This is a genomic window from Variovorax sp. 3319 (assembly GCF_031456585.1).
GTDB lineage: Bacteria > Pseudomonadota > Gammaproteobacteria > Burkholderiales > Burkholderiaceae_C > Variovorax > Variovorax paradoxus_P.
Window position 1 is genome coordinate 55206 of the sequence record NZ_JAVDUZ010000009.1, and the last position, 225684, is coordinate 280889.

Annotated in this window: 199 protein-coding genes and 3 tRNA genes (2 of these 202 running past the window's edge); 95 read left to right on the forward strand and 107 right to left on the reverse strand. The window is 65.8% G+C overall.

Translation table 11 applies throughout. The features are described 5' to 3' along the window. Both J2X67_RS18475 and J2X67_RS18480 read right to left on the reverse strand, forming a co-directional pair. Positions 1-7 carry the 5' end (the start) of a TIGR02281 family clan AA aspartic protease gene (locus tag J2X67_RS18475; protein ID WP_309955115.1) on the reverse strand. The gene continues 635 nt to the left of window position 1, outside the view, so the window shows 7 of its 642 coding nt (coding positions 1-7); its start codon is at positions 5-7; its stop codon lies beyond the left edge, outside the window. A 7-nt stretch (positions 8-14) separates the two neighbouring features. After that, positions 15-500, reverse strand: a complete 486-nt coding sequence (locus tag J2X67_RS18480; protein WP_028259207.1) for a YajQ family cyclic di-GMP-binding protein — start codon at positions 498-500, stop codon at positions 15-17. Between the two features lie 44 nt (positions 501-544). Between J2X67_RS18480 and murB the strand changes: the two genes are divergently transcribed. Both murB and J2X67_RS18490 read left to right on the forward strand, forming a co-directional pair. After that, positions 545-1597: a UDP-N-acetylmuramate dehydrogenase gene (murB, locus tag J2X67_RS18485; protein ID WP_309955117.1), complete on the forward strand. Its 1053-nt coding sequence runs from the start codon at positions 545-547 to the stop codon at positions 1595-1597. Continuing rightward, positions 1597-2436 carry a hypothetical protein gene (locus J2X67_RS18490; protein ID WP_309955119.1) on the forward strand — a complete coding sequence of 280 codons (840 nt, stop codon included), beginning with the start codon at positions 1597-1599 and terminating at the stop codon, positions 2434-2436. Before murB ends, J2X67_RS18490 begins: the two co-directional genes overlap by 1 nt. A gap of 76 nt (positions 2437-2512) precedes the next feature. On the opposite strand, the gene argG is transcribed toward J2X67_RS18490, so the two are convergent. The 4 genes from argG to J2X67_RS18510 all read right to left on the reverse strand — a co-directional run bounded on the left by argG (position 2513) and on the right by J2X67_RS18510 (position 5366). Next, positions 2513-3853, reverse strand: a complete 1341-nt coding sequence (gene argG, locus J2X67_RS18495; protein WP_309955121.1) for an argininosuccinate synthase — start codon at positions 3851-3853, stop codon at positions 2513-2515. A gap of 27 nt (positions 3854-3880) precedes the next feature. Further along, positions 3881-4207 (reverse strand): pyrimidine/purine nucleoside phosphorylase, encoded by a 327-nt coding sequence (locus tag J2X67_RS18500; protein WP_309955123.1) that lies wholly within the window; start codon positions 4205-4207, stop codon positions 3881-3883. Positions 4208-4351: 144 nt separating this feature from the next. After that, on the reverse strand, positions 4352-4948 hold the full coding sequence (locus J2X67_RS18505; RefSeq protein WP_309955124.1) for a hypothetical protein: 597 nt from the start codon (positions 4946-4948) through the stop codon (positions 4352-4354). A 58-nt stretch (positions 4949-5006) separates the two neighbouring features. Beyond that, on the reverse strand, positions 5007-5366 hold the full coding sequence (locus J2X67_RS18510; protein ID WP_309955126.1) for an ArsC family reductase: 360 nt from the start codon (positions 5364-5366) through the stop codon (positions 5007-5009). A gap of 57 nt (positions 5367-5423) precedes the next feature. On the opposite strand from J2X67_RS18510, the gene folC reads away from it, so the two are divergent. The 11 genes from folC to J2X67_RS18565 all read left to right on the forward strand — a co-directional run bounded on the left by folC (position 5424) and on the right by J2X67_RS18565 (position 13698). Beyond that, positions 5424-6731: a bifunctional tetrahydrofolate synthase/dihydrofolate synthase gene (gene folC, locus J2X67_RS18515; protein ID WP_309955128.1), complete on the forward strand. Its 1308-nt coding sequence runs from the start codon at positions 5424-5426 to the stop codon at positions 6729-6731. A 62-nt stretch (positions 6732-6793) separates the two neighbouring features. Further along, a complete protein-coding gene (locus J2X67_RS18520; protein ID WP_309955130.1) occupies positions 6794-7699 on the forward strand; it encodes an SPOR domain-containing protein in 906 nt (301 codons plus the stop codon). An 18-nt stretch (positions 7700-7717) separates the two neighbouring features. After that, positions 7718-8203 (forward strand): CvpA family protein, encoded by a 486-nt coding sequence (locus tag J2X67_RS18525; RefSeq protein ID WP_258501644.1) that lies wholly within the window; start codon positions 7718-7720, stop codon positions 8201-8203. Positions 8204-8215: 12 nt separating this feature from the next. Beyond that, positions 8216-9721 carry an amidophosphoribosyltransferase gene (purF, locus tag J2X67_RS18530; protein ID WP_309955132.1) on the forward strand — a complete coding sequence of 502 codons (1506 nt, stop codon included), beginning with the start codon at positions 8216-8218 and terminating at the stop codon, positions 9719-9721. An 8-nt stretch (positions 9722-9729) separates the two neighbouring features. Beyond that, positions 9730-10950, forward strand: coding sequence for an O-succinylhomoserine sulfhydrylase (locus J2X67_RS18535; RefSeq protein WP_309955134.1), 1221 nt, complete (start codon positions 9730-9732; stop codon positions 10948-10950). A gap of 8 nt (positions 10951-10958) precedes the next feature. Continuing rightward, positions 10959-12347, forward strand: coding sequence for a glutamate--tRNA ligase (gltX, locus tag J2X67_RS18540; protein WP_309955136.1), 1389 nt, complete (start codon positions 10959-10961; stop codon positions 12345-12347). 36 nt (positions 12348-12383) lie between these two features. Beyond that, positions 12384-12459 (forward strand) — tRNA-Ala (locus J2X67_RS18545). A gap of 54 nt (positions 12460-12513) precedes the next feature. After that, a tRNA-Glu gene (locus J2X67_RS18550) sits at positions 12514-12589 on the forward strand. Between the two features lie 69 nt (positions 12590-12658). Further along, positions 12659-12735, forward strand: a tRNA-Asp gene (locus J2X67_RS18555). A 178-nt stretch (positions 12736-12913) separates the two neighbouring features. Next, entirely contained in the window at positions 12914-13477 is a 564-nt protein-coding gene (locus J2X67_RS18560; RefSeq protein ID WP_309955138.1) for a type 1 glutamine amidotransferase domain-containing protein, read from the forward strand. 20 nt (positions 13478-13497) lie between these two features. Continuing rightward, positions 13498-13698 carry a hypothetical protein gene (locus J2X67_RS18565; RefSeq protein WP_309955140.1) on the forward strand — a complete coding sequence of 67 codons (201 nt, stop codon included), beginning with the start codon at positions 13498-13500 and terminating at the stop codon, positions 13696-13698. 69 nt (positions 13699-13767) lie between these two features. Here the strand turns inward: J2X67_RS18565 and J2X67_RS18570 are convergent, their stop codons facing one another. The 3 genes from J2X67_RS18570 to J2X67_RS18580 all read right to left on the reverse strand — a co-directional run bounded on the left by J2X67_RS18570 (position 13768) and on the right by J2X67_RS18580 (position 18181). Beyond that, a complete protein-coding gene (locus tag J2X67_RS18570; RefSeq protein ID WP_309955141.1) occupies positions 13768-14901 on the reverse strand; it encodes a phosphatase PAP2 family protein in 1134 nt (377 codons plus the stop codon). Positions 14902-14988: 87 nt separating this feature from the next. Further along, the gene (locus J2X67_RS18575; protein ID WP_309955143.1) at positions 14989-17316 is read right to left on the reverse strand and encodes an ATP-binding protein; all 2328 of its coding nucleotides are present in this window, start codon (positions 17314-17316) and stop codon (positions 14989-14991) included. 7 nt (positions 17317-17323) lie between these two features. Next, entirely contained in the window at positions 17324-18181 is an 858-nt protein-coding gene (locus J2X67_RS18580; RefSeq protein ID WP_309955146.1) for a helix-turn-helix domain-containing protein, read from the reverse strand. A 222-nt stretch (positions 18182-18403) separates the two neighbouring features. Here J2X67_RS18580 and J2X67_RS18585 point away from each other — a divergent pair, with 222 nt between their 5' ends. The 3 genes from J2X67_RS18585 (at position 18404) to J2X67_RS18595 (ending at position 31030) form a co-directional block, all read left to right on the forward strand. After that, on the forward strand, positions 18404-26452 hold the full coding sequence (locus J2X67_RS18585) for an SdrD B-like domain-containing protein (protein ID WP_309955148.1): 8049 nt from the start codon (positions 18404-18406) through the stop codon (positions 26450-26452). A 65-nt stretch (positions 26453-26517) separates the two neighbouring features. Further along, on the forward strand, positions 26518-30762 hold the full coding sequence (locus J2X67_RS18590; protein ID WP_309955150.1) for an OmpA family protein: 4245 nt from the start codon (positions 26518-26520) through the stop codon (positions 30760-30762). Between the two features lie 25 nt (positions 30763-30787). Beyond that, positions 30788-31030 (forward strand): hypothetical protein, encoded by a 243-nt coding sequence (locus J2X67_RS18595; RefSeq protein WP_309955152.1) that lies wholly within the window; start codon positions 30788-30790, stop codon positions 31028-31030. A 27-nt stretch (positions 31031-31057) separates the two neighbouring features. Here the strand turns inward: J2X67_RS18595 and J2X67_RS18600 are convergent, their stop codons facing one another. Beyond that, positions 31058-32044 carry a hypothetical protein gene (locus tag J2X67_RS18600; protein WP_309955154.1) on the reverse strand — a complete coding sequence of 329 codons (987 nt, stop codon included), beginning with the start codon at positions 32042-32044 and terminating at the stop codon, positions 31058-31060. Positions 32045-32360: 316 nt separating this feature from the next. On the opposite strand from J2X67_RS18600, the gene J2X67_RS18605 reads away from it, so the two are divergent. Beyond that, the gene (locus J2X67_RS18605; protein WP_309955156.1) at positions 32361-32945 is read left to right on the forward strand and encodes a YSC84-related protein; all 585 of its coding nucleotides are present in this window, start codon (positions 32361-32363) and stop codon (positions 32943-32945) included. A 23-nt stretch (positions 32946-32968) separates the two neighbouring features. Here the strand turns inward: J2X67_RS18605 and J2X67_RS18610 are convergent, their stop codons facing one another. Continuing rightward, complete coding sequence (locus tag J2X67_RS18610; RefSeq protein ID WP_309955158.1) at positions 32969-33826, reverse strand: plasmid replication/partition related protein; 858 nt, start codon at positions 33824-33826, stop codon at positions 32969-32971. Between the two features lie 328 nt (positions 33827-34154). Between J2X67_RS18610 and J2X67_RS18615 the strand changes: the two genes are divergently transcribed. The 10 genes from J2X67_RS18615 to J2X67_RS18660 all read left to right on the forward strand — a co-directional run bounded on the left by J2X67_RS18615 (position 34155) and on the right by J2X67_RS18660 (position 61941). Beyond that, the gene (locus J2X67_RS18615) at positions 34155-34679 is read left to right on the forward strand and encodes a sigma-70 family RNA polymerase sigma factor (RefSeq protein WP_309955160.1); all 525 of its coding nucleotides are present in this window, start codon (positions 34155-34157) and stop codon (positions 34677-34679) included. A 51-nt stretch (positions 34680-34730) separates the two neighbouring features. Continuing rightward, positions 34731-34946: a DUF4880 domain-containing protein gene (locus J2X67_RS18620; RefSeq protein WP_309955162.1), complete on the forward strand. Its 216-nt coding sequence runs from the start codon at positions 34731-34733 to the stop codon at positions 34944-34946. Between the two features lie 102 nt (positions 34947-35048). Further along, a complete protein-coding gene (locus J2X67_RS18625) occupies positions 35049-35300 on the forward strand; it encodes an MbtH family NRPS accessory protein (RefSeq protein WP_309955164.1) in 252 nt (83 codons plus the stop codon). A 5-nt stretch (positions 35301-35305) separates the two neighbouring features. After that, positions 35306-36043 carry an alpha/beta fold hydrolase gene (locus J2X67_RS18630; RefSeq protein ID WP_309955166.1) on the forward strand — a complete coding sequence of 246 codons (738 nt, stop codon included), beginning with the start codon at positions 35306-35308 and terminating at the stop codon, positions 36041-36043. Further along, positions 36021-36707 (forward strand): 4'-phosphopantetheinyl transferase superfamily protein, encoded by a 687-nt coding sequence (locus tag J2X67_RS18635; protein ID WP_309955168.1) that lies wholly within the window; start codon positions 36021-36023, stop codon positions 36705-36707. The genes J2X67_RS18630 and J2X67_RS18635 overlap by 23 nt, the downstream gene beginning before the upstream one ends. Beyond that, entirely contained in the window at positions 36704-42025 is a 5322-nt protein-coding gene (locus J2X67_RS18640) for a non-ribosomal peptide synthetase (RefSeq protein ID WP_309955170.1), read from the forward strand. Before J2X67_RS18635 ends, J2X67_RS18640 begins: the two co-directional genes overlap by 4 nt. Further along, positions 42025-46629, forward strand: a complete 4605-nt coding sequence (locus J2X67_RS18645) for an SDR family NAD(P)-dependent oxidoreductase (RefSeq protein WP_309955172.1) — start codon at positions 42025-42027, stop codon at positions 46627-46629. The genes J2X67_RS18640 and J2X67_RS18645 overlap by 1 nt, the downstream gene beginning before the upstream one ends. Continuing rightward, a complete protein-coding gene (locus J2X67_RS18650) occupies positions 46626-49958 on the forward strand; it encodes an amino acid adenylation domain-containing protein (RefSeq protein ID WP_309955174.1) in 3333 nt (1110 codons plus the stop codon). Before J2X67_RS18645 ends, J2X67_RS18650 begins: the two co-directional genes overlap by 4 nt. After that, entirely contained in the window at positions 49958-57826 is a 7869-nt protein-coding gene (locus J2X67_RS18655; RefSeq protein ID WP_309955175.1) for a non-ribosomal peptide synthetase, read from the forward strand. The genes J2X67_RS18650 and J2X67_RS18655 overlap by 1 nt, the downstream gene beginning before the upstream one ends. Further along, a complete protein-coding gene (locus tag J2X67_RS18660) occupies positions 57826-61941 on the forward strand; it encodes an amino acid adenylation domain-containing protein (RefSeq protein WP_309955177.1) in 4116 nt (1371 codons plus the stop codon). Before J2X67_RS18655 ends, J2X67_RS18660 begins: the two co-directional genes overlap by 1 nt. Positions 61942-62024: 83 nt before the next feature. On the opposite strand, the gene J2X67_RS18665 is transcribed toward J2X67_RS18660, so the two are convergent. The 5 genes from J2X67_RS18665 to fhuF all read right to left on the reverse strand — a co-directional run bounded on the left by J2X67_RS18665 (position 62025) and on the right by fhuF (position 68430). Next, positions 62025-64235: a TonB-dependent siderophore receptor gene (locus J2X67_RS18665; protein ID WP_309955179.1), complete on the reverse strand. Its 2211-nt coding sequence runs from the start codon at positions 64233-64235 to the stop codon at positions 62025-62027. Between the two features lie 169 nt (positions 64236-64404). After that, complete coding sequence (locus J2X67_RS18670; protein ID WP_309955181.1) at positions 64405-65739, reverse strand: lysine N(6)-hydroxylase/L-ornithine N(5)-oxygenase family protein; 1335 nt, start codon at positions 65737-65739, stop codon at positions 64405-64407. Between the two features lie 12 nt (positions 65740-65751). Continuing rightward, positions 65752-66804 (reverse strand): GNAT family N-acetyltransferase, encoded by a 1053-nt coding sequence (locus J2X67_RS18675; protein ID WP_309955183.1) that lies wholly within the window; start codon positions 66802-66804, stop codon positions 65752-65754. Continuing rightward, complete coding sequence (locus J2X67_RS18680; protein WP_309955186.1) at positions 66801-67652, reverse strand: formyltransferase family protein; 852 nt, start codon at positions 67650-67652, stop codon at positions 66801-66803. Before J2X67_RS18680 ends, J2X67_RS18675 begins: the two co-directional genes overlap by 4 nt. Positions 67653-67701: 49 nt before the next feature. Next, complete coding sequence (fhuF, locus tag J2X67_RS18685) at positions 67702-68430, reverse strand: siderophore-iron reductase FhuF (RefSeq protein ID WP_309955188.1); 729 nt, start codon at positions 68428-68430, stop codon at positions 67702-67704. A gap of 182 nt (positions 68431-68612) precedes the next feature. Here fhuF and J2X67_RS18690 point away from each other — a divergent pair, with 182 nt between their 5' ends. Next, positions 68613-70304: a cyclic peptide export ABC transporter gene (locus J2X67_RS18690; RefSeq protein ID WP_309955190.1), complete on the forward strand. Its 1692-nt coding sequence runs from the start codon at positions 68613-68615 to the stop codon at positions 70302-70304. Between the two features lie 9 nt (positions 70305-70313). Continuing rightward, positions 70314-70559, forward strand: coding sequence for a hypothetical protein (locus J2X67_RS18695; protein WP_309955193.1), 246 nt, complete (start codon positions 70314-70316; stop codon positions 70557-70559). A gap of 16 nt (positions 70560-70575) precedes the next feature. Here the strand turns inward: J2X67_RS18695 and J2X67_RS18700 are convergent, their stop codons facing one another. The 5 genes from J2X67_RS18700 to J2X67_RS18720 form a co-directional block, all read right to left on the reverse strand. Further along, complete coding sequence (locus J2X67_RS18700) at positions 70576-70791, reverse strand: iron dicitrate transport regulator FecR (protein ID WP_309955195.1); 216 nt, start codon at positions 70789-70791, stop codon at positions 70576-70578. Between the two features lie 10 nt (positions 70792-70801). Beyond that, on the reverse strand, positions 70802-71416 hold the full coding sequence (locus J2X67_RS18705; RefSeq protein ID WP_309955197.1) for an RNA polymerase sigma factor: 615 nt from the start codon (positions 71414-71416) through the stop codon (positions 70802-70804). Between the two features lie 242 nt (positions 71417-71658). After that, on the reverse strand, positions 71659-72363 hold the full coding sequence (locus tag J2X67_RS18710) for a glutathione S-transferase N-terminal domain-containing protein (RefSeq protein ID WP_309955199.1): 705 nt from the start codon (positions 72361-72363) through the stop codon (positions 71659-71661). Positions 72364-72421: 58 nt separating this feature from the next. Then, on the reverse strand, positions 72422-73309 hold the full coding sequence (locus tag J2X67_RS18715) for a PhnD/SsuA/transferrin family substrate-binding protein (protein ID WP_309955201.1): 888 nt from the start codon (positions 73307-73309) through the stop codon (positions 72422-72424). Positions 73310-73416: 107 nt separating this feature from the next. Beyond that, the gene (locus J2X67_RS18720) at positions 73417-74256 is read right to left on the reverse strand and encodes a hypothetical protein (RefSeq protein ID WP_309955203.1); all 840 of its coding nucleotides are present in this window, start codon (positions 74254-74256) and stop codon (positions 73417-73419) included. Between the two features lie 211 nt (positions 74257-74467). Between J2X67_RS18720 and J2X67_RS18725 the strand changes: the two genes are divergently transcribed. Then, complete coding sequence (locus J2X67_RS18725; RefSeq protein ID WP_309955206.1) at positions 74468-75121, forward strand: DUF1345 domain-containing protein; 654 nt, start codon at positions 74468-74470, stop codon at positions 75119-75121. On the opposite strand, the gene J2X67_RS18730 is transcribed toward J2X67_RS18725, so the two are convergent. Genes J2X67_RS18730 through J2X67_RS18740 form a run of 3 tightly spaced genes read right to left on the reverse strand, consistent with a single transcriptional unit; the run spans position 75096 to position 78215 of the window. Continuing rightward, positions 75096-76064, reverse strand: a complete 969-nt coding sequence (locus J2X67_RS18730; RefSeq protein ID WP_309955207.1) for a DMT family transporter — start codon at positions 76062-76064, stop codon at positions 75096-75098. The genes J2X67_RS18725 and J2X67_RS18730 overlap by 26 nt on opposite strands. Positions 76065-76109: 45 nt before the next feature. Further along, a complete protein-coding gene (locus tag J2X67_RS18735) occupies positions 76110-76604 on the reverse strand; it encodes a methylated-DNA--[protein]-cysteine S-methyltransferase (protein ID WP_309955210.1) in 495 nt (164 codons plus the stop codon). 6 nt (positions 76605-76610) lie between these two features. Beyond that, positions 76611-78215: an Ada metal-binding domain-containing protein gene (locus J2X67_RS18740; protein WP_309955212.1), complete on the reverse strand. Its 1605-nt coding sequence runs from the start codon at positions 78213-78215 to the stop codon at positions 76611-76613. A gap of 111 nt (positions 78216-78326) precedes the next feature. On the opposite strand from J2X67_RS18740, the gene J2X67_RS18745 reads away from it, so the two are divergent. The 3 genes from J2X67_RS18745 (at position 78327) to J2X67_RS18755 (ending at position 81811) form a co-directional block, all read left to right on the forward strand. Then, positions 78327-79709, forward strand: a complete 1383-nt coding sequence (locus J2X67_RS18745; protein ID WP_309955214.1) for a phosphomannomutase/phosphoglucomutase — start codon at positions 78327-78329, stop codon at positions 79707-79709. Between the two features lie 5 nt (positions 79710-79714). Beyond that, on the forward strand, positions 79715-81091 hold the full coding sequence (locus J2X67_RS18750) for a 3-deoxy-D-manno-octulosonic acid transferase (RefSeq protein WP_309955217.1): 1377 nt from the start codon (positions 79715-79717) through the stop codon (positions 81089-81091). A 225-nt stretch (positions 81092-81316) separates the two neighbouring features. Then, positions 81317-81811, forward strand: a complete 495-nt coding sequence (locus J2X67_RS18755) for a hypothetical protein (protein WP_309955219.1) — start codon at positions 81317-81319, stop codon at positions 81809-81811. Between the two features lie 55 nt (positions 81812-81866). On the opposite strand, the gene J2X67_RS18760 is transcribed toward J2X67_RS18755, so the two are convergent. The 4 genes from J2X67_RS18760 to J2X67_RS18775 all read right to left on the reverse strand — a co-directional run bounded on the left by J2X67_RS18760 (position 81867) and on the right by J2X67_RS18775 (position 85239). Then, the gene (locus tag J2X67_RS18760) at positions 81867-83420 is read right to left on the reverse strand and encodes a TolC family outer membrane protein (protein ID WP_309955221.1); all 1554 of its coding nucleotides are present in this window, start codon (positions 83418-83420) and stop codon (positions 81867-81869) included. 21 nt (positions 83421-83441) lie between these two features. Further along, positions 83442-83780, reverse strand: coding sequence for a rhodanese-like domain-containing protein (locus J2X67_RS18765; protein WP_309955223.1), 339 nt, complete (start codon positions 83778-83780; stop codon positions 83442-83444). Between the two features lie 13 nt (positions 83781-83793). Continuing rightward, a complete protein-coding gene (locus tag J2X67_RS18770) occupies positions 83794-84471 on the reverse strand; it encodes a protein-L-isoaspartate O-methyltransferase (RefSeq protein WP_309955225.1) in 678 nt (225 codons plus the stop codon). Positions 84472-84561: 90 nt separating this feature from the next. Then, the gene (locus J2X67_RS18775; RefSeq protein ID WP_309955227.1) at positions 84562-85239 is read right to left on the reverse strand and encodes a TetR/AcrR family transcriptional regulator; all 678 of its coding nucleotides are present in this window, start codon (positions 85237-85239) and stop codon (positions 84562-84564) included. A 113-nt stretch (positions 85240-85352) separates the two neighbouring features. On the opposite strand from J2X67_RS18775, the gene J2X67_RS18780 reads away from it, so the two are divergent. The 3 genes from J2X67_RS18780 (at position 85353) to J2X67_RS18790 (ending at position 88953) form a co-directional block, all read left to right on the forward strand. Then, positions 85353-85748, forward strand: coding sequence for a hypothetical protein (locus J2X67_RS18780; protein ID WP_309955229.1), 396 nt, complete (start codon positions 85353-85355; stop codon positions 85746-85748). Positions 85749-85828: 80 nt separating this feature from the next. Continuing rightward, positions 85829-87913, forward strand: a complete 2085-nt coding sequence (locus tag J2X67_RS18785; RefSeq protein ID WP_309955231.1) for a TonB-dependent receptor — start codon at positions 85829-85831, stop codon at positions 87911-87913. 89 nt (positions 87914-88002) lie between these two features. Next, positions 88003-88953 (forward strand): AEC family transporter, encoded by a 951-nt coding sequence (locus tag J2X67_RS18790; protein WP_309955232.1) that lies wholly within the window; start codon positions 88003-88005, stop codon positions 88951-88953. A gap of 102 nt (positions 88954-89055) precedes the next feature. Here J2X67_RS18790 and J2X67_RS18795 read toward each other — a convergent pair whose 3' ends face one another. After that, positions 89056-89418 (reverse strand): hypothetical protein, encoded by a 363-nt coding sequence (locus J2X67_RS18795; RefSeq protein WP_309955234.1) that lies wholly within the window; start codon positions 89416-89418, stop codon positions 89056-89058. Positions 89419-89436: 18 nt separating this feature from the next. Between J2X67_RS18795 and J2X67_RS18800 the strand changes: the two genes are divergently transcribed. Beyond that, positions 89437-90645: an OmpA family protein gene (locus tag J2X67_RS18800; protein ID WP_309955236.1), complete on the forward strand. Its 1209-nt coding sequence runs from the start codon at positions 89437-89439 to the stop codon at positions 90643-90645. 6 nt (positions 90646-90651) lie between these two features. Here the strand turns inward: J2X67_RS18800 and pdxH are convergent, their stop codons facing one another. Next, entirely contained in the window at positions 90652-91323 is a 672-nt protein-coding gene (gene pdxH, locus J2X67_RS18805; RefSeq protein WP_309955238.1) for a pyridoxamine 5'-phosphate oxidase, read from the reverse strand. Positions 91324-91359: 36 nt separating this feature from the next. Here pdxH and J2X67_RS18810 point away from each other — a divergent pair, with 36 nt between their 5' ends. After that, entirely contained in the window at positions 91360-91932 is a 573-nt protein-coding gene (locus J2X67_RS18810) for a nucleotidyltransferase family protein (RefSeq protein ID WP_309955240.1), read from the forward strand. Positions 91933-91940: 8 nt separating this feature from the next. Here J2X67_RS18810 and J2X67_RS18815 read toward each other — a convergent pair whose 3' ends face one another. Together J2X67_RS18815 and J2X67_RS18820 are read right to left on the reverse strand one after the other, a co-directional pair. Next, complete coding sequence (locus tag J2X67_RS18815; RefSeq protein ID WP_309955242.1) at positions 91941-92483, reverse strand: superoxide dismutase family protein; 543 nt, start codon at positions 92481-92483, stop codon at positions 91941-91943. Next, complete coding sequence (locus J2X67_RS18820) at positions 92480-93319, reverse strand: gamma-glutamylcyclotransferase (RefSeq protein ID WP_309955244.1); 840 nt, start codon at positions 93317-93319, stop codon at positions 92480-92482. Before J2X67_RS18820 ends, J2X67_RS18815 begins: the two co-directional genes overlap by 4 nt. A gap of 45 nt (positions 93320-93364) precedes the next feature. Here J2X67_RS18820 and J2X67_RS18825 point away from each other — a divergent pair, with 45 nt between their 5' ends. The 4 genes from J2X67_RS18825 to J2X67_RS18840 all read left to right on the forward strand — a co-directional run bounded on the left by J2X67_RS18825 (position 93365) and on the right by J2X67_RS18840 (position 97284). Next, on the forward strand, positions 93365-93919 hold the full coding sequence (locus tag J2X67_RS18825; RefSeq protein ID WP_309955246.1) for an OmpA family protein: 555 nt from the start codon (positions 93365-93367) through the stop codon (positions 93917-93919). Positions 93920-94091: 172 nt separating this feature from the next. After that, positions 94092-95918, forward strand: coding sequence for a phosphogluconate dehydratase (edd, locus tag J2X67_RS18830; protein ID WP_309955248.1), 1827 nt, complete (start codon positions 94092-94094; stop codon positions 95916-95918). Continuing rightward, a complete protein-coding gene (eda, locus tag J2X67_RS18835) occupies positions 95909-96553 on the forward strand; it encodes a bifunctional 4-hydroxy-2-oxoglutarate aldolase/2-dehydro-3-deoxy-phosphogluconate aldolase (RefSeq protein ID WP_309955250.1) in 645 nt (214 codons plus the stop codon). Before edd ends, eda begins: the two co-directional genes overlap by 10 nt. 2 nt (positions 96554-96555) lie before the next feature. After that, positions 96556-97284, forward strand: coding sequence for a haloacid dehalogenase type II (locus J2X67_RS18840; RefSeq protein ID WP_309955252.1), 729 nt, complete (start codon positions 96556-96558; stop codon positions 97282-97284). Positions 97285-97290: 6 nt separating this feature from the next. Here the strand turns inward: J2X67_RS18840 and J2X67_RS18845 are convergent, their stop codons facing one another. From J2X67_RS18845 to J2X67_RS18885, 9 genes are all read right to left on the reverse strand, one after another. Next, positions 97291-98352, reverse strand: a complete 1062-nt coding sequence (locus J2X67_RS18845) for an acyltransferase (RefSeq protein ID WP_309955254.1) — start codon at positions 98350-98352, stop codon at positions 97291-97293. Beyond that, positions 98349-99563: a hypothetical protein gene (locus tag J2X67_RS18850; protein WP_309955256.1), complete on the reverse strand. Its 1215-nt coding sequence runs from the start codon at positions 99561-99563 to the stop codon at positions 98349-98351. Before J2X67_RS18850 ends, J2X67_RS18845 begins: the two co-directional genes overlap by 4 nt. 271 nt (positions 99564-99834) lie before the next feature. Next, positions 99835-100275: a lactoylglutathione lyase gene (gene gloA, locus J2X67_RS18855; protein ID WP_309955258.1), complete on the reverse strand. Its 441-nt coding sequence runs from the start codon at positions 100273-100275 to the stop codon at positions 99835-99837. Between the two features lie 44 nt (positions 100276-100319). Further along, the gene (locus J2X67_RS18860) at positions 100320-100997 is read right to left on the reverse strand and encodes a glutathione S-transferase family protein (RefSeq protein WP_309955260.1); all 678 of its coding nucleotides are present in this window, start codon (positions 100995-100997) and stop codon (positions 100320-100322) included. A 99-nt stretch (positions 100998-101096) separates the two neighbouring features. Then, on the reverse strand, positions 101097-101780 hold the full coding sequence (locus tag J2X67_RS18865) for an ABC transporter ATP-binding protein (protein ID WP_309955262.1): 684 nt from the start codon (positions 101778-101780) through the stop codon (positions 101097-101099). After that, the gene (locus J2X67_RS18870) at positions 101777-103441 is read right to left on the reverse strand and encodes an iron ABC transporter permease (protein WP_309955264.1); all 1665 of its coding nucleotides are present in this window, start codon (positions 103439-103441) and stop codon (positions 101777-101779) included. Before J2X67_RS18870 ends, J2X67_RS18865 begins: the two co-directional genes overlap by 4 nt. Before the next feature lie 25 nt (positions 103442-103466). Beyond that, positions 103467-104528: a Fe(3+) ABC transporter substrate-binding protein gene (locus J2X67_RS18875; protein ID WP_309955266.1), complete on the reverse strand. Its 1062-nt coding sequence runs from the start codon at positions 104526-104528 to the stop codon at positions 103467-103469. 131 nt (positions 104529-104659) lie between these two features. Next, on the reverse strand, positions 104660-105352 hold the full coding sequence (locus J2X67_RS18880; protein ID WP_309955268.1) for a nitroreductase: 693 nt from the start codon (positions 105350-105352) through the stop codon (positions 104660-104662). 42 nt (positions 105353-105394) lie between these two features. Further along, a complete protein-coding gene (locus tag J2X67_RS18885; protein WP_309955270.1) occupies positions 105395-105940 on the reverse strand; it encodes a PaaI family thioesterase in 546 nt (181 codons plus the stop codon). 52 nt (positions 105941-105992) lie between these two features. Between J2X67_RS18885 and J2X67_RS18890 the strand changes: the two genes are divergently transcribed. From J2X67_RS18890 to J2X67_RS18900, 3 genes are read left to right on the forward strand one after another with little or no spacing between them, the layout of a single operon-like run. Continuing rightward, positions 105993-106496, forward strand: coding sequence for a MarR family winged helix-turn-helix transcriptional regulator (locus tag J2X67_RS18890; RefSeq protein WP_309955272.1), 504 nt, complete (start codon positions 105993-105995; stop codon positions 106494-106496). Further along, the gene (locus J2X67_RS18895) at positions 106489-107724 is read left to right on the forward strand and encodes an MFS transporter (protein ID WP_309955274.1); all 1236 of its coding nucleotides are present in this window, start codon (positions 106489-106491) and stop codon (positions 107722-107724) included. Before J2X67_RS18890 ends, J2X67_RS18895 begins: the two co-directional genes overlap by 8 nt. Continuing rightward, positions 107721-109130, forward strand: a complete 1410-nt coding sequence (locus J2X67_RS18900) for an MATE family efflux transporter (protein WP_309955276.1) — start codon at positions 107721-107723, stop codon at positions 109128-109130. The genes J2X67_RS18895 and J2X67_RS18900 overlap by 4 nt, the downstream gene beginning before the upstream one ends. A 37-nt stretch (positions 109131-109167) precedes the next feature. On the opposite strand, the gene J2X67_RS18905 is transcribed toward J2X67_RS18900, so the two are convergent. From J2X67_RS18905 to J2X67_RS18925, 5 genes are all read right to left on the reverse strand, one after another. Next, complete coding sequence (locus J2X67_RS18905; RefSeq protein ID WP_309955278.1) at positions 109168-109491, reverse strand: hypothetical protein; 324 nt, start codon at positions 109489-109491, stop codon at positions 109168-109170. Positions 109492-109649: 158 nt separating this feature from the next. Next, positions 109650-110387 (reverse strand): aldolase, encoded by a 738-nt coding sequence (locus J2X67_RS18910; protein ID WP_409050516.1) that lies wholly within the window; start codon positions 110385-110387, stop codon positions 109650-109652. A 45-nt stretch (positions 110388-110432) separates the two neighbouring features. Beyond that, positions 110433-111074 (reverse strand): 2-dehydro-3-deoxy-6-phosphogalactonate aldolase, encoded by a 642-nt coding sequence (locus tag J2X67_RS18915; protein WP_309955280.1) that lies wholly within the window; start codon positions 111072-111074, stop codon positions 110433-110435. Beyond that, positions 111071-111979, reverse strand: a complete 909-nt coding sequence (locus tag J2X67_RS18920; protein WP_309955281.1) for a 2-dehydro-3-deoxygalactonokinase — start codon at positions 111977-111979, stop codon at positions 111071-111073. The genes J2X67_RS18915 and J2X67_RS18920 overlap by 4 nt, the downstream gene beginning before the upstream one ends. Position 111980: 1 nt before the next feature. Continuing rightward, the gene (locus J2X67_RS18925) at positions 111981-113720 is read right to left on the reverse strand and encodes an IlvD/Edd family dehydratase (protein WP_309955283.1); all 1740 of its coding nucleotides are present in this window, start codon (positions 113718-113720) and stop codon (positions 111981-111983) included. Positions 113721-113922: 202 nt separating this feature from the next. Here J2X67_RS18925 and J2X67_RS18930 point away from each other — a divergent pair, with 202 nt between their 5' ends. From J2X67_RS18930 to J2X67_RS18950, 5 genes are all read left to right on the forward strand, one after another. Then, positions 113923-114672, forward strand: coding sequence for a FadR/GntR family transcriptional regulator (locus J2X67_RS18930; protein WP_309955285.1), 750 nt, complete (start codon positions 113923-113925; stop codon positions 114670-114672). A 45-nt stretch (positions 114673-114717) separates the two neighbouring features. Further along, positions 114718-115263: a TRAP transporter small permease gene (locus J2X67_RS18935; RefSeq protein WP_309955287.1), complete on the forward strand. Its 546-nt coding sequence runs from the start codon at positions 114718-114720 to the stop codon at positions 115261-115263. Next, positions 115260-116561, forward strand: a complete 1302-nt coding sequence (locus J2X67_RS18940) for a TRAP transporter large permease subunit (protein WP_309955289.1) — start codon at positions 115260-115262, stop codon at positions 116559-116561. The genes J2X67_RS18935 and J2X67_RS18940 overlap by 4 nt, the downstream gene beginning before the upstream one ends. Before the next feature lie 49 nt (positions 116562-116610). Further along, positions 116611-117621, forward strand: a complete 1011-nt coding sequence (locus J2X67_RS18945) for a TRAP transporter substrate-binding protein (protein WP_309955291.1) — start codon at positions 116611-116613, stop codon at positions 117619-117621. 73 nt (positions 117622-117694) lie between these two features. Next, positions 117695-118891: a mandelate racemase/muconate lactonizing enzyme family protein gene (locus J2X67_RS18950; RefSeq protein WP_309955293.1), complete on the forward strand. Its 1197-nt coding sequence runs from the start codon at positions 117695-117697 to the stop codon at positions 118889-118891. 28 nt (positions 118892-118919) lie between these two features. On the opposite strand, the gene J2X67_RS18955 is transcribed toward J2X67_RS18950, so the two are convergent. After that, positions 118920-119933, reverse strand: a complete 1014-nt coding sequence (locus J2X67_RS18955; protein ID WP_309955295.1) for an endonuclease/exonuclease/phosphatase family protein — start codon at positions 119931-119933, stop codon at positions 118920-118922. Positions 119934-120048: 115 nt separating this feature from the next. Then, entirely contained in the window at positions 120049-121860 is a 1812-nt protein-coding gene (locus tag J2X67_RS18960; protein WP_309955297.1) for a DEAD/DEAH box helicase, read from the reverse strand. Positions 121861-122160: 300 nt separating this feature from the next. On the opposite strand from J2X67_RS18960, the gene ettA reads away from it, so the two are divergent. Beyond that, a complete protein-coding gene (gene ettA, locus J2X67_RS18965) occupies positions 122161-123822 on the forward strand; it encodes an energy-dependent translational throttle protein EttA (protein WP_309955299.1) in 1662 nt (553 codons plus the stop codon). Between the two features lie 2 nt (positions 123823-123824). On the opposite strand, the gene J2X67_RS18970 is transcribed toward ettA, so the two are convergent. Genes J2X67_RS18970 through J2X67_RS18985 form a run of 4 tightly spaced genes read right to left on the reverse strand, consistent with a single transcriptional unit; the run spans position 123825 to position 127195 of the window. Next, a complete protein-coding gene (locus tag J2X67_RS18970; RefSeq protein WP_309955301.1) occupies positions 123825-124283 on the reverse strand; it encodes a carboxymuconolactone decarboxylase family protein in 459 nt (152 codons plus the stop codon). After that, the gene (locus tag J2X67_RS18975; protein WP_309955303.1) at positions 124195-124692 is read right to left on the reverse strand and encodes a MerR family transcriptional regulator; all 498 of its coding nucleotides are present in this window, start codon (positions 124690-124692) and stop codon (positions 124195-124197) included. The genes J2X67_RS18970 and J2X67_RS18975 overlap by 89 nt, the downstream gene beginning before the upstream one ends. A gap of 48 nt (positions 124693-124740) precedes the next feature. Next, positions 124741-126138, reverse strand: a complete 1398-nt coding sequence (locus J2X67_RS18980; protein ID WP_309955305.1) for a TAXI family TRAP transporter solute-binding subunit — start codon at positions 126136-126138, stop codon at positions 124741-124743. Between the two features lie 7 nt (positions 126139-126145). Then, complete coding sequence (locus tag J2X67_RS18985) at positions 126146-127195, reverse strand: P1 family peptidase (protein ID WP_309955307.1); 1050 nt, start codon at positions 127193-127195, stop codon at positions 126146-126148. Positions 127196-127235: 40 nt separating this feature from the next. Here J2X67_RS18985 and J2X67_RS18990 point away from each other — a divergent pair, with 40 nt between their 5' ends. Beyond that, positions 127236-128534, forward strand: a complete 1299-nt coding sequence (locus J2X67_RS18990) for an FAD-dependent oxidoreductase (RefSeq protein ID WP_309955308.1) — start codon at positions 127236-127238, stop codon at positions 128532-128534. 26 nt (positions 128535-128560) lie between these two features. Here J2X67_RS18990 and J2X67_RS18995 read toward each other — a convergent pair whose 3' ends face one another. The 4 genes from J2X67_RS18995 to J2X67_RS19010 are packed head-to-tail and all read right to left on the reverse strand — an operon-like array spanning position 128561 to position 130867. Further along, positions 128561-129025, reverse strand: coding sequence for a DUF411 domain-containing protein (locus tag J2X67_RS18995; RefSeq protein ID WP_309955310.1), 465 nt, complete (start codon positions 129023-129025; stop codon positions 128561-128563). An 11-nt stretch (positions 129026-129036) separates the two neighbouring features. Further along, a complete protein-coding gene (locus J2X67_RS19000) occupies positions 129037-129315 on the reverse strand; it encodes a hypothetical protein (protein ID WP_309955312.1) in 279 nt (92 codons plus the stop codon). Beyond that, positions 129312-130304, reverse strand: coding sequence for a glycerophosphodiester phosphodiesterase (locus J2X67_RS19005; RefSeq protein WP_309955314.1), 993 nt, complete (start codon positions 130302-130304; stop codon positions 129312-129314). Before J2X67_RS19005 ends, J2X67_RS19000 begins: the two co-directional genes overlap by 4 nt. Continuing rightward, positions 130301-130867 (reverse strand): DUF1439 domain-containing protein, encoded by a 567-nt coding sequence (locus J2X67_RS19010; protein WP_309955316.1) that lies wholly within the window; start codon positions 130865-130867, stop codon positions 130301-130303. Before J2X67_RS19010 ends, J2X67_RS19005 begins: the two co-directional genes overlap by 4 nt. Before the next feature lie 143 nt (positions 130868-131010). Here J2X67_RS19010 and J2X67_RS19015 point away from each other — a divergent pair, with 143 nt between their 5' ends. Then, the gene (locus J2X67_RS19015) at positions 131011-131973 is read left to right on the forward strand and encodes a DUF72 domain-containing protein (protein ID WP_309955318.1); all 963 of its coding nucleotides are present in this window, start codon (positions 131011-131013) and stop codon (positions 131971-131973) included. A gap of 15 nt (positions 131974-131988) precedes the next feature. Here J2X67_RS19015 and J2X67_RS19020 read toward each other — a convergent pair whose 3' ends face one another. From J2X67_RS19020 to J2X67_RS19050, 7 genes are all read right to left on the reverse strand, one after another. Continuing rightward, on the reverse strand, positions 131989-132756 hold the full coding sequence (locus tag J2X67_RS19020) for an amino acid ABC transporter ATP-binding protein (RefSeq protein ID WP_309955320.1): 768 nt from the start codon (positions 132754-132756) through the stop codon (positions 131989-131991). Further along, a complete protein-coding gene (locus tag J2X67_RS19025; protein ID WP_309955322.1) occupies positions 132740-133393 on the reverse strand; it encodes an amino acid ABC transporter permease in 654 nt (217 codons plus the stop codon). Before J2X67_RS19025 ends, J2X67_RS19020 begins: the two co-directional genes overlap by 17 nt. A 20-nt stretch (positions 133394-133413) precedes the next feature. Continuing rightward, complete coding sequence (locus J2X67_RS19030) at positions 133414-134070, reverse strand: amino acid ABC transporter permease (protein ID WP_309955324.1); 657 nt, start codon at positions 134068-134070, stop codon at positions 133414-133416. 41 nt (positions 134071-134111) lie between these two features. Then, the gene (locus tag J2X67_RS19035; RefSeq protein WP_309955326.1) at positions 134112-134912 is read right to left on the reverse strand and encodes a transporter substrate-binding domain-containing protein; all 801 of its coding nucleotides are present in this window, start codon (positions 134910-134912) and stop codon (positions 134112-134114) included. Further along, positions 134909-135679 (reverse strand): GntR family transcriptional regulator, encoded by a 771-nt coding sequence (locus tag J2X67_RS19040; RefSeq protein ID WP_309955329.1) that lies wholly within the window; start codon positions 135677-135679, stop codon positions 134909-134911. Before J2X67_RS19040 ends, J2X67_RS19035 begins: the two co-directional genes overlap by 4 nt. Positions 135680-135941: 262 nt before the next feature. Next, on the reverse strand, positions 135942-136910 hold the full coding sequence (locus J2X67_RS19045; RefSeq protein ID WP_309955331.1) for a tripartite tricarboxylate transporter substrate binding protein: 969 nt from the start codon (positions 136908-136910) through the stop codon (positions 135942-135944). Between the two features lie 41 nt (positions 136911-136951). Then, positions 136952-137392 (reverse strand): OsmC family protein, encoded by a 441-nt coding sequence (locus J2X67_RS19050; RefSeq protein ID WP_309955333.1) that lies wholly within the window; start codon positions 137390-137392, stop codon positions 136952-136954. Positions 137393-137621: 229 nt separating this feature from the next. Between J2X67_RS19050 and J2X67_RS19055 the strand changes: the two genes are divergently transcribed. Continuing rightward, positions 137622-139322 (forward strand): long-chain fatty acid--CoA ligase, encoded by a 1701-nt coding sequence (locus J2X67_RS19055; RefSeq protein ID WP_309955335.1) that lies wholly within the window; start codon positions 137622-137624, stop codon positions 139320-139322. Between the two features lie 85 nt (positions 139323-139407). Next, entirely contained in the window at positions 139408-139938 is a 531-nt protein-coding gene (locus tag J2X67_RS19060; RefSeq protein ID WP_309955338.1) for a thermonuclease family protein, read from the forward strand. A gap of 61 nt (positions 139939-139999) precedes the next feature. Here J2X67_RS19060 and J2X67_RS19065 read toward each other — a convergent pair whose 3' ends face one another. After that, positions 140000-141346, reverse strand: a complete 1347-nt coding sequence (locus J2X67_RS19065) for an NAD(P)/FAD-dependent oxidoreductase (protein WP_309955340.1) — start codon at positions 141344-141346, stop codon at positions 140000-140002. A gap of 165 nt (positions 141347-141511) precedes the next feature. Here J2X67_RS19065 and egtB point away from each other — a divergent pair, with 165 nt between their 5' ends. The 5 genes from egtB to J2X67_RS19090 all read left to right on the forward strand — a co-directional run bounded on the left by egtB (position 141512) and on the right by J2X67_RS19090 (position 146073). After that, on the forward strand, positions 141512-142768 hold the full coding sequence (gene egtB, locus J2X67_RS19070; RefSeq protein ID WP_309955342.1) for an ergothioneine biosynthesis protein EgtB: 1257 nt from the start codon (positions 141512-141514) through the stop codon (positions 142766-142768). Between the two features lie 4 nt (positions 142769-142772). Then, positions 142773-143789 (forward strand): L-histidine N(alpha)-methyltransferase, encoded by a 1017-nt coding sequence (egtD, locus tag J2X67_RS19075; protein ID WP_309955344.1) that lies wholly within the window; start codon positions 142773-142775, stop codon positions 143787-143789. A gap of 701 nt (positions 143790-144490) precedes the next feature. Next, positions 144491-144775: a DUF427 domain-containing protein gene (locus tag J2X67_RS19080; protein ID WP_015866436.1), complete on the forward strand. Its 285-nt coding sequence runs from the start codon at positions 144491-144493 to the stop codon at positions 144773-144775. Further along, positions 144772-145521 (forward strand): 2OG-Fe dioxygenase family protein, encoded by a 750-nt coding sequence (locus J2X67_RS19085; RefSeq protein ID WP_309955346.1) that lies wholly within the window; start codon positions 144772-144774, stop codon positions 145519-145521. Before J2X67_RS19080 ends, J2X67_RS19085 begins: the two co-directional genes overlap by 4 nt. Before the next feature lie 108 nt (positions 145522-145629). After that, the gene (locus tag J2X67_RS19090; protein ID WP_281147008.1) at positions 145630-146073 is read left to right on the forward strand and encodes a universal stress protein; all 444 of its coding nucleotides are present in this window, start codon (positions 145630-145632) and stop codon (positions 146071-146073) included. Here the strand turns inward: J2X67_RS19090 and J2X67_RS19095 are convergent. Further along, positions 146057-146737 carry an RluA family pseudouridine synthase gene (locus J2X67_RS19095; RefSeq protein ID WP_309955348.1) on the reverse strand — a complete coding sequence of 227 codons (681 nt, stop codon included), beginning with the start codon at positions 146735-146737 and terminating at the stop codon, positions 146057-146059. The two genes, J2X67_RS19090 and J2X67_RS19095, sit on opposite strands and share 17 nt — an antisense overlap. A 206-nt stretch (positions 146738-146943) precedes the next feature. Between J2X67_RS19095 and J2X67_RS19100 the strand changes: the two genes are divergently transcribed. Continuing rightward, positions 146944-148146, forward strand: coding sequence for an MFS transporter (locus J2X67_RS19100; protein ID WP_409050517.1), 1203 nt, complete (start codon positions 146944-146946; stop codon positions 148144-148146). A 13-nt stretch (positions 148147-148159) separates the two neighbouring features. Here the strand turns inward: J2X67_RS19100 and J2X67_RS19105 are convergent, their stop codons facing one another. The 3 genes from J2X67_RS19105 to J2X67_RS19115 are packed head-to-tail and all read right to left on the reverse strand — an operon-like array spanning position 148160 to position 148868. Then, positions 148160-148441 carry a 2Fe-2S iron-sulfur cluster-binding protein gene (locus J2X67_RS19105; protein ID WP_309955352.1) on the reverse strand — a complete coding sequence of 94 codons (282 nt, stop codon included), beginning with the start codon at positions 148439-148441 and terminating at the stop codon, positions 148160-148162. Next, on the reverse strand, positions 148438-148722 hold the full coding sequence (locus J2X67_RS19110) for a VF530 family protein (RefSeq protein ID WP_309955353.1): 285 nt from the start codon (positions 148720-148722) through the stop codon (positions 148438-148440). The genes J2X67_RS19105 and J2X67_RS19110 overlap by 4 nt, the downstream gene beginning before the upstream one ends. Then, positions 148719-148868 (reverse strand): hypothetical protein, encoded by a 150-nt coding sequence (locus tag J2X67_RS19115; RefSeq protein ID WP_164547877.1) that lies wholly within the window; start codon positions 148866-148868, stop codon positions 148719-148721. The genes J2X67_RS19110 and J2X67_RS19115 overlap by 4 nt, the downstream gene beginning before the upstream one ends. Before the next feature lie 93 nt (positions 148869-148961). Here J2X67_RS19115 and J2X67_RS19120 point away from each other — a divergent pair, with 93 nt between their 5' ends. Both J2X67_RS19120 and J2X67_RS19125 read left to right on the forward strand, forming a co-directional pair. Then, a complete protein-coding gene (locus tag J2X67_RS19120; protein WP_309955355.1) occupies positions 148962-149480 on the forward strand; it encodes a GNAT family N-acetyltransferase in 519 nt (172 codons plus the stop codon). A gap of 86 nt (positions 149481-149566) precedes the next feature. Next, positions 149567-150475 (forward strand): DUF808 domain-containing protein, encoded by a 909-nt coding sequence (locus tag J2X67_RS19125; protein ID WP_309955357.1) that lies wholly within the window; start codon positions 149567-149569, stop codon positions 150473-150475. A 25-nt stretch (positions 150476-150500) separates the two neighbouring features. Here the strand turns inward: J2X67_RS19125 and J2X67_RS19130 are convergent, their stop codons facing one another. Together J2X67_RS19130 and J2X67_RS19135 are read right to left on the reverse strand one after the other, a co-directional pair. Next, positions 150501-150713: a hypothetical protein gene (locus J2X67_RS19130; protein WP_309955359.1), complete on the reverse strand. Its 213-nt coding sequence runs from the start codon at positions 150711-150713 to the stop codon at positions 150501-150503. Between the two features lie 29 nt (positions 150714-150742). Then, positions 150743-151930 (reverse strand): YncE family protein, encoded by a 1188-nt coding sequence (locus J2X67_RS19135; RefSeq protein ID WP_309955361.1) that lies wholly within the window; start codon positions 151928-151930, stop codon positions 150743-150745. 104 nt (positions 151931-152034) lie between these two features. On the opposite strand from J2X67_RS19135, the gene J2X67_RS19140 reads away from it, so the two are divergent. From J2X67_RS19140 to J2X67_RS19150, 3 genes are read left to right on the forward strand one after another with little or no spacing between them, the layout of a single operon-like run. Next, complete coding sequence (locus tag J2X67_RS19140) at positions 152035-152307, forward strand: DUF2164 domain-containing protein (protein WP_309955363.1); 273 nt, start codon at positions 152035-152037, stop codon at positions 152305-152307. 52 nt (positions 152308-152359) lie between these two features. Then, on the forward strand, positions 152360-152788 hold the full coding sequence (locus tag J2X67_RS19145) for a hypothetical protein (protein ID WP_309955365.1): 429 nt from the start codon (positions 152360-152362) through the stop codon (positions 152786-152788). A gap of 59 nt (positions 152789-152847) precedes the next feature. Then, entirely contained in the window at positions 152848-153645 is a 798-nt protein-coding gene (locus J2X67_RS19150; protein ID WP_309955367.1) for an enoyl-CoA hydratase/isomerase family protein, read from the forward strand. Here J2X67_RS19150 and J2X67_RS19155 read toward each other — a convergent pair whose 3' ends face one another. Continuing rightward, the gene (locus tag J2X67_RS19155) at positions 153646-154302 is read right to left on the reverse strand and encodes a glutathione S-transferase (RefSeq protein ID WP_309955368.1); all 657 of its coding nucleotides are present in this window, start codon (positions 154300-154302) and stop codon (positions 153646-153648) included. A gap of 67 nt (positions 154303-154369) precedes the next feature. Next, on the reverse strand, positions 154370-154840 hold the full coding sequence (locus J2X67_RS19160; RefSeq protein ID WP_309955370.1) for a transcriptional repressor: 471 nt from the start codon (positions 154838-154840) through the stop codon (positions 154370-154372). Between the two features lie 109 nt (positions 154841-154949). Between J2X67_RS19160 and J2X67_RS19165 the strand changes: the two genes are divergently transcribed. The 4 genes from J2X67_RS19165 (at position 154950) to J2X67_RS19180 (ending at position 158968) form a co-directional block, all read left to right on the forward strand. Continuing rightward, positions 154950-155615 carry a dienelactone hydrolase family protein gene (locus J2X67_RS19165; protein WP_309955372.1) on the forward strand — a complete coding sequence of 222 codons (666 nt, stop codon included), beginning with the start codon at positions 154950-154952 and terminating at the stop codon, positions 155613-155615. A 185-nt stretch (positions 155616-155800) separates the two neighbouring features. Continuing rightward, a complete protein-coding gene (gshA, locus tag J2X67_RS19170) occupies positions 155801-157357 on the forward strand; it encodes a glutamate--cysteine ligase (RefSeq protein ID WP_309955374.1) in 1557 nt (518 codons plus the stop codon). Between the two features lie 188 nt (positions 157358-157545). Further along, on the forward strand, positions 157546-157926 hold the full coding sequence (locus J2X67_RS19175) for a response regulator transcription factor (RefSeq protein WP_309955376.1): 381 nt from the start codon (positions 157546-157548) through the stop codon (positions 157924-157926). 118 nt (positions 157927-158044) lie between these two features. Then, positions 158045-158968 carry an SDR family NAD(P)-dependent oxidoreductase gene (locus tag J2X67_RS19180; RefSeq protein ID WP_309955378.1) on the forward strand — a complete coding sequence of 308 codons (924 nt, stop codon included), beginning with the start codon at positions 158045-158047 and terminating at the stop codon, positions 158966-158968. A gap of 96 nt (positions 158969-159064) precedes the next feature. Here the strand turns inward: J2X67_RS19180 and J2X67_RS19185 are convergent, their stop codons facing one another. The 3 genes from J2X67_RS19185 to J2X67_RS19195 all read right to left on the reverse strand — a co-directional run bounded on the left by J2X67_RS19185 (position 159065) and on the right by J2X67_RS19195 (position 160693). Further along, positions 159065-159424: an HPF/RaiA family ribosome-associated protein gene (locus J2X67_RS19185; RefSeq protein WP_281146989.1), complete on the reverse strand. Its 360-nt coding sequence runs from the start codon at positions 159422-159424 to the stop codon at positions 159065-159067. Between the two features lie 97 nt (positions 159425-159521). Next, positions 159522-159950 (reverse strand): CBS domain-containing protein, encoded by a 429-nt coding sequence (locus J2X67_RS19190; protein ID WP_309955380.1) that lies wholly within the window; start codon positions 159948-159950, stop codon positions 159522-159524. 143 nt (positions 159951-160093) lie between these two features. Further along, positions 160094-160693 (reverse strand): cell envelope protein SmpA, encoded by a 600-nt coding sequence (locus J2X67_RS19195; RefSeq protein WP_309955382.1) that lies wholly within the window; start codon positions 160691-160693, stop codon positions 160094-160096. A 204-nt stretch (positions 160694-160897) separates the two neighbouring features. On the opposite strand from J2X67_RS19195, the gene ylqF reads away from it, so the two are divergent. Continuing rightward, on the forward strand, positions 160898-161869 hold the full coding sequence (gene ylqF, locus J2X67_RS19200; protein ID WP_309955384.1) for a ribosome biogenesis GTPase YlqF: 972 nt from the start codon (positions 160898-160900) through the stop codon (positions 161867-161869). A 12-nt stretch (positions 161870-161881) separates the two neighbouring features. Here the strand turns inward: ylqF and J2X67_RS19205 are convergent, their stop codons facing one another. Then, positions 161882-163534: a DUF4139 domain-containing protein gene (locus tag J2X67_RS19205; protein WP_309955386.1), complete on the reverse strand. Its 1653-nt coding sequence runs from the start codon at positions 163532-163534 to the stop codon at positions 161882-161884. A 225-nt stretch (positions 163535-163759) separates the two neighbouring features. Between J2X67_RS19205 and J2X67_RS19210 the strand changes: the two genes are divergently transcribed. Then, the gene (locus tag J2X67_RS19210; RefSeq protein ID WP_309955388.1) at positions 163760-164179 is read left to right on the forward strand and encodes a PaaI family thioesterase; all 420 of its coding nucleotides are present in this window, start codon (positions 163760-163762) and stop codon (positions 164177-164179) included. On the opposite strand, the gene J2X67_RS19215 is transcribed toward J2X67_RS19210, so the two are convergent. Next, a complete protein-coding gene (locus J2X67_RS19215; RefSeq protein WP_309955390.1) occupies positions 164115-165353 on the reverse strand; it encodes an acyltransferase family protein in 1239 nt (412 codons plus the stop codon). The two genes, J2X67_RS19210 and J2X67_RS19215, sit on opposite strands and share 65 nt — an antisense overlap. Before the next feature lie 160 nt (positions 165354-165513). Between J2X67_RS19215 and J2X67_RS19220 the strand changes: the two genes are divergently transcribed. The 4 genes from J2X67_RS19220 to J2X67_RS19235 all read left to right on the forward strand — a co-directional run bounded on the left by J2X67_RS19220 (position 165514) and on the right by J2X67_RS19235 (position 169986). Then, on the forward strand, positions 165514-166437 hold the full coding sequence (locus J2X67_RS19220) for a LytTR family DNA-binding domain-containing protein (protein ID WP_309955392.1): 924 nt from the start codon (positions 165514-165516) through the stop codon (positions 166435-166437). A 129-nt stretch (positions 166438-166566) separates the two neighbouring features. Further along, positions 166567-167769 (forward strand): ammonium transporter, encoded by a 1203-nt coding sequence (locus tag J2X67_RS19225; protein ID WP_309955394.1) that lies wholly within the window; start codon positions 166567-166569, stop codon positions 167767-167769. A 72-nt stretch (positions 167770-167841) separates the two neighbouring features. Next, positions 167842-168972 (forward strand): Fic family protein, encoded by a 1131-nt coding sequence (locus tag J2X67_RS19230; RefSeq protein WP_309955396.1) that lies wholly within the window; start codon positions 167842-167844, stop codon positions 168970-168972. Between the two features lie 78 nt (positions 168973-169050). Then, positions 169051-169986, forward strand: a complete 936-nt coding sequence (locus tag J2X67_RS19235; RefSeq protein WP_309955398.1) for a succinylglutamate desuccinylase/aspartoacylase family protein — start codon at positions 169051-169053, stop codon at positions 169984-169986. Between the two features lie 26 nt (positions 169987-170012). Here the strand turns inward: J2X67_RS19235 and J2X67_RS19240 are convergent, their stop codons facing one another. Genes J2X67_RS19240 through J2X67_RS19250 form a run of 3 tightly spaced genes read right to left on the reverse strand, consistent with a single transcriptional unit; the run spans position 170013 to position 173306 of the window. Beyond that, positions 170013-170921: a peptidoglycan DD-metalloendopeptidase family protein gene (locus J2X67_RS19240; protein ID WP_309955401.1), complete on the reverse strand. Its 909-nt coding sequence runs from the start codon at positions 170919-170921 to the stop codon at positions 170013-170015. A 34-nt stretch (positions 170922-170955) separates the two neighbouring features. After that, entirely contained in the window at positions 170956-171492 is a 537-nt protein-coding gene (locus J2X67_RS19245) for a pseudouridine synthase (RefSeq protein ID WP_309955595.1), read from the reverse strand. Further along, entirely contained in the window at positions 171492-173306 is a 1815-nt protein-coding gene (locus tag J2X67_RS19250; RefSeq protein ID WP_309955403.1) for a glutamine--tRNA ligase/YqeY domain fusion protein, read from the reverse strand. Before J2X67_RS19250 ends, J2X67_RS19245 begins: the two co-directional genes overlap by 1 nt. 134 nt (positions 173307-173440) lie before the next feature. Here J2X67_RS19250 and J2X67_RS19255 point away from each other — a divergent pair, with 134 nt between their 5' ends. Beyond that, positions 173441-173785, forward strand: a complete 345-nt coding sequence (locus J2X67_RS19255) for a hypothetical protein (RefSeq protein ID WP_157614836.1) — start codon at positions 173441-173443, stop codon at positions 173783-173785. A gap of 92 nt (positions 173786-173877) precedes the next feature. Here the strand turns inward: J2X67_RS19255 and J2X67_RS19260 are convergent, their stop codons facing one another. The 4 genes from J2X67_RS19260 to J2X67_RS19275 all read right to left on the reverse strand — a co-directional run bounded on the left by J2X67_RS19260 (position 173878) and on the right by J2X67_RS19275 (position 176680). Further along, entirely contained in the window at positions 173878-174732 is an 855-nt protein-coding gene (locus J2X67_RS19260; protein WP_309955405.1) for a LytTR family DNA-binding domain-containing protein, read from the reverse strand. Continuing rightward, positions 174729-175802, reverse strand: a complete 1074-nt coding sequence (locus tag J2X67_RS19265) for a histidine kinase (RefSeq protein WP_309955407.1) — start codon at positions 175800-175802, stop codon at positions 174729-174731. Before J2X67_RS19265 ends, J2X67_RS19260 begins: the two co-directional genes overlap by 4 nt. After that, positions 175799-176095, reverse strand: a complete 297-nt coding sequence (locus J2X67_RS19270; protein ID WP_309955409.1) for a 2TM domain-containing protein — start codon at positions 176093-176095, stop codon at positions 175799-175801. The genes J2X67_RS19265 and J2X67_RS19270 overlap by 4 nt, the downstream gene beginning before the upstream one ends. A gap of 63 nt (positions 176096-176158) precedes the next feature. Further along, complete coding sequence (locus J2X67_RS19275; protein ID WP_309955411.1) at positions 176159-176680, reverse strand: DUF6622 family protein; 522 nt, start codon at positions 176678-176680, stop codon at positions 176159-176161. A gap of 225 nt (positions 176681-176905) precedes the next feature. Here J2X67_RS19275 and J2X67_RS19280 point away from each other — a divergent pair, with 225 nt between their 5' ends. Genes J2X67_RS19280 through J2X67_RS19295 form a run of 4 tightly spaced genes read left to right on the forward strand, consistent with a single transcriptional unit; the run spans position 176906 to position 186090 of the window. Next, positions 176906-178249 (forward strand): efflux RND transporter periplasmic adaptor subunit, encoded by a 1344-nt coding sequence (locus J2X67_RS19280; protein ID WP_309955413.1) that lies wholly within the window; start codon positions 176906-176908, stop codon positions 178247-178249. A gap of 43 nt (positions 178250-178292) precedes the next feature. After that, positions 178293-181400 carry an efflux RND transporter permease subunit gene (locus J2X67_RS19285; protein ID WP_309955415.1) on the forward strand — a complete coding sequence of 1036 codons (3108 nt, stop codon included), beginning with the start codon at positions 178293-178295 and terminating at the stop codon, positions 181398-181400. Beyond that, positions 181397-184639, forward strand: coding sequence for an efflux RND transporter permease subunit (locus J2X67_RS19290; protein WP_309955418.1), 3243 nt, complete (start codon positions 181397-181399; stop codon positions 184637-184639). Before J2X67_RS19285 ends, J2X67_RS19290 begins: the two co-directional genes overlap by 4 nt. 8 nt (positions 184640-184647) lie before the next feature. Beyond that, complete coding sequence (locus J2X67_RS19295; RefSeq protein WP_309955421.1) at positions 184648-186090, forward strand: efflux transporter outer membrane subunit; 1443 nt, start codon at positions 184648-184650, stop codon at positions 186088-186090. A gap of 20 nt (positions 186091-186110) precedes the next feature. Here J2X67_RS19295 and J2X67_RS19300 read toward each other — a convergent pair whose 3' ends face one another. Then, entirely contained in the window at positions 186111-186476 is a 366-nt protein-coding gene (locus J2X67_RS19300; RefSeq protein ID WP_309955424.1) for an SPW repeat protein, read from the reverse strand. 114 nt (positions 186477-186590) lie between these two features. Next, positions 186591-187457 carry a MurR/RpiR family transcriptional regulator gene (locus J2X67_RS19305; protein ID WP_309955427.1) on the reverse strand — a complete coding sequence of 289 codons (867 nt, stop codon included), beginning with the start codon at positions 187455-187457 and terminating at the stop codon, positions 186591-186593. A gap of 147 nt (positions 187458-187604) precedes the next feature. Between J2X67_RS19305 and J2X67_RS19310 the strand changes: the two genes are divergently transcribed. The 4 genes from J2X67_RS19310 to J2X67_RS19325 all read left to right on the forward strand — a co-directional run bounded on the left by J2X67_RS19310 (position 187605) and on the right by J2X67_RS19325 (position 191487). Continuing rightward, positions 187605-188939: an aspartate aminotransferase family protein gene (locus J2X67_RS19310; RefSeq protein ID WP_309955430.1), complete on the forward strand. Its 1335-nt coding sequence runs from the start codon at positions 187605-187607 to the stop codon at positions 188937-188939. A 54-nt stretch (positions 188940-188993) separates the two neighbouring features. After that, positions 188994-189908 (forward strand): amino acid ABC transporter substrate-binding protein, encoded by a 915-nt coding sequence (locus J2X67_RS19315; protein WP_309955434.1) that lies wholly within the window; start codon positions 188994-188996, stop codon positions 189906-189908. Positions 189909-189921: 13 nt separating this feature from the next. Then, positions 189922-190578, forward strand: coding sequence for an aspartate/glutamate racemase family protein (locus J2X67_RS19320; protein ID WP_309955437.1), 657 nt, complete (start codon positions 189922-189924; stop codon positions 190576-190578). Positions 190579-190662: 84 nt separating this feature from the next. Then, positions 190663-191487: an undecaprenyl-diphosphate phosphatase gene (locus J2X67_RS19325; protein WP_309955440.1), complete on the forward strand. Its 825-nt coding sequence runs from the start codon at positions 190663-190665 to the stop codon at positions 191485-191487. Positions 191488-191514: 27 nt separating this feature from the next. Here J2X67_RS19325 and J2X67_RS19330 read toward each other — a convergent pair whose 3' ends face one another. Beyond that, positions 191515-192198: a response regulator transcription factor gene (locus J2X67_RS19330; RefSeq protein ID WP_309955442.1), complete on the reverse strand. Its 684-nt coding sequence runs from the start codon at positions 192196-192198 to the stop codon at positions 191515-191517. 47 nt (positions 192199-192245) lie between these two features. Next, complete coding sequence (locus J2X67_RS19335; protein WP_309955444.1) at positions 192246-194198, reverse strand: ATP-binding protein; 1953 nt, start codon at positions 194196-194198, stop codon at positions 192246-192248. Between the two features lie 92 nt (positions 194199-194290). Between J2X67_RS19335 and J2X67_RS19340 the strand changes: the two genes are divergently transcribed. Next, the gene (locus J2X67_RS19340; protein WP_309955448.1) at positions 194291-196126 is read left to right on the forward strand and encodes an adhesin; all 1836 of its coding nucleotides are present in this window, start codon (positions 194291-194293) and stop codon (positions 196124-196126) included. A gap of 31 nt (positions 196127-196157) precedes the next feature. Here the strand turns inward: J2X67_RS19340 and J2X67_RS19345 are convergent, their stop codons facing one another. From J2X67_RS19345 to mutS, 4 genes are read right to left on the reverse strand one after another with little or no spacing between them, the layout of a single operon-like run. Then, entirely contained in the window at positions 196158-196859 is a 702-nt protein-coding gene (locus tag J2X67_RS19345; RefSeq protein WP_309955451.1) for a response regulator transcription factor, read from the reverse strand. A gap of 9 nt (positions 196860-196868) precedes the next feature. After that, complete coding sequence (locus J2X67_RS19350; RefSeq protein WP_309955454.1) at positions 196869-197678, reverse strand: alpha/beta hydrolase; 810 nt, start codon at positions 197676-197678, stop codon at positions 196869-196871. Between the two features lie 20 nt (positions 197679-197698). Beyond that, complete coding sequence (locus tag J2X67_RS19355; RefSeq protein WP_157614818.1) at positions 197699-198538, reverse strand: proteasome-type protease; 840 nt, start codon at positions 198536-198538, stop codon at positions 197699-197701. 28 nt (positions 198539-198566) lie between these two features. Beyond that, positions 198567-201164 carry a DNA mismatch repair protein MutS gene (gene mutS / locus J2X67_RS19360; protein WP_309955598.1) on the reverse strand — a complete coding sequence of 866 codons (2598 nt, stop codon included), beginning with the start codon at positions 201162-201164 and terminating at the stop codon, positions 198567-198569. Between the two features lie 185 nt (positions 201165-201349). Here mutS and J2X67_RS19365 point away from each other — a divergent pair, with 185 nt between their 5' ends. Both J2X67_RS19365 and J2X67_RS19370 read left to right on the forward strand, forming a co-directional pair. Continuing rightward, complete coding sequence (locus J2X67_RS19365) at positions 201350-201976, forward strand: hypothetical protein (RefSeq protein WP_309955457.1); 627 nt, start codon at positions 201350-201352, stop codon at positions 201974-201976. A gap of 33 nt (positions 201977-202009) precedes the next feature. Beyond that, positions 202010-202987 (forward strand): magnesium and cobalt transport protein CorA, encoded by a 978-nt coding sequence (locus J2X67_RS19370; RefSeq protein ID WP_309955460.1) that lies wholly within the window; start codon positions 202010-202012, stop codon positions 202985-202987. Positions 202988-203118: 131 nt separating this feature from the next. Here the strand turns inward: J2X67_RS19370 and J2X67_RS19375 are convergent, their stop codons facing one another. From J2X67_RS19375 to J2X67_RS19385, 3 genes are all read right to left on the reverse strand, one after another. Further along, a complete protein-coding gene (locus tag J2X67_RS19375; RefSeq protein WP_309955463.1) occupies positions 203119-203967 on the reverse strand; it encodes a siderophore-interacting protein in 849 nt (282 codons plus the stop codon). Positions 203968-203982: 15 nt separating this feature from the next. After that, the gene (locus J2X67_RS19380) at positions 203983-204552 is read right to left on the reverse strand and encodes a PadR family transcriptional regulator (protein WP_309955467.1); all 570 of its coding nucleotides are present in this window, start codon (positions 204550-204552) and stop codon (positions 203983-203985) included. Positions 204553-204754: 202 nt separating this feature from the next. After that, positions 204755-205582, reverse strand: coding sequence for an HDOD domain-containing protein (locus J2X67_RS19385; RefSeq protein WP_309955470.1), 828 nt, complete (start codon positions 205580-205582; stop codon positions 204755-204757). 232 nt (positions 205583-205814) lie between these two features. Here J2X67_RS19385 and J2X67_RS19390 point away from each other — a divergent pair, with 232 nt between their 5' ends. Further along, entirely contained in the window at positions 205815-207332 is a 1518-nt protein-coding gene (locus J2X67_RS19390) for a hypothetical protein (protein WP_309955473.1), read from the forward strand. Positions 207333-207634: 302 nt separating this feature from the next. On the opposite strand, the gene J2X67_RS19395 is transcribed toward J2X67_RS19390, so the two are convergent. The 4 genes from J2X67_RS19395 to J2X67_RS19410 form a co-directional block, all read right to left on the reverse strand. Continuing rightward, positions 207635-208096 carry an SMI1/KNR4 family protein gene (locus J2X67_RS19395; RefSeq protein ID WP_309955475.1) on the reverse strand — a complete coding sequence of 154 codons (462 nt, stop codon included), beginning with the start codon at positions 208094-208096 and terminating at the stop codon, positions 207635-207637. A 261-nt stretch (positions 208097-208357) separates the two neighbouring features. Then, on the reverse strand, positions 208358-208933 hold the full coding sequence (locus J2X67_RS19400; protein ID WP_309955478.1) for an OmpH family outer membrane protein: 576 nt from the start codon (positions 208931-208933) through the stop codon (positions 208358-208360). A gap of 222 nt (positions 208934-209155) precedes the next feature. After that, entirely contained in the window at positions 209156-209308 is a 153-nt protein-coding gene (locus J2X67_RS19405) for a hypothetical protein (RefSeq protein ID WP_309955481.1), read from the reverse strand. Positions 209309-209629: 321 nt separating this feature from the next. Beyond that, a complete protein-coding gene (locus J2X67_RS19410) occupies positions 209630-209902 on the reverse strand; it encodes a helix-turn-helix transcriptional regulator (protein WP_309955484.1) in 273 nt (90 codons plus the stop codon). A 204-nt stretch (positions 209903-210106) separates the two neighbouring features. On the opposite strand from J2X67_RS19410, the gene J2X67_RS19415 reads away from it, so the two are divergent. Further along, on the forward strand, positions 210107-210781 hold the full coding sequence (locus J2X67_RS19415) for a hypothetical protein (protein ID WP_309955487.1): 675 nt from the start codon (positions 210107-210109) through the stop codon (positions 210779-210781). A 257-nt stretch (positions 210782-211038) separates the two neighbouring features. Here the strand turns inward: J2X67_RS19415 and J2X67_RS19420 are convergent, their stop codons facing one another. Genes J2X67_RS19420 through J2X67_RS19430 form a run of 3 tightly spaced genes read right to left on the reverse strand, consistent with a single transcriptional unit; the run spans position 211039 to position 214452 of the window. Continuing rightward, the gene (locus J2X67_RS19420) at positions 211039-212385 is read right to left on the reverse strand and encodes a sulfatase-like hydrolase/transferase (RefSeq protein WP_309955490.1); all 1347 of its coding nucleotides are present in this window, start codon (positions 212383-212385) and stop codon (positions 211039-211041) included. A gap of 42 nt (positions 212386-212427) precedes the next feature. Continuing rightward, positions 212428-213420 (reverse strand): Bug family tripartite tricarboxylate transporter substrate binding protein, encoded by a 993-nt coding sequence (locus tag J2X67_RS19425; protein ID WP_409050518.1) that lies wholly within the window; start codon positions 213418-213420, stop codon positions 212428-212430. A 36-nt stretch (positions 213421-213456) separates the two neighbouring features. Beyond that, positions 213457-214452, reverse strand: coding sequence for a tripartite tricarboxylate transporter substrate binding protein (locus J2X67_RS19430; protein ID WP_309955493.1), 996 nt, complete (start codon positions 214450-214452; stop codon positions 213457-213459). Positions 214453-214573: 121 nt separating this feature from the next. Here J2X67_RS19430 and J2X67_RS19435 point away from each other — a divergent pair, with 121 nt between their 5' ends. Together J2X67_RS19435 and J2X67_RS19440 are read left to right on the forward strand one after the other, a co-directional pair. Continuing rightward, on the forward strand, positions 214574-215104 hold the full coding sequence (locus J2X67_RS19435) for a MarR family transcriptional regulator (protein WP_309955496.1): 531 nt from the start codon (positions 214574-214576) through the stop codon (positions 215102-215104). After that, on the forward strand, positions 215101-216321 hold the full coding sequence (locus J2X67_RS19440) for a DUF418 domain-containing protein (protein ID WP_309955499.1): 1221 nt from the start codon (positions 215101-215103) through the stop codon (positions 216319-216321). The genes J2X67_RS19435 and J2X67_RS19440 overlap by 4 nt, the downstream gene beginning before the upstream one ends. A gap of 1 nt (position 216322) precedes the next feature. Here J2X67_RS19440 and J2X67_RS19445 read toward each other — a convergent pair whose 3' ends face one another. The 3 genes from J2X67_RS19445 to J2X67_RS19455 are packed head-to-tail and all read right to left on the reverse strand — an operon-like array spanning position 216323 to position 220712. Next, a complete protein-coding gene (locus J2X67_RS19445; protein WP_309955502.1) occupies positions 216323-217420 on the reverse strand; it encodes a mechanosensitive ion channel domain-containing protein in 1098 nt (365 codons plus the stop codon). Continuing rightward, a complete protein-coding gene (locus tag J2X67_RS19450; protein ID WP_309955505.1) occupies positions 217417-219651 on the reverse strand; it encodes an FUSC family membrane protein in 2235 nt (744 codons plus the stop codon). The genes J2X67_RS19445 and J2X67_RS19450 overlap by 4 nt, the downstream gene beginning before the upstream one ends. After that, on the reverse strand, positions 219651-220712 hold the full coding sequence (locus tag J2X67_RS19455) for an inositol monophosphatase family protein (protein ID WP_309955508.1): 1062 nt from the start codon (positions 220710-220712) through the stop codon (positions 219651-219653). Before J2X67_RS19455 ends, J2X67_RS19450 begins: the two co-directional genes overlap by 1 nt. Positions 220713-220833: 121 nt before the next feature. Here J2X67_RS19455 and J2X67_RS19460 point away from each other — a divergent pair, with 121 nt between their 5' ends. Both J2X67_RS19460 and cysE read left to right on the forward strand, forming a co-directional pair. Further along, complete coding sequence (locus tag J2X67_RS19460) at positions 220834-221565, forward strand: RNA methyltransferase (protein ID WP_309955510.1); 732 nt, start codon at positions 220834-220836, stop codon at positions 221563-221565. Between the two features lie 57 nt (positions 221566-221622). After that, entirely contained in the window at positions 221623-222414 is a 792-nt protein-coding gene (cysE, locus tag J2X67_RS19465; RefSeq protein WP_309955602.1) for a serine O-acetyltransferase, read from the forward strand. Between the two features lie 2 nt (positions 222415-222416). On the opposite strand, the gene cadR is transcribed toward cysE, so the two are convergent. Continuing rightward, the gene (gene cadR / locus J2X67_RS19470) at positions 222417-222893 is read right to left on the reverse strand and encodes a Cd(II)/Pb(II)-responsive transcriptional regulator (RefSeq protein WP_309955512.1); all 477 of its coding nucleotides are present in this window, start codon (positions 222891-222893) and stop codon (positions 222417-222419) included. A gap of 72 nt (positions 222894-222965) precedes the next feature. Here cadR and J2X67_RS19475 point away from each other — a divergent pair, with 72 nt between their 5' ends. After that, positions 222966-225245 carry a heavy metal translocating P-type ATPase gene (locus J2X67_RS19475; RefSeq protein ID WP_309955515.1) on the forward strand — a complete coding sequence of 760 codons (2280 nt, stop codon included), beginning with the start codon at positions 222966-222968 and terminating at the stop codon, positions 225243-225245. A 43-nt stretch (positions 225246-225288) separates the two neighbouring features. On the opposite strand, the gene J2X67_RS19480 is transcribed toward J2X67_RS19475, so the two are convergent. Further along, positions 225289-225684 carry the 3' portion of a carboxymuconolactone decarboxylase family protein gene (locus tag J2X67_RS19480; RefSeq protein ID WP_309955518.1) on the reverse strand. 183 nt of this gene lie beyond the right edge of the window, so the window shows 396 of its 579 coding nt (coding positions 184-579); its start codon lies off the right edge, out of view; its stop codon occupies positions 225289-225291.

Consider the following 225684-nt stretch of genomic DNA (forward strand, 5'->3'; position numbering starts at 1 on the left):
ATTTCATGCGGGGTTCAGTCGCGGAAGTTGTTGAACGAGAGGGGCATGTCGGGCACGTCCTTCTTGATCAACGCCATGGCGGCCTGCAGGTCGTCGCGCTTGGCGCCGGTAATGCGCACTGCGTCGCCCTGGATGGCGGCCTGCACCTTGAGCTTGCTGTCCTTGATGATGCGAGTGATTTTCTTGGCCTGCTCGGTCTCGATGCCGCTCTTGACCTTGATGACCTGCTTGACCTTGTCGCCGCCGATTTTCTGCACGTCGCCCTTGTCGAGAAAACGCACATCGACGCTGCGCTTGGTGAGCTTGGCGCGAAGAATGTCTTCGACCTGCACGAGCTGGAACTCGGCGTCGCCGATCATCGTGATTTCCTTGTCCTTGAGCTCGACGGCGGCTGCCGTGCCCTTGAAATCGAAGCGCGTTGCGATTTCCTTGGCGGTGTTTTCGACCGCGTTCTTCACTTCGGGCAGATTGGGTTCGCAGACGGTATCGAAAGACGGCATGGGCTCCTCCTGGATTCGCGGTAGCTGGATGCGACAATTCTCCCATGATCGTGGAGAACAACGTCCCGCTGCAGCCGTACAACAGCTTCGGCATCGTCGCGCGCGCGCACAACCTGGCGCGCATCGCCAACGAGGCGGACGTGGCCGAGCTGCGGGCCGACCCGCGCTGGCGCGACGCTCCCCGCTTTGTGCTGGGCGGGGGCAGCAATATCGTGATTACCGGCGACGTGAAGCCGCTGGTGCTCAAGGTCGAGATCAAGGGGCTGCGGCTGGTCGATGAAACCCCGCGCGCCTGGATCGTGGAGGCCGGCGCGGGCGAGGTGTGGCACGACGCCATCCAGTGGATGCTGGCAAACGGCTACCCGGGGCTCGAAAACCTGGCGCTCATTCCGGGCACGGTGGGCGGCGCGCCGGTGCAGAACATCGGCGCCTACGGGGTCGAGCTGCAAGACCGCTTCGAATCGCTCGACGCCATCGACCTGGACACCGGACGCAGCTTTACGCTGGACGCCGCGCAGTGCGCCTTCGGCTACCGCGACTCGGTGTTCAAGCACGTGCGCAGCGGGCCCAACGATTTCGGGCTTTCCGGCCGGGCGCTGATCACCCGGGTGCGCTTTCGGCTGCCCAAGCCCTGGAAGGCCGTGGTGGGTTACCTCGACCTGGAGCGCAAGATGGAAGAAACCGGCAACTTCACGCCGAGCGCCATCGACGTATTCGACTGGATCTGCGCCATTCGCCGCGCCAAGCTGCCCGACTGGCGCCTGCTCGGCAATGCGGGCAGCTTCTTCAAGAACCCCACCGTCACGCCCGAGCAATGTGCGGACATCATTGCTCGCGACCCGAAGATCGTGCACTACCCCATGCCCGACGGCACCATCAAGCTGGCGGCCGGCTGGCTCATCGACGCTTGCGGCTGGAAGGGCAAGTCGGTCGGCAACGCCGGCGTGTACGAAAAGCAGGCGCTGGTGCTTGTGAACCGCGGCGGCCTTGAAAACCCGGTAACGGGCGGTGAGGTAATGACGCTGGCCAAGGCCATCCAGACGAGCGTGTACGAGCGCTTTGGCATCCGGCTGGAGCCGGAGCCGGTGGTCGTCTGATGGACCTGGACTTTCTGCACCTGAACTACCGGCGGCGCATTGCCGCGCTGATCTGGGCACGGCGGGCGGTGGTGCTGGCGGCGCTGGTCGCGGTGTTCGTCATTTTTCGCCGTGGCGGATGGCTGGTGCTGGTGCCTTTGATTCTTGGCGCATGGGCGCTCGCAGCCACGCTGGGCTTCATGGAAACAAGCCTGCGCCGGCAGTTCATTCGCGAAGCCCGCATGCCGCCGTTTCTCATCGGCAAGCTGCGCGCAGCGCACCCCGGGCTCAGCGTGCGCGACGCCGAGCTGGTGCTGCGCGGCCTGCGCCAGTTCTTCATGGCCCATTTGCGCAGCGGCCGCAAGTTCGTGGCCATGCCTTCCAGGGTCGTCGACACCGCGTGGCACGAGTTCATCCTGCACACGCAGGGTTACCAGAACTGGTGCGCGGCGGCCTTCGGCGGCATGCTGCACCACAGCCCGGCCGAGGTGCTGGGCAAAGACCCGAAGCGCAACGACGGCCTGCGCCGCACCTGGTACTGGGCCTGCAAGGAAGAAAGCATCGACCCGCGCAAGCCTTCGCGGCTGCCGCTGCTGTTTGCGCTCGACGTGAAGTTCGGTATTCCGGGCGGCTTCGACTACGTGCCCGACTGCAAGGCGATCGACCGGCAGAGCGGCTCCGACGCCTATTGCGGGACCAGCTTCGGCGATTCGTCGTCCGATGGCGGTGGTGCCGGCGATGCGGGCGGCTTCGGCGGCAGCGAATCGAGCGGCAGCGGCGATGGCGGCGGGGGAGGGGACTCTTCCGGTGGCGATGGAGGCGGCTGCGGCGGTGGTTGCGGCGGAGGCGGCGGCGACTGATCGGCAGGCGCGCGCGCACCGCCACAAAAGAAAACGGGCCCAAAAGGCCCGTTTGTCATTGCAGGAAGCGCGTGGCTTACCTGGTCTCGTCGTCATTGGTGAGCCGCGGCACCGCGGTGCCCTGGCCCGGCGACAGCAGCCCGGTGCGGGTGTAGATCGCCAGCTTTTCGCGCGTATCGACGATGTCGAGGTTGCGCATTGTGAGCTGGCCGATGCGGTCGAGCGGCGTGAACGCGCCGGCCACCTTTTCCATGCTCAGGCGCTCTGGCTGGTACGTGAGGTTGGGCGACACGGTGTTGAGAATCGAGTAGTCGTTGCCGCGGCGCAGTTCGATGGTCACTTCGCCGGTAATCGCGCGCGCCACCCAGCGCTGTGCCGTTTCGCGCAGCATGATGGCCTGCGGGTCGAACCAGCGGCCCTGATAGAGCAGGCGGCCGAGCTTGCGGCCGTGGTCGCGGTACTGCTCGATGGTGTCTTCGTTGTGGATGCCGGTAACCAGGCGCTCGTAGGCGATGAACAGCAGCGCGAGGCCGGGGGCTTCGTAGATGCCGCGGCTCTTGGCCTCGATGATGCGGTTCTCGATCTGGTCGCTCATGCCCAGTCCGTGGCGCCCGCCGATGCGGTTGGCTTCGAGGATGAGGTCGACCAGGTTCGCGTGCTCCACGCCGTTCAGGGCCACCGGGCGGCCTTCTTCGAAGCGCACGGTAACGGTTTCGCGCTTGACCTCGACCTCGTCCTTCCAGAACGCCACGCCCATGATCGGCTGCACGATCTGCATGCCGCTGTCGAGGTTTTCCAGGTCCTTGGCCTCGTGCGTGGCGCCGAGCATGTTGGAGTCGGTGCTGTAGGCCTTTTCGGCCGACATCTTGTAGCCGAAGCCGGCCTTGGTCATGAACGCCGACATCTCTGCGCGGCCGCCGAGCTCGTCGATGAACAGCTGGTCGAGCCAGGGCTTGTAGATCTTCAGGTTGGGGTTGGTGAGCAGGCCGTAGCGGTAGAAGCGCTCGATGTCGTTGCCCTTGTAGGTGCTGCCGTCGCCCCAGATGTGAACGTCGTCTTCCTTCATGGCCGACACCAGCATGGTGCCGGTGACCGCGCGGCCGAGCGGCGTGGTGTTGAAGTAGGTAACGCCCGCGGTGGTCACGTGGAAGGCGCCGGCCTGCAGCGCGGCAATGCCTTCATTGGCGAGCTGTGCGCGGCAGTCGATCAGGCGGGCGTTCTGCGCGCCGTAGAGCATTGCCTTGCGCGGAATCTCGTCGTAGTCGGGCTCGTCGGGCTGGCCGAGGTTGGCGGTGTAGGCGTAGGGAATCGCGCCCTTCAGCTTCATCCAGTGCAGTGCGGCGCTTGTGTCCAGGCCGCCTGAAAAGGCAATGCCGACCTTCTGGCCGGCGGGAACGTTTTGGAGAATGGTCGACATGTGGGTGTCCGGTTGGCGGGTCTGGGTTCAGCCGAAGTGGCAGATGTAGCTGTAGGGCTCGCCCGTCACACGGATCTGGAAGCTCGAGTTACCTGGCACGCTGAACTTCTGGCCGGGGCCTGCGCTGACCCACTCGGTGGTGCCTTCGAGCTGGTATTCGCAGCTGCCGGCGGTGCCTTCCATGATTTCAGGGGCGCCGGTCTTGAAGGTAAGGGTGGACGGAAGAATCACGCCGACCGATTTTTTTGTGCCGTCGGCCAGCGTGAGGCTGTGGCTCACGCACTTGCCGTCGAAGTACACATTGGCCTTGGTCGCCACTGCGGCGCTGTTGAGAGTGTCGGTAGTCGTCGTCATTGGATGGCGCCGGCGCGTGCGCGGTCGGCTTGTCGAGGACGCACCACCGCGGCGGCGCACCCCTCGGGGTTGGAAAAGTCCCCGATTTTAGGGCTTGGCCGAACCCGCGCCCGCAGCCTCTACGCGGGCCTGCCTGTGCACGCCTCAGCGCCAGTGGCGATGGCCCCATCCGCCGCGGTAGCCGCCCCATCCCCTGGAATAGCCGAAATTCAGCGAGAGGCCGACGGGCGGGTAGATGTAAGGCTGCGGATAGGCGTAGGCTGGCTGCACGTACACGGGCGCCGCGTAGACCGGAGCGGGCTGTACATACGTGGGGGGCGGTGCATTGGAGAGCACCACGCCCGGCTCTGGCACCACGTTGTCCCAGGGCGATCCGCCCTGCTGCGCGGGTTGTGCGTACTGCGGGCTTTGCTGGTATTGGTACTGCTGCTGGCCGCTGTTGGCCTCGACCGGATAGGGCTGCAGCTGCGGCTGGGGCGCAACCGGTGCCGTGGTCACGCCGTAGGCGCCGGCCTGGATGGGGATGGTGGCGCCCGGCCGGCTGTTCATGCGCGTGGTGTACTGCCGCCCGTTGTATTCGTAGGTAACGTTGTAGCTGGGGCTGCTGCCGGTGGTCTCGTAGACGGGGGTGGCCGAAATGACCCGCGCCCATGCTTCCTGGGCCTGAACGCTGGCGGCGCCCGCCGCAAGGAGGCCGGCAGCCGAAAGGCCCGCGAGGGTGCGAAAGACTTGTCTGTTCATGGTGTTCTCTCCTGCAGATCGGGGTTGGAGGCTGGCCGGCAAGGCAGGGTTCCGGCGTTTACACGGCGTTCACAGCAGCAGCCCACGCTTGCGCGTCGAACCCTGTCGTAACGCCGGTTTTGGCGCCCCAGTTGACCACCGGCCGCTTGATGAGGCTCGGGTTGGCCAGCAGCACCGCCCGGGCGGAGGCCGCGTCGACCACCGCATTCTGTTCGGCTTCATCGAGCTTGCGCCACGTGGTGCCGCGGCGGTTGACCAAGGCCTCCCAGCCCGGCTTGTGGAGCCACTGGTCGAGTTCGGCCTCGGGTACGCCTTGCTTCTTGAAGTCGTGAAATGTGTAGGCGACGCCGTGTTCGTCGAGCCACGCACGGGCGCGCTTGACGGTGTCGCAATTGGGAATGCCGTAAAGGGTTGTCATGGACGCCAATGATGCCGATAAAACTTGGCGCGGCCCGCGCTTTGCCGGTCGGCGACAATGCCGGGCTCCATGGAAACCCTTAACGACTGGCTCGCACGCGCCGAGCAACTTCATCCGAAGAACATCGAGCTCGGACTCGAGCGCGCCAAGGAAATGGCGGCCCGGATGGGCCTGCGCTTCGATTGCCCGGTCATCACCGTGGCCGGCACCAACGGCAAGGGTTCGACCTGCGCCATGCTCGAGTCGATCCTTACGCACGCGGGCTACCGCACGGCGGTTTTCACGTCGCCGCACCTCGTGCGCTTCGAAGAACGTCTGCGGCTGTCGGGCGAGGCGGTCGATGCTTCCAAATTAATAGCAAACTTCGAGGTGGTTGAGGCAGCCAGGGGCGACATGGCCCTGACGTACTTCGAGTTCACCACGCTCGGCATCCTGCGCTGCATGATCGAAGAAAAGCCCGACGTGGCAATTCTCGAAGTGGGTCTTGGCGGCCGGCTCGACGCGGTCAACATCATCGACACCGATTGCGCGGTCATCACCAGCATCGACCTCGACCACATGGACTACCTGGGGCCCGACCGCGAAAGCATCGGCTTCGAAAAGGCCGGCATCCTGCGCCCGGGCAAGCCCGCCATCGTGAGCGACCCCATGCCGCCGCAAAGCGTGATCGACCACGCGGCTGCCATCGGCGCCGACCTGTGGCGCTTCGGGCATGACTTCAACGTGTCGGGCGACAAACAGCAGTGGGGCTGGTCGGGCCGCGGCAGGCGCTACAGCGGGCTGGCGTACCCGGCGCTGCGCGGCGCCAACCAGTTGCTCAATGCCGCGGGCGTGCTCGCGGCGCTCGAGGCCTTGCGGCAGCAACTGCCCATTACCGCGCAGGCGGTGCGCACGGGGCTTGCCATGGTCGAGCTGCCCGGCCGCTTCCAGATTGTTCCGGGCGAGCCCGCGCTGGTGCTCGATGTGGCGCACAACGCGCATGCGGTTGCGGCACTGGCCGAGAACCTCGACGCCATGGGTTTCTATCCCACCACCCACGGGGTTTTCGGTGTCATGGCCGACAAGGACCTGGGCCCCATCCTCGCGCGCATCGGGCCGATGATCGACCGTTGGTACTTCACCGATCTGCCCACGCCGCGCGCCGCCAAGGCGAGCGATCTGCTTGCCAGCTGGCAGGCGCAGAACACGCGCACAGACGTCTCCGGCAGCGTGCATGCGGGACCGATGGAAGCGCTCCGCGCAGCCATTGAGCACGCAGACCCCGCTGATAGAATCGTGGTCTTCGGATCGTTCTTCACCGTGGGTGGCGTGCTGGAGCACGGCACTCCGCGGCTGCAAGCCAAACACCTGCTGCCCGGCGGCTGATCGCCCGAACCGTCCGCACCATCTGGCACCACCTCGCTGCACTCCTCCAGGGATCGAACTTCATGGCGTTTTTCAAGTTCCGCACGCGCGGCCCGCAAGGCAACGAAGGACGCAGCGCACCTGCCGCCGTCCCCGCGGAAAGTGTCGAAACCCTGCGCCGCCGCGCGCGGCACCGGCTGGTGGGCGCAGCCGTTCTGGTGCTGCTTGGCGTCATCGGTTTTCCGCTGTTGTTCGACACGCAACCCCGGCCGGTGTCAGTCGACATTCCGATCGAGATTCCCGATCGCAACAAGGCAAAGCCCTTGCCGGTGCCTGCTACACCGGCGCCCGCCACCTCCACTGGCGCGGCCGACGGCAGTTCGCGCGTTGCGGCGGCGCCGTCGTCTTCGGGCGGCATGATCACTGAAACCGCCGACGGCACCGAAATCGACCCGAGCAAGCCGGCGCCAAGCACGCCGCCAGCGGCCCCCGCCAAGCCCGCGGCCGAGCCAAAGCCGGAGCGCAAGCCCGAGCCAAAGCCCGAACCCAAACCCGAGCACAAGCCGGAGCCAAAACCGGAACCGAAGCCCGAGCCGAAGCCAAAGCCCGAACCTAAGCCGGAAGCCAAACCGGAAGCCAAACCCGAGCCGAAGCCCGCAGCGCCAAAGCCGGCCTCCGCCGATGACGGCAATCGCGCGCGTGCCCTGCTCGAAGGCAAGCCTTCCAACACCAGCACCAAGCCCGCCGCAGCTGAAGACGGTGGCCGGTTCGTGGTGCAGGTCGGTGCCTTTGCAGACGCCGACAAGGCGCGCGAAGTGCGGCAAAAACTAGAGAAGGCGGGCCTCAAGACCTACGTGCACGTGGCCAAGACGGCCGACGGCGAGCGCACGCGTGTGCGTGTCGGCCCGTTCAGCTCGCGTGCCGAGGCGGACAAAGCTGCGGATAAGGTCAAGGGCTTGTCTTTGTCGGCCGCCATCCTCACGTTGTAGTAGCCATCGCTCGCTGCCGTGGCCTTGCTCGACTGGATTGCCGTCACGCTCATCGTGGTGTCGATGCTGTTCGGCCTGTGGCGGGGGCTGGTGTTCGAAGTGATTTCGCTGGCGGGCTGGGTGGCTGCATTCATTGCCGCCCAATGGCTGGCGTCGGACGTGGCGGCATGGCTGCCGTTTGGCGACCCGCAGGCCACCTGGCGCTATCCGCTGGCCTTTGTGCTGGTGTTCGTCGGGGTGGCGTTCGGCGTGGGCCTGGTGGCCGCACTGACGCGAAAGCTGATTGCGGCTGTCGGCCTCAGGCCGGTGGACCGGATATTGGGTGGGGCCTTCGGAGCGGCGCGGGGTGCGGTTGCCCTGCTCGTGCTGGCGGTCATTGTTCATTTGCTGGCGTTGAGCGACAGTGCCTGGTGGCACGAATCGCACAGCGCCATTGTTCTCGATGCGGCATTGCAGGGCCTGAAACCCGCGTTGCCTGAAAAGTTGGCAAGCTACCTGCCCTGAGAGGAATCGTTCATGTGTGGAATCGTCGGCGTTGTCAGCAACGCACCCGTCAACCAGCTGCTTTATGACGCCTTGCTGCTGCTGCAGCATCGCGGCCAGGACGCGGCCGGCATCGTGACCCTGCTCGAACGCAAGTTCTTCATGCACAAGGCCAAGGGCATGGTGCGCGACGTGTTTCGTACCCGCAACATGCGCGCGCTGCCCGGCAGCGTGGGCCTGGGCCAGGTGCGCTACCCGACGGCCGGCAACGCCTACAGCGAGGAAGAGGCACAGCCCTTCTACGTGAATGCGCCCTTCGGCATTGTGCTGGTGCACAACGGCAACCTCACCAACGCGCATGCATTGCGCGCAGAACTGTTTTCCACCGACCACCGCCACACCAACACCGAGAGCGACTCCGAAGTGCTGCTCAACGTGCTGGCGCACGAGCTCGAGCGCGCATCGCGCGGCGTGCCGCTGAATCCGGCCGAAGTGTTTGCCGCGGTCAAGAACATGCACAAGCGCCTGCGTGGCTCGTATGCGGTGGTTTCGCTGATTGCCGGCCATGGCCTCCTGGCTTTTCGCGATCCGTACGGCATTCGCCCCCTGTGCATGGGCCGCAACGAGAAGGACGGCACCGTGATGGTGGCCAGCGAGTCCGTGGCACTCGAAGGTTCGGGCCACGTGTTCGAACGGAACATCGAGCCCGGCGAGGCGGTGTTCATCGACCTGCAAGGCAAAGTGCACTCGATGCAGTGCGCTGAAGCGCCCACGCTCAACCCCTGCATCTTCGAGTTCGTGTACCTGGCACGTCCGGATTCGGTGCTTGACGGCATTTCGGTGTACCAGGCGCGGCTCAACCTCGGCGAAACGCTGGCCAAGCGCGTGGTGTCGACCGTGCCGCCGAACCAGATCGACGTGATCATTCCCATTCCCGAGTCGAGCCGCCCCAGCGCGACGCAACTCGCCCACCTGCTGGGTGTGCCGTACCGCGAAGGCTTCGTGAAGAACCGCTACGTGGGCCGCACCTTCATCATGCCGGGGCAGGGCGTGCGCAAGAAGTCGGTGCGCCAGAAGCTCAACGTGATCGGCAGCGAGTTCAAGGGCCGCAACGTGCTGCTGGTCGACGACTCGATCGTGCGCGGCACCACCAGCCGCGAAATCGTGCAGATGGCGCGCGATGCCGGCGCGCGCAAGGTCTACCTGGCCAGCGCCGCGCCGCCGGTGCGCTACCCCAACGTCTACGGCATCGACATGCCCACCAAGGACGAACTGGTGGCACACGACCGCACGGTCGAAGAAATCCGCGAGCTGATCGGTTGCGATGCGCTGATCTACCAGGACGTGGACGCCATGAAGCGCGCCATCGGCTCGCTCAACCCCAAACTGAATGGCTTCGATGCGTCCTGCTTCGACGGCGTGTACGTGACGGGCGATATCGACACCGAAGCCATCTCGCGCATGAACGGCAACCGCCCGCGCATCGAAGAGACCGAAGAAGACTCGTCGCGCCTTGCGCTTCCCAATCACAGCGAGTGAGAGCTGAATTGACCGATGAACGAACCCTGCCGCCCGGACTGCACCGCGACACGCTCGCGCTGCGCACCGGTTTGGCGCCCAGCCAGCACGGCGAACACTCCGAAGCGCTGTTCCTGACCAGCGGCTTCGTGCAGCCCGACGCCGAAACGTCGGCGCGCCGCTTTGCCGGCACCGAAGCGGGCTTTACCTACTCGCGCACTTCCAACCCCACCGTCACCAGCTTCGAGCAGCGCCTTGCAGCCATGGAAGGCACCGAAGCCGCCATCGGCGCTTCCACCGGCATGGGCGCCATCCTCATGATGTGCATGGGCCTGCTGAAGGCTGGCGACCACGTGATCTGCTCGCGCTCGGTGTTCGGCTCCACGTTGAACCTGTTCGGCAAGGAGTTTGCCAAGTTCGGTGTCGAAACCACCTTCGTCTCGCAGACCGATGTGGCCGAATGGCGCGCGGCCCTCAAGCCCAACACCAAGCTCCTGTTTGCCGAAACGCCTACCAATCCGTTGACGGAGGTGTGCGACATCCGCGCGCTGGCAGACCTGGCCCACGGTGCCGGCGCGTTGCTCGCGGTCGACAACTGCTTTTGCACGCCCGTGCTGCAGCGCCCCACCGAACTGGGCGCCGACCTCGTCATTCATTCGGGCACAAAGTACCTGGACGGCCAGGGCCGCGTGATGGCTGGCGCAATCTGCGGCCCGTCGAAGCTCATCGTCGACGTGTTCGGGCCTGTGGTTCGCACCGCCGGCATGGCGCTGTCGCCGTTCAACGCGTGGGTGGTGCTGAAGGGCCTCGAAACGCTCGGAATTCGCATGCAGGCGCAATGCGCCAATGCGCTGGCCGTGGCGCAATGGCTCGAAACGCAGCCTGGCGTTGCGCGCGTCTACTACCCCGGCCTCGCGTCGCATCCCCAGCATGAACTGGCCATGCGCCAGCAGTCGGGGCAGGGCGGGGCGGTGGTGTCGTTCGATGTGGTCGGCAACGACCCCGAAACGGCGCGCGCCAATGCCTTCCACGTGATCAACAGCACGCGCGTGGTGAGCATTGCCACCAACCTGGGCGACACCAAGACCATCGTCACGCACCCCGGCACCACGTCGCACGGCCGACTGACCGAAGTGCAGCGCCAGGCCGCCGGCATCAGCCAGGGGCTCATTCGCGTGGCGGTAGGCCTCGAGTACATCGACGACATCAAGGCCGACTTGCTTCGTGGCCTTGGCTCCCTGAAATCCTGATCGATCACATGACCGGCAAAGTTCGCACCCGCATCGCTCCGTCTCCCACCGGGTTTCTTCACCTGGGCACCGCGCGCACCGCGCTTTATTCGTGGGCCTATGCGCGCCACCACGGCGGCGAGTTTGTGCTGCGCATCGAAGACACCGACGTGGCACGCTCCACGCAAGACTCGACCGACCAGATCCTGGCGTCGATGCACTGGCTCGGCCTCGACTACGACGAAGGCCCCATCTACCAGATGCAGCGCCTGGAGCGCTACCGCGAAGTCATCGCGCAGATGCTTGCGGCAGGCACGGCCTATTACTGCTACTGCACGCCGGCCGAGCTCGACGAAATGCGCGAGGCGCAACGTGCCCGCGGCGAAAAAACGCTGTACGACCGCCGCTGGCGCCCAGAGCCCGGCAAGGTGCTGCCGCCGGCGCCCGAAGGCGTGCCGCCGGTGGTGCGCTTTTGCAATCCGCCCGAAGGCGACGTGACCTGGAACGACCTCGTCAAGGGCGAGATCACCATCAACAACCGCGAGATCGACGACCTCATCATCTTGCGGCCCGACGGTGTGCCCACCTACAACTTTGCGGTAGTGGTGGACGATTGGGACATGAACATCACGCACGTGTTCCGCGGCGACGAGCACATCAACAACACGCCTTGGCAGATCAACATCTTTCGCGCACTGGGTGCGCCGCTGCCGCAGTTCGGCCATGTGCCGGTCATTCTTGGCGACGACGGGCAAAAGCTCTCCAAGCGCCGCGGCGCGGTGAGCGTTACGGCGTACGAAGAGAACGGCTACCTGCCCGAGGCCATGCTCAACTACCTGGCGCGCCTCGGCTGGAGCCACGGCGACGACGAGCTTTTCACGCGCGAGCAAATGGTGAGCTGGTTCGACGGTTCGCACCTCTCCAAGAGCCCCGCGCAATGGGACGCCGCCAAGCTGGCGTGGGTGAATGCGCAGTACATCAAGGCCAAGCCCGATGCGGAACTCGCACCGCTGGTGGCCGCGCACCTGAAGAAGCGCGGCATCGAGGCCGACGATCGCCTTGCCGCCATCTGCGCGCTCTTCAAGGACCGGTGCGAAACCACCGTTGCACTGGCCGACTGGGCCGCCGCGTTCTACGCGGACGTCACGCCGAGCGAAGCCGACCGCACGCAGCACGTGACCGACGCGGTGAAGCCCGTCATTGCCACCCTTGCCGAAAAGCTTGCGAGCGTGCCGTGGGAAAAAGTTTCGATTGCCGCAGCCATCAAGGAAGTTCTGGCCGCGCATTCTGTGAAAATGCCCGTGTTGGCCATGCCGGTTCGCGTCCTCGTGATGGGAACACCGCAGACGCCATCCCTCGATTCGGTGCTCGCAATCTTTTCTCGTGAAAAAGTTGTGGAGCGTCTGAAAAGGGCCTGATTTTTCGGTCTATAATTCGAGGCTCGACACCCACACGGGGGTATAGCTCAGCTGGGAGAGCGCTTGCATGGCATGCAAGAGGTCATCGGTTCGATCCCGTTTACCTCCACCATCAAAGTGTCGAGAAGAAGATAAGTGCTGATCTCAGCACGGTTCCTAAGGTTTTGACCCTATCGTCTAGAGGCCTAGGACACCACCCTTTCACGGTGGCTACCGGGGTTCGAATCCCCGTAGGGTCGCCAGTTTCATGCAAGTGAAGCCGGCACGAGTCGTCAACACTCGGCTCCGCAAGGAGTGAACGTTGTCTACCAGGAGTGGTAGTTCAGTTGGTTAGAATACCGGCCTGTCACGCCGGGGGTCGCGGGTTCGAGTCCCGTCCACTCCGCCAAACATAAGCCCCTGTAGCAGTTTCTGCTACAGGGGCTTTTTGCTTTGCGCTCCCAATCGGCGGCAGCGCGGTTTGTCCGACACGGTGAACCGACGCGTGCCGACCGGTCGATGCACAGGGGCCTGTAGTTTGAGTTGCTTGGTCACCGCACACCAATCAACCAACGAAAGGAATCGACATGAACAAGCGCCAGCTCGAAGGAATGAAGGTCGCGATTCTCGTCACCGATGGTTTCGAGCAATCCGAAATGACCGACCCGCGCAAGACACTTGAGTCCGCGGGTGCCAAGACCAAGATCGTGTCGCCCCGGAACGACCGCGTGCGCGGCTCCAGGCATGGCGACCCAGCGGATACCTTCACGGTCGACATTCCGCTTGCGCAGGCGGCCGCGCACGAGTTCGACGCGCTGCTGCTGCCCGGAGGCGTGATGAACCCGGACGCGCTGCGCATCGATGAACAGGCCGTGGTTTTTGTGCAGGATTTCGTCAAGGCCCACAAGCCGATCGCGGCCATTTGCCATGGCCCGTGGACGCTCATCGAAGCGAAGGGGGTAGAGGCCCGCACCATGACCTCCTGGCCTTCGCTGCGCACCGACCTGAAGAACGCAGGCGCCAAGTGGGTGGACGACGAGGTGGTGGTCGACGGCAATCTGGTTACCAGCCGCGGCCCGAAAGACCTGCCGGCGTTCGATCGCGAGATGGTCCGCGTCTTTTCAGATGCTCACGCCCACGCGCACGCCTGATCGGGCGTGCTCCTGCCGCAATGACTATTCAATGGGACGAGCTGCGCATCGCGTACGAAAGCTGGCGCGGCCAACGCGAAAAATACGACCGGTGGATGACCGACATCGCCGCAGGCAAGCCATATGACAAAGCGGCGCTGCAGCGCGACCTGGAAGAGCTCGATGCGCTGCACAAAGTCTTCCTGGAGAAGGCGAGACCGTTCGTCCATCCACGGCCCTGAGGCGGCCCTGAGCCGGCCCTGAGCCGGCGCCTCCCAGGCAGGATGCGGCGTTCTCTCTGCGACGGCTTTTCACCGCCGCATGCCGGACTCCGCAACTGCCATGCCCCACCTTGCCTGCATGATTCCCAGCAACGCAAGGGCCGGCAAAGCGAGTTCAAAAACCTCTTCGAAGCTGAGCATCAGGTTGCGATAAAGGCCTGCGGCCGGTACCTGGTCGAGAACGATCGCAGTGCCAATCACCGCGGCAAAGGTCAGCACGGTTGTGGCTTCCGGCCGCCGCTGCCACCATGCGCGCAGGCCTTGCCGCGCGGCCCACGCGCGCCTTGCAAGCCACACGCCCGCCACTGCAATGGGCGCGAAGATCAAGTTGCCGTAACGCAGCAGGTGTCCATCCAGTTCGCGCGCGGCAAAGGCAAGAAGCACCGTACAGATGGCGGTCTTGTCCAACCGCGACAGAGGCACGACACGAACTGCCAGCAAGCAGGCCGCTGCAGCCAGATACAGGAGAACCGTGCTCTTCTCGACCGGTCCGCTTTCCTCCAGGATTGCCGGCCCGATCGACAGAGGCGTGTTGAAGCCGATCCAGGCCGCGGCAACGGCAAACATCAGCACCAGCGAAGGGCCCGCCTTGTCGCCAGCCAGCGCGTGCAACGCCCATGACGAGGCGGCAGCGGGCGTGCGCACAAGCCGGCGCCCCGCTACCTGCAGCGCAAACAGTGCAGCGGCAATGCACGCGCCCAACAGCGCGCCCGCCGCAATGTCGAACGGAAAATGAATGCCAGCGTAGACGCGCGACCACGCGGTGACCGTAGCCACCGCAAGAACCACCAGCCCCACGTCACGCAAGCGGCGCCGCAACAGGAGCATGAAGGCCATGGCGAACATCACCGTGGCATGGGTGCTTGGCAGTCCCGCGCGCACGCCGTGCGGAACATGGGCAGGGCTCAACCCCACCATGAAGGGACGCGGTGCGCCGACCGAAGCTGCAATCTCGTGCGAGATCAAAGAAGCCGCGCCGCCTGCGGCCAGCACGGCCAGCACGCAAGCGCGTTCCGGAGGCCGGCGCCATGCCGCCCATGCAAGAACGGCCGCACATGCCCACGACGAACCCAGGGCGACTGCCGAGGCAAGCCACAGCAGCGTGGGGGAAGGAGAGAAGCCGGCGGCGAGCGTGTCGAAGAGGGCGAGGTTGAGTGAATTCATCCTGCGTTTTCGCGATCTGGCCGCCCAATTTAGCATCCGCTGCCTTTCCCCCGGAATGGCTGCGGCGATGTCCTCGAGTCCTCGGGTTCAGTTTGCCGCCGCGCAGGGCGTTGCCCGTGCCAGATGGCTGATGTGATCGAAGTCGAGGCTTTCCAGGGCCTGGCGCACCGCCTTCACCAGCGCCTCGTGGCGCGGGTCCGCCGCAAACCGGTCTGCCCATTCGTGCAGGTCGGTCCAGCGTCCGTCACGCGCCAGCGCTTCAAGTTCTTTTCGCGCGCCCAGGGGGAGCGGTGCAATCTGGGGCACGGGCCGTACCTGGCGCCCCGGCGTGCCGACCGGCGCGTAAGGTTCGGGCGCCATCGCCTCCATGGCGGGAAGAGGGGCCTCGTGTTCCGAGGCGGTGTCGACCACGACTGCAAACCGCAGCCGGGTGCCCAGATGGCGGCGGCTGTCGAGCCGCAGCTCGCCGCCCATGCGCTGAACGATGCGCCGCGCAATCGCCAGGCCCAGCCCGCTTCCGCCCGCGGACGGGTCTGCCTGCTCGAAAGAGCGGAACACGCGCCGCTGGTCCTCCCGGTCGATGCCGATGCCGCTGTCCCACACTTCCAGGCTCAGCCGCCACTGGCGGCGCTCGGTGGGCTGGGCGCGCACCCGCAAGCCCATTTGCCCGTCGTGCGTGAACTTGGCCGCGTTCGAGAGCAGGTTCAGCAGCAGTTGCTGAAACCGCTTGCTGTCCAGGCGCACGGCCGGCGGCAGGTGCCCCCGAATTTCGAGCATGAAGCGGTTGTTGCGGCGCTGCGCCAGCGCGGATGCGTATTGCGCAATGTCTTCGATCAGTGCGGGCAGCCGGGTCGGCTTCGGGTCGAGTGCCAGCGGCAGCAGTTCGCCCTTGGCATATTCGAGCAGGTCGTCCACAAGAGCGAGCTGGTAGTTTGCGCTGCGTTCAATGGCCTGCAACTGCGGCGGCAATGACGGCGCCAGGCTGCCTTGCAGCATGCGGGCATGACCCACGATGGTGGCCAGCGGGGCGCGCAGGTCGTGGCTGATGTAGGCCATGAGGCGCGTCTGCTCGCGTGCGCGTTGTTCGGCTTGCTCCAGCGCGGCATTCAGCGCGCGGGTCTTGCGTGCCACTTCGTTCTGCAGCCGCTGCTGCTCGTGCGCCTGCCACTGGACCAGCTTGCGCTGCGCGGAGTGCCGCTGGTGCGAAAGGTGATGCGTCCACGCCGCCAGCGCCACAAGGCCGATCAGCAAGCCCGGAAAGCCCAGCACATAGGCGTCGAACCCGGGAACGGCGTGCTCGGGCGGAGAAAGTTCGGTAAGTCGCAGGCACAAGCCCAGGCTGACGACGACCATCACCGGAAAAGCCAGCCTCCCGCCCGGCCCCGCCCGGCGCATGTAGACGAAGCTGCTGATCGTCAATGCCAGCACCAGCGCCAACGTACTCACGAGGCTCGCCTGGGCAAAAAGCAGATAGCTGCCGACCAGGGTTCCGAGCGTTACGAGCGCCTGCGCGGCGGTGAGCCCGACCAGCACGTAAAGCCCCGGCTGGCGCACCGGCCCGCCGCGCGAGAGCGCATGCAGGTACAGCACCATGTTCAGCACGCAGCATCCGGCAATGAAACTTGCCGCGCGGTAGCTCCATTCGGTGCTCTCCGGCCAGAAGAGCAGCCGCGCATAGCCGCGGTAGGTGGCCTCGTACAACGCGACCAGTGCAAAGCCGAGACTCTGCGAACCCAATGCATCGTTGCGCGAAATGCCCCACACCGCCAGCGAATACACCGCGAGCACGAGCAGGCCGCCGATCAGCAAGCCATCGACCAGCGCATGGCTGCTCTCGTACTCGCGCCATGTGTCGGGACTGTGCAGCACAGGCGCCAGCCTGACGGTGCTGTGGCTCTGTACGCGCACCAGCACCGTGGCATGTTCGCGCGGCTGCAGTTCCAGCGCGAGCGTGGGCACGCGGTTGGCCGCGCGGTTGGGGTTGTCGGGCATCGAGATGCCTGCCGCCTCATGCGCCCAGGTCCTGGGCGGCGTCTTGCCGATGGGGCTCCGCTGCACATGAAAATCGACGTATTGCAGCCACGTCGTGTTCAGCACCAGGCGCAGCGGGCGGGCGGCGCTGCTGTCGTTCACCACCGAAAAGCGCAGCCAGAACACAGAGTTCGAAAAGCCCGGCCGCATGCGTGCCCGCGTGCCTGGCACAAACCCGTCGGAGAGGTTGCCGTTCTGCGCCTCCACCGCCTCGAGCGAGAGTTCTGCTTTCCGGTCTTCGAGTATCTCGACCTTGTCGTCCAGCGCAATGGGCAGTTGCGCCGCATCGCGCAACTGCAGCGTTGCGGCCTGCAAGGGCTGAACCCAAGGGCTGAAGAAAAAGAAAGCCGCGCACGACAGCAGAAGGGTGCGCACCGCAGTCACGGACGCCTCAAGCCCCGGAGACCGGCATGGGTAGAGGCACAGTCGAACGTGACGGGCGGGGCAACGAAGCCGCCTTGCCACCGAGCGTGCTGCGAAACCCGCTCGGCGTTTCCTGGAAGCGCTCGCGAAACGCGGTCGAAAAATTGGCCGCGCTCGAAAACCCGACGGCCAGGGCCACGTCTTCCACGCTGAGCGCAGATTCCGCCAGCAAGCGCCGCGCTTCGGACAGCCGGGCTTCACGCACAAACTCGAACACCGTGCGGCCCGTCAGTTCGCGAAACACGCGCGACAAGCGCTTTTCATGCGTGCCGACCCGTTCGGCCAGCTCCGGCAGGGGCGGCACGTTCGCCAGGTCCGACATCACGAGCCGCTGGGCCGCCAGGGCAATCACCCGATCGGGCCCGGCCTCCCTTTCGATATCGGGCTGCGCCTCGGCGGCGGCTATGTCTGCCCGCGGGTGCTTGCTGCTGGCCAGCACCAGGTGCACGGAGACGCGGGCCAGCACTTCGGCCGGTTCGTACGGCTTGAGGATGTAGTCGACCGCGCCTTCGTGCAGGCCCATGAGCCTTTCTTCCACCGAGGCGGACGAGGTCACGAAGATCACCGGGATATGCGCTGTGGAGGGGTCCGCCTTCAGCAGTCGGCACGTGGCAAAGCCGTCCGCGCCGCCCATGCGTACGTCCAGCAGGATCAGGTCCGGCTGCAGCGCGGTCGCCCGCCTGTAACCCTGCATGGCGTCGAAAGCCATGCTGATACGGTGCCCCTCGCCCCTTAAAGCTGCCAGCAAAAGCTGCAGTTCGTCGATGTTGTCGTCGACCAGGAGGATGTGCGCGCGCCGGGCGGGAACGGAGGACCAGTAAGACATTCGTTTAGCGTAGGGCGAGGCCTATGAAAACGTATGTGACGGAATTCACGTTCCCTTGCAATCGTAAACAAATGTCAGTTTTTTAAAACATTTCGTCCGGCGCAGCAAAAGCCTGCCAAGCGCCCCCCTCGAAGAATCGCCCTCTTTCCTGGACACCTGCGCCGCATTCCGCGGCGCCCAACGCACGGTGCCGGGGCCATCAGAGCAATTACGAGGGACGGGATGCCCAACACCCCAACGATCTTGTCGGACGCGAAAGCGCCGAGCGATTTCTTCCACCTTGCGCGGCAGGCATTGCAAAGGCGCATGCCGCGGCTGGCCGCGCTTGTCGCCGTTCCGGTTGCGACTTTGCTGCTGGCCTCGGCCGCCCATGCGATTCCGCAGGTTTCCAGCCTGGTGCACACGCCCGACATTCTTCCGGCGGGCGGCACGGTCACCAGCACGGTGACCATCGCCGAAACCGACAGCCTGCCGATCGGGGCGCCGGGCACCTCGTTCACCTACGAGATTCCGGGCAACAGCATCTACATGGGCACGAGCGCCGTGCCGGTGGGCAGCTGCAGCTCGACTGTCAACGTGGGCGAGGCCGGGCCGGGCCTGGTCACCTGCTCTGGCATCACGCTCGCGGCCAACCAGACCCGCGACTTCAAGCTGATGCTGCGCACCATCTCGCAGGGAACGCTGAGCGTCAGGGCCACGCCTGCCGGCGGCGGTGCCAGCGAAACCAAGACCATCACCGTGAACCAGGGCGCCGACGTGGCCGTGGCCATCACGGCGCCCGCAACGGCCTCCAGCGGCGCCACCGTGCCGATCGCGTTCACGCTCACCAACAACGGGCCCGACTCGAGCTCGGGCACGACGCTCACCTACAACATTCCCACCGGCCTCTCGGTCTCGAGCAGCGGCCTGCCATCGGGCTGCTCCATCAGCGGCAGCCAGCTGACTTGCAACGCCGGTGTTCTTGCGCTCAACGGCACGCGCACCTTCACCGTGAGCGGCGTGGTCACCGCAGCCGCGGGCTCCACCATCACGCACCAGCCGGCAATTGCACCGGCGGGTGCAATCGGCGACGGCGTGTCCGAGAACAACAACGCAACCGCCAACACCACGGTGACGGCGGGCACGGTGCTCTCGATGACCAAGACCCACAACGGCGGCCAGCTGCTCGTGGGCCAGCGCTTCAACTTCACGCTGACGCCGCGCTTCAGCGGCAGCGCGCCAACGGGCGTGACACTCACCGACACGTTGCCGGCCAACTTCCGCATCGACTCCTTGACACCTGACGCCGGGTGGACCTGCTCTTTCGCGGGGCAGACCGTGAGCTGCACGCGCGCCAATATCGGCGGCGCCGGCGGTGCCAACCAGTCGCTCGGCAACATCGTCGTTGCGGTCACCGCCATGACGGCGGGCACGGGTGTGGTCAATGAGGCAACCGTGAATGCCACCGGCCCGGTGGCAACCTCGGCCACGGGCAGCGTGCCTGCCGACGTGGCGAATTCGGACACCGACTTCCGCGCCGACAAGCGCCGCGGCTGGCCCCAGAACAACGTGCCGATCGGCCAGGCCTTCGACTACCAGGTCGGCGCCACCAACCTCGGCGGCACGCGCCTGCTTGCGGGCAGCACCGTCAACCTGGTCGACGACCTGCCGGCCGGCGTGCGCATCAACAGCGTGACGCCGAACGGCTACACCTGCACGATCACCAAGGGCGGTGGCACCGTCGCGGCCCCGGTCGATGGGCCCGCCACTGTGAACTGCACGCGCACGCTCGCTTCCGACATTGCCGTGGATATCTCGAACGGGGCCACCGCGCGCAATGCCGGGTTCGTGACCGTGAACGTCACCATTCCCGCGGTGCCGGCGGGCAATGCACCCATTGTCAACAGCATGTGCGTGAACGTGGCACTGCCCGCGAGCGCACCGACCCTGGGCGCAGACCCCGACGCCAACACCGGCAACGACTGCGTGAGCCTGGGCACCGGCGTGGACGACAGCGCCAACTACGCCGACGTGCGGGTGCTCAAGCGCGTGGTGGGCATCGGCAACAGCGCCGGCAATCGCCAGACCGCCGGCCAGGCCGTGACCTGGGAGATCGAGGTGCTCAACCTGGGCCCATCGGTGGCGCAGAACGTAGCCGTGAGCGACGCCTTCTCGCAGGTGCTCGACGCGCCCACCGTTTCGCAGACCGCCAATGGCGCCACCTTTGGCGGCACCTGCGCCGTGCCCGCCCCCGCTGGCGGCGCAGGCGGCACATCGCTCACCAACTGCAACATCGCGCAGTTGCCGGTCTGCCGCGCCAGCACCGACCCGGTAACGGCAACGCCGCTGTGCCCGGTGATCCGCGTCCAGGCACGCCATTACGGCGACAGCGCCTCGGCCGCCGAGAACACGTTCGACCTTGTCAACAAGGCGAGCGCCATTGCGGCCACGCCGGCCGACCCGGAATTCAACGACGCCGGCCCCACCAACAGTGGCACGGCTACGGCCTACTTCAATGCGCTGGCCGATGTCATCGTGACCAAGGCGGCAAGCCCGGGCCCCGTGCCGGTCGGGCAGCTTCTTACCTACACGCTCACGGCGCGCAACCGATCGGTGCAGGAAGACAGCTTCAGCCGTGCCTGGGGCGTGCAGGTTACCGACACCTTGCCTTCCGGCCTGATGTTCATGAGCGCCGCTCCTTCGGGCGGCGGCAGCTGCACGACGCTGCCCAGCACCACGCAGGCTACCGGCGCCGGCAACAACCAGCTCGTTTGCCGCTGGGATTCGCTCACCCGCAACCAGCAGCAGACCGTCACGGTTCGCGTGCGTCCGCTCTACGCGATCAATGGCACGAGCATTACCAACAACGTTGTCATTGCCACTTCCACGCCGGAGACCATTACCACCAACAACCAGGCATCGGCTGCCGTCAGCGTGATCTCGCCGACGTACGACCTTGTGGTGACCAAGAACGACGACGTCGATCCGGTGAACGTGGGCGACAACGTCACCTACACCATCACCGTATCGAACAACAGCGGCTCGACAGCCGAGGGCGTTCGCCTGATCGACACGCTGCCGGGTGCCGGCCCGGGCGGCGAACCCGCACCCACCTTCATGTCGGCCAGCGCGCCGGCGGGCAGCGGCGTCACCATCACCACCCCTGCCGTCGGTTCGGCGGGCGGGCAGATCGAGTTCTCGATTCCCGTGCTGGGCGGCACCGGGCCCGAGTCGACCGGTGAACCTCGCACGCTGCAGTTCCAGGTGGTGCTGCGCGGTGCCTCGCGCGGCACCTTCCAGAACCGCGCCGCGGTCGACTTCTTCGACGCCGCGCGCAACGCCTTCGACACCAATCCGGCCAACAACACGGTGGCCGAGAACACCACGTTCCGCTTCAAGGCCGACGTGGAGGTGCTCTCCAAGACGGCCGTCTCCACCGGAACTGCAACGCCGCTAGCCACCGTGGCCATCGGCCAGAGCTTCGACTGGCTCGTGCAGCTGCGCAACAACGGCCCCGACAGCGCCGAGACCACGAGCTTTACCGATACGCTGCCTACCGGCCTGGCGCTGACGGGCACGCCCGTGTTCACCGTAACCGGCGGCACCTTCACGCCCGCGGCTCCCACCTGCACGGGCAGTGCGGGCGGCACCAGCGTGAGCTGCGCCATCACTTCGATGCCGACGAACGGCACGGCGACGGTGCGCATTCCGGTGCGCACCACCACGGGCACTACGCCCGCCAACGGCACGCAGTTCATCAACCGCGCGCACCTGGTCACCACCGGCTCGGGCGACACCAACGGCGGTGCCGATCCGGATGCGGGCAACAACTTCAACCAAGGCAGCATCACCGTGCAGAGCAGCGCGCTGAGCGGCCGCGTGTATGAGGACCTCGACGGCGACGGCCAGATCGGCAGCGGCGAACCCGGCATTGCCGGTGTCACGATGCGCCTGACCGGCACCGACAGCCTGGGCAACCCGGTTTCGCAGACCACCACCACCGACGGCAACGGCAACTGGGGCTTCACCGTGCCCGCGGGCACCTACAGCGTGGCAGAAGACCAGCCCGCTGCCTATCAGCCAGGCATTACCCGCGCGGGCGGCGTAACCGGCGTGGGCAGCACGGCCGGCACCGTGCCGGCAGGCACTTCGAATGGGCCCAACGGCTCGAACGCCAACCGCATCGACACCATCGTGCTCGGCGCGGGCGGCACGTCGACGGCCAACAACTTTGGCGAAGTGCGCCCCGCAAGCCTTGCAGGCCGCGTGTACCGCGACGCCGACTACAACAACGCCGCAAGCGCAGGCGACCCCGGCATTGCGGGCGTGACAGTCACGCTCACCGGCACCGACATGTTCGGCAATGCCGTGTCCACCACGGCAACCACGGCCAGCGGCACCGGCAACTACGCATTCAACAATCTCACGCCCGGCAGCTACACCGTCACCGAGACGCAGCCCGCCGCCTTTGCGGACGGCAGCGATGCGGCCGGCACGGCTGGCGGTACCGCCGGTAACGACGTGGTGAGCGCTATTGCATTGCGCTCGAACGTGAACGGCACCGGTTACGACTTCGGTGAACTGCTCACCCGCATTCCGGTGCGCGTGTTTGTCGACGGCAACAACGACGGCCTGCCGCAAGCCGGCGACACGGGCATTCCCACCGTCGAAGTGCGCCTCACCGGCACCGACGCGGCGGGCAACCCGGTCAACATCGTCGCCGTGCCCTCGGGCCCGGACGGCAGCTACGAGTTCCGCAACGTGCCGCCATCGGCACCCGGCGGCTACACCATCACCGAGACTCAGCCGGCCAACTACGCACCTGGCAAGGCCAATGCCAACGGTCATCCGGGCACGGCCCAGGCCGGCGGCAACGTGATCACCGGCGTGACCGTGGCAGGCACCAACCCGCCGCTCACGCAGGGCGACTACTACTTCGGCGAGCTGCTGCCCGCCGGCATCTCGGGTCGCGTGTACTACGACCGCGACGGCAGCGGCGCGCAAGGCGCACCGGCCACCGAGCCCGGCATTGCGGGCGTGACGATCACGCTCACTGGCACCGACGTCAACGGCAATTCCGTGACGCGCACGACCACCACCGATGCGAGCGGCGACTACAACTTTGCCAACCTCGCGCCCGGCAGCTACACGGTTACCGAAACCCGCCCCGCGGGCTACGAGCCAGGCATCACGCGCGCCGGCAACGTCAGCGGCGCCGGCAGCACGCCGGGTTCGGTCCCCACCAGCGGCAGCGGCGTGTTGAACGGTCCGAATGGATCGAACGCGAACGTCATCCAGAACATTGTGCTCGCCGCAGCGGGTGCAGGTTCGGCCGCCAACAACTTCTCCGCGGTCCGCCCGGCCAGCGTGTCCGGCTACGTGTATGCCGACGTCGCTCCTTCTAACGGCACCCGCGACACCGCCGAGCCTGGCATTGCGGGCACCACGGTGCGAGTGACAGGCACCGACTTCCTCGGCAACGCAGTCACGCAGACGGTGCAGGCCGGCGCAGACGGCCGCTACCTGGTCGACAAGCTGCTGCCCGGCACCTACCAGATCGACGAGACGCAACCCGACGGCGTTGCCGACGGCCCCGAGTCGCTCGGTACCGTGGGCGGCACGCCGCGCGGCACGTTGAACCCCGGCAGCGTGAACGACCGCTTCGGCGCGCTCGTGCTCGCATCGGAAGAAGCGGGCATCGACTACAACTTCGGCGAGCGCGGCGGACAGATCGCGGGCTGGGTGTATGTGGACACCAACAACGACGGCATCCGCCAGGCGGGCGAGCCGGGCATTCCCGGCGTCAGCGTCACGCTCACCGGCCGCTCGGCCAGCGGGCTGGCGGTGAACGCCACCGTGGTCACCGATGCGAATGGCCGTTATGTGTTCACCGGCCTGCTGCCGGCGGACCCCACCGGCTACACATTGCGCGAAACGCAACCCGTGACGTTTGCCGACGGCCTCGACTCGGTCGGCTCGCTCGACGGCACGGCTGTCGGCAAGCCCGGCAACGACGTGCTCTCCGGCATCATGTACCGCGGCGGCAACGGCGACGACTACAACTTCGGCGAGCGCGGCGCATCCATTGCTGGCACTGTCTACAACGACGCCAACCGCAACGGAACCCGCGAACCGCAAGACCTTCCGATTGCGGGCGTGACCGTCACGCTCACCGGCACCGATGCTGCGGGCAACCCCGTGACGCGCACCGCCGTTACCGGCCTCGACGGCCGCTACGAGCTCGCGGGCCTGCCGTTGCCCGGCACCGGCGGCTACACCGTCACCGAGACGCAGCCCAGCGGCTACGACGAAGGCATTGCCATTCCCGGAACGCTCGGCGGTTCGGTGCAGGGCACCAACCAGATCCGCGTCAACTTCACCACGCTGGCGGCCAACGGCACCGGCTACGACTTCAACGAGCACAACAACCTGCCTGCGTCGCTGACCGGCACCGTGTGGTTCGACCAGAACCACAACCGCAGCCGCGAGAGCGGCGAGGGCCAGGGCGAAGGCTGGACCGTGGAGCTGATGCGCTGTGCCGACGGCAGCAACGCCTGCTCCGAAACCGCCGCCACCGTGCTCTACACCGTGACCACGGCTGCGGACGGCAGCTACCGCTTCGGCGACCTTACGCCGGGTGAATACCGCGTGCGCTTCCGCTCGCCCGACGGCCGTACCGTTGGCGGCGTGTGGCCCACCGATGCGGCGCAGAACGGCGCCGGCGGCCCGTACCCCACGCCCGCCGCAAGCGATCCGCGCTTCTCCATCAAGGTGCGTGTGAACGCCGGTGCCAACGTGCAGCGGCAAGACCTGCCCTACGACCCGGGTGGCGTGGTGTACGACAGCGTGAGCGGCACGCCAGTGCCCGGCGCCGTGGTGCGACTGGTGGGCCCGCCGGGCTTCGATCCGGCGCAGCACCTGCTCGACGGCCGCGACACCTACACCACCGGCCCCGGCGGCTACTACGACTTCTTCGTGCTGCCGGGCGCACCGGCGGGCGAGTACCGCCTGGCTGTCACGCCGCCGGGCAGCTACCTGCCGTCGTCCATCTATCCGCCGGCGGCGGGCGGGCTGGGCACGCAGTCGTGTTCCGCTCCGGCAAACGGGCCCGCACCTGCGCAGAGCAACCCCTGCGTGGTGAGCCCGGGCGCGGGCCTTGTACCCGGTGCCGGCTACTACCTGGTGTTCCAGATGCCGGGCGGCGGCGGCCAGCATGTGGTGGCCAACAACATTCCGCTCGACCCGTCCGACGCCACGCTCATCGAGCTGCGCAAGACCAGCTCGAAGCTGACGGTGAAGAAGGGCGAACTGCTGCCGTACCGCATCACGGCGCGCAACACCCGCGGCAACCCCGTGCCGGGTGTGGCTGTGGTCGACACGCTGCCGCCGGGCTTCCGCTACGTGCAGGGCTCGCTCACCGTGCGCACTATGCCGGGCGGCGTCGCGCTGCCGGTGGTGCCGCAGATCAACGGCCGCCAGGTCGTGGTGCCCGGCCAGAACTTCGCGCCCAACGAGACCAAGGAATACCTGATGGTTGCGGGCGTGGGTGTCGGCGTGGGCGAGGGTGAGTTCGTCAACCAGGTCATCGCCACGCAGGGCGTGGGCGGCCGCGTGCTGTCGAACCTGGCCACTGCCACCGTGCGTGTGGTGCCCGATGCGCTCTTCGACTGCACCGACGTGATCGGCAAGGTCTACGACGACAAGAACGCCAACGGCTACCAGGACGAAGGCGAGCCCGGCCTTGCGAACGTGCGCATCGCCACCGTGAACGGCGTGCTGGTAACCACCGACGCCGAAGGCCGCTACCACATTGCCTGCGCTGCCATTCCGAAGGAAGGCACTGGCAGCAACCTGGTGCTCAAGCTGGACGACCGTACGCTGCCTTCGGGTTACCGCACGACCAGCGAGAACCCGGCCGCCGAGCGCGCCACGCGCGGCAAGGTGCTGAAGGTGAACTTCGGCGCCACGGTGCACCGCGTCGTGCGGCTCGCCCTGCAGGGCGCCGCATTCGAAGACGGCAGCGCCGCACTGCGCGCCGGCTTCGTGCCCGAGCTCGACCGCACGGTGAACGTGCTGGCAGAGAAGGCCTCGGTACTGCGCCTGGCCTACAAGGCCGCGCCCGGCGAAGCCGAAGCGCTCGGCCGCGAGCGCACCGATGCGGTCAAGGCCGCCGTGCTCTCGCGCTGGAAGCAACTGGGCGAACAACGCGAGAGCCGCAAGGAGCCGCCGCTTTTCAACCTGGACATCGAAGTCGAGCTGGTGCCCGCCGCCACGCCCGCGGTGAAGCCATGACGCGAGAACGAGTGAACGCCATGAAAAGCCACCTGACACCGAAGAACCCGTTCAAGCGAGCCGATATGAGAAAGCTTCCGAAGCGTATCGCCCTGGCGGGCGCTGTCACCGCAGCCTGCATGACCATGGGTCTTGCCGCGGCACAGGAAACCGCCGTGCGCGGCCGCATGCTCGACCATGCCGCGGCCGACCCACGCGCGGTCGATATCGACGGCGCACGCCACCTGCCGCGCAGCGGCGAGCGCGAACTGCCCAAGGCCACCTTCGTGCTGGGCGATGCACGCGAGCCGGCGGTAGCCCCGGCTGCCGGGCCCGCACTCGCTGCTGCTGCCGCGCAGGAGCGCAGCGAAGCCGAGACGCCGCAATTCGCGTCGGGCTCCGATCTGCTGGCTGCGGCGGACCGCGCGCAGCTCGACCGCATCGCCGGCCTGGTGAAGGGTCGCGACAAGCTGCGCTTCGAGATCGTCGGCCATACCGACGTGCAACCGCTGAGCGCCAAGTCGCGCGAGCGCTTTGCCGACAACCATGCCCTGGGCCTGGCGCGCGCGCAGCAAGTGGCGCGCTATCTCACGCAGCGCCTCGGCCTGCCCGAATCGGCGGCGGCGGCAAGCTCGCGCGGCCCTGACGAGCCCGCTGCCGCGCCCGCATCCGACCCCGTCAACTGGCCCGCCAACCGGCGCGTGGAAGTGCGCGTGTACTGGACCGACGCAGTGGCTGTTGCCGCCGCCGCTCCGGTCGTGGCGCAGGCAGACCCTGGCGTGTGCCGCACCTTCACCGCCATCGGCACCGACGATGCGCCTCTGCGCCTGAGCGTGGACGGCCAGTTGCTCGACGGCAAGGGCGTCGCCATGCCAGGCGGCGAGGGCGCCACCAGCGCCGACCGCCAGCGCTGCGTCGACGTGCAGCTCGAGCGCAACCAGCTGCGCCTGCAGTACGACAACCTTTCGCAGCCGCGCCGCCTGAGTGCATCGGCCTGGCCCACCACCGTGGTGGCCGGCGACACCGTGCGCTTTGCGGGCTACAGCAACTACCTGCTGTTTACCGCCAAGGCCGAGCTGCGCATCTTTACGGCCAACGACGTGATGCAGCGCCGCCTGCTCGCCACGCTGCCGCTCAATACCGAAATGCGCGGTGAATGGCAGGTGCCCGCGGGCCTGCTCGACCGCCTTGGTGACGGTGCGGGCGGCAAGCTCTACTACCGCCTGCGCGTGTACGACCGGCAAGGCCGCTTCGACGAGACCGACGATCTCTCGCTCACCGTGGCCGAGCGCCACGCGCCCGAAACGACAACGCCCGATCCGGCCCGCGAACTGCTTCGCGCCTACGGCCAGAACAACATTGCCATTGCCAACATTCCGCTGGCGGCCGGCACCGTTACCGCCAGCGGCGCTGCCATTCGCCCCGGCGAGAAAGTGCGCGCGCTCGGTTTTGCAGTGCCGGTGGACGACAACGGCCGCTTCGTGTTTCAGCAACTCGTGCCGCGCCGTGTGCAGACCGGCGAAATTGCGGTCACCGATGCGCAAGGCGCCACGCGCTCGTACCGCCGCGACTTCGACTTGCCCGCGAGTGACTGGTTCTTCGTGGGCCAGGCCGACTTGACTGTGGGCAGCAACAGCGTGAGCGGCCCGGCCGCGATCATGACCAACGACAAGAACCGCTACGGCGGTGGCGGCTGGAGCGAAGGCCGCATCGCGGGCTATGCCAAGGGCCAGCTCAACGACCGCTGGACGCTTACGGCCAGCGTCGATACCGAGGAGCGCCCGCTCAAGGACCTGTTTCGCAATCTCGACCGCAAGGACCCGACCTCGCTCTTCCGCCGCTTCGACCCCGAAGATTCGTGGACCACTTTCGGCGACGACTCCACCACCATCGAGGACGCGCCCACGCAGGGCCGCTTCTACCTGCGGGTGGACGACGGACGCTCGCAGGCCATGTGGGGCAACTTCAAGCTCAACTTCGGCGACACCGAACTCACCCGCGTGAGCCGCGGCCTCTATGGTTTTCATGGCCGGTACCTTGGCGACGAGTCGACTTCGTTCGGCGAGGCGCGCCTGAAGGTCGACACCTTTGCGGCCGAGCCGGGCACGCTGGCGGCGCGCGAAGAATTCCGCGGCACCGGCGGCTCGCTGTACTACCTGCGCAACCAGGACATCACGCGCGGCGCCGAGCGTGTGAACATCGAAATTCGCGACCGCGACTCCGGCTTTGTGCTCAAGCGCACGCAGCTCGTGCCCAGCTCCGACTACGAGATCGACTACCTGCAAGGCCGCGTGCTGCTCTCCGCACCGCTGCCCAGCCTGTCGGACGACGGCTCGCTGGTGCGTGCCGGCGGCCTTACCGGCATGCCGACATTCCTGGTGGTCGACTACGAATACACGCCGATCGCAAGCTCGCTCGACACGCTCGCCATTGGCGGACGCGTCTCGTGGTGGGCCAACGACCATGTGGGCGTTGGCGTGACCGCGTCGCGGCAGGACCAGATCGGCGCCGACCAGCGGCTGGCGGGCGCAGACATTACGCTGCGCAAGACCGAGACCACCTACCTGAAGGGCGAGTTCGCGCGCAGCAAGGGCCCGGGTACCGCCCAGCTCGACTCGCTCGACGGCGGCTTCAGCTTCAGCGGGCGCAACGGCGCCCTGGGCAACACCTTGGGCAACGGCCCCACCGGTAATGCAAACGCATGGCGCCTCGAAGGGCAGGCCGACCTGGCCGACTTCGAAATGAAGGGCGGTGGCCGCATCAGCGCTTATGCGCAGTCGCGCGACGCGGGCTTCTCGGCACCGGGCCAATACGCCAGCAATGCAACGCGCCAGGTGGGCGTGTCGGCCGCAGTGCCCTTCGGCGAGAAGGGCGAGGGCGGCGAACTGCGCCTGAAGGCCGACCGCCGCGACGAGCGCGACGGCTACAACAGCAGCGTGCTCGACGCGCAATACGGCCTGCGCCTGTCGTCCGACTGGAAGCTGGGCCTCGGCATGCGCTACGACGACAAGACCGGCGACTCGCTCATCACCAGCCCCTCGCTGCCGAGCACGCAGGCGGTTTCGGGCGAGCGCGCCGATGCCGCCGTGCAGTTGGAATACACCGGCAACGACCGCTGGAGCCTCTATGGCTTTGCGCAGAAAACGCTGCGGCGCACCGGCACTCGGCTGGACAACGACCGGCTGGGCTTTGGCGGGCGCTACCGCGTCAGTGACAAGCTCGCACTGCGCGGCGAGCTCTCGACCGGTGACGGCGGCCTGGCGGGCAAGGCCGGTGTCGACTACCAGTTCGACGACCGTTCCAACCTCTACATGACCTACGTGGCCGACACCGGTCGCACCGACGAGAACCTCATCGGCCGGGGCGGCAGCCTGGTGACCGGCGTGCGTTCGCGCGTGGCCGACGGGCTCACCATGTTTACCGAGCATCGCCATGCCACCGGCACGCAGCCGGGCCTCACGCATGCCTACGGCGTGCAATACGCGCCCGACGCCAACTGGACCCTTGGCGTCAATTTCGAGAACGGCTGGGTCGGCGCCGAGACGCTGGGCGCCACGCGCCGCGAAGCGGTGGCGCTTACCGCCGGCTACTCGAGCGAGCGCCTCAAGTACAGCGGCGGCCTGGAGTACCGCAAGGACCGCACCACGGCAGAAGCGCGCACCAGCTGGCTCGTGAAGAACTCGTTCTCATGGAAGGTGAACGACGACGCACGCTGGGTCGGCAAGTTCAACTGGGCCGACAGCGACAGCAGCACCGGTGCGCTGGCCGCGGCCAAGTACACCGAGGCAATGCTCGGCTACGCACTGCGCCCGGCGCTGGACGACCGGCTCAACCTGCTCTTCAAGTACACCTACCTGTACGACCTTTCGTCGCCCGGGCAAGTGGTGTCGGCGGGCGGGCTCGACTCGAACCTGGGCACCGTGTCGACCACCGGCATCGACTACCAGCAGCGCAGCCATGTGTTCGCGATCGACGCCACCTACGACATCAACGAGCGCTGGACCATCGGCGGCAAGTACGCATGGCGCCGCGGCGAACTGCGCGCGAGCCGCGACAACTCGTCGCCCTGGTTCAAGAGTTCGGCCGAACTGGCGGTGCTGCGCGTCGACTGGAAGCTGGTGCGCAACTGGGACTGGATGGTCGAGTGGCGCTCGCTGCGCGCCAAGGAGCTGAAGGACCGCAAGAACGGCTGGGTCACGGCCGCCTACTACCACGTCAATGAGAACCTCAAGGTGGGCGTGGGCTACAACTTTACCGACTACTCCGACAACCTGACCGACATGAGCTATCGCAGCAAGGGATGGTTCCTGAACGTGCTCGGCAAGTTCTGAAGCGGCGGGCACGGGAGAACAACGCATGCGCGAACGACATGAACTCGATGTGATCGTCCCCTTGGTCGACATCGCGGAAGCGCTTGCCTCCCGGCAATACCCCGGCGACAGCCGCGGCCGCTACAGGCTCTACGAAGAGTGGGCGCAAGACTTTCTTGCGGACTTCGTCAGCCGCGCGGCCGCGGGGCGAAGACCCGAGGAAACCTATCGCAAGGACATCGTCGACTTTGCGATTCGCAAGGCCGCGGCGTACGGGTTCGCGGCCTAGCGGCGACGGCGCCGGTGGCCCTGCCCATCAGTGCAGGGCGGCCTGCAGCGCCAGGAAGGCTTCCATCTCTGCAGTGGCAGTAGCGCCCGAGCGCTTTGCCAGCGCTCGCACTACTTTCAATACTTCGCGAAAAATCTCCGCGTCGTGTGCCGGCGAGCGCTGGTCTTCTTCCTTCCAGCCGAACGTGGCCCAGCCATTTCGCGCGGACACCTGATGGTCCAGCGCGCCGAGCGCCTCGAACAGAGCCTTCATCAGGGCCGCGCCGCGCAGTTGGTTGCCGTGCACCACCGGGCTTCCGTCTACATAGGTGATCCGCATCAGATCGGGCGGCAACTCGAGCCGGCCCTCGGGGTCCAGCAGTGTTGCAAGGCGGTTCCACATCGCGCTGGCCGCGTAGCTTTCGGAGAACACCTGCGCCTGCAGCGCCGGCAAGGTGCCGGGCAGGGGCCGCTCAGCGCCCACGCCCGGGCGCAAGGCGTATTCAGCCCAGCGCGCGGTGCCCTCCAGCAGCCAGCGCGCCTTGAACATCGTGTAGCCGTACTGGTATTGGTGAAAGAGTTCGTGGGCAGGAGACACGTTCTGGTTCGAGTGGCTGTTCAGCAGGTCGATGCGCAACGCGCAATGCCCTTGGGGCTCATCCGCGGCAAGGCGGTAGTTCGTCGCTTCGTCATAGGAGCGGCCGTTGCCTTTTTCCATCTTGAACAGGAAGACGTCGATCGATGCAGTGCGCGAATTGCGCGCCTGGCGCATCGGATGCGTGAGGCCCATCACCTCGGTGAAGATGCGCCGCCCCACCACCAGCTGCGTGGCCACGTCCTCGACCTTGTCGGGCACGCCGTTGCGATTGGCATCGCGGGCGTCGGGCAATGCGTGGTCTCCATCCAGCGTGTAGAAGATGCGGAACTCATCGCGCACATGCATGCGATCGAGCCGGGGAAGGTCTGCACTGCGTGCTGTGCGGCATTCCTTCGGGCCTGTTCCCTGCGCTGCGGCAGGAAAGGCGGCAACGAGCATGGAGCCGATGAAGAGAAGGGCTTCTTTCCAGCGAGCGTGCCGAGAAATTCCACGAGAACTCCGCCGTTTGCCGAACGGCGCGGAGGTGGCATCTCGCGGGTGTTTCATTGCGCGTTCAGTATGCCACCGCAGGCAAAAGCGGCGCATCGCCTTCGCACGCCCGCGGTTCACCGGTTGCCCGACTTTGCGTAGGCCGTTTTCGCAATCTCGCTTCTGCGGAATTTTGCGCAACTAGCATGGATCGAATACGCAGCCGGGCGCACCATCACTGAGGCACTCCGGCTTTTTCTGAAGCTACCTACAAAAGGAGAGCACCATGAAATCCATTCAACTGCGAAGCCTTGCGCTCGCATGTGCGGTTGCCGTCGGCGGCATAGCGGCCGTGGGCTGCACGACCACAAGGCCACAGGACCAGGCAAGCAGCGCATCGTCCCGCGCTTCGATCGATGCGCAGGTCGATGCTGCGTTGTCCAAGCTGTACGGCTCCGCCAGGGGCTCGCGCGAACTGGTCGCCTCGTCGACCGGCGTGCTGGTGTTTCCGGCCGTGGTCGGTGCCAGCATGGGCGTGGGCGCCGAGTATGGCCGCGGCGCATTGCGCGTGAACGGGCGCACGCAGGCCTACTACAGCACCACCGCGGGCTCGATCGGCTTCCAGGCCGGCGCGCAGTCGAAGGCGGTGATCTACGTGTTCACCACGCAGGCCGCACTCGACAAGTTCCGCAACAGCAAGGGTTGGACAGCCGGTGCCGATGCCACCGTGGCTGCGGCAACCTTCGGTGCCAATGGCAGCATCGACACCAACACGCTGCGCCAGCCCGTGGTCGGCTTTGTGCTGACCAATGTGGGGCTCGAGGCCGGCGTGTCTGTGTCGGGCGCGAAGATCAGCGAGATCCGGTTGTAGGCGGCCGGGGCGCCGCGCCCCGATCAGTTCGCCAGTTGCGCCTGCAGCTCGGCGACTTGCTTCCGCAGGGCGTCGTTCTCGGCCGTGAGTTCGGCCACGCGCTGCTCAAGCACTGCAAGTGCGTCGGCCTTTGGCGGCTGATCGGCCGTATTCGAGTCGGCCGATTCAGCAGCCTCGGCCGCTTCTTCACGCGGCTTGCGCTTGGCTTCGCGAACCCGCTTGGCGGCCTGCTTGAGTTCGTCCTTGCCGGCGTTCGCCGCCGAAACCTGCTCTTCAGCGGGCAGGCTGGCCACTGCCGCGGCAGTGTTGATGGAAATCACGCCCGACTTCACGGCCGCGACCAGTTCAGGCGCGGCCTGCTTCTGGATCTTCTCGATCATCACCACCTGGTTGCTGCTGAGCCGCGCGGCGCGTGCAATGGCTTCGCGGCTGCTCAGCGGTGCGGGCGGGGGCAGGGCAGGGGCGTTGTTCGCAGGCTGATCGGCCGCGGGCGGGTCGGCATCGAAGGGCGTGTCGTCGTCGCTCGAAGGTGCCGTGTCGGCCATTGCGCGCGCGCGGCGCTCGTCGACGATGTCTTTCTTGCGCAGTGCCAGCACGCCGCGAAGAAAGTCCGAAATGCTGCGCCGGCCCAGGTGCTGGTCGATCATCCAGAGGTGCACGTCCTCTATCGTCTTGAAGCGCGTGTTCTGCACCGTTTGAAAAGGCAGGCCGTGCTTCTGGCAAATGCCGTAGCGGTTGTGTCCGTCTACCAGCACGTCGCCCCACAGCACCAGCGCATCGCGGCAGCCCTCGGCAAGGATGCTGCGCTCCAGCGCCTCGTGCTCCTCCGGAGTCAATGGATCTATATAGGCTTTGAGTTCTTCGTTGACGACGATGTTCATGAGGCAGGGATCGGGGAAAGGGCCGGAATTCTAGTTGCCGGCCACGCGCGATCATCCTGCTGTCATGCGGGCGGCCCACCATCGGCTAACGTTTGGTTGCGCTAAACCCTGCGCGCGGCTGTCTCGCTTTGGTGCGCTCGCACGTCTAGTGGGTATGGAGCATGAAGGGATCGGGAAATGGGGCTTTTTTGTATCCACAAGTAGTAATAATTCTCATTTGTATTGAGCACTTCAGGAGTACCTCCCTCATGTTCATGTGTCTTCGACCTCGTCAACGTTCTTTTGCGCAGTTCGCGCTGCGCCTCGCATGATGAGAGAGCCCATCGACATGGCGTTGCCTCTTTCCGAGCCCACGCTCGCCGAAGTCTTCATTGCCAACCGCCCGCAGCTCTTGCGCGTGGCACGGCGGATCGTGCGCACCGCGGAACTCGCCGACGACGTGCTGCAGGACGCCTACCTGAAGATCGCCGACGGCCCCTGCGTGCGCAAGGCCGACCGGCCGATCGGCTATTGCTGCCAGGTGGTGCGCAACGTGGCGCTCGACTGCTGCCGGCGGCATACCGTCGAAGCCAACTACCGCACCTTCGACGTCGATGTCGAAGCGCTCGATGTAGCGGGCCCGCCTTCGCCCGACCGGCTGATGCGCGAGCGCCAGGCGATCCACGCCATCGACAAGGCGCTGGCGGCGCTGCCTGCGCGCACGCGCCTGGTGTTCGAGCTCTATCGCCTCGAAGGACTCACGCAGCGCGAGATCGCATTGCGCCTGGGCTGCGCACTCGGGCTGGTGAACGGGCTGATCGCCGAGGCGGCGCAAGCCATCAAGGAATGCGGACGGCTGCTCGACGACGATTGAGCCTGCCGCAATCCAGGCCTGAAGGGTGCAGGATTGGTATCCTTCACGCACATGACACAAGAACAGGACGACCCCATCTGGAGCGCCGCATGGCGATGGGTTCAGCGCGAGTACGACCGCGAGAGCTTCGATGAGGCCGCACGCAGCGAGATGACAGCCTGGCTTCTTGCCGACCCGCTTCACCGCAAGGCCTACGACAAGGCAGCCCGCCTGTGGTTGCTGGCGGGCCTTGTGCCGCCCGCTTCTACTCCTGCGTCAGAGGACTGAACAGATCGCGTCCTGAAACGTCTTGTTGAACAGAGGAGCGAACAGATGGCCCGCCGGGCCGCCTGATCGCCGCAACCTGTTCAACCGCATAAGGACGCATCCATGTCGACGAGCTGCTTCGATCGCGAAGACGAGACCTTCATCGTTCTGGTCAACCACGAAGACCAGTATTCCATCTGGCCCTACTGGAAGGCCGTGCCAAAGGGGTGGACCGCGGTCGACGGCGTCAAGGGCGACAAGAAGACCGTGCTGGCCTTCGTCGAAGAAACGTGGACCGACATGCGGCCACGCTCGCTGCGCGAATGGATGGCGCAGCAGCAACAGAACCCGGCCACCGAACCTGCCGCCGGTTGACCCGCGTGGAGACCAGCGTATCGCTGCTGTGCCTGCCGTGCGCGGGTGCCAGCGCCACGATGTACCTGCGCTGGCGCCGCCTGCTGCCGCAATGGATTCGCATCGTGCCGGTGGAGTTGCCAGGCCGCGGTAGCCGCTCGGCCGAAAGCCTGGTTTGCGATTTCGACAGCCTCGTGGCGCAGATCTGCGCGGAGCACTCCGGAGCCATGCGCGGCAACTTCGCAATCTTCGGCCACAGCATGGGCGCACTGCTGGCCTACGGCATTGCATGCCGGCTGCGCACGATGGGGCGCGCGTTGCCCTTGGCACTGCTTGCCTCAGGCACTTCGGCGCCCAGCCGGCGTGACCCTGCGCGCTTCGCCGGAAAAACCGACGACGCATCGCTGGTTGCCGACCTTCGCAAGCAGGGCGGAACACCCGAAGAAGTTTTTGCAAGCGCGGAGTTGATACGCATCACCCTCGATGTGCTCGGCGCCGACTACCGCTTGTGCGAAGGCTTTCGCCATGCGGCCGAAGCGCCGCTGCCGATGCCGCTGCATGTGTTTGCGGGGCGCGATGACGACATCGAAGCCGAAAGCATACGCGCCTGGTCGGCCGAGGCGGGCGGCGTCTTCACGCTCGACTGGTTCGATGGCGGCCATTTCTTCATCAGGCAGCAAGAAACCGCCTTTCTGGCCGCGCTCTCGCAGCGCCTCGGCCAGGTTGTGGCTGGAGATCGCCATGCGGCTCATGCCCTTGCCTGATCCGGTGGCCGAGGGCATCGAGGTGTACTGCCTTCACTTCGACCTGGCCGCAGAGCCGCTGGCAGCGCGCCGGCAACTGACGCCCGCTGAACGCGCGAAGGCCGACCGGTTCGCAAGAACCGCCGATCGCGTGCGCTTCACTGAAACGCGCGCCGCGCTCCGCGCGCTGCTTGCAGGGCGTGTGGGCTGCGCGCCGCATGAAGTGCCGCTTGCATCGGGCGCGCACGGCAAGCCGTACCTCGACCTTGCAGGCAGCGCGCCGCCGTTCAACCTTTCGCACTCGGGTGCGCATGCGCTCATCGTGCTGGGCGATGCCGCAGTGGCAAGCGAAGTGGGTGTCGACATCGAAGAGTGCAAGGCCGACGTAGACGCGGACGCTATTGCAGCGTTGGCCTTTACCGGGCGCGAATGCAATGAGCTGCACGCGGCCGCAGATCGGCTGCACGCGCTCTACAGCCGCTGGGTAGCGAAGGAGGCGGTGCTGAAGGCCATTGGCGTCGGTGTGGCCGGGCACCTCAAATCCATTGGCATTCACCACGGCGCCCAAGGGCAGATTGCCCTCGAGTGCGCCGATCCCGAATGGACAAATTTCAAAGCCGTGGCGATCCAGGTGCCACCCGGCTACGCAGCCGCCATTGCGTGGCGCGCAAAGGAACCGAAATGACCGATATGCCGCAGAAGGCAAACCCGCAGCCGAAGAATTTTGTTGCGCACCTGCGCACGCTCGCGCAAACGCGGCCGGAGGACATCTGGCTGACCGTGGCGGGCACGGTGAATGGCGAATTCCACGAAGAGCCGATCAGCTACGGCGTGTTCGAGCGCCGGGTGCGCGCGCTCGCGGCGCGGCTCCAGCAGCAGTTTGCCAAGGGCGAGCGCGCACTCATCATGCTCGACAACGGCGACCACTATGCGGTGTGCATGCTGGCCTGCTTCTACAGCGGCGTGATCGCGGTGCCGGTGTTTCCGCCCGAGTCGATGCGGCCACAGCACCTGGCGCGGCTCACCGGCATTGCCGCCGATTCGCAGGCGCGCTGCGTGCTGACTTCGGCTGCCATCTCGCGTGCGATGAATGCGGCCAGCGAATTCGCCGGTGCGCAAATCATCGCGGTCGACGCGGTGGAAGCGGCGTTCGCCGACGAATGGGAGCCCTTCGACCCCGCCGACGGCGACATTGCTTTCCTGCAATACACCTCGGGCTCGACCTCCGCCCCCAAGGGCGTGATGGTGACCCACGGCAACCTGATCGCCAACGAGATCGCCATGACACACGGCATGGATGTGAGGCCAGGAGACAAGTTCGTGTGCTGGGCGCCGCTCTATCACGACATGGGCCTGATCGGCGGCCTGCTGCTGCCGCTCTTCAACGGCATTCCGCTGGTGCTCACTTCACCGGGGTACTTTCTCGAACGCCCGGTTCGATGGCTCGAGCTCATCTCACGCCACCGCGCCACCCACAGCGGCGGGCCCGATTTTTCGTTTCGCCTGTGCCTGGAGCGCGTGAACGACGCGCGGCTCGCGCAGCTCGACCTTTCGAGCTGGCGTGTCGCCTACACGGGCGCGGAGCCGGTGCGCGCGGACACGGAAACGGAATTCATCGAACGCTTTGCGCCCGCGGGATTCGACCCCAACGCGGCCTACCCTTGCTATGGCCTCGCGGAGGGCACCCTGTACGTGACCGGCGGCCTGCGCGGCGGCGGCATGGTGGCATGCACCTTCTCTTCCGACGACCTGGCGCGGGGCGCGGGCGTACCGGCCACCGAAGGCACAGTGCTGGTCGGCTGCGGCGTGGCAGCGCCAGGCCATCGCGTCGAAATCGTCGATGCGGAGACGCTGTCGGCGGCGGCACCCGGAAAGATCGGCGAGATCTGGACCAGCGGCCCGAGCATTTGCCTCGGCTATTGGGGCAAGGAGCGCGAGACGCGCGAAACCTTTGTGGAGCGAGACGGCGAGCGCTGGCTGCGCACCGGCGACCTCGGCTTCATGCACGAAGGCCAGCTATACGTGACAGGGCGAATCAAGGACCTGATCATCGTCCGCGGCCACAACATCTATCCGCAAGACATCGAGCGGATCATCGAGGCCGAGGTCGATGCGGTGCGCAAGAGCCGTGTCGCCGTCTTTGCGGTGCAGGGCGCGGAAGGCGAAGGCATCGGCGTTGCGGCCGAAGTGTCGCGCAGCATGCAAAAGCTGGTGCCGCCGCAGGTGCTGGTCGATGCACTGGGCGCCGCCGTGAGCGAAGTGTTCGGCGAGCCGCTCTCTGTCGTGCTGTTGCTCAACCCCGGCGGCCTGCCCAAGACCACCAGCGGGAAGCTGCAGCGCAGCGCCTGCCGCGCGGGCTGGAAAGACGGCACGGCCGACGCCTATGCCGTTTACCAGTACGGCACCTTCGTGCGAGGCGGCGGCGCAGAGGCCACCACCACCGAGGCGCCGCTCGACGAGCTTGAACTGGCGCTCGCCGCCATCTGGCGCGAGGTCTGGAAACACGGCGACGATCGCCCCCTGGGGCGCGATGCGCATTTTTTCAACAGGGGCGGAAGCTCGCTCACAGCCACGCAAGCGGCCTCGCGCATCTCGGCGCACTGGCAAATCGATTTTCCGGCGCGCATGCTGTTCGAGCAGCCGCGCCTGCAGGCCTGCGCCGCGGCCATTCGCCAGCTGCAGTCACAGGGCCTACGTCCGCGGAGCGCGCCGGTGCCCGTTCTCTCGGCAGAACGCCGGCTGTTGCCGATGCCGCTTTCGCATGCACAAGAGCGCCAGTGGTTCCTTTGGCAGATGGACCCGCAAAGTGCGGCGTACCACGTGAGCGGCGCGCTTCGCCTCACCGGAGCAGTCCATGCCGATGCCTTGCGCGCCGCGGCCGACGATCTTGTCGCGCGCCACGAATCGCTGCGCACGGTGTTCAGCGCCGCCGCCGATGGCGGTGCGGAGCAATGGATAAAGCCTTCAGGCGACCTGCCGTTTGCGCTGCTGGACTTGCGCAGCCTCGAAGCCCGCGAACGCGACGAGCAACTCGCGGAACAAACCCGGCGCCTCAAGGCCGAGCCCTTCGACCTGACGCAGGGCCCGCTGCTGCGCGCCGCGCTGATCCGCATCGACGACGAGACCCACGTGCTCGTGGTGGTCATGCACCACATCGTTTCCGACGGTGCCTCGATGCAGTTGCTCATCGACGAGCTGGCGGCGGGTTATGCCGCACACCTGCACCCGGGCACAGATGCGAAACGCCCGACCGCGCCGCGCATCCAGTACGCGGACTACGCGCTCTGGCAGCGCGACTGGCTTGCGGCAGGCGAGGGCGAACGGCAACTGGCCTGGTGGCGCGCGCAACTCGGCGACACGCATGAAGTGCTCGACTTGCGCACCGACCACCCGCGCAAGCCCCAGGCCGGTTACAGCGCCGCGCGGCATGCCTTCGAACTGCCGGGCGGCCTGTTGACCAAGCTGCGCGGCCAGGCCGGTGCGCAGGGTGCAACGCTCTTCATGGTGCTGCTCGCGGGCTTCCAGGCACTGCTGCACCGCTACACGGGGCAGCAAGACATCCGCATCGGCGCGCCGATTGCCAACCGCAATCGCATGGAAGCCGAAAGCGTGGTGGGGCTGTTCGTCAACACGCTGGTGCTGCGCAATTCCATCCACGGCCGCCTGGGCGCCTCGCGCGTGCTGGCACAGGCCCGCGAGGCCGTGCTGGGCGCGCAGGCCAACCAGGACCTGCCTTTCGAGCAGTTGGTGCAGGCACTGCAACCCGAGCGCAGCCTGAGCCGGACGCCCTTGTTCCAGGTGATGTTCAACCATTTGTTCGAGGACTACCGCGCATTCGCGCAGCTGCCCGGCATTGCGGCAGAAGACCACCCGCTACCCGACCTCGCGGCCCAATTCGAACTCACGCTCGAAGCACGCGAAAGGCCGGACGGTCATTTGTCGCTGTCGTTGATCTATGCGGCTGAGTTGTTCGAGCCGGACACCATCGAGCGCATGGCTGGCCACTACGTCGCCGTCCTGCAGGTGCTGGCCGACAGGCCCGATCTGCCGATAGGCGACATCCCCCTGCTCGGCGCCCCCGAGCAGGCACGGTTGGCGCAATGGGGTGTGAACTCGCACCGCGAGCCGCAACCCGAGCCCGTGCACCGCATGATCGAGCGTCAGGCGCGAACGCGGCCCGAAGCCACCGCGCTGCTCTTCGCCGACGAGTCGCTGAACTTCGCTGAACTGAACCGCCGGGCCAACCGCCTCGCGCATCGGTTGATCGGACTCGGCGTCAAGCCCGAGGTGTTGGTTGGCATCGCAATGGAGCGTTCCGTCGAGATGGTGGTGGCGATTCTCGGCGTGCTCAAGGCCGGCGGCGCCTATGTGCCGCTCGACCCGGAATACCCGGCGGAACGCCTGGCCTACATGGTGCAGGACAGCGGCATCGGGCTGCTGCTCACCCAGCGCAGTCTTGCCGATTGCGTGCCCGACCGCCGCGCATTGACCGTGCTCCAAGTCGACACTGCCAACCTCGCCAGCGAGCCCGACAGCGATCCGCGGGTCGACCTGCACGCCGAGAACCTTGCCTACGTGATCTACACCTCGGGCTCTACCGGCAAGCCCAAGGGGGCGGCCATCCGCCATGGCGCGCTGCACAGCTGCATGGTGTGGATGCAGAACATCTACCGGCTTACCTGCGACGACACCGTGCTGCACAAGGCGCCGTTCGGTTTCGACGTGTCGGTGTGGGAGCTTTTCTGGCCGATGACTTCCGGGGCGCGGCTGGTGGTGGCCAACCCCGGCGACCAGCGCGATCCGGCCCGCCTGGTCGAGCTCATCCGGCGCCACCAGGTCACCACGCTCAACTTCGTGCCTTCGATGCTGCAGGCCTTTCTGGCGCACGAGGGCATTGAAGCCAGCACGCGCCTGCGCCACATCATCTGCGGCGGCGAGGCCATGCCGGCCGAAACGCAGAAAGAAACGCTTGAACGCTTGCACGGCGCGGGCCTGCAAAACCTCTACGGCCCCACCGAGACCACCATCCATGTCACCCATTGGGCTTGCCGCCTGTATCCCGATGACGGCGGCCACAGCCAGGTGCCCATCGGCCGGCCGATCAGCCACACCAGCACCCATGTGCTCGATGCCGACCTGAACCTCGTGCCGCAGGGCGTCGCAGGCGAGCTGTACCTGGGCGGTATCAGCCTGGCCCGGGGCTACCTGAAGCGAGCCGGCCTGAGTGCGGAGCGCTTCGTGGCCGATCCCTTCGACAGCGAAGGCGGCGCAAGGCTCTACCGCACCGGTGACCTCGTGCGATGGAACGCCGAAGGGCAGCTGGAATACCTCGGCCGCATCGACCATCAGGTGAAGATCCGCGGTTTGCGCATCGAACTGGGTGAGATCGAGGCACAGCTGCTGGCGCAGCCCGAGGTGCGCGAGGCCGTGGTCGTGGCGAAGGAAGGCTCGGCTGGCGCGCGACTGGTCGCTTATCTCGCGCCGCATGCGGATCAAATCATCGACACCGCCGCGCTCAAGGACCGCCTTGCCCAAGTGCTGCCCGACTACATGGTTCCGCGTACCTTCGCCGTGCTCGACAGCCTGCCGCTCAACGCCAATGGCAAGGTCGATCGCAAGGCACTGCCGGAGCCCGTCGTTACCAGCGACGTGGCCTACGAAGCACCGCAAGGCCACATTGCGAAGACCTTGGCCGCCGCCTGGTCCGAGGTGCTGAAGGTCGAGCAGGTCGGCCAGCACGACAACTTCTTCGACCTCGGCGGCCATTCGCTGCTCCTGATCCGTGCGCACCGGCTGCTGGAAGACCGGCTGCAGATTGCGATTCCGGTTGTCAACCTTTTCAAGTACCCAACCATCGAATCGCTCGCCCGTTGGATCGAACAGGCACCGGCCGGCGCCACATCGTTCGCTGCCTCTGCTGCTGCCGCAGCTGGAGATGACCGGGCGCTGCGACAACGCGCCGCCATGCTTCAACGCCGCAAGGCCACAGAGAGAGTCAACTGATGCCAGCCTTTCAAGCACTCCCTGAGCCGACGGGCATCGAGATCGCCATCGTCGGCATGGCCGGGCGTTTTCCGGGCGCCGACGATGTGGACGCCTTCTGGCGCAATGTGCAGGGCGGCGTGGAGTCGGTGTACCGCTTCACGGACGACGAGTTGCGCGCACGCGGCGTGCCGCAAAGCCTGCTGGACGACCCCGAATACGTGAAGGCCGGCGTCAGGTTCGAGGGCTTCGACCAGTTCGATGCCGGCTTCTTCGGCTACACGCCGCGCGAGGCCGAGACCCTCGATCCGCAGCAGCGCATCTTTCTGGAGTGCGCCTGGGCGTCGCTCGAGCACGCGGGCTGCGACACCGCGCGCTGGCCCGGCAAGGTGGGCGTGTATGCCGGCGAGGGCACCAACCTGTACCTCATCCGCAACCTGCTTCCGTCATTCGGCCTTGGCGCAGAGAGCGGCATTGCAGACCTGCTGGGCCTGATGAACGGCAACTCGGGCGGTTCGCTGTGCACGCGCGTGGCCTACAAGCTCGACCTTCGCGGGCCTGCGGTCACCGTGCAGACCGCCTGCTCGACGTCGCTCGTGGCGGTGCATACCGCATGCCAGGCGCTGCTGGGCCACGATTGCGATATGGCGCTGGCCGGCGGCGTGTGGCTCAACCTGCTGCAAGAAGGCGGCTACCGCTACCAGTCCGGCGCCATCCTCTCGCCCGACGGCCACTGCCGCGCCTTCGACGCAAAGGCCGCGGGCACGCTCATCGGCAGCGGCGCCGGCGTGGTGGTGCTCAAGCGGCTCGACGACGCGCTGCGCGACGGCGACACCGTCCATGCGGTAATCAAGGGCTCGGCCGCCAACAACGACGGCGCGGCCAAGGTCGGCTTTACAGCGCCCAGCGTCGACGGCCAGGCCGAGGTCATTCGCGCGGCGCAGCTCATTGCGGGCGTGGCGGCGGACACCATCGGCTACGTGGAAGCGCACGGCACCGGCACCACGCTGGGCGATCCGATCGAGCTTGCCGCGCTCACCCAGGCGTTTCGCGCCGATACCGAGCGGCGCGGCTTCTGCGCGATTGGTTCTGTCAAAACCAACATCGGCCATCTGGATGCAGCCGCTGGCGTGGCGGGGCTCATCAAGGCGACGATGGCGCTCAAGCACCGCGTGCTGCCGCCGAGCCTCAATTTCGAACAGCCCAACCCGCAGATCGATTTCGCGGCGAGCCCGTTCTATGTGAACACCGAAGCGCGCGCCTGGGCCGAAGGGCGCGTGCCGCGCCGCGCCGGTGTGAGCTCCTTCGGCATTGGCGGTACCAATGTGCACGTCGTGCTCGAAGAAGCTCCGGCAGCGGTCGCGAATGCGGCAACGGCAACCGCAACGGCGCCGGCCTGGCAGGTCTTGCCCCTGTCCGCAAAGAACGAGGCGGCACTGGCGCAAGGCCGCACGCAACTCGCGGAGCATCTCCAAGCACAGCCTGCGCTGCCCCTGCACGACGTGGCTCACACTTTGCAAACGGGCCGCCGCGCCTTCGCGTGGCGCAGCGCCGCGGTTGCGAGCGACACCCTGATGGCCGCGCAAATGCTGTCGTTTCCAGGCGCCGAATTGCGCAAGGTACCGGCCTCCGCGCCCGAGGTGGTGTTTCTCTTTCCCGGCAGCGGCAGCCAGCACGTCTTCATGGGCGCTGCGCTCCACCGCGAAAGCGCCGTGTTCCGCGAGGCACTCGATCGCTGCATCGGCTTGCTGCGCTCCCAGGGCGGCATCGACCTGCAACCGCTGCTGTTCCCTGCAGCCGGTGACGAAGCATTGGCAAACGAACGCCTGTTCCATATCGAGGTGGCGCAGCCAGCGCTTTTTGCCGTCGAATATGCAATGGCCCAGTGGTGGCTGCACTGCGGCGTGAAGCCCGCGTTGATGATGGGGCACAGCCTCGGCGAATACGTTGCCGCCTGCGTGGCGGGCGTGTTCTCGCTGGAAGATGCGCTGCGCATCGTCGCCGAGCGCGCCCGCCTCGTGCAGGCGCTGCCCGCTGGCGCCATGCTCTCGGTGCCGCTGCGCGAGTCCGAACTCGCGCCTTTCCTCGAGATGGGCTGCGACCTTGCCGCGGTAAACGGAGAACAGCTCTGCGTACTCGCGGGCACGCCCGAGGCCATTGCGCGCGCTGAAGAAGAACTTCGCGCGCGCCAGCATTCGCCGCGCCGTTTGCACGTTGCGGTGGCTTTCCATTCGCGGCTCGTCGATCCGGCGGTTGCCGCGCTGGAGCAGCTGATTGCATCCGTGCCGCGCCATGCACCGCACATTCCGTTCATCTCCAACCTCACCGGGCTGCCGATCAGCGCGCAAGACGCCACCAGCCCCGCATACTGGGGCCGGCACTTGCGCCACACGGTTCGCTTTGCCGAAGGCCTCGCCCACATCTTCGGCAAGCCCGGACGGGCGGTGCTCGAAGTGGGCCCCGGCGAAACGCTGACCGGGCTTGCACGCCAGCATTCGGGTGCCGGCCCGGCCGCGGGCATCTGGGCCAGCCAGGCGCATGCACAGCAGACCGCGCGCAACAGCCAGCAATTGGCAAATGCGGTTGCGGGCCTGTGGACAGCGGGTGTCGACATCGACTGGGCCGCATGCCATGAGGGCGCCGAACGCCGCCGCGTGCCGCTGCCGACTTACGCCTTCCAGCGCCAGCGGTACTGGGTGGAGGCCGGCGGCCCCGCAGTGCCTCCCGCGCAGGCCGAGGATATTTTCTATGCGCCGAACTGGCAGCGCAGCGCGCCATTGCAGCCTGCCGAAGGGTTCGCAGAACGCCAGGGCAGCACGCTCATATTGGGCGATGCGAACAGCTTCACCGACCGGCTCGCCCGCACGCTGCGGGAGCGCGGCGAAAAAGTGGTGCTGGCGCTGCGGGGCCCGCGCTTCGCACGCACCGCGCCAGGGCAGTACACCGTGCGGCAAGCCGAGCGCGCCGACCATGACGCATTGCTGCGCGAAGCAGAGGCCGAAGCCGGCCCGGTGCGGCGCATCCATCATTTGTGGAGCCTGGACGGCCACCAGCCCGCTCCGCCGCATGCCGACGCCTTGGACAGCGGCTACTTCAGCCTGCTCGCACTCGTGCATGCGCTCGACGCCCTGGGCTTGTCCGGCCGCGCTCCGACGGCGCTGACCATCGTCACCGACGGCCTCGAGGACGTTTCCGGCATGGAGCCCCTGGCGCCCGAAAAGGCAACCCTGCTGGGCATCGCCAAGGTATGGGGCCAGGAATATCCATCGGTCTCGTGCCGCGTCATCGACGTGGTATTGCCCGCACCGGAAAGCGCCGCTGAAACCGATCTGGCCCGCCGCGTCGCCGACGAGGCGGCCTCGGCACGAGACGATTTTGTGGTCGCCTATCGCGGCCCTCATCGCTGGCTCAAGAGCTACGAGCCATTGCCGATGCAGCCCGCCACGCCGCGGCTGCGCGAGGGCGGTGTGTACCTTATTACCGGCGGCATGGGCGGCGTGGGCCTGGCGCTGGCGCGGCACCTGAGCCGCGCATGGAAGGCCCGCCTGGTGCTGCTTGGCCGCACGCCGCTGCCCGCACGCGGCGAATGGGAGCGCATGGCCGCATCGGCCGACGAGCCCGCTGCGCTGCGACGCAAGCTGCGGCAGTTGATCGAACTTGAAGCCACAGGCGCGCAAGTGCTGACGCTGGCCGCCGACGTGACCGATGCCGCGCAGCTGCGCGACGCGCTTGCGGCAGCGCATGCGCGCTTTGGCACCGTCAACGGCGTGGTCCACGCGGTGATGGACCCGGGCCTCGGAATGATCGCCCAGCGCACCCGCGTGCAGGTGGAAGCGGCGTTCGCGCCCAAGGTGGCAGGCACTCGAACGCTGCTTGCGGCGGTACGCGAAGAGCCGCTGGACTTCGTGCTCTTCTGCTCCTCGATTGCCACGCTTGCCGGCGGACTGGGCCGCAGCGACTATGCGGCTGCCAATGCCTATCTCGACGCCCTGGCGGTAGCGCATCGCCGCACATCGGCGCTGCCGGTGTTCTCGGTCAATTGGGATGCATGGCGTGACGTCGGTTCGGCGGCCGACATGGACCTGCCGGAGGGTGTCGGCCTTGACGAGCGCACCGGCGTGCTCGCCTTCGAGCGCATCGTCAACGGCCCCGACCTGCCGCAGACGGTGGTCTCCGTTTCGCCGCTCGCGCCGCGCCTTCGCCCACTGGGCAACCTGCTGGACGCGGTGGAGGCGCAGGATGCCGCAGGCGCGGCACCGGCCGGCGAATTGCGCGCGAGCCATTCGAGGCCACCGTTGCCCACAGCGTACGCCGCGCCTGAAGGCGAACTGGAAGAAGGCCTGGCTGCGCTCTGGACCGAGGCACTCGGCATTTCGCCGGTGGGCGCGCACGACAACCTGTTCGAGCTCGGCGGCGATTCGCTCCTGGCGATTCGCCTGCTCTCCCGCGTGCGCAAGGCCTACGGCGTAGAGCTGCAGCCCGCGGATTTCTTCAAGGCGCCCACCGTGGCCGAGCTGGCCGCATTGATCGAGCTGCGGCTGATCGAGGAGATCGAGCGCGAAGCCCAGGCCACCGCAGACCCGCAACCGGCAACCGATCGCATCACCGCAGGTTTTTCATCATGAGCGAGACATCCCATCTTTCCGAACGGCGCTCCCGCCTGTCGCCCGAGCAGTTGAGCCTGCTGCAAAGCCGCCTGAAGCAGGGCGGCAACGCGGCACCCCTGCGCGAGAGCATCGTGCGTGGCCATGTCGCCGGCCCCGTGCCCGTTTCGTTCGCGCAGCAGGGGCAGTGGTTCCTGTGGCAACTGAACCCCGCCGACACGGCCTATCACGTTGGCGGCGGTCTTGGCTTTTCTGGCCCGCTCGATGTGGCGGCGCTGCAAGACGCGATGCAGTCGCTCGCCCGGCGCCACGAAGCACTGCGGACGGTGTTCGGCCCGGGCGCCGAAGGGCTGCCGGAACAGCGCATTCTGGAAGAAGTGCGCATCAATATTCCCTTTGCCGATTTCAGCCTGCTCGATGCGGCAGCGCGCGAATCCCGCTACGACGAAGCGGTGGCCCAGGTTTGCCGCGCCCCTTTCGACCTGACCGCCGGCCCCTTGCTGCGTTGCGCCTTGCTGAAGATGGCGGCCGGCGAGCACCAGCTGCTGCTCATGATGCATCACATCGTTTCCGATGCATGGTCCGTCCAGCTCATGCTGGACGACCTTGCGCAGGCCTACGCGCTGCGGGTGCAGGGCTTGCCGGACACGCGGCCCAAGCCCGAGATCGGCTATGTCGACTTCACGCTGTGGCAACGCAAGTGGCTTGCAGACGGCGAGGGCGAAAGGCAACTTGCCTACTGGCGGAAGCGCCTCGGTGCGAGCCAGCCGGTGCTTCCGCTGACCACCGACCGGCCGCGTTCCGCCGATGCGCAGTACAGCGCCGCGCAGCATTCGCTCGACATACCGGCGGGCCTTGCCGAGGGGCTCAGGCAGCTCGCGCGGGCGCAGGGCGGCACCTTGTTCATGGCGCTTCTGGCGGCCTTTCATGCGCTGCTGTTCCGCTACACGGGCGAGAACGAAATTCGCGTGGGCGTGCCCGCCTCGGGTCGCGGCCGGCCGGAGGCGGCGGGCGTCATCGGCGTCTTCATCAACACGCTGGTGCTCGATGCGCGGCTTGGTGCGCACACCCTCCTGGCGGACCTCCTGACGCAGGTTCGCGACACCTCGATCGAAGCGCAGGCGCACCAGGACTTGCCGTTCGAACGCCTGGTGCAGGCATTGCGCGCGGAGCATGGGCACGGCGCGGCGTCGCTGTTCCAGGTGATGTTCAATCACCTCGGGCAGGGGGACCAGCCGCTGCGTGGCTGGCCCGACCTGCGCGTGCGGCGCATCGACCTGGAGCAGCGCGCCGCCCCCTTCGAGCTGACGCTGGAAACCATCGAGCGTGAAGACGGCGGCATCCAGGCCAACTTCCGCTATGCGGCCGAACTGTTCGAGCCCGGCACCATCGAGCGCATGGCGGGCTGCTATCAGCGCGTGCTCGAAGCCTTGGTGAAACTGCCGGCTTCGACGTTGGGCGAGATCGAGCTGCTCTCCGAGACAGATCGCGCGCAGCTCGCGCAGTGGGGTGTCAACACCCATCGCCGGGGCGAAGCGCAAACGGTGCACCGCCTCTTCGAGCAGCAGGCGGCCGAACTTCCCGATGCCATTGCCCTCGTTTTCAACGATAAAACCCTGGGCTACGGCGAACTGAACCGCCGTGCCAACCGATTGGCCCACAGGCTCGTGCAAGAAGGCGTTCGGCCCGAGGTGAAGGTGGGAGTGGCGCTGGAGCGCAGCGTCGAGCTGGTGGTCGGCCTGCTCGCCATCCTGAAGGCTGGCGGCGCTTATGTGCCGCTCGACCCGGAATACCCGGCCGATCGCATTGCCTACATGGTTGAAGACAGCGGCCTCTCGCTGGTACTGACGCAAGAGCGCCTGAGAGAGCGGCTACAACTGCCGGCCGGCGTACCGGTGCTCGCGCTCGACACGCTGGACCTTGGCGGCTATCCGCAAACCGACCCGGCTGTGGCACTCGACAGTGACAACCTGGCCTATGTGATCTACACATCGGGTTCGACCGGCAAGCCCAAGGGCGCTGCCAACCGCCATGGCTCGCTCTACAACCGGCTGGTGTGGATGCAGCAGGCCTACGCGCTCGGCGAAGCGGACACGGTGCTGCAGAAAACGCCGTTCAGCTTCGACGTGTCGGTGTGGGAGTTTTTCTGGCCGCTGATGTTCGGCGCCAGGCTGGCCGTGGCCAAGCCCGGCGACCATCGTGAACCCGCGCGGCTCGCGCAGCTGATTCGCGCGCATGACGTGACCACGCTGCACTTTGTGCCATCGATGCTGCAGGCCTTTCTTGCGCACCAGGGCGTGGAGGCTTGCACCAGCCTGCGACGCATCGTTTGCAGCGGCGAGGCACTGGCCGCAGAAGCGCAGAACGAAGTCTTCAGGCGATTGCCGCAAGCCGCGCTCTATAACCTGTACGGCCCCACGGAAGCCGCCATCGACGTGACGCACTGGAGTTGCCGCGACGACGGGCGCAGCCAGGTGCCGATCGGCCGGCCGATCGATGACACGCAAACCTACGTGCTCGATGCCGAATTGAACCTGGTGCCACCGGGCGCCGCGGGCGAGCTCTACCTGGGCGGCGCCGGTCTTGCACGCGGCTACGTGCGCCGCGCTGCGCTCACCTCCGAACGCTTCGTGGCCGACCCGTTCGACAGCCAAGGCGGCGCAAGGCTATACCGCACCGGCGACCTTGTGCGCTGGAACAGCGAGGGCCAGCTCGACTACCTGGGCCGCATCGATCACCAGGTGAAGATCCGCGGATTTCGCATCGAACTGGGCGAAGTCGAGGCGCAACTGCTCGCGCAACCCGCGGTGCGAGAGGCCGTTGTCGTGGCGGGCCAAGCCGCGGGCGGCGCGCGGCTCGTGGCCTATGTGTCGGCGCAGGCGGGGCATGCCATCGACACGGCGCGCCTGCGCGAGCAACTGGGCCGCACATTGCCCGACTACATGGTGCCCGCGCTCTTCATGGTGCTGGAGACCCTGCCGCTGAACGCCAACGGCAAGGTCGACCGCAAGGCGCTGCCCGAACCCGACCGCGCGAGCGCCCATGCCTACGAGCCGCCCCGGGGCGGCATGGAAGAAGCACTCGCTGCCATATGGGCCGAAGTGCTCGGCGTGGAGCGCGTGGGTCGTCACGACAACTTCTTTGAACTCGGCGGGCATTCGCTCATGTCCGTGCAGGTCGTCGCGCGGGTGCAGGGCGCCATGCACGCGGACCTGACCGTCGCCGACGTTTTCAGGCAACCCGTTCTCATGGACATGGCCGCACTCATTGCAGATGCCGGCGAAAGGAAACCCGTGGCCCAGTCTCTTTCAGACATCGACGCATTCATGGACAGCCTGGAGGTCGCTTGATGGACATCACCGCCACGCATGACCAGATCGGCAAGCGGTTTTCGCGTCTCAACCCGGCGCAGCGCCGCGCGGTGTACCAGAAGATCCAAGCCGAGGGCCTGACCATCGGGCAGTTTCCGATTCTCCAGCGCGACGAGGCAGCGCGCGTTGCCTGCGCACCCTCGTATGCGCAGATGCGCCAATGGTTTCTCTGGCAACTGGAGCCGGGCAGCTCGGCCTACCATATCTCGGGCGCGCTGCGGCTTGCGGGCACGCTCGACCGGGACGCGCTGCAAGCGAGCTTCGATGCCCTGGTCGAGCGGCATGAGTCGCTTCGCACGGTGTTCCGCGCGAACGCCGAAGGCCTGGTCGAACAGGTGGTGCAGCAGCGCGCGGGCCTGGAGATTCCGCTCATCGATCTTGCTGCGCTTCCGGCCGGTGAGCGCGACAAAAGGGCGGACGACGAAGCGCGTCGCATTGTCGAGGCTCCGTTCGACCTGACCGCCGATCAGCTGCTGCGGGTGGCGCTGATCCGCCTTCATGACGAAGAACATTTGCTCGTCGTCGTGATGCATCACATCGTGTCCGACGGTTGGTCGCTCAAGATCCTTGTGGACGAGTTTGCGGCCCATTACCGCGCGCGCGCCAATGGGCAGCCATCTCGGTTGCCAGCCTTGCCGATCCAGTACGCCGACTATGCCGTATGGCAGCGGCACTGGCTGGAGGCCGGCGAGACGGAGCGGCAACTCGACTACTGGAAGGCGCATCTCGGCAGCGAGCACCCGGTGCTGCAGTTGCCTGTGGACCGCCCGAGGCGCAGCGACGGCCGGTACCGCGCGGCGCGGCATGACGTGGCATTGCCGCAGCAGCTGGCCGACGCGCTGCACAAGCGCGCACAAGCCCAGGGCGCGACGCTCTTCATGGTGCTGCTCACGGGGTTGCAGGTGCTGCTGCACCGCTACACCGCGCAGCAAGACATACGCATTGGCGTGCCGGTTGCCAACCGCCACCGCGTGGAAGCCGAAAAGGTCATCGGCTTTTTCGTCAACACCCAGGTGCTGCGCAATGTGCTCACCAGCCGCACGAGCCTGCTGCAGGCACTGGAAGCCACGCGCAACGCGGCGCTGGGGGCACAGTCGCACCAGGACCTGCCTTTCGAGCAGCTGGTCGAAGCCCTTCAGCCCGAGCGCAGCCTTGGCACCGCACCGCTGTTCCAGGTGATGTTCAACCACCAGCGGCGCGATCTTGGCGCGCTGCAAAACCTGCCCGGCCTGAGCTTGCAGGAACACGAACTGGGCGGCCAGGCTGCACAGTTCGAGCTCACGCTGAGCGTCATCGAAGATGCCCAAGGCCATGCAAAAGCCAGCTTTCACTACGCGCAAGAACTGTTCGATGCACAGACCGTGGCGCACATGGCGGGGCACTACCTTGCAGTGCTCGGCGCCCTGGCCGAAAACCCCGCGCAAGCGGTAGGAGACGTCGACCTGCTTGCACCCGCCGAGAAAGCACGGCTCGCGCAGTGGGGCGTCAACCCGCCGGCCGGGCAGGGCAGCGAGCCCGTGCATCGCCTCATGGAGCGCCAGGCTCGCGAGCGCCCCGATGCCACGGCACTGCTGATGGGCGACGAAGCACTGAGCTATGGCGAGCTCGACCGCCGCGCCAACCGCCTGGCCCGCCGGCTCGTTGCGCTGGGGGTAAGGCCCGACACACGCGTGGGCATTGCTGTGGAGCGTTCGTTCGACGCGGTGATCGGCCTGCTCGGCATTCTGAAAGCCGGCGGCGCCTACGTCCCGCTGGACCCCGAGTACCCCGCGGACAGGCTGGCCCATATGGTTGCCGACAGCGGCATCGACCTGCTTGTGACGCAAAGCCACGTGAGGGCGCGCATCCCTGCTGGCGACCACGTGCGTGTCCTTCAGCTCGACACGCTCGCGCTCGATGAGGGGCCTGCCCATTCGCCAGCCATTGAGGTGCATGCGGGCAACCTGGCCTACATCATCTACACGTCGGGTTCGACCGGCATGCCCAAGGGCGTGATGGTTTCGCACGGGCCCTTTGCTGCGCATTGCGTGGAAACGGCCGTGCTGTACGAGATGGGCCCCCGGTCCTGCGAACTGCACTTCCTGTCTTTCTCGTTCGACGGTGCGCACGAGCGCCTCTTCACGGCCCTGTGCTGCGGCGCTTCGCTGCTGCTGCGCGATGCATCGCTTTGGTCCGCCGAGCAGACGCTGGACACAATGCAGCGCCACGGCGTTACCAACGCGGGCTTTCCGCCGGCCTATCTGCGCCAGCTGGCCGACTGGGCGCGCGACACCGGCCGTTGTCCACCGGTGCAGCTGTATTCGTTCGGGGGCGAGGCCATGTCGCGCGAAGGCTTCGATGCGGTGCGTCGGCACCTCAAGCCCGAGCTGCTGATCAACGGCTATGGCCCCACCGAAGCGGTCGTTACGCCGATGCTGTGGAAGGTCGACGGCGCAGCGAGCTTCGAAGAGGGCTATGCGCCCATCGGCCGGCCCGTGGGCGACCGCAGCGCGCGCGTGCTCGACGCCGATCTCAACCTTGTGCCGCGCAATGTTGCCGGCGAGCTGTACCTTGGCGGCGAGGGCCTGGCACGCGGGTACCTGCACCGCGCGGCGCTCACCGCTGAGCGCTTCGTGGCCGACCCGTTCGACACCAAGGGAGGGCGGCTCTACCGCACCGGCGACTGGGTGCGCTGGCGCGACGACGGCCAGCTGGAGTACCTGGGCCGCATCGACCACCAGGTGAAGGTACGTGGTTTTCGCATCGAGCTTGGCGAGATCGAGGCGCAACTGCTGGCCCAGCCGGAAGTGCGCGAAGCGGTGGTTGTTGCGCGCAACGGACCTGCCGGCGCACGGCTGGCGGCGTATGTGTCGCTGAAGGCCGGGCAGTCCCTGGGCGCTCCGGCATTGAAGGAGCAGCTCGCGCGCGCCTTGCCGGACTACATGGTGCCTTCGACCATCGTGGTGATCGATGCGCTGCCGATCGGCCCTGCCGGCAAGGTCGATCGACAGGCCCTGCCTGAGCCAGAGCTCCTGCAGGACGACAAGGCCCACGAGGCGCCGGCCGGCGAGGCCGAAGAGGCGATTGCCAAAGTATGGTGCGGCGTTCTCGGACTTGAGCGGGTGGGCCGCAACGACAACTTCTTCGAGCTGGGCGGCGATTCCATCCTGAGCCTGCAGATCGTGGCACGGCTGCGCCTTGCGGACTGGAAGGTCAGCCCCAAGCAGATCTTCGAGCGGCAGACCGTGGCACAGCTTGCAGGCGCGGCCGAACCCGTTGGCGATGCAAGGGGCGCGGCGGCAGGCGATGCGGCGGGCGAGGCGCCCCTGCTGCCGTTCCAGCATGCGTTCTTCGAAATGCGGATGCCGGTGCGCAACCACTGGAACCAGGCGGTGCTGCTGAAATGCGGCCAGCCCTTGCAGCTGGCCGCATTCAGGCAGGCATTGCAGGCCGTGGTGCGGCATCACGACAGCCTGGGCCTGCGCTACAGCCAGGACGCTGAAGGCACATGGCACCAGCACTACGCCGCAATGCCAGAGAACGAACTTGCCGAGCTGCTGTGGGTGCGCAAGGCGCGCGATGCGCGGCAGCTCGAAGCGCTCTGCGATGAAGCGCAGCGCAGCCTCGACCTGGCGCGCGGCCCTCTGCTGCGTGCGCTCGCCGTCGAGTTGCCGGGTGGAGAGTTTCGCCTGCTGATCGCCATTCACCACATGGTGGTCGATGGCGTGTCGTGGCGCATCCTGCTGGAAGACCTGCAGGAAGCGTACCGCCAAGCCCTCGCAAGCCAGGCCATTGCGCTGCCTGCCAAGAGCAGCAGCTACAAGGACTGGATCACTGCATTGCAAGGCTATGCCGCCACCCGTGCCGAGGGAATCGGCCATTGGGCCGCGCTGGCGCAAGTTGCCGCCAACCTGCCATGCGCTCGTCCCGACGGGTCGAACACCGCTGCTGACCAGCAGGCCATCGAACTCCGCCTGGACACTGCGACGACACAAGCGCTGTTGAAAGACGCACCCGCGGCTTACCGTACACAGGTCAACGACCTGCTGCTGACAGCGCTCGGCCGTGCGCTGTGCACATGGGCGGGGCATGACAAGGTGCTGGTCGATCTTGAAGGCCATGGCCGCGAAGACCTGTTCGATCGCATCGACCTGTCTCGCACAGTCGGATGGTTCACCACGCTGTTCCCCGTTGCGCTCGATCCGCTGGGCGAACCCGGCGCTGCCATCAAGCGCGTGAAAGAAAGCCTGCGCGCCATTCCAGACAAGGGCATTGGCCATGGCGTGCTCAAGTACCTTGGCAGCCCCGCGCAGCAGCAGGCGCTGCGGGGGCTGCCCCAGGCCCAGGTGGTTTTCAACTACCTGGGCCAGTTCGATGCCGGCTCCGATGAGCGCGCGCATTGGTTGCTGGCCGACGAGGCAAGCGGCGCCCCGGTGGATGGCGGCGCACCGCTCACGCACGAGTTTTCGGTCAACGGCCAGGTGCACGAAGGCATGCTGGCGCTGCGCGTGAGCTACAGCCAGGCCCGCCACGACCGCAGCGCCGTCGAGGGCTGGGTGCAGCGCTTCCAGCAGGAGCTTGAAGCGCTGGTCGCACATTGCACCAGCGGCGCACATGGCATCACGCCGTCGGACTTTCCGCTGGCCCGCATCGGTGCGCAGCAGCTCGATGCCTTGCCGCTGCCTGCTTCGAACCTGGCAGACCTGTACCCACTCTCGCCGATGCAGGCCGGCATGCTGTTCCACAGCCTGTATGCGCCCGGGGGCAGCGCCTACGTCAACCAGCTGCGCGTCGATATCGACGGGCTCGATGTGGTGCGCTTCAAGGCGGCATGGCGTGCAGTGCTGGAGCGGCACAGCGTGCTGCGCACCGGTTTTCTTGTGGGTGAACCGGCCTTGCAATGGGTTGCGCGGCATGTGGACTTGCCGATGGCCGAGCATGACTGGCGCGACCGCGGCGACGTGGCCGGCGCGCTCGATGAGCTGGCGCAGGCGCAGCTCGCGCAGGGCTTCGACTTGGCGCAGCCGCCGCTGATGCGCTTTGTGCTGGTGCACACGCAGGGCGACAAGCATCACTTCGTCTGGACCATGCACCACCTGCTGCTGGACGGCTGGAGCACCTCGCAGCTCATGGGCGAAATGCTGCGGCACTACGCTGGCGAAACTCTCGCTGCGCCGGGTGGCCGCTATGCGGACTACATCGCCTGGCTGCAGCGGCGCGACGGAGCGGCCGATGAGCGCTATTGGCGCGAGCAGCTGGCGCGAGTGGAAGGCCCGACCTGGCTGGCCAACGCCTTGCCCAAGCCGCACGATGCCCCGGCAGGCCACGGCATGCACCGCTGCGAGATCGACGCGCGGCGCACGCGCACATTGATGGAAGCGGCCAGGCGCGAACGCGTGACCCTCAACACGCTGGTGCAGGCCGCATGGGCGCTGCTGCTGGCACGCCACACGGGGCAGCGCACGGTGAGCTTTGGCGCCACCGTGGCGGGCAGGCCGGTGGAGCTGCCTGGCGCCCAGCAGATGCTCGGGCTTTTCATCAACACGCTGCCGGTCATTGCGACGTTGCAGCCGGCACAGCGCGTTGGCGACTGGTTGCGCGAACTGCAGGCGAGCAACCTCGGCGCGCAGGAGCATGAGCACACGCCGCTCTACGAAATACAGCGCTGGGCCGGGCAGGGCGGTCAAGACCTGTTCGACAGCATCGTGGTGTTCGAGAACTACCCGCTCGACCAGGCGCTCAAGCAGGGCGCACCCGACAGGCTGCGCTTCGGCGAGGTCTGGAACCGCGAGGAAACCAACTACCCGATGACGCTTTCCGTCAACCAGGGCGAGACCCTGGTTCTGAGCTACAGCCATTCGCGCAGTCAGTTCGGCGAATCGACCGTGGAAGCGCTCGCGCTGCGCATGGTGCAGTTGCTCGATCTGCTCGCGTCTTCACCCGATGCGCACGTGGGGGACATCGGCCTGCGGGGCGAAGACGAAGCGGCACCGCCGATGGCCGAGCCCGCGAAAGCGTTGCACCCCGAAGAAGTCGCGCAGCCCGTGCATCGCTGGTTCGAACGGCAGGCCGCCATGCATCCGGACGCGACCGCGGTGGTCTTCGGCGAAGCAAAGCTGAGCTACGCCGAGCTCGACGCACGCGCCAACAAACTCGCGCACCGGCTCATCCGCCTTGGCGTGGCGCCTGAAGTAAAGGTGGGCATCGCGGTCGAACGCTCCATCGAAATGGTCGTGGGTCTGCTCGGCATCCTGAAGGCCGGCGGCGCCTATGTGCCGCTCGACCCCGAGTACCCCGCCGAGCGGCTGGCCTACATGGTCGAGGACAGCGGCATTCGCCTGCTGCTCACGCAGGGCCATGTGCAGCCCAGGCTTTCAGCGCAGGGCGATGTGCGCGTGCTGATGCTCGACGACGCGGGCCTGAACGCCGAGCCGGCGCATGCGCCCGACGTGCGTGTGCATGCCGACCATCTCGTCTATGTGATCTACACCTCCGGCTCGACCGGCAGGCCCAAGGGCGCGCAGCTCACCCACCGCAACGTGACGCGGCTGCTGGACTCGACGCAGCCCTGGTTCGGCTTCGGTCCGCAAGACGTGTGGACGAACTTCCATTCGTACGCTTTCGACTTTTCTGTGTGGGAAATCTTCGGTGCCCTGTGCACCGGCGGCAAGCTGGTGGTGGTGCCATTCTGGATCAGCCGCTCGCCCGACGATTTTGTGGCGTTGCTGCGCGAGCAGGAGGTGACCGTGCTCAACCAGACCCCGTCTGCTTTCAGGCAGTTGGTTCACAGCGCGGCGTTGGCTGCGGGTGAACGCCTGCCGCTGCGCTGCGTGATCTTCGGCGGCGAGGCCCTGGAGCCGGAGAGCCTGCGGCCGTGGATCGACCGCTTCGGCGACCGGCAGCCGCAGCTCATCAACATGTACGGCATTACCGAGACCACCGTGCACGTGACCTACAGGCCCATTGTGAGCGCCGATCTGGACACGCAGAGCAGCCCCGTGGGCGCCTGCATTCCCGACCTTGGCATGTGCGTGCTCGACGGCGACCTCAACCCGTTGCCGGTGGGCGTAGCCGGCGAGCTTCATGTGTCGGGCGCGGGCCTGGCGCGCGGCTACCTCGACCGTGCCGGACTCAGCGCGGAGCGCTTTGTCGCCGCGCCCTTCGGTCCTCCTGGCGAGCGGCTCTACCGCACGGGCGACCTGGTCCGCTGGCGCGGCGACGGCCAGCTCGACTACCTGGGGCGCATCGACCACCAGGTGAAGATCCGCGGCTTTCGTATCGAGCTTGGCGAGATCGAGGCGCAGCTGCTTGCGCAGCCCGAAGTGCGCGAGGCGGTGGTGCTCGCAAGAGAGGGCGCGGGCGGCACGCGGCTCGTGGCCTATGTGTCGGCGCGCGCGGGGCAGGCGGTAGATGCCGCAATGCTGCGCGAGCGGCTGCTGCAGAAGCTGCCCGACTACATGGTGCCCGCGGCGCTGATGGTGCTCGACGCCGTGCCGCTCAATTCGAACGGAAAGGTCGACCGCAAGGCGCTGCCCGATCCGGAGATTGCGGGCGGCAATACCTACGCAGCGCCGATCGGAGAGGTGGAGAGTGCGCTCGCCGCCATCTGGGCCGAGGTGCTCGAGGTGGAGCGCGTGGGCCGGAGCGACAACTTCTTTGAGCTGGGAGGCCATTCGCTGAGCCTCCTGGCGGTGCAGGCAAAGGTGCAGAAGCAGCTTGCGGTGCAGTTGCCGCTCAAGCGCTATTTCGAAAACCCGACGCTGGCCGCAATGGCCGGCGCCGTGCAGCAAGAGGTGGGCACAGCGGCTGAAGGATGCTCGGAAGACCTCGCGCAGATGGCCGCACTGCTCGACCTTCTGGAGGATTGATGGAGATCGACAAGAACAGCATTGCAGACCGATTCGCGCGACTGCCCCGCGAAAAGCAGAAAGCGTTTCTCGGCCTGCTGCAAAAGCAGGGGGTGGACTTTGCCAAGCTGCCCATCGTGCCCCTGCCGGCCGGAACGAAGGCCGAACCTTCCTATGCGCAAATGCGCCAGTGGTTTCTGTGGCAGCTGGACCCGAAGAGCACGGCGTACCACATCTCCGGCGCATTGAAGCTGCATGGGGCGCTCGACATCGATGCCCTGAAGAACAGCTTTGCGGCACTGCTGGAGCGTCACGCGTCGCTTCGCACGGTGTTTCGGCCGGATGCGCAGGGCCTGTGCGAACAGATTGTGCAAGAGCGAGCAGATCTCGACATTGCGGTGATCGACGTGGCGCAAGAGCCGGGCGACGCGGAGGCGCTTGCGCGAGAAGAAGCCCGCCGGCTTGGCGCGACGCCGTTCGACCTTGCAGCTGGCCCGCTGATGCGCGTGGGCGTGATCCGGCTTGGGCCGCAAGTGCATGTGCTTGTGCTGGTAATGCACCACATCGTTTCCGATGGCGGCTCGCTGCACCTTCTGGTGGGAGAGTTTGTTGCGCAGTACCGTGCGCGGGTGCTTGGCGGCCGCGTCGACCTGCCGCCGCTGCCGATACGCTACATCGACTACGCGGCATGGCAGCGCAACTGGCTGGAGGCCGGCGAAAAAGAAAGGCAACTCGCCTACTGGACCGAACGCCTGGGTACGGGCAACCCGGTGCTTCAGCTGCAGGCCGACCACAGCCGTCGGCCAGGCGGCCACTACACCGCGGCCAGGCACCGCGTCGATCTTGCGCCGGAGCTGGTGCAGGCGCTGCACAAGCGCGCGCGCAGCGGGAGAGCAACGCTCTTCATGGTGCTGCTGGCAGCCTTCCAGGCGCTGCTGCATCGCTACAGCGGGCAGCAGGACATTCGCGTGGGCGTGTCGGTGGCCAACCGCCACCGCGCAGAGACCGAAGGCGTCATCGGGCTCTTCGTCAACACGCAGGTCATGCGCAGCGCGGTCGAAGGCCGCATGAGCCTGGCAGAGGTACTCGCACAGGCGAAGGAAGCCGCCATAGGCGCGCAGGCGCACCAGGATCTGCCTTTCGAACAACTGGTGGACGCATTGCAGCCCGAGCGCAGCCTGAGCGTGAACCCGCTGTTCCAGGTGATGTTCAGCCACGACCGCACCGATTCGCGCACGCTGAAGCAGTTGCCCGGCCTTGCGCTCGAAGACTATGCGCTGGCCGCACCAGTGGCGCAATTCGAACTGGTGCTGAACACCAGCGAAGATGCCGACGGGCGCCTGCATGCGAGCTTCATCTATGCGTCGGAGCTGTTCGAGCCCGCCACCATCGAACGCATGACCGCGCACTATGTGGCGACGCTCGGTGCGCTGGCCGATGACGAAGGGCGTGCGGTAGGCGACATCGCCCTGCTCGGCGCGCCCGAGCAGGCCCAGCTTGCCGCCTGGAGTGTGAACCCCCAGCGCGAGCCGCAGCTCCAGCCCGTGCACCGCCTGGTCGAGCACCACGCCCGCCAGCAGCCCGAGGCCACCGCGCTGCTCTTCGCGGACGAGGCCCTGAGCTTCCATGAGCTGAACCGCCGCGCCAACCGCCTGGCCCACCGCCTGATCGCCCTGGGCGTCGGCCCCGATGTGCTCGTGGGCATTGCCATGGAACGCTCCGTCGAGATGGTCGTTGCCCTCCTGGGCGTGCTCAAGGCCGGCGGCGCCTACCTGCCCCTGGACCCCGACTACCCCGCCGAGCGCCTGGCCTACATGGTGCAGGACAGCGGCATCGAACTGCTGCTGGCCCACCGTGCCACGCGCGACTGTCTGCATGACCGCAGCAGCTTGGCCACGCTGGAGCTCGACAACCTCGACCTCGGCGGCGAGCCCGAGGCCGATCCAGGCGTGGCCTTGCATGGCGAGAACCTCGCCTACGTCATCTACACCTCGGGGTCCACCGGCAAGCCCAAGGGCGCCGCCATTCGCCACGACGCCTTGCACAGTTGCATGGCCTGGATGCAGCGCACCTACGGCCTTACCCGCGAAGACACCGTGCTGCACAAGGCGCCCTTCGGCTTCGACGTCTCCGTCTGGGAGCTGTTCTGGCCCCTTACCGCCGGTGCAAGGCTGGTGGTGGCAAACCCCGGCGACCAGCGCGATCCGGCCCGCCTGGTCGAACTCATCCGGCGCCACCAGGTCACGACGCTGAACTTCGTGCCCTCCATGCTGCAGGCCTTCTTGGCGCACGAGGGCATCGAGGCCAGCACCCGGCTCAAGCACATCATCTGCGGCGGCGAGGCCATGCCCGCCGAGACGCAGAAGGAGACGCTGCAGCGCCTCCAGGGCGCCACGCTGCAGAACCTGTACGGCCCCACCGAGACCACCATCCACGTCACGCGCTGGACTTGCCGGCTGCATCCCGATGACGGTGGCCAGCGCCTGGTGCCCATCGGCCGGCCGATCACCGACACCCGCGCCTATGTGCTCGACGGCGAGCTCAACCTGGTGCCGCGCGGCGTGGCCGGCGAGCTGTACCTGGGCGGCGTGAGCCTGGCGCGGGGCTACCTGAAGCGCCCGGGGCTGAGTGCGGAGCGCTTCGTGGCCGATCCGTTCGATGCGAAAGGCGGACGGCTCTACCGCACGGGCGACCTGGTGCGCTGGAACACCGAGGGGCAGATCGAGTACCTGGGGCGCATCGACCACCAGGTGAAGATCCGCGGGCTGCGCATCGAGTTGGGGGAAATCGAAGCGCAACTGCTGGCGCAGCCGGAGGTGCGCGAGGCCGTCGTCGTGGCCAAGGAGGGGCCGGGCGGCGCGCGGCTGGTGGGCTATGTCTCGGTGCATGCCGAACATGCGGGGCAGGCGATCGACACCGCAATGCTCAAGGAGCGCCTGGGCCGGGTGCTGCCCGACTACATGGTGCCGCGGCTCATCGTCACGCTCGATGCCTTGCCGCTGAGCGCCAATGGCAAAGTGGAGCGCAAGGCGTTGCCGGAGCCCGAAGCGCTGCACGGCGAAGGCGCGCACGAAGCGCCGCAAGGCGATGCCGAAGAGGCGCTGGCCGCAATCTGGCGCAATGTGCTGGGCGTGGCGCGCGTGGGGCGCGGCGACAACTTCTTCGAACTGGGCGGCGATTCGCTGTTGAGCCTCAAGCTCATCGCGCATATTCGCAAGCAATTGCCCGGCGGTAGCCACATGGGCCTGGCCGACGTGATGCAGTCCGCAAGCCTGCGCGAAATGGCCGCGCGTATAGACCAACGCGCCGGGAGCGCCAACGACGCCGTCTGCCTGCATGCCGGTGGCGCGGGCGTGCCGCTCTTCTGCCTGCCTGGCCTCATCGTCAACTCGCGCGAGTTTCAGCCGCTGGCGCGCGCGGTGCAGGGCGACCGGCCGGTGTATGCCTTTGTGAGCCACGTCTACACGCGCAAGCGCTGGCGCGGTTTTGCCATTCGCGAGCTCGCGGCCGAGTATGCGGATTTCATCGTCAGCACTGCCGTCGGCGGCCGATGCGCCTTGCTGGGCTGGTCGCTCGGCGGCGACCTGGCTTTCGAAGTGGCGCGGCAACTGCAGGGCCGCATCGACATCGTGTTCTTCGGCGCGGTCGATGTGTTCGAGTCGGAGCCGATGGTTCCCCAGCACAGCTTGTTGCCAGCACAGCGGCAGCAGGCCGACGAGGTGCTGGCCGCATGGCTTGCACGGTCGAGCATGGCGGCGCAATGGAAGGAGCTGTTCACCCGCATGACCGATGCGGAGCAGGCCTGGGTGGCCGAGCAGCTGCTGGCCCCCACCTGGGTGTCGCCGCTCGACGGTGCCGGCGACGAGGCTTATGAGTACCTTCTGTGGGCCACGCTCGACAGCCGCGTGCAGTCTGCGCATTACGCGCGCTACACGCAGGCCAAAACCGACTTGCCCGTGGAGGTGTTCCATGCCGAGCGCTCGCTGCAGGCGCCGGGTGTGCTGCGCCGCTGGCCGGAGCGCGCCCGCGTGCTCTCGACCGAAGTGGTGCCGCGCACCGGGCACCTGGACATCATTCGGGATGCACAGTTCGGCGCCACGGTGAAGAACCGCCTGCTGGCGCTCGACGCCGCCTAGCGGCCACGCAACGCAGAGCAGCCGCACAAAAAAGGCCGGATGCCCGCGAGGGCATCCGGCCTTTGCCTGTTGGGCCGCCGCGCTTACCAGCGGTAGGTGGCCGTTGCCACCGCCGTGCGCTGCGTGCCCAGGTAGCAGTAGCCGTACGCGCAGTTGGCAACGTAGGTCTTGTTGGTCAGGTTGCGCAGGTTGAGCGCCAGCGTCCAGCGGTCGATGTCGTAGCCGATCATGGCGTCCAGCAGCGTGTACGAAGGCACCTTGGCCGGCGCGACGACTTCCGCGTCGCCGCGGGTCGAGCCGTTGAAGCGCACGCCCGCGCCCACCTTCAGGCCGTTGCTGAAGCGGTAGTCCGCCCACACCGACAGGCGGTTACGCGGAACGGACATCGCCTGCTTGCCGATCTCATCGGCGCGGCTGCTGGCCGTGACGATGGCGCGCGGCGTGTAGGCGTAGGAGGCCGTGAGGTTCAGGCGCGGCATGAGCTCGGTGGTGGCTTCGAGCTCGAGGCCCCGCACCGAGATCTCGCCGGTCTGCTTGGGCATGAAGGTCGCGTCGTACGTGATGTAGTTCTTGCGGCGCAGGTCGAAGATGGCCGCGCTGTACAGCGACTTGCCGCCCGGCGGCTGGTAGCGGATGCCGGCTTCGTACTGGCGGCCGCTTTCAGGCTTGAAAGGCGTGCGGGTGGCGGGGTCGAGCGCACCGATGGGGGCGAACGATTCGGAGTAGCTGAGGTAGGGCGCCAGGCCGTTCGGTGCCAGGTAGACCAGGCCCGCGCGCTTGGTGAACTTGTGCTCCGAAATGCGCTGCGTGGAGCCGTCGAGGCGGCTGTAGTTGGTGCTCTGCGCCGTGTCGTAGCGGCCGCCGATCGTGAGCGACCAGCGGTCGCCCCACTTGATCTGGTCCTGCAGGTAGATGCCGGTCTGCGCGAGCCGGTTCACGCCGTTGACGTAGGGCTGCGGAATGTCGATGGTGCCGCCGTACACGGGTGCGTAGATGTCGAGCAGCGGTGCGCCGAAGCCGCTGCTGTAGGTGTACTGGTCGATGCGGGTGCGCTGGTAGTCCAGGCCCACCAGCACCTTGTGGCGCCAGTCGCCCGAGCGCAGGTCGGCCTGCAGCTGGTTGTCCATGGTGACGGACGATGTGCTTTCCTGGCTGCCGAAGACACCGCGGTTCAGGTAGCGGTAGTTCTCCGTGCTCAGCGCATTGGCCGGATCCATGGGAACGAAGCTGGGCGCCTGCAGGGCGCGGTAGTCGACCTCGAGCTTGCCGTAGCGCAGCTTCTGGCGCACGGTGAAGGTGTCGTTGAAGCGATGCTCGAGCTGGTAGCCGATCATCTTCTGGTCCTGGTTGAAGTGATCGAAGTTGGGATCACCCGCGTTCAGGTCGTCGGGAATGTAGGTGCCGATGCGCGTCGGCGTGAGCGAACCGGCCGCGGGGCGAATGCGGGTGTAGCTGCCCGCGCGGTTCTTCTGGTACTGGGCCAGCAGCGTGAAGGTGGTGTCGCTCGAGGGCTTCCAGGTGATCGAGGGGGCGATGTAGGTGCGGTCGTCGCGCGAGCTGCCGCCGGGCAACTGGGCATCGCGCAGTACCCCGGTAATGCGGTAGAGCACCTTGCCTTCGGCGTCGAGCGCGCCCGAGAAATCGCCGGCCACCTGGCGGCGGGCATCGTTGCCGTACTGCAGCTGGATCTCGCGCACGGGCTCTGCCGTAGGCAGCTTGCTCGCAATGTTGACCACGCCGCCCGGGCTTGCCATGCCATAGAGCACCGAGGTGGGGCCGCGCAGCACTTCGATGCGTTCGCTGCCGTAGTTCTCGGTTTTCCACAGGCCCCAGGTGCCGTTGTTGCGCAGCGGCAGGCCGTCCAGGTAGAAGCCCGGCGCATAGCCGTCGAAGCCGCGGATCGAGATCCAGTCGTAGCGCGAATCGGCGCCGAAGGGCGAGATGCTCACGCCCGGGGTGTAGCCGAGCGCGTCCTTCACCGTGGTGGCGCCGATGGCGTCCATGCGGTCGGCCGTGATGACCGAGATCGATTGCGGCGTCTCGACGATCGGCGTGTCCGTCTTGCTGCCGGCCGTGCTGCGCTTGGCAAGGTAGCCGTTGACGCGGCCGGTGGCAGATTCTTCCGTGTCGGCATTCACCGTGATGGCGGGCAGGGTCGGATCGCCGGCGCGCGGCTGTTGCTGTTGCTGCCCAGTGGCCTGCGCCAGGGCGCTCACGCTGCAAAGGGAAAAGGCCGTTCCGAAGGCCGTGGCGAGTGCGGCGTTCAATAGACGTTGACGGGGCAGGGGACGCATAAGGTTGATACTCCAGGTGCTTGAATACGGCGGTTCACGTTGCGACGCCCAAGGCCGGCCGGTTTCGGCACCTTGGCGCTTTCATACATGAGACGTTTGGCTTAAAAAAAAGGAGACAGCAGGCTGTCTCCTTTTTCTTCTTGCGCCCCCAGGGGGCCGGAGGGCACGCCTAGGCCTGCACCGGCTGCCGCTCGTGGCGCGGGCTGTTTGCAGCGTTCACTGCGGTGGCGGCCACGGGTGCGCCGGCCGGAATCGCCTTGAGCAGGGCATTGCCGATCTCGCCCGTGCGCACCGAGGTGACTGACAGCAGGGTGTCGCTCAGCCCGTGCGACGACTCGCAGGCGCCCTGCAGGAAGATGGCAGGATGAAAGTCGGGCGTGCTGCCCACGCGGTAGTGGCGGTCGACCGAAAAGTCGCCCAGGTAGGGTGCGAGAGGCGTCAGCAGCGCCTTGTGCTGCTCGCGGCCGTAGCCGGTGGCCAGCACCACGGCGTCGTAGCGCAGGGTGTTTTCCTGGCCGGTGTTCTGGTCGTGCAGGCTCAGGTGAACGCCATCCGCTGCCGCATGCACACCGCGAATCTCGTGCCGGCGCAGGAAGCGCATGCGCTCTTCGCCGCGTACCTTCTGCTCGTAGAACATCTTGAAGATCTGCTGGATCAGGTCGAGGTCGGCCACCGCATAGTTGGTGTGGCCGAACTCGTCGATAAGCGCGGCGCGTTCGTCCTCGGGCCGGCTGTAGATGTAGTCGGTGAACTCGACGTTGAACACCTCGTTCACGAAGGGGCTGTCGTCGGACGGGCGAATCGAGCGGGCCCGCATGATGAGGTCGACCTGCGGTGCATGCGGGCGGCCCTGCAGGTCCATGAAGATCTCCGCCGCGCTCTGGCCCGCGCCCACGATGGCGATCTTTGCAGCGTCGGGCAGGCGGGCCATGTCCCGCAGGTAGCTGCTCGAATGGAACACGCGCGGGTCGTTCCTGAGTGCGCGAAATCCGTCCGGAATGTTGGGCATGCCGCCAATGCTCACGACCAGGTTGCGCGCAAGGCGCTCGGTCACATGGCCGGCACCGTCGCGCGAGCGCACGCGCAGCAGCGAGACCTCGCCGCCGTGGCCTTCTTTTTCGGGCAGCACTTCGAACACTTCTTCGCCGTAGACGCAGGCATCTTCGAACTGCGACGCGGCCCAGCCCAGGTAATCGTTGAACTCGTGCCGGCTCGGAAAGAAGGTCTTCAGGTTGATGAAGTCCTGCAGCCGCTTCTTTTCATGCAAGTAGTTGATAAAGGTGAAGCGGCTGGTGGGGTTGCGCAGCGTTGCAAGGTCCTTCATGAACGAGATCTGCATGTGCGCCTGGTCGAGCATCATGTCCCTGTGCCAGGCGAAGCCGGCCTGCTTCTCGATGAACATCGCATCGACGCGGCGGCCGTCGCGGCGGTTCTCGTCCAGCGCAATGGCCAGTGCGATGTTCGAAGGGCCGAAGCCGATACCGATGAGGTCGTGAATCACCATGGCGGATTTCCTTTACGCAGAATGTTGGGCAGGCGTGGCGGCGCCGTCGCTGCGGGGCAGCCAGAGGGCGTCGGTGAAGTAGCGTTCGCGCAGCATCACGACCAGCAGCGCGCGCTTGTGCGGCAGGTCGAACTCCTTCACCTTGGCGTAGCCGGACTTGTCGAGATTGCGGATCTGCTGCAGGTGGTCGATGCGCGGCTCGCCCACGGCACGCCGGGTGCGTGGGTCGCACAAGAAGATGTAGTGCGAGATGGAGGTGAGCCATGCGGTGGCAAAGGCCTTGCCGCGAAACGCGGGCTCGCCGATGAGCACGTGCCAGCCGCGGTCGTAGTCGTCCACGTCGTAGAAGGGCGCAATGCGGCTCTCCTTGGCCCAGTACATCTCGAAGTAGCCAAAGGGCTCGCCGTCGAGGCAAGCAATCATCGAATACATGTGCGGATCGCGGTCGATGGCCGAGAGGTACTGGCGGTGCTTGTCCAGGTCGCCTTCTTCCTCCCAGATCACAGCCACGTCGGGGTCGTTCATCCAGCGGTTGAACATCGGAAGGTCGGCCTCGAAGTCGAGGCTGCGAAACGAAAAGGTCTTGCCCAGCCAGGGAATGAAGCGCTGGTAGAGCACGCCGCGCGGCTTGGGCGGGCGCACGGGGTGGCGCTTGCCGTTGGTCAGTGCGTATTGCAGCGCCATGGGCGGGTGCACTGCGGGCAGCCACAGCGAAGGCTGCTGCCACAGCATGTCGCGGCAGGCGAGGGCTTGGCCGCCCTCGGCTTGCAGCAGCACGCCGGCCTGCAGGAGTGCTGCTGCCGGCTGGCTTGGCGCAACGCACAGGGCCTTGCGGGCAGGGTGGTATTCGAACGCGCCTTCCAGGGCAGCCAGCAAATGGGCCGTGGATGCATTGCTGCCGTCCACCCACTGGAGCACGGGGTCCGAAGCACCGGCGTTGCCCTGGCTGATCTTCCAGAGCGAGCGCGATTCGTCCTGCGTGTTGCGCACGCTGAGCGTGTCGCCTTCGCGCGTGATGGCGTGCGGCATGCCGCACGCATAGGAGACATGGGGAGTGGCCGTCATGCGGTTCTTTCGGTGAGCGGTTGCCGTTGGCCCGCAAGCAGGGCCAGGCCCTCGTGCAGGGCGGGAAAGAGGCTGTGGTTGAAGTTGTTCCAGCGCAGCTCGAGGATGGTGTCCTCCGGGTCGATGGTGGTGCGCAGCGCGTCGTGGATCACCTCGCCGGAGTCGATGCCGTTGTCCACATAGTGAAGCGAGGCGCCTGTCTTGTAGAGCGGCGGCACAGGCACGCTTTCCATCGTTTGCCAGTTCACGATCTTGCGGCCCTGCGCGCCGTGCAGCGCATCGAGCGTTGCGTAGGCACCGCGACGCTCGTAGGGCGATTCGATGCGGGTGATGCCTGGGTGAATGTTGACGATCTTGCGGTGGAACGGCGCACCGGGGCGCACCAGTTCGTCCAGGATGACGAGCAGGCCGTCGAGCACGACGATGTCGGCCTGCAGCGTCAGCAGCTTGTCGAGCAGGGTGCGCTCGAAGCGGCTCTTGCCGGCGGGGCGGTCGGCTGAATCGAGCGGCAGCCGCCGGTATTCGGATGGCACCGAATGAAAGATGTCCGTGAGCTGCCTGCCCTGCGTCGTCAAGCCCGCCGGAAAAATCCATTTCTTTTCGGGCTGGCAAGAAAAGCCGTAGTCCTGCAGCGCGGCCTGGTCTTTCGGCGAGCGCGGATCGTCGTCGATGACGATGCCTTCGAGCGAATAGGCGTCTCCCAGCGGCGTTTCGTCGAGCGCCTTGGCCAGGTACTCGAGCGGAGAGGCCATGTAGCGCTGCCCGCCCTTGTACGCAATGTGCTGGCCGGCCTTGTCGGCGGCGGCGTTTCTCAAAGACAGGATATAGACGAGCTTGGCCTTGGGCATAGGTGTGCGATGGATGGATAGATGAATGACGGAATGGCCCGCAATCTGTTCACCCGAGGCCGCGATGCTCCGGCGCGAGCGGGCAGGCGTTGCAGTGGTGCTCGTTAGGCAACAGGTAGTTGAGGCAGCACTCGCGATGCAGCTTGACGGGGTGGTTGCGTTCGCGGCCGTGAAGCGGGTTGGGGCGACGTTCGTTCGGCCACGTGGCGCTGTGAAGCAGCTGTTGCCGGTCGCGCAAGATCGACGGTGCCCCTCCGGTTGCGGCCAGCGCCACGTCGAACACCGGCTCCATGAGGCGCACGGTGTTGCTCCAGAGAATCTTCGGCGCAAGCCGCGTCGTTGCCGCGAGCGCTTCGAAAAGCGGCGCAAGGTGCAGCCATAGCAGCGGTGCGTAGCGCTCTGCGGTGCCGGCCCCGCGGTGCGTCTTGCCCATGTGCCGGATGTGAAAGCCGAGAGGTCCGCCGTGTGCGTCGAGCCGCACCCATGTGTGCTCCGCCGCAACCGGAAACACGTGCTGCAGCATGCTGGCCGCGGCCATCACGGGCGGCAGCAGCATTGCGATGTATTCGAGGCTCCATGCGGATGCGACGGCGCGCAAGTCTGCACCGGTAACGCCGCGGTAGCGCGCATTGCGCTGCAGCACATCGGGAAGCAACGCGGGCGATTGCGCAAGGTCTGCAATGCACAGCGCGCCGGGCGGCACGGCGTCGGCGCATTGCAGCTTTTCGCCATGCACGGCCAGCTCGCCTGGGAACAGGGGCTCCAGCAGCGGGATCACGGGTCGGCCGTCGGCAAGGTCATTTCTTCAAGACGGATTTGCAGGGCAACTGTTCATGGCCGCGCGCTGAACATTGCCGCGGCTCAGCCGTCTAGGCAGTAGGTGGCACGAAGCCGCCGGGGCTGTGCCGGGCGGCATGGTCGTTTCCACGCTGTCGCCCCCGGGGCGGAAAGAGCCTTTGCATGACAACTACCACCGCAGGCAACGGCGCCGAGATAGGGCGCCTGCTGAAACCGTTTCTTCCCTGGATATCGTTGTCGCTGGTGACGGGCGTTGGCGCCGGTGCCGCCACGGTCGCGCTGCTGGGTACCATCAACCGGGTGCTCAACCAGCCGGGCGGGCTGGCCGGCGGCCTGCTGCTGACTTTCGTGGGCCTGTGCGGCGTGGCGCTCTTCGGGCGCATGGCGTCGGACGTGTCGACCAACTTCGTCGGCCAGCGGCTGGTGGCCCAGGTGCGAAAAAGCCTGGCGCAAAAGGTTCTCTCGGCACCCATCGACGCACTGGAGCGCTACCGCACCCACCGCCTGATGCCTGTGCTCTCGCAAGACGTGGACATGATCAGCGACGTTGCGTTTGCGCTTTCAGGCACGCTGATTGCGCTTGCGGTCGCGCTGGGCTGCCTGAGCTATCTGGCGTTTCTTTCGCTGCCGCTGTTCGGCCTGATGCTTGTGGCGCTCGTGATCGGCATCAGCGTGCAACTCATGGCGCAAATTCGAGGTGAAGCCGGTTTCTGGAAGGCGCGCGAGCAGGAAGACCAGTTGCACAAGGCCTACCGCGCGATCAGCGAGGGCGCCAAGGAATTGCGCATGCATCGCACGCGGCGCACGCGCATGTTCGCGGGGCAGATCGAGCGCATTGTCGACACCATTCGGGTAGTGAACGGGCGCGCGATCAACACCTATGTGATTGCCACTGCCTTCGGCTCGGCGCTGTTTTTTCTGCTGATTGCGCTGATTCTTGGTTGGGCGGCATTCCGCACGACCGAGCCCGCGGTGGTGAGCGGCTTTGTGCTGGTGCTGCTTTTTCTCAAGGGCCCTCTGGACCAGATTGCACTTACCTTGCCCGGCGTGGGCCGCGCCAAGGTTGCGTTCCAGCGCATTGGCGATTTGTCGGCGCGCTTTGCCACGCCGGAGCCGCACCTGCACCTGGAGCGCGCGTCGAACGGCGTCATCCTGAAGAACGAAATCGGCATGCGCGGCGTGCGCTATGCGTTCGATGCGCCCGAAGGTGGCGAGGCCTTTGCACTCGGGCCCATCGACCTGAAACTCCGGCGCGGCGAAATGGTGTTTGTGGTGGGCGACAACGGCTCCGGCAAGACCACGCTCATCAAGCTGCTGCTCGGCCTGTATGCGCCGCAGGCGGGCGATGTGCTGATCGACGGCTCGGTGGTCAAGCCCGAAGGCCGCGACGACTACCGCCAGCTTTTCACCACGGTGTTCTCCGACTTCTATCTGTTTGAAGACCTTGTGGCCGGTGAAGAAAGTGAAGGCGGCGCGGGCATGGAAGTGCTGCCCGAGACGGCATTGCCCTACCTGGAGCGGCTGGAGATTGCGCACAAGGTGAGCCTGAAGAACGGCGCGTTCAGCACCACCGATCTCTCGACCGGGCAGCGCAAGCGGCTGGCGCTGGTGCACGCCTACCTCGAAGGGCGCCCGGTGCTGGTGTTCGATGAATGGGCCGCCGACCAGGACCCGACCTTCCGCCATCTTTTCTACACCGAGCTGCTGCCCGAGCTGCGCGCCAAGGGCCACCTGCTGGTGGTGATCTCGCACGACGACCGCTACTTTCACCTGGCCGACCGCGTCATCACCATGCAGGCGGGCAAGATCGTCGAGGACAAGGTACGCGAATCGCAGGAAAGCCTCGCAGCGTGAAGGAGGGCAATGAAAGACAAGACGACCCGGCCGACCGGCGACGACCCGGCCTTCGACGTCGCCTGGACGCTCTTCTGCACGCTGCATGATTCGCCCTCGCCCGAGCGGGCCGAAGAGCTCATACGCTGGCTCGGCGTGAACCCCGGCAATATCTGCGCGCTGGACGATGTGCTGACACTGTGGGCGCTTACCGGCGCCGCGCTGATCAAGCCTTCGATGCAAGAGGCGCTTCGCGAAGAAGGGCGCCTGCAGTGAGGCGCGCGCGGCAGCGCTACTTTTGCAGGTTGCGCAGTTCCGCCGCAATGCCGCCGAGTGCGTCCCAGCGCCGCCGCGCTTCTTGCGCCGCGGCCGCATGTTCGGCCGACCGGCTGCGCCAGCGGCTCAGGGCCAGGCGCGCGGCAACGGCGGCATCTTGCGGCGCGCTTTCGCTTTCAACGATGAGCGCGAGCGCGCGTTCGATGAGCTTTTCTTCCGGCGCGCTTGCCACGTTGCGGCGCTCAGGCGAAGTCTTCGGCCAGCTTGGCGTCGAAGCCCGCGCGGTTCGAGACGGTGGTCTGTTCGACCAGTTCCGAGCGCAGCGCGGCAAACACGCGGGAGCAGTCGATGGCGGCGCGCAGCAGGTGCTTGGCCACGGCCATTTCAGAGATGCCGAGCTGCTGCGCAATTTCGGCGCGGGTGTGGCCGTAGGCGCGAAACAGCAGGAACACTTCACGCCGCCGGGGCGGCAGCGTTTCGAGCGTTTCGACCACCCGTGCAAGCACCTGCTGCTGCGACGCGATGTACTCGCAAGAGGGCGCCGTCTGGCGCGAGCCCACGCTGAAATGCGTGCTGACCCAGTCTTGTGCCACCTTGCGGTGGCGCGCATCGTCCACGCACAGGTTGCGCGCGACGCGAAACAGCAGGGCGCGCGGCGATTCGATGCCCGCCTGCTGCGCACCGCCGGCGGCCGTATCTACCCGGATGTCCTTGTTCAGCTTGAGCGCGTGCGCATACACCCGCTCGAAGCTGGACTGCGCGATGTCCGCGGCGTAGTGCGGATCCCGCAGGTCGCGCGTCAGCTGCCGGCGCAAGTCAGCATAGTGAGCCAGCAGTTCCTGGACGAGGTCGCGCATCCGATTGCCTTCTCGCAAGCATTCGCAGTGATGGTGGTTCCCGGGCCGGTCACCGGCTTCAGTGCGAAGGGCGACTCGGATGGTTGAATAAGAATTATTCTTATTGAAGTGTAACCTTAACCGCAGCTGAACGACGCGCGTTAAAGGTTTGGGAACCCGAGATGCGTGCCTGAAAGAGACACTTGCTCCGAAAATGAATAGTTCTGTTTTCGGAGTGGGCGGCGGACGCGCCGCCCCTTCGATCAGCCGCGCTTGGGAATGCCCAGGCCGCGCACGACGGCGGGCCGCGCCACGAAGGTTTCGAGCACGCGGGCCACGTTCTTGAAGTCGCTGAAGCCCACCAGGTCGCCTGCCTCGTAGAAGCCGATCAGGTTGCGCACCCACGGGAAGATGGCGATGTCGGCAATGGTGTAGCTGTTGCCCATGACCCAGTCGCGCCCCTCGAGCCGTTTGTCGAGCACGCCGAGCAGCCGCTTCGATTCAGCCACGTAGCGGTCGCGCGGGCGCTTGTCTTCGTAGTCCTTGCCCGCGAACTTGTTGAAGAAGCCGAGCTGGCCGAACATGGGGCCGATGCCGCCCATCTGGAACATGACCCACTGGATCGTTTCGTAGCGGCCCGCGGCATCTTGCGGAATGAGCTGGCCGGTCTTGTCGGCCAGGTACAGAAGAATGGCGCCCGACTCGAACAGCGCGAGCGGCTTGCCGCCGGGGCCGTCGGGATCGAGAACGGCGGGAATCTTGTTGTTCGGATTGAGCGACAGGAATTCCGGCGACATCTGGTCGCCGGTTTCAAAGCTCACCAGGTGCGGCTCGTAGGGCAGCCCGGTTTCTTCCAGCATGATCGACACCTTGACGCCGTTGGGCGTGGGCAGCGAATACAACTGCAGCCGGTCAGGTTGGCGCGCAGGCCACTTCTTGGTAATGGGAAAGCTGGAAAGATCGTGCATGGGGCAATTCTGAAAGAGCGGAAAAGGAGCGGGGCCAGAGCGCCGCGCCCGCTGGTTTTCAGATGCCCAGCCAGGTGAGCAAGGCTGCTTCGACCTCGGCCGACGGCGCGACAAAGCCAGTGTAGGTGGAGGTTGCAAGCGCCCGCTTGCCCGCATCGCTTTGTGCGAGCCCCAGCAGGGCTTCTCGCGCGGCGGCCACGGTGGCCGCATCGAGCTTGCGCGAAGCGAGCCATTGCTTGATGGGCACCGCGCGCGATTCGGCGCACACGTTGCCCCCGCCGTCCGTCCAGGTCTTGATCACACCCGAAGCGGCGGTAGCGCCATAGGCCGCAAACCCGTTCTTCACGTAGAAGGGCACGGCGTCCTGGTAGCGCGTGTTGGTGAGTTTCAGCGCGGCGGGCTGCAAGCCGTGCTCGCGCAGCATGGCACGCGTGATCACGGAGGTGATCGAATCGGGGTCGGGCATCACGAGGCCCTTGCCGGCAATGCCCTTCCAGTCGGAGATGGGTTGCGGCTCCTTGCACAGCAGCGACACCTTGTACGCGGTGAAGCCGGTTGTCCAAGCCAGTGCCTGGTAGCGGCCGCTCTTGACGGCTTCGAGCGCCACGTGGGCCGGGTGGATGAAGGCGAAATCGACCTGCTGTTCCTTCAAGGCTTCGCGCGCGCCGTTGTAAGAAATCAACACCTTGATGGTCACCGGCTGCTTCAGCGCCTTGCTCAGCACCTCGGCAATGGGCTCGAAGCGCGGTGCGATCTGGCTTTCGGTGACCTGGTAGCTCACGCCTTCGGTCACCCCGATGACCAGCGCATGCGCCGGTGCGCCCGCCGCCAGCAGCAGCGCCGCCGCAGAGACGGCGAGGCCAATCGAGCGTGGCTTGCCAGTGCGGCGCGCGGTGGCGGCGCGCCCATCGGGTTGGTCGGAGCGGGGTGTGGCTGGGGTGTACATCAAAAGATCATAGGGGGCCGTGGCGTGGCCGCCGATGATCGCAAGCACCTATGCGCGCGGCGCCCCGGCCATGGCATGCATGGCAAGGAGGCGGCCGCGGAGCGGTTTCAGAACCGCGCCTTGAGGAAGGCAGACGGCCCGTGCAGCTTGACCTTGACGCGCGTTTCCGCAGTGCTGCTTTCGCGTGCCAGGTCGATGTTTGTGACACCGTAGGCGAGCACCAGGCCGACGTTCTTCACCGGGAACCATTCCACGCCCGCGCTGGCGTTGTAGATGTTGCCGTGAAAGCGGCCGCCGCCCTTGCGCACGCCGGAGAGGTCTGCAAACAGGCGCAGGTCGGGGTTGATGGCGTGCCGCACGCCAACTTCGAGCAGGGGCGCAATGGCGTCGTCGCTCGCATCTTCGTTCAACTGGCCGATGCGCCCGTTGACTGCCACGTTGGCGTTTGCGCCCACATTGATGCGGTAGTAGGCCGCGCCGGCGCCAAGGCCGAACACCGTGTTGCCCGTGCCCAGCCACCACTTGTACGAGAGCTTGGCAAAGTCGAGCTTCACGTTGAGGTTGGCGTTGCCGAGGGCGTTGAAGGTGCCGAAGCCGCCGAGCGATTCGCTGCCTCCTGCCTGGCCGAAGTAGTCGCGCTTGTAGCGGTAGTAGTCGAAAGAAACGCCATGGTTGTCGCCGATGAGAAGGTCGGCAGTCACGCGCGGCATGGTCACGCGGCCGGGCTCGAGGTCGCGTGTTCGCAGCGCGCCGTAGGGCGAACTCACCGACGCGTTGAATTTGGGATCGGCGCTGAATGCTCCTACCGAAAAACTGAACCGGTCCAACGCGGGCGATGGGTCTGCCCAGGCGGTTGCATGGGCAAAGAGCAAACCGGCACCGGCCAATGTACCCAGCGTCGTCATTCTGGCGGCATTGGCGAGCGGGCGGGAGCGAGGCAGCAGCATGAAAGGTCCTTGAAAAGGCAAAAAAAATGCCTCGGGCCCGACACGCAATTTTTATGCGCGCGGTGCTTCCGGGCGGGGCTCCCTTTTGATGACCGACAAGTTAATAGTGCGCACGCCAAATCTCCATGCGCTGATCGCCGCAGTGCTTGTAGGACGGCGCCCATGCACATGTGGTGCACGCCTGAAAAAGTACTCAAGGTAAGCTTTGAACATGCGCAAACACCTCTCGACCACCACTGGTCCACAGCGTCTTCTCTACGGCGGAGTAGCGGGGCTTGCGGTCGCAGCAATCCCATGGCCGATCGACGCAATGGCGCGCGGCCTTGCGGGCTGGTGCGTGAACGCCGCGGTCTACCTTGTGCTGACGTGGTGGCTGGCGCATACCTTCGATGCACAACGAACCCGTGAGCGTGCGCAAGCGCTGGACCAACCCAACATGGTGATCCTGGTGTCGATGCTGGTCGCAATTGGTGCGAGCGTGGTTGCCATTGCAATGCTGCTTCAGCAGGTCAAGCTGCTGAGCGGGCCGGCGCGCACCGGGCACATTGCGCTGGGGCTCGTGGCGCTGGTGGGCTCGTGGCTCATGATGCACACGATCTACGCCTTTCACTACGCGCACCGTTACTACATCGACCAGCGGGACGGCTCGCCCGATGGCGGCCTGGATTTTCCGGGCAAGGACGAGCCGGATTACTTCGACTTCTTGTACTACGCCTATGTGGTCGGCATGACCTCGCAGGTGTCCGACGTGCAGGCCACATCGCGCGAGATGCGGCGCATCACGCTGATGCACAGCGTGCTCGCCTTCGGCTTCAACATGCTGGTGCTTGCGCTGTCGGTCAACGTGGTCGCGGCGGCGATGTAGCCGCTGCCGAGCCGGCGCCCGGCCACAGCTTGACGAGGCCCGTGGAAAGGGCCACGCCGCACACGATGACGGCCGCGCAGATCAGCATCCACTGCGTGATGTTCTCGCCGAGGAACACCGCACCGTAGAACACGGCAAAGACCGGCACGAGGAAGGTCACGGTCAGCGCGCGCGCCGGACCGGCATTGGCGATGAGCCGGAAGAACAGGATGTAGGCCAGGCCGGTACACGCAATGCCCAGCGCCAGCAACGCAAGCCATGCGCGCAGGCTTGGCATTTGCGTCGGCCAGAACCACAGTGCCGGAAGCGCAAGGAACAGCGTGGCGCCAATCTGGCTTCCGGTGGCCGTGGCCAGTGCAGGCACGCCGCCGAGGTAGCGCCGCGTGGCGCTGGCTGCCACGCCATAGCTCGCGCAGGCGCCAAGGCAGGCCAGCACCGCCCACAGCGCGGCGTTGCCGCCCGCATCGGCATGCAGGCCCGCGCTGCGGCTTGCGAGCATGGCAACGCCTGCAAAGCCGATGATCAGCCCGACGATGCGCGAGCCATCGGGCCGGTCGCGAAACCAGGCCCACGCCACCAGCGCGCCGAACATCGGCACGGTGGCGTTGATGACCGCGGCCAGGCCGCTATTGATGGTGAGCAGTGCAAAACAGAACAGCGCGAACGGAATGCCGGAGTTCAGCACGCCAATGGCCATCGATGCCTTCCAGTGCTGTGCAAGCGCCGCGCCGTGACCGCGCATGAAGAGCAGCGGCAGCAGGAAAATCGTGGCAACGCCGACGCGCACCGCAGCCGCAGGCAAGGCGCCGAACTCGGCCGCGCCGATGCGCATGAAAAGAAACGACGCCCCCCAGAGCGCCCCCAGCAGCACGAGATCGATGAGCCATGCCTTGGGCTTTGGTGAGTCGGTGGCTGCGGTGTTGTCTTTTGTTGTTGTAGTCATACGTTCGCTTGCGTTCTCTTGATGTGCGCGCCCGGCGGGCCGGGTTTATTTCGATTCGAGTTCCAGCAAGGCGGTCTTGCGGTGAAGCCCGCCAGCGTAACCGGTCAGTGACCCGTTTGCACCAAGCACGCGATGGCAGGGCACGATCACGCTGATCGGGTTGCGGCCCACGGCGGCGCCCACCGCGCGCACTGCGGTCGGGTTGCCCACGTTTGCGCTCAGCGCGCCGTAGGTCATCGTCTTGCCCGCGGGTATGGCAAGCAGCGCCTGCCATACGCTCTGCTGGAAAGCGGTGCCGTGCGACAGATCGAGCTTCACGTCGAAGGTGTCGCGCTTTCCGGCAAAGTAGTCGCGCAGTTGCGCCCCGGCTTCGACCAGCGCGGGATGATCGTCTTTGGTCTGCCAGCCGGTGGTGTCGGGCCAATGGCGTTGCTGGTCGAACCAGACGCCCGCCAGTCCTTCGTCGGTGGCTGCCATGGTGATGCCGCCGAGCGGCGTATCGATGTGCGATGTGTAGATGGCTTTGGTCTTGAACTTCATGACATTTCAGGCGGAAGCGCCTGCCGTTGCGATGTTGCTGGAAGAAGGTTGTGCCCCGGGCGATGCCGCAGCCGTGGCGCTTGCCGATGCAGGCGAAGGCGCGTGCCATGCACGCAGCACCGCGTAGCTGCGCCAGGGTCGCCACGCCTGCGATGCCTCGCTGGCTGCGCGTGCGGTCGTTACGCCCAATGCTTTTTGCAGTGCGACGTCTCCGGCCGGAAACGCGTCGGGCCAGCGCAGTGCGCGCATGGCGATGTACTGCGCGGTCCAGGCGCCGATGCCGGGGAGCTCTTGCAGTGCGGCAATGGTCGAAGGCACGTCGGCGCCTGCATGCAGTGCCAGCTTGCCGGCCGCCACTTCGCGGGCAATGGCCTGCAGTGCGGCTTGCCGCTGGCGCACGATGCCAAGCTGCCCAAGTGCATCTCCGCTTGCGGCCGCCACTGCCGCCGGCGTGGGAAACAGCCGGTCGAGCCCTTCGATAGGCGTCGCGATGGGTTCGCCGAATGCCGCCACCAGCCGCGAGCCGAGCGTTCGCGCCGCGGCCACCGTGATCTGCTGGCCGAGCACCGCGCGCACCGCGAGTTCGAAACCGTCGACGGTGCCCGGCACACGCAGCCCGTCGCCGTGCGGAAAGGCGTCGTGCAGCGCGGCGTTGATGGCCATCGGCTCGGCATCGAGGTCGAGCATGGCCCGGGCGCGGCTGATCACGATGGGCAGCACCGCTGCGAGCGAATCGCTGACCGAGAGCAGCATTTGCTCGCGCTCCATGTCGAAACGCAATTGCAGCCATCCGGCATGCGTTTGCGTGCCTTGCTGCACGCGCAGGGTGCGGGCCAGCTGCACAAAAGTCGGCGTGCTGCCCTTGGCGGGCTCCTTGCCGTCGGCCGTGAAAGCGACCTCGACGCCCCGCAGCGCACGCCGCGCAAAGAAGCCGAGCATTGCGTTCACGTCGTACGGCGGGCGAAACCCCAGGCGCACTTCGATGGCCTTTGCTTCACCGCCCTCTGTACCGCCCGCACGCCGCAGCGCACTGGGGTTGAGGCCGTAGTGCTCCAGAAAAGCGGCGTTGAAGCGGCGAACGCTCGCAAAGCCGCTGGCAAGTGCCACCTGGGTCATCGGCAGGCGGGTATCGGCAATCAGCTGCTTGGCTGCAAGCAGGCGGCGCGTTTGCAGGTATTGCAGGGGCGAGACGCCGAACTGCGCTTCGAAGATGCGCCGCAAGTGCCGGTCGCTCACGCCGAGCCGTGCCGCAATCTGTGCGGCGCCCGGGCCGTCTTCAGCCCATGCATCGGGTTCGTCGATGAGGCGCGCGGCCTGCAGCGCCAGAATGCGCGAGGCATCTTCGGTGGACCAGCTTGCCGCGCGCGGCGCCAGTTCGGGCCGGCAGCGCAGGCAAGGACGAAAGCCTTCGGCCTCGGCCTGCGCCGCATGGCGAAAGAACCGGCAGTTCTCGCGGCGGGGCAGTTTCACGCGGCAGACCGGCCTGCAATAGATGCCGGTGGAGGTCACCGCCGTGAAGAACGTGCCGTCGAAGCGGGCATCGTGCGTCTTCATTGCCAGGTAGCAGGCGTCGCTCTCGAGCACTTCGGTGGAGGCATGTGTGGAAGGCATGGACAAATGATACGGTTTCGACTCGTTTCAACTGGCCGTTTTCGGACATGTGGGCACCAGGCCGCTTGCCTACAATGGCTCGGTCTTTAGAACTACAGGGAATGCCTTCTCATGCAACTCAGTGCGTCGATTTTCAAGGCCTACGACATTCGCGGCGTGGTGCCCGTCACGCTCGATGCCGATGTCGCCGAAGCGCTTGGCCGGGCTTTCGGCAGCGCCGCCCGCGCCGCCGGTGAAAAAACCGTGGCCGTGGGCCGCGACGGCCGCCTGTCGGGGCCTGCGCTCGCCGAAGCACTGATCAAGGGCCTTGTTGCCACCGGCATCGAGGTCATCAACGTTGGCGCCGTGACAACGCCCATGCTGTACTTTGCGGCGCACACGCTGTCGAGCAGCGGCATCCAGGTGACCGGCAGCCACAACCCGAAGGACTACAACGGCTTCAAGATGGTGCTGGCAGGGCGCGCCATCTACGGCGACGAGATCCAGGGCCTGCGCAAGGTGATGGAAGAAGGCACGGCAAAGCTCGCACCGGGCGGCAGCGTGCGCAATGTCGACGTGACCGAGGCTTACGTAAAGCGCATCGTCGGCGACATCAAGCTTGCACGGCCGCTCAAGATCGTGGTCGATTCTGGCAACGGCATTGCGGGCGCTTCGGCCCCCGCGATCTTCCGCGCCATCGGCTGCGAAGTGACCGAGCTGTTCAGCGAGGTCGACGGCGACTTTCCCAACCACCACCCCGATCCGAGCCGGCCCGAAAACCTGAAAGACCTGATGGCCGCACTGGCCACGGGCGACGCCGAGCTGGGCCTGGCCTTCGATGGCGATGGCGACCGGCTGGGCATCGTCACCAAAGACGGCCAGAACATCTTTCCCGATCGCCAGATGCAGCTCTTTGCACAAGACGTGCTTTCGCGCGTGCCGGGCGGCACCATCGTGTACGACGTGAAGTGCTCGCAGCGCCTCGGCCCGGCCATCGAAGCCGCGGGCGGCAAGCCAATGATCTTCAAGACCGGCCATTCGCTCATCAAGGCCAAGATGAAGGAAATCGATTCGCCGCTCGGCGGCGAAATGAGCGGCCATATCTTCTTCAAGGAGCGCTGGTTCGGCTTTGACGACGGCACCTATGCGGGCTGCCGCCTGCTCGAGATATTGAGCAAGACGCCGAACGCGAGCGACACGCTCAACGCGCTGCCCACGAGCTTCTCGACGCCCGAACTCAACGTGAAGTGCGCCGAAGGCGAGCCGCATGCGGTGGTCGAAAAGCTGGTTGCAGGTGCGAGCTTCGCGGCGCCTGCAGTGGTGTCGACCATCGACGGCCTGCGTGTGGATTGGCCCGACGGCTTTGGCCTGATTCGCGCATCCAACACCACGCCGGTGCTGGTGCTGCGCTTCGAAGGCCAGACCGATGCGGCGCTCAAGCGTATCGAAGCCGAAATGCTCGCGCTCCTCAGAACCGTCAAGGCCGACGCGACGCTGGCCGAAGCGTCGCACTGAACCCCGTGCGTTCGCTGCTGCTGCGCCTGTACGGCGTCTTCACCACCGTTGTGCAACCGCTGGTTCGCCGCAAGCTGCGGCGCCGCGCGGTGGCCGAGCCGGGCTATGGCGTGGCCGTGGAAGAACGCTTCGGCTACTACGACGATGCAACCACCGGCGAAGGCCAGTGCTGGGTGCATGCGGTTTCGCTCGGCGAAACTCGGGCGGCCGCCATCCTGATTGCCGAGTTGCGGCGGCAGTATCCGGGCATACCCATCTTGCTTACGCACGGCACCGCCACCGGCCGCGAAGAGGGCGCCAAGCTGCTGGAGCCGGGCGACACGCAGGTGTGGCAGCCGTGGGACATGCCGGGCGCGGTGGCGCGCTTTCTCGATCGCTTTCAGCCCCGCATCGGTGTGCTGATGGAAACCGAGGTCTGGCCTGAAATGGCCGCCGCGTGCGCCGAGCGCCGCATTCCGCTGGTGCTTGCCAACGCGCGGCTCAACGAAAAGTCGCTGGCTGCGGCCGAGCGCCTGGCTTGGCTCGCACGGCCCGCGTACTCGGCGCTGGCCGCCGTGTGGGCGCAAACCGAAGCCGACGCGCACCGGCTGGTGTCGCTTGGCGCCAAGGTGGCCGGCATCTACGGCAATCTCAAGTTCGATGCCTCGCCCGATGCGCGCCAGCTTTCGGCTGCCGTTGCGCTGCGCGAGCGCCTGCCGCGGCCCATGGTGGTGCTTGCGAGCTCGCGCGACGGCGAGGAGCGCATGCTGCTCGAGGTGCTCAAGCGCTTCGGCGCCACATCGCCCGTGCCGCCTGAACAGGGCGCGGTCCGGTCGATTGCCAAGCGCGTGCACGAAGTGCAATGGATGATCGTGCCGCGCCATCCGCAGCGCTTTGACGAAGTGGCCGCGCTGATCGAATCGCAAGGCTTTGCCGTGGCGCGCCGCAGCGCGGCCGGCGAGCCGACCGACGCAGAAATCTGGCTTGGCGATTCGCTCGGCGAAATGGCGCTTTACTACGGCCTGGCCGACGTCGCGTTGCTGGGTGGAAGCTTCGAGCCGCTGGGCGGCCAGAACCTCATCGAGCCCGCGGCATGCGGTTGCCCTGTGGTCATGGGCCCCTCGACATTCAACTTTGCCGAAGCCGCGCAGCTTTCGCTTGCGGCGGGTGCTTCGCTCCGCGTCGAGAACATGGAGCAGGCCGTGACCGCGGCGCTCAAGCTGGTCGAAAACCCCGAACGGCGCGCTGCCATGGCGCAAGCTGCGTTGGCGTTTTCGTCGTCCAACCGCGGGGCGGCCGAACGCACTGCCGCGGCGGTGCTGGCCATTGCGCAAGCAGCGGACCCAGTGGCCACCGAAAGTGCGCCCCTGGAAGACTCCAGGGCGGAGCCGACGCTGGAGTGACCTGGCGGTGGCCAGTCGTCGGTATCTGCCAAAAACTTACGATTGTTCTCGTAGTGCCGGAAGCCATGGCTTCGTGAAATAAACCCGAGGGCTCGGGAGCGATGCTTCGCACAATCGGAGATCGTGATCACCCAGGGGCCGGCAGTGAAGAGAAAAATCGTTGTGACTGGTAAACCGCCAGCACCGGGAAGGCAACTGCCCGTTCTTTCCAGCGGCACCACGAGCTTGATCGCCGCGGTACTGCTCGGTTGCTTCTCGATCTCTCCGGCGTCGGCACAAGAAGCGCCGGAACCAGGCACGCTGCACCGCCTGGCGGTTCAATCCGGCATTGGCAAGTGTCTCAACGCCGTGCGCCAGGTCGGACCGTTCATTGCGGGGCCCGAGGGCTCGTACGCGGTTCTTTCGATGAGCCACCCGGTAGCGCCCGACGCCAGCGCGTGGAGCGTGTCGATGGAGCGCGCCCACGACGATGTTTCCGACGTGGTGTCGGCCACCTTCGCCCCAACGGTCAGGGGCGGCTGCGATGTCGTCTACGAGGTCGTGCAGACATGGCGGATGTCATGCCAGGACTATGCGCTGAAGGCCGGGGCCGCAAGCACCGGCTTTCCCGTCATCGGCCAGCGCATAGGGGTGCTGATAGGAGCGGCGACGCGGCATGTGTACCTGATGCGAACCGCAGGCGGGTGCACCAGCATCACCAAGGAATACCTGCTTCTCTGAAGAAGCTGAAAAACGAGCCACGCGGGCACCATGCCGGCGCGCGCCGCGCGTTCTTCTAGCGCACCGGCGGGTTCAGGATGACCGGTGGCGGCGGTGCCGAAGGCATTGTCGGCGCGGGCGGATTGAACGGCGGCACCGGCACAGGCGGCACCACCGGAATGCTCGGCGGGGTCACCGGTACCACCGCCGAAGGCGTCGTCTGCGGGCGCTCGCCGGTCGAAGGCTGCAAAAGCTGCGATCCCGTGGTTCCGTTCTTCGCCAGCGTCGCGTTGATCGCATTCATGTCGTCCACCGTCAGCGTGCCATTGGCCTGGCGCAGCTTCAGGTTGCCCAGCAGCACGTTGTAGCGCGCCTGTGCAAGGTCGCGCTTGGTCTGGTACAGCTGGCTTTGCGAATTGAGCACGTCGATGTTGATGCGCACGCCCACCTGGTAGCCGAGCCGGTTGGCGTCGAGCGCGCTCTGGCTCGAGGCCTCGGCGGCTTCGAGTGCCTTGACCTGCCCCGCGCCGGACACCAGCCCGAGGTAGGCCGCGCGGGTGGCCTGCGCCACGCTGCGGCGGGTGCCTTCGAGCACGCTGCGCGACTGGTCTTCAAGCGCCAGCGTTTCCTTGATGCGGTTCTCGGTGGCAAAGCCTGCGAAGAGGGGCATGTTGAACACCACCCCCACCGAGGCGGCATCGATGCGCGTGCCCACCGTGCTGGTGCTGGTGCCTTGCGGATTGCGTGTGATGTTGTAGCCCAGGTTGGCGTCCAGCGTGGGCTTGTGGCCGGCTTCAGCCTTGCGGATTTCGAGGCCGGCCACATCAAGGCCGAGCCGCGCCTGGCGAATAGAGGGATGCGCGTCTTCAGCCTGCGCAACCCATGCGTCGATGTTTGCCGGCATGGCTGTTGGCAGCACCACGGGCTGCGCCAGGGGAACCGGCACGCTGCCGGGCCTGCCGACGAGCTGGTCGAGCACCACCTTCTTCACCTGCAGGTCGTTCTCTGCGGCAATTTCTTGTGCAATGACGAGGTCATAGCGCGCCTGCGCTTCGCGCGTGTCGGTGATGGTGGAGGTGCCAACTTCGAAGTTGCGCCTGGCCGATGCGAGCTGCTCGGCCACGGCCACCTTCTGCGCGCGCACCAGCGTCAGGCTGTCCTGGCTGGCGAGCACGTCGAAATATGCCTGGCTCACGCGAACGATCAGGTCTTGTTCGGCCGCGGTGAGTACGGCCTCGGCAATTTCGGCCTGGCGCTTGCCCTGTTCGTAGGTTGCCCAGTTGGCGGGCCGGTAGATCGGCTGCGTGGCGTTGATGCCAATGTTCTGCGTGGTGAAGTCGCGGGGCGTGCTTGTGCCGCGGCCCGGCCCGGTGAGGGTGTCGATGTCGAGGTTGTTGCGCGTGACGCCGGCCGTGAGCCCCACCGCGGGAAGAATGCCCGCCTTGGCCTGCGCGGCACGCGCCACGTTTGCGTCGTACTGGGCTCGCGCACCCTGGTAGGTGGCGTCGAAGCCGCGTGCGGATTCGTAGAGTTCGTTCAGTGTCTGGCCTTGGGCCGGCAGTGCTAGCAGGGTGGCAAAGAGACTTGCGAGCGCTGCGGAAAGAGGCAAAAGCCTGGGCCTGGAAGGCATTGAACGTCCTTGAAGAAAGAATCAGTAGCGCGGCACGGCGGGATCGTGCTGTGCGGACCAGGCGTCGATGCCGCCGGCCACATTGGCAAGCTCGGCAAAGCCGTTCTGGCTCAGGAAGGCCGCCACGCGCTGGCTGCGCGCGCCGTGATGGCACAGGCATGCAATGCGCTGGCCCTCGTCGAGTTCGGAAAGCCGGCCCGGGATTTCGTTCATCGGGATGGCAATCAGCGTGAAGCCCTGCGGCGCAACGCTCGCCGTCTGCAGTTCCCAGGGTTCGCGCACGTCGAGCAGCACGGGCGCCGCATCGGGGTTCTGGGCAAACCAGGCTGCAAGATCGGCGGGGCGGACTTGATCGATCATTCGAAACGTCCGTTCAGAACGAGAAGCGCGAAGGCTCGGGAAAGTTGAGCAGCCGCGGTGCCACGGTGTCCCACGGCTGGATGGTGTCCCACTTGCTTTCGCTGGTGCGGGTTACGAAGTGCGCGCGCATCATGGGTTCTTCGCCGACGATGGCGGCCAGGCGGCCACCCACCTTGAGCGAGCCGAGCAGGTTCTGCGGAATGCGGGCGACCGAACCGCTGAGCACGATCACGTCGAAGCTCGGACCGCTTGGCAGCGGCACGGCGCCGTCGGCATTGCGCACTTCCACATTGGCAACGCCGTTCTGGCGCAGCGTTTCGGCGGCGCGGGCGGCCAGCACGGGGTCGATTTCGAGCGACAGCACCTGGGCTGCGCGATGGGCGAGCAGGGCGGCCATGAAGCCCGACCCGGTGCCGACCTCGAGCACCGACTCGTGCTTTTGCACGTGAAGGTCTTGCAGCATGCGTGCCTCGACCTTGGGCGAGAGCATCACCTGGCCGGGCACGGAGCCGTCGCCCAGCGGAATTTCCATGTCGAAGAAAGCCAGGCCGCGATGCGCGGGCGGTACGTAGTCTTCGCGCCGGATGGCAGCCAACAGGTCGAGGATTTCGAGGTCCAGCACATCCCAGGGCCGGATCTGCTGCTCGATCATGTTGAAGCGCAAGCGCTCGAGGGTGGGTGTCGGGTTCATTGGGGGCTTTTCCTTGTGGGGCTCAGGACAAACCTTCAATTTTAGGTTGCGCCGCGCCCGCTCGCGAAAGCCCGGCCATCCACGCACGCTTCATGCCGCGGCCTCCGGACGGCGAGTGAGCCCATAAAGCACGGTCTCGGCCTGGGTGGCGAGATACTTTTCGGGGTCGAGCGAGGTGTCTTCGTCCACACACACCATGGCCGAGTGCTTCCACAGCATCAGGAAGACCATGGGCGCCACCACGCCGTAGATGGCATGGTCGATGTCGACCGGCGCGAATTCGCCCCGGTCGATGCCCCGCTGCAGAATGCGCCGCAGCAGCGCGTGGCCTGGCCGGATCACTTCTTGCCGGTAGAACTCCGCCAGATCCGGAAAGTTGGCGCCTTCGCTCATCATGAGCTTGGTCAGGCCCGAAGCCTTGGTCATGCCGACCCGCTCCCACCAGACGCGCATGCAATAGCGCAGCATGTCGGCCGAGGTGCCCTCGAAGGTTTCGAATTCTTCGTTCCACTCGGAGAACCGGCCGCTGAGGTTTTCGACCACCACGGCCTTGAAGAGCTCTTCCTTGCTTGGAAAATAAAGAAAGAGCGTGCCCTTCGATACCCCCGCGCGCGCCGCGACTTCCTCGGAGCGGGTGGCGGCAAAGCCTTTTTCGACGAACAGATCGAGCGCCGCCGCCAGCAACTCGCCGGGGCGCGCCTCCTTGCGGCGCTCGCGTTTGGAGCGCACCGGGCAGATCTTGTCGACAAAGGAACGGGGGCTGGGCATAAGATTAATGACTCGCGGGTTAGTAATGTAGTGAACGCTATCGGGCCCGTCAAGCCGCGACAATATCGGGTTCGTTTTTTTCCTGTTTACCCCGTTTTCAACGCCCTTTCCCTGTGCACGCCGCCAGCCAAGCTCCACACCGGTCGATCCTGTCGACCCGCGCGATCGCCGTTGCGCTGGTGGTCGCACTGTGGTTCGCGGGCACACTGGGGCTGATCCACCGCACGCTGCACGTGCCGGGGCTGGGGCAGGCGAGCTCTGCCGCGCAGACCGTCCATGCCGACGCCGCGGGCAAGCACGCCCACGGAATCGCCAGCCTGTTCGGCGACCATTCCGATGCCGAGTGCCGGCTGTACGACCAGTTGTCGCATGGCCCGGGCGCCTTGGGCGTTCCCATGGTGGTGTTGCCGGTGCTGCTGCCATCGGCCACCTTTGCCTATCTCCAGGGCGAGGCCATCGCCCGCTGGGTTGCGCTTTTCGACGCGCGCGGCCCACCTTCCACTCGCTGAATCCCTTCTTGTTCCGGTTGCTGCACCGCGCTTTTCTGCGGTCGCGGCAGATCGTCCATTGATTCAACGAGTGCCCATTCATGATTCCCAATTTCCGTCGCAACGCCATCGGCGCTGCCATTTTTTTGCTGGCTTCCTTCGCAGCCATGGCCCAGGCGCAACCCGCCGAGGCGCCCGCGGCCTCGCTGCCTGAAATTGCCGTTACCGGCAATCCGCTGGGCGCGGCCGACCTGATTGCGCCCACAACCACGCTCTCGGGCGACAAGCTCCTGATGCGCTCCGAATCGACGCTCGGCGAAACGCTCAACAACCTGCCCGGCGTGAGCAGCAGCTACTTCGGTCCCAACGCTAGCCGGCCGATCATTCGCGGCCTGGACGGCGACCGCATCCGCATCCTGCAGAACGGCGGCGGTGCGCCCGACGCTTCTGCGTTGAGCTACGACCACGCGGTGCCGGTCGATTCGCTGGTGACCGACCGCGTCGAAGTGCTGCGCGGCCCGTCGGCGCTGCAGTACGGCGGCAGCGCCGTGGGCGGTGTGGTCAACGTCATCGACAACCGCATTCCGACAGAGCCGGTCAACGGCTTCGGCGGCCGGGCCGACCTGGGTTTTTCGAGCGGCAACAAGGAGAAGAACGGCGGCGTGGTGCTCGAGGGCGGCAACGACCGCTTTGCGCTGCACGTCGATGCGTTCAACCGCGACTCCAAGGACGTGTCGGCGCCCATCGACCTGGAATGCACGAAACCCGGCCGTCCGACGCTGGCGCGCAAGATCTGCAACTCGGCCAACGAGGCGCACGGCGGTGCAATCGGCGGCACGCTGTTCTTTGACCAGGGATGGATCGGTGCCTCGGCCAGCACCTACCGCAGCAACTACGGCACCGTGGCCGAAGACGACGTGACCATCGGCATGAAGTCCGACCGCTATGCCATCGAAGGCGAATGGCGCCCGGGCGGCATCATCAGCAGCGTTCACGCCAAGCTCAGCCACACCGACTATCGCCACACCGAATTCGAAGGCGGAGAGGCCGGCACCACGTTCTCGAACATGAGCAACGACCTGCGCATCGAGGCGCGCCACCGGAAGATCGGCAACCTCGAGGGCCTGGTCGGTTTCAGCAGCGAGACCAACCGCTTTGCCGCGGACGGTGCAGAGGCGTTTGCGCCGCACAGCCGCACGCGCTCCAATGCGCTGTTCATGTATGAAGAGCTCGGCACCTCGTGGGGCCGGTTGAGCTTTGGCGCGCGCACCGAGAAGGTCCGCATCACGTCGCTCGGCTACCCGGACGATCCGACCGTGACGCGTTTTGCGGTTGGCGAGCGCACCTTCAACCCGCACAGCGCGGCCCTGGGCGCGCTGGTGAACCTGACGCCGCAGTGGCAGCTCACCTCGAACCTGGCCTACACCGAGCGGGCGCCGAAGGACTACGAGCTGCTTGCCAACGGCCCGCACGTGGCAACGGCCGCATGGGAGGTCGGCAACCCGAACCTCGACAAGGAAAAGTCGACCGGATTCGACCTGGGTGCGCAATGGAAGTCGGGCGCCAACACGGCCCGGGTCAACGCGTACGTCACGCGCTTTCGCAACTACATCGGCCTGACGGCATCGGGCCGAACGCTCGACGAAGAGGGCCAGGTGGTCACCGACCCGGAGGCGACCGACACGCTGGCCGAGTACCTCTACAGCGGTGTGCGCGCGCGGTTCACCGGCATCGAAGCCAACGGCAACCTGCGCCTGCTGGGAACCGACGGCTTTGCGCGCTCGGCCGACGGCTCGACGCTCGACCTGGAGTGGCGCGGCGACATCGTGCGGGCCAGGAACCTCGACACCGGCGAGCCGCTGCCGCGCATTGCGCCACTGCGGCTGGGGGCCACGCTGGCCTATGGCAACGGCCCCTGGGGTGCGCGCCTGGGCTTCGACTACAACGCGGCGCAGCGCCGGGTGCCGAGCGTGGGTGCGCGCGAGACCGACTCCTACACGCTGTGGAATGCCGCCGTTACCTACCGCATGAAGGTGCAGCGTGCCAACCTCACCTGGTATGCGCGTGTCGACAACATCACCAACAAGCTGGGCTACAGCCCGACGTCGATCCTGACGACCACGGTGTACCCCAACGCGCCGCTGCCCGGCCGTTCGCTGAAGGTCGGCCTGCGCGTGACGTTCTGACCTGAAGCCCAGGGAGCCTGCCCTTCCCTGAAAGCAAAGGGAAGGGAAGGGCAGGCGGGCTGAGCGGACCCTCGGCTATCCTCGGCGGGGTGAACGCGTTCGTTATTTCTTCGCTGCTGCCGGTCGTCGTCCTGATCGCAGCAGGCTACCTGGCAGGCCGGCGCCGCTGGATCGGCGGCAACGCCGTCAAGGACCTTTCCAACCTGATCTTCCTGCTGCTTGCGCCTGCGCTGCTGTTCCGCGCAATGAGCACGGTGCACGTGGAAGAACTGAGCCTGAAGCCCGTGGCCGCCTATTTCATTGCGTCGGGCCTGCTCTTCGCTGCAACGCTGGCGCTGCGCGGCTTCAACCACACGGCTGCCGTCATTGCTCTTGCCAATACCTACAGCAACACCGTGATGATCGGCATCGTGCTGGTCGGCCTTGCTTATGGCGACCAGGGCATGGTGGTGCTGCTCACGCTGATCTCGCTGCACTCGCTGGTGCTTCTGACGAGCGCCACCGTGGTGCTTGAACTGGCCGTGGCGCGCGAGCACGCGGTGGTGAGCGGCGAAGAGAAGCGTTCCATGGCGCGCACCGTGCTGCGGGCACTGCGCAACGCCATCATCCACCCGGTGCCGCTGCCGATCATCGCGGGGCTGCTATTTGCCCAGACGGGGCTTGCGATGCCCGACTTTCTCGGCAAGCCGATCATGCTGCTCGGGCAGGCCTTCGGCCCGGTGGCGCTCGTGATGGTGGGCATCACGCTCGCACTGACGCCCATCGGCCGGCACTGGCGCGGTGCCACGGTGCAAGCCTTGGTAAAGAACCTGCTGCATCCGCTGCTCGTGGCCGGCATCGGCTGGTTGCTGGGCGTACGCGGCATTCCGCTCACCGTGATGGTGGTGGCGGCGGCGCTGCCCATCGGCGCCAATGTCTTTCTGTTTTCGCAGCGCTACCGCACGGCCGAAGACCTGGTAACGGCCAGCGTTGCGGTGTCGACGGTGCTTGCGCTGGCCACGCTCACGCTGGTAATGACGCTGGTGCAGTGGCTTCCCTGAAGCTTCAGTAGCCCCCCGCGGGCACCCTATGCCGTTCGGCAGGGTGGCCATTTGGCGAGATGGCGAGCAGCGCCTGCCGCTCTACATTTGCCGGCTGATGATTTACCAGGTGCGGTCTTCGCCGTTTTCCGCCATGGCGCCGATCGCGATGGCGGTTGCGCTGTGCTGTTGTGCCGCGTTTGCTTCCACGGCCGCGGCAGATACCAAGCCGTGCAGAACGCCGTGTCTTTCGGCCGGTGTGCCGCGGGAAGCGGCGCCGCCGCCGGCAGCCAAGCCGGCCGAGACCAGGCCGGCTGCGGCAGCGCGGCCCAGTGCCAGGCCGCAGGCGGTTGCAGTGGCCGCGCAGCCGCTGCCAGTGCCGGAGGTGGAGAGGCCCGCGGCCCCCAAAAAGCCGCCACTCTCCAGGCGCTGCAGCGAAATCAACATGCGAGCAGCGGTGGGGGAGCCGCTGTCGGACGAAGACATGAAGATCTTGAGGAGTCAATGCTGATGATGAAGCCCACCCATGCGATCACAGCCGCGCTGCGCGTGCTCGCGCTTTGCGCCGCGGCACTGTCCGTTGCGTGCGCGCACCGGCCCGCACCGGGCAACGCCATGCCTTTCGACCAAGCCGTCAACCAGGCAGTGGACGACCTGATCGTGCAGACGCAGAAGCTGCCCGCGTTCCTGGCCAAGGTGGAGTCGACCATCAAGCAGAGCCGCATCGTGATCGACCCGCTGCTCGAGGGTTCGAGCGGACAGCAGACCGAAGTAACGCGCGTGGCCGAGCAGCGGGTGGTGCAGCGCATGCAGTCGCAGTTCAAGCAGTTCACCGTCACTCCCTTCAACAGCGCCGAGATCGAGCGCGCGCAATATGTGCTGAACGGCACGCTGGTGCGCGACAAGGATGCGGCTGACGGGCGCTACCGCCTGAACCTCGCGCTGACTGAAATCAGGAGCGGCATGGTCATCGCGCAATCGGTGGCGCGCATCAGCGATCCCACGCTCGACACGCGGCCCACGGCCTTCTTTCGGGACAGCCCGGTGAACGGCAAGGACCGTGGTGTGGAAGGCTACATTCGCACCGCCGAAACACAGCCAGGCCAGGCCGCCGACGCGCTGTACCTGGAGCGCCTGCCCACGTCGACCGTGCTGCAGGAAGCCACCGCCGCCTACGAGGCCGGCCGCATGAGCGAAGCCCTCGGCCGCTACGAAGCCGCATCGCGCCGGCCCGACGGCCAGCAGCTGCGCATCTACAGCGGCCTTTACCTCACGCAGGCGCATCTGGGCCGCACGGCTGATGCAGAAAAAACCTTTGGCACCCTTGCGCGGCTCGGGCTGGAAACCAACAACCTGAGTGTGAAATTCCTGTTCAAGCCGGGCTCGACCGACTTCCTGGCCGACCCGAAGATCAGCGCCGCCTACCCGATGTGGCTGCGGCAGATTGCGCGCCAGGCCGCGCAGATCGATTCATGCGTCGTGGTCACCGGCCACACGAGCCGCACCGGCCCGGAGGCGGTCAACGAGCGCCTGTCGCTGCAGCGCGCGGTGAGCGTGAAAACGCGGCTTGTGGGCGAGGCGCCGCCGCTTTCCAGAAAACTGCGTGAATCGGGCATGGGATTCCGCGAGAACATCGTGGGCACGGGCGCAGACGACGCGAGCGATGCGCTCGACCGCCGCGTCGAATTCAAGGTCGCGCCCTGCGAGGCCTGAAGAGGCTCAGGGCGCCAGCCGTTCGCGCACCCAGCCCTCGCCTTCGAGCCGGTAACGCAGGCGGTCGTGCAGGCGGCTCTTGCGGCCCTGCCAGAACTCCCAACGATCGGGCACGAGCCGGTATCCGCCCCAATGCGGCGGGCGCGGAGGCGATAGCAAGTGCTTGGCGGCGGTCACGGCGGCATTCTTTACCAGCACGTCCCGGCCACTGATCACTTCGCTTTGCGGGCTGGCCCAGGCGCCGATGCGCGAGTCGAGCGGGCGGCTCGCAAAGTAGGCATCGCTTTCTTCGGCGCTGGTTTTTTCGACACGGCCTTCGATGCGCACCACGCGTTCGAGCTCGACCCAATGGAACTGCAATGCCGCATACGGGTTGCCCGACAACTCGCGGCCCTTGCGGCTTTCGTAGTTGGTGTACCAGACGATGCCGCGCGCGTCGTAGCCCTTGATGAGCACGATGCGGCTCGAGGGCCGCAGGTCGCTTGCCACGGTGCACAGGGTCATTGCATTGGGCTCGGGCACCTGGGCGTCGATGGCTTCGCCAAGCCAGCGCGCGAACTGCTTCAGCGGGTCGTCGGCGCTGTGGGCTTCGCCGAGTTCGGCCCGCTCGTAGCTTTTGCGCAGCGCGGCCAACGTTTCGTTGGTTGGGGAAGAGGTCATGCCGACATTGTTGCGCATGCTTGCCTGGAGCCATTCCGCGCCCATACTCAGCCCATGGCAACAAAGGCTGATTCTCCCTTGGTGATCGTGCTGGCTTCAGGCCGGGGCGAGCGTTTCAACGCGGCTGGCGGCGTGGGCTCCAAGCTGCACGCGCTGCTCGCGGGCAAGCCGTTACTGGAGCGAACGCTGGACGCCGTTCGCGCCAGCGGCCTGCCATGGCGCCTTGAAGACGCCGGGCATCCGGGCATGGGCGATTCGATTGCTGCCGCGGTGCGGGCCACGCCCGACGCTGCCGGCTGGCTGATCTTGCCGGGCGATCTGCCGCTGGTGCGCCCTGAAACACTGCGCGCGGTTGCAGGCGCACTCACCGGCCGCACTTGCGCGGCGCAGCCCCAATACAAGGGCGAGCGCGGCCACCCGGTGGGTTTTGCAGCCGGATGCCGTACGCAACTGGCGGCCCTGCAAGGAAATTTTGGCGCGGCGCCCATCCTCAAGGCGATGCGCGCCATCGATGCGGTCGCCGACCTTGTGGTGGACGATATCGGGATCGTGACCGACATCGATACACCGGAAGCCCTGGCGCACGCCGAAGCCCTTTGGCGGGAGCGCTCGGCGGGTTCGGCCTGAGGGCTCGATCAGTTCCGCGCAATCACCGCGCATGCGGTGCGCGGGCCGGAGTTGCCGGCTGGCTGGGTCGTGAAATCGTCGCGGTCGCGGTGAACGACCAGCGCGCGGCCCACCACGTTGTTTGCGGCGCCTTCGGTCAGAGAAATCGAGTGGATGTCGACACGAAAGCGCGCCACGCCGCTGGCGTCGGCCACAAGGCTCGGGAGCTCGCCGGCATGGCTGCCAGGCGCTGCGAACTTGCCGTGCGTACCGCCGGCGGGGTTGAAGTGGCCACCCGAGGCGTTGCCGTTGTCACCGCAGTCGCCCTTTTCATGGATGTGAAAACCGTGTTCGCTGCCCGGCGCCAGGCCGCGCACTTCGCCCGCCACGCGCACACCGTGGTCGAGCGCGGTGAAGGTCACCGTGCCGCGCGTCGGGTTGGGCGAAATCGCCGCGGTGGGCATCAGTTCGGCGGCCGCACCCGGCTTGCCGCCCATCATGCCGCCGCAGGCCGAAAGAAGGGCGCTGGCGAGAAGGGCTGTGCCGGTGGCGATCGAGAGACGATGGTTCATGGTTTTTCCTTGGACTGTCCGGATGATTGTTGGGAAGAAAAAGAACGCGAAGAAGATTTCTTGTCCTCAGACCCCGGAACGTATACCGGAGGAGCGAGTGTCCCGCAATCAGACGCCGCGCCGGATTGCGCCTGCTGCGCTTGCCGGTCCTCCTGTTCTTGTTGTTCCTGCTGTTCTTGCCTCTCGTGCGCCAGCGCAACGAGCCGGGCCAGCGCCGCGTCGTGGATCGAGTGGCGGCGCAGTTCCAGCAGGGTCTGGCGCGCATAGTCGAGCGAGCTGCCGTACCGGCCGACTGCGTGGGTAAAGATGTGGCGATAGCGCTCGTCGCTGAGTTCGCCCGTGAAATTGGGGCTGCGCCTGGAGAGCGTGAAGGCCAGCGCGCGCACCGGGCCTTCGGGCGTGATGCACTTGAGCCACTTCGGGTCGTACACGCCCGTCGGCATTTCGCGCAGCCAGAGCCTGCGAAGCGTTTCGAGGCCTTGCGCTGCCGGCACCCGGAACACCATGCCGCGGCAACTGCCGCCCGAGAGCAGGCCAAACACAAGGCCCGGCGTCTGCACGCTGCCGCGGTTGATGCGGCTCCACATCTTCAGCGCGCGATGCCAGCCATGCACCCAGGCAAAGCGCCGTTCGGCAAAATCGAATTCGGGGCGCCATATGAGCGAGCCGTAGCCGAAGAGCCACAGGTCCTCGCGGCCGCCCCAATCGGCAATGGCCTTTTCGAGCATGGGCTGCGGGTCGCGCAACGGCCGGGGCATCGGGTCCAGCCCCGGCGGCCCGGGGTCGGGTGCGGGGCCCGACGGGCCGGCGCCTACAATTTGGCGATCATGGTTCACCGCACCATTATTTACCGACCTCTTCCTTACGGAGCACGCAGACCCATGAATGAAGACGAAAGCCAGCAAAAGTTCGCCCTCGGATTTCTCCTGATACTGATTGCGCTGGTGATCTCCTTCGTACTGGGCATTGCGTTCTGGCACAAGGGCAAGAACACGGCTGCAAAGGCCAAGCCCGCAACCGTCGCTGTAGCCGCGGCACCGGCCAAGCCGGCCCCGGCAACCACTGTGGCCGAGGTCACCGAAACAGTGACTGTCGTGATCCCCGACGGTGCCAGCATTCGCGTGGCCGACGGCGTGGTCAACTTCTATTTCGCGACCGGCAGCGCCGATCTCGCACCCGGCGCCGCCGAGGCGCTGGCTGCTGTCATCAAGGGCGTGGAAAGCGGGCGGAAGGCGGTGGTTTCGGGCTTTCATGACACCACGGGCGACGCGGCCATCAACGAGCAGCTTGCCAAGAAGCGCGCCGAGACAATCCGCGACGTGCTGGTGGGCCTGGGTGTTCCGGCCAGCAAGGTCGACCTGCAAAAGCCCGCGGTAACGGCGGGTTCGGGCAACAACGCCGAGGCGCGCCGCGTCGAAGTCAAGCTCATCGATTGAGCGCTCTCCGCGCCAATCGGCATGCGGATGTAAATGCAGATGTAAATGCGTATTGCCGGAAGGCCGTTTTCGATCGGCCTCTGTCTTGCTGTCTTGGTACTATTCACTTCCAAGTCGAAGGTCGCAAAAGTGACATTGGCCAGATGCCGGCAGCGCGACCGAATACATCCCCATGAGCACACATTCCACCGTCCTTGACGTTACCGCTCGCATTCGCGAACGCAGCCGGGGCCCGCGCAGCGCGTACCTCGAGCGCCTGACCGAAATCCGCAACCGCGACCGCGGCTCCGACCGCATGGGCTGCGCCAATGTGGCGCACGCCGTGGCCGGCATTCCGGCCAACGACAAGTTCAGGGTGGTGACCGAGCGCGCGCCCAACATCGGCATCGTCACCGCATACAACGACATGCTCTCGGCCCACGCGCCATACCAGGGCTACCCCGACATCATCAAGAACGAGGCGCGAAGCCTTGGCGCCACGGCGCAGGTGGCCGGCGGCGTGCCCGCCATGTGCGACGGCGTGACCCAGGGTACGCCCGGCATGGAACTGAGCCTCTTCAGCCGCGACGTGATCGCCATGGGCACTGCAGTGGCGCTCACCCACGACATGTTCGACGGCGCGCTGCTGCTGGGCGTGTGCGACAAGATCGTGCCGGGCCTCCTGATCGGCGCGCTGCATTTTGGGCACCTGCCCACGGTGTTCGTGCCCGCAGGGCCCATGCCTTCCGGCCTGTCGAACGGTGAAAAATCCAAGGTGCGCGAGCAGGCCGCGCAAGGGCTGGTCGGCCGGCAGGGCCTGCTCGACGCCGAGATGGCGGCCTATCACACGGTGGGCACCTGCACCTTCTACGGCACCGCCAACAGCAACCAGATGCTGCTCGAGGCCATGGGCCTGCACGTACCCGGCACTGCGTTCATCCAGCCCGGCGATGCCATGCGAGAAACGCTCACGCGCGAGGCCGTTCGCACGGTACTCGGCCGCGCGAGCGAAGCAAAATTCAATTGCCCGCCCATCGGCGAAGTTGTGGATGAGCGCTGCATCGTCAATGCCATGGTCGCGCTGCTGGCAACGGGTGGCTCCACCAACCACCTGATCCACTGGGTGGCGGTGGCACGCTCGGCGGGCATCGTGATCGACTGGGACGACTTCTCGCGCCTCTCCGACGTCATTCCGCTGCTGACGCGCGTGTACCCCAACGGCAGTGCCGACGTGAATGCCTTCCAGGCTGCGGGCGGCCCCGGCTTTGTGATTGGCGAGCTGCTCGATGCAGGCCTGATGCATGCCGACGTGCTGACCGTGCGCGCCGGCGGCATCCGCGAATTTTCGAATGTGCCCTCCATGGCCGACGACAAGCGCCTGGTCTGGCAACCCGCCGCGCCTTCAAAGGACGAATCCGTCGCACGGCCGGTGGAGAGCCCCTTCAGCGCCACCGGCGGCCTGAAGCTGCTCAACGGCAATCTGGGGCGCAGTGTGATCAAGGTTTCTTCCGTGCCCGATGACCGCCACGTGATCGAAGCGCCCGCGCGCGTTTTCGATTCGCAGGCCGCGCTGCAGCAGGCCTTTACCGCCGGCGAGCTCGAGCGCGACGTGGTGTGCGTGGTGCGTTGGCAGGGGCCGCAGGCCAACGGCATGCCAGAGCTGCACAAGCTCACGCCGCCGCTTTCGGTGCTCCAGGGCAAGGGCTTCCGCGTGGCGCTGGTCACCGACGGCCGCATGAGCGGTGCATCGGGCAAGGTGCCGGCCGCAATTCACGTCTCGCCCGAAGCTGCTGCGGGCGGCCCACTTGCCAAGGTGCGCGACGGCGATGTCATACGCCTGGATGCTGTGGCGGGTACCCTTGCGGTGCTGGTGCCCGATGACGAATGGGCCGAACGCGAGATTGCCAGGCTGCCCGAAGCCAAGCGCATTGCAGACGGCCATGGTCTTGGCCGAGAACTGTTCGCCGGCATGCGGCGCAACGCATTGACTGCTGAAGAAGGAGCCTGCTCATGGCTATAGACAACAACAAACTCACCGCACTCGACGTCATGCGCGATGCGCCGGTCATTCCGGTCATCGTGCTGAACGACGTGAAACATGCCATTCCGCTGGCGCGCGCGCTGGTGGCCGGCGGCATCCGCATGCTCGAAGTGACGCTGCGCACGCCGCAGGCGCTCGAATGCATCGAAGCCATCGCCAAGGACGTGCCTGAGGCGGTGGCCGGAGCGGGCACCATTCGCAGCGCCGCCGATGCTCAGGCCTCGGCGCTGGCCGGTGCCAAGTTCGGCGTAAGCCCGGGCTACACGCGGGCCGTGGGCAAGGCCTGTCACGACCTTGGCTTGCCGCTGCTGCCCGGCGTGGCTACCGGCAGCGAGATCATGACGGCGCAGGAAGACGGCTACACAGAGCTCAAGTTCTTTCCCGCGCTGCAGGCGGGCGGCCTGCCCATGCTCAAGGCTTGGCAAGGGCCGTTCGGCGACGTCACTTTCTGCCCCACCGGCGGTATTCACGCGGGCAACGCGGCCGAGTTTCTTGCGCTCTCGAATGTGGCTTGCGTGGGCGGCTCGTGGATCGTGCCGACCGACGCAATCCGCGAAGGCAACTGGGCATTGATCGAGCAGCTGGCACGCGCCGCGAGCCAACTGCAACGCTGACCATGCGCGCGGATTTTGACGCGAGCGACCTGAAGGTCATCGCGTTCGACGTTTTCGGCACCGTGGTCGATTGGCACAGCGGCGTTGCCGCCGAAGCCGAGCTTGCGTTGCCGGGCGTCGACGGCGCTACCTTCGCGCTGGCCTGGCGTGCCGGCTACCAGCCCGCCATGAAATCCGTGATGGAGCGCATTGCAGCGGGCGAGGGCGGCTTCACGCTGCTCGACGAGCTGCACCTGAGCATGCTCGAACAGGTGCTGCACGACTTCGGCCTGACGGAGCAGCTCGACACCGCCGCCAAGCGCCACCTGAGCCGCGCCTGGCACCGGCTGCCCGCCTGGCCCGATGCGGTTGAAGGGCTCACGCGCCTGAAGAAAAAGTTCACTATCTGCACGCTGTCGAACGGCAACATCGGCCTGCTCACCGAGATGGCCAAGCGCGCCGGCCTGCCGTGGGACTGTGTGCTCTCGGCTGAAGTGTTCAAGGCCTACAAACCCGATCCGCGCACCTACCTTGGGGTGGCGGGCGTGTTCGACGCGACGCCGGGTCAGGTCATGCTGGCAGCGGCGCACCACGACGATCTTGCCGCGGCACGCGTGTGCGGCCTGAAGACCGCCTACATCGAACGGCCCCATGAATACGGCCGTGCGCAGCCCAAGGACGTTTCGCCGAACGCAGAGAACAATCTGCACGCGCGCGACATCAATCAGCTGGCCGATCTGCTGGGCTGCTGATTCGTATCACCTGGCTCTGGCTGCGCCCAGAGATTTCGCGGACTTGATCATCCCTCGCATCATTTGCGTGAGCGGAAACTCCACAAACTTGTAGACCATGTGCGAAGCGGCAACGGCCGCAACGCCGACCGCAGCGGAAATGGCGAGTATCTGCACCGGCGACGAAATGCCGAGCAGCTTTACCGCAATGGGAATGCCGACCAGGATGAACGGATGGAAAAGGTACAGCGAATAGGAGCTGTCTCCGATTGCCAGCACCGTGCGCCTTCTTTTCCAGAATGATCCGAGCAAGATGATTCCGATGAACATCATGGCCGAGGGGATTGCCAGCGCAAACCCTCTCAGCTGGCCGCCGCCGAGACCCCGGGAAATTGCAACATAGGCAAGAAAAGCCCCCGCAATGGCGAGCACGATGCCTACGGGAATGTTCTGCCGAAACACTCCCTTCTTGAACGCGACGCCGACTGCCACGCCGAATGCAAATTCGACGAACAGCGAAAAATTGATGACCTTGGGATCGACGTCGAGCAGCAGCCCTGCGAATGAGCCCGCCGCCAGTATCAGGCACGCAACGTATGCACTCTTGCGGTTGGCCGTAGGCAGCGCAACAAGGGCCCAGAGTGCGTAGAAGATGATTTCGTAGGTGAGCGTCCAGCCGTTGTTCACCAGGTAGGGCGCGGTGGTGGGCCACAAGAAAAACGACGCGGCAATATCTGTTGCCTGCTGTGCGTTGCTGTTGATCAGGTTCGGCTTGTAGATGAGAACAAGCAATGCCAGCAACGAGAGCCCCCAGTAAAGCGGAAACACCCGCACGATCCGCTTTTCCATGAACTCCGCGTGCGTCATCGTCTTGTTGGCGGTCACAAAATAGATGATGAAGCCGCTGATCATGAAGAAGATGTCGACCCCGACGATTCCAAAGTCGAACAACGGAATCGCGCCGCCGGAGAGCGCATGCGATTTTTGTGCGATGTGGTGCACCACGACCAGGAGAGCGGCAATGCCTCTTCCCGCCTGGATGGATTCGACGTACTGGGGCTGGTCGACCGCAATGGATTGAGACTTCACGAAATGCGATCCTGCTGAATGGCGCCAACCAGGGCTGGCGAACCGGAAGGGGTGGCCGGACTGCTGTTGCTGCTGCTGCGCCTCAGCCGCTTTTCGATGCCCAGCTCGGCTTTCTGCAGCAGCGCCATGGCAGAAAAAACAAGTGGACTCACAATGGCGAAGTGGCGCGCAAATGAGCCGAAGTCGGGCTCGAATACGCCTTCAATGATGAGAAATGCCAAAGGCGCCAAGGCAATCTTGCCGGCCTGGATGACCTTCTTATTGTCTGACTTGGCGCTCTTGACGATGACTTTCACCATCCAGATGAACGTGAAAGGCATGATCGAAATAAACGCGAGTTGGCTTACCGAACCGAAGCGCAAGAGCTCGAGCGGAAATGCCAGCCTGAAGAATGTGATGGTCGCATTGAGCGCTTGAAGCAATGCGTTGTCCGAAGCAATGACAGCCTCGATCACGGTGCGCGATCCTTCGGCGCCAACTTCTCTGTTTTCGTTGACGGCCAGCCGTGCAAAGTCGAGCGTGACGCCCAATGCAATCTGAAAGGTCAGCGCAAGTGCAACGTAAACCAGAACGATGATGACGAGCAGCCTGAATACGGTGAGCTGCTTTCTTATGAGCCTCAGCCCAAACCACACCGCGCTGACCAGCAGCCAGTACTTTCTGACCACCCAGCCGTAAATCGTTGCCGACAAAAACCACGTGAGCCCGAACCATGCTTGCCGTGCAGCCATGACCGAGACGAGCACCACGGCGGCGGACAGCATGTCCTTGGAAAGTACCGACAGGAAAATTGCCCTGATGACGCCCCAGGCCAGCGATGCGAGAAATACGCCAAGGGGTATGCGGGCGAACTGGAAGACCGGTATCAAGGTGAGCGACACGCTCAGCAGCGCGCCTGCCAGTGGCGCCGTGCCGGCGCTCAAGCCAATCGATTCGAGCAGGAACGCGCTGCAGGCGTAGGAGTTTCTTTCCTCGATGGTGGTCGAGGTCAGCTGGCACGCATCGGCGCCGAAAAAGCTCAGCAGCGTGTCTTCGTCCGGAAAGATCTGGGCCGCCGTGTCGTGGTACGCAAACGGAATGGCCCCAACGACGAGCGCGGCGAATAGAAATACGATGAGCGAGATTGCCGGATCGATGGCCTTGCCGCGTATGCTTAAACTGGTCAAATTCGTTCCGCTTAGAAGAAAGCGCTCATTTGGAAGACGGGGCAAAAATTAACGGGGCATTTCAATGCTTTTGAACTGCTCACTGCGTTCAAGCATGAAAGTTCTTGTTGCAAATTCGGGCGTCTGAAGCGTTTAGCATTAACGCTTCTGGCCAAGGAACAGCAGCAAAGAATATGCCGGTCGCCCCTTCGAAGGCGGCTATTTTGTCTCGTTAATTTGCCTGCGCATTCCACGCGCCGCCGTTTCTTACGGTTGCTTGCAACCTGGCGGCGATTGGCCCGGCCCGGCGACCGAGCCAACCTGGCGTGCGCCCCGGCTACGGTGCGCGCAAAGCGTCTGCAGCGGCTCCTGGCTTTTCGCCGTTGGCCTTCGACTTGTCCTGGATCAATTCGACCTTGTAGCCGTCCGGATCGGTCACGAACGCGATGACGGTGCTGCCGCCTTTCACGGGGCCGGCTTCGCGCGTTACGTTGCCGCCGGCCGCCTTGATTTTTTCGCAAGCCGCATACGCGTCGGGCACGCCGAGCGCAATGTGGCCGTAGGCCGTACCGGGCTCGTAGCTTTCGGTGCCCCAGTTGTAGGTGAGTTCGATCTCTGCCTGGTCGGGGTTGCCATTGCCGTAGCCGACAAAGGCAAGGCTGTACTTGTACTCGGGGTTCTCGGATGTGCGCAGCAGGTTCATGCCCAGCACCTTCGTGTAGAAGTCGATCGAACGCTGGAGATTGCCGACGCGCAGCATGGTGTGGAGAAGTCGCATCTCGTGGGTGCCTGTTCGTTGTGGGAAGACTTCGATTGTCGGTTTTACGCGAGCGTGAGCAAGTGGGCCTCGTGCTTCTGCAGAAATTCGCGAAGATGCTGCGGATACTCCGGCACCACGGCGCTGCGTACGCTGGGCCGGGCGGCGAGAGCCTTGCGCCACGCATTCACCTTGGGCAGGGCATCGAAGATGTGCGAGTTGCTGATCTCGTCGAACACTTCGAAGTAGCGAAAGACCGGTGCAAAGACTGCATCGACAAGGCTGAAGTTTTCTCCGGCGAAGTACAGGCCTTTGCCCAGCGCCGCTTCGACGCGCTCGAACTTGGCGGCCAGTGCGAGGCGCTTCTGTTCGAACACTTCGCCGTCGCGCGTGGTCTCGTAGCCCCACAGGTCGCCCAGAACGGCCGAGCCGAATTCCATCCACGCGCGATGCTCGGCGCGGGTGAGCGGGTCTTCAGGGTGCAGGCGCGGGCCGGGCTGGGTCTCTTCGAGGTATTCGCAGATCACGTTGCTCTCGAACAGCACGGCTTCGCTGCCGTTTGGCCGTTCAAGGCGCAGCAGCGGAACCTTGCCGAGCGGTGAGATCGCAATGAACCAGTCGGGCTTGTTCGCAAGGTCGATCACCACGCGCTCGAAAGGAACATTTTTCTCGGCGAGGGCAATGGCTGCGCGCTGCACATACGGGCACAGCAGGTGGCTGACGAGGGTAAGGGGCTTGGCCATGGGGTGTTTCGAAAAAAATAGGTATGTGGGAGCGCCGCATTCTTGCGATCCCGAACAACCTTTTCCCGAAAAGCCCATTCGCCGAACGGGCGCCTTGTGCTATTTGGCGGCGTCCACCCAGTGGGTAATGCGGCCTGCGTGCATCACGCCGATGCGGTCTGCCATGGCGTGGGCTTCGGCGTCGTTGTGGGTGACCAGTATTGCCGTTTGCCCGGCGCGCTTGAGAATGCCGCGCACCTCTGCGGTCAGGCGTTCGCGCGTGCCGCCGTCGAGGTTGGAAAAGGGTTCGTCCAGCAGCAGCAGGGCGGGCGAGGGCGCCAGCGCGCGTGCCAGGGCAATGCGTTGCTGCTGGCCGCCCGAGAGTTCGTGTGGAAAGCGTTCACCGGCGTCGGCCAGGCCGACGAGCGAAAGCATTTCGGCCGTGCGCGACTGCTGCTGCGCACGACCCAGGCGGCGCAGCCCGAAAGCCACGTTCCGGCTTGCCGACAGGTGCGGAAACAGCGCGTACTCCTGAAACATCATGCCCACGCGCCGTTGCTCCGGCGGCAGGTGCGCCTGGGTCGAAGACAGCAGCACGTCGCCCAGCCGGATGGTGCCGGCGCGCAAGGGCTCAAAGCCGGCGATGGCGCGCAGCACGGTCGTCTTGCCGCAGCCCGAAGGGCCGAACAGGCAGGCTATTTCTCCCGCGGGCAGCGAAAGAGAAAAGTCGTTCACCACGGTGTGCAGACCGCGCGGTGTTTCGTAGGCGAGCTGGATCGACTCGATGGAAAGGGGAGAACTCATGTCTTGTCCGGGCCGGGCAAGGCCGACGGCGTGCCCAGTTGATTGCGCGCCAGCAGCACGACCGGCAGCAGGCCGGCCGCGACGATGGCCAGCGCCGCAATGGCGCCTTCTTCGTAGGTGCCGCGGGCGGCTTCGGCGTAGAGCCACGTGGCCAGGGTGTCGAAATTGGCGGGCCGCAGCAGCAGTGTGGCCGGCAGCTCTTTCATTGCATCGACAAAAACCAGCAGCGCGCCCGTGGCAATGGCGGGCTGCAGAAGCGGCAGATGCACCCGGCGCAGCGTGCCGCCAGTGGTTTCGCCCAGCAGCCGCGAAGCCTGTTCGATGGCGGGCGGAATGCGGGCCAGCCCAGCTTCGATTCCCCCCACCGGCATGGCAAGAAAGCGAATGGCGCAAGCCACCACCAGCACGACGCCCGCGCCCATGAGCGGCAAACCCCGCAGGCCCAGCACGTTGGCTAATGCGGCGTCGAACGCCAGTGCGGGCGTGAGCAGGCCAATGGCAAGAACGGTGCCGGGCACTGCATAGCCCAGCGTGGCAACGCGTGCTTGCCAGCGCGCGCGATTGGGGCTCGAGCCTTGGCTGCGCGCCGCCCAGGCCACGACCAACCCCGCGGCAACCGCCACCACGGTAACGCCCGCGGCCAGCGCCAGCGTATTACCCAGGCTCGCGAGCAGCGCTTGCGACACGCCGCCGCCCAGGCGCAGCCGCTTGGCGCTTTCCCACACGAGGTAGAGAGCAGGCGCCACGAAGCCGAGCAGCACCGGCAGTGCGGCAATGGCAGTGGCTAGCCATGCAGCCCCGCCGTGCAGGCGTCGCGGCTGCATGGGGCGCATGCGCTGCGCAGAGCCGAATCGCTGGTGCTGGCGCCCGTTGCGTTCGAGCCAGACCAGCGCCACCACCACGAACAGCATGGCACAGGCAATCTGCGCCGCGCCGGCCAGGTCGGAGCGCGTGATCCACGTGGTGTAGACAGCGACCGTGAGCGTGTTCACGCCCAGGAATTCGGAGGCGCCGATGTCATTGAGCGTTTCGAGCAGTGCAAGGCTCAGGCCCACTGCAAGCGCGGGCCGCGCGAGCGGCAGTGCCACGCGAAAGAACGCGCCCCGCCGGCTTTCGCCCAGCGTGCGTGCCGCTTCCATCAAGTGGGCGGGCTGCGTCATGAACATGGCGCGCGCGGTCATGTAGACGTAGGGGTAGAGCACGAAGCCCAGCACGAAGATGGCCCCCGGCATCGAGCGCAGGTCGGGGAGGCGAAACTGGCGCGGGCTGTCGAAGCCCAATGCCCAGCGGATCGCACCCTGCACCGGGCCTATAGGGTGCAGCAGGTCGAGATATGCGAAGGCGACGATGTAGGTTGGCATTGCAAGCGGCAGCAGCAACGCCCAATGCAGTACGCGCCGCCCCGGAAAGTCGCACGCCGTAACGAGCCACGCGCAGCCGGTGCCTATCGACAGCACCAGTGCACCGACACCTGCAAGCAGCACGGCCGTGTTGAGGGCCGCCTGCGGCAGCACGTGCGCGAACAGCGGCCCCCAGTGCGCCACGCCGGAGCCGAACGCAAGCCATGCGAGCGTGAGCACCGGCGCAAGCACGCCGACCGCAATTGCAAACGAAGCGCTGCGCCACAGCGGGCCCGCCGCGTGCAGGCCACCGAAACTCATGCGCGAAACCGCGGGCCGAGCAACATTACTGGTCGAACCCGACCTTGTCGACCAGCGCGCTGGCTTGCTTGCGGTACTTGGCAATCTCGGTGAGCGGCAGCGGGTCGACCTTCAGCTCGCCGATGGTCTCGCCAATGATCGGATCGAGCGCCACACCCTTGCGCACCGGGTATTCATAGTTGGCCTGCGCGTACAGCGACTGCGCCGGCTCTGACACCAGGAACTCGAGCAGCTTGACCGCGTTGGCGCGCTGGGGCGCGTTCTTCGCGACAGCCGCGCCGCTGATGTTGACGTGCGTGCCGCCGCTCTTGCTGCTGGCAAAGGTCGGGCGGATCACCTTGATGGCGTCGCCCCACTTGCGCGCGTCGGTGCCTTCCTTGGCGCTCTTCATCTGGCCGACGTAGTAGGAGTTGGCAAGGCCAACGTCGCAGATGCCGCCCAGAATGTCGCGCGCCACGTCGCGGTCGCCGCCGGTCGCCTTGCGGGCCAGGTTGGCCTTGACGCCGCGCAGCCATTGTTCGGTCTTGGCTTCGCCTTCATGCGCGATCATCGATGCGATCAGCGCCGTGTTGTAGGGGTGCTGGCCCGCGCGGATGCAGACCTTGCCCTTCCACTTCGGGTTGGCCAGGTCTTCATAGCGGAAGCTGGTGAGCGGCTGGTTCTTGTCGGCGTAGAGCACGCGCGCGCGCAGCGAAAGCGCAAACCACTGCCCGTCGGCCCCACGCAGGTTGGCTGGAATGGCCGAGTCGAGCGCGGCCGATTTCACCGGCTGCGTCACGCCGCCGTCCACCAGGTCCATCAGGTTGCCGATGTCCACCGTCATCAGCACGTCGGCCGGAGAGCGTGCGCCTTCGGCCTTGACGCGCTCAAGCAGGCCGTCTTTCACGAACACGGTGTTCACCTTGATGTTCGTCTGCGTGCTGAAGGCGGTGATCAGCGGCTGGATCAATGCGGGTTCACGCGTTGTATAGAGCGTGAGCTCGTCGTTGGCGGCATAGGCCGGCAGGGCGGCAGCGGCCAGCCAGGCGGCGGAGACGCCAAGCAGTGCGCGGGCGGCGCGGCCTTGAACGCCGAGGCGGTCGGTCATGAAAGATCCTCCAGGTGCAAAGACGTGAGTCGATAAAGCATCGCAGCCACGTGGCTGCGATGAGAATCATTATCACTGTCCCTGGCGGCCTTTACGTCCTTGCACTTACAAGATGCACGGGCTCATGCGGGTCAATCGACCCACTGGCAGGCTTGGTGTGGCGTTGCCCGCGTGGTGCGAAAGCGATTGGCCGGATGCGACGGATCTTCGTAGCCGAATGAAATGCCGCAGACGATCTGCCGGTCGTTCGGAATGTCGAACCAGCGATGCAGGAACTTTGCGCGCGATGCAATGGCCGCCTGCGCGATGCTGGCCACGCCAAGACTGCGCGCCGCCAGCATGAAGTTGCCGACATAGGCGCCGCAATCCACCGCGCCATAGGTGCCGAGCAGCGCATCGGTGGTGATGAGTGCCACATGCGGTGCTCCAAAGAACCTGAAGTTCTCCTTTGCCTGCCGCGCCGAAGCCTCGCGGTCGCCGCGCACGATGCCCACGCTTTCATACAACTGAAAACCGCATTCGCGTCGCCGCTCCTGGTACACGCCGCGGTATTCCGCCGGAGGCGCGATGTCGAACGCTGCATCTTCCGCGGCTTCGTCGGAGTCGAAGGCCTGGCGCAGCCGCTCGGTGGCTTCGGCACTGGTCACGATGACCTGCCACGGCTGCGAGTTGCACCATGACGCAGTGCGCTGCGCCAGCTGCAGGATGGCGTCGATGGTTTCGCGCGCAACGGGTTCCGCTAGGTAGGCGCGGCAGCTGTACCTGTCGGTAAGCAGGGTGTTGAGAGCTGGCGCGAGGGCGGGGTCTTGAGGTGTGGAGGGCATGGTTGCGGCCGCGGCTTACCGCGGCATGGTTGCAGCCGCGGCTTACCGCGGCGGAGGAACCTCGAACACGAGGCAGGTGGTGGTGGCGTGGGCATACAGCGTGCCGTCCGCCCCGAAGAGCCGCGCCTCGGCGGTGGCCAACTGCCGGCCGCAATGAATGACCTTGCCTTCGGCGCGAACCCGCTGCACCTTGGGCGTGAGGCCCTTCACGTAGTTCACGCCCAGTTCGGCTGTCGTATAGGCACGGCCCGGCGGCATCATGGTGTGAACCGAGCAGCCCAGCGCCGAATCGAGCAGCGTAGCAACCCAGCCGCCATGAATGGTGCCGAGCGGATTCAAATGCTGCGGCAGCGGCCTGCCCTGGAACACCGCCACGCCGGGGCTCACCGACAGAAGCGTGAAGTCGAGCGTCTTGGCGATGGCGGCGTAAGGAATTTCACCGTTCAGCATGGCCAGCATTACCTCGAGCCCGGTCTTGCCGGCAATCTGCTCGGGCCGGGCCAGTCCGGGGCCTGGGCCCGCTTCAAGGCGCTCGACAACCCGGCGTTCTTCAGCGATCCAGGTGTCGATGGCGTGGGGCTCGGTCATGCAATAACTCCGTGATAGTTGTAGGTGCAATTATTGTAGCTACAATAAAAAGATGAACACCGCCCTGAAGCCTCGCTCTCCCCAGGTCAAACCGCAGGGATGTACCAATTTCCGCCTGCGCCGGCTCTCCAGGGTGGCGTCGCGCCTTTATGACGCGCACGTTGCGCCCAGCGGGCTCAAGACCACGCAGTATTCGCTGCTCTCGCACGTGCTGCATTTCGGGCCCCTGCGTCCGGTGGACCTGGCGCGCGAGATGAACGTGGACGCTTCGACGCTCACGCGCAATCTCAAGCCTATGCTGGCCGCGGGCTTCCTGGTGCAGACGGAAGGCCCCGATGCGCGTAGCCGCATGCTGGCAATTACCGACGCCGGCCGCGAGAAGCGCGCCGAGGCGCAGCGCCTGTGGCATGGCGCGCAACTGGCGCTCAACGACATTCTCGGCACGGAGCGCGTGCTGGCGCTGCATGCCCTTCTCGACGAAAGCCTGGAATTGCTGCAGCGCGCAGGCCTGGGCGATGGACAGCCCGAAGAACCGACAGGAGCCCGCGATGAATGAAACTGTTCTGCGGCGCCATGCGCTGTGGCTCGTGCTGCTGGCGGCTGCCGGCGCTTTTGCGCTCACGATGGGCGTGCGCCAGACGATGGGCCTCTTTCTCTCGGCGCTCAACACCTCTACCGCGCTCGGCATTGGCAGCATCAGCCTTGCGTTCGCTTTCGGGCAGCTTTGGTGGGGGCTCACGCAGCCTTTCGCCGGCGCCGTGGCCGATCGCATCGGAACCGGTCGCGTGGTGCTCATCGGCGTGCTGCTGGTGGCCATCGGCACGCTGATCACGCCGCTCATGACGACCACCGCGGGCCTGATCTTCGCCATTGGCGTGCTCGCGGCGGGCGGTGCCGGCATGGCGGGCCCTTCGGTGTTGATGGCCGCGACCACGCGCCTTGTGCCGCCTAACAAGCGCGGCCTGGCCACCGGCATGGTGAATGCCGGCGGCTCCTTCGGACAGTTTGCAATGGCGCCGATTGCCGTTGGCCTGACGGCGGCCGTGGGCTGGGCCGGCGCCATGCAGTGGCTCGGCGTGCTGGTGTTGCTGGCGCTGCCGGCTGCATGGGTGCTCAAGGGCAATTCGAACGCGATGGCTGCGGCCTCGGCGGCGGCGTCGGGCACCAGGCCATTGAGTGCGCGCGAGGCCATCGGCCAGGCGCTCGCGACGCCCAGCTACCGCTACCTGAGCCTGGGCTTCCTGGTATGCGGCTTTCACGTGGCCTTCCTTGCCACGCACTTGCCCGGCGTCGTGGCGGCCTGTGGCCTGCCGCCCGAAGTCGGCGGCTGGGCGCTCGCAATGATCGGGCTCTTCAACATTGTCGGCAGCCTTGCCATGGGCTGGGCCGTGGGACGCTGGCGCATGAAGTCGCTGCTGTCGCTGGTCTATGCCACGCGCGGCATCGCCGTGCTGGTGTTTCTGCTGGCACCTAAGACGACGGTGGTGATGCTGGTGTTCGCCGCGGTGATGGGTGTGACCTTCCTGTCGACGGTGCCGCCCACCGCCGGGCTGGTCGCCAAGATGTTCGGGCCGGCCAACATGGCAATGCTGTTCGGCATCGTGATGCTGGCGCACCAGGTCGGTGGCTTCCTGGGTGCGTTCCTGGGTGGCTATGTGTTCCAGGCCACCGGCAACTACGACATCGTCTGGTACATCGACATTGCGCTTGCGGCCGGCGCCGCGCTGGTGCACCTGCCGATCCGCGAAGCGCGGCTCGTGCGTTCCAAGCTGGCGGCGGCATGAGCCAGGAACTCGATCCGCGCACCCGCCGGCTGCTCGAAGCACCCATCGTGCCCACGCTACTGCGCCTGGCCGCGCCCAATGTGCTCGTCATGGTGGCGCAGGCTTCCGTCGGGCTCATCGAAACCTACTTCGTCGGCAAGCTGGGCACCAACGCGCTTGCGGGCATGGCGCTGGTGTTCCCCATCGTCATGCTGATGCAGATGACCTCGAGCGGCGCGATGGGAGGGGGCATCGCGTCGTCCATTGCGCGAGCGCTCGGGGCGCGCCGCCGCGACGATGCAGATGCATTGGTGTGGCATGCGGTCGTCATTGCCATCAGCTTCGGCCTGCTCTTCTCGCTGGCGCTGCTGACCGGCGGACGCTGGCTGTACACAGTCATGGGCGGTACCGGCGCCTCGCTCGAGGCGGCCCTCACTTATTCGAACTGGGTGTTTGCAGGTGCGGTGCTGGTGTGGCTCTTCAACTCACTCTCCGCCATCATTCGCGGCACCGGCAATATGGCCGTGCCGGCGAACGTAACCGTGGCGGGTGTCGTTTTTCTCATTCCCGCATCGCCGCTGTTGATCTTCGGCTGGGGGCCGCTGCCGGGCATGGGCATTGCGGGTGGTGCGATGGCGCTGCTGCTGTACTACCTGCTGGGCTCGGTGGCGCTCATCGTCTATTTGCGCTCGCCGCGCAGCCTGCTGCGCCCGACCCTTGCAGCGCTGAAGCTGCGCTGGCCGCTGTTCCGCAACATCCTGGGCATCGGGCTCGTCGGTGCGGTGTCGACCGTGGCAACCAATCTGTCGATCGGCATTGCGACCGCCTTGACGGGCCATTTCGGCTCGGTTGCGCTGGCGGGCTACGGCACTGCTTCGCGGCTCGAATACCTGCTCGTGCCGCTGGTGTTCGGCCTTGGCGCACCCCTGGTCGCGATGGTCGGCACCTGCATGGGGGCCGGGCAGCGCGAGCGTGCGCTGCGGGCCACATGGGCCGGTGCCGCACTCGCTTTTGCACTCACCGAAACCATAGGGCTCGCCGCGGCTCTGTTTCCGCGGCCGTGGCTGCTGCTGTTCGGCAACGACCCCGCAATGCTCGAAACCGGCGCGCACTACTTGCGCGTTGTTGGGCCGCTCTACGGCTTCTTCGGCGTGGGATTGGTGCTGTACTTTGCTTCGCAGGGAGCAGGGCGCCTGCTGTGGCCGGTGCTCGGCAACATGGCGCGCTTGGCCGTGGCGGGCATCGGCGGTTGGCTGGCGCTGCGATGGAGCGGCGGCCTGACCGGCGTGTTCGCTGCGCAAGGCGTGGCACTGGTGGTGTACGGCATCGTCATTGCGTCGGCCATTGCGGGCGGCGCATGGTTCGGCCGCGTCGGTTGGCCGCGCTCGCCCAGCGGACTGTTGCGCCGCGTGGCGGCGCAAGCCTGAGCCGGGTTCGGCTCAGGCAAAGGCGCTGGCCCCAAAATCAATAGCGGTAGGGGTTCTCGGGCCGGCGGTCGTAGCGGTTGGGAACGCCATCACCGTCATTGTCCCGGCGGCCGTAGCGGCGCTCTTCCCAACGGCGATGCCGGCGCTCCTCGTAGCGGTCATGCCCATGGTGGTAGCCGGGGCCGTAATAGGGCCGCGGGGGCGGCGGCGCGTAGTAGTAGGGGCGCGGGGGCGGAGGCGCGGGCACGACATACACCTGCGCCTGGATGAAGCGGCCGCCGGTCTGGGCTTGTGCCGGGGCGCTGAGGGCTGCCAGCGAAAGCAGGGCAGCGGTGCCGATTGCGAATGTGAGCTTTTTCATGGCAACTCCAATGGAGTGGTTGGAAGCCCTATCGTCGTGCTCCCATGTGAACGCTGTGTAAGGCTCGCGCGAAATCCGATAAAGAGCTGTAAGCCGCTGCGCACCCGTTTCGCCATCCTAGGCGCCTTGTGCCGGGGCTGTAACCGGCCGAACGGACGTCAGCCTTGTGGCGGGGGCAGCATCCGCCGGAGCGCCTCGAAAAACAAGTCCGATTGCTCGCGTTCGCCCTGGATTTGTGCGGCCGCATGCGCGGCCATCTGGGGGTCGACAGGAACCAGCGGGCGACCGGTCGATTGCGCAATGACCTGGTGCAGGCTTGCGCGTTCGAGGTAATACAGGTCGTCGTACGCGTGTGCAATGGTGGCGCCCGCCACCACAACCCCGTGGTTTGCGAGAAAGGCCACGTCTTTTCCTACCATGGCGCGCGCAATGCGCTCGCCCTCGGCATCGTCGAGCGCCAGGCCGTTGTACACCGCATCAATGGCAATGCGGTTCATGTACCGCATGGCGTTCTGGCTCAGCGTGGGGTCGAGCGCGCGGTCTACCGTGAGCGTGAGCGCGGTAGCGTAGGGCATGTGGCAGTGCAGCACGACGGCGTGGCCGGTGATGCGGTGCACCGCGCCGTGAATGAAGAGCGCAGTCGGCTCCACCCTGTGCCGGCCCGCAAGAACCTCGCCGTGCACGTCGATCAGCACGATGTCGTCCGGCCCGATTTCGCTCCAGTGCAGACCGCGGGGGTTGATGAGGTAGCGGTCTTTCGCGCCCGGAAGCATGACGCTGAAATGGTTGCAGACGCCTTCGGACAGGCCGTGGTGTGCGGCGGCGCGCAATGCGAGCGCAAGGTCTTCGCGCAACTTGCGCACGGCGGGACTGGCGTAGTCTGAATCTGCGGACATCGACGGGGCCTCGTGGGTGTGGATGAACGGGGTTGAAAAATGCAGTCAGGCGCGGATTGCGCCTGTATAGGCTGCGACGAATTTCCGGGCATCGTCGCGCACCTCGGATGCCTGCTTGCCTGGCTTGTACAGCGCAGAGCCGATGCCGAAGCCGGACGCACCGGCCGCGCGCCATTCGGCCATGTTGGCCGGCGTGATACCGCCCACGGGCATCAGCGGCGTGCCGGCGGGCAATACCGCAAGCAGCGCCTTCACCACGGCGGGCGATGCCAGCTCGGCCGGAAACAGCTTGAGCCCGGTTGCGCCTGCAGCCAGCGCGCCGAACGCTTCGGTAGGCGTCATCACGCCGGGCAGGCAGACCATGCCCAAGCGCACAGCTTCGGCAATGACTTCGGCGTTGAAGTTGGGCGACACGATCAGCTCTCCGCCGGCGGAGTGCACATAGCGCACCTGCTGCGCATCGAGCACCGTGCCGGCGCCCACCAGGGCTTGCGGAAAGCGCGTGCGCATCAGCGTGATGCTGGCATAGGGCTTGGGCGAATTGAGCGGCACTTCGAGCAGCCGGAAACCGGACTCGACGATGGCGTCGCCCACATCGGCAGCTTCGGGCGGCGTGAGCCCGCGCAAGATGGCGACCAGCGGCAGCTCGCGCATGGCGGCATCGAATTTTTGTTGGGGAGTCGTCATGAGGGGTTTCTGTCTGCGTCGAGAAAACCGGACAGTGCGTGCAGCCCCGCCCAGGTGGCTTCGGCGCCGAGTGTGCGGGTGGCGGTGCCGGTGGCACTGAGCGCAAGCGTATAGCGCTGGGTAAGCGCGGGAGAGCCGATCAGCACCACTTCGCCGAAGGCATGCAAGGACTGCGTGCGCAGCTCTTCGCCGATGAGCAGCCCCGAGAGATAACTCGCAAGCTCCTGCGTGGGCATGCGTTCGAAAAGCGCCAGCGTGCGCGCGCCGAATGCGTTGTGCAGCAGGCCCTGGCCGTTGTCGGCACGCGTAACGCCTTGCACAAATGCGGCTTCATCGAGCGGTGCATCGGCATCGAGCGTGCGCGCAAGAATCGAATGCTGGCTCAGCAGGGCATAGAACTCGCCGGTCATGAAGGTGCGAAAGCCGGTGACGCGGCCCTTCTTGACGGTGGCCCACTTGTTGTGCGTGCCCGGTAGCACGAAGACGCCTTCGTCGGCCTCCATCAACGCCATGGCGCCGAAGATCTGAACCTCTTCGCCGCGCATGACGTCGGGCACGCCGTCATGCTCGTCGCTGAGGCCCGGCACGATGGCAATGCGCGAACCCGGCAGCGCGTCGATGTCGATGATCTTGCGGCCCACTTCGACGCGGCCCGCGGGGCAGGCGCAATACGGCGCCTCGACCCACCCCTGCTTGCTGCCGGCCATGCCGGATATGAGGCAGCGCGTGCCCTCGGCCTGCATCCAGTTGCCGAACAGTTCGCCAAATACCGCGGGAAAGCCGCCCGCCGGCACCTTCAGAATGCCGCGCGTATCGCTGCGCTCTTCAAGCACCTTGCCGTCGGCGTCCAGCAAGGCGCCGCGCAGGGAGCTTGTGCCCCAGTCGATTGCTACCAGCCTTGTCATCCTAGTGATTGTCGCGCGGCACGAAGCTCCCGCGGCGGCCACGCAGGAACGCCAGGTCGGCGCCCTGGTCGGCCTGCAGCACCGTATCGACGTAGAGCTTCCAGTAGCCCGAATCGAGCGGCGCCTTGGGCGCGACCCATTTCTCGAGCCGTCGGGCCAGTTCTTCGTCGCTCACGTGCAAATGCAGCTTGCGGTTGGGCACGTCGAGCTCGACGATGTCGCCGTCTTGCACCAGCGCGAGCGGGCCGCCCGCTGCGGCTTCGGGCGACGTGTGCAGCACCACCGTGCCATAGGCCGTGCCGCTCATGCGCGCATCGCTGATGCGGACCATGTCGGTGATGCCCTTGCGCAGCACCTTGGGCGGCAGCGGCATGTTGCCCGACTCGGCCATGCCCGGATAGCCGCGCGGGCCGCAGTTCTTGAGCACCATGACGCAGTGTTCGTCGATGTCCAGGTTCTCGTCGTCGATGCGCTTGTGCAGGTCGTCGGCGTTCTCGAACACCACCGCACGGCCCTTGTGCACCAGCAGCTCGGGCGTGGCGGCGCTTGGCTTGATGATGGCGCCGTTGGGCGCAAGGTTGCCGCGCAGCACGCAGATGCCGGCCTTGTCCTTGAAGGGCTCTGCCAGCGGGCGGATTACCTGAGGGTTGTAGTTTTCGGCGTCCTTCACGTTGTCCCACAGCGTCTGGCCGTTGGCGGTGATGGCGTCCTTGTGCAGGTGCTCCGCAATTTCCTTGATGACCACCGGCAGGCCGCCGGCGTAGCAGAAGTCTTCCATGAGGAAGCGGCCCGAAGGCTGCAGGTCCACCAGGCAGGGCAGCTCGGAAGCCAGCCGGTCGAAGTCGTCGAGCGAAAGGTCGACGCCAATGCGCCCGGCAATTGCCAGCAAGTGAATCACCAGGTTGGTCGAGCCGCCGATGGCCGCATTGACCTTGATGGCGTTCTCGATGGCCTGGCGCGTGAGAATTTTCGACATGTTGAGGTCTTCATGGACCATGTCGACGATACGCCGGCCGGCCATGCGCGCCAGCACGTTGCGGCGGCCGTCCACCGCTGGATACGCCGCATTGCCCGGCAGGCCGATGCCGAGCGACTCGACCATGCAGGCCATGGTGCTTGCGGTGCCCATGGTCATGCAATGGCCGTGGCTGCGGTGCATGCAGCTCTCGGCCTCGAAGAAATCTTTCAGCTTGAGTGTGCCGGCACGCACCTGTTCGCTCATTTGCCACACGCCGGTGCCCGAGCCCAGCTCCTGGCCGCGCCACTTGCCCGAAAGCATGGGGCCACCAGAAACGCCGATGGTCGGCAAGTCGACGCTGGCTGCGCCCATCATGAGGGCGGGGGTGGTCTTGTCGCAGCCCATGAGCAGCACCACGCCGTCGAGCGGGTTGCCGCGAATGCTTTCTTCCACGTCCATGCTCGCCAGGTTGCGGTACAGCATGGCCGTGGGACGCAGCAGCGTTTCGCCAAGCGACATCACCGGAAACTCGACCGGAAAACCGCCTGCCTCGTACACGCCGATCTTCACTTGCTCCGCAAGTGTGCGGAAGTGCGAATTGCAGGGCGTGAGTTCGCTGAAGGTGTTGCAAATGCCGATCACGGGGCGGCCGTCGAACTGGTCATGCGGCACGCCCTTGCCCTTCATCCAGCTGCGGTAGATGAAGCCGTCGCGGTCATTGCGGCCGAACCATTGCTGGCTGCGCAGGTCTTCGGGGTTTTTCTTCTTCGGCGGGGTGGTCATCGCTTGTCTCCGGTAACTGGAAGTGTGCCGGCAGGTCAGGGTTTTTCCTGCCGAAATGCGTTTTCAATCATCATATGATAAGCGTGAGACGCTGTCACGGCGTTCAGGGTTTTCGAGTGGCTGGGGGTGGCTCTGACACGCTCGGCCGGCAAGAAGCAAGAGCCAAAAAACACAACAACGACAGACGAACAAACAGGCGCGCATGATCAAGAACGTTCACGGCAATACCGTCGACCGCATCGGAAGCGACATCGTCGCCGGCCGCTATGCGCCTGGCGCGTCGATCCCGCCGGAACCGCTCCTGTGCGAGGAACTCGGCGTAAGCCGCACCGTCATTCGCGAGTCGATCAAGTCGCTGATTGCAAAAGGGCTCGTTACCAGCGGCCCCAAGGTGGGCACGCGCGTGCAGCCCGCGGACCAATGGAACTGGTTCGATGCCGACGTGATCGTCTGGCAGACCGAAGCGGGCCTCTCGGCCGAGTTTCTGCGCGACCTTCAAGACCTGCGCCGCGTGGTGGAGCCGGCCGCCGTGGGGCTGGCCGCCGCGCGCGCCACGGCCGAAGACATTGCCGACATGGAAGACGCCTACGCGGGCATGAAGCGCGCCATCGAGTTTGGCGGCGACTACATCACGCCCGACCTGCGTTTTCACCAAGGGCTTATTCGTTCCAGCCACAACCGCATGCTGGTGCAGATGAGCCGTGCGTTAGGTGCGCTGCTGCGCACGAGCTTCGAAATATCGACCAGCCGCAAGAACGGCCCCGCCAGTTCGCTGCCGTTGCACCGCGCGGTGCTCGACGCGGTGATTGCCCGCGACTCGGCGCGTGCAGAAAAAGCCGTGCTTGTGCTGATCGACGGTGCGCGACACGACATCGAGCAGGTGCTCGCCTCGCGCAAGAAGCTTCCGCGCATCAGCCGCCCGGCGACCCGCCTCAAGGCGTTCCCGCTTTGACGCGGCAAATTCCATAACAACAGTAAAAGCGACAGGAGATGAGCAATGAGTAGAGCGATCGACGGATTTTTCCGCGTGCTGGAGTTCCTTGTGGTGGTGTGCATGGTGGCCATGGTCATCATGGTGTTCGGCAACGTGGTGCTGCGCTACGGCTTCAACTCGGGCATTTCAGTGTCCGACGAAATGTCGCGCTATTGCTTCATCTGGCTTACCTACATCGGCGCCATGGTGGCCATGCGCGAAGGCGCGCACCTGGGCGTGGACACTCTCATCAAGCGGCTGCCGCTGGGCGGCAAGAAGTTCTGCTTCTTCCTGAGCCAGTCGCTCATGCTGTTCTGCAACGTGCTGTTTCTCATGGGCACATACGAAATGCACGAGCTGCAGGTCACCAACATATCGCCTGTGGTGGGCATCTCGATGATCTGGATCTACGGCATCGGCTATGTGGTCGCCGTGGTCATGGGCATCTTCAACATCGAGAAGCTGTGGCGCCTGTTCCGCGGCAAGGTTCCCGAGCAAGAGCTCATACAGGTCATGGAATCCGAAGAGCAGGTGCTCGAAGTGTCCGCACACGGCAAGGTGGCCCCATGACAGTCACCATCTTCATCGTGTCGCTGCTGGGTGCCATGGCAATAGGCATCCCGATTTCCTATTCGCTGCTGGTGTGCGGCGTTTCGTTGATGGGCTGGCTGGCCGCAACCGGTGGCCTGCCGGCGTTCGACAGCCAGATCATTGCGCAGCGCTTTGTCGACGGCGCAGACAACTTCCCGCTGCTTGCAGTGCCCTTCTTCCTCTTGGCCGGCGAGTTCATGAACGCCGGCGGGCTGAGCCGGCGCATCGTCAACCTGGCAATGGCATGGGTAGGCCACTACCGCGGCGGCATGGGGTATGTGGCAGTGGTGGCGGCCATCATCATGGCCTCGCTGTCGGGTTCGGCCGTGGCCGACACCGCCGCGCTGGCCGCATTGCTGATTCCCATGATGAAGGCGGCCGGCTACCAGCTGAACCGCTCGGCCGGGCTCATTGCGGCGGGCGGCATCATCGCGCCGGTCATTCCGCCTTCGATCGGCCTCATTGTGTTTGGCGTGGCCGGCAACGTGTCGATCACCAAGCTCTTCCTTGCCGGCATCGTGCCCGGCGTGCTGATGGGGCTGGCGGTGGGTATTGCCTGGTGGATCGTCGCCAAGAAAGAGAACGTCAAGTCCGCACCGCGCGTGGGCTGGGGCGAGCGGCTCAAGGTGACGGCGCAAGGCAGCCTTGCGCTGGCACTGCCCGTCATCATCATCGGCGGCATGAAGTTCGGCATCTTCACGCCGACCGAAGCTGCGGTGGTTGCGGCGGTCTACTCGCTGATCGTGGGTCTCTTCGTCTACGGCGAACTGAAGGTCAAGGACCTGTACCGCCTGACCCTCGCCGCCGGCAAGACGACCGCCGTGGTGATGTTCCTCGTGGCCGCCGCCATGGTGAGCGCATGGCTCATTACGGTGGCCAACATTCCGACTGAAGTGGTGGCGCTTCTCGAGCCGTTCCTGGGCAACAAGATCCTGCTGATGTTCGTGATGATGGTGCTCATCGTCGTCGTGGGCACTGCGCTCGACTTCACGCCCACGGTGCTCATCCTCACGCCCGTGCTGATGCCGGTGGTGCTCAAGGCCGGCATCGACCCGGTGTACTTTGGCGTGCTGTTCATCATGAACAACGCCATCGGCCTCATTACGCCGCCCGTGGGCACGGTGCTCAACGTGGTGAGCGGCGTGGCGCGCATCTCCATGGACGATGCGTTCAAGGGCGTGATGCCTTTCTTCATCGCTCACCTGATTGTGCTTTTCACACTGGTGTTCGTGCCCGAAATCGTGACCGTTCCGCTCCAGTGGTGGATGGGACGCTGAGTTTTTCTGTCAGTTCATTCATCAACAACCTCAATCGAAGGAGACAAGCATGTTGTTTCGCAGAACCCTGATGACCGCCGCCCTCGTGGCCGGTGGCCTGCTGGCATCGACCGGTGCCATTGCGCAATTTGCCGAACGCACCATCAAGTTCACCAATGGCGTGAACGAAGACCACCCGGTGGGCGTGGGCGTCAAGAAAATGCAGGAAGTGCTTGCCGCCAAGACGGGCGGCAAGATGAAGATCGCTGCCTTCTGGGGCGGCGCCGCCGGCGGCGACCTGCCGGCCACGCAGGCGCTTCGCGCCGGCACGCAGGAAATGGTGTGCACGTCCAGCTCGCCGCTGGTCGGCATCGTGAAAGAACTCGGCGCGTTCGACTTGCCATTCCTTTTTGCCAACGAGAAAGAGGCTGATGCAGTGCTCGACGGTCCTGCCGGCGAATACTTCAACAAGAAGCTAGAAGCCGCGGGCCTGGTGAATCTGGCCTATTGGGAGAACGGCTTCCGCAATCTCACCAACAGCAAGAAGCCGGTGGCCAAGGCCGAAGACTTCGAAGGCGTGAAGCTGCGCGTGATGCAGAACAACATCTTCCTGGATTCGTTCAAGACCCTCGGCGCCAACGCCGTGCCCATGGCCTTCGGCGAAGTGTTCACCGCGCTGGAAACCCGCACCATCGACGGCCAGGAAAACCCCTTCGTGACCATCGAGACCTCGAAGTTCAGCGAAGTGCAGAAGTACCTGAGCGTGACGCGCCATGCCTACACGCCGTTCCTCATCCTCTACAGCAAGAAGCTGTGGGACCAGCTCAACCCGCAAGAGCAGGCCGTGCTGCGCGAAGCCGCCAAGGAGGGCCAGAAGGTCCAGCGCGAGGCCAACCGTGCGCTCAACGAAAAGTCGCTCGCCAACCTGCGCAAGACGATGACGGTGAACGACGTGTCGCCGGCCGAGCAGAAGCGCATGCTCGAAAAGGTGAAGCCCGTGTACGACAAGAATGTGCCCAACATCGGCGCGGAAGCCGTGGGCGTGGTGACCGACGCGCTGAAGAAGGCGCGCGGCGGCTGATCGATTCCTGAACTGGTATCGGGGCCGCGCAGCGCAAGCTGCCGCGGCCCTTTTTATTTTGGAGCTACCCAAATTGAAGATCACCCAAGTCGAAACCATTCGCCTCGGCGAGTTTCCCAACATTCTGTGGGTGCGCCTGCACACCGACGAGGGCCTTGTGGGCCTTGGCGAAACCTTCATGGGTGCCGAGGCGGTCGAGGCTTATCTGCATGAATGGGCGGCGCTCAAGCTGCTCGGCACCGATCCGCTACAGATCGAGGCGCGCAATCGCGACATCACCGGCTACCTGGGCTGGCGCGGATCGGGCGTGGAAACACGCGGCAACTCGGCGGTCGACATTGCGCTGTGGGACCTGTTCGGCAAGGCCGCCAACATGCCGGTGCACACGGCTCTCGGCGGCAAGAGCCGCGACGCCATTCGCATCTACAACACCTGCGCCGGCTACCAGTACATTCGCAGCGCCACCAACCAGACCAGCTCCAACTGGGGTTTGGCCAACAACAACGGGCCCTACGAAGACCTGCAGGGCTTCCTGCACCACGCCGACGAACTGGCCGAATCGCTGCTGTCCGAAGGCATCACGGCCATGAAGATCTGGCCCTTTGACCCGGCTGCGGAAAAGAGCCACGGCCAGTACATCAGCAACGCCGATCTCGACACCGCGCTGGAGCCGTTTCGCAAGATCCGCAAGGCCGTGGGCAGCAAGATGGACATCATGGTCGAGTTCCACAGCCTGTGGCGCCTGCCGATGGCGCAAAAGATCGCCCGCGCGCTGAAGGAGTTCAACACCTTCTGGCATGAAGACGCGATTCGCATGGACAGCCTCGATCTGCTCAAGCAGTACGCGAAGGACTGCGACGCGCTCATCTGCGCAAGCGAAACGCTCAGCTACAAATGGGGCTTCAAGGACTACCTGCAGACCGGCGTGGCGGGCGTTGCAATGCTCGACCTGAGCTGGTGCGGCGGTCTCACCGAAGCCCGCAAGATCGCTGCCATGGCTGATGCATGGCAGCTGCCCGTGGCACCGCATGACTGCACCGGGCCCGTGGTCTGGGCCGCCTCGACGCACCTGAGCCTGCATGCGCCCAACGCGCTCATCCAGGAGAGCGTGCGTGCCTTCTTTACCGGCTGGTACAAGGAGCTCGTCACGGAGCTGCCGAAGGTCGAGAACGGAATGATCAGCCTCAACGACAAGCCCGGCCTCGGCCTGGAGTTGCTTCCCGACCTGCACAAACGGGCAGACGCGATGGTGAGGGTTTCCAGGCTCTGATCGATACGGGCGTTGTTGCGGCTGGCGCTCAGTCTGTGCGCAGCCTCAGCAGCGCCCGCACAAAGCCGTGGTCCGAGCGCGAGCGGTCGCGCCCTTCGTGCAGGTGGTCGTTGAAGTAGTCGACCCGGCGCACGTCGCCCAGGCTGCGCCTGCTGGCCGCCACGAACTCCTCGCTCACGAAGATCTGGTCGAGCACCGCCGGAAAGCCCTGGTGGATGTGCGAATAGGCCACGTCCTTCTTGAGCGCCGACTCGCCCTGCATCTCGTAGGCGTTGAATAGCGCCACGTCGCGCGCGGCCTTGTCGTAGGCCACGTCGGAAGTGGCGGCCACCAGTTGCGTGGTAACGCTGTGCGGCTCGTCGTTGAAGTCGCCCATCACCACCAGCGGTGTGTCGGTGCCCTGCAGCAGGTCGATCACGATGCAGCGCAACGCAGCCGCCTCGACGCCGCGCATGATGAGCGAGCGCAGCGATGCCATTGCGCCCACCTTGCGGTCCTCGCGGTCTTCGAGGTGATTGCCCTCTGCGTCTTGCAGGAACTTCGGGCGTTTGGACTTGAGGTGCGCCGTCAACACATGCACCTGCTGCCCGTGCTTCATGCGCAGCGTGACCAGGAAGGGCGGCCGCTCGAAGCGCGTGTGGGGGCCGAGGCCAGGTACATCGACTCCGAAGCCGGGAGGAAAGTCGACAAAAGACTGCGCATGGTCCACCGCCAGGCGCGTGGCAATGCCTACCCGCGGCGTGCCTTGGGCGCCGTTGTGCGGCGGCGTGTTCTCGGCGCCGGGAGCCGAGACGAAGTCATAGCGCAGGCCGCTGCGCGCAATGGCGGCCTTCAGCGCGCTCTCGTCCCAAACCTCTTGCACCGCCAGCACGTCGGCATTGAGTGCGTGAAAGCGCTCGCCGATCCAGCCGACCTTGCGCTCGTATTCACGCTCGTCGTAGGCGTCCTGGTTCTCGTAATACACGCGGTGCGGGTTCGCGAGATTCAGCAGATTGCAGGTCGCGACGAACAGGGTGGCGTAGTTGGGCGGTATGTACTGCATAGGTCCCGATTGTGTCGGGCCGGCGTGAAGGGCGCGACGCCCCGACCTGAAAAAACAAAGGGCACCGAGGTGCCCTTGTTCAATTGCGGGGTAGGTGTTCTACCCGCGCTTCGGCTCAGCGGCCGAACGAACGGCCGCCGCCGCCACCACCGCCTGAGCGGTTGCCACCGCCGCCGCCGTAGCCGCCGCCACCCGAGCGGCCACCGCCGCCCGAACGGTTGCCGCCATAGCCGCCACCACCGCCGCCGCCCGAGCGGCCGCCGCGACCGCGGCCACCACCCATGTGGTCGACGCTCGTGCGCAACGGATCCGGCTGGCCGTCGCCACCCGCAACCGCTTCGGCGCGCAGGTGCGCAACCTGGTTGGCTTGCGTCGGGCTGTGGCTGTTGCCGTGATGGCGCGGCTGGCGCTCGTCATGGGGCAGGTGATTCTGTTGATGGTGCTGCGGCGCGTGGTGCGGTGCGCGCGCCGGGCCTTGCGGTCCGCGGCCTTGTGCCGGGCGGGCGCCCTGGCCGCGCGGGCCCTGGCCTTGGCCGCCGCCATTGGCGTTGCGACCTTGACCGCCACCCTGGCCGCCGCCGCGGCGTTGACCGCCGCCGTTGCCGCCACCACCGCCAGCGCGTTCGCCGCCGCTCTGGCCGGCCTTGTTTTCGCGAATGCGTTGCAGCATTTCCGTGCGGGCGGCCTTGGCGGCTGCCTGCATCACGTCGCGGCTCGGCGGACGGCCGGCGCCGCCCCAGATCGTCTGGCGGCCCATGGCAATGGGCTCGGCGCGCTCGCCGTCTTCAGGGCCGAAGCCTTCGATGAACTGGACCGGAATCGTCTGCTTGGTGAAGCGTTCGATTTCCTGCATGAAGCCTTCTTCGTCCAGGCAGACAAAGCTCACGGCTTCGCCGCTGGAACCGGCACGGCCGGTGCGGCCGATGCGGTGCACGTAGTCTTCGCTGACGTTCGGGATTTCGTAGTTGACGACGTGCGGCAGCTCGTCGATGTCGATGCCGCGGGCCGCGATGTCGGTGGCCACCAGCGCGCGGATGTCACCGCTCTTGAAGCCGGCCAGCGCCTGCGTGCGGGCGCTCTGGCTCTTGTTGCCGTGCAGCGCCATGGCTTCGATGCCGTTCTTGGTAAGGAACTCGGCCACGCTGTTGGCGCCGAACTTGGTGCGCGTGAACACGAGCACCTGGCTCCACTTGTTCTCGTTGATGATGTGCGCGAGCAGCGCCTTCTTCTTGCCGCGGCCCACGGGGTGGATCACCTGGGTGATGCGCTGCACGGTGGTGTTGCGCGGCGTGACCTGGATGCTTTGCGGGTTCTTGAGCAGCGTGGCGGCCAGGTCGCGGATTTCGTCGCTGAAGGTGGCCGAGAACAGCAGGCTCTGCTTTTCCCGGGGCACCAGCGCGAGGATCTTCTTCACGTCGTGAATGAAGCCCATGTCGAGCATGCGGTCGGCTTCGTCCAGGATCAGCATCTGGACCTGGCTCAGGTCGAGCATGCCTTGCTGCTGCAGGTCGAGCAGGCGGCCGGGGGTGGCCACGAGAATGTCGACGCCCTTCTTGAGCTTGCTGATTTGCGGGTTCATGCCCACGCCGCCGAAGATCACCGTGGAGTCGAGCTCCAGGTACTTGCCATAGGTGCGGACCGACTCTTCGACCTGGGCCGCGAGTTCGCGCGTGGGGGTGAGCACCAGGGCACGAATGCCGATGCCGCCGAACTTGTTGGTGGCGCTGGCACCCAGGCTGAGCTTGTGCAGCATCGGCAGGGTAAAGGCGGCCGTCTTGCCGGTGCCGGTCTGGGCGCCGCCCAGGAGGTCGTGGCCTTCGAGAACCGCGGGAATGGCTTGCGCCTGGATGGGGGTGGGGGTGTCGTAACCGTGCTCGTGCACAGCCTTCAAGATGGCGGGAGCCAGCTTCAGTTCGTCAAAATTCATTGGAAACAATAAGCGCCATACACGGCGCAGTGGCATCGGCCCGCTTGGCGTCTTTTGGTAACGCCGAGCCAGTCAAGGCAGATGAAGGTCAGGGGTGGGAGCCGGAAAGTCCGCCCTCGCAAAAGGGTTGGAAAGGGCTTTCTTCGTCCCCGGCAGAGAGCCGGTGTTGCGGGCAACTGGACCCGGCAACGGTGCCAATTGTCGCATGAGTCGATAATCGGTGGTTTGCCGCGTCCGAAAGCTTCTTCGGGCGCCCGCACTTTCCGCCCAATTTCCGCTACCCAAGGTAACTATCCACAGATGGCTCAATACGTCTATTCGATGAACCGTGTCAGCAAGACCGTGCCGCCCAAGCGGCAGCTCTTGAAAGACATTTCGCTTTCTTTCTTCCCCGGCGCCAAGATCGGCGTGCTCGGCCTGAACGGCTCGGGCAAGTCCACGCTGCTCAAGATCATGGCGGGTGTGGACAAGGAGTTCGAGGGCGAGGCGCTGCCCATGCCGGGAATGACGATCGGCTACCTGGAGCAGGAACCCAAGCTCAACCCCGAGCACACGGTGCGCGAATCGGTCGAAGAGTCCATGGGCGCGGTGTTTGCGGCCAAGGCGCGCCTCGAAGAGGTGTACATCGCCTACGGCGCCGAAGACGCCGACTTCGACGCGCTGGCGGCCGAGCAGGCCCAGCTCGAAGCCATCATTGCCACCGCCGGCACCGATTCCGAGCACCAGCTGGAAATTGCCGCCGACGCACTGCGCCTGCCGCCATGGGACGCGAAGATCGGCCTGCTGTCAGGCGGCGAAAAGCGGCGCGTGGCGCTGTGCCGCCTCTTGCTGTCCAAGCCAGACATGCTGCTGCTCGACGAGCCGACCAACCACCTGGACGCCGAATCGGTGGAATGGCTCGAAGTGTTCTTGCAGCGCTTCACGGGCACCGTGGTTGCCATTACCCACGATCGTTACTTCCTGGACAACGCGGCCGAGTGGATCCTGGAAATGGACCGCGGTCGCGGCATTCCCTGGAAGGGCAACTACAGCACCTGGCTCGAGCAGAAGGGCGAACGCCTGGCGCAGGAGCAGAAGAGCGAAGAAGCCCACGCCAAGGCGCTGAAGAAAGAACTCGAGTGGTCGCGCCAGAACCCGAAGGCACGCCAGGCCAAGAGCAAATCGCGTCTCGCCCGCTTCGAAGAGCTGAGCGACATGGAATACCAGAAGCGCAACGAAACGCAGGAAATCTTCATTCCGGTGGCGGAGCGGCTGGGCCAGCAGGTGTTCGAGTTCCACAACGTCAGCAAGTCCTTCGGCGACCGCATGCTGATCGACAACCTGAGCTTCACCGTGCCGCCGGGCGCCATCGTCGGCATCATCGGCCCGAACGGCGCCGGCAAGTCGACGCTCTTCAAGCTGCTCGCGGGCAAGGAGAAGCCGGACAGCGGCGAGGTTGTCATCGGCTCGACCGTCAAGATGGCCTTCGTCGACCAGCACCGCGACGAACTTGCCAACCAGAAGACCGTGTGGGAAGACATCTCGAACGGCCTGGACATCATCAACGTCGGCAAGTTCCAGATGGCCAGCCGTGCCTATGCGGGCCGCTTCAACTTCAATGGCGCAGACCAGCAGAAGAAGGTCGGCACGCTGTCGGGCGGTGAACGCGGCCGGCTGCACCTGGCCAAGACGCTGATTGCCGGCGGCAACGTGCTGCTGCTTGACGAACCGTCGAACGACCTCGACGTCGAAACCCTGCGTGCGCTCGAAGACGCGCTGCTCGAGTTTGCCGGCACGGTCATGGTCATCAGCCACGACCGCTGGTTCCTCGACCGTATTGCCACGCACATCCTGGCCGCCGAAGGCGATAGCCAGTGGACCTTCTTCGACGGCAACTACCAGGAATACGAAGCCGACAAGAAGAAGCGCCTGGGCGAAGAAGGCGCCAAGCCCAAGCGCATGCGCTACAAGGCTCTCAAGTAACCTCAGGGTGCTTCGACAAGAGCGCGTGGTTCCGCAAGGGGCCGCGCGCTTTTTTCATCGTCGGCCGCAAACACCTCGCGCGCGGCCGCCAAGCCGTTGAGCGCGGCCGGAAAGCCCGCGTACACGGCCATCTGCATGATGGTCTCGACGACCTCGGTGCGCGTGACGCCCACATTGAGCGCGCCCTGGATGTGCACCTTCAGTTGCGGCGCGGCATTGCCCATGGCGGTGAGGGCCGCCACAACGGCGATCTCGCGCGAACGCAGATCGAGGCCTGGGCGCGAGTAGATATCACCGAAGGGAAACTCGATCAGGAGGCGTGCAAAGTCTGGCGCGATGCCGGCCAGGCTTTCGACCACCTTGATTCCGGCTTCACCGTCGATCTGCTGGAGCTTGGCCAGCCCGCGCTCGTAGCGCAGGTTGTTGTCGTTGCCGTTGTGGCTTGCTTGTGCGTTGGTCATCGCTCGTCTTTCCTTCGGGGGCTGTGCCCGGTGACGAGGGACGCTTTCTGTCGATGGCTCGGTAGTGCTCGATTTTCAGCGACAGCGCCTGCATCGATTGCTGCAGCGCTGCCACCTTGGCCTGAACCTCGGCAAGATGCTGCTCGAGCATCTCGCGCCGCGCTCCGACACTGGCGTCCCCCTGGCTTCGAAGCCTGGCGAAGGCCTGCATGCCCTGGATGGGCATGCCGGTCTCGCGCAGGCGCAACAGGAAGGCCAGCCAGTCCATGTCGGCGCGCGCATAGCGGCGCTGGCCGCCCGGTGCACGGGGCACCGCGGCGATCAGGCCAATGCGCTCGTAGTAGCGCAGCGTGTGGGCCGTGAGGCCGGTGCGCTGCGCGACTTCCGCAATGGTCAGGTGGTCTTCCATGGCGGGAATTCTCGAAGTTGGAGCGCGCTCTAAGTCAAGCGTTTTAAATCAAGCAGTTTCCGCAGCCGGTGCCTTCGGCGGCGGCGTGCGGGGCGCGAAGTCGCCAGGCTGCGGCCAGCGCAACTGCACGCGCCTTTGCACCGTGTGGATGTTGTTGCGCAGCGCATAGAGCTCGTCGGCGTACGAAAGCGGCACGGCCACCTTGTTCACAACGCGGTCGAGTTCTTCCAGCTCGCTGAGCAATTCTTCGCGCCCGCCTTGCTGTGCGTCGATCTTGGCTTCGATGTCGCGCAGCCGTGCATACCAGCGGAACACGCGCCGCCGCACGCGAAACTGGTAGAGCGGCGGCACCACGCGGCTCAGCGGCAGCATCAGCACCAGGAGGCCGCCGAGCACGAGCCACATGCGCTCGATCAGGTTGCTGGCCCAGAAGGGCAGGTAGCGCTGCCAGAACGGCGGTGTGCCGTTGATGGCGCGGTCGCCCTCGGGGCTCACCGGCAGTTCGCTGGTGCGGGTGTTGGGAAAGTCGCGCGCGCGGTTGAACCAGCCTGCGTCGCTATGCAAGCCTTGGGCAGCCTGCGCAAAAAGCTGCCGCAGCGCGGAGTGCGTTTCCTCGCGCGAGAGCATCGACGTGGTGGCTGCGAGCAGCGTCACGTCCGACGGCGGCAGATCTTTCGAAAGATCGACGACGCCGCGCGGCAGCGTTACCGCTGAAAGAAAGGGAAAGCGACGCGAATAGGCATCGGCCTGGCCAAAATCCATCAGCTTGATGTCGGGCGCACGCAGCAGGCGCTGCACCTGCGGCGATTGCGGCGCCGAGGCCAGCACGATGGCGTCGAGCAGACCGGCCTGCAGGGCTTCGGCCGCGGCCGCCTGCTCGAGGTTGGAAAGCTGCAGCGCGTCGGCTTCGAGGTGGTTGGCCTTGAAGAGCCTTTCCATGATCTCGGGCAGACCGCTGCCCGGCATGTCGACGTTCACGCGCAAGCCGCGCAACTGCGTGAGCGAGGTCAGCGTGCTCGTCTTGCGGTCGATCTTCTGTGCGGTGTCCGCACGATAGAAGAGCCAGATCGGTTCGTAGAACAGGCTGCCGAGAGAGGTGAGCCCGGCTTCCTCATCGGCCACCGGGTCGGCGCTGCCGCCGCGCACAAAGCCCACGTCGGCTCCCCCGTTGCGCAGCAGCTGCAGGTTCTCGGTCGATCCGGTGGTGGCCTTGAGCTCCACTTCGATGCCGCTGCTCTTGAGCACTTCGGCATAGCGCTTGCCGAACTGCGCGTATGCGCTGCCGGTGGGGCCGGTGGCCAGGGTCACGTGCTTGGGCGGCTGCGGCTGCAGCCACCAGTAGGCGGCAATCAGCATGCCGATCACAAGAAACACGACGGGACCGGCCGAGGCGATGAGGTCGCGTATCGACAGGAGGATGAGCTTCAGCGTCTTGGGCATGGCCATGAGGAGTTCAACCTTTCGTAGCTGCGAGGTCGGCCGCGCAGGGAACATGCAGTTCGCCGGCGGTGACGGAGCGGGCCGCCAGCACCGCGCGCAAGGTGGCGCGTGCCACCGCTTCGGCCGCCATGGTGCCGAGCACGGTCATGCCGGGCCGCGATTCGGCGCCGGGGCCTTCGAGCGCAACACGGCCGGTGGCCAGCGCAAACAGCGTGTCGCCGTCGCTCATGGTGTGCACCGGGTTGATGGCGCGTGCGAGGCCGTCGTGCGCCACGCTGGCAAGCCGGTTGGCCTGCACCTTGGTCAGCACCGCATCGGTTGCAATCACTCCGAGCGTGGTGTTGGTGCCGGCGAGCAGCGGCTTGGGCAGCTCGCCGCGCAGCAGGGCCCGGCGCGTGTCGAGCAGTGCGAGTCCGTCTTCGGTGCGCGCGCCGGCCACCGGTTGCGCGGTGTCGGGGTCGATCACGTCGCCGAGCGCATTGACCGCGATGAGCGCGCCCACCGTCACGCCGCCCACGGTAACCGATGCCGTGCCGATGCCGCCCTTCATTGCGCGGTGCACGCCAAAGAGCTTGCCCACCAGCGCACCGCTGCCGGCGCCCACGTTGCCTTCGGCCGGGGCATTGCGGCTTGCCGCGTCGCAGGCGGCATAGCCGGCCGCGGCGTCGGGGCGGATGCGGGCGTCGCCCATGGGCAAGTCGAACAGCACGGCCGCCGGCACGATGGGCAAGGTGCCAAAGCGCACGTCCATGCCTATGTTGCGCTCCTCGAGCCAGCGCATTGCGCCCTCGGCGGCGGCAAGGCCCCAGGCGCTGCCGCCCGCCAGCATGATGCCGTGCACCTGCTGCACCAGGTTGCCGGGAGCAAGCAGATCAGTCTCGCGCGTGCCCGGCGCGGCGCCGCGCACGTCGACGCCGGCTACAGCGCCCTCGCGGGCAAGAACCACCGTGCATCCGGTAGGCCGGCGCGTGTCGGAAAAATGGCCGACTTCGATTCCGGCCACATCGGTGATGGCGCCTGAAGACGAAGATAGAGAAGAGGGTGCAGATGACGAAGCAGGCATGGCGGCCGATTATGGGACCGCGCCCTCTACGATAGGCGCCATGACAGTTGCAAGAAGTTTCTCCGCCGGCGGGGCTGTGCGCCACGTGGTCGTGATCGGAGCGGGCGCCGTGGGCAGCGCCACCGCCATCGAGGCGCTGCGCGCCGGCCTGCGCGTGACGGTGGTGGAGCCCGGCGAACCCGGCGGCCCGCACGCCACGAGCTATGGCAATGCGGGCTGGTTGTCTTCGCATTCGGTGGTGCCGCCTGCGTTGCCGGGTGCATGGCGCAAGGTGCCGGGCTGGCTGGCCGATCCGCTGGGGCCGCTGGCGCTGCGTTGGCGTTACCTGGCGCGCGCACTGCCATGGCTCTTGCGCTACCTGGCTTCGGGCTGGACCGAGGCGCGCGTGCAGCGCACCGCCAATGCGCTGCGCACGCTGCTCGCCGATGCGCCGGCGCTGCACGCCCGGCTTGCCGCCGAAGCCGGCGTGGCGCAACTCATCGAACAGCGCGGTCTGCTGCATGCCTACCGTTCGCGCGAAGAGTTCGAGGGCGATGCGCTCGCCTGGCGCGTGCGCGGGCGCACAGGCGTGCAATGGGAAGAATGGCAGGAGCCGCAGCTGCGGCAGCGCGAACCCGATCTCGACGCGCGCTACACGCTCGGTATCTTTGTGCCGGAGGCCGGCCACTGCCGCGACCCTGGTGCCTACGTGGCCGCACTCGCGCAGCATGCGCGGGAGGCCGGTGCGCAGCGCATGGCAACGCGCGCCACGGGGTTTCGCTTCGAAGATGGCCGGCTGCGCGCCGTGCAAACAGAGGCCGGAGAAATCGCCTGCGATGCCGCCGCCATTTGCGCCGGCGCGCGTTCGGGCCCGCTCGCCGCTGCGGCCGGCTCCCCGGTGCCGCTCGAATCGGAGCGCGGTTACCACGTGGTCGTCGAAGGGGCCGCGGTGGGCCCGCGCACACCGACCATGGTGGCCGACGGCAAGCTCATCGCACACTGGATGAACGGCGGTTTGCGGGCGGCAGGGCAGGTCGAGATCGGCGGGCTCGATGCCGCACCGGACTGGCGGCGCGCCGAGATCCTTCACCGGCATCTGCAATCGATGTTTCCCGCGCTCGGCGATGGGGCGGCGGATTCAACATCGGTGAAGCATTGGCTCGGCCACCGGCCCAGCCTGCCCGATGGCCTGCCGTGCATCGGAGCCTCGAAGGCCAGCAAAGACGTTGTGCTGGCTTTCGGGCATGGGCATGTCGGCCTTTGCGGGTCTGCGCGAACCGGCCGGCTCGCAGCGCAACTGCTGGCGGGCACAACGCCTGAAACGCCGCTTGCCCCTTTCGACCCCGGCCGCTTCAGCTGAGCGGCCCGCTATCGCGCGCTTTCGGCTCAGCGATAGCTTTGGTACACGCGGCTGCCGCCACCGGCCAGCACCAGCAGAACTTCGTAGGGATCACGTCGATCGCCGTAGGCAGGGCCGTCCATGCCGGGTGAGCCTACGGGCATGCCGGGCACCGCAAGCCCCACGGCTTTGGGCTTTTCGCGCAACAGCCTGTGCACCTCGCGCGCGGGCACATGGCCTTCGAGCGCATAGCCGCCGACGACGCCGGTGTGGCATGAGCCCAGCTTGGCCGGAATGCCGAGCCGCGTGCGGGCGGCATCGTTGCCGCTGTCATGCACGCGGGTTGCAAAGCCGTTCGCGTTGAGATGCTTCACCCAGTCCTGGCAGCAACCGCAGTTCGGGTCCTTCCAGATTTCGACCGTCGGCGCGGCCGCCAATGCGGCCAGCGGCCATGCCGTGGATGCGAGTGCCAGCACCGGCGCGGCGCGCAAGACAAGTGTTCGTCTTTGCATGTGGTTTCTCCTCAAGACGTGAGCTGCGCGCGGGCCTTGTCGACCCACACCTGCAGGTTGTCGAGCAGGTCTTTCTGGCTGAAAGAGCAGCTCTCTTCGCTGAACAGCGCGCTCGATTCCAGCCGGTCGAGCAGGTTCAACAGCACTTCGCCATAGCGCGGCGGCAGTGCCGCGAGCAGCTCGCTGCTTGCGCGTGCTTCGTTCGAAAGCGCGGTAACCGATTCGCCGCGGCCGTTGCGCAGTGCATCGATGCGCGCGCCAATGGCGTCGAGTTGCGGTGCGGCGTTCATGTGCCGGCCTTTCCGGGCGGCGGCAGCGAAAGGCCGCGTTCGCGCATCAGATCGCGCAGCACGTCCGGGTAGTCGGTAATGATGCCGTCCACGCCCCAGTCCATGAGCCGCAGCATGTCGGCGCGCTGGTTCACGGTCCAGGGCAGCACCTTGAGGCCGAGCTTTTGCGCTTCCTTGATGGCTGCGGGCGTCAGGTCGTTGTATGCGGGCGACCACGTCACCTGCGCGCCTGCGTTGCCGGCGGCGGCCTTGACCAGCTGCGGCGTCGAAGAAAAGTCGGCTGCGTTGAGGCCGGCCGTCCACCGGCTGTCCTTGAGCGTGCGCGCAGAGCTCAGGTACGCCCGCGGCAATTGCGGTGCAAGCTGGCCGACCAGCGCCAGGGTGCGCCAGTCGAAGCTCTGAACCGTCACCCGGCCGCCCATTTGCGCCTTGTCGATTTCTGCGAGCAGGGCGCGCACCATCGGTTCGGGCGCGGCGGTTTCGTCGGGCCTGGCCGGATCGATCTTGGTTTCGATGTTGAACCGGACCGTCGCGGCATTCGCACCGCGTGCGCGCACATGGTCGAACAAGGCCGCCAGCGTGGGAATGCGCTCGCCGTCGCGTGGCTGCTGCAGCGCAAACTGCTTGCCGTAGTTGGTTGCGGGGTTCAGCCGGCCCACGTCGTAGCTCTGAAGCTGCGCCAGTGTGAGCGAGCGAACAGCCGGGCCCGCCTTCGACGCAAGCCAGGCACCGTTCGCGTCGCGCGTGTGGTCTGCATTGAGCGTGGTGTCGTGCGAGATGACGACCACGCCGTCCGCCGTGAGTCCGATGTCGAGTTCGAGCGTGGTCACGCCCATGTCGATGGCGTTGGAGAACGCCGCCAGCGTGTTCTCGGGTGCAAGGCCGCGCCCACCCCGATGGGCTTGCAGGTCGAAGTGCTGCTTTGCGGTGGGGAGAATGGCCGCGCAGCCAGCAACAAGCAATGCGGCTGCAAGCAGTGGATATTTCATTTCAGCTGTACCTTGATGCCGTTGTCCAGTACGGTGATGTCGCCAATCTCGTAGGTCTTGCGGCCGACCGTGAGCTCGTCCGCAGTAAAGCTGCGCAGCACCTGGCCTTGCAGCAGCTCCTGCGCCACCACGGCGCCCATCTTCTGCAGGCGCTCGGCATCGCGGCCTTCCACGCCCTGCAATTCGAGCCGCTCGGCCTTGGGCTGGTCCAGCCGCAGCGCGCGCGTTGCGGCGTCGTAGCGTAATGCACTGCTGACCGACACCACGCCCTGTACGGGCGAGGCAGCGAGCAACGGACTCGCAATGGTCAGCGTGGCCGTGATGGCGGCGCGATTGCCGCGTGCGTCCAGGCCCAGCTGCGGGTCGCGCAGGCCGACCATGAAGATCTCCGCATAGCGCTCGGCCACCGGAAAGCGCCTGGCGATCTGCGTTTGCAGCTCGTCGCGGCTTGCGGTGTATTCGCTGGTAAAAAAGTTGAAGCCGGCCAGCGCCGGGAGCGGCGCCTGCAGGGCGGCGGCACCCAGGAGAGCACGCAGCATCCAGCGGCGGGAGTGGGGGGGCAAGGTGCGAATTTGCATACTTCTGGGAGCTTGCCACATCCGGCATGGTTCCGTTGCGCGCGCTGCTACGCGAAAAGGCAATTTTCCTACGCCTGGGAAATGCCTGGCGCGCAACCTTTGCGCTTCGGCGGAACAGAAGACGAGCGATGCAGGGCACCACGCGAATAGGAATTTCTGGCTGGCGCTATGCGCCGTGGCGAGGGCGCTTTTACCCGAAAGGCCTGGCGCAGCGGCTCGAGCTCGACTTTGCCTCGCGCATGCTGCCCACCATCGAAATCAACGGCTCTTTCTACTCACTGCAGCGCCCCGAGTCGTACCAGGCGTGGCACGACGCAACGCCCGACGATTTTGTCTTTGCCGTGAAGGGGCCGCGCTACATCACCCATAACCTGCGGCTGAAGGAACCGCGCGCTGCGTTGGCCAACTTCTTCGCCTCGGGTGTGTTTGCGCTGGGGGCCAAGCTGGGGCCGATTCTGTGGCAGTTGCCGCCTTCGTTTGCGTACAACGCCGAACGGCTCGAAGAGTTTCTGGCGCTGTTGCCAAGGGACGGCCGGTCTGCCCTTGCGCTTGCGCGACAGCACAACGAGAAGCTGGACGACGACCGCGCGTTTCTGAAGGTGCCCGCGAAGCTGCAGATCCGGCACGCGATCGAGGTGCGGCATGCGAGCTTCGAGAACCCCGGCTTCATCGCGATGCTGCGCCGGCACGGCGTTGCGCTGGTGGTTGCAGATACCGCGGGGCGCTGGCCCCTGCTCGAAGACCTTTGCGCCGACTTCGTCTACATGCGGCTGCACGGCGACAAGGAGCTTTATGCGAGCGGCTACAGCAAAGAAGCGCTCGACCGCTGGGCCGAGCGCATCGACGCCTGGCGCAGCGGCCGGCAGGTCAAGGACGCAAGGCTGGCCGAACCCTCGCGCCTGTCGTCACGCAAGAAGGGACGCGACGTGTACTGCTACTTCGACAACGACGTTAAGGTGCACGCACCGTACGATGCCGCGCATCTGGCGGCCCGGCTCGGTGTGGAAACCGGAATCGGGCCCGACGACAACTTCGATCCGCCGCCCGGCATGAGTGTGGGCAAGCGCACGAAGGCGCGGGCCCGCAAGTAGCGAAATCTTCCCGCCTCAGTCGTGCAGCGACGAAAGAAACTGCTTCAGCTCGGCCGTTTGCGGATTGCCGAAAAGCTCGGCCGGCGGCCCCATCTCGTGCACGCGGCCCTGGTGCATGAAGATCAGGCGGTCGCTCACCTTGCGTGCAAAGCTCATCTCGTGCGTGACCATGAGCAGCGTCATGCCTTCGTCGGCCAGCGACTCCACCACGCGCAGCACATCGCCCACCAGTTCGGGGTCGAGCGCGGAGGTGATCTCGTCGCACAGCAACACGGCCGGTTCCATTGCCAGCGCGCGTGCAATAGCCACGCGCTGCTGCTGGCCGCCCGAAAGCTGGTCTGGCATGGCGTCGAACTTTTCGGCCAGGCCCACGCGGTCGAGCAGCTTGCGCGCCTGCGAGGCCGCTTCCAGGCCGCTGCGCTTTTTTACCAGCGTAGGCGCGAGCATCACGTTCTTGCCCACAGTGAGATGCGGAAAGAGGTTGAAGCTCTGGAAGATCATGCCCACGCGCTGGCGCAGCTCGCGCATGGCCATGGCGCTTTCATGCAGCAGGGGCTTGCCGTCAACGGTGAGGGAACCTTCCTGGAACACCTCGAGCCCGTTGATGCAGCGCAGCAGCGTGCTCTTGCCAGAGCCGCTCTTGCCGATGATGGCGATGACCTCGCCGCGCTTCACTTCAAGGTCGATGCCCTTGAGAACCTCGTTGGCGCCATACGATTTGCGCAACGCGGTCACGCGCACGATGGGCGCGGCGGAAGTCTGGGGTTCAAGCACGGCGGCCATGGGATTTCCTCTCGAGGTTCTTGGCGTACAGGCTTACGGGGAAGCACAGCACAAAGTAAAGCAGCGCCACGCAGCTGAACACCACGAATGGCTGGAAGGTGGCGTTCGAAATCATGCTGCCGGCCTTGGTGAGTTCGACAAAGCCGATCACCGAGGCAAGCGCCGTGCCCTTGATCACCTGCACCAGAAAGCCCACCGTCGGCGCAATGGCGATCTTTACCGCCTGCGGCAGGATCACATGGCGCATCTGCTCCGCAAAGCTCAGCGCCAGGCTGCCAGAGGCTTCCCACTGGCCTTTGGGAATGGAGGCCACGCAGCCGCGCCAGATCTCGGTGAGAAAGGCGCTGGTGTAGAGCGTAAGCGCCACGCTTGCCGCGGTCCACGCAGACACATCGACGCCGAACAGCGCAATGCCGAAGTACGCAAGAAACAGCTGCATCAACAGCGGCGTGCCCTGGAAAAGCTGCACGTAGAAGCCGACGGCGCGGTTCATGACGCTGCCGCCGCGCAAGCGCAGGAACAACAACAGCCCGCCCACCAGCCCGCCGCCGATGAACGCGATGAGCGACAACACGACTGTCCAGCGCAGCGCCATGAGCAGGTTGCGCAAGATGTCCCAGAGAGAAAAATCGACCATGTGTGGCTTCCCTCGTTTTTTCAGCGGCCGAAGAAGAACTTCGGCCCGGCCCAGTTGAGCAGCCTGCGCAGAGCCACGGCCAGCGCCAGGTAGACCAGCGTGGCGATGATGAAGGCCTCGAACGCGCGGAAGTTCCGGCTCTGGATGAGATTGGCCGCGTAGCTCAGCTCTTCGGTCGAAATCTGTCCGCACACCGCGGAGCCCAGCATCACGATGATGATTTGGCTCACCATGGCGGGCCATACCTTCTTGAGTGCCGGCGGCAAGATGACTCGGGTGAACACCTGCACCTTGTCGAGCGCCAGGCTCACGGCCGCCTCGATCTGCCCCTTGGGCGTGGCCTCGATACCGGCGCGGATGATTTCAGTGGCGTAGGCACCCAGGTTGAGCACCATCGCAATGATCGAAGCCGTCTCGGGCGTGAGCTTGACGCCCGCTGCAGGCAGCCCGAAAAAGATGAAGAACAGCTGCACGATGAACGGCGTGTTGCGGATCAGCTCCACATAGCTGCCGACGAGCCAGCGCAGCCACGCAGGCCCGCTGGCGCGCGCCCAGGCGCAAGCCACGCCCACGGCCATGCCAATGAGGGTGGCAATGGCCGTAAGGCCCACAGTCCACGCAACCCCCTTGGCGAGCAGCCGCCAGTCGACAAGAACTGCACCAAAGTCGAATTCCATGGCCGCGCCTTCTTCTTTACTCGTCGGGGTTCAGCGGGCGATCAGACGGGCAGGTCGCCGGCGGCCTTGCCGAGCCACTTCTTCGACATGGCGTCCAGCGTGCCGTCCTTCTTGGCGGTGGCAATGATTTCGTTGACCTTGGCCTTCAGCGCGGCTTCGCCCTTGGCAACGCCGATGAAGCAGGGGCTGTCTTTCAGCAGCAGCTTGAACTCGGCGCTCACCTTCGGGTTCTTGGCAAGCATGTCGCCCGCAACCGCTGCGCTGGTTGCAAGGGTTTGCGTCTGCCCGGCCACAAAGGCTGCGATCGTCGCGTTGTTGTCCTCGAAGCGGCGGTAGTCGACGTTGGGCGGCGCCACCTTGTTCAGTTCCTGGTCTTCCATTGCGCCGCGCGTCACCGCCACGGTCTTGCCGGCCATATCGGCAAAGCTGGTGAGCTTCATGCTCTTGGCCGCATACACGGCCTGGAAGAAGGGCGCATAGGCGGACGAGAACTCGATCACCTTCTCTCGCTCGGCGTTCTTGCCGAGCGTGGAAATCACGAGGTCGGCCTTGCGCGTCTGCAGGTAGGGAATGCGGTTGGCGCTGGTCACGGGCACCAGCTCGGCCTTCACGCCGAGCTTGGCGGCAATGAGCTCGGCCATTTCAACGTCCAGGCCCTGCGGCTTCATGTTCTTGTCGACCGAGCCGTACGGCGGGTAGTCGGTCGGCACGGCAATCTTGATGGTCTTGGCCTTCAGCACGTTGTCCAGGGCGTTCTGCGCCTGGGCGGTGCCGGCGGCGGCCAGCATGGCAACGGACGCAAGCGCAAGCGTGAGGTGGCGTTTGGACGAAGAGAAGGTCATAGCAGGGCTCCTAGGTAAGTCGAAGAATCGGATTCATTGGCAGAAGACGCGGCCGTCTTGCGACGCCTTGGCTTGGCCGCGGTGTTCTGTTGCAGCGGCGCCAGCGCATCGCGCAGTTGCGCCAGCGGGTCGGTGGGTGCTTGCACGCGTAGCGCCGATTGCACGGTGCCGATATGGGCCGCCATCAAGGCTTCGGCGGCGGCATGGTCGCCTCGTTCAAGTGCGGCAACGATCTGCACGTGGTCTTCGCACGACTGCACCGCGTCGTGCGTGCTTTGGTAGAGCATGGCGATCAGCGTGGTGCGCGCGGTGAAGTCGCGCAGCGTGTCGGCCAGCAGCGTGTTGCCCAGGCATTCGGCCAGGCACACATGAAAGTCGCCCAGAAGAAAGCTGCGGTTGCCGACGTCGCTTTCCTTCAGCGCCGCTTTTTCACGCTGAAGGTGTGCCTTCAGCTGCCGCAGTGCGGTCTTGTCGATCTTGCCGGTGCTGCCCGTACTGCGGATCAGGCCAAGCTCGATGACGCGGCGCGCCTCGAAGGCCTCACGCGCTTCTTCTTGCGAAGGCTCGATAACGAACCACCCCCGCCGTGCGCTCACCGTCACGATGCCGCGTGCCGCCAGCCGGGTGAGAGCCTCGCGCACGATGGTGCGGCTGCAGTCGAAGAGCATGGCCAGCTGCTGTTCGCCCAGGCGCGAACCCGGCGCGAGCTTCTGCGCCATCACCGCTTCGACGATGCGTGCACTGATTTCGGATGCGGATGTAGACATTGGTCTGCATACCAGCAGCTTTTGTGCCAACTGGTATGCAAGATATGTGCACCGAAATGGGCTTGCGCTGCATGCCGGTGGTGCGTGGCGCTTCGTTTACGAGGCTTGGTTGGGGGCGCTCGTTTTGTGGTGCCGCTGTTCAGGGCGGCGCACCCGCCGACGGGGTACCTTGCTCCGCGAATGTCCCCCGGCCTGCGGCCTCCTCCTTTGTTTCGCTGCGCAAGGCACCCCGCCAGCGATTGCCGTGAGCCGAGCCAGCCAATCAATCCATCCGCGCGCCCGAAGCCTTCACCGCCTTGTCCCACCGCGGAGTTTCCGTGGCAAGAAAGCGCGCGAAGTCGTCGCTGCCCAGATAGGCCGGGTCCGCCCCCTGGCTCACCATGCGGTCGCGCACCTCGGGGCTGGTCAGCACCTGCTTGAACGCATCGCTCAGCTTGGCGACCACGTCCTTGGGCGTGTCCTTCGGGGCGAAGAAGCCGTAGAAGCCCACCACCTCGAAGCCCTTGACCCCCGATTCGATGACCGTCGGTACATCGGGCAGGGCCGGGTTGCGCTCGCGGCTGGTCACCGCCAGGGCGCGAACCTTGCCCTGCTTGTGATAGTTGGCCGCCTGCGGAATCGATTCGGCCATGAACTGCACTTGCCCGCCCATCAGGTCGGTAAACGCCGGGGCACTGCCACGATATGGGATGTGCACCATGAAGATGCCCGTCGCCGTCTTGAACATTTCGGGCACCAGGTGGCTGATACCGCCGTTCCCAGCCGAGCCGTAGTTGACCTGGCCGGGCCGCGCCTTCGCGTAGTCGACGAACTGCTTGATGTTTTGTACCGGCAGCTTGGGCGTGACCAGCAGCGCGAGCGGCTGCATGGCGGTGCGGGCAATGGGCACGAAGTCGCGCTGCGTGTTGTAGGGCAGCTTGCTGTAGAGCGCGCCATTGATCACTGCCACGCCGGTGTTGGCCAGCATCAGCGTGTAGCCGTCGGCCGGGCTCTTGGCGACCGCGTCGGCGCCTACCGAGCCGCCTGCGCCGGGCTTGTAGTCGACGATCAGCGGCTGTCCGAGCACGGCTTGCAGCTTGTCGGTCAGGAGCCGCGCATGCTGGTCGAGCGGACCACCCGCCGGAAAGCCGATCACAACCTTGATCGGCTTGTCCGGATAGGCGGCCATGGCCGCGGCCGTGCCGAGCGCGAGAAAAAGGACCGCCAATGCGGTCCGGGTGGGCTTGTTCATGATTCGTCTCCTTTTTGTGGAGACGATCATAAGCAGCAGCGCTAGGCCGCCAGCGTGGCCTTCAGCGTGATTTCGGGCACGCTCGCAAGCGCCTTCGAAAGCGGGCAGCCTGCCTTGGCGGCGGCTGCAATCTGCTGGAACTTGGCCTCGTCGAGCTTGGGTACCGTGGCGTCCAGCTCGAGCGCGATGCGGTCGATCTTGAAGCCCTCGCCGTCCTTGGCCAGCCGCACCGCGGCCCTGGTGTCTACCTTGGTGGCGGTGAAGCCTTCCTTCTCGAGCGCAAACGCAAAGGCCATCGTGAAGCAGGCCGCGTGGGCGGCGCCGACGATTTCCTCGGGGTTGGTGCCGCGCTTGTCGTCCTCGAAGCGGCTCGCGAAGCCGTAGGGGTAGTCCTTGAGGGCGCCCGTCTCGGTGCTGACCTGGCCCTTGCCGGTCTTGCCGGCGCCTTCCCAGTGAACGCTTGCGTGCTTGTCTGCTGCCATGAGATTTCCTTCTTTGCCGTGGGTGGATGGAGGGACCGACAGGTATCGCGCGAAAAGCCCGCCGTGTCTGTAGTCGCACGGCGCGTGCGCGGTATGTCCAAAGTGAGAAGAATGGGCGTCACCAAGGTGACGTTCCGGGGGCTTCCCCGATGGGAGGCGCGGCCGGGGCGGCTTAGGCTGCGGGCTGCTTTCCTTTTTCCCCTTTCTCTCATCGTTCGCCGCCTTGACCATGCAACAACGCCCGCACTACAAGTTCTGGCCCAAGCGCCTTCCGCATTCGATCACTGTTCCCGCCACCTCGCTGTGGCACAACCTCGCGACGTCGGCGGCGCGCTACCCCGACAAGGCCGCGCTCGTGTTCTTCGGCCGGGTAATGAGCTACCGCGAATTCGCCGACCAGGTCGAGCGCCTGGCCGGCACCCTGCATGCCATGGGCGTGAAGCGCGGCGACCGCGTGGTGCTGAACATGCAGAACTGCCCGCAGCTGGTGATCGCGCATTTCGCAATCCTGCGGGCCAACGCCGTGGTGGTGCCGGTCAACCCGATGAACCGGGCCGAAGAGCTCAAGCACTACATCGTCGACCCCGACGCGAAGGTGGCCATTACCACCGGCGACCTGGCCGGCGAGCTGGCCAAGGCCAGCAACGCGCTGCCGCCAGGGCAGCAGCTCGATCACCTCATCGTGACCCAGTTCACCGACGCCTTCGACGCCGATGCAAGCGGCGACGACGCGCCCGCGCCGGCGTGGAAAGAATGGCTCACCACGCGCCACCCGCTGCCCGAACTGGCGCAAGGCAGGGCGATGGCCTGGACCGACGCGCTTGCGGCCGGCCACGCCGCGCCCGAGCACGTGGTGGGCGCCGACGACATGGCGCTGCTGCCCTACACCAGCGGCACCACGGGCCTTCCGAAGGGCTGCGTGCACCATCATTCGAGCCTCATGCACAACGCGGTGGCCGGCCAGCTCTGGGGCCAGGCCACGTCCGAAGCGGTGGTGCTGGCCGTGGTGCCCATGTTCCACATTACCGGCGTGGTGAGCATGATGCACACCTCCATCCTTGCGGCGGGCATGCTGGTCATCATGCCGCGCTGGGACCGCGACGTGGCCGGCCGGCTCATCTCGCGCTGGAAGGTCACCAGCTGGACCAATATTCCCACCATGGTGATCGACCTCATGGCCAGCCCCAACTTTGCGAGCTACGACCTGTCGAGCATCACGCACATCGGCGGCGGTGGTGCCGCCATGCCGCAGGCCGTGGCGCAGCGCCTGTTCGAGCAATACGGCCTCAAGTACCAGGAGGGCTACGGCCTTACCGAAACGGCCGCACCCTCGCACACCAATCCGTCGGACCATCCCAAGCAGCAGTGCCTGGGCATACCCTTCATGAGCACCGATGCGCGCGTGGTCGACCCCGACACGTTGCAGGAAATGCCCATCGGCGAATCGGGCGAGATCATCATCCACGGCCCCGAGGTGTTCCAGGGCTACTGGAAGCGGCCTGACGCTACGAAGGCCGCTTTCGTCGAGTTCGAGGGCAAGCGCTTCTTCCGCTCGGGCGACATGGGCCGCATGGACGAGGACGGCTATTTCTTCATTACCGACCGGCTCAAGCGCATGATCAACGCGAGCGGTTTCAAGGTGTGGCCGGCAGAGGTGGAGCTGCTGATGTTCCGCCACCCCGCCATCCAGGAGGCCTGCGTCATCTCCACCAAGGACAACTACCGCGGCGAATCGGTCAAGGCGGTGGTGGTGCTGCGCGCCACGCACAAGAACACCACCGAGCAGGAGATCATCGACTGGTGCCGCGAGAACATGGCCGTCTACAAGATCCCGCGCAAGGTGCAGTTCGTGGACGCACTGCCCAAGAGCGGCAGCGGCAAGGTGATGTGGCGGCTGCTGCAAGAGGACGAGAACGAGGCCGCCGCGTAACAGCGGGTTCGCGGCCGCGAGGCAGGTGGCTTAGCAACGAGAATCCGTGGCTTTTGCCGCCACGATTTCTTGTTTCTTGTTGCCCATGCGTTTGCGCCTTCTCGCCGTCACTTGCCTTGCGTTCTTGCCACTGCTGTCGCCGCTGCCTTCGCACGCCGCATCGCGGACCTGCCTTGTCGTGGGCATCAGCGACGGCGACACGCTCACTGCCCGCTGCGGGCGATTCGGCGCCTACGATGAAGTGAAGGTGCGCATTGCCGCCATCGATGCGCCCGAGCGAGCCCAGCCCTACGGACAGCGCAGCCGCCAGGCCCTCAGCCGCCTTTGCTACTTCGAGCAGGCCGTCATTACCGATCACGACACCGACCGCTACGGCCGCACGGTGGCCGACGTTACCTGCGATGGCCAGGACGCCGGAACCCGGATGGTGGCCGAGGGATGGGCCTGGGTGTACGACTTCAACGGCATTGCCACGCGGCGCGGCGGCGGATTGTTCAAGCTGCAGGAGAGTGCGCGTGCGCAGCGCCTGGGGTTGTGGGCCGGCGCCAAGCCGACGGCGCCGTGGGAATGGCGGCGCCGCGAACGCGAGAACCGCGCGAACGATTCGCTGTTCTGAGCGGCCTTCAGGCGCCGGTTGAACAGCGTGTTGCGTCAGGCAGCTTCCCGCAAATTTGCTGCTACGACTCGCTCTTGCCCTGCACGTCCGCCACCACGCGCGCGTTGCGCTGGAAGCTCCAGTAGGCGCTGGCCCAGTCCATCATCACGACGATGCGGTTGCGAAAGCCGATGAGAAAGTACGCGTGCGCAAACAGCCAGAAGAGCCATGCGAGCCGGCCGCTGAAACGCAGCGGGCCCAAGGGCGTGCCCAGGTCGACCACCGCCGAGTTGCGGCCGATGGTTGCCAGGTTTCCGTAGTCGCGGTAGCGAAAGGGCACGGTCGGCGTGCCGGCAATGCGGCGGAGGATGTTCGACGCGGCGGCGCGGCCCATCTGCTTGGCGCCGGGCGACACGCCAGGTACGGGCTTGGGCGGCTTGCCGGGTGCGTGGCTCATGGCTGCCGCAAGGTCGCCGACCACGCTGATTTCGGGGTGGCCGGCCAGGCTCAGGTCGGGCTCGACCTTGATGCGGCCGGCGCGGTCGCATTCGGCGCCGGTCGCTTCGCCCAGCATGCGGCCCAGCGGCGAGGCCGCGACGCCCGCGGCCCACACCACACAACTGCTCTCGATGCGGTAGCCGGTGGCCGGCGCGCCGTTTGCGCCGCCGCCCGACTGCACCTCTAGCCCGTTGGCATCGATGGCGGTCACGCGCGCGTTGAGCCGCACTTCGACGCCCAGCTTTTCCAGCTGCTCCAGCGCCTTCTGGCTCAGGCTTTCGGGCATGGCCTGCAGCACGCGCGGGCCGCCTTCGACCAGCAAGACCTGTGCGCTGCTCGGATCGATGTGGCGGAACTCCCCCGAAAGCGTGTGCTTGGCAATTTCGGCCAGGGTGCCGGCCATTTCGACACCCGTTGGCCCGGCACCAATTACCACGAAGGTCAGCAATGCGCGGCGGCGCTGCGGGTCGGTCGCGGTTTCGGCCGCTTCGAACGACATCAGCACCCGCCGGCGAATTTCGAACGCATCGGCCAGCGTCTTGAGGCCGGGCGCGAGGGGCGCCCATTCGTCATGCCCAAAATAGCTGTGGGTTGCGCCGGCCGCGACGATCAGGTGGTCGTAGCTCACCCGGCTGCCGTTGGTCAGCTGCACCGCGCGCGCCGCCGCGTCGATGGCGCTCACTTCGCCCAGCAGCGTGGTGATGCGCGGCTGCTTGCGAAAGAGGGTGCGCACCGGCGCTGCAATCGAGGGTGCGGCAAGCCCGGCGGTCGCCACCTGGTAGAGCAGGGGCTGGAACAGGTGGTGATTGGTTTTCTCGATCACCGTCACGTCCACGTCGGCGCTTTCGAGCCTGCGGGCAGCTTCGAGCCCGCCGAATCCGCAACCGACGATGACGACGTGGGGGCGGGTGGAGGCGTTGTTCGTTTGCATCGAACGGATGATACGCAGCCGCCCTGCAAGCCGGCGCGTCTTGTGCCAAAGTAGCTCCCCCACCGGTTTGACGCCCCTCCGCAAGAGAGCCAGGGCGAGAACTTGTCCTACGTACCGCTGCAATACGAATCGGCTACAACGAGCAGTTGCCCGACTGGAGACACCATGACGCTTTCCCGGCCGATCGCCCAGGCGGCGAGCGCACTGCGCGACAAGTTTCGCGAAGTGCGCGCTGCCAGCCTGTCGCTCGCCGCACCGCTCTCTGCCGAAGACCAGTGCATCCAGTCGATGCCCGACGCGAGCCCGACCAAATGGCACCTTGCGCACACGACCTGGTTTTTCGAGACCGTGCTGCTGCAGCCTCACTCTGCAGGCTATCGGCCGTTCGATGTGCGCTTTCACTACCTCTTCAACTCGTACTACGAGGCGCTGGGCCCAAGGCATCCGCGGCCGCAGCGGGGGCTGCTTACGCGCCCCTCGGTGGACGAGGTGCATGCCTATCGCAGCCATGTCGACGAGGCGGTGCTTGCGCTGCTCGACCGCGACATTGCCGACCAGGACTGGGCCGCCATCGAGCCCATCGTCACGCTGGGCCTGCATCACGAACAGCAGCACCAGGAATTGCTGCTTACCGACATTCTTCATGCCCTGTCATGCAACCCGCTCCTGCCTGCCTACAAGCCTGCGGCGGGGCCCGCATTGCGACTGGCCGCGGTGCCGCCCGCCATGCGCTGGCTGCCCCAGCCCGGCGGAGTGGTGCAGGTGGGCCACGAGGGGGCGCGGCAAGGCTTTGCCTTCGACAACGAAACGCCGCGGCACGATGCGCTGCTGCAGCCGTATGCCATTGCCGACCGGCTGGTGAACTGCGGCGACTACGCCCAGTTCATTGCCGATGGCGGCTACAAGCGGCCGGAGCTGTGGCTGTCTGACGGGTGGGCTGCGGTGCAGGCGCAGGGCTGGCGGCATCCGGCCTACTGGCTCGAGCCCGACGATCCGCGGCTCGGCCCGCAGCAGCACCAGGGCGGCTGGCATGTGTTCGGCCTGCACGGCGTGCGGCCCATGGAGGCCGATGCGCCGGTCTCGCAGCTGAGCTTCTACGAAGCCGCCGCGTACGCGGAATGGGCCGGGGCCCGGCTGCCGACCGAGTTCGAGTGGGAGGCCGCCTTCGACGCGCCCGGCATCTCGCAGATGACGGGCCACGTCTGGCAGTGGACGCGTTCTTCATACGACCCGTATCCCGGCTTCAGGCCCATGCCCGGCATTGCCGCCGAATACAACGGCAAGTTCATGGTGGGCCAACTGGTGTTGCGCGGTGGCAGCGTGGCCACCCCGGCAGGGCATACGCGGCCCAGCTACCGCAACTTCTTTCCGCCGGCGGCGCGCTGGCAGTTCTCGGGGCTGCGGCTCGCGAAAGACATCTGAAATCATGCGCAATCCAACATCCTCGTCATCTTTCTCGTTTGCCGCCGCACAACAGCAGCGCCAGCCTGCGGCGTCCCCCGCTGCTGCTGCGACTAGTGAGCCGCTGTGCGAATTCGGCCGCGCGATGCAGGCGGGCCTTGCACGCCGGCCGCGCAGCATTTCACCCAAGTTCTTCTACGACGCGGCCGGTTCGCAGCTGTTCGACCGCATCTGCGACCTGCCCGAGTACTACCCCACGCGAACCGAGTTGCGCATCCTCGGCGAATGCGCCGGCGAGATTGCCGAGCAGATCGGCCCCGGTGCCGAAATCGTGGAGTTCGGTGCCGGCTCTCTGACCAAGGTGCGGCTGCTGCTGGATGCGCTGGAGGCACCCAAGCGCTACCTGCCCATCGACATTTCCGGCGAGCACCTGCAGGCCGCCGCCGAGCGGCTGAAGGCCGACTACCCCGAGCTGGTGGTGCAGCCGATTGCGGCGGACTACACCATGCCGCTGGTACTGCCTGCGCCGATGCCCGGCGCGGGCAAGCGCGTGGGGTTTTTTCCGGGGTCGACGATCGGGAATTTCGAGCCTGAAGAGGCGCTGGCTTTTCTGCAGCTTGCCGCGCGGATGCTGCGAGGGGGCGGGCTGCTGATCGGCGTCGACCTGGTGAAGGACCCGGCTCGCCTGCATGCTGCGTACAACGATGCGCAAGGCGTGACAGCTGCGTTCAACCTCAATTTGCTGCGGCGTGCCAACGCCGAGCTCGATGCCGACTTTGATCTGGATGGCTTTGCGCATTCGGCGTTCTACAACGCGCCCAGGCAGCGCATCGAGATGCACCTGGTGAGCCGGCGGGCTCAGGCTGTTTCACTGCACGGTGAGCGGTTTGGGTTTGAGGAAGGGGAGACGATTCATACCGAGTACTCGCACAAGTTCACTGTGGATGGACTGCGGGCACTGGCTGTGAAGGCGGGGTTTCGGCCGTTGGCGGTCTGGACGGATCCTGAGAGGCTTTTTAGTGTGCATTGGCTGGGGGCCTGATCTTTCTTTGGTTCGTTTGCTTCCCGAGGCCGGGTCTCGCCCCGGCGGGCGACTCACTTTCTTTTGCTTCGCCAAAAGAAAGTAAGCAAAGAAAAGGCGACCCCACTGTCTGCGACCCCTGCGCTGCGCTACGGGGCAACCTGCGGTGCTCGGTTTTCGCGGGGTCCGCAGAACTCGCTGCGCTCAAACAGCTGCGGCCCTGATCCGCGAAACCCTCCGCTCCTCGGCGCATACAGAGGGGCTTGGAAACCGACGGGCCTTTGCTTCGCTCGGCCACCAGGCCACCGCGGCGCTGCGCGCCGCAGTGGTTGGCATTGAGTCGGCTGTTGGTATTGGCTGTTGGCTGTTGGGGCCGAGCGAGAGCGAAGGCTGCCCGCTCCCCACCCCTTCTGTATGCGCCGAGGAGCGCAGATGGAGGCGGGATCAGGGCCGCAGCTGTTTGAGCGCAGCGAGTTCTGCGGACCCCCGCCGGAGTCGAGCACCGCAGGTTGCCCGTAGCGCAGCGAAGGGACGCAGACAGTAGGGGTCGCCTTTCTTTGCTTACTTTCTTTGGCGAAGCAAAGAAAGTGAGTCGCCCGCCGGGGCGACACCCGGCCTCGGGAAGCAAACCAAGCCCACCTACCCAAAGCCCACCTACCAAAGCCCACGAACCCAACCAAAGCCCAAAGGGCACAATAGCCCTTCCCCGTGGAGAGCAACACATGAAAGCAACCTGGAACGGCGTAACCATCGCCGAAAGCGACGACACAGTGCTCGTCGAAGGTAACCACTATTTCCCGATGAGCTCGCTCAACCGCGACCACGTCACCTTCAGCAACCACAAGACCACCTGCCCATGGAAGGGCACCGCCAGCTACTACTCCCTGCTGGTCAACGGCGAACTTCATACCGATGCCGCCTGGTACTACGCAGACCCCAAGCCCGAAGCCGAAGAGATCCGTGATCGCGTCGCGTTTTGGAAGGACGTGAAAGTCACCGCGTCGTGACCACCGCCGCATTCGCACCGCCCTTCGTCCAGCCTGCCGAGCTCCTGGCTGCGCTGCGCGATCAGGGCTACGCAGTGCTCAGCCCGCAAGGCGTAAGCGACTGGCTCGGTGTGCCGCTCGGCCAGCTCGAGTCGCTGCACGCCGATTGGAACGATCTTCCACCGGACGAATACCTGAAGGACGGCGGCCGCTACCGCACCCGGCGCCATGCGTGCTTCACCGTCGAGGGCGAGGCCATCGCGCAGGTGCCGCATCGCGCGCACTGGCAGCCGGTTGAATACAACGCGCTGCACGGCGGCATGCAGCGCTGGTTTGCGCCCATGCACGAGGCCACGGTGGCGCAGCCGGTGTGGCAGCGGTTGCTGCAGCGGCTGGGCGAAGCGGCAAGCGGCATGCGCGGCAGCGCGTCGCAGCCGTGGTTCGTCGAGGCGCATCAGTTCCGCATCGACACCGCGGGCGGCATTGGCCGGCCCACGCCCGAAGGCGCGCACCGCGACGGTGTCGACCTTGTTGCGGTGGCGCTGGTCGGGCGCAGCGGCATCAAGGGCGGCGAAACGCGTGTGTTCGAAGCCAACGGAAGGCGCGGCGAGCGCTTCACCATGACCGAGCCGTGGACGCTGCTGCTGCTGGACGACGCGCGCGTAATCCATGAATCCACCCCCATCCAGCCACTGGAAGACGGTGCAGCCGGCTGGCGCGACACCCTGGTCGTCACCTGCCGCGCTCAGGGTTTCCAGGGGGATTGACCCCGCTGGCTTGAGTCCTACAGTCACGCCCCGGCCGAGGGGTTAAATTGGAGGCCCGGCTCGGTTGCGAGCCGCGCCTGTCTGCGAACGAAAAAAGTGAGGTCCGCCATGTTCAATCACATCCTGGTTCCGATCGACGGCTCCGAAACTTCCATGCTCGCGGTCAGCAAGGCCAGCGGCCTTGCACTGGCGTTCGGAAGCCGCATCACGTTGATTCACGTGATCGACAACTATCCCTTCATCGGCGTCGGCGCGGACTACGCGCTGGGCCAGAACGAATACCTGGCTGCGGCCACCGCAAGCGCAAATGCGGCGCTCGCACGCGGCGTGGCCGCGCTGGCAGCCGAAGGCCTGCACAGCGACCAGCGCGTGATCGATGGCCATGTGGTCCATGAAGGCATCGTCGATACCGCCATTGCCATTGCGGCCGACCTGATCGTGATGGGCTCCCATGGCCGCAGCGGCATCGAAAAGCTGCTGCTCGGCAGCGTCACCCAGCGGGTGCTGCAAGACGCGACCATGCCCGTGCTGGTGGTCAAGGGCGGGCTGTAGAAAGAGAAAAAGCCGGCGCGCTCTCAAAGTTGAGCATTTGCTGCGTGGCGGGGTGCACAAAGCCCAGTTCGCTTGCGTGCAGCAGCAGGCGCGGCGCACGTGCCTGCACCTGGGCGTTGCCGTAGAGCGCATCGCCCAGAATCGGATGCCCGATAGACAGCAGATGCACGCGCAGCTGATGCGACCGGCCTGTGAGCGGTTCCAGCAACACGTGCGTGGCCGCTCCGTTGCCCCCATTCGACACCGATGAAGAAAGCGCCCGCCAATGCGTAAGGCTCGGCTTGCCCGCGGGGTCCACCTTCTGCAGCGGGCGCCTGGGCCAGTCGGCGATCAGCGGCGCGTCGATGACCGACCATTCATCGCGCACCGGCATGGCGCCGTCGACGACGGCCTCGTAGCGCTTGTGCACTGTGCGGTTGGCAAACGCATCGCCAAGCGCACGCTGCATCGCGGCGCCGCGCGCCATCAGCACAAGCCCGCTGGTCGCCATGTCAAGCCGGTGGACGACGAGCGCGTCCGGCCACCGCTGCATGGCGCGCGCGCTCAGGCAGTCCTGCTTGTCTTCACCGCGCCCGGGCACGCAGAGCAGGCCGGCAGGCTTGTTCAGCACCAGCAGGTGGGCGTCTTCGTGAACGAGGTCGATAAGGGGAGCGGTGTCGGGCATGGATGCGGCTGAGTGTAGAGAGGAGGCCAAGAGGAGGCCGGCAGGAGGGCAGGCAGGAGAGCCCGCCCTCATGCGAGGCTCATGAAGCCTCGGCTATCCTCGAACGAATGTCCTCCGGCCCCGCCTCTCCTGTTTCTCCTGCCCCGGTTTCCGCCTCTGTTCCCGCGCCTCCGAGCTTTTCCCAACTCCGGCGCGAGCGCCCGTTCATGCAGCTGTGGGTGGCGCGGCTTTTTGGCACGGCAGCGTCGCAGATGCTGCTGGTGGCCATCGGATGGCACATGTACGAGCTCACCAGCAGTGCCTGGGATCTCGGCCTGGTCGGCCTCTACCAGTTCGTTCCCGCGCTGCTCCTGGCGCTGCTGGCCGGCCACATGGTCGACCGCCACCATCGCGGCCGCATCGTGGCGGCCTGTTTTGCGGTGCAGGGGGTGGTGGCGCTCGTATTGCTGTTTGCGGTGGCGCAGCGCTTCGATACGCGCGGCCTGCTGCTGGGGCTGTCGCTGGTGCTCGGCGCCGTGCGCGCCTTCCAGATGCCGGCGCAGCAGGCGCTAACGCCGATGCTGGTGCCGCCCACCATGCTGCCGCGGGCCATGGCGTTCAGCTCGGCGGGCATGCAGGGTGCGATCATCGGAGGCCCGGCGCTCGGCGGCCTGCTGTTCGTTGCGGGCATGGCGGTGGTGTACGGCGCAAGCGTGCTGTGCTTTGTCATTGCGTGCGTGCTGGTGCTGCGCCTTCGCTATACCCATACGCCGGCTGCGCGCGAGCCGGTCACGCTGGCCACGGTGTTTGCCGGGGTCAATTTCATCTGGCGGCGCAAGCCCGTGCTCGGGGCGGTGTCGCTCGATCTTTTCGCGGTGCTGCTGGGCGGCGCCGTGGCGCTGCTGCCCATCTACGCCAAGGACATCCTGCACACCGGGCCATGGGGCCTCGGGCTGTTGCGCAGCGCGCCGGCGGCGGGTGCGCTGGTCATGTCGATTGCGCTCACGCGCCGGCCCATCGAGCGCCACATCGGTCGCACCCTGCTGATTGCGGTGGGACTCTTCGGCCTGTGCATGGTGGTGTTCGGCATTTCGCGCAGCTTTGTCGTTTCGCTGGTTGCGCTGGCGGTGTCAGGCGGGGCCGACATGGTCAACGTGGTGATCCGCCAGACGCTTGTGCAGCTCGAAACGCCTGACGCCATGCGCGGCCGGGTGAGTGCGGTCAATTCGATCTTCATCGGTGCCAGCAACCAGCTGGGCGAGTTCGAATCGGGTGCCACGGCGGCGCTGCTCGGGCCGGTGGGTTCGGTGGTGCTGGGCGGGGTTGGCACCATGATGGTCGCGCTGGGGTGGTTCAAGCTGTTTCCATCGCTTGCGCAGCGGGACCGGCTGGTGGTCGCTGCGCCGGTTCAGGCCATCAAGCAGGGCTGAACGGGTCCGGTCGTCAGAAGACCGAGAACGCCTTCGGCGCATCGATTGCAAGATCGTCTTGTGCCTCGGCCACGCAGGGCAGTATCCAGCCCTCGGCTTTTTCCTCGGCGCTCAGGCCGGGCCATTCGATGGTGTGGCGTACCGAGCCCGACAGCAGCTGGCAGATGCAGGTGCGGCAGGTGCCGTTGCGGCAGGAGCTCGGCATTTCGATGCCGACAGCCTCGGCAGCCCTCAAAAGCGTGGTGCCCGCCTCGGCCTCGAAACCAAGGCCCGAAGGCTCGAGTCGGACCTTCATCGCTGCGGGGGCTGTTGTTGCTGCTGCTCGCGGCGCTGTTCGCGCAGCATGAAGAGATAAAGGCTTTCGACCTTCTCGCGTGCCCATGGCGTCTTGCGCAAGAACTTGAGGCTTGAGCCCACGCTCGGTTCGAACGTGAAGCAGCGAATGGGAACGAGGTGGCCGAGCTGTTCCCATCCATAGTAATCGGCCAGCGCCTTGACGATGGCTTCCAGCGTGAGCCCGTGCAGCGGGTTGCGGGGCTGGGCCGGCTTGGCGGGCGCTGGCGTTTCGTCGGTCACTTGTTCTTGAGCTTGCCGCGCGGAATGACCGCGGTGGTAATGGTGCGGACCGGCTCGATGCCGCCGGTGCCCGCGGGCTTGGGCGGCGAGGTGTCCTTCTTCGGTTTCTTGGCTTCCTTGTTTGCGCGTTGTTGACCCTTGGCCATATCTACCTCCTGTTGATGTGTATCTGCTGCGTGTGCAACAAGCAGTTTAGCGGTGCGGCGACAATACGCGGTTCCATTTGATTTTCCGCATCCATGTCCGATTACGAAGTTCGCCCCGCCACGATGCGCGACGCCAAGGCCGTCGCCGAAGTCCACACCCTGGCCGCCCAGGCTGCCTACCAGGGCATCCTGCCCGAGGAAGAGCTGCGCACGCTGGCCCCGGCCACCCGCGAGGCCAAATGGCGCGAAGCCATCGAGTTCAGCGAACCGCAGGTGCAGGTGGCAGTGCTTGGCAGCGAAATCGTCGGCTTCGTCGGCTTCGACCGCTCGCGCGATCCCAAGACCCCGTCCACGGCGGGCGAAATCTGGGCGCTGTACGTCAGACCCGAGCACTGGGGCAAGGGCATCGGCGTTGCGCTGTGGGACGCCGCGCGCGAGGGCCTCGAAGAAGAAGGCTGCACCACCGTGACCGCGTGGGTGCCCATTCGCAACGACCGCGCCATGCGCTTTTTTGAACTGGCCGGTTTCAAGCGCGAAATGAAGACCGCCAAGACCACCGCACTGGGCACCGTGCGCGTCGAAGAAATTCGCCTCAAGCGCAACGTGGCCTGACGCGCCTGCCGCGTACGGGTATTGCCAGCGCAGGCTGCGGTTGCGGCTAAGCTCGCCGATTCTTTTTTTTCACACCGACCTTTGCCATGGCCACCAGCCTGCTTCTGCTGCTCGACGACATCGCAACCGTTCTGGACGATGTCTCGGTCCTCACCAAGGTAGCCGCCAAGAAAACTGCCGGCGTTCTGGGCGACGACCTCGCGCTCAATGCGCAGCAGGTATCGGGCGTCAAGGCCGACCGCGAACTGCCGGTGGTCTGGGCGGTGTGCAAGGGCTCGTTCGTCAACAAGCTCATTCTGGTGCCCGCGGCACTGGCCATCGGCACCTGGCTGCCCTGGCTGGTAACTCCGCTGCTGATGGTCGGCGGCGCTTTCCTGTGCTTCGAGGGCTTCGAGAAGCTGGCCCACAAGTTCCTGCACAAGAAAGAACACGAGGCCGATATCGCACGCCACGAGCGGGCAGTGGCCGATGCGGCCGTCGACGTGGTTGCGGCCGAAAAGGACAAGATCAAGGGCGCGGTGCGCACCGACTTCATTCTGTCGGCCGAGATCATCGCCATTACGCTGGGCACCGTTCAGGGCCAGCCCTTCGTCACGCAGCTCACCGTGCTTGCGGGCATTGCGCTTGTCATGACCGTCGGCGTCTACGGCCTGGTGGCCGGCATCGTGAAGCTCGACGACGCGGGGCTTTACCTGAGCCAGCAGGCCAGCAAGGCGGCGCAAGCGCTCGGCCGCGGCATTCTTGCTGCCGCGCCCTGGCTCATGAAGGGACTGTCGGTTGCGGGCACCGCCGCCATGTTTCTGGTGGGCGGCGGCATCCTGGTGCACGGCGTGCCGGCGTTCGGCCACGCGGTCGAAGACTGGGCCAAGGCCACGGGCGGCGTATTCGGCGCGCTGGGCTCGATGGGGGTGAATGCCGGCGTGGGCATTGTGGCCGGTGCCATCGTGCTGGCGTGCGTGGAGCTTTTCGGCAAGCTCCGCGGCAAGAAGGACTGATTCGCGCCTTCGAGCCGCGTTTCGGTTATTCGCGCGGTTTGCCGCGCTGGAACACCCCCACCGCAACCAGCGCCGCGCCCAACGCCAGCGCGAACCAGCCGACCAGGTAGGCGCCCGCCACCATGTCGAACCAGCGCGTTCCCTGCAGGAAGCGCGGGCCCAGCAGAACAGCGGCACCAATGGCCAGGCAGAGAATGCCGCGTTCGACTGTGCGGAGTTGTCGTTTGGGTTGGGCCATGGTTTTTTTCGGTCAGCTCGCTTGCGTTGTCAGTGCGACATTGTCCCGCGCATTGCGGCCGGGTGCCCCTGCAAAGGAAATGACTTGCCCGTGGGCACCAGCGTGTCGCCGTCCAGGCGCAGGATCGTGATGTCCTGGTCGATGAAGTTGCCCACGTAGAGGTACTTTCCGTCGGCACTCCACACAGCACCTTCGGGCAGGCCGCGCACCACCACCTCGTTCGCGCGCGTTACCTTCTTGCCGTCTATCTTCAGCAGCACCACCGAGCCGTTGCGGTTGTAGAAGTAGGCGTTCTTTGCCGAGTTGCTGCCGCGCAGGAGCACGGCCACCGCGTGCCGGCCGGTCGGGCTCACGGCCAGACCTTCGGGGCCGTCGCCTACCACCACCTTGTCGACCACGCGCGGCGGCGCGGCTTCCAGGTCGATCACGCTCACGGTGTCCACCTGCCCGTCGGATGCGCCCGAGTTGCCGTTGTCGGCCGTGAGCGCAAGCTTGCCGTCGGGCGTTACGTCGACGTTGTAGGGCCAGAGGCCGGCCGCAAGGTCGACCTTGTTGTAGCTGACCTTCTCGCCGTTCACTTCGAGCAACGCGATCTTGTGGGTTGGAAACTTGGCCGCCAGCGCGCGCTTGCCGTCCGGCGTAAAGCGCACATGCGCAACCGAATCGTTCATGGCCACGGTGTCTACGAGCGTCACCTGCTTGCCCGCGATGCGCAGCACGCTCACCGAGTTGTCCGCACGGTTGGCCACCAGCGCAAGGTTGCCCGCGCGGTTGATCGACAGGCCCGAAGGCTGCTTGCCCACGGTGAGCGTATCGATCAGCTTGGGCGGCGTGGTGGTCAGGTCGATCACGAAAAGGCGGTTGTCGGGCACCTGTTTGCGCACGCCGTTTTCTTCCACGACGTTCAGCGAGTTGGCGACCAGTGCCAGCGTTTCGCCGGGCGTGATTGCAAGATTGACCGGTGGGCCGGCAATGGTGTTGTCCAGTTGCAGCGTACCCACGAGTTTCGGCGCGAGCGGATCGGTGCCGATGTCGAGCACCTGCACCGTGTCGCGCCCCATCGGCCCGAGGATGACGGCGCCGGCGTCGCTCCACGACTGCTTTTCGTCGTTGGCAACCAGCATGAGCTGGCGCTGCGGCACGGTGGGTGTGAGGCTGGTGCAGCCGGCAAGCGCAGCCAGGGCCAGGGCGGCCAGCGAGGCGGGGTGAAGTTTCATGAAGCGGTCTCCGTGTTGTAGGTCTTTGTGCTGCGGCCTGCGTGCGCCTGCCGCAGCGCATGGTAGCGGCACAATCGAATGACCCAACCCCCCAGAGCATCCGCATGACCATCGAGATTTCCAAGGAAGCGCGCCAGCAGGCCATTACGTCGATAGAGCGCTACTTCAACGAGAACATGGAAGAGAAGATCGGCAATATCGCCGCCGGTGCGCTGCTTGGCTTCTTCCTTGAAGAGGTGGGCCCGCTCGTCTACAACAAGGCCGTGGCCGATGTGCAGGAGCGGCTGCAATCGCGCATTTCCGAGGTCGACCTGGAGGTGCACGAAGACGAGTTCCAGTACTGGCGCAAATTCGACCGGCAGAAAAAAGGCAAGTAGGCACTTCTACTGCCCTGCAAAGATGCTTCCAAACGTTGCAAAATCCCAGGCCATGCACCAACACCGCACGCTCCTTCGTCTTGCGCCTTCTTTGCCGCGCCTGCGCATCTTTCTTGCCGCCCCGTTCGTGCTGGCCGCTTCCATTGCAAGCGCCCAGCTGGATCCGTCGGCTTTCCCCCTGGATTCCGTCGGCTACCTGAACGAGGAGCTGCCCCGCATGGAAGCCGCCATTGCCGCGCGCGACCGCAGCTTTTTTCAGGGGGCCATGGCACGCACGGTGCAATTCTCTGAACGCTGGGGCTTCAAGGCGCAAGCCAATCCAGACCTGGCCAAGTACCCGATGTGCACCGACGCCGTGATGGACTACGTGGTCGTCGGCATGTGCAAGCTCAACCCGTCGGGCGATGTATGCGAGCCCGGACTGGCACCGCGCTTCGAAGCCAACGTGCAGCGCTGCCGCGAGGTCGCGGCACGAAAATAACCGTCCCGTCCCGGGACGAAAAAAGAAATCCTCGCAGGCAATGCGGGGTGGAGACACGCATGGACTACACCGGCTACCAGACCCTTTCGATCACGCGCCGTGGCACCAACGGCGCGGTGCTCGACATCCAGATGCGCGCGCTCAACGGCAAGCTGCCGACGGCGGGGCACGATGGCCACCGCGAGCTCGCGGAGATCTGGCGCGATGTTGCGGCTGACGACACGGTGCGCTGTGCGGTGCTGCGGGGCGAAGGGCTGGGCTTTTCGGGCGGCGGCGATCTGGCAATGGTGCAGGACATGACCACCGACGACGCGGTGCGCCAGCGTGTCTGGAAAGAAGCGCGCGACCTTGTCTACAACATCATCAACTGCGACAAGCCCATCGTGAGCGCCATGCACGGCCCGGCCGTGGGCGCGGGGCTGGTGGCGGGGCTGCTTGCCGATATTTCCATTGCCAGCAAAGGCGCGAAGATCGTCGACGGCCACACGCGCCTTGGCGTGGCGGCGGGCGATCATGCGGCCATCGTGTGGCCGCTCTTGTGCGGCATGGCCAAGGCCAAGTACCACCTGCTGCTGTGCGAGCCGGTGAGCGGCGAAGAGGCCGAGCGCATCGGCCTGGTGTCGCTTGCAGTGGAAGAGGCCGATCTGCTGCCGCGCGCCTATGAACTGGCCGACCGTCTTGCCGCGGGCAGCCAGAGCGCGATTCGCCTCACCAAATACGCGCTCAACAACTGGCTGCGCCAGGCCGGCCCTACGTTCGACGCATCGCTGGCCCTCGAGTTCATGGGCTTTGCCGGTGCCGATGTGCGCGAAGGCGTGGCATCGCTGCGTGAACGGCGGGCGCCGAACTTCGGCTGATCAGGCGGGCGGGTATGCAACGCCGGCCGCGCCCGGTGCCCACGGCGCGTACTTTTGCATCGCGCGCTCGAACAGCACGGACCCGGTCCAACTCGCGAGCCACGCGAGCAATCGCGGCCAGGGCTGGCTGTCGAACCATGCGGAATCGACCATTGAAAACTGCCGCACGAAGGGCATGACGGCGGCGTCCGCCAGGCTGGCCCGCGCGCCGAAAAGCTGGCCGGAACCGACGAGCCTTGCCTCCAGTTGCAACAGGAACTGCGCACCCGATTCACGCGCGCCGGCGGCTGAACCGTCGAACCTGGCCGGGTACTTGTAGCGGTCGAGCTGGGGCTTGAAGCTGTTGTCGCACATCGCCACCAGCGCGAGCATGTCGTCCAGCGTGCCGGCATCTGGCTCGAGCCAGCGCTCGGGGTCGCTCCGGCGCAGGGCCCACAGCATGATGTCTAGGCTTTGCTCCAGCACCGCACCTTCGGGCAGCACCAGCACGGGCACCGTGCCCTTGGGCGATGCGGCCAGCATTTCGGCAGGCTTGTTCTTCAGGACCACTTCGCGCAGTTCGCAACGCTCGCCGCTTGAGGCCAGCGCAAGGCGCGCGCGCATTGCATAAGGGCAACGGCGAAAGCTGTAGAGGAGGGGAAGGCTCGTGTGCTGCATCGAACCCGGGAGTCTATGCCGTGCTGCCGTGCCGAGCGGGGCAATGCGCGCAGCCGCCCCGGATTGTTCAGCCCCTGCAATCTCCGCAGGTGCCGTGCAGCGTAAGCGCCGTGTGGCGCGTGTCGATGCCTTGTTTGCGCAGTTCACGGCCTAGGCGGCTCATCACCTTGGGCAGCTCCGGGTCGGAGGGAAGCGCCAGCACCTTGTGGCACTGGTTGCATTCGAAGATGTTGCCCGAAGCGGCTTCCACGTGGCGCGAAAAGCGGTTGATGCGGTCCGCGCCCACGCGGCGGTCGCACAGGCCCGCTTCAACCAGCCGGTCGAGCACGCGGTAGATGGTGACGCGGTCGGGCGGTGCCCCGGTGGCGGTGGTGTAGGCGGCCACCACGTCGTCGTGCGTCAGGGGTTGGGGGGCGTGTTCCAGCAACTCCAGCACCGTTTGCGCAGCGCGCGTCACGCGCAGGCCGGTGCTTCGCAGCAGGGCTTCGCTGCCAGATGCCGCGGTGGCGGGGGAGGGCTTCGTCGGGTGTGGGCTCATGGCTTTTGCGTGGAACCGCCATTGTGTTGCATTCGGTGAGTCCGCGCCCCAGGCGGCTCGAATGCGCTAAGGTCTGGTTTTTGGCGTTTCTGCATACCTTCTACCGACCATGTCCCGTTCCCCGATCGAAATCGAAACAGCTCCCCATCCCACCGCCACGGTGATCGTGATGCACGGCCTTGGCGCCGACGGAAACGACTTCGTGCCGATTGCCAACGAACTCGACCTTTCAAGCGTGGGGCCCGTGCGTTTCGTGTTCCCGAATGCGCCCGTCATTCCGGTGACCATCAACGGCGGCTACCAGATGCCCGCCTGGTACGACATTGCGGCGGCCGACCTGGTCGCACGCGAAGACGAAGCGGGCCTTCGCCGCTCGCAGGCCGTCATCGAAGCGCTCATTGCCAACGAGAAGGCCCGCGGCATCAAGGCCGGGCGCATCGTGGTGGCCGGTTTCTCGCAAGGCTGCGCCATGGCGCTGATGACGGGCTTGCGCCATACGGAGCAGCTTGCGGGCATCGTCGGTTTGTCGGGCTACCTGCCTATTGCGGCCACTACCGCTGCGGAACGCCATGCGGCCAATCACGAGACGCCTGTTTTCCTGGCGCACGGCCGGCAAGACCCGGTGGTGCCGCTCGAGCGGGCGCTGCAGTCGCGCGACGCGCTCACCGCGCTGGGCTATACCGTCGAGTGGCATGAATACACGATGGCGCATTCGGTCTGCATGGACGAAATTGCCGACCTGAACCGGTTTCTCCTGCGCGTGCTGGCGGCCTAGCGGAGCGAGCGCGCGCCCGATTTCAGCCTACCCATCCGCCCAATCTGCGAGCGCACGCACCATGAATATTGCTACCAAAACAATAGCGGCGGCCAGCATAGCGGAAGGAGGGATTCCCTGCACGAGCAGTGCCTGCGCGGGCGTGCTACCTTCCAGCCCCTCAGAAGATCGACGGGTATAAGAATATGAGCAGCAGATTGCAGGAGAGGTTGGGTGCGCTCTCAACCGCGAGGTTGAAGGGCATGCGTCGCGGCATCGAGAAGGAAAGCCTGCGCGCCCTGCCGGACGGCAAGCTCGCGCTCACGCCCCATCCGCTTGCGCTTGGATCGGCGCTCACACACCCGCACATCACCACCGACTTCAGCGAATCGCAGCTCGAACTCATCACGGGCGTGCATGCCAATGTGGAGTCGGCGCTCGACGAGCTGACGCGTGTGCACCAGTTCACCTACCGGGTGCTCGATTCGCTCGGCGACGAGCGCCTGTGGGTGTCCAGCATGCCCTGCGGCCTGCCGACCGACGAGACCATTCCCATCGGGCGCTACGGCTCGTCCAACGTGGGGCGTGCAAAGAGCGTCTACCGCATGGGCCTCAGCCACCGCTACGGGCGGCGCATGCAGACCATTTCGGGCATTCACTACAACTGGTCGCTGCCCGATGTGTCCAGCGAACAGTATTTCGCGCTCATCCGGAATTTTCGGCGCCACGCATTCTTGCTGCTGTACCTGTTCGGCGCTTCGCCGGCGCTGTGCTCGAGCTTTGTCGCGGGGCGCCCGCACGAGTTGCAGCCGCTAGGCGACGGCAGCATGTTCATGCCGCACGGCACTTCGCTGCGCATGGGGCGCCTTGGCTACCAGAGCGATGCGCAGGCCTCGCTGGCCGTGAGCTACAACAGCCTCGAAGGCTACGGCGCCTCGCTGCAAGACGCGCTCACCCGGCCCTGGCCGGCGTACGAGGCCATCGGCATTCGCAACCTGGGCGGCGACTACAACCAGCTTGCCACCAGCCTGCTGCAGATCGAGAACGAGTTCTACGGCACCATCCGCCCCAAGCGCGTCATCAACCCCGGCGAGCGGCCCCTGCACGCGCTGCGCGAGCGGGGCGTCGAATACGTCGAGGTGCGGCTGATGGACCTGGACCCCTTCGAGCCCGTGGGCATCAATGCGCAGACCATGCGCTTCATCGACGTGTTCCTGCTGCAGTGCCTGCTGAGCGACAGCCCGGCCGATACCCCGCAGGAAATTGCCGAACTGGCGCACAACCAGCACCTCACCGCCGCGCGCGGACGTGAGCCGGGGCTGCAGCTGCTGCGCGGCGGGCGCGAGGTGGCACTGGCCGATTGGGGCGTAGAGCTGGTGGAGCAATGCGTGCCCATCGCGGCGGCGCTCGATGCGGCCTACGGCGGCACGCAGCATGCCGACGCCGTGCAAGCGGCGCTTGCGGCCCTGCAGAACCCCGACAGCCTGCCTTCGGCGCGCGTTCTGGCCGCCGTCGAACAACGCCACGGCAACTCGTTCATCGGCTTCATTCGCGCGCAGTCCGAAGAGACCCGCACGGCGCTTCTGGCCCTGCCGTTCCCGCCCGAGCAGCAGGCCGGGTTCGAGCGCATGACGGAGGAATCGATCCAGGAGCAAAAGCGCATCGAGGCCGCCGACACCATGCCCTTCGAGATCTATCGCGAGCAATACGTATCGCCGGCACGCCTGGGGCTTGGCCGCGGGCGGATGGCCGTTGCGGCCTGAGCCGGCCGCTGTCCTACGCGTCTCACCACGGCGCAGCCCGCCTGACGACAGTTGCGGGCGCCTATTGCCTACAGGCATTGGCCTGCATGACTCACCGCTGGCGCGGCTGCCGCGGAGACCATAGGTCGCATGCACCCCGAAAGCTACAGATTCGCATTCCGGCCGCTGGCTCGGCCGGGGGTTCCGGCATGACTTTCAAGGCCTATCTTGTCGAGGACAGCGTCCTCATCCGTGAAAACCTCGTCGGCTTCCTGCACGACGTGGCAGATGCGGACGTGGTGGCCTGCGCCAGCACCGAGGAAGAGGCGGTGCACTGGCTGCACGAGCATCGCGACGACTGGGACCTGACCATCGTCGATCTTTTCCTGAAGCGCGGCAACGGCCTCGGCGTGGTCCGGGCGTGCCGCGACCGTGCGGCCAACCAGAAAGTGGTGGTGCTGAGCAACTACGCCACGGCCGACATGCGCCAGCGCTCCGCGCAACTGGGCGCCGATGCCTTCTTCGACAAGTCGGCCGAACTCGACCAGTTGGTGGCCTACTGCGAAAAGCTGCGTCACGCGCGTGACTGAGCTCATGCGCGGGCGTTCGCGCCGGCGTGCTTTTCTGGGGTAAAACGCCACGCGGCCGCTGCTGCGGTCCATTGGCACACACCTATTCCCCACCCAAACAAGGCAAAGAGAGCAAGAGATGACTCAAGGCACCATCGACTTCAAGGGCCGCGTGGCCATCGTCACCGGCGCAGGCGGCGGGCTTGGCCGGCAGCATGCGCTGGCATTGGCGGCACGCGGGGCCAAGGTGGTGGTCAACGACCTGGGCGGCGCGGCCGACGGTTCGGGCGGCTCGGCAAGCGCGGCGCAGGCCGTGGTCGACGAGATCAAGGCCGCCGGCGGCGAAGCCATGGCCAACGGCGCCTCGGTGACCGATTTCCAAGCGGTGCAAGCCATGGTGCAGCAGGCGGTCGATGCCTGGGGCCGCGTCGACATACTGGTCAACAACGCCGGCATCCTGCGCGACAAGAGCTTTGCCAAGATGGACCTTGCCGATTTCAAGCTGGTGGTCGATGTGCACCTGATGGGCGCGGTGAACTGCACCAAGGCCGTCTGGGCGCTCATGAACGAGCAGAAATACGGCCGCATCGTGATGACCACTTCGTCTTCGGGGCTCTACGGCAACTTCGGCCAGAGCAACTACGGCGCGGCCAAGCTTGCGCTGGTGGGGCTCATGCAAACGCTGAGCATCGAAGGCGCGAAGAACGACATCCGCGTCAATTGCCTGGCGCCCACGGCGGCCACGCGGATGACCGAGGGCCTCATGCCGCAGGAAGTGCTCGATGCGCTCAAGCCCGAGGCGGTGGTGCCCGCCATGCTGGTGCTGGCCTCCACCGACGCACCCAACCGCACCATTCTTTGCGCGGGCGCAGGCACCTTCGAGGCCGCACACATCACCCTTACGCAGGGCACCTGGCTGGGCATTGGCGCAGACACGCCAGAGCAACTTGCGGCGCGGCTCGCCGAGGTGACCTCGCGCGAGGGCGAAGTCGTGCCCCAGAGCGGTTCGGCACAGGGCACCAACGAAGTGGGCAAGGCCCTGGCCAACGCGAGCAAGGGCTGACGCGTGACGCGCTGATGGCGCTTGGGCTGGATACGCCCGGCGCCAATGCACCTGCGTGCGCACCTGCGTGCAAATGTAGCAGCCGCGCCAGCGGGGCTATTCCGCGATAAAGCCCGCGTCCTTGCGGATCGAGTCGCGGTCGCGGTGGTTGTTCAGGCGGCCCAGCGTGTTGTCGAGCAGGCGCTTGAGCTTTTCGGCCGCACCCCTGAAGGCCTCGTCCAGGGTGTTGGCATATTGCGTTACGGCCAGCGGCTGGTGGTGCGCAAGGCGTGCTTCCATCACGCAGCACTTGTTGCCGGCACCGGCCTTGTCGTGGTTCTCGTCGCTCAGATGCACTTCGACGCGCGTCACATCTTCGACAAAACGGTTCAGCTGCTGCTTGATCTCCGTATCGGCCCAGCGCTCCAGCGCGTCCTTGTTGTTGACACCGTTGCTCGTGTTGACCTGAATCTGCATGCCATGTTCCTGCTGATGGATGAACGAACCCCTACTGTGCGCCCTAAACGGCCCTGGTGCGCGTAGGCGTGTTCCCCACCTTGGGGCAGGCATGGGATCAACTCTGGATATAGGTCGTAAGCTGCGCGATGGTCACTTCGTGGTCGGCAATGATGTCGTCCATCAGGTCTTGGATGGAGATCATTCCCACCACCTTCTCGCCATCGACCACCGGCAGGTGGCGAAACTTGCGCTGGCTCATGAGCGCCATGCAGGCGCGCGTGCGGGTTTGCGGGGTAACGGTCATCACGTCGGGGGTCATGATCTCGGAGACCTTCATCTCCTTCGAGTTCTTGCCCTGCAGCGCCACCTTGCGGGTGTAGTCGCGTTCGGAGAGAAAGCCCACCAGCTTTTCGCCGTCCATCACCATGAGCGCGCCCACTTCAAAATGCGCCAGCGTTGCCAGCGCGTCGAACACGGTGGTGTCCGGCGAGGTGCGCCAAGCCGCGGAGTCGTGGCGCTTGAGCAGTTCGGAGACGGGTTTCATCGCGGTAACTCCATCAAAAGTTTCAATTCGACCGACGCGCCGTTGCGCCGCGTTCAGTCAAATGATAGGGGCGGAACAGCCCCCCGCGATGCAAAACATCTAGTGGATTGCACGTGTCTCGCCGACGCGCGCTCCAACGCGAACTAAGGTGTTGGTGCCAGCACGCGGCTGAGCGCCACCGGGTCGCCCAACACAGACTTGACCAGCCCCTTCTCGTCGAAGTTGACCTGGTACTCCGACCAGCTGTCGCGCCAGTAGCGCCAAGTGGGCGCATCGAGGCTGGGGTTTTCGCCGGCCACCGGATAGCCGACGGCCATCAACACCTGCTCGCGCGTCATGCCGGGCATGACCTTCACGGCAAGAATGGCATCGCGGATGGCGGGCGGAAAACCGGCCATCTTCTGCTTCGGGTCTTCGGTCACCACATAGCGCTTGGCAAAGTCGATCAGCGTGATGTTGCGGCTGTAGTCGTTCTTGATGCGCTGGGGCTTGCCCGCCAGGTCGAGGTTGAACCAGCGGAAGTCGTAGGCCGTGATGCGGGCGGGCGTGCCCACGGCCACGATGCTCGTGCCTTGCTCGTCGTAGTTGATGTCGCTGATCGAGTTGCCGTAGGTGCGCATGTTGCAGCACAGGTAGCCGCTGAGCAGCGGGCCTTGCGGCGGTGAGGGACGCTGGGCATGGGCGACGGTTGCGGAACCGACGGTGGCTGCCAGCAGTGCGGCAGCGGCAAGGCGCTTGAACATGGATTTCCCTCGAATGATTATTTGAAAGCGGCTGCAAGTGCAGCGCGCGGATTCTAGGGGCGCGATGCGGCGCGGCGCAGGCAAAATGGGCACACGCAGCTATCGAAAGCGTAGCGCCGTGATCTGGCGCACATTCCCGGCCACAATGCGCACCCGGCCCCAGGCCGCCCCTTCCAGTCAGAGCGAAAGAAAGAGCATCCATCGATGGCGATCCAGTGGTTCCCCGGGCACATGTACACGACCCAGAAGGCCATCACCGAGCGGGTGAAGGACATCGACGTGGTCATCGAGTTGCTCGACGCGCGGCTGCCGGGCTCCAGCGCCAACCCGATGCTGGCCGAGCTCACCGCCGGCCGGCCTTCGCTGAAGGTGCTCAACAAGCAAGACCTGGCCGACCCCGCGCGCACCGCCCTCTGGCTTGCGCACTACAACGCGCTCGCGGACACGCGCGCCATTGCGCTCGATGCAAGCCAGACCACGCCCGCGCAGGCCATCGTGCGTGCGTGCCACGAGCTTTCGCCCAACCGCGGCGGCATGGCCAAGCCAATGCGCGTGCTGATCTGCGGCATTCCCAACGTGGGCAAGTCGACCCTCATCAACACGCTGACCGGCAGCCGCAAGGCCAAGACCGGCGACGAGGCCGGCATTACCAAGCTGGAGCAGCGCATCACACTGGCGGACGATTTCTACCTGTGGGACACGCCCGGCATGCTGTGGCCGCGCATCGTGGTGCCCAAGAGCGGCTACAACCTGGCCGCCAGCGGCGCCGTGGGGCGCAATGCGTTCGACGAGGAAGAAGTGGCGCTGGAACTGCTCAATTACCTGAAGGCGAACTATGCCGAGGGCATTACCGCGCGCTTCAAGCTGGCCGAGCACGACGCCGCCGCCATTGCCGCCATGAAGGACGAAGAGGTGCTCGACGCCATCGGCCGCAAGCGCGGCGCGTTGCTGGGCAAGGGCCGCGTCAACCTGCAAAAGGCCGCCGAGATCGTCATGCACGAGTTCCGGGCCGGCAACCTGGGGCGCATCACGCTCGAGACGCCCGAAGAATTCTTGCAATGGCTGGCCGAGGGCCAGCGCATCGATGCGGAACGTGCGGCCAAGAAAGCGGCACGCGGCAAAAAGCGCAAGCCGGGCGCCGAGCCTCCGGAAGGCCAGGCGCCCGAGCCGCGCTGAGCAGGGTCGCGATCAGCGCATCTGCAGGCGCGCGTCCTTCGGGTAGCTGATGGTGTAGTCGGCCGCCACGCGAGCGGTCTTGCCGGCCTCCAGGTCGAAGCTCCACATCGCGAGGCCGGGCTGCTTGTTCCAGGCCAGCTCGCCCGGCTGCGGCGAGAACTGCGCCGCCACGCGCACCTGCTCGTCGACGGAAACCGGCGCCGCCTCGAGCACCTGCACCGCAATGGGCGTGCGGTGGCGGTTTTCGACCACATAGGCGCGCTGCACCTTGCGCTCGGCGCGCGAACCGACAAAGCCACCCGTGCCCTGGCTGTCTTGCTCGGGCTCGGCTTGCACCCGCACCAGTTCATCGCGGCCGAAGGAGAGCGTGAGCTTCGCGTCGCTGGGCGCGTTCCAGCGGCCGCTGCCCACAAAGTTGCCATCGCGATAAAGCTGCAGCGGGCCGGCCGGCCACACACCTGCGGGTTGCGGGAGTTCTGCGACCAGGAAGGCACTCGGGTCCACGCGCGGGCTGGTGCGCGCGGCAAGCTTTGCCGTGTCTTCGTGCTGGCCCAGCGCCAGCGTTACGCGTTGGCCATTGGAGGGCACGTCGATGCTCTGGGGTACCGCGAATTCGGTGGCAAAGCTGTTGTCGAACACGGCCACGTCGAAAAGCGGCTCCGCAGCTTCGGCCATGGCGCGCTTGCGGTCGAGCGATGCGGCGGGTGCCGGCGCTGCCATCATGGCAACGGCCGGGCTTGCGGGCGCACGCTGCGGCGGCTCGATGCCGATGCGCCACGCGCCTGGCGTGCGGCCGGTGGTTTCGCGGCGCGGCTGGCCGGTGGAAAGCACCAGCTTCACGCCGCGCCAGTCTTCGCCCGTGGCCTGGGCCACCAGAGCTTGCCGCTCGATGCGCACCTTGCGGGTGGTGGTGTCGAGCAGCGCGCGGTAGGTGGGCGTCCAGCCCGGGCCGTTGACCTGGTAGCTGAGCTTCACGTCCGTATCGGCACTGGCAGCCAGCGTAACGGTGACAGCCACCACTTGCCCGCCATCGCCCTGCGAGCGCTTGCGTTCGGCAAGCAACGGGTTGAGCTGCCGGTCGATGTCGGTCTGCTTGCGCTGGATCTGGTGCTGCTTCAGCAGCGACTCTTGCCCGCTGCGGCGCATGGCCTCGGTCATTGCGGCAAGGTTGCGCGCATCCATGGGGGCACGGGCGCCTTGCGCCGGTTCGCCGCTGCCCGAAAGGCCCTTGAGATAGCCGGTGACAAGGCCCAGCGCATCGCTCTCGGCCTGCAGCGCAGCCTTCTGGTCCTCCAGGTCGCGAATGCGGCCGTCGAGCGCACTGGTCGCGCAGCGCGCCGAGAGTTCGCGCGCCTCGCTGAGCACCGAGGTCTCGCCCAGGCGCACCGAAGCACCGGCCGACACCTGCAGGCTCTGCACGTCGAGCCCGGCCGGCAGGCAGGCGAAGGTGACCGACCGGCTACCGGCAGCGACTCGCGCCACCCGCTCCACCGTGGCGCTGCCGGGGTAGACCTTGACTTGCGTGATGCGCGACGCGTCCGCACCGCCGGCAGGTGCCACGCCCTGCGCAAATGCGCCGGTGCCAAGCACCAGGCAGGCCGCAGCTACAACGGTGGCGCGCAAGTCGGCACGCAAGAAGAGGGAGGAAAAAGAGTTTGCTTTCATCGGAGCCTCGGTAGTGGATCGTTCCTCGACTCATACGGCGGGGCTCGCAGACCGGGGTTAAGGCCGGTCAAAAAAAGTTGCTGTCGCCAAGGCAACTGCTCCAGCGCTTCGGGTCGCCGGGGCGACGGTGCGGCGCGGAACCGCTTCTTAGAGTGGCCACTTCCGCCTTTTTTTGCGATTTCTCCGCCTTCGACGCTTCACCCCTTTCTTTTCTGAAAGACCGCCATGCTCGACACCATCCAGGCCATCAACAAGACCGCAGCCTTCAATCGCTGGGCCGGCTTCGAAGTAACCCGCGCCGCTGGCGGCGAAGCCGAGTTGCGCATGGAATGGCGCGAGGAAGACATGGGCCAGTACGCCGGGTTCTTGCACGCGGGGCTCATCGGCGCCATGCTCGACACGGCTTGCGGCTTTGCAGCCGCCACGGTGGCGGGCAGGGTGCTGGCTTCGCACTTTTCGGTGAACTGCCTCTCGCCCGCGCTGGGCCGGGCCTTCATTGCGCGCGGCAAAGTGGTCAAGGCCGGGCGCAAGCAGGTGTTTGCCACCGCCGATCTCTACGCGCAAGGCGAAGGCGACAGCCTCAAGCTCGTGGCGACGGGGAGCGCCATTCTTGTTCCGGTGGAAGAGGCTGCGCCGGCAAAGTGATTTTTGCCTTTCTGCGGGTGCCCCGTGGCTTCAACCCGAACAGCGGCCGCACCCAGCCCAGGCGGCGAATCACCCCGTCGGTGAGCACCCAGCAGCCGGCGATGGTCAGCGCAACCAGCAGCATCGGTTCCAGCACAGGCCCCAGCGCAAGAGGTGCCAGCAGCGCAACGCCCGCGATGATCAGTGTCTGGTGCAGCACGTACCACGGGTACACAGACTCGTTGGCCCAACTCAGCCAAGGCCAGGGCCTGTTCAGGTGGCGGTGCCCGTGCCCGAGGATGGTGGCAACCGCCAGCCACAGGTACAGCATGCGCAGCGTGTCCATCACCACGCCCGAGGGCGGCCCCTTCATGCCGATGCGCAGCATGATGAAAGCGCCGATTGCCGCTGCAGCCAGCGCGAGCGATACGCGCCGCATACGCGCCAGCTCGCGCCACACCCCGGTGTCCGCGCCCATCCAGTAGCCGTACAGAAACACCGTGAAGAAGACGCTGTGCAGGTAAAAGTCGCGAACCAGGTTGTGCGTCGGCGGAAAGTGGCGGGCCAGCAGCATCGTCCACACCAGCAATGGAATCGCCGGCAGAAACAGCAGCTTCCAGCCGCGCAGCCCGTTGAAGCCGCGGCGCATCCACTGGCCCGCACGCGAGCGCCAAAGCGGCAGCGTGAGCGCGATGAGCGCCGTGTAGGAAAACAGGTACGGCAGATACCAGAGGTGGTTCCAGGTAATGCCGAATTCCGCGCCGGCGAAAGCCTGCTTCGGCCATGGGGCGCTCATCGACAGATAGCGCAGCAGGAATGCGCCGAAGCCCGGCGCCACAAGCCCGTTGGCCACGCCCTCGGCATAGGCCTGGTAAGGCACGACCACCGCCATGCCGAACACCAGCGGCAGCACCAGCCGGGCGCCGCGGCTGCGCAGCAAACGCCAGGTGCCTTGGCTGCGGCTCAGGAAACCCAGCGACACGCCCGAGATGAGAAACACCAGGTCCATGCGCCAGAGGTTGAGCACGCGCATCGGCCACTGCAGCCATTCGGCCGCGTGCGGGCTCTTCAGGTGCCAGGGCCAGTCCGCCACGTAGTACATCGCCACGTGATACAGGATGACCAGCAAAAAGGCCAAGGCGCGCAGCGCATCGATGTCGTGCCGTCGATCGGGCGGGGCGGAGGATGGAGCCATCGGAATTCCTCGAACAATGCAGGAGAGAAGCCGCGATGGTCTTGTCCGGGCGCCGCTTGCGGGTTGCATAAGGGACGGATCGCCTCCTCTTTGTGACGAGCGGTGGCCGCCAGGGACGAAAAGCGCCCCTTGTGGCGTGCGGATCGCGAGAATCCCGGGCATGGGAGATTCCCGAAAGAACCTGTACGAGCGCTATGAGCCCATCCGCCGCTGGGTGGAAGTGGGCTTCTGGCTCGTCTTCATGGCACTGCAGGCGGTGTTCAACACCACGGTGGCACTGGTCGATGCGCGCGACCGCGCAGTGCCTCGCGCACCCTGGGAAATCGTGACTTGGGAAGTGTCCAGCCACCTTGTGCTGCTGGCGCTGGTGCCGGCCGTGGTTGCCGTGCAGCGCCGGCTGTCGCCGCTGGTGCGCACCCATTTGCTGCGCTTTGTGGCGTGGCACCTGGCCGCCAGCGTTGTCTTCAGCCTGGTGCACGTGGCCGCGATGTTCGCGCTGCGCGCCATGGTCTATTCGGCAATGGGCGAGCGCTACGACTTCGCAGGCTGGACGGGGCGGTGGGGCTACGAATACCTGAAGGACGTGCGCGCCTACCTGTCGATGGTGTTCGGCATCTGGGTCTACGGCGTCTTCATGCTGCGGCTGCAGGGCGAGGCGCGTGTGCTCGACGCGCCCGAGGCGTCGGCGCCCGCCGAAGCCGATGCCCTTCGAACAGAACCGCCCGCCCGGCCCGAGCGCTTTCTGGTGCGCAAGCTGCGGCGCGAATTCCTGATTGCCGCCAGCGACATCGAGTGGCTGCAAGCCGAAGGCAACTACGTCGGCCTGCACGTCAACGGCCACGACTACCTGCTGCGCGCCACGCTCACCGAGTTCTTGACCCAGCTTGATCCGGCCAGCTTTGTGCGCGTGCACCGCAGCCATGCGGTCAACCTGGGGCGAATCAAGGAGATAGAGCCGCTGGACGGCGGCGATGCCCGGCTGCACATGCACGATGGCAGCACCGTGCCGTGCAGCCGCCGCTACCGCGATGCACTGCGCGCCGGGTCTTCTGCGCGTCCTGTTCCGGTGCGGTCTTTGCACTGAGACGGCTCATCGCAGCCCATTGCGCACCATCAAAGAGCCTTTAGGCACCATTTTTGCTTCCTTGCGGCGCTGCCCCGGGCGATTCGGGTGCAATGCACCAATTCAAACCAAAAACTGCAAGAAGCTCCAATGGACGCACTCAAACAGGGCGCAGACGCGCTGTTCATCCTTCTCGGCGCCATCATGGTATTTGCCATGCATGCCGGTTTTGCCTTTCTCGAACTGGGCACCGTGCGCAAGAAGAACCAGGTCAATGCGCTGGTCAAGATCCTGGTCGACTTTTCGGTCTCGACCATCGTGTACTTTCTTGTGGGCTATGGCGTGGCCTATGGCACCCACTTCTTCGTGGGTGCAACCGAGCTTGCGGCCAAGAGCGGCTACGAGCTGGTGAAGTTCTTCTTTTTGCTGACCTTTGCAGCGGCCATTCCGGCCATCATTTCGGGCGGCATTGCCGAGCGCGCCAAGTTCTGGCCCCAGCTCATTGCCACCGCTGCCATCGTCGGCTTTGTCTATCCGCTGTACGAGGGCATTGCATGGAACAAGGCCTTCGGCATCCAGGGCTGGATCGCCTCGGTCACCGGACATGAGTTTCACGACTTTGCCGGGTCGGTGGTGGTGCACGCGGTAGGCGGCTGGCTGGCGCTGCCTGCCGTGCTGCTGCTGGGTGCGCGCCGCAACCGCTACCGCGGCGACGGCTCGCTGAGCGCGCATCCGCCGTCGAACATTCCGTTTCTGGCGCTGGGCGCGTGGATCCTGTGCGCGGGCTGGTTCGGCTTCAACGTGATGAGCGCCCAGACCATCGACAAGATCTCCGGCCTTGTCGCCGTCAACTCGCTCATGGCCATGGTGGGCGGCACGCTGGTGGCGCTGGCCATGGGCAAGAACGACCCCGGCTTTGTGTACAACGGCCCGCTCGCCGGGCTGGTGGCCGTGTGCGCGGGTTCCGACCTGATGCACCCGCTGGGCGCGCTGGTGGTGGGCGGCGTGGCCGGCGCCATCTTCGTTTCGATGTTCACGCTCACGCAGAACAAGTGGAAGATCGACGACGTGCTCGGCGTGTGGCCGCTGCACGGCCTGTGCGGCACCTGGGGCGGCATTGCGGCCGGCATCTTCGGCACGCAGGCGCTGGGCGGTATTGGCGGGGTGAACGTGTGGGCGCAGCTCATCGGCACCGCGATGGGTGTAGCGTGGGCTGCGCTTGCGGGGGCGGCGGTTTATGGAACGCTCAAGGCTGCAATGGGGCTGCGGCTCACGCAGGAAGAGGAATACGACGGCGCCGACCTGTCGATCCACCACATTTCGGCTACGCCGGAGCGTGAGGTGAATTGGTAAGCGGAGCGGGCTGAAGCGCATTTTCGTTGAATACGCTTCAAATATGAAGCGTATTTGCCTAGAATGCGATTCATGTGGATCTGGCAAGCCCAAAAATGGCCGCACTTCAACGTCGATGCGCGAGCCCTGCAGCCTGCGCTGTCGGCCGCGCGCCTGGCCCAGGGGCGCATGCTGGGCGTGGCGGGCAACCTTCAACTCGTCGACCTGAGCGAGCTCCAACTCGGCGAATGGACGCAAGAAGCCATTTCTACCGCCCAGATCGAAGGCGAAATACTTCAAGTCAATTCGGTGCGTGCCTCGGCGGCGCGGCGGCTTGGCCTTGCGCCGGCCGACCGCGTGCCAAGAGATGCGCGCACGGAAGCCACGCTCGACATTGTTGAAGCAGCCGTTGCGCGTTGGGATGAGCCACTTTCAGAAGGGCGGCTTCTCGATTGGCACGCGGCGCTTTTTCCAAACGGACGAAGCGGCATCACACGCATCGTGACGGGTGGCTACCGTGTCCACGAAGACCCCATGCAGATCGTCACTCCCCGCATCGGCAAGCCGGACACGGTGCACTATGAAGCGCCTCCTTCACGCGATGTGCCGGCTCAGATGAAGGCGTTGCTCGAATGGTTCGAGGACGGCCGGGAGCGGGCAGAAATGGACGGCATCGTGCGCAGCGCCATCGCGCATCTTTGGTTCGAAACCATTCACCCATTCGAAGACGGTAATGGCCGGATCGGCCGCGCTCTGAGCGACTTGGCGCTGGCGCAGGATCTGCGCAGCAACCAGCGTCTCTTCAGCATGTCTCAGCAGCTATGGCTCGACCGCGCGGGTTACTACAACCAATTGCAGGCCGCCAGTGCTCAAGAGAGCATGGATGTCACTCCGTGGGTGCGCTGGTTTGTCGGCTGTGTTGAAAAGGCGTGCCTCTCAACGCTGGCCCAGATACAGGCCGCGGGCGCCAAGGCTGGCTTCTGGGCACTTCTGGATGCTGCGCATCCGCAACTCACGCCGAGCCAGCGCAAGGTGTTGAACAAGCTCTATGACGCCGGGCCCGACGGATTTCTTGGTGGCATGAGCACGGAGAAATATGTGGCTATCGCAGGTGTGTCGCGCGCCACTGCCTATCGGGAGCTGACCGAAATGGTGGCATCGGGCTTGCTCGAAAGAACAGGGCAGGGCAAAGCAACCCGGTACGCACTTGTTCGCCCGATGTAGCTGGGCTAGCACAGGAGCAAAAAAGCGCGGCCTGTAGCAAACTCGCCCGACCCCTCCGCTTGAATATTCACACAGCCAATGACCCAAACGCCTCCCGCCCTCGAAGTCCTCCCCCGCGACATCTCCGCGTACCGCAAGGGCAACATCGGCATCGATTACGTGCACCGCTTCGAATCGGGCAAGCCCGGGCCGCACGTGCTGATCAATGCGCTCACGCACGGCAACGAAATCTGCGGCATGACTGCCGCCACGCATCTGCTCGACACCAATGTGCGCCCGAAGATCGGCACACTCACCGTGAGCTTTGCCAACGTGGAAGCGTACGAATCGTTCAACGAGGCGCTGCCCTTCGACAGCCGGCAACTGGTGCACAACCTCAACCGCATCTGGTCGCCCGAATGGCTCGACGGCACCGAAGACAGCCCCGAACTGCGCCGCGCCCGCGTACTGCGCCCGGTGGTGAGCGCGGCCGACCACATTCTGGACATTCACTCCACCAGCCAGCCGGTAGTCCCGTTCTGGGTCTACCCCGCCTATGACCGCAACGCCGAAGCGGCACTGGCCATCGGCCGCCCTTCGGTGCACCTGGTCATGCCCGACGGCCTGGGCTCGGGCACGCCGCTGATCCAGCATGGCCGCCATGGACTGCCCGAAGGCAAGGGCGTTGCGCTGGTAGCCGAATGCGGCCAGCACTTTCTGCACTCCGCCTCAGAGCTGGCCACCGCCATCTCGCTCGACTTTCTGGCGCACTTCGGCCTCATCGAGAAAGACCCGGCCGTGCCCGCGCCCGGGCCGCAACGCCGCTTCGAGCTGCTGCAGACGCACATCATCAAGTCCGAAGAGTTTGCGTTCGTGCGGCCATTGATCGGCTTCGAGACTTTTGCCAAGGGCGAGTTGATTGCGACCAACGGCCCGGATGAGATTCGCGCGCCTTGCGATGAGTGCACGATCTTCATGCCCGCACAGCGCGTGATCGTGGGGCGCGAGGCGGTTTATTTGACGAAGCCCATTTGAGGACTCGTCACCGCCGTCGCGTCGTCTCAAGCCGCAATGAACAGCGCCGGATCCACCATCGTCCGGTTCAACATCACAGACCAATGCAGATGCGGCCCCGTCACGCGTCCGGTGGCGCCCACAGCAGCTAGCTGCTCGCCGGTCTTCAACACATCGCCCACCTTCACGTCGACTCGGCTCAGGTGGCAATACATCGTCAGCAGGCCGCCGCCGTGGTCGAGCCACACGGTGCCGCCGTTGAAGAAGTAGTCGCCGGTATCGATCACTCGCCCCGGCAGCGGTGCCAGCACGGGCGTGCCGGTGCCGGCTGCGATGTCCATGCCGCTGTGCGGATTGCGCGACTGGCCGTTGAACACGCGGCGCAGGCCGAACGAGCTGGAGCGGCGGCCCGGCACGGGAACGCGCATCTGCAGCGAGGCGTCGGGCCGCAGGTCTGTGAGAGTGGCCATCACTGTGGCAAGGTGGGCGCGTTCGCGCTCGTAGCGCGCCTCGTCTTCGGGCGAGAGGTCGACGGTGCGCGGCGGCACTGTCAGGCGCTGCTCGCGGTACTGCTTGGCCTCCACGGTGTAGGCAACCTGCTTTTCAGCGCCGCTTTCGGGGCGCACAACAATGCTTGCGTCGCCCGGCGTGGCGGCAAGCGGAATGCCCACGAGCGCCGTCCATTCGATGGCGTCGCCCAGCACAAGCAGCGGCACGTCGCCTGAAAAGGCGGTCGGCCGTTTGGCATTCGGGCCAAGCGACAGGCGCGCGACGCCGCCCGGGACCTGGGACGCATGCGGCCACACATCAGGGCGCTTTTGCTTGGGCTTTGCAGGCGGCGCAGCTGTGGCGTGCGTGGCAGGCAGTGCCAGCAGGCCCAGCGTGCCGAGCAATGCGTGGCGGCGATTCAAAGCGGGCAAGACGGGTTCGGAGAAGTGGAGTCGGTTGCTGTGCATACGGAATCGAATGGATTAAATGTGTGCCGCCGCGCTAACCCAGCCAGGTGCCGGGCGCCAATCCGTCGAGCGAATGCGGCCCGATGGCAGCGCGAATCAGGCGCAGGGTGGGCAGCCCCACAGCGGCCGTCATGCGCCGCACCTGGCGATTGCGGCCTTCGCTGATTGCCAGTTCCAGCCACGCGGTGGGAATGCTCTTGCGCTCCCTGATGGGCGGTTGCCGCGCCCACACGTCGGGCGGCTGGTCGAGCAGACGCGCACGGGCCGGTCGCGTGAGGCCGTCGTTGAGCTGCACGCCTTCACGCAATGCAGTGAGCGCTTCTTCAGTGGGCACGCCTTCTACCTGCACCCAATAGGTCTTCTCCATCTTGAAGCGCGGATCGGCAATGCGCGCCTGGAGCTGGCCGTCATCGGTGAGAAGCAGCAGGCCTTCGCTGTCTGCATCGAGGCGCCCGGCGACGTAGACGCCGGGAATATCGATGAAGTCTTTCAGCCCGCGCCAGCGGCCCTCGGGCGTGAACTGGCTGAGCACGCCGTAGGGCTTGTTGAAGCGGATGAGGCGAGACGGAATTACTTGCCCCAGCTGTCCCGCATGCCTGCGGCGCGATTGAACACCGGCTTGCCTTCGGCGCCCGCCTTGGCATCGCGCACAAAGTAGCCATGCCGCTCGAACTGGATGCCCACGCCGGGCTCGGCCTTGGCCAACGAAGGCTCCACGTAAGCCGTGCAAGCTTCGAGGCTGGCCTTGTTCAGCTCGTCCAACAGCTCGCCGCTGCCCGGGTTGGCCGCAGCAAAGAGCCGCTCGTACAGGCGCACCTCGGCCTGCACCGCATCGGCGGCAGCCACCCAGGTGATGTTGCCCTTCACCTTGATGGCGTCCGCACCGGGCGTACCGCTCTTGGTGTCGGGCACGAGGGTGGCCTGCACTTCAACGAGCTTGCCGCTCGCGTCCTTGGTGCCGCCGGTGCATTCGATGACGTGGCCGTATTTGAGGCGCACCTTGTTGCCCGGGAACAGGCGGAAGAAGCCCTTGGGCTGCACTTCCTCGTAGTCGGTGCGCTCGATCCACACCTCGCGGCCCAGCTTGAACTCGCGCTTGCCCATTTCGGGGTGGTGCGGGTGCACGGGGGCGGAGCAGTCGTCCAGAAAGTCGTCGCCGCCCATGAGTTCGCCCCAGTTGGTAATGACCAGCTTCACAGGGTCGAGCACGGCCATGGCGCGCGGGGCGATGGGGTCGAGGGTGTCGCGCAGCGCGGCTTCCAGGCTGGCGTAGTCAATCCAGCCGCCGGACTTGGTGGTGCCGCTGCGTTCGCAGAACAGGCGCAGCGCCTCGGGCGTGTAGCCGCGGCGGCGCAGGCCCGCCAGCGTGGGCATGCGCGGGTCGTCCCAGCCGTCGACGTGCTTTTCTTCGACCAGCTGGCGCAGCTTGCGCTTGCTGGTGAGCACGTGGGTGACGTTGAGGCGCGCAAATTCATACTGGCGCGGATGCGGGCTGGCGATAAGGCCGCCTTCGGCAAGGCGGTCGAGCAGCCAGTCGTAGAAGGGGCGCTGGTCTTCGAACTCCAGCGTGCAGATGGAGTGGGTGATCTGCTCCAGTGCGTCTTCGATAGGGTGCGCAAAGGTATACATCGGGTAGATGCACCACTTGTCGCCGGTGTTGTGGTGCGTTGCGCGCCGTATGCGATACAGCGCGGGGTCGCGCATGTTGATGTTGGGGCTTGCCATGTCGATCCTGGCGCGCAGGATTGCGGCGCCGTCGGGCAACTGGCCGTCTCGCATGGCGCGGAAGCGGGCAAGGTTTTCTTCAACGCTGCGGTTGCGGAAGGGGCTGTCGGTGCCGGGCGTGTTGAAGTCGCCGCGGTTGGCGCGGATTTCTTCGGCGCTTTGTTCGTCCACATAGGCCAGGCCGGCACCAATCAGGTATTCGGCGGCGCGGTACATGAAGTCGAAGTAGTCGCTTGCAAAATACTCGTGCGGCTGCAGGGTGCCCGGGGCGCTGGGGCGGTCTGCCAGGTAGGTTTCGTAGCCGAGCCACTTCACCGCATCGCGGATGGAATCGACGTATTCCTGCTCTTCCTTCTCGGGGTTGGTGTCGTCGAAGCGCAGGTGGCACACGCCGCCGTATTCCTTGGCCAGCTCGAAGTTGAGCCAGATGCTCTTGGCGTGGCCGATGTGAAGGTAACCGTTGGGCTCGGGCGGAAAACGCATGCGAACCTTGGCCGGATCGGCCATGCCCTGGGCATGATGGGCGGCGTCGCCGGGCGAGCCACCCCACTTGCGGCCAGAATACGCACCCTGCGCAAGGTCGGTTTCGATCACGTGGCGCAAGAAATTACTCGGTGCAGCGGCCGTTTTCGCGCTGTCTTTATCGGTCGGGGAGGTCATTGCGGCATTCTAGAGGGCACCCCCTGCCGGTTACGTTTGGCAACGTTCTTCACATTAGGGCGGGCAACCGCTTTGCATTTGGCGCGTTCAATACCTACATGGGCGGAAACGCCCCAACCAGGAGTTCAAACATCATGAGCCTCACACGTTCAACCTTCTTCAAATGGGCCGCCGCGGGTGTCGTGGCAGCCGGCGCCTTGTTTGCGGCCACTTCGGCCAGTGCCCGCGGTGACGTGAGCTGGTCGGTGGGCGTGGGTCTGCCAGGCGTGTCCGTGGGCGTTGGCGCTCCGGCCTACTACCCGGCCCCGGTCTACGCCGCCCCGGCACCGGTGTATTACGCACCGCCGCCCCCGGTGTACTACCGTCCGCCGCCGCCGGTCTATTACCGCCCGGCCCCGGTGTACTACGCACCCCCGGCGTATTACGCACCGCGTGGCTACTACCGCGGCTATGGCCACGGCCATCGCCACTGGCGCTAAGCGGTAGCGCTCTCAAGGCGCGATTCGCAAAACTCAAAAAAAGCCGGCTCCTGAAGGGGCCGGCTTTTTTTATGCGTGCTTGACTATCGATTTCACATGGCGCGAAAGAGATGGCCGTAAAGGCGGCTGACCGGAATTTTCTCGGGCCGGCCCTTCAGGTCGAGGTGCAGCTTGCCGGCCTCGTCGCGGTGCACCGCCTCGATGGCCTCGCTGCGCACCACCACGGCCCGGTGCACCTGCCAGAAGATCTCGGGGTCTAGCTGCGTCAGCAGTTGCTTGAGCGGCGTGCGAATCAGGTATTCGTGCGTGGCGGTCAGCACGCGGATGTATTTGTCGGCCGCCTCGAAGTACAGCACCTGATCGATGGTAACCATGCGCACGGTGGCGCCGCCGGCTTCACTGGCGGCAATCATCTTCAGCGGCGCGGTAGCGGCCTGCGCTGCCGATCCGCCATTTGCGGCGCCCGCGCCTGCGCCGGCCGCATCCAGCAGCTGGCGCCATTGCGCAAGGGTTCTCTCCAGTGCCTCGTCTGCCGCGGCCGGCTTTGCATGCTGCGGCTGAGAGGCCAACGCCTGCTGGAGCCGCATCGCGGTCTTGCGCAGGCGCTCGGGTTGCACGGGCTTGAGCACGTAGTCGATTGCCTGCGTCTCGAAGGCGCGGGCGGCGTATTCGTCATAGGCGGTCACAAAGACCAGCTGCGGCATGGGCGCTTCGTCGGTGGGCCAGCGGTCGGCCAGCTCGGCCGCGGCACCCAGGCCGTCGAGGCCGGGCATGCGGATGTCGAAGAACAGCACTTGTGGCAGCAGCCGCAGCGCCTCGCGCACGGCGCTGCGGCCGTCTCCTGCAATGGCAAGCACCTGCAGTTCGGGCCATGCCGCGGCCAGTTCGGCCTTGAGGGCCTGAGCGAGCAGGGGCTCGTCTTCGGCGATGAGTGCGGTCGGGTTCATGCGTGTGGTGGCATCGGAAAGCTGAGTGTGGCGCAGGTGCCGCCCGAGGGCACGGCGGCCAGGCTCATGCGGCCCTGGTCGCCATACACGGTGGCAAGCCGTTCGCGAACCTGTTCGAGCCCGAAGCCGCTGCCTCCGGATTGCGCGGGCAGGGTTGCATCGACGCCGACGCCGGTGTCGCTCACTTCAATGACCAGCCGGCCTGCGTCCTGCCTTGCGCGCACTGCTATCTTGCCGCCCTCGACCTTGGGCTCCAGCCCATGGCGAATGCTGTTTTCAACCAGCGGCTGCAACAGCAACGGCGGCACCGGTGTGCCGCGCAGGTCGGCGGGCAGGTCTAGCGTGTAGTGCAGGCGCTCGCCCATGCGAACGGACATCAGCTCGAGGTAGTCGGCAAGCCGTTCGAACTCGGCAGACAGCGGATGCGAGAGTGCGCGCGAGCCGCTGAGCGTCATGCGCAGATAGTTGTTCAGGCGGTCGAGCATGGCCACTGCGCGGGGCGGATCGATGGTGATCAGCACGCGCAGGTTGGCCAGCGTGTTGAACAGCATGTGCGGTTCGAGTTGTGCTTCGAGCAGCTTGAGCCGCGCCTCGGTGGCGTTGCGCTGCGCCTGCTCGATCTGGCTGCGCATGTACTTGCTGCGCCCCAGGCTGTAGAAAAAGAAGCACATGCAGATGGTGGCCGTCACCGTGATGATGATGGTGGTGGCAAGCCTGCGCTCCTCGAAGCTGCTGAAATTGAGCAAGGGCTGGTCGGTCCATGCGTCGCCAATTGCATTGCCCCCGAAAAAGCCGGCCAGCACGCCGGCCACAACCAGCAGATAGCCCCAGGGGCCGGTCGGCCAGAGAATTTCGCGGTGTCCGCTGATCAGCAGCCGGCCCACGTCGATGAAGAGCCAGCTGATCAGCCCGATCGACAGCGAATACACCATCTGCGCGCCCCAATCCCCGTGCTGGGTGATGGCCAGCGCCGCCGCTATGAAGCAGCAGAAGGCCACCGTGATCAGCCCATGCCTGAGCATGCTGCGGATGTTCTCCGCGCGAAAACGGGGGAGCGCGCCAACACTCATCCGCGCTCTCCGGCGCGCAGGGCTTGCCGTTCACGCTCTACCAGCCGGTCATAAAAACCGCCTCCCGGCGCAATGAACCAGACGACGGCACCGTGACTCAGCAGGCCCAGGCCCCAGCCCATGAGCGGATACACCGCCCACCCATGGCCACGTGAGGCGGAGAGCGCCACCAGCCCAAGGTTGACCAGCACATAGACGAAGGCATGGATGTACCAGCCCATCTTGGCGCCGGCGCGGCGGCGGGCGCGCTTTTCGATGTCGGGGGCGGAAGGGTGGGCTTGTGTGTGGTTCACGACGGTTCTCCGATAAACAATGGTTCGAATGTCCTGATGCAGTCGATGAATCGGCTGGCGATCTTAGGCCGCGCGGGCTTCCACGGCCATGGCGCCGGTGCGGATGGCCAGGCGCCAAAGCCGCACGGCCCGCGCCGCAAAAATGCCGCTGAAGGCGCCGTACAGCATGGGAACCCCCACCGCGAAGGCGGCCTGCTGGCGCAGTTCGGGGTGCATGGCCAGGGCCACGCCCACGACGTACTTGGTGAAGAAAATACCCATCATCAGCACCAGCGGCACGGCGCTGCCCGCCACATGAAATTCGCGTGCGGCACGGTCGTAGCGCGTGGTGGAAGGCAGGGGCTGCTGAAGCACCAGCAACACCAGCGCCGCCGCTGCCACGGCCCAGCCGAGCATGGCGCCCGGCGAATCGCCAAAGGCCGAGATCACGCCCGCCAGCGAGAGGCCGGTCATGGCAATGGGCATCACCGTGACCTTGGCCAGGCTGACGCTGCCCCCCAGCAGCTGCTTGCAGCCGAGCCACAGGAGCAGCACGAAAACGGCAAAGACCCACTTTGGGGTGTGAAGAATGATCTGCAGCAGCATGGTGTTTCTCCGGTTAAAGATGATTCGATGGGCGGACTTTGCCGGCGCACCCCCGCCCGCACCACGCCTGTGCGACGAAATGCGGGCCGGCGGCGCGGAACGCAGCCAAGCGGCGCGAAACGTGGTGTTTTCAGAAGCTTTACCGGTGCTTTACGGTTCATAAGACAGGAGCGCTACGATCCAGCGCTCCACTAGCGGCCGTACTTGCGCACTGCCTCACCACACATGGAATCACCGAACTCCGAGCCTTCTTCCGGCGATTCGCCTGCTGTTCAACCGGTACACCCAGCCTCGTCTCCACCGCCCCGGCCGCCTTCGCGCCGCCGGCTGTGGCTTGGCAGCCTCATTGCGCTGCTGTTGCTGCTGGCGCTGGGAGGCGGCGCCTGGTACCTCATCAACCGCAAGAGCAGCACCGCCGGCGGGCCGGGCTTTGGCGGGGCCACGGTCACGGTGGGCAACGCGGTGGCGCGCGAGATCGAGCTGCCGGTGACCATCGACGCGCTCGGAACGGTCACGCCGCTGGCAACCATCACGCTCAGGGCGCAGGTGGGCGGTGTTCTTACCGAGGTGCTGTTTACCGAAGGGCAGACCGTTGCCAGGAACCAGCTGCTTGCGCGCATCGACCCCCGGCCCTACGAGCAGGCGCTGATGCAGGCCCGCGGCACGCGCCAGCGCGACGAGGCGCAACTGGAGGCTGCGCGCGTCACGCTCGCCCGCTACCGCACCTTGCTGACGCAAGACTCCATCGCCCGGCAAGACGTGGACACCCAGGCCGCGCTGGTCCGGCAGCTCGAAGGCACGGTCACCACCGACCTGGCTGCCGAAGCGGCCGCCAAGCTCAACCTCGACTACACCCGCATTACCGCGCCCGTGGCCGGTCGCATCGGCCTGCGGGCGGTGGATGCGGGCAATACCGTTACCGCCAACGCAACCACGGGCATCGCCGTCATCACGCAGATGAACCCGATCGACGTGCAGTTTTCGGTGCCGCAAGACCGCGTGCCCGACATCCAGGCGCAGCTTGCCAAGGGCGAGCCGCTGCCGGTTACCGCCTTCGACCGCACCCGCGCGGCAACGCTCGACACGGGCACCTTTTCCACGCTCGACAACGTGGTCGACACCACCACCGGCACGGTCAAGGCCAAGGCCCGCTTCGGCAACGCGCAGACCACGCTGTTCCCGAGCCAGTTCGTCAACGTGCAGATGCTGCTGCGCAAGGTGCGCGCGGTGGTGGTGCCGGTTACGGCAGTGCGCACCGGGCCCAATGGCGACTACGTGTATGTCATCAACCAGGACCGCACCGTTTCCATGCGCCAGGTGAAGCGCGGCGAGGCAAATGTCGAAGTGGTGGCCATTGCCTCGGGCCTGAAGGCGGGCGAGAACGTGGTGACCGAAGGCGGCGACCGCATCAAGGACGGCGCGGTCGTGCAGCTGCAGGGCGACCGCCCCGCGGCCGGCCCGCGCGGCGGGGCCTCGGGGCCTCGCGGCGGGGCATCGGGCCCGCGCGGCGAGCGTGGAGAGCGCGGCGAGGGCGGTGGAGAGCGGCGGCGCCAGCGTCCGCCGCAATGACGAGCATCGGCAACAACACACGGAACAAGCGAGCGCGTTCGCGATGAGCCCCTCACGCCCTTTTATCGAACGGCCAGTGGCCACCGCGCTGCTGATGGTGGCCATTGTGCTGGCCGGCTTCGTGGGCCTGCGGCTGCTGCCGCTGGCCGCACTTCCCCAGGTCGACTACCCCACCATCCAGGTGCAGACTCTCTACCCGGGCGCCAGCCCCGAGGTCATGAGCCGCACCGTCACGGCTCCGCTGGAGCGCCAGTTCGGCCAGATGGCCGGACTCAACCGCATGAGCTCGGTGAGCTCGGCGGGGGTGTCGATCGTCACGCTGCAGTTCGCGCTCGACCAGACACTGGACGTGGCCGAGCAGCAGGTGCAGGCCGCCATCAATGCCGGCGGCTCGCTGCTGCCGGCCGACTTGCCCGCGCCGCCCGTGTACGCCAAGGTGAACCCGGCCGACGCACCCATACTCACGCTGGCGGTCAGCTCCCAGACCATGCCGCTCACCGAGGTGCAGAACCTCGTGAACACGCGGCTCGCGCAGAAGATCAGCCAGGTGAGCGGCGTGGGGCTGGTGTCGCTTTCGGGTGGGCAACGCCCTGCGGTGCGCATCCAGGCCGACACCAACGCGCTCGCATCGGTAGGCATTGGGCTGGACACGCTGCGCAGCGCCATTACCGCGGCCAACGCCAATAGCGCCAAGGGCAGCTTCGACGGACCGCGGCGGGCCTACACCATCAACGCCAACGACCAGCTCGTGACGGCGGACGACTACAAGAACCTCATCGTTGCCTGGAAGAACGGCGCGCCGGTGCGCATGACCGACGTGGCGCGCGTGGTCGACGGTGCCGAGAACACGCAGCTGGGCGCATGGGCCGCGTTGCGCGTGGCCGAGCGGGAACCGGTGCTGTACCCGGCCATCATCCTGAACGTGCAGCGCCAGCCCGGCGCCAACGTGATCGGCACGGTCGATGCCATCAGGAAGCAACTGCCCGAACTCGAGGCCTCGTTGCCGGGCTCGCTGAAGGTAGAGGTGCTGAGCGACCGCACCACCGGCATCCGCGCCTCGGTCTCGCACGTGCAGCTCGAGCTTGGGCTGGCCGTGGTGATGGTGGTGCTGGTGATCTTCTTCTTTTTGCACAGCGTGCGCGCAACCGTCATTGCCAGCCTTGCGGTGCCAATTTCGCTCATCGGCACCTGCGGGCTGATGTACCTGCTGGGCTACAGCCTCAACAACCTGAGCCTGATGGCGTTGACCATTGCCACCGGCTTCGTGGTGGACGACGCGATCGTGATGATCGAGAACATCGCGCGCTACCTCGAAGAGGGTGATCCGCCATTCAAGGCCGCGCTCAAGGGCGCAACGCAAATCGGCTTCACCATCATCTCGCTCACGGTGTCGCTCATTGCGGTGCTGATTCCGCTCCTGTTCATGGGCGACGTGGTGGGCCGGCTCTTCCGCGAGTTCGCCGTGACGCTGGCCATCACCATCCTGATCTCCGCGGTGGTGTCGCTCACGCTGGTGCCGATGATGTCGGCGCGCTGGCTCAAGCCGCAGGCCGAGGAGGGCGGGCGCTTCGGCGCGAGCGTGCAGCGCTTCTTCGACCGCGTGATCGGCCGCTACGACGTGTGGCTGCAATGGGTGCTGCGCCACCAGCCGCTGACGCTTGTCGTGGCGGTGGCCACGCTGGCGCTCACGGTGCTGCTCTACATGGTGATTCCGAAGGGGCTCTTCCCCACGCAGGACACCGGCCAGCTGCAGGCGCGCATCGAAGCCGCGCAAGACGTGTCGTACACGCGCATGTCCGAGCTGCAGCAGCAAGCCGCCAACGCCATCCTGGCCGACCCGGAAGTGGCCAGCGTGAGCTCGGTGGTGGGTGTGGATGCGGCCAACAACACGGCGCTGAACACCGGCAGCATGCTCATCAACATGAAGGCCGACCGGGGCAACCAGGAAGACACCATGGAGCGCCTGCGGGAGCGGGTGCGCGCCGTGGCCGGCGTTACGCTGTACCTGCAGCCCACGCAAGACCTGACCATCGACGCCGAAACCGGCCCGACCGAATTCCGCGTCTCGCTCGAAGGGGTGGACACCAACACAGTGGATACCTGGGCGCAAAAGCTGGTGGAGCGCCTGCGCTCCGAACCGCTGGTGCGCAACCCCACCACCAACGCGGGCGCCAAGGGCCTGGCCGCCTATGTCGACATCGACCGCAACACGGCCTCGCGCCTCTCGGTCACGGCCAGTTCGGTGGACGACACGCTGTACAGCGCGTTCGGCCAGCGCATCGTCTCGACCATCTTCACCGAAACCAACCAGTACCGCGTGATCCTGGAAGCGCAGCGCGAAGCACTGGCCTCGCCGCAGCTCTTGGGCAACCTGCAGTTGCGCACCGGCAGCGGCGCACCGACCACGCTGTCGTCGATTGCCACGGTGCGCGAGCAGTCTGCACCGCTGCAGGTAACCCACGTGGCGCAGTACCCCGCCGCCACGGTGGGCTTCGACACGGCCGAGAACGTGGCGCTCGGCAAGTCGGTGGCGGCCATTCGCGCGGCGGCAAAAGAAATCGGCATGCCGGCGAGCATGACCATGAGCTTTCTGGGGGCGGCGGGCGCCTACGAAAAATCGCTTTCCAACCAGCTGTGGCTCATTCTGGCGGCGGTGGTGTGCGTGTACATCGTGCTGGGCGTGCTGTATGAAAGCTACATCCATCCGCTCACGATTCTCTCGACGCTGCCCTCGGCTGGCGTGGGCGCGTTGCTCGCCTTGATGGTTACGGGCAACGACCTGGGCGTGATCGGCATCATCGGCATCATCTTGTTGATCGGCATCGTGAAGAAGAACGCCATCATGATGATCGACTTTGCAATCGACGCCGAGCGGCGCGAGGGCAAATCGCCCCGCGAGGCCATTCACCAGGCGGCGCTGCTGCGCTTCAGGCCCATCTTGATGACCACGCTGGCGGCGCTTTTTGCTGCGCTGCCGCTGATGTTCGGCTGGGGCGAGGGCGCCGAGCTGCGCCGGCCGCTGGGCCTGGCCATCTTCGGCGGCCTGGTGGTGAGCCAGGTGCTCACGCTCTTCACCACGCCGGTGGTGTACCTGGCTTTCGACCGCATGGGCCGGCGCTTCGGGCGCAAGCCGGAGGTTGTGGCCGAATGAACCTCTCCAGGCCTTTCGTCGAACGCCCGATTGCCACGGTCTTGCTGACCATCGGCATCGCACTGGCCGGCATTGCGGCGTTCTTCGTGCTGCCTGTGTCCCCGTTGCCGCAGGTCGACTTTCCGACCATCTCGGTAACCGCGAGCCTTGCGGGCGCGAGCCCGAGCACCATGGCTTCGAGCGTTGCAACGCCGCTGGAAAGGCGGCTTGGCGTGATTGCGGGCGTCAACGAGCTCACATCGACCAGCTCGAACGGCTCGACCCGCATCAGCCTGCAGTTCGACCTGAAGCGCAACATCGACAGTGCCGCACGCGAGGTTCAGGCGGCCATCAATGCGGCGCGGGCCGACCTGCCGGCCACGCTGCGCAGCAACCCCACCTACCGCAAGCGCAACCCGACGGCCGCGCCCATTGCCATCCTGGCGCTCACCTCGAAGACGCGCACCCCGGGGCAGATCTACGAGGCCGTGTCCAACATCGTGAGCCAGAAGCTCTCGCAGGTGGAAGGCGTGGGCGAGGTCGAGATCGGCGGGGGCTCGCTGCCCGCGGTGCGGGTCGAGCTCGAACCCTTCTCGCTCAACCGCTTCGGCATCAGCAGCGAAGACGTGCGGGCCGCCATCCAGGCCAACAATGCCAACCGGCCCAAAGGCGCCATCGAGAACGACGACCGCAGGCTGCAGATCTACACGCCATCGCCGGGCCGCCACGCGGTGGAATACCGCGACATGGTCATTGCCTGGCGCAACGGTTCGGCCGTGCGCCTGGGCGACGTGGCGCGGGTGATCGACAGCGTGGAGAACACGCGCACGCTGGGTCTCTTCAACGGCCAGCCTGCGGTGATCGTGCTTGTCACGCAGGAGCCCGGCGCCAACATCATCGAAACGGTGGATGGTCTGCGCGAACTGCTGCCCGAGCTTCGCGCACAGCTGCCGCAAGACATCGAGGTGCAGGTGGCCTCCGACCGCACCAACTCCATTCGTGCATCGCTGCGCGAGATCGAGGCCACCCTCATGATCTCGATTGCGCTGGTGGTGCTGGTGGTCGGCCTTTTCTTGCGCAAGGCGCGCGCCACCATCATTCCGGCGGTGGCCACGGTGGTGTCCCTGCTCGGCACCTTCGGCGTGATGCACTTGCTGGGCTACAGCCTCAACAACCTGAGCCTGATGGCGCTCACGGTGGCGACCGGTTTCGTGGTGGACGACGCCATCGTGGTGCTCGAAAACACCAGCCGCCACATCGAAGCCGGCATGGGCCGCGTGGAGGCTGCCCTGCGCGGTGCGCGCGAGGTGGGCTTTACCGTGCTGTCGATCAGCCTCTCGCTGGTGGCGGTGTTCATTCCGCTGCTGTTCATGGACGGGCAGATCGGCCGGCTGTTCCGCGAGTTCGCGGTCACGCTGTCGGTGTCGGTGCTGATCTCGCTGGTCATATCGCTCACCACCACGCCCATGCTCTGCGCCATGCTGCTCAAGCCCGAGCGGCCCGACGCCAAGCCGCCGGGGCGCTTGGCGCGCATGTCCGAAGGCGTGTACCAGTGGAGCCTGCGCACCTATGCCCACAGCCTGGACTGGGCGCTTGCAAGCAAGGCCGTGGTCATGGTGGTGCTGCTGGCCGTGGTGGGGCTCAACGTGTATTTGTTCTCCGCCATTCCCAAGGGCTACTTCCCTGAACAGGACAACGGCCAGCTGAATGCGGGCCTGCGCGCCGACCAGAGCATTTCGTCCGTGGCGCTGAGCGAAAAGCTGCGCCAGGCGGTCGACATCATCCACAAGGACCCGGCCGTCGATACCGTGGTGGGCTTTGCCGGCGGCAGCCGCTCGGGCGGCGGCTTCATGTTCGTCAACCTCAAGCCGCTTTCGCAGCGCACCGAAAAGACCGCCGCGGTCGTCAACCGGCTGCGGCCGCAGCTCAACCAGCTGACCGGCCTGCGCGTGTTCCTGAGCCCGGTGCAAGACCTTCGCATGGGTGGGCGATCGAGCAATTCGACCTACCAGTACACGCTGAAGGGCGACAACCTTGCCGACCTGCGCACCTGGACCGCAAAGCTGGCCGACCGGCTGCGCCAGGAAACCGCGCTCACCGACGTGGACAGCGACCAGGCCGACAACGGCGTCGAAACCTTTGTAGAGGTCGACCGCGAAAGCGCCGCGCGGCTGGGCGTGACTTCGAGCGCGGTCGACAACGCGCTCTACAACGCCTACGGCCAGCGCTCGGTTGCCACCATCTACGACGAGCTCAACCAATATTCGGTGATCATGGAGTGGGCGCCGCGCTATCAGCGCGCCCCCGTGGTGCTGAAAGACCTGTACGTGCCTTCGACGCTTACCACCAGCACCACCGCAAGCGGTGCCACCGCCGTGAGTTCGCTGGCCAACACCACCGACGCAAGCACCGGCACATCGACCACCACGTCGGCCAACCCGGGGCTGCGCACCGCCTCCACCGGCCAGGCGCTGGCGGCCAACACCACCCTCATGGTGCCGCTCTCTGCCATTGCCAAGGTGAGCGAGCGGGCGGTGCCAAGCTCCATCGACCACCAGGACACCGAACTTGCGAGCACCGTGTCGTTCAACCTGGGCGAGGGCGTACCGCTGCAAGAGGCGCGGCGCATCGTTGCGCAGGCCGAGGCGGACATTGCCATGCCGGTGAACGTGCGCGGCAGCTTCCAGGGCACGGCGCTCGCGGCGCAGCAATCGCAGGGGCAGCAACTGGCGCTGATCGTGGCGGCCATCGTGGTCATCTACATCGTGCTGGGCGTGCTCTACGAAAGCCTGATCCACCCGATTACCGTGCTCACCACGCTGCCTTCCGCAGGCGTGGGCGCGGTGCTGGCGTTGCTGCTGTTCCGCATGGAGTTTTCGATCATCGCGTTGATCGGGCTCTTTCTCCTGATCGGCATCGTCAAGAAGAACGCGATCCTGATCATCGACTTTGCGCTCGAGGCCGAGCGTGCGCGCGGCATCTCGGCTGTGGAAGCGGTGCGCGAGGCATGCCTGCTGCGCTTCCGGCCGATTCTGATGACCACGCTGGCCGCCGCACTTGGCGCGCTGCCGCTGGCCATCGGCTTCGGCCAGGGTTCCGAGCTGCGCCAGCCGCTGGGCGTGGCAATCATCGGCGGCCTTGTGGCGAGCCAGCTGCTCACGCTGCTGACAACGCCCGTGGTCTACGTGCTGCTCGACAAGCTGCGTCGCCGTTCCGGCAACGAGCGGCACCTGAGCCGCGCGGCAAGCTCGGCGACTTGAACAGAAGAATGAACGAACCTGCCATGAAACACCGACAACGCATTCACTTGAATCTGCCCGGCAGGCTGTCCGCACTGGTGTTGGCCGCCATGGTGGCCGGCTGCGCCGTAGGCCCCGCCTACCAAGTGCCCACCTCGGCCGCGCCCGCCGGCTGGAAAGAGCAAAAGACCGCCGAAGGCTGGCTGCCCGCCGCCCCGGCCGATGCGCTCGACCGCGGCGAATGGTGGAAGCTTTTCGGCGACGCGACGCTCGACGACCTGGCCGCCCGCGTGCAGGTGTCCAACCAGAACATTGCCGCGGCAGTGGCCAACTACGCGCAAGCCCAGGCACTGGTGCGCGGAGAACGCGCCGCGCTGTTTCCAACGGTGTCGCTCGACGGCAGCGGCAGGCGAAGCGGCAACACCGGCAGCACCAGCAACGCAACCAGCACCTTTGCCGCAACGCTGGGTGTCGACTGGGCGCCCGACGTGTGGGGCCGGCTGCGCCAAGCCGTGAGCAGCGCGCAGGCCAATGCAGAGGCCAGCGAGGCCGATCTTGCTTCGGCGCGCCTTTCGGCCATTGGCGACCTGGCCACCAACTACTTCTCGCTGCGCGAAACCGATGCCGAAATCGTGCTGCTCGACCAGACCATCGAGGGCTACCAGCGCGCCTTCGACATCACCAGCAACCGCTACAAGGCCGGCATTGCCGCGCAGACCGATGTGCTGCAGGCGCAGACCCAGCTGGTGAGCGCACAGGCGGAACGCGTGGGGCTGCAACGCACCCGCGCCACGCTGGAGCACGCAATTGCCATGCTCGTAGGCGTGGCACCTGCAGACTTCAACCTGCCCGCTGCGCAGTGGACGCCCACGGTGCCCGGCATTCCGACCGGGGTGCCATCGACGCTGCTGCAGCGCCGGCCCGACATTGCGGCGGCCGAGCGCGCGGTGGCAGCCGCCAATGCGCAGATCGGCATTGCGCGTTCTGCGTACTTTCCCAACTTTGGGCTCAGCGCTTCTGTGGGCGGCAACGCAAGCCGCGTAAAAGACCTGTTCAACGCATCCAACACGCTATGGGCGCTCGGCCTTTCGGTGGCGCAGGTGGTGTTCGATGCGGGCGCCATCGGTGCAAGTGTCGACTCGGCCAACGCGGGCCACGAAGCCAGCGTGGCGCGCTACCGGCAAACGGTGCTCACCGCCTTCCAGTCCGTGGAAGACCAGTTGACCGCCGGTGCCGCGCTGGCCCAGCAAGAGGGCCTGCGGCGCGAAGCCTCTGCCGCGGCCGACAAGACCGAGCAGCAGTTGCTCAACCGCTACCGCGCGGGCCAGGTCAGCTACACCGAGGTGGTCACCGCGCAGGCGGCCGCGTTGAATGCACGCCGCACGCTGGTGCAGTTGCTTGTAAATCGCCAGACCGCCGCGGTGGCGCTCATCCAGGCCCTCGGCGGCGGCTGGCAGGCTGGGGCAACGTAGTCGACGCGGTCAACGTGCCTTCAGTGCGCGTGACGGTCCATCGCTCCGCCAAGGTAGTCCTTGTCGGTCACAAGCACCCAGAGCGCGAGCACCAGGATTGCCGCGGAGACGAGCACGGCGTTGACCATCGCGTTCTCGGCAGTGGCAAAGCCGAGCACCCACGGTGACACGGCCAGCCAGATGGCAAGCGCGCCTTCGGTCCACTCTTCCCAGGCGCGCGGTACCAGGGTAGCCCCCAGCGCCACGGCGCCCAGTGCGACACCCGTCGCTACCGTGCTCCACATTGCCAGCGTCACGTCCTGGAAACCCAGGACCCAGGGCGAGACGATCAGCCACACACCCAGAACGATGTTGACCGGGTCTTGCCAGTGTTTCACTTGCTTCATGGTCATTACCTCCTGTCGCAACACAAAGCGGCGACTGGTGTTTGACCAGCCGGTTTTTGCCGGGTTCCGCATTGCCGCGCTGCAGCATGCGATTGGTTGCCCGCACCTAGGTTTCTAGCCGCCGCGCGCCACCGGCGGCACCAGGTAGGCGCCCGATTCGAACAGCTGCGCTTCCGCCTGGTCGATACGCCGTATCACAGGCTTGCCCGCGCGGCTTGCGAGCAGTTCGACCAGCGCTTCGGTCACCGCCACGCCGGCCGCCACGGACGGAAAGAACGAGGGGCTGTTGATCGTGAAGAGCAGTGTTTCGTCCGCCAGCAGCGACAGCGGCGAAGCCACGCTGTCGGTAATGGCGACGATACGGCAGCCCGCCGCCTTGGCCGCCTCTGCCACCTGCAGCGCCTCGCGCGAGTAGGGCATGAAGCTGGCCACCACCAGCGCGTCGCCCTTGGCAAAGGCACGCTGCTGCATTTCGAGCGAGCCGCCCTGGCCGTCGACCAGGTGCACGCTGGCGCGAAAGAGCCGGTACACATAGACGAACGAGAACGCAATCGGAAAGCACGCCCTGAACCCCGCCGCATGCACGGTGGGTGCTTTTTCGATCAATGCGCAAGCCTTTTGCAGCGCCTGCTCGCTCTGCTGGTGCGTGGCTTCAAGGTTGCGGCGCTGCACCTCGAACATCTCGCCCGTGAGGCTCCTGTCCTGCGCGCGGCCGATGAGCTGCTTGGCGCGCCCGCCGTAGGTTTCGGTGCCCAGGCCCATGTCGCCGGCAAAAGCTTCCTTCAGTTGCGGCCAGCCCGCATAACCCAGGTGCTGCGCAAAACGCACCAGCGTGGCGGGCGTGCTCTGCGCGCGCGTGCCCACGTTGCGCATCGATGTGGTGACGACTTCGTTCGGATGGTCGAGCACGTAGCGCGCCACCTGCTGCAAGGCGGGGCTCAGTTCGTTGAAACGCTGGCGGATCTGGTCTCTGGCGCCCATGGCGGTGTCTCTTTGGCTGCTGTTGTCGGAACGAATGTACCGGACACCGATCCACGCAACAGTTGACGGAACAAATGTTCCAAACAATAATCTGCCGGAAACGTTGGTTCCAAACCTGAATCCGCCATCTGCCGCCAGTCCGCCACCATGACGCACGTCTTTCATCGCCACCTTCGCCAGAGCCCGCCCGTTGCCGCAGGCTCCAGCGGCATGTTCATCCGCGACGCCGAAGGGCGCGAATACCTCGACGCATCGGGCGGCGCGGCGGTGTCGTCGCTCGGCCATGCGCACCCCGAGGTGCTGGCTGCCATGCACGCGCAGCTCGACAAGCTGGCCTACGCCCACACCAGCTTCTTTACCAGCGAAGTGGCCGAGCAACTGGCCGACGAGCTGATTTCATCGGCGCCCGAAGGCATGAGCCATGTGTACCTGGTGAGCGGCGGCTCCGAGGCGGTAGAGGCGGCGCTGAAGATGGCGCGGCAGTACTTCGTCGAAATCGGCCAGCCGCAGCGCACGCACTTCATTGCGCGCCGGCAGAGCTACCACGGCAACACGCTGGGCGCGCTTGCAGTGGGCGGCAATGCATGGCGGCGCGAACCGTTCGCACCCATCCTGGTGCCGGCCACGCATGTGGCGCCGTGCTATCCGTACCGCGAGCAGCTTGCCGAAGAAAGCGCCGAGCAATACGGCCAACGCCTTGCGGCGGAGCTCGAGGCAGCCATCCTCGCGCAGGGCGCCGACAGCGTGATTGCCTTCGTGGCCGAAACGGTGGGCGGCGCCACGGCCGGCGTGCTCACCCCCGTGCCGGGCTACTTCAAGGCCGTGCGCGCGGTATGCGACAAATACGGCGTGCTGCTCATCCTCGACGAGGTGATGTGCGGCATGGGACGAACGGGCACGCTGCACGCCTGCGAGCAGGAGGGTGTTGTGCCCGACCTCATGACCATCGCCAAGGGCCTGGGCGGCGGCTATCAGCCGGTTGGCGCGGTGCTGGCGCAGCGCAAGATCGTCGATGCCATGTCGAAGGGCAGCGGCTTCTTCCAGCACGGTCACACCTATCTCGGCCATCCGATGGCCTGCGCAGCGGCGCTCGCGGTACAGCAGGTGATCCGCCGCGAAGGACTGGTGGCCAAGGTTCGCGAGGACGGCGCGGCCTTCGGCGCCATGCTGGCCGACGCGCTCGGAGGCCACCCGCATGTCGGCGACATTCGCGGCCGCGGTTTCTTCTGGGGCCTCGAGCTCGTGGCCGATCGCACGAGCAAGGCGCCGTTCGATCCGGCGCTGACGATCAACGCCGCCATCAAGAAAGACGCCATGGCGCGGGGCCTGCTGTGCTACCCCTTTGGCGGCACGGTCGATGGCCGGCAAGGCGACCATGTTCTGCTCGCGCCGCCCTTCATTGCCACGCATGCTGACCTGCAGGAAATCGCAACGCGCCTTGCGGCTTCCATCGACGCCGTGACGAGCGCCGCCGCGCGCTGACCGCAGCTCCTTCTTTCTTCGTTTTTCAACCAGCCCGTTCCAAGGAGCGCTTTCATGCCCAAGCTTCGTCTGCAGATTCCCCCCGGTGTTGCCGCCCTCGCGGCGGCTCTTGCCCTGCTGTTGCCCCATGCCGTGCAGGCCCAGGACAACAACGACACGCTCGCCAGGATCAAGGCGAGCGGTGCCATCACCTTCGGCTACCGAGAATCGTCGTTCGGCTTTTCGTACCTGGACGGCAACCTGAAACCCGTGGGCTACAGCATCGAAATCTGCAACCGCATCGTCGAGGCAGTGAAGAGCGAACTGAAGCTGCCCGCCATAGAGATCAAGTACCAGGCGGTGACTTCGGCCAACCGCATTCCGCTGGTGCAGAACGGCACGGTCGACATCGAATGCGGCTCCACCACCAACCTGGTCGATCGGCAGAAGCAGGTGGCCTTCTCGCCGGACATCTTTCGCTACAACGTGCGCATGCTGGTCAAGGCCGATTCGGGCATCAGGAGCATTGCCGACCTGCAGGGCAAGACCGTGGTCACCACCACCGGCACCACCTCGTTCCGCCTGCTGCGCGAAGCCGACAAGGGCCGCAACCTCGAGGTGAACAACCTGGGCGGCAAGGACCACAGCGATTCCTTCCTGCTGGTGGAAAGCGGCAGGGCGCAGGCCTTTGTGCTCGACGACATCCTCTTGGCGGGCCAGCTCGCGAATGCGCGCAACCCGAAGGACTTTGTCATTACCGGCGAAAGCCTGCGCACCGAGAACCAGTCGCTCATGTTCCGCAAGGACGACCCCGCCTTCAAGGCGCTGGTGGACCGCGTGGTGTCGGGCATGATGAAGTCGGGCGAGATGGAAAAGCTCTACAACAAGTGGTTCATGTCGCCCATTCCGCCCAAGGGCATCAACATCAACTACCCGCTCAATGCCGAGACGAAAGAGGCCTTTGCCAACCCGTCTTCCAAGGGCATCTGACGATTACCCTCGCATGACCCGCATCGCACTGATTCACGCGCTCTCGCACTCGGTTGCTCCCATCAACGCCGCCTTCGAGCGCGACTGGCCCGAGGCCGTGCGCATGAACCTGCTGGACGACAGCCTTTCGGCCGACCTGGCTCGTGGCGGCCAGGGCCTCGGCGCCGCAATGCACGAGCGCTTTCAGCGGCTTGCGCAGTACGCGGTCGACACCGGTGCGCAAGGCATTCTCTTCACCTGCTCGGCTTTCGGCCCATGCATCGAGGCGGTGGCGCGGCGGCATGCGGGCATTCCGGTGCTCAAGCCCAACGAGGCGATGGTGGCCGAGGCCGCGCAGGGCGAAGGGCGCGGGCGGCTCGGCCTTATCGCAACCTTTGCAGCCACATTGGTTTCGATGCCGCCCGAGTTTCCGCCGGGCATCGATCTGGAGCCCGTGCTGGCCGCCGGCGCGCTCGATGCATTGAATGCCGGCGATGCGGCGCGCCACGATGCCTTGATTGCCGAGCAGGCGGCAGCCCTGCGCGAGCGCGGCTGTACGCGCATTGCGCTGGCGCAGTTCAGCATGGCGCGTGCGCGTGCCGCCTGCGAGCAGGCCAGCGGCTTGCCGGTGTTGACCACAGTCGATAGCGCCGTGAGGGCACTGCGGCTGCGCTCCGGTCAGGGCGGCTGACAAAAGCCCGCGGCGGCACGGGGCCGCCTGAACCCGGCCTGACTCGATGCCTCGCCATAATTGGTGCTCTTTAAAGGAGTAAGCGTGGACATCGTTTTGCTGGTGAAGGCCGCTGTCATGGGCATCGTCGAGGGGCTGACAGAGTTTCTGCCGATCTCGTCGACCGGGCATCTGATTCTTGCGGGCTCGCTGCTCGGCTTCGACGACGCCAAGGCCAAGGTGTTCGACATTGCCATCCAGACGGGCGCGATCTTCGCGGTAATCCTGGTGTACTGGCAAAAGATCCACTCCACCGTTGCGGCACTGCCGCGCCAGCCCAAGGCAAGGCGCCTGGCCATCAACGTGGTGGTCGGCTTTTTGCCCGCGGTGGTGCTGGGCCTCATCTTCGGCAAGATGATCAAGGCGCACCTCTTTACCCCGGTGGTCGTGGCAAGCACCTTCATCATCGGCGGCTTCATCATTCTGTGGGCCGAGAAGCGGCCGCCGGGCTCGGTGCGCATCGAGCACGTCGACGACATGACGACGTGGGACGCGCTCAAGGTGGGCCTGGTGCAATGCTTTGCGATGATTCCGGGCACCAGCCGCAGCGGCTCGACCATCATCGGCGGCATGCTGCTGGGCCTGTCGCGCCAGGCGGCCACCGATTTTTCGTTTTTCCTTGCCATTCCAACGCTCATCGGCGCGGGGGCCTACAGCCTCTACAAGGAGCGCGCGCTGTTGTCGGTGGCCGACATTCCGCTGTTCTCGGTGGGGCTGGTGTTTTCGTTTTTGAGCGCTTGGCTGTGCGTTCGCTGGCTGCTGAAGTACATCAGCACGCACAACTTCATTCCGTTTGCGTGGTACCGCATTGCCTTTGGCATTGTGGTGCTGGCCACGGCTTGGACCGGCGTTGTGGTCTGGGCGGAATAGCCCCGAACCTCGGCGCCGGGCCTCAGCTCAGCGCGAGAAAGAATCGTCGCCGCCCGCGCTGGCTGTTTCGGCCCGCGAGCCGAGCGCCAGTTTCTTGTAGATGCCCTTGGTGCGGCATTCCACCGCCAGCCGGGGTGTTGCAAGCGTTTCGGCAATGTCGCCGCAACTGCGTCCTTGCACCACCAGCTCGAGCATCTTGCGCTCGCGCAGCGACAGTGCGGTGTCAGGCTCGGCGGGTGAATCGGCCGCATGGCCCGCGTCCCAAGCCAGCACGCGCCGGGCAATGGCCACGTCGATCGGGGCGCCGCCTTGCTCGATGCTGCGCAGCCCGATGCTGAGCTCCAGGTCGTCGCGCTCTTTCAGCAGATAGCCCACCGCACCGGCGCGCAAGGCTGAAAAAACGGTTTCTTCGGTGCGTTTTGCAGCAACGGCGACGGCGGGCACCCGCGGATGGTTCGCCTGCAGCCATTCGATGAATTCGACCCCGCTGCCGTCAGGCAAGCCGACGTCTACAAGGGCCATGCCGAAGCGCTGGCTCTCGAGCAACTGCATGGCCGTCTCACCGTTCTCGGTCCAGGTGATTTGCGGCTCGTCGCATCCGAGCGTCGAAAGGATGTAGCGAAAACGTTCCTGCATCGACGGGTCGTTTTCGACCACCAGCGTCGGGCTCAGAGAGACGGCTTCGACGGCTTCCATTTGGGAAGTTGACATTTGTGCCACATTTTGAAGCGGTGATCGGAGAACTGGGACGTTTTTACTTATTTTCGTCCATTGTTACCGATGATTGCAATTTGTATCTCGTCGTTTGTTTCCCTCTTGACAGGCATGCGCAGTGCGAGCTGCGTTTCTCCGGGCCGAGACTCGAGCCTAAGCTCCGCGCCCAGCCGGCGGGCGCGTGCGTGCAGGCTGCGCAGGCCCGCGCCAGCGCCCTTGGCGGCATCGGCGACGACGAACCCCCGGCCGTCGTCGCGTACATCGAGCAGCAGTTCGGCATTGGCGCACGTGACGGTCACATCCACGCGCCGGCCTGCGCTGTGCTTCAAGGTGTTCGTCAGCGCCTCCTGCAAAAAGCGCAGCAGGTCGAGGCTTTGCGAAGGCGGGAGTTCGAGCGTCTCGATGTTCGAAACCCGCCACCGGCAATCGATACCGTTCGCGTCGAGCAGTTGCGAGGTGCGGTGACGCAAGGGCGCCAGCAGTTCGCCGAAGGTTCGTGCGTCGTCGTGCCGGCCCGTGGCCTCGATGATGAGCCGCAGGTCGTCGCGCAGGCTCTTTAGCATTGCGAGCAGCGCGGATGCCGAAAGCTCCTCGGGCCTGCGCTCCAGCGTTGCGATGCTGCCGACCAGCATGCCGCCCAGCCCGTCGTGAAGGTCGCTCGCCAGGCTGACCCGCTCGCCGATGCGCGCATGCGCGAGCTCCAGCGCGTGCTGCTGCGCGAGCGTTGCGGCCAACTCGGCCTTGGCAGCGTTCACTTCCTCGATGAGTTCGGTGTTGAAGTTCTCGATGCGCTTCAGGCTGCTCACGAAGCGCCCGGCCTGCGTGAGCGCCATGCCAAGCAGCAAGCCGTACGAGGACATGGTCGTGTAGTAGATGTTGCTGTCGATCACCTGGGTGAACACCAGCAGGTCGTGCGCACCGGTGACCGCCGAAAGGGCCATGAAGGGCGCAAGCGAGCGCATGGGGCTGCCACGATGCCGCGCGGCATGAACCAGCGAAGCGCTGTTCACGGCAATGATCGTGAGGCCGCCCACCAGCGTCCAGAGGGCGCGATGTGTGGGCAGGTTTGCGGGGCCGGCAAGCCATAGGTCGAGCACGCCGGCCACCGCAATCAGCAGCGCAACGCCTTCGAGGCGGGACATGCGGCGCTCGCAGAAGCGCAGCGCAAAGATGACGTACGACACGCTGAACAGAAGCAGCAGCGAAGTGTTCGACGCCTGCCAGCTGTGGTTGCTTGCAAAAGGCCAGGGGCTGGTCGCGATCTGGTTGTAGCCGAACAGGAGCCACAGCACCGACATGAGCGCGAACCAGCCATAGGCCGTTTCGCGCCTGCGCAACAGCCACAGCGCAGCGAAGAAGGCGGAGACTGCAGCGCTCACCGCCAGGCCGAGCATCTGGAGATCGCGGCGCAAGAGGCGCTCGTGCTCGTAGTTCGCCTGTACTGCGGCGGGCGCGCCAAGGCTGACAGGGCCAAGGCCGGCCTGGTAGGCAGAGAGGCCCGAAACCCGTATCAGCAGCGTGTTGCGGCCCTCGCGCAGCAGCGGCGGCGCCAGCAGCCAGTAGCGCGGGCTGTTCCAGGCCCGGGTCAGGGGCTCGACAAGGCTTTCGTCGCGCCAGATGGGTGTGCCGTTGAGCGACACCGCACCGGCCATGTTGAGGTAGTGCAGCAGCAAGCCGGTTTCGGCGACGTGCGCAGGCTGTTCCCAGGTCAGCCGATACCAGACCACGCCGTCGAAGCCCGGCCAGCGGCCCGCCCAGCTGTCGGGGAGGGTGACGGGAGTCCAGCTGTCCGCCGGAGGTGCGGCCTCGTTCCAGCCGGTGCCGCGCACCGCTTCCACGTGGATCTCAGGCGAAGGCTGCGCTGCGGCGGACCCGGCCGCAAAGAGAAGCACGCATGCGCCGATCAGCTTGCAAAACCATGCCCTCAGGCCCGGGAAGCGGCGGCCTCGGCGTGCAAACGGAAGGCCGGCCCGCAGCGCAGCTTCTTGGTTAGGCATTTCATTTACCAATTTTCGGGGATGGCCTAGTAGAGACCGAAAACACACACTTTGTCTCTACTGTTTTGTTTGCTTTCAAGAAAGAAGAAGCCATGGCATTTCCAGCCCACGCCGCCGCTGCGCACAAAGTGCAGCGCAAAGAGCCGACCAGAAAGCGGTTGCCGCGGCGAGCGCTCGGGCATCTTCCTGCCCTTGCGCTGCTGTTTGCCGGGAGCGCCTTCGCGGCAGGACTTGTCAATGGCACTGCGGGCAATCCCGGCCCGGCGGTCATCAACGGGACCGCGGGAGCCGGCGGCGCTGCAGCCGGCGTGTCAGCAGACGGAGCTACCGCGCTCGGTGCGGGCGGCGATGGCGGCGAAGGAACGGCCGGTGGCATCGGGGGAATGGGTGGGGCGGGGGCCAGCGCAACCGCAAACGGCGCAACGGCCGTCGGAGGTGGTGGCACGGGCGGCCAAGGCGTGGCCGGAGGAACGGGCGGCGCCGGAGGGCGCGGCGCCCAAGCCTCGGCGGGCGGCGCGATTGCGCTCGGCGCGGGAGGCACGGGCCCCCAGGCGTGTTGCAGCAACACCGGAGCGGCGGGCGGCAACGGCGCGGAGGCTTCGGGCACTTCCGCAATTGCCATCGGAAGCGCCTCGGAAGTTAGCCGGGGCGCCGTGGCATCTGGCGACGGCAGCACTGCCATCGGCGGTGCCAGCGGCGGAGCGTCAGGCGCGGCCGCATTGGCCACCGGCAGCGTGGCGCTGGGCGCGGGCAGCCGGGTAGCCGGCGCCGCGAACGGCAGCGTCGCCATCGGCGCGAATTCCGTTGCCACGGCGGCCAACACGGTGTCTTTCGGAACCGCCGGCCAGACGCGCAGCCTGGTCAACGTGAGCGCCGGGGCGGTGACCGCCGCAAGTACCGATGCAGTCAACGGCAGCCAGCTGTACACCGTGCAGCAGACGGCCAACACGGCGGTATCCGCAGCTTCGGCAGCACAAGGCACGGCCGACTCCGCACTTGGCCTGGCGCAAAATTCGGCGCAATACGGCGCGGGCGGCACATCGCTGCAACTCAACGCGAATGGCGGCGCCGGCACCACCATCAGCAACGTCGGTGCGGGCCAGGTGGCAACCGATGCCGCCAACGTCGGCCAGGTGCAGCAGGCGCAGCAGACCGCCGTTACCACGGCAAACAACTTCACCGTTCAACAGGTCACTGCACTGCAGGCCTTGATGAACCAGGCGTTGTCCAGCGGTGTCTGCGCAGTGGGTGCAGGCGGAGCGGTGGCCTGCGGGCCGGGGGCGGGCGCGAGCGGTGCCGGCAGCACGTCGATGGGCACCAATGCACAGGCGAACGGCCAGGACACCGTTGCAGTCGGCAATGGCGCGCAAGCCAGCCATGCGGGTTCGGTTGCCATTGGCGCCGGCGCCAGGGCGCTGGCAGACCCCACCACCGCCGTCGGCAACAACGCGGTGGCCACAGGCAACAACGCCGTGGCACTGGGCGCCAACACACTGGCGTCGGGCAGCAACGCAGTGGCGTTGGGGCAGGGTTCGGTGGCCGACCGCGACAACACCGTGTCGGTGGGCAACGCCGCCACCGGCCAGCTGCGCGGCATTGCGAATGTAGCGGCCGGCCTGCTCGGCACCGATGCCGTCAACGTCAACCAGCTGCAGCAGGCGGTGAGCAACGCGACCAGCCAGGCCAACGCGTTTGCAGCACAGGGCGTTGCAGCCGCGCTGGCCATGCCTTCGATGCCGACCTTGGCCGTCGGCAAGAAATGGATGGGGGCCGCCATGGGCAACTACGCGGGCGCTTCGGCGGTCGGCTTCGCTTTCGGCTACCAGGTCAGCGACAACTTCAACCTGGGGCTGGGTGTTTCCACCGCAACCAGCAGCGGCAGCAGCAACCGCGTTGCGGCTCGCGTGCAGGCGGGTTACGCCTGGTGAGGCGTGGGCACCGCAAACAAGGTGGCCAGGGTCAGTGCAGCAAGCCGTGCCTGCGGGCCTGGTAGACCGCCTCGGTGCGCGAGTTGACGGCGAGCTTGCGATAGATGTTCTTGGTATGGCATTCGACCGTCAGCCTCGAGATGGAAAGCGACTCGGCCATGTCGCGGTTGCTGAGGCCTTGCGCCACCAGCTCCAGAATCTTTTGCTCCCGCGGTGTCAGCGCCACGGCAAGCGGGGCCGGCGCGTGGGCCGCCATCACCGGCGTAGCCATCTGCGTTGCCAGCCAGGCGAGGATGTGGCGTGCAATGGCCGGGTCGATCGGTGCGCCGCCTTGTTCGATGCTGCGCAGCGCAATGCTGAGCTCGAGGTCGTCGCGCTCTTTCAGCAGATAGCCGATGGCGCCGGCGCGCAGCGCCGCAAAAATGGTTTCTTCGGCGCGCCAGGCTGAAATGACGACTGCGGGTACCTTGGGGTGCGTTGCCTGCATCCAGCCGATGAGTTCGATCCCGCTGCCGTCCGGCAGGCCGATGTCGACCAGCGCAATGCCAAAGCTGCGCGACCCCAGCAACTCCTTGGCCGACGCAACGCTGTCTGCCCACGCGATCTGCGGCTCGCCATAGCCGAGCATCGCCAGCACGCGGCCCAGCCGCTCGCGCATGGCGGGATCGTCTTCGACAACCAGCGAAGGGCTCAGGGAGACCGCTTCAACTATTGCCGGTTGCAATGAGGACATGAGGCCGACTCAGTCCAGCAAGTTGCGCAGCGTCGCTTCGACTGCCGCGGCGGTGGCCAGCGGCTTTTCCATGGGAAAGAGGTGCGTGCCATCGAGCATGGCAATGCGCCCCTTGGTCACCTTCTGGGTCATGGCCATGCCCACCTGCTTCATTTCAGCCGATTGGCGCCCGCCGATGAAGGCCACCTTGCATTTGAGCGGATGGCGGCGCAGCAGTGCGCCCAGGTTGTGGGGCAGGGTGTTGTAGATGGCCGTTTCAACGTTGCGGTCGAAGCTCAGCTCACGCGTGTCTTCGCTGTCGAAGGTGCCGTGATCGATGTAGTCGTGCAACACCTGCTCGTTCCACCTGGCAAAGGCCTTCTTGCTGCGGAAGTGCTCGAACACGGCTTCGCGGTGCTCCCACTTGTTCTTGCGCCTGCGGCTGATGGCGCCGGGTGACACGGTCTTCATCAGCGGGGTGCGCTTGACCAGGCTCAGCGTGTTTGCGCGCCAGCCGCCCAGAATGGGCGAGTCGAGCAGCACCACGCCGCGGGCGAGCGCCGGGTGCAGCGCCGCGCACATCAGGCTCAGGAACCCGCCGAGCGAATGGCCCACCAGAAACACTGGGCCGCCCGCGCGATCGGCGTGCTGCTGGGCGAAGTCTGCGAGCTGCTGCACCAGGTGCGGCCAGTTGTCGGTTACGGGGTACTTGGGGTCGTGCCCGAACTTCTCGATGGCGTCGACCTCGAAGCCGCGGTTGCGCAGGCTGTCGAGCACCACACGGTAGGTGCTTGCCGGAAAGCTGTTGCCGTGCGAGAAGACGACGGGCGGCATCGCCATGGCTGTTGCTGCGGCCGGGCTCAGATGAGCTTTTCGTCGGGCGTGGAAATCTTGCGCAGCGGGCTGTGCCGGGTGGCCGGCATCTTCAGCGGGTGCTGGGTGGCGGAGTCGTCCCACACCGGGTCTTCGATGCTGTCGAACACCTCGCGCAGCTTCTGGCCCCAGCTGTTGTGCATCATGCGGTAGTAGGGGTTGTCGGCATCGATGCAGATCACGCGGTCGGTCTCGAACTTGTTCGCCTCGTACACCACCAGGTCGAGCGGCAGGCCCACCGACAGGTTCGACTTCATGGTCGAGTCCATCGACACCAGCGCGCACTTGGCAGCCTCGTCGAGCGGGGTTTCGGGCGTGAGCACGCGGTCGAGCACCGGCTTGCCGTATTTCGATTCGCCCACCTGGAAGTAGGGCGTCTCGGTGGTGGCTTCAATGAAATTGCCCGCCGAATACACCAGGAAGAGGCGCATGCCTTCGCCCTTGACCTGCCCGCCGAAGATGAACGACACGTTGAAGTCGAGCCCCGCATGCTTGAGCGCCTCGGCGTCGCGGTCGTACACGTGGCGCACGGCCGAGCCGAGCACGCGCGCGGCGTCGAACATGCTCTTGGCGTTCCAGATGGTGATGGGGTCGCCCTGCGAGCCGTCTTCGCGGGTTTCGCGGAGTTCCTCGATCTGCAAGATTTCGCGCACCGACTGCGAGATGCTCAGGTTGCCCGAAGACAGCAGCACCATGACGCGGTCGCCCGGCTGCTCGTAGACGATCATCTTGCGGAAGGTGCTGATGTGGTCCACACCCGCATTGGTGCGCGAGTCGGAAAGAAACACCAGTCCGGCGTTGAGTTTGATGCCTACGCAATAAGTCATTTTTTCATCTCGCACGAAGGATGCCCGCTCACATGGCGCTGCGTTCGCGCGTGTTCAGTTTTTGTAAGGCATAGAGCGCGTCGAGCGCCTCCCGTGGCGTCATCGCATCGGGGTCGAGCGCAGCCAAGGCGGATTCTACGGCGCTGGCCATCGGCGTTTCGGCCGCCGGCGGAGGCGCGAACAGGTCGACTTGCGCACGCGTTTGTGCGTGCTGCGATTCCAGCGCCTCAAGCGCCTGCCGCGCATGGTTGACCACGGCCGAGGGCATGCCCGCGAGCCGCGCCACCTGAATGCCGTAGCTCTTGCTGGCCGGGCCAGGCTGCATTTCGTGCAAGAACACGATGTCGCGACCTGCTTCGGTGGCGCTCACGTGCATGTTCACGGCGCAGTGGTGCGTGGCCGGAAACTCGGTCAGCTCGAAGTAATGGGTGGCAAACAGCGTAAAGGCCTTGCTGCGGTCGTGCAGCTGGGCCGCAATGCCGGCCGCCAGCGCCAGGCCGTCGAAGGTGCTGGTGCCGCGGCCGATTTCGTCCATTAGCACCAGCGACTGCGCGGTGGCGCTGTGCAAAATTTGCGCAGCCTCGGTCATCTCGAGCATGAAGGTCGACTGCGCATTGGCCAGGTCGTCCGCCGCGCCAATGCGGGTGTGAATCGCGTCGATAGGCCCCAGCCGGCAAGCCGCCGCCGGCACGTGCGAGCCAATGGAGGCCAGCAGCACGATGATGGCCACCTGCCGCATGTAGGTCGACTTACCGCCCATGTTGGGGCCCGTAATGATCTGCATGCGCTGCTGCGGCCCCAGCACGGTGTCGTTTGCGATGAAACCGCCAGACGACTTTTCGGCCAGCCGCGCTTCCACCACCGGATGGCGGCCCTGCTGTATTTCGATGCAGGGGTGCGAAACGAAGCTTGGCGCGCGCCAGTGCAGCGTATGCGAGCGCTCGGCCAGCGCGCACAGCGCGTCGAGCATCGCAATGCCGCCGGCCAGCTGTGTGAGGGCGTGCACCGAGGGCTGCAGCGCATCGAGCAACTGCTCGTAAAGCCACTTTTCGCGGGCCAGCGCGCGGTCTTGCGCGCTCAGCGCCTTGTCTTCGAAGGCCTTGAGCTCGGGCGTGATGAAGCGCTCTGCATTCTTCAGCGTCTGCCGGCGGCGGTAGTTGTCGGGCACCTTCGAGAGCGCGCTTTGCGTAACCTCGATGTAGAAGCCGTGCACCCGGTTGAACTGCACCCGCAGGTTGCTGATGCCGGTGCGCTCGCGCTCGCTCACTTCGAGCTTCAGCAGAAAGTCGTCGCAGTTCTCGCTGATGGCGCGCAGTTCGTCCAGCTCTGCGTCGTGGCCGGTTGCAATTATCCCGCCGTCGCGCACCAATGCCGACGGGTCGGGCTTGATGGCGCTCGCCAGCAGGTCTGCGCAGCCGGGCGGCGGTGCAAGGCGCTCGGCAATCTGGTCGAGCAGCGCGGCCGAGGCCGGAAGGAGCGGAGCCAATTGCTCCGCCTTGGCCAATGCAAGGCGCAGCGCGAGCAGTTCGCGCGGGCGCACCTGGCGCAGGGCAATGCGCGCCGCAATCCGTTCAACGTCGCTCGTGTTCTTGAGCTGCTCGCGCAGCGTGCGCCAGGGCGCGGCCGTGCCGCCAAGCACGGTGGACTGCAGCGCACCGATCGCTTCGAGCCGCGCCTGCGCCTCGCTGCGGTCGCGCCGGGGCGAGAGCAGCCAGCGCTTCAGCAAGCGGCTGCCCATGCCCGTCATGCAGGTGTCGAGCAGCGAGAACATGGTGGGCGAATCTTCGCCGCGCAGCGTTTGCACCAGCTCCAGGTTGCGCCGGGTGGTGGGCGGCAGTTCGATCAGGTCGCCATCGCGCTCCACCGAAAGCCGCTGCACGTGCGAAAGGGCGCGGCCCTGCGTGTGCTCGGCATAGCCCAGCAGCGCTGCGGCGGCGGCGTGCGCGTTGGTGAGCGATTCGGCGTTCCACGCAGCCAGGCTCTTGCTGCCCATTTGCTCGCTGAGCTTGCGTTCGCCCAGGCCGCCATCGAACTGCCACGCGGGGCGGATCGAAAGCGTGAAGGGCGTGGCCGCCCGGGCGGCCTTCAGGCGCTGCTCGAAGGCCGGTGTTACCTCTGCGCTATAGAGCAGCTCGCTTGGGGCGATGCGTGCAATCCAGGCTTCGAGCGCATCGGCCGGGCATTCGGCCAGCCGCAGTTCGGCGCCCGTGACGCTAAGCCACGCCAGGCCGCAAAAGTTGCGCGTGCCCGCATGCACCGCCAGCAGCAGCGATTCGCTCTTGTCGTTGAGCAGCTCTGAATCGGTCAGCGTGCCGGGCGTAACCACCCGCACCACCTTGCGCTCGACCGGACCTTTGCTCGCGCCGACTTCGCCCACCTGCTCGCAGATGGCGACCGATTCGCCCAGCTTGATGAGCCGCGCAAGATAGGTGTCGACCGCATGAAAGGGCACACCGCACATCACCACCGGCTGCCCCGCCGACTGGCCGCGCTGCGTCAGCGTGATGTCGAGCAGGCGCGCCGCCTTTTCAGCGTCGGCCCAGAACAGCTCGTAAAAATCGCCCATCCGGTAGAACAGCAGCGTGTCCGGATGGTTCGCCTTAAGGCCCAAGTACTGCGCCATCATTGGCGTGTGCCCGGAGAAGTCGCTGGTCGAGGGGGAGGGTTGGGCAGTCGTCGTGTTCACTCACGCGATTATCGGGGACGGACGGCCGGCAACCCGGCGCCCATTGCGGCCGTTTCGGCGGGCCGGTGTGCACCCGCCGCTCTAAAATCCGCCGACGCAAACCCCGCGTGAAGAACAAGGCGCCCATGGCTCATCCGGACGAATTCAAAGGCCCTGAAGCGGACGCGCTGCCCGACACCGCCACCTTGCCCGCGGAGCTTGCCGCCCTGTACCTCTGCATGTCGCCTGCCCAGCTTGCCGACCTGCGCAAATCGAAGCGACCCGATGGTCGCGTCGGCAACGGCCCGACCATCATCAGGCCCGTGGAAAGCGGCGCAGCCGGGCTGAAAGATCCGCTGCGCTACACGCTAGGCACGCTGCGCGCTTTCGCAAATGCGCACACGGCTCCATCGGCCTTCGATACGGCGCTGAATTCAGGAATGCCGGGTTGGGTGTCTGCCAAGCTGCCTTTCTTTGCCGAGCTGGAACCGCGCGTCAAACGCGGCAGGCGAGTGCTCATCGGCGGCGCCTGGGACCGGGCCGATCCCCTGCGCGAAAAGCGCTTCAAGGAACTGGCAAAAGGCCGCATCCGCTTCACATCATTGACATGCGCCGAAGCCGCAGCCAGCCTGTGGGCCGATGTTGCAAGCCACTCTGCGTTGGCCGAAAAAGGCTTGGCGCTGCTCAAGAGCGAGACACAGGCCATCGAGGCTTCGCTGGCCGCCACTGTGGCCCTGGCGGCGGCATCGCCCACGCCGGACGCAATGGCCTGATTCCGATTCAAGTTCGACCATGGACGAGTACCGATGCTGATCAACTGCGTGGCCTACGAAAACGGCGCCAAGCTCGCCGATATTCCAGTTGAAGACATCAGCGAATACATCACCCGCCCCGGCTGCTTCGTCTGGGTGGCGCTGAGCGACGCCACGCCCGAAGAACTTGCCCAGATGCAAGACGAGTTCAAGCTGCACCCCTTGGCGGTTGAAGACGCGCATCACGGCCACCAGCGCCCCAAGGTCGAGGAATACGGCGACTCGCTCTTCGTCGTGATGCACCTGGTCGAGCCCTCCACCGAAGGCGGACACACGTTGAATGTGGGCGAGGTCGACGTTTTCGTTGGAAAGAACTACGTGCTCTCGGTGCGCAACCGCAGCCAGCAGGGCTTTTTGGGCGTGCGCGAGCGCTGCGAGCGCGAGCCCGAGCTGCTGCGCAACGGCGCGGGCTTTGTGCTGTATGCGCTGATGGATGCGGTGGTCGACCGCTACTTTCCGGTGATCGATGCGCTCGAGGTAGAGCTCGAATCCATCGAGCAGCAGATCTTTACGCAGGGCGGTGCGGCGCGCGACAAGATCAAGCAGCTGTACGACCTGAAGCGGCGCAGCATGGTCCTGAAGCGCGCGGTGGCACCCTTGACCGAGGCGGCGGGCAAGCTGCACGGCGGGCGGGTGCCGCAGATCTGCGTGAGCTCGCAGGAATACTTTCGCGATGTGGCCGACCATCTCGGCCGCATCAACGGCTCGATCGACGCGATGCGCGACACCATTGGCACCGCCATTTCGGTGAACCTGTCGATGGTGACCATCGAAGAAAGCGAAGTAACCAAGCGGCTTGCCGCCTGGGCCAGCATTTTTGCGGTGTGCACTGCGTTTGCCGGCATCTGGGGCATGAACTTCGAGCACATGCCAGAGCTGAAACTACGCTACGGCTATGCAGCCGCGCTGGCGTTGATGGGCGGCACCTGCAGCTACCTTTACTACCGCTTCAGGCGCGCCGGCTGGCTTTGAATTTCTTTCTCCCTCCCCTTCCGGGGGAGGGCAGGGGTGGGGGCAGGCGGCGTGTCAAGAAATAGTGGCCTTTTCGTAGGCCGCTTGCCCCCATCCCAGCCCTCCCCCGGGAGGGGAAGGAGCAATGCAGATTACTCGTCGTGCGTGTCGTGCGTGGCCACGGCACCGCGGCGCCAGTAGCCTGAAGCGCGAACCCACTTCGGATTGGCCCCGCGCTCGCCCACCAGGTGCGCGCGCAGTGCCTTGGCAATGGCCGATTCGCATCCCACCCATGCATGAAAGTCGCCCGGCGGCAGCTTCATCGACTTGAGCGTATCGAGCAGCCCCTGGCTCAGCCCCGGTTCAGCGCCCTTGCGGTGCACCCACTGCAACGTGAGCTCGGCTTGCGTTTCGAACGGCACCTGATCGGCCTCGCTGTCGACCTCGGCCAGCACCACCACGCGCGCACCGGCCGGCAGCTCAGCCAGGCGCCGTGCGATGGCGGGCAGGGCGGTGTCGTCGCCGATCAGCAGGTGCCAGTCGAAATCGGTCGGCACGATGAACGAGCCGCGCGGCCCGCCCACGCCTAGCACGTCGCCGGGCTTGGCCTGCTCGGCCCACCGGGTGGCGGGGCCGGCCTCGTGCAGCGCAAAGTCGAGCTCCAGCGTGTTGGCCTGCGCGTCATACCGGCGCGGCGTGTAGTCGCGCATGGTCGGCCGGCCGCCTGCGGGCCACACCGGGCCTTCGGGCCCCATGGCCGGCAACGTCAGCTCGCCCGTCGTGGCATCGGGAAAAAAGATCTTCGCGTGGTCGTCGAAGCCCGCGCTCGTGAAGCCCGCGAGGTCGTCGCCCGTGAGCGTGACGCGGATCAGGTGCGGCGTAATGCGCTGCACCGCTTTTACGGTGAGCCGGCGAAAGCGAAGCTCATTCCGCACGCGGCGCGGCGTGCGGTCGGGCGCGGAAGAAGAAGCGGAAGGTGTATCGGTCGAAAAATCGGTCATTTCAGAAAAAACTTTCTAGATGCGTTCGAGTTGCTGGGCGGCGCTGTCGAGCACCGCGGCGAAATCGTGGGCTTGTTGTTCTGTAAGGGGCGGGCCCGAAAGGCGCATGCGCATTGCGAGCTTGAGGTTTTCGATGGCGCGCGTTACCTGGGGCGGGCGCCCGCCGCGCGGGCCGGCGCCATCGACGCCGCCAGACATGCGGGCCATCATCGCGTCGGCCGTGTCGCTGTTGGCGGCCAGAAACTCCTGGCCGCTGGCAGTGATGCTGTAGCGCTTGCGCCCGCCCGTGTCGGCAGTTTCCACGCTCAGGTAGCCCATTTCTTCGAGCAGCGTGAGCGTGGGGTACACCACGCCGGGGCTCGGCGCATAGCTGCCGCCCAGGCGGTCTTCAATGGCCTTGATGAGCTCGTAGCCGTGGGCCGGCTTGTCGGCAATGAGCCGCAGCAGCACAAAACGCAGGCCGCCATGGCCGAACACCCGCCCGCCGCCGCGCCCGCCACGGCCACCGGAAAGGCCGTCTTCGTGCTCGCCACGGGGCGTGTGGCAGTGGTGGTGATGGTGGTGGCCGAAGTGGGGGTGTCGCATATCGATGTCCTCTCGAAGTATGTCGAAATTATTTTCGGTATATCTAAAAAAGTCAAACTGCAGTGCCTGCCGCATCGTCGTGCGGCACCGTTCAAGGCTCGGCCAAGGGTCAGGGAAGAGGGAGAGAGAGAAGACGCGCCGGCCGAAACCGGGCATAGCGGGGACGGCAGGCGCCATCCCGGAGAGAACGATCAGCCGACCGTCAGGCGATCATCGATTCCAGATCAGATGCCAGCTCGCGAGGCGCGGGCATGTCTTGCATCACGTCCTCAGAAATGCCGATGGCATCCGCCGACTGGGCCGGCCACATGTGCTGCGAGTCGCCAATGCGCAGGCCCTCGCGCTCCAGCGCAACGCGCCAGACCGCAAGGTGCAGCACGTTGGCCAGCGGGTCGACCTGCTCGGACTCCATCGGGTTGGCAAAGCAAGAGAGGGCGCTGATGAACTCGGGCGCAAACTCCCAGCGGGCAGCCAGCCGCGCGCCCACTTCGCCGTAATGAAAGCCGAACTTCTGCCGCTCGACCTCGAGCCGGCCCATCATGTCGAACGGATGCACCGCGTTGAGCTTGGCCATTTGCTCCTTCATGGCGCCGGCCATGATCAGGTGGCCGATGGCGTGCATGCTGCCCACCGTGAAGGCAAGGCTCTGGTCCACGCTGCGGGTTTTGCCGGCCAGGTAGCGGGCCACCGCTGCCACGCGCAGGCTGTGCGACCAGAAAGCCGGCAGATTCACCCCCTCGACCTTGCGGAACGTGCCAGTAAGCCCAGAGCTCACCACCAGCGAGCGGATCGACGAAAAACCCAGCAGCTGGATCGCGTCTTGAATCGAGAGAATCTTGCGGCGAAGCCCGAAATACGGGGAATTGGCCATGCGCAGCACCCGGGCCGTCAGCACCTGGTCGAGCTCGACCTTGCGTGCAATCACGGGAATAGATGCATCTTCGTTGCGCAGGAGCTCGATCAAGTCGAACACCACCTTGGGCACCGTGGGAAGCAAATGGCTTTCGGCAAACAGTTCGTCCAGGGTCATGGCGATCTCAGGCTGTAGTTTTCGCTGCCCGGAATTGTGCTGCAACTATAGTGTTACATGTTGATGTCTTAAGGGATCGGGCCAACTCCCAGAGTCCGAATGCAGACTTCCAGCAACACAGGTGCCATTGTGCGGAGCCTCCCCCGCATTGCCATACCCTTTTTGAGTGATGCGCCGGCCCCCCCCGCGCTGCTAAAAGTGCAAATTCGTCAAAAAACGAGGGAGCGGGCGCATGGCAGCACACCGGTTCGTCAATTTGCGCGCGGACGGAAGCCCCGTTCACCTCTTCGATGACAAGAAGAAAAAGATCCGCGAAGTCATCTGGGGCGATTACCTCAAGGTCAAGAAAGAGCTGGGCGACGGCTGGCTAGAAATTGACTGGGCAGCTCGCTCGCCCACCAAGCGGCGCACCCTCTACATCCGCAAAGAAGACACAGTTGCCCGCCGGCCCCTCGAAATAATCTTTGTGGACGTGGGCCAGGGCGACGGTGCCGTGCTCATATCACCCGAGACGGGCAACGATGAACGCATTGTCGTCATCGACGCCGGCGAGGGCGGCAACATGCGCGCCTTTCTTGCCGCCAGGTTCCAGACCTATCGCGGCTTCGACTTTGCCGCCGCCGTGATGACGCACCCCGACAGCGACCATTACCTGGGCTTCAAGGACATCTTTGCCGACCCCGGCATCGGCTTTGGCACCGTGTATCACAACGGCCTTGTCGAGCGGCCCGTGAGCGGCACCTGGGAAAAGATAGGCGGCAAGCCCGTGAAGGAAAACGGCGCATCGGTTGCCTACATTGGCGATCTTGCGACCGACTACGCCACCATCAAGACCATCTTCGGAAACGCGGGCCCCACCCACCTCTTTCCGCAAGTCATGAAGGCCGCGCTAGGCAACCCGAAGATCCAGGACATCTGCATGCTGTCAGCCCAGCACGCGACGATAGAAGACGACACCGCCTGGATGCCCGGCTTTGCCCCGTCGGACGACCGCGGCTACACCATTCGCGTGCTTGCGCCCGTTGTTGAAGAAGGCCCCGACGGCACCCCCGCGCTGCGGCAACTGGGCTCGTACAACGAAACCAAGAATGGCCACTCCGTCATCTTGCGGCTGCAGTACGGCAAGTTCAGCGTGCTGTTCGGCGGCGATTTGAACGAAGGCGCCGAAAAATTCTTGCTGCAGCACTACACCGGCACCGCAGATAACAAGTTTCCGAAAACAGGCACCCCCGCCTACGACGACATGGTGACCAAGGCGCGAGACATTTTCAGGTCAGACATCATGAAGTCTTGCCACCATGGCTCCGAAAAGGTGACGGATGCGTTTCTGGACGCCGTGAACCCGGCCGCCTTCATCATTTCGTCGGGCGACGAAGAGGGCCACATTCACCCCAGGCCCGACCTGCTCGGCCGGCTGGGCCGCTTCGGCCGCGGCGGCGCGCCGGTCATTCTTTCGACCGAACTCCAGCGCTCTTCGCGCGCCATGGAGAACAAGGACTCTGTCGACGCGCTGCTGGCCGGCATCGACAAGCTGGCCGCTGGAACGCTCTCGCAAGACAAGGTTGCGCAGTTGAAGGCCGATGTGAAACAACTCGCGCGCAGCAATGTCGAGGTGTATGGCGCGATCTATTTGAAGACCGATGGGAAAAGGTTGATTACCGCTTTTCGGATCGAGGCTAAGTCGGAAGTTGAGAAGTGGTTTTATTTTCGGTATCGGCTTGAGGGGGATGTGTTGGTTCGGGAGGATTGAGGGGCAATGGACATATACGTCGAACAAGGAAGCGAAGGTCCGGACCTGCCCCTCTCCTCTCTTATGTGTGTGCGGTGCACCGAGGCGTCATGCAGGCCCTGGCCTGTGTCGAAGCAGGCACGTAGCTGCGTGTCGAGGTGACGGGCTCGAAGCCCAGGATGCAGCGGAAGCGGACTATCGCCGCTCAAGGCTAGACTTCCGCCTTCGGCCAGGAGCAGACGTCCATCCTTGTTCTGCACGATCTATCGAGTAGTTAGGCCGCCGAGGCGCGTCCACGGCACATGGAGAGTGGGGCCATTCGGTTATTCGTTCTCAGGAACGGTCAGCAGATCTAGGAAAGCCGTGAATGTCGTTGCCAGGGTCAGCAATGAATCCTCCCCTGACTTTCCATGAGCAAAGTAGGCAACGGTCGGAACATGGTCAAGCCGGTAGTCTAGGCACACGTAGTCACCGAAGCCTGTATTGACAATGGGAAGCACGCTGACCGGTATCTGTTCGTCACACCTCAAGGCCCGATAGGTGCTCAACACAGTTCCCGGTCCGTCCTCATCAAACGCGAGCATGCTACCGAAGCAGCTAACGTCCTCGACGCCAGAACCGGATGTAACCACAAACTCGCACTCCTCTGGGTTGCTGGCCCCTGAATTGACCATCGCAAACTCGACTAGATCGGGAGGCAACCGATAACCGAAAGAGGTTTCAAGGCTCTGAATGGCCAGAGCCGTGACAGGAGTACCTCTTTCAAACCAAGTCAGTTGTCGCATGTCATGTGCTTTGGGAGGGGGTTCCAAGTGATGCTACAGGGAGCTCGAGCAGCCAGGGCAAGTAGCCTCTTTGATGCGCGCTCGATCGACTCTACACCTCGCGCAACGAGTGACCGCTTTCGAGAAGATCGGACGACTGCTCAGGGCCCCAAGCAGCCACTCATCGAGCTGTCGGCACCAGCCCGCTGATAAAGAGCCTGTTATCAATCGTCAAGCTCACAAAGTTCTCTCAAAATGAGTGATGTTCGTCGTGAGTGCCTGTCACTGCGCCGCAGGGGCAGCAGTCGCGAGCGCTTTGATCACCTCGTTAGTGATGTCCACCGTTGGCGCAGCCATAACGGCATCCTGCAGTATCAGGTCGTACTTTTCCTGCTTGAAGATCTGCCGGACCGCACGGTGTGTCAGGTCCCATAGCTCGGACTTCTGCTCGTTGCGGCGCTGAGCCACCTCTTCATTGAACTCAAGGAGCTTTCGCCTGAGGTCGCGTTCCTGATCGAGAAGTTCGCGCCGCCTGCGACCGATATCGTGTTCGGACAGCGTGGGTCCATCCTTATCCAGTTGGTCGGCCACGGCCTTGAGGTGAGCTTCCAACTCATCCAGTTGCTTCTGTCGAGGGCGGATTTCGGCAGCCAGCTTGTCCTGCATAGCCTTGGCGGGGAGCGACAGGAGCATCGCGCGCTCGAAGTCCACGTAGCCGATCTTAAGTTGCTGAGCCAGCGCGGATGAAGGAGCCAGAGAGAGCATGCACGCCGCCGCCGCACCGGCGGCAAAGACAACCGCTTCACGGCGGGCCACCGCGCAGGCAGCCACCGCAATGGTCTGAATAAGTCTGTTCATTAGAATGCCCCTCCGACGTAGATGTGAAAGCACTGGATGTTATGCGGCGCCCCAATAAACAGCCGTTCCTACACGCAACGCTCAGACGTCATTGGGCAGCTCTGCAGGTTTCAAAAGCCTCTGTGTCGACTCTCTGTGAAGACGGTCACCGACCGTCCGCTTGGCCGACTGTAGCCGGTCGCGCTGGCGTCGCGAAGGGGTTCAAAAAAGACGTTGGGCTGGTCATTCAGCGCCTCGGCGGAGCGACACTTGGCCGCCGATGCTCTCAAGGGAATGGCACATCCCACTCGCATGGCTGTCATCAGCAAGAAACACCTCAAAGATTTCCCGGGCGGCGATCTTCTTCACCACGTTCTTCGCTTCTGTGCGGGACATGGGGGTGCTCAACTGTAGTGACCGCATGAACAGTCTTTCCACGTAGCCTCCCTTGCCGGGAAACCATGCAGTGGATTCGTCCCAACCCATGACTAGCAACGTGCACGAACTTGACAGTACTCGCTTGGAAGTTGCCATTTGAAAGTCTGGTCGTGGCCGAAGGCGGAAGTCTAGCCTTGAGCGGCGATAGTCCGCTTCCGCTGCACAGCAGCCTTCACGGATATTCAATGGAGGAGCGTGGTCGAGGCGCATGCGTGGCCGTGATCCCCCTCCAAGACTAATCCCCCAATCAGCCAGTTGGAGCAATCCAACCGTCACTCGCTACGCAGACTTGTTTTTCTTGGTGGGTTTATCCAGCGCCTTGAAAAATTCCGAGGGCTGCACGCCTAGGGCGTCGATGATTTTCATCATGTTCACTATGGCCAGGTTGCGTTCGCCGCGTTCCACGCCACCCATGTAGCTCCGGTCGATTCCGCACTCGTCGGCGAACGACTCTTGTGAAAAATTCATCGCCTTACGACGGTTTCGCACGGCTTGGCCAAAAGCCACCAGCGCGGGGTGTCTTTCTTCTGGTGGGGGTGGTACTCGCGCCATCTCTCAATGCTCGTTCCAGAAGGTCCAAAACTCCACGGTTCATAAGGTGACGGTCTTTAAAACCGCGGTCTAAAAGTATCTTTCTGAGCTACGATCTGCCCTGCTCGGCGGCGACCGACCGACGCGATACCAATAAGAGGCAGGGGAACGGAGATGAAGTGCGGAAAGTTTTCTCGAGCGCGGCTCGAGCGGAGAGACGTTGCCATGGAGCGGAGTGAAGGCAAGCCCGAGCGGCTCGCCTGCCTTTGTCTAGACGAGCCCTTGAACAGGGCCTTCATGGCCTGCAAAGCCTTGGCCGAGTTAACGGACTGGCATGACCACTGCATAGCTTCCTGCCGCAGGTTGTCACTCGATGAGTTGGGCTTTCTTGTCGCACATGTCTCAGGCCTATCGGCCACGGGGAAGATCGCGTGTGGCGAGCGCGCCGTGGCAAAGATTGCCGACGAGTTCGCGGTGTACTTCTCTGGCCATGACCATCGTGGCTCCAGTGAAGTTCGCACGAGACAGCTCGGCGTAGAAAAGACGCGGTGCGAAGAGGCTCCCCGTCAATCTATGTGGACGCTCGGCTGCGGGCTCTGGTCTTTGCGAGTCCCCAAGGAAAGCACCGCAACCGCCTCTAGCCGCACGCTCAAGTTGATGGCGATAGGCGGCAAACTGATCCGCCGCAGCATGACGGGTGCCGAGGACGCGGAGCCACTGATCGCCGCATTTGCGCAGGGGGTGGTGCTCGGGTTCTACCGGCTTGCACAGAGCGATATTCCCAGCGAGCTGGAGGGCGTGGGTTTCTGGCGGCATTGCGAGTTGGCCATCGTCCACCAAGCTGGCGTGGCCGGCGGCCGGCGGATTCGCGCGCAGGATGATCGAAACCCGAACCGGTAAGTTGGCAGCAGTGCAGCGCCGCTCGCAGGGCGCTATACCCCAGTCGCTCCCGCAGGCGACCCCCTCCATCGAAAGCAGGCCTCCCGCGCCTCGTCAACCAGCGCCTAAAGCGCCTCAGGCGCGGCGCCGCTCCCACCGAGATCTACTAGGACGCCAGCTATGTCCACCCTGCTGTCAAACTGGCACAGCATGACGAGCTAGGCCGTACCGAACGTCAGCAAGCAGTCTTAAGCAGCCACCGACCGGTGCCCTTCGCCCTACCTCTGCGGCATATCCCTAACCGAATACCCCAAACTAACAGTCGCATCCTCCGGAATCCCAGGCATCGTCGCATTCCACGCCGCCCAGTCCTCGCGCATCGCAGCCAGCCTCTCCGGCTCCTTCTTCCCCAGGTTCGCGCGCTCGCGCTCATCTGCCGGAATGTTGAACAGGTACTCGTTCCCGTCCACCTTCAGGTACTTCCAGTCCCCGTCGCGCATGGCTTCCTGCCCGCGATGGTTCATACGCCAATGCAGCGGACGACGGAAGGTGTGTTTGGCATCGCGCAGCACAGGCATCAGCGACACGCCATCGAGCGGGTAGGCCGCCTCGCACTTCACGCCGGCCGCGTCGAGCATGGTGGCTGACCAGTCCATGGTCATGCACAGCTGCTTGCTCTCGCCGCCCTTGGCAATCACGGCGGGCCAGTGCGCGATCCATGGCACGCGAATGCCGCCTTCGGTCAGGTCCATCTTGCCGCCGACCAGGGGCCAGTTGTCTGAAAAACGTTCGCCGCCGTTGTCGCTGGTAAACACCACCAGGGTGTCGTCGGCCATGCCGTGCTTTTGCAGCGCGGCCATGATCCAGCCGATGCCTTCGTCCATGTGATGGATCATCCGGCGGTACACGTGAATGTTGCCGCCGGCCAGGTCGAAGAGGTTGTCTTTGACGGTGGGCGCTTTGTCTGCGTCGTCGCGGGTTTCCCACGGCCAGTGGGGGGCGGTGTAGTGCAGGCTCAAGAAGAAAGGGGCTTGTTCTTGTTCTTCTTTTTGCTGTTGCTTCTGCTTGGCGGCCATGCGTTCGACGTAGTCGACTGCGCGTTTCGAAAGAATGTCGGTCAGGTAGCCGTCTTCTTTCCTGTCTTCTTCGCCAAACCACAGGTCGTGCTGGCCGGTGGAGTCGCAGTGCGTAAAGTAGTCGACGCCGCCCGACATGGGGCCGAAGAATTCGTCGTACCCCGATCGCAGCGGGCCAAAGTGGGGCGGGTAGCCGAGGTGCCATTTGCCGATGAGGGCGGTCTGGTAGCCGCCGGCTTTCAGCAATGACGGCAGGGTGGGGTGGTCGGTGGGCAGGCCGAGGGTGGTGCTACCGCGGCTGCTGCTCCTGATCGGCTCTTCGGCCGCGCCGCGCAGGCGGTATTGGTAGCGCGCGGTAATCATGGCAAAGCGGGTGGGCGAGCACACGGGCGAGTTCGAATAGCCCTGGGTGAGCTTCAAGCCGTTGGCGGCCAGGCCGTCGAGCACGGGCGACACGGGGCCGAATGCGGCGTCGCGGCCGCCGTAGCAGCCAAGGTCGGCATAGCCGAGGTCGTCGGCCACTATGAAGATGATGTTGGGTCTTTTCATGTGCTTGTCTGTCTGTCGGTCTGTCCGAAGCGAGGCGGTTGGTCAGGGCTGGTAGCCAGACTTTTGAACGACGGGCGCCCACTGCGCCTTGTAGGCCTTGAGCATGGCGGCGGTTTGCGCCTGGGTGCTCACCACGGGGGTCATGCCCGAGTCCTTGAACTTGCGCTGGGTGTCCGGGTCTTGCATCACTTCGCGGATCATGTTGGACAGGCGTTCGACCTTGTCCTTGGGCATGGTGGCGGGCGCAAAGAAGGTGTTCCAGCCGGTGGCGGCCAAATCGAGGCCGGCTTCCTTGAAGGTGGGAATGTCGGGCGCAAAGGGCGAGCGCTTGTTGCCGGAAAGCGCGAGGATGCGCAGTTTGCCCGCGTTGTGCTGCGGCAGCACCACGTCTTCGGTGTCGACCGAAATCGGCACCTGGCCGCCGATGAGGTCGTTCAGCAGCGGGGCCGAGCCACGGTAGCCGATGATCTGCGTTTGCACCTTGGCCTTTTCGCCCACCATCAGGCCGAAGAAGTGCGGCAGGCTGCCGGTGGCGGGCACGCCCACGTTGGCCTGGTTGGGGTTGGCGCGCATCCAGGCGAGCAAATGGTTCAGTTCGCGCACTGGCAGGTGGGGCGAAACAGAGAGCGCAAAGTCATAGGCGTTGACGTGCGACACGGGCACAAAGTCGCGGTCGGGGTCGTAGTTGTTGTCCTTGAAGACGAGCGGCGCCACCACCATCACGGCGGGGTTGGCAAGCATCAGCACGTTCTGGTTGGCGGGGGTGTTCTTGACCTGCTGGGCTGCAAGGCGGCCGCCGGCGCCGGGTTTGTTGTCGACAACCACCGGCACGCCCAGGCGGGTTGCCAGCTTGTCGCCGACGATGCGCGCCACGCGGTCGGTGGCACCGCCTGGCGCGTAGCCGACCACGATGCGCAGCGGGCTGTCGAGCGTCTGGGCGCTTGCCTGGGTGGACACGGCAGCCATGGAGGCCATGAAGCCGGCTGTGGCAAGCAGCGCGGCAAGGCGACGGGTAATGGGGGTGTTGTTGAGCATGTGGGTTCCTCCTCGTTCAGTCATTCAGTTGTTTGTTCAGTCGTTGGCCTGAAAATTCACGGCCTTCATGATGCCTGCCCAGCGTGCCGTGTCTTCGCGCATGGTCTTCAGTAGCGCGTCGCTGTTGTCGGCCACGGGGTACATGCCGTTCTGCAGCAGCTGCTGGCGCACTTCGCGCGTGTTGATGGCGCGGGTGATTTCGGCGCGCAGCTTGTCGACGATGGGCTGCGGCGTTTTAAGGGGCGCGTAGTAGGCAAACCAGGCAGTGGCCACCACATCCTTGTAGCCGCTCTCCACAAAGCAGGGCAGGTTGGGCATCAGCGGAGAACGCTTTTCGCCGCTGGTGGCCAGCACCTTCACTCGGCCCGAAGGCACCATCTGCTGGGCGCCGCCAACGGTGTCGAAGTAAACGGGCACCGAGCCGCCCATCACGTCTTGCCGCGCAGGGGTAGAACCGCGGTAGGGCACATGAACCATCTTTAGCCCGGCTGCGCGGTTGAGCATTTCGCCCAAGAAGTGCGAAGGCGTTCCGGCGCCGTAAGAGGCAAAGCTCAGCTTGTCGCCCTGCGCCTTGGCCCAGGCGATGAACTCGGCCAGCGTGTTGGCGGGCACGTCCTTGTGCACGACCAGCGCCAGCTCGAAGCGCGCCGCGTTGACGATGGGCACAAAGTCTTTGATCGGGTCGTACGAAAGCTGCCGGTAGGCGCTTGGAAACATGGTCATCATGCTGGCGGTGCCCAGCAGCAGGGTGCGGCCATCGGGCGGCGCGGTTTTTACCGCTTCCACGGCAATGCGGCCCGCCGCGCCCGAGCGGTTGTCCACGATGAGCGGGCCGAGCGTGTCGCGCACCTGCTCTGCAATGGCGCGGGTCAGCACGTCTTGCGTGCCGCCGGCGGGCACGCCAATCAGCACCTTGATGGGCTGGCCGGGCGTAAACGCCTGTGCATTGGCTGCCAATGGTGCAAGCGGGGCCAGCGCAAGGCCGCCCAGGGCGGCAACGATTTGGCGGCGGTCGAAATCAGGGCAGGGCATGTCGATGTCTCCGGTTCTCGTTCGGTGGCGCCGCTTGGGCCAGGTGCCGCGGCTGCTGCGAACGACTTTAGAGACGCTACATTCGATTGATCTAATCAACCATCCCCCGGACTAACCCCCAATGACCGCGCCGCGCCGCCCGCTGGACGATTTGCTGCTGTACCGGCTGTCGCGCCTGCTGTCGGTGGCGGGCAGCATGGTCATCCGGCTGTGCGAGGGGCGCTTTGGCATTACCCGGCGCGAATGGCGGCTGGTGGCGGTGCTGGCAAGCCGCGGCGAGCTGAGCTCGTCCGAGTTGGCCGAGCATGCGCAGCTCGACCGGGCCCGCACGTCCAAGTCGGTGGGTTCGCTGGTTGCCAAGCAGTTTGTGTCTCGCGTGGTGCGGCCCGGCGACCGGCGGCAGGTGCGGCTGGCCCTTACCGAAAGCGGACAGGCGCTGTATGAAGAGCTTTTTCCGCTGGTCACGCAAATCAACGGCGAACTGATGGGCGCATTGGACGAAGACGATGCGGCGCGGTTCGATGAGTGCCTGCGCCGCCTGCACACGCGGGCCGAGCGCATGGTCGAAGAAGCGGTGCTGCCCAAGGCAGACCGCGGCCGCCGCGGCGCAGGTAGCGCCGCTTCACCCCAGAAACCCCGCAAGCCCGAATGACCTCAGCCGCTGGAGAAACCACGCCGAACGAGCGGCAGCAAATGGTCGATGCGCTGCGCGGCTTTGCGCTGCTGGGCATCCTGGTGGTCAACATTGCAAGCTTTGCATCAACGTACTACGGCCTGGGCGTTCCCGATCCAATGGCCGTTTCTCTGGCCGACCGCAGCGCCTCGTTCGTGCGGGCCTTTCTGTTCGAGACCAAGTTCTACCTGCTGTTCTCGTTCCTGTTCGGCTACAGCTTCACGCTGCAAATGCGTGCGGCAGAACGAGATGGCAAGCCCTTTGCGCCGCGCATGGTGCGGCGGCTCGTGGGGCTGTGGGTCATCGGCGTGCTGCATGCCGTGGTGCTTTACTACGGCGACATTCTCACCACGTATGCGGTGCTGGGCGCCGTGCTGCTCTTGCTGAGGCGGCGTGGAGACGTGTTCATGGCATGCGCGGCCATGGCGCTGGTGCTGGCTGTTTCGCTGGTGTGGGCCGGCGTCGGCCACATGTATTCGCAGATGGACATGCAAATGGCAACCCAGGCGGCATACGCCGAGGCGGAGGCCGCGCTGGCCGCCTACCGCGCAACGCCCGCCCTGGTGGTGATGCAGCATCTGCGTGACCTTTCGCAGGTGTGGTGGGTCACCGGGCTGGTGCAGGCCCCCGCGGCGCTGGCCATGTTCTTTGCAGGGTTCGTTGCGGGGCGGCGCGGGCTGCTTGCGCATGTAGAGGGGCACGGCAAGCTGCTGCGCAAGGTGGTGGTGTGGGGCTTGGCCATCGGCTTGCCGGGCGCGCTGGCCTACGGTCTTCCGGCCCTGCGGCTCGACGACGCTGTGCGCGAGCTCATGGGCCTTGCGGTCACGCTGCTGACGGCGCCGTTCCTTACCGCGGCCTACGCCGCCGGCATGCTGCTGGTGTTTCAGACCGGGCCTGGCCGCGTGCTGGCGCACTGGCTTGCGCCGGCAGGCCGCATGGCGCTGTCGAACTACCTGCTGCAGTCGCTGGCCTGCGCGTGGATTTTTCTGGCGTACGGGCTGCGATGGATCGGAACCGTCGGGCCGCTGGCCAGCTTTGTAATTGCACTGGCCATCTTTGCGGGCAACCTGGTGCTGAGCCGGTGGTGGATGCACCACTTTACGTACGGCCCGGCGGAGTGGCTGCTGCGGGCCTTTACCAACCTGCAGCTGCCGCCGCTGCTGCGCCGTCGCACCCGGGCCGTGCCCGCACCCTGAGTCAGCGTGGAGACGGCACCGCGTGAAGTTGCGTTTCTTGCTGGTGTTGCCTGTCTTGCCTGCCGTCGCTTTCGATGCGCATGCGGGGCAAGAACTGCGGGTATTCGCGCTGCATGAAATCGATGAGCCCTTCACGCACCTTGCAGCGCAGGTCGAAGGCAAGGCTTGAATTGCCGGCGGTGCAAAGCACGCGAATCTGCATGGTGCGCTCGGTGGTGTCGGTTACCTGAAGGTTGAAAAACCGGCCGTCCCACTCGGGCGCCGACTTGACGATGCGCTCGACCTCTTCGCGCAGCGGCGGCAGCGGCATGCCGTAGTCTGCGTAGAAAAAAACCGCACCCAGCAGCTGCGACGAGCTGCGCGTCCAGTTCTGGAACGGCTTTTCTATGAAGTAACTCAGCGGCAAGATCAGGCGCCGGTCGTCCCAGATCTTCACCACCACAAAGGTGCCGGTAATTTCTTCGACCCGGCCCCATTCGCCCTCGACCACCAGCACGTCGTCGATGCGTATGGGCTGGGCCAGCGCAATCTGCAGCCCGGCAATCAGGTTGCTGAACACCGGCTTGGCCGCCAGGCCGGCCACAATGCCGATCACCCCCGCCGATGCCAGCAGGCTGGCGCCCACTTGCCGCGCATCGGGAAAGGTCATGAGCATCATCGCGCCGCCGGCCACCAGCACCATGGTCATGGCCGTGCGCGCGAGCACGCGGGTTTGCGTGAGCACCCGCCGCGCCTGCAGGTTGTCTGCCACGTCGTACGGGTGCTGCGCCAGTACGCCGTCGGCAAAGCCGCTGATGGCCTTGACCGCGAGCCACGTGGTGGCTGCAATCAGCAGCAGGCCGTTCAAGTGCCGTACGTTGCTTATGAACCGAAGATCGCTCGGCGCGGCCTGAAACACCAGCAGCAGTGCCACAAGAGGCAGCACCACCCGGGCCACCGGCCTGCAGTTGATCACCATTGAATGCAGCGCAGGCGCCGGGCGGGTGATTCGCATCAGCACAAGGCCGCCGATGCGGTGGGCAAGCAGTGCGAGCGGAACGGCAACAAGGGCTGCGAGCCAGGTGCCGAACCAGGGGTGGGCAAGCATCTCTTGGGTCATTGGGCGGTGTTCGTGGCTTGTGTCTCCAGGGGTTGAAGAATTCGCGCCGCGTCGTCGCGCAGCTGCGTAGCGAGGGCCGTAGCCAGGTCGAGACGGCGCAGCAGCCAGGGGCTGATGTCGTTGTCGAAGGGGTCTGGCAGGGGAATCGGGCCGCCCACGGTGGTGGAGCCGGGGCTTTCGGGCAACGAGGGACCGGTGGTGGGTGCGCTGCCGATGGCTGTCTCGATGCGCTGTGCGGTGCGCGCGAGCGGGCCTTCGATTTCGCCTGGGGTGAGCCGGTCGCGCCGCAGCACGAGCATCGATTTTACGGCGCTCAGCTGTGCCAGCAACTGGTAGCTGTGTGCCTGCAGGTGCTCCAGCGGCTCGAGCGGCGGCTGCACCGCGCGCGGCTCTGAAAGCGAACGCTGCGTGGCCTGCACCAGCGCCGAAAGGCTGTCGTAGGCCTCGCGGCGCGCAAGCCGCCATTCGAGCTCGGGGCTGCTGTCGACCGCTTGCAATTGGCCAAGGCCCAATGCCAGGCGTGCATGGCGCGCCTGCGCGGTGAGCGTGCGCGCCACCAGCGCCGGAATCTGCCCCCGCTCCCATGAGGGCAGCACATAGCAAAAGCCCCAGGCCACCGCGGCGCCAATGAGCGTGTCGGCAATGCGCTCGAACAGCGCAAAGATGGGCGCGGCGCCCGTGTTGAGCATGTGCGCCTGCAGCAGGCCGAGCACCGTGGCGGCCACTGCAGTGATGAGGTAGCGCCGCACCGCAAAGCTGTGCGCAATGGCCTGCGACACGGTAACCACGGCCAGCAGCAGCAGCGGCGACGGATGCGCCGAGAGCAGCCCCACCGCCAGTACGCAGCCGAGCAGCGTGCCGGCCACGCGGCTGTTGCGCCGCTCCAGCGTTTGCGAAAGGCTGCCGCGCAGCACCACCACAATGGTCAGCAAGATCCAGTAGTCGTGCGAGCCCCAGGGTAGCGACACCGCAATGGCATAGCCCGTTGCAATGGCAAGCGCTGCCCGAATGGCATGCCGCAGCGGCGGTGCGTCCCAACTCCACAGCGTAAGAAAGGGCCGCAGCGACCAATCGGTCGGGCTCACGAACATCTGCCAGTTGGCGCGCACCACGGCCAGGTTGGGCTCCGCGTCGCCGCGTGCCATGGCCGAAAGGCGCAGCACCTCGTCGTTGATGTGGCCGATGCGGCTTGCAAGGCCGCGTGCGAGCATGGCTGCGTTGGGGCCGGGCATGCCGTGGCTTGCCAGGTGCTCTTCGGCAGGAAGGCGAATCGATGCAAGGCGAGGCCGGCGGTCGGCCACCGGCTCGGGTGTGCGGGCCATCAGCAGCGAATCGGCCAGGGCGGTGGTTTCGTCGGCCAGCTCTTCGAGCACGCGGCGCATTTCAATGAGCGCCTCCGCATGCGCGGGGTGGCTCTTGAGAGCGTCCAGGTCGAGCTCGCTCGCAAGCAGCTGGTCGCGCATTTCGAGCACGATCACCAGCATGGCGGCCAGCCGCTGCCGGCGCGGCGTGCGCGGCGACTCAAGCACGATGTCGCGCGTGGCCTGCAACTGGTCGGCCAGCGCGGCCTGTTCGCGCAGCAACCGGCCAAGCAAGGGTGCGGGGGTTTCGCGAATGTCGCTGGTGTCGTCGCGCGGCGTGAACTGGGTGGCCTCGGTGCGCATCAGCGCAGCCAGCGAATACAGCACGTCCGACACCGACTGCACGCGATAGCGGGCGTTGAGCGCATGGTTGGCCAGCGTGGCCCAGATCACGTAGAGACCCGCGCCCAGACCGAAGTGCCAGGTGCGCTGCAATGCCTCGGCCATGCCGCTCGGCGCGGGCGTGGCCATCGAGAAAATCATCGAGAACATCACCGCAATGGCAATGGGAATGCCGCGCTTGCCCCACGCCATGGCCAGAAAGGCGATGAAGGTGGCCGGCACCAGCACCAGGCCAAGGCGAATGGGCGCTGTGTGCAGCAGCTGCACCAGAAAGAAGAGCGGCAGGCCGATGAGCGGGGCCGGCAGCATTTGAAAGAACTTGCCGCGGCGCGGGCCGGGCAGGTCGGGCGGGGCCGTGACGATCACGCCCACCGCGGCTGCCGAGGCCGCTATGGTGCCCAGCCAAAAATGCGCGCCCGCCGAGATGACCAGCAGGCCGAGCGCAACGCTGAAGCCGTTGGCGACATATTGGCTCAGCGCAACACGCAGCGCCGCACGAAACCTGAGGGCAGCAGCGGGCCCCTGCATCACTTGCCGGAAGCGTCGCCTTCGGAAGGGCTGCCGTCGGCAGGCGCGTCGCGGCGAATGCGCGTGAGCTTGCGCGACACCGGCGCTGCAGGCGCGGCTGCAGGAGCGGGCGCTTCGCCGTCGAGCGATGCGGCGGGCAGGTCGGGCACCGTGCTGCGCGCATACAGGTCGACCGATTCGTCGGCATTGGGCCGCGCTGCGGCCGACACGGCGCGCACGCGGTCGCTGGCGCGCATCTTGTCGTCGATGCCGGCAAACTTGGAGTACTTGGCAAGCAGCGGCACCAGCTGGCCATAGATGCGCGGCGCACCGGCCAGGCATTCACGCTGTTCCAGGAAGTCGGGCTCGCCCGTGAAGTTGCCGATCAGGCCGCCGGCCTCGGTCACCAGCAGCGAACCCGCGGCCACGTCCCAGGGGTTGAGGCCGGTTTCGAAGAAGGCCTCGGTAAAGCCGGCTGCCACGTAGGCCAGGTCGAGTGCGGCCGCGCCAGGGCGGCGCAGGCCCGCCATGCGGGGCATCATGTCGGCCATGATGGCCAGGTACTGCTTGAAGTTGTCGCCCGTGCGAAACGGAAAGCCGGTCGAAACCAGGCATTCGCTGAGCTTGGTGCGCTTCGAAACGCGAATGCGGCGTTCGTTCATGTAGGCGCCGCGGCCCTTGGTGGCGGTAAACAGGTCGTTGCGGCTCGGGTCGTAGATGACCGCCTGTTCGATCTTGCCGCGCACCGACAGCGCAATGGAAACGCAGTAGACCGGAAAGCCGTGGATGAAGTTGGTGGTGCCGTCGAGCGGATCGATGATCCAGACGTAGTCGGAATCTTTTGCACCGTGCTCGGTGCCCGATTCTTCGGCCAGGATGCCGTGCCCCGGGTATGCGCCAAGCAGCGTTTCAATAATGGCTTGCTCGCTGGCGTGATCGACTTCGGTGACGAAGTCGTTGACCTGCTTTTGCGAAATGCGCACTGCCTCGACGTCGAGGGCGGCGCGGTTGATGATGGCGCCGGCGGCGCGTGCGGCCTTGACGGCCACATTGAGCATGGGATGCAGGTTGGGGGACGACATTCTGGATTGTGAGAAGAACGGTGGAGGAGGTCCCCTGTAGGCGACCCTGCGGCCCGGCGATGCGGGCGGCGAGAATCGGTCATTTTACCGGCTCTGCCCGTTTCGTGCCTCCAAACCCTCCATGCGCACCCGTTTTATCCTGATCCAGACCAGCCACGCAGGCAATGTGGGCGCCGCCGCCCGCGCCATGAAGACCATGGGTTTCGACGACCTGGTGCTGGTAACGCCCCGGTGGGCCAACGTGCTGCGGCGTGAAGAAACCATACAGCGCGCAAGCGGCGCGCTCGACGTGCTGAACAACGCCCGCATCGTCGAAACGCTGGACGAGGCGCTCGACGGCGTAACCCACCTGTGCGCCACCGCCATGGTGCCGCGCGACTTTGGCCCGCCCACGCGCACCCCCCGGGAGCACCTGGAGCCGCTGGCACGGCAGGGCGACCAGCATGTGGCCTTTCTCTTCGGCTCCGAGCGTTTCGGCATGCGCAATGAAGACGTCTACCGCTGCAACGTGGCGCTGAGCATTCCGACCGACCCCAAGTTCGGCTCTCTCAACCTGGGCGCGGCCATCCAGGTGATTGCCTACGAATGGCGCCTTGCGCTGGGCGGCTACGCGGTGCGCGACGCCACGGCGCCGGTGCAGGCGGCCGATGCAAAGGCGGTGGCAGGCATGCTCGACCACTGGGAGCGTTCGCTGGTGGACATCGGCTTTCTGGACCCCGAGGCGCCCAAGAAGCTCATGCCCCGGCTGCAGCAGCTTTTCAACCGTGCCCAGCCCACGCCCGAAGAGATCCACATCCTGCGCGGCATCGCCAAGGCCATGGCCGACGCGGCCAACGGCCCGCGCAAGGGCTAAAACCCCATCGCGCGTGCGCGAAGACGGCCGGCTTTAGACTGCGCGGCCCCTATCGATATAACGACAACAAAGGCAGCGATGTTCTCTCGTGTGCGCGCCGACATCCGGTGCATCCTCGAACGCGACCCGGCCGCGCGCAGCGCCTGGGAAGTGATCACGGTCTACCCCGGCTTTCATGCCGTGGTGCTGCATCGCTGGGCGCACGCTTGTTGGACGCACGGTTTCAAGTGGCCGGCCCGCTTTATCGCGCACATGGCGCGCTGGCTCACGGGCATCGAGATTCACCCGGCCGCCAAGATCGGTGAGCGGGTGTTCTTCGACCATGCCATGGGCGTGGTGGTGGGCGAAACCGCCGAAATCGGCGACGGCTGCACCATCTACCAGGGCGTGACGCTGGGCGGCACCTCGCTGTACAAGGGCACCAAGCGCCACCCGACGCTGGGCCGCAACGTGGTGGTGAGCGCGGGAGCCAAGGTGCTGGGCGGGTTTGTCGTTGGAGACGGCGCCAAGATCGGCAGCAACGCGGTGGTCATCAAGCCGGTGCCTGCGGGCGCAACGGCGGTGGGCATTCCGGCACGCATCATTCCGTCGAAGGCCGGTGAGAGCGCCGATGTGGCCGCGCCGCAAAAGTTTTCTGCCTACGGCATCACGCAGGACGACGACCCCCTGAGCCAGGCCATGCGCGGGCTGATCGACAACGCCGCGGGGCAGGAGCACCAGATCGCGCTGCTGTGGCAGGCCATCGAAAAGCTGTCTGCGCATCCCGGTACCAAGGACTGCGTTCCGTGCGATGCGGCGCTCGACGAGAGCTTTGAGGCCGAGAAGCTGACCCAGTTGATCGGCAAGTAGCGTCAGCCCCACCGCTTCGTGGTGGGCGTGTTGTGCAGCGAGCCATGCACATGCCCCGCGTGCTGCCCAAAGGGCTCCGCCGCGGTCGAGGCGGTGTCCAGCTCTTGCAGGATGCCGCAGTTCTGCGCCGACTCGGCCCCGCAGCATTGCTGGCGCAGCGCCTTCAACTGCTTCTCGAGCAGCTTGAGTTCAGAAATGCGGGCGGCCACGTGGCCGATATGGTCGTCCAGCAACTGGTTGACCTGGCCGCAGTCTTCTTCCGGCGCATCGCGAAACCTCAGCAGGCTTCGGATTTCGTCGAGCGTCATGTCCAGCGAACGGCAGCGGCGAATAAAGCCGAGGCGCTGCGCATGCTCGTCGTCGTAGATGCGGTAGTTGCCTTCGGTGCGCGCGGGCTCGGGCAGCAGTTGCTCGCGCTCGTAGTACCGAATGGTTTCCACCGGCGTGTTCGCGACCTTGGCCAGTTCTCCGATTTTCATGATGCGGCAAGAATGAAGTGAAGGAATTTGTCGTTTGACTCTACACCTGCTTCAGGGTTTCCAATTGCATTCATGACGAACCAGAATGCCCTGAAACCCCTGGCGCCGCACGCCCATGCCCCCGCCGAAACGGCCTGCTGCGGCAACTCCGCCTGCGGATCGGCAACTGCTGCCCCCATGGCCGCTGTCGACACCGCCGATGTTCCGAAGGGCGCATTGCTCTTTCGCATTCCCACGATGGATTGCGCCGTGGAAGAGTCGGAAATCCGTCGCGCGCTCGAGCCCGTTCACGGCATCAGCGGCCTGCACTTTCGGCTTGGCGAACGCACCATGGCCATCACGGCCGATGAGGCCGCGTTGCCCGACGCGCTGGCAGCCATTCGCAAGGCGGGGTTCAAGCCCGAGCCGTTGAACGAGGCGGCGGGCGGGCAGCCTGCTGCCATTGGCGCAGGGCGCGCCACCGGCCTCATGACGCCCGAGCTCTTGCGGCTGGTTGCCGCGCTGGTGCTGGCCATCGCGGCCGAGACCATTTCCTTTCTCGCACCGGAGGGCGCCGCATTCACCGCGGTGGAAATGGCCCTCGCGCTGGGTGCCATCGGCCTGGCCGGTCTCGACACCTACAAGAAGGGCTTTGCCGCACTGGTGCGCGGGCGGCTCAACATCAATGCGCTGATGGCCGTGGCCGTGACCGGCGCCTTTTTGATCGGCCAATGGCCCGAGGCCGCGATGGTGATGGCGCTCTATGCCATTGCCGAAATGATCGAGGCCCGCGCCGTCGACCGCGCGCGCAACGCCATCCAGGGCCTGCTCGCACTGGCTCCCGAGCAAGCTGAGGTCAGGCAGCCGGACGGCAGCTGGAAGACGGCAAAGGCCGACTCCGTGGCGCTGGGGGCCACCGTTCGCATTCGCCCCGGCGAGCGCGTGCCGCTGGACGGCGTCGTTACCGAAGGCACGAGCGCCATCGACCAGGCGCCCGTCACAGGCGAGAGCATTCCGGTCGACAAGTCGGTCGGTGACACGGTGTTCGCGGGCACCATCAACCAGACGGCTGCGCTCGAATTTAGGGTGACGGCTGTGGCGGCCAACACCACGCTGGCCCGCATCATTCATGCGGTTGAAGAGGCGCAAGGTTCGCGCGCGCCCACGCAGCGCTTCGTCGACAAGTTTGCGGCGGTCTACACGCCTGCGGTCTTCGCGCTGGCCATTGCTGTTGCGGTGCTCACGCCCTGGCTCATGGGCTGGGGCTGGATGCAGGCCATCTACAAGGCACTGGTGCTGCTGGTCATTGCGTGCCCTTGCGCACTCGTCATCTCGACGCCCGTGACGGTGGTGAGCGCACTGGCCTCGGCCGCGCGCCGCGGCATCCTGATCAAGGGCGGCACCTACCTCGAAGAGGCGCGCAAGCTCAAGGCCGTGGCGCTCGACAAGACGGGCACCATCACCGAAGGCAAGCCGCGGCTTGTCGAATCGGCCCTGCTTGGAGCCGCGGCCGACAAGGATGCGGTCTTTGCGGTTGCGGCAAGCATCGCGGGTCGCTCCGACCACCCAGTGTCCAAGACCATTGCCGAAGGCCTCAAGCTCGAACCGCAGGAGGTTGGCGATTTCACGGCCCTGCCCGGGCGCGGCGTGCAGGCCACGCACGAGGGCCGAGGCTACGTGCTTGGCAACCATCGGCTGATAGAGGAGCGGGGGCTGTGCAGCCCGGCGCTCGAAGCCGAACTGAAGCGCCATGAAGAAGCAGGGCGCACAGTCACGCTTCTGGCTTCTGGCGATGAGGTACTCGCGTTGTTTGCAGTGGCCGACACCATCAAGCCGTCTTCGCAGGCTGCAATGGCGGAACTGCGTGCGCTCGGCGTTACGCCGGTGATGCTGACCGGCGACAACGCCGCCACGGCCAGGGCCATCGGCGCGCATGCGGGCATCGAAGACGTGCGTGGCAACCTGTTGCCCGAAGAAAAGCTCGAGGCCGTCAAGGCGCTGCAGGAGCGCCACGGCATGGCCGGCATGGTGGGCGACGGCATCAACGATGCACCCGCTCTCGCGCAGGCGAACATCGGCTTTGCAATGGGCGGCGCGGGCACCGACACCGCCATGGAAGCGGCAGACGTGGTCATCATGAACGACGACCTGCGCCGCCTGCCCGAAACCATTCGCCTCTCGCGCAGGGCGCACTCGGTGCTGTGGCAGAACATCACGCTGGCGCTGGGCATCAAGGGTGTGTTCTTCGTGCTTGCGGTGTTCGGCAGCGCAACCATGTGGATGGCGGTGTTTGCCGACATGGGCGCGAGCCTGCTGGTGGTGGCCAACGGGTTGCGGCTGATGCGCATGCCAAAGGCGAGCGACGGCGGCTGAGGCAGTCAGAGGCGGCCAGAGTCAGGCGGCCGAAGCCCTGGCCTCACCAGCGTGCGGCCCATTTTTCAAGCGGCAGGCGGGTCGCGTTGCACACATAACTCACGGCGTGGTACCAGCCCGCGAGCATCATCAGTTCGATGAGTTGCGGTGGGCTCCAGTGGGCGCCAAGTGACTCCCAGAGCGCGTCGTCCACATGGCTGGTGTCGTGCAACTGATCGACCAGCTGAACCAGCAGGCGGTCGCGGGGCGCGAGCAGTTCCAGATCTTCGGTGGCCGATGCCATCACGCGCCGGTCGGTGGCGCTGAAGCCTGCGGCATCGGCAAAAGCCGCGATGTGCACACCCCATTCGTACTCTGCGCCGCAGCGTGCACACGCGCGCGTGATCACCACTTCGCGGTCGTGCAGGTCGATTGCCGCTTTGCGGCCAAGCAGATAGCG

Coding starts and splice junctions, on each gene's coding strand:
- J2X67_RS18480 (WP_028259207.1), bottom strand. CDS start 500: ATGCCGTCTTTCGATACCGTCTGCGAACCCAATCTGCCCGAAGTGAAG.
- murB (WP_309955117.1), top strand. CDS start 545: ATGATCGTGGAGAACAACGTCCCGCTGCAGCCGTACAACAGCTTCGGC.
- J2X67_RS18490 (WP_309955119.1), top strand. CDS start 1,597: ATGGACCTGGACTTTCTGCACCTGAACTACCGGCGGCGCATTGCCGCG.
- argG (WP_309955121.1), bottom strand. CDS start 3,853: ATGTCGACCATTCTCCAAAACGTTCCCGCCGGCCAGAAGGTCGGCATT.
- J2X67_RS18500 (WP_309955123.1), bottom strand. CDS start 4,207: ATGACGACGACTACCGACACTCTCAACAGCGCCGCAGTGGCGACCAAG.
- J2X67_RS18505 (WP_309955124.1), bottom strand. CDS start 4,948: ATGAACAGACAAGTCTTTCGCACCCTCGCGGGCCTTTCGGCTGCCGGC.
- J2X67_RS18510 (WP_309955126.1), bottom strand. CDS start 5,366: ATGACAACCCTTTACGGCATTCCCAATTGCGACACCGTCAAGCGCGCC.
- folC (WP_309955128.1), top strand. CDS start 5,424: ATGCCGGGCTCCATGGAAACCCTTAACGACTGGCTCGCACGCGCCGAG.
- J2X67_RS18520 (WP_309955130.1), top strand. CDS start 6,794: ATGGCGTTTTTCAAGTTCCGCACGCGCGGCCCGCAAGGCAACGAAGGA.
- purF (WP_309955132.1), top strand. CDS start 8,216: ATGTGTGGAATCGTCGGCGTTGTCAGCAACGCACCCGTCAACCAGCTG.
- gltX (WP_309955136.1), top strand. CDS start 10,959: ATGACCGGCAAAGTTCGCACCCGCATCGCTCCGTCTCCCACCGGGTTT.
- J2X67_RS18560 (WP_309955138.1), top strand. CDS start 12,914: ATGAACAAGCGCCAGCTCGAAGGAATGAAGGTCGCGATTCTCGTCACC.
- J2X67_RS18565 (WP_309955140.1), top strand. CDS start 13,498: ATGACTATTCAATGGGACGAGCTGCGCATCGCGTACGAAAGCTGGCGC.
- J2X67_RS18570 (WP_309955141.1), bottom strand. CDS start 14,901: ATGAATTCACTCAACCTCGCCCTCTTCGACACGCTCGCCGCCGGCTTC.
- J2X67_RS18580 (WP_309955146.1), bottom strand. CDS start 18,181: ATGTCTTACTGGTCCTCCGTTCCCGCCCGGCGCGCGCACATCCTCCTG.
- J2X67_RS18585 (WP_309955148.1), top strand. CDS start 18,404: ATGCCCAACACCCCAACGATCTTGTCGGACGCGAAAGCGCCGAGCGAT.
- J2X67_RS18590 (WP_309955150.1), top strand. CDS start 26,518: ATGAGAAAGCTTCCGAAGCGTATCGCCCTGGCGGGCGCTGTCACCGCA.
- J2X67_RS18595 (WP_309955152.1), top strand. CDS start 30,788: ATGCGCGAACGACATGAACTCGATGTGATCGTCCCCTTGGTCGACATC.
- J2X67_RS18600 (WP_309955154.1), bottom strand. CDS start 32,044: ATGCTCGTTGCCGCCTTTCCTGCCGCAGCGCAGGGAACAGGCCCGAAG.
- J2X67_RS18605 (WP_309955156.1), top strand. CDS start 32,361: ATGAAATCCATTCAACTGCGAAGCCTTGCGCTCGCATGTGCGGTTGCC.
- J2X67_RS18610 (WP_309955158.1), bottom strand. CDS start 33,826: ATGAACATCGTCGTCAACGAAGAACTCAAAGCCTATATAGATCCATTG.
- J2X67_RS18615 (WP_309955160.1), top strand. CDS start 34,155: ATGGCGTTGCCTCTTTCCGAGCCCACGCTCGCCGAAGTCTTCATTGCC.
- J2X67_RS18620 (WP_309955162.1), top strand. CDS start 34,731: ATGACACAAGAACAGGACGACCCCATCTGGAGCGCCGCATGGCGATGG.
- J2X67_RS18625 (WP_309955164.1), top strand. CDS start 35,049: ATGTCGACGAGCTGCTTCGATCGCGAAGACGAGACCTTCATCGTTCTG.
- J2X67_RS18635 (WP_309955168.1), top strand. CDS start 36,021: ATGCGGCTCATGCCCTTGCCTGATCCGGTGGCCGAGGGCATCGAGGTG.
- J2X67_RS18640 (WP_309955170.1), top strand. CDS start 36,704: ATGACCGATATGCCGCAGAAGGCAAACCCGCAGCCGAAGAATTTTGTT.
- J2X67_RS18645 (WP_309955172.1), top strand. CDS start 42,025: ATGCCAGCCTTTCAAGCACTCCCTGAGCCGACGGGCATCGAGATCGCC.
- J2X67_RS18650 (WP_309955174.1), top strand. CDS start 46,626: ATGAGCGAGACATCCCATCTTTCCGAACGGCGCTCCCGCCTGTCGCCC.
- J2X67_RS18655 (WP_309955175.1), top strand. CDS start 49,958: ATGGACATCACCGCCACGCATGACCAGATCGGCAAGCGGTTTTCGCGT.
- J2X67_RS18660 (WP_309955177.1), top strand. CDS start 57,826: ATGGAGATCGACAAGAACAGCATTGCAGACCGATTCGCGCGACTGCCC.
- J2X67_RS18665 (WP_309955179.1), bottom strand. CDS start 64,235: ATGCGTCCCCTGCCCCGTCAACGTCTATTGAACGCCGCACTCGCCACG.
- J2X67_RS18670 (WP_309955181.1), bottom strand. CDS start 65,739: ATGGTGATTCACGACCTCATCGGTATCGGCTTCGGCCCTTCGAACATC.
- J2X67_RS18675 (WP_309955183.1), bottom strand. CDS start 66,804: ATGACGGCCACTCCCCATGTCTCCTATGCGTGCGGCATGCCGCACGCC.
- J2X67_RS18680 (WP_309955186.1), bottom strand. CDS start 67,652: ATGCCCAAGGCCAAGCTCGTCTATATCCTGTCTTTGAGAAACGCCGCC.
- J2X67_RS18690 (WP_309955190.1), top strand. CDS start 68,613: ATGACAACTACCACCGCAGGCAACGGCGCCGAGATAGGGCGCCTGCTG.
- J2X67_RS18695 (WP_309955193.1), top strand. CDS start 70,314: ATGAAAGACAAGACGACCCGGCCGACCGGCGACGACCCGGCCTTCGAC.
- J2X67_RS18705 (WP_309955197.1), bottom strand. CDS start 71,416: ATGCGCGACCTCGTCCAGGAACTGCTGGCTCACTATGCTGACTTGCGC.
- J2X67_RS18710 (WP_309955199.1), bottom strand. CDS start 72,363: ATGCACGATCTTTCCAGCTTTCCCATTACCAAGAAGTGGCCTGCGCGC.
- J2X67_RS18715 (WP_309955201.1), bottom strand. CDS start 73,309: ATGTACACCCCAGCCACACCCCGCTCCGACCAACCCGATGGGCGCGCC.
- J2X67_RS18720 (WP_309955203.1), bottom strand. CDS start 74,256: ATGCTGCTGCCTCGCTCCCGCCCGCTCGCCAATGCCGCCAGAATGACG.
- J2X67_RS18725 (WP_309955206.1), top strand. CDS start 74,468: ATGCGCAAACACCTCTCGACCACCACTGGTCCACAGCGTCTTCTCTAC.
- J2X67_RS18730 (WP_309955207.1), bottom strand. CDS start 76,064: ATGACTACAACAACAAAAGACAACACCGCAGCCACCGACTCACCAAAG.
- J2X67_RS18735 (WP_309955210.1), bottom strand. CDS start 76,604: ATGAAGTTCAAGACCAAAGCCATCTACACATCGCACATCGATACGCCG.
- J2X67_RS18740 (WP_309955212.1), bottom strand. CDS start 78,215: ATGCCTTCCACACATGCCTCCACCGAAGTGCTCGAGAGCGACGCCTGC.
- J2X67_RS18745 (WP_309955214.1), top strand. CDS start 78,327: ATGCAACTCAGTGCGTCGATTTTCAAGGCCTACGACATTCGCGGCGTG.
- J2X67_RS18760 (WP_309955221.1), bottom strand. CDS start 83,420: ATGCCTTCCAGGCCCAGGCTTTTGCCTCTTTCCGCAGCGCTCGCAAGT.
- J2X67_RS18765 (WP_309955223.1), bottom strand. CDS start 83,780: ATGATCGATCAAGTCCGCCCCGCCGATCTTGCAGCCTGGTTTGCCCAG.
- J2X67_RS18770 (WP_309955225.1), bottom strand. CDS start 84,471: ATGAACCCGACACCCACCCTCGAGCGCTTGCGCTTCAACATGATCGAG.
- J2X67_RS18775 (WP_309955227.1), bottom strand. CDS start 85,239: ATGCCCAGCCCCCGTTCCTTTGTCGACAAGATCTGCCCGGTGCGCTCC.
- J2X67_RS18785 (WP_309955231.1), top strand. CDS start 85,829: ATGATTCCCAATTTCCGTCGCAACGCCATCGGCGCTGCCATTTTTTTG.
- J2X67_RS18795 (WP_309955234.1), bottom strand. CDS start 89,418: ATGTCTTCGTCCGACAGCGGCTCCCCCACCGCTGCTCGCATGTTGATT.
- J2X67_RS18800 (WP_309955236.1), top strand. CDS start 89,437: ATGCTGATGATGAAGCCCACCCATGCGATCACAGCCGCGCTGCGCGTG.
- pdxH (WP_309955238.1), bottom strand. CDS start 91,323: ATGCGCAACAATGTCGGCATGACCTCTTCCCCAACCAACGAAACGTTG.
- J2X67_RS18810 (WP_309955240.1), top strand. CDS start 91,360: ATGGCAACAAAGGCTGATTCTCCCTTGGTGATCGTGCTGGCTTCAGGC.
- J2X67_RS18815 (WP_309955242.1), bottom strand. CDS start 92,483: ATGAACCATCGTCTCTCGATCGCCACCGGCACAGCCCTTCTCGCCAGC.
- J2X67_RS18825 (WP_309955246.1), top strand. CDS start 93,365: ATGAATGAAGACGAAAGCCAGCAAAAGTTCGCCCTCGGATTTCTCCTG.
- edd (WP_309955248.1), top strand. CDS start 94,092: ATGAGCACACATTCCACCGTCCTTGACGTTACCGCTCGCATTCGCGAA.
- eda (WP_309955250.1), top strand. CDS start 95,909: ATGGCTATAGACAACAACAAACTCACCGCACTCGACGTCATGCGCGAT.
- J2X67_RS18840 (WP_309955252.1), top strand. CDS start 96,556: ATGCGCGCGGATTTTGACGCGAGCGACCTGAAGGTCATCGCGTTCGAC.
- gloA (WP_309955258.1), bottom strand. CDS start 100,275: ATGCGACTTCTCCACACCATGCTGCGCGTCGGCAATCTCCAGCGTTCG.
- J2X67_RS18860 (WP_309955260.1), bottom strand. CDS start 100,997: ATGGCCAAGCCCCTTACCCTCGTCAGCCACCTGCTGTGCCCGTATGTG.
- J2X67_RS18865 (WP_309955262.1), bottom strand. CDS start 101,780: ATGAGTTCTCCCCTTTCCATCGAGTCGATCCAGCTCGCCTACGAAACA.
- J2X67_RS18870 (WP_309955264.1), bottom strand. CDS start 103,441: ATGAGTTTCGGTGGCCTGCACGCGGCGGGCCCGCTGTGGCGCAGCGCT.
- J2X67_RS18875 (WP_309955266.1), bottom strand. CDS start 104,528: ATGACCGACCGCCTCGGCGTTCAAGGCCGCGCCGCCCGCGCACTGCTT.
- J2X67_RS18880 (WP_309955268.1), bottom strand. CDS start 105,352: ATGCCCTCCACACCTCAAGACCCCGCCCTCGCGCCAGCTCTCAACACC.
- J2X67_RS18885 (WP_309955270.1), bottom strand. CDS start 105,940: ATGACCGAGCCCCACGCCATCGACACCTGGATCGCTGAAGAACGCCGG.
- J2X67_RS18890 (WP_309955272.1), top strand. CDS start 105,993: ATGAACACCGCCCTGAAGCCTCGCTCTCCCCAGGTCAAACCGCAGGGA.
- J2X67_RS18895 (WP_309955274.1), top strand. CDS start 106,489: ATGAATGAAACTGTTCTGCGGCGCCATGCGCTGTGGCTCGTGCTGCTG.
- J2X67_RS18900 (WP_309955276.1), top strand. CDS start 107,721: ATGAGCCAGGAACTCGATCCGCGCACCCGCCGGCTGCTCGAAGCACCC.
- J2X67_RS18905 (WP_309955278.1), bottom strand. CDS start 109,491: ATGAAAAAGCTCACATTCGCAATCGGCACCGCTGCCCTGCTTTCGCTG.
- J2X67_RS18910 (WP_409050516.1), bottom strand. CDS start 110,387: ATGTCCGCAGATTCAGACTACGCCAGTCCCGCCGTGCGCAAGTTGCGC.
- J2X67_RS18915 (WP_309955280.1), bottom strand. CDS start 111,074: ATGACGACTCCCCAACAAAAATTCGATGCCGCCATGCGCGAGCTGCCG.
- J2X67_RS18920 (WP_309955281.1), bottom strand. CDS start 111,979: ATGACAAGGCTGGTAGCAATCGACTGGGGCACAAGCTCCCTGCGCGGC.
- J2X67_RS18925 (WP_309955283.1), bottom strand. CDS start 113,720: ATGACCACCCCGCCGAAGAAGAAAAACCCCGAAGACCTGCGCAGCCAG.
- J2X67_RS18930 (WP_309955285.1), top strand. CDS start 113,923: ATGATCAAGAACGTTCACGGCAATACCGTCGACCGCATCGGAAGCGAC.
- J2X67_RS18935 (WP_309955287.1), top strand. CDS start 114,718: ATGAGTAGAGCGATCGACGGATTTTTCCGCGTGCTGGAGTTCCTTGTG.
- J2X67_RS18940 (WP_309955289.1), top strand. CDS start 115,260: ATGACAGTCACCATCTTCATCGTGTCGCTGCTGGGTGCCATGGCAATA.
- J2X67_RS18945 (WP_309955291.1), top strand. CDS start 116,611: ATGTTGTTTCGCAGAACCCTGATGACCGCCGCCCTCGTGGCCGGTGGC.
- J2X67_RS18955 (WP_309955295.1), bottom strand. CDS start 119,933: ATGCAGTACATACCGCCCAACTACGCCACCCTGTTCGTCGCGACCTGC.
- J2X67_RS18960 (WP_309955297.1), bottom strand. CDS start 121,860: ATGAATTTTGACGAACTGAAGCTGGCTCCCGCCATCTTGAAGGCTGTG.
- ettA (WP_309955299.1), top strand. CDS start 122,161: ATGGCTCAATACGTCTATTCGATGAACCGTGTCAGCAAGACCGTGCCG.
- J2X67_RS18970 (WP_309955301.1), bottom strand. CDS start 124,283: ATGACCAACGCACAAGCAAGCCACAACGGCAACGACAACAACCTGCGC.
- J2X67_RS18975 (WP_309955303.1), bottom strand. CDS start 124,692: ATGGAAGACCACCTGACCATTGCGGAAGTCGCGCAGCGCACCGGCCTC.
- J2X67_RS18980 (WP_309955305.1), bottom strand. CDS start 126,138: ATGGCCATGCCCAAGACGCTGAAGCTCATCCTCCTGTCGATACGCGAC.
- J2X67_RS18985 (WP_309955307.1), bottom strand. CDS start 127,195: ATGCCTGCTTCGTCATCTGCACCCTCTTCTCTATCTTCGTCTTCAGGC.
- J2X67_RS18990 (WP_309955308.1), top strand. CDS start 127,236: ATGACAGTTGCAAGAAGTTTCTCCGCCGGCGGGGCTGTGCGCCACGTG.
- J2X67_RS18995 (WP_309955310.1), bottom strand. CDS start 129,025: ATGCAAAGACGAACACTTGTCTTGCGCGCCGCGCCGGTGCTGGCACTC.
- J2X67_RS19000 (WP_309955312.1), bottom strand. CDS start 129,315: ATGAACGCCGCACCGCAACTCGACGCCATTGGCGCGCGCATCGATGCA.
- J2X67_RS19005 (WP_309955314.1), bottom strand. CDS start 130,304: ATGAAATATCCACTGCTTGCAGCCGCATTGCTTGTTGCTGGCTGCGCG.
- J2X67_RS19015 (WP_309955318.1), top strand. CDS start 131,011: ATGCAGGGCACCACGCGAATAGGAATTTCTGGCTGGCGCTATGCGCCG.
- J2X67_RS19020 (WP_309955320.1), bottom strand. CDS start 132,756: ATGGCCGCCGTGCTTGAACCCCAGACTTCCGCCGCGCCCATCGTGCGC.
- J2X67_RS19025 (WP_309955322.1), bottom strand. CDS start 133,393: ATGGTCGATTTTTCTCTCTGGGACATCTTGCGCAACCTGCTCATGGCG.
- J2X67_RS19030 (WP_309955324.1), bottom strand. CDS start 134,070: ATGGAATTCGACTTTGGTGCAGTTCTTGTCGACTGGCGGCTGCTCGCC.
- J2X67_RS19035 (WP_309955326.1), bottom strand. CDS start 134,912: ATGACCTTCTCTTCGTCCAAACGCCACCTCACGCTTGCGCTTGCGTCC.
- J2X67_RS19040 (WP_309955329.1), bottom strand. CDS start 135,679: ATGTCTACATCCGCATCCGAAATCAGTGCACGCATCGTCGAAGCGGTG.
- J2X67_RS19045 (WP_309955331.1), bottom strand. CDS start 136,910: ATGAACAAGCCCACCCGGACCGCATTGGCGGTCCTTTTTCTCGCGCTC.
- J2X67_RS19050 (WP_309955333.1), bottom strand. CDS start 137,392: ATGGCAGCAGACAAGCACGCAAGCGTTCACTGGGAAGGCGCCGGCAAG.
- J2X67_RS19055 (WP_309955335.1), top strand. CDS start 137,622: ATGCAACAACGCCCGCACTACAAGTTCTGGCCCAAGCGCCTTCCGCAT.
- J2X67_RS19060 (WP_309955338.1), top strand. CDS start 139,408: ATGCGTTTGCGCCTTCTCGCCGTCACTTGCCTTGCGTTCTTGCCACTG.
- J2X67_RS19065 (WP_309955340.1), bottom strand. CDS start 141,346: ATGCAAACGAACAACGCCTCCACCCGCCCCCACGTCGTCATCGTCGGT.
- egtB (WP_309955342.1), top strand. CDS start 141,512: ATGACGCTTTCCCGGCCGATCGCCCAGGCGGCGAGCGCACTGCGCGAC.
- egtD (WP_309955344.1), top strand. CDS start 142,773: ATGCGCAATCCAACATCCTCGTCATCTTTCTCGTTTGCCGCCGCACAA.
- J2X67_RS19080 (WP_015866436.1), top strand. CDS start 144,491: ATGAAAGCAACCTGGAACGGCGTAACCATCGCCGAAAGCGACGACACA.
- J2X67_RS19090 (WP_281147008.1), top strand. CDS start 145,630: ATGTTCAATCACATCCTGGTTCCGATCGACGGCTCCGAAACTTCCATG.
- J2X67_RS19095 (WP_309955348.1), bottom strand. CDS start 146,737: ATGCCCGACACCGCTCCCCTTATCGACCTCGTTCACGAAGACGCCCAC.
- J2X67_RS19100 (WP_409050517.1), top strand. CDS start 146,944: ATGCAGCTGTGGGTGGCGCGGCTTTTTGGCACGGCAGCGTCGCAGATG.
- J2X67_RS19105 (WP_309955352.1), bottom strand. CDS start 148,441: ATGAAGGTCCGACTCGAGCCTTCGGGCCTTGGTTTCGAGGCCGAGGCG.
- J2X67_RS19115 (WP_164547877.1), bottom strand. CDS start 148,868: ATGGCCAAGGGTCAACAACGCGCAAACAAGGAAGCCAAGAAACCGAAG.
- J2X67_RS19120 (WP_309955355.1), top strand. CDS start 148,962: ATGTCCGATTACGAAGTTCGCCCCGCCACGATGCGCGACGCCAAGGCC.
- J2X67_RS19125 (WP_309955357.1), top strand. CDS start 149,567: ATGGCCACCAGCCTGCTTCTGCTGCTCGACGACATCGCAACCGTTCTG.
- J2X67_RS19130 (WP_309955359.1), bottom strand. CDS start 150,713: ATGGCCCAACCCAAACGACAACTCCGCACAGTCGAACGCGGCATTCTC.
- J2X67_RS19135 (WP_309955361.1), bottom strand. CDS start 151,930: ATGAAACTTCACCCCGCCTCGCTGGCCGCCCTGGCCCTGGCTGCGCTT.
- J2X67_RS19140 (WP_309955363.1), top strand. CDS start 152,035: ATGACCATCGAGATTTCCAAGGAAGCGCGCCAGCAGGCCATTACGTCG.
- J2X67_RS19145 (WP_309955365.1), top strand. CDS start 152,360: ATGCACCAACACCGCACGCTCCTTCGTCTTGCGCCTTCTTTGCCGCGC.
- J2X67_RS19150 (WP_309955367.1), top strand. CDS start 152,848: ATGGACTACACCGGCTACCAGACCCTTTCGATCACGCGCCGTGGCACC.
- J2X67_RS19155 (WP_309955368.1), bottom strand. CDS start 154,302: ATGCAGCACACGAGCCTTCCCCTCCTCTACAGCTTTCGCCGTTGCCCT.
- J2X67_RS19160 (WP_309955370.1), bottom strand. CDS start 154,840: ATGAGCCCACACCCGACGAAGCCCTCCCCCGCCACCGCGGCATCTGGC.
- J2X67_RS19165 (WP_309955372.1), top strand. CDS start 154,950: ATGTCCCGTTCCCCGATCGAAATCGAAACAGCTCCCCATCCCACCGCC.
- gshA (WP_309955374.1), top strand. CDS start 155,801: ATGAGCAGCAGATTGCAGGAGAGGTTGGGTGCGCTCTCAACCGCGAGG.
- J2X67_RS19175 (WP_309955376.1), top strand. CDS start 157,546: ATGACTTTCAAGGCCTATCTTGTCGAGGACAGCGTCCTCATCCGTGAA.
- J2X67_RS19180 (WP_309955378.1), top strand. CDS start 158,045: ATGACTCAAGGCACCATCGACTTCAAGGGCCGCGTGGCCATCGTCACC.
- J2X67_RS19185 (WP_281146989.1), bottom strand. CDS start 159,424: ATGCAGATTCAGGTCAACACGAGCAACGGTGTCAACAACAAGGACGCG.
- J2X67_RS19190 (WP_309955380.1), bottom strand. CDS start 159,950: ATGAAACCCGTCTCCGAACTGCTCAAGCGCCACGACTCCGCGGCTTGG.
- J2X67_RS19195 (WP_309955382.1), bottom strand. CDS start 160,693: ATGTTCAAGCGCCTTGCCGCTGCCGCACTGCTGGCAGCCACCGTCGGT.
- ylqF (WP_309955384.1), top strand. CDS start 160,898: ATGGCGATCCAGTGGTTCCCCGGGCACATGTACACGACCCAGAAGGCC.
- J2X67_RS19205 (WP_309955386.1), bottom strand. CDS start 163,534: ATGAAAGCAAACTCTTTTTCCTCCCTCTTCTTGCGTGCCGACTTGCGC.
- J2X67_RS19210 (WP_309955388.1), top strand. CDS start 163,760: ATGCTCGACACCATCCAGGCCATCAACAAGACCGCAGCCTTCAATCGC.
- J2X67_RS19215 (WP_309955390.1), bottom strand. CDS start 165,353: ATGGCTCCATCCTCCGCCCCGCCCGATCGACGGCACGACATCGATGCG.
- J2X67_RS19220 (WP_309955392.1), top strand. CDS start 165,514: ATGGGAGATTCCCGAAAGAACCTGTACGAGCGCTATGAGCCCATCCGC.
- J2X67_RS19225 (WP_309955394.1), top strand. CDS start 166,567: ATGGACGCACTCAAACAGGGCGCAGACGCGCTGTTCATCCTTCTCGGC.
- J2X67_RS19230 (WP_309955396.1), top strand. CDS start 167,842: ATGTGGATCTGGCAAGCCCAAAAATGGCCGCACTTCAACGTCGATGCG.
- J2X67_RS19235 (WP_309955398.1), top strand. CDS start 169,051: ATGACCCAAACGCCTCCCGCCCTCGAAGTCCTCCCCCGCGACATCTCC.
- J2X67_RS19240 (WP_309955401.1), bottom strand. CDS start 170,921: ATGCACAGCAACCGACTCCACTTCTCCGAACCCGTCTTGCCCGCTTTG.
- J2X67_RS19250 (WP_309955403.1), bottom strand. CDS start 173,306: ATGACCTCCCCGACCGATAAAGACAGCGCGAAAACGGCCGCTGCACCG.
- J2X67_RS19255 (WP_157614836.1), top strand. CDS start 173,441: ATGAGCCTCACACGTTCAACCTTCTTCAAATGGGCCGCCGCGGGTGTC.
- J2X67_RS19260 (WP_309955405.1), bottom strand. CDS start 174,732: ATGAACCCGACCGCACTCATCGCCGAAGACGAGCCCCTGCTCGCTCAG.
- J2X67_RS19265 (WP_309955407.1), bottom strand. CDS start 175,802: ATGAGTGTTGGCGCGCTCCCCCGTTTTCGCGCGGAGAACATCCGCAGC.
- J2X67_RS19275 (WP_309955411.1), bottom strand. CDS start 176,680: ATGCTGCTGCAGATCATTCTTCACACCCCAAAGTGGGTCTTTGCCGTT.
- J2X67_RS19280 (WP_309955413.1), top strand. CDS start 176,906: ATGGAATCACCGAACTCCGAGCCTTCTTCCGGCGATTCGCCTGCTGTT.
- J2X67_RS19285 (WP_309955415.1), top strand. CDS start 178,293: ATGAGCCCCTCACGCCCTTTTATCGAACGGCCAGTGGCCACCGCGCTG.
- J2X67_RS19290 (WP_309955418.1), top strand. CDS start 181,397: ATGAACCTCTCCAGGCCTTTCGTCGAACGCCCGATTGCCACGGTCTTG.
- J2X67_RS19295 (WP_309955421.1), top strand. CDS start 184,648: ATGAACGAACCTGCCATGAAACACCGACAACGCATTCACTTGAATCTG.
- J2X67_RS19300 (WP_309955424.1), bottom strand. CDS start 186,476: ATGAAGCAAGTGAAACACTGGCAAGACCCGGTCAACATCGTTCTGGGT.
- J2X67_RS19305 (WP_309955427.1), bottom strand. CDS start 187,457: ATGGGCGCCAGAGACCAGATCCGCCAGCGTTTCAACGAACTGAGCCCC.
- J2X67_RS19310 (WP_309955430.1), top strand. CDS start 187,605: ATGACGCACGTCTTTCATCGCCACCTTCGCCAGAGCCCGCCCGTTGCC.
- J2X67_RS19315 (WP_309955434.1), top strand. CDS start 188,994: ATGCCCAAGCTTCGTCTGCAGATTCCCCCCGGTGTTGCCGCCCTCGCG.
- J2X67_RS19320 (WP_309955437.1), top strand. CDS start 189,922: ATGACCCGCATCGCACTGATTCACGCGCTCTCGCACTCGGTTGCTCCC.
- J2X67_RS19330 (WP_309955442.1), bottom strand. CDS start 192,198: ATGTCAACTTCCCAAATGGAAGCCGTCGAAGCCGTCTCTCTGAGCCCG.
- J2X67_RS19335 (WP_309955444.1), bottom strand. CDS start 194,198: ATGCCTAACCAAGAAGCTGCGCTGCGGGCCGGCCTTCCGTTTGCACGC.
- J2X67_RS19340 (WP_309955448.1), top strand. CDS start 194,291: ATGGCATTTCCAGCCCACGCCGCCGCTGCGCACAAAGTGCAGCGCAAA.
- J2X67_RS19345 (WP_309955451.1), bottom strand. CDS start 196,859: ATGTCCTCATTGCAACCGGCAATAGTTGAAGCGGTCTCCCTGAGCCCT.
- J2X67_RS19350 (WP_309955454.1), bottom strand. CDS start 197,678: ATGGCGATGCCGCCCGTCGTCTTCTCGCACGGCAACAGCTTTCCGGCA.
- J2X67_RS19355 (WP_157614818.1), bottom strand. CDS start 198,538: ATGACTTATTGCGTAGGCATCAAACTCAACGCCGGACTGGTGTTTCTT.
- mutS (WP_309955598.1), bottom strand. CDS start 201,164: ATGATGGCGCAGTACTTGGGCCTTAAGGCGAACCATCCGGACACGCTG.
- J2X67_RS19365 (WP_309955457.1), top strand. CDS start 201,350: ATGGCTCATCCGGACGAATTCAAAGGCCCTGAAGCGGACGCGCTGCCC.
- J2X67_RS19370 (WP_309955460.1), top strand. CDS start 202,010: ATGCTGATCAACTGCGTGGCCTACGAAAACGGCGCCAAGCTCGCCGAT.
- J2X67_RS19375 (WP_309955463.1), bottom strand. CDS start 203,967: ATGACCGATTTTTCGACCGATACACCTTCCGCTTCTTCTTCCGCGCCC.
- J2X67_RS19380 (WP_309955467.1), bottom strand. CDS start 204,552: ATGCGACACCCCCACTTCGGCCACCACCATCACCACCACTGCCACACG.
- J2X67_RS19385 (WP_309955470.1), bottom strand. CDS start 205,582: ATGACCCTGGACGAACTGTTTGCCGAAAGCCATTTGCTTCCCACGGTG.
- J2X67_RS19390 (WP_309955473.1), top strand. CDS start 205,815: ATGGCAGCACACCGGTTCGTCAATTTGCGCGCGGACGGAAGCCCCGTT.
- J2X67_RS19395 (WP_309955475.1), bottom strand. CDS start 208,096: ATGCGACAACTGACTTGGTTTGAAAGAGGTACTCCTGTCACGGCTCTG.
- J2X67_RS19400 (WP_309955478.1), bottom strand. CDS start 208,933: ATGAACAGACTTATTCAGACCATTGCGGTGGCTGCCTGCGCGGTGGCC.
- J2X67_RS19405 (WP_309955481.1), bottom strand. CDS start 209,308: ATGTCCCGCACAGAAGCGAAGAACGTGGTGAAGAAGATCGCCGCCCGG.
- J2X67_RS19410 (WP_309955484.1), bottom strand. CDS start 209,902: ATGGCGCGAGTACCACCCCCACCAGAAGAAAGACACCCCGCGCTGGTG.
- J2X67_RS19415 (WP_309955487.1), top strand. CDS start 210,107: ATGGAGCGGAGTGAAGGCAAGCCCGAGCGGCTCGCCTGCCTTTGTCTA.
- J2X67_RS19420 (WP_309955490.1), bottom strand. CDS start 212,385: ATGAAAAGACCCAACATCATCTTCATAGTGGCCGACGACCTCGGCTAT.
- J2X67_RS19425 (WP_409050518.1), bottom strand. CDS start 213,420: ATGCTCAACAACACCCCCATTACCCGTCGCCTTGCCGCGCTGCTTGCC.
- J2X67_RS19430 (WP_309955493.1), bottom strand. CDS start 214,452: ATGCCCTGCCCTGATTTCGACCGCCGCCAAATCGTTGCCGCCCTGGGC.
- J2X67_RS19435 (WP_309955496.1), top strand. CDS start 214,574: ATGACCGCGCCGCGCCGCCCGCTGGACGATTTGCTGCTGTACCGGCTG.
- J2X67_RS19440 (WP_309955499.1), top strand. CDS start 215,101: ATGACCTCAGCCGCTGGAGAAACCACGCCGAACGAGCGGCAGCAAATG.
- J2X67_RS19445 (WP_309955502.1), bottom strand. CDS start 217,420: ATGACCCAAGAGATGCTTGCCCACCCCTGGTTCGGCACCTGGCTCGCA.
- J2X67_RS19450 (WP_309955505.1), bottom strand. CDS start 219,651: ATGCAGGGGCCCGCTGCTGCCCTCAGGTTTCGTGCGGCGCTGCGTGTT.
- J2X67_RS19455 (WP_309955508.1), bottom strand. CDS start 220,712: ATGTCGTCCCCCAACCTGCATCCCATGCTCAATGTGGCCGTCAAGGCC.
- J2X67_RS19460 (WP_309955510.1), top strand. CDS start 220,834: ATGCGCACCCGTTTTATCCTGATCCAGACCAGCCACGCAGGCAATGTG.
- cadR (WP_309955512.1), bottom strand. CDS start 222,893: ATGAAAATCGGAGAACTGGCCAAGGTCGCGAACACGCCGGTGGAAACC.
- J2X67_RS19475 (WP_309955515.1), top strand. CDS start 222,966: ATGACGAACCAGAATGCCCTGAAACCCCTGGCGCCGCACGCCCATGCC.